General features: G+C 61.3%; 202 protein-coding genes and 2 pseudogenes (2 of these 204 running past the window's edge). 109 read left to right on the plus strand and 95 right to left on the minus strand.

Annotation, left to right across the window (positions count from 1 at the left end; all coding sequences use genetic code 11):
- The 17 genes from MAFF_RS26750 to MAFF_RS38345 form a co-directional block, all read left to right on the plus strand.
- Positions 1-31 carry the 3' portion of a phage tail protein gene (locus MAFF_RS26750; RefSeq protein WP_010914133.1) on the plus strand. 419 nt of this gene lie to the left of the window's left edge, so the window shows 31 of its 450 coding nt (coding positions 420-450); its start codon lies beyond the left edge, outside the window; its stop codon occupies positions 29-31.
- 9 nt (positions 32-40) lie between these two features.
- Entirely contained in the window at positions 41-418 is a 378-nt protein-coding gene (locus MAFF_RS26755; RefSeq protein ID WP_010914134.1) for a hypothetical protein, read from the plus strand.
- Positions 415-594 carry a DUF6760 family protein gene (locus MAFF_RS26760; protein WP_010914135.1) on the plus strand — a complete coding sequence of 60 codons (180 nt, stop codon included), beginning with the start codon at positions 415-417 and terminating at the stop codon, positions 592-594. The genes MAFF_RS26755 and MAFF_RS26760 overlap by 4 nt, the downstream gene beginning before the upstream one ends.
- A 9-nt stretch (positions 595-603) precedes the next feature.
- Positions 604-1,029 carry a phage tail protein gene (locus MAFF_RS26765; protein ID WP_010914136.1) on the plus strand — a complete coding sequence of 142 codons (426 nt, stop codon included), beginning with the start codon at positions 604-606 and terminating at the stop codon, positions 1,027-1,029.
- A gap of 164 nt (positions 1,030-1,193) precedes the next feature.
- Positions 1,194-1,958, plus strand: a complete 765-nt coding sequence (locus MAFF_RS26770) for a hypothetical protein (RefSeq protein WP_157866088.1) — start codon at positions 1,194-1,196, stop codon at positions 1,956-1,958.
- Between the two features lie 6 nt (positions 1,959-1,964).
- Positions 1,965-2,663, plus strand: coding sequence for a CIS tube protein (locus MAFF_RS26775; RefSeq protein ID WP_010914138.1), 699 nt, complete (start codon positions 1,965-1,967; stop codon positions 2,661-2,663).
- Positions 2,641-3,753, plus strand: coding sequence for a phage late control D family protein (locus MAFF_RS26780; RefSeq protein ID WP_010914139.1), 1,113 nt, complete (start codon positions 2,641-2,643; stop codon positions 3,751-3,753). The genes MAFF_RS26775 and MAFF_RS26780 overlap by 23 nt, the downstream gene beginning before the upstream one ends.
- Positions 3,750-4,391 carry a phage baseplate assembly protein V gene (locus MAFF_RS26785; RefSeq protein ID WP_010914140.1) on the plus strand — a complete coding sequence of 214 codons (642 nt, stop codon included), beginning with the start codon at positions 3,750-3,752 and terminating at the stop codon, positions 4,389-4,391. The genes MAFF_RS26780 and MAFF_RS26785 overlap by 4 nt, the downstream gene beginning before the upstream one ends.
- A gap of 13 nt (positions 4,392-4,404) precedes the next feature.
- Positions 4,405-4,701: a PAAR domain-containing protein gene (locus MAFF_RS26790; protein WP_010914141.1), complete on the plus strand. Its 297-nt coding sequence runs from the start codon at positions 4,405-4,407 to the stop codon at positions 4,699-4,701.
- Positions 4,702-4,711: 10 nt separating this feature from the next.
- Positions 4,712-5,122 carry a GPW/gp25 family protein gene (locus tag MAFF_RS26795; protein WP_010914142.1) on the plus strand — a complete coding sequence of 137 codons (411 nt, stop codon included), beginning with the start codon at positions 4,712-4,714 and terminating at the stop codon, positions 5,120-5,122.
- On the plus strand, positions 5,119-10,212 hold the full coding sequence (locus tag MAFF_RS26800; RefSeq protein ID WP_044549307.1) for a hypothetical protein: 5,094 nt from the start codon (positions 5,119-5,121) through the stop codon (positions 10,210-10,212). The genes MAFF_RS26795 and MAFF_RS26800 overlap by 4 nt, the downstream gene beginning before the upstream one ends.
- A complete protein-coding gene (locus MAFF_RS26805; RefSeq protein ID WP_010914144.1) occupies positions 10,209-12,134 on the plus strand; it encodes a putative baseplate assembly protein in 1,926 nt (641 codons plus the stop codon). The genes MAFF_RS26800 and MAFF_RS26805 overlap by 4 nt, the downstream gene beginning before the upstream one ends.
- Positions 12,131-14,233 carry a phage tail protein gene (locus MAFF_RS26810; protein ID WP_010914145.1) on the plus strand — a complete coding sequence of 701 codons (2,103 nt, stop codon included), beginning with the start codon at positions 12,131-12,133 and terminating at the stop codon, positions 14,231-14,233. The genes MAFF_RS26805 and MAFF_RS26810 overlap by 4 nt, the downstream gene beginning before the upstream one ends.
- A 28-nt stretch (positions 14,234-14,261) precedes the next feature.
- Complete coding sequence (locus MAFF_RS26815) at positions 14,262-15,941, plus strand: hypothetical protein (RefSeq protein ID WP_044549309.1); 1,680 nt, start codon at positions 14,262-14,264, stop codon at positions 15,939-15,941.
- Positions 15,938-16,801, plus strand: coding sequence for a hypothetical protein (locus tag MAFF_RS26820; protein ID WP_010914147.1), 864 nt, complete (start codon positions 15,938-15,940; stop codon positions 16,799-16,801). The genes MAFF_RS26815 and MAFF_RS26820 overlap by 4 nt, the downstream gene beginning before the upstream one ends.
- A gap of 20 nt (positions 16,802-16,821) precedes the next feature.
- Positions 16,822-20,052, plus strand: a complete 3,231-nt coding sequence (locus MAFF_RS26825) for an eCIS core domain-containing protein (RefSeq protein ID WP_010914148.1) — start codon at positions 16,822-16,824, stop codon at positions 20,050-20,052.
- The gene (locus MAFF_RS38345) at positions 20,052-20,654 is read left to right on the plus strand and encodes a T6SS immunity protein Tdi1 domain-containing protein (RefSeq protein WP_010914149.1); all 603 of its coding nucleotides are present in this window, start codon (positions 20,052-20,054) and stop codon (positions 20,652-20,654) included. The genes MAFF_RS26825 and MAFF_RS38345 overlap by 1 nt, the downstream gene beginning before the upstream one ends.
- 69 nt (positions 20,655-20,723) lie before the next feature.
- Here MAFF_RS38345 and MAFF_RS26835 read toward each other — a convergent pair whose 3' ends face one another.
- Positions 20,724-21,131, minus strand: coding sequence for a cupin domain-containing protein (locus MAFF_RS26835; RefSeq protein ID WP_044551375.1), 408 nt, complete (start codon positions 21,129-21,131; stop codon positions 20,724-20,726).
- Positions 21,132-22,137: 1,006 nt separating this feature from the next.
- Between MAFF_RS26835 and MAFF_RS26840 the strand changes: the two genes are divergently transcribed.
- The 4 genes from MAFF_RS26840 to MAFF_RS26855 all read left to right on the plus strand — a co-directional run bounded on the left by MAFF_RS26840 (position 22,138) and on the right by MAFF_RS26855 (position 27,863).
- Positions 22,138-22,440 (plus strand): universal stress protein, encoded by a 303-nt coding sequence (locus MAFF_RS26840; protein ID WP_193363999.1) that lies wholly within the window; start codon positions 22,138-22,140, stop codon positions 22,438-22,440.
- Between the two features lie 9 nt (positions 22,441-22,449).
- The gene (locus MAFF_RS26845; protein ID WP_010914152.1) at positions 22,450-24,057 is read left to right on the plus strand and encodes an MBL fold metallo-hydrolase; all 1,608 of its coding nucleotides are present in this window, start codon (positions 22,450-22,452) and stop codon (positions 24,055-24,057) included.
- A 125-nt stretch (positions 24,058-24,182) separates the two neighbouring features.
- Positions 24,183-26,606, plus strand: coding sequence for a phosphoketolase family protein (locus tag MAFF_RS26850; protein WP_010914153.1), 2,424 nt, complete (start codon positions 24,183-24,185; stop codon positions 26,604-26,606).
- 51 nt (positions 26,607-26,657) lie between these two features.
- Positions 26,658-27,863: an acetate/propionate family kinase gene (locus tag MAFF_RS26855; protein ID WP_010914154.1), complete on the plus strand. Its 1,206-nt coding sequence runs from the start codon at positions 26,658-26,660 to the stop codon at positions 27,861-27,863.
- On the opposite strand, the gene MAFF_RS26860 is transcribed toward MAFF_RS26855, so the two are convergent.
- Positions 27,864-28,379 (minus strand): GNAT family N-acetyltransferase, encoded by a 516-nt coding sequence (locus MAFF_RS26860; protein WP_080512108.1) that lies wholly within the window; start codon positions 28,377-28,379, stop codon positions 27,864-27,866.
- Positions 28,380-28,450: 71 nt separating this feature from the next.
- On the minus strand, positions 28,451-29,098 hold the full coding sequence (locus tag MAFF_RS26865; RefSeq protein ID WP_010914156.1) for a helix-turn-helix domain-containing protein: 648 nt from the start codon (positions 29,096-29,098) through the stop codon (positions 28,451-28,453).
- A 215-nt stretch (positions 29,099-29,313) separates the two neighbouring features.
- Here MAFF_RS26865 and MAFF_RS26870 point away from each other — a divergent pair, with 215 nt between their 5' ends.
- The 6 genes from MAFF_RS26870 to MAFF_RS26890 all read left to right on the plus strand — a co-directional run bounded on the left by MAFF_RS26870 (position 29,314) and on the right by MAFF_RS26890 (position 33,561).
- Positions 29,314-29,562: a hypothetical protein gene (locus tag MAFF_RS26870; RefSeq protein WP_044549318.1), complete on the plus strand. Its 249-nt coding sequence runs from the start codon at positions 29,314-29,316 to the stop codon at positions 29,560-29,562.
- A gap of 87 nt (positions 29,563-29,649) precedes the next feature.
- Positions 29,650-30,393, plus strand: coding sequence for a metallophosphoesterase family protein (locus tag MAFF_RS26875; RefSeq protein WP_010914157.1), 744 nt, complete (start codon positions 29,650-29,652; stop codon positions 30,391-30,393).
- A 20-nt stretch (positions 30,394-30,413) separates the two neighbouring features.
- Positions 30,414-31,823, plus strand: coding sequence for a bifunctional serine/threonine-protein kinase/universal stress protein (locus tag MAFF_RS26880; RefSeq protein WP_044549320.1), 1,410 nt, complete (start codon positions 30,414-30,416; stop codon positions 31,821-31,823).
- 298 nt (positions 31,824-32,121) lie between these two features.
- Positions 32,122-32,574, plus strand: coding sequence for a pyridoxamine 5'-phosphate oxidase family protein (locus MAFF_RS26885; RefSeq protein WP_010914159.1), 453 nt, complete (start codon positions 32,122-32,124; stop codon positions 32,572-32,574).
- A 272-nt stretch (positions 32,575-32,846) separates the two neighbouring features.
- On the plus strand, positions 32,847-32,999 hold the full coding sequence (locus MAFF_RS39380; RefSeq protein WP_157866089.1) for a hypothetical protein: 153 nt from the start codon (positions 32,847-32,849) through the stop codon (positions 32,997-32,999).
- A 64-nt stretch (positions 33,000-33,063) separates the two neighbouring features.
- The gene (locus MAFF_RS26890) at positions 33,064-33,561 is read left to right on the plus strand and encodes a cupredoxin domain-containing protein (protein ID WP_044549321.1); all 498 of its coding nucleotides are present in this window, start codon (positions 33,064-33,066) and stop codon (positions 33,559-33,561) included.
- Between the two features lie 119 nt (positions 33,562-33,680).
- Here MAFF_RS26890 and MAFF_RS26895 read toward each other — a convergent pair whose 3' ends face one another.
- The 5 genes from MAFF_RS26895 to MAFF_RS26915 form a co-directional block, all read right to left on the minus strand.
- Positions 33,681-34,271: an NAD(P)H-dependent oxidoreductase gene (locus MAFF_RS26895; RefSeq protein WP_010914162.1), complete on the minus strand. Its 591-nt coding sequence runs from the start codon at positions 34,269-34,271 to the stop codon at positions 33,681-33,683.
- 32 nt (positions 34,272-34,303) lie between these two features.
- Positions 34,304-34,690, minus strand: a complete 387-nt coding sequence (locus MAFF_RS26900; protein ID WP_010914163.1) for a hypothetical protein — start codon at positions 34,688-34,690, stop codon at positions 34,304-34,306.
- 85 nt (positions 34,691-34,775) lie between these two features.
- Positions 34,776-36,029, minus strand: a complete 1,254-nt coding sequence (locus MAFF_RS26905) for an MgtC/SapB family protein (RefSeq protein ID WP_032928785.1) — start codon at positions 36,027-36,029, stop codon at positions 34,776-34,778.
- A 14-nt stretch (positions 36,030-36,043) separates the two neighbouring features.
- A complete protein-coding gene (trxC, locus tag MAFF_RS26910; RefSeq protein ID WP_010914165.1) occupies positions 36,044-36,493 on the minus strand; it encodes a thioredoxin TrxC in 450 nt (149 codons plus the stop codon).
- 27 nt (positions 36,494-36,520) lie between these two features.
- Positions 36,521-38,374 (minus strand): heavy metal translocating P-type ATPase, encoded by a 1,854-nt coding sequence (locus tag MAFF_RS26915; RefSeq protein ID WP_010914166.1) that lies wholly within the window; start codon positions 38,372-38,374, stop codon positions 36,521-36,523.
- A gap of 166 nt (positions 38,375-38,540) precedes the next feature.
- Between MAFF_RS26915 and MAFF_RS26920 the strand changes: the two genes are divergently transcribed.
- Positions 38,541-41,222: a bifunctional acetate--CoA ligase family protein/GNAT family N-acetyltransferase gene (locus tag MAFF_RS26920; RefSeq protein WP_010914167.1), complete on the plus strand. Its 2,682-nt coding sequence runs from the start codon at positions 38,541-38,543 to the stop codon at positions 41,220-41,222.
- 19 nt (positions 41,223-41,241) lie between these two features.
- On the opposite strand, the gene MAFF_RS26925 is transcribed toward MAFF_RS26920, so the two are convergent.
- Positions 41,242-42,795: an AAA family ATPase gene (locus MAFF_RS26925; RefSeq protein WP_044551379.1), complete on the minus strand. Its 1,554-nt coding sequence runs from the start codon at positions 42,793-42,795 to the stop codon at positions 41,242-41,244.
- A 625-nt stretch (positions 42,796-43,420) separates the two neighbouring features.
- Here MAFF_RS26925 and MAFF_RS26930 point away from each other — a divergent pair.
- Entirely contained in the window at positions 43,421-44,257 is an 837-nt protein-coding gene (locus MAFF_RS26930) for a universal stress protein (RefSeq protein WP_010914169.1), read from the plus strand.
- 75 nt (positions 44,258-44,332) lie between these two features.
- On the opposite strand, the gene MAFF_RS26935 is transcribed toward MAFF_RS26930, so the two are convergent.
- From MAFF_RS26935 to hemA, 4 genes are all read right to left on the minus strand, one after another.
- Positions 44,333-44,779 carry a pyridoxamine 5'-phosphate oxidase family protein gene (locus MAFF_RS26935; RefSeq protein ID WP_010914170.1) on the minus strand — a complete coding sequence of 149 codons (447 nt, stop codon included), beginning with the start codon at positions 44,777-44,779 and terminating at the stop codon, positions 44,333-44,335.
- The gene (locus MAFF_RS26940) at positions 44,779-45,486 is read right to left on the minus strand and encodes a phosphoribosyltransferase (RefSeq protein ID WP_010914171.1); all 708 of its coding nucleotides are present in this window, start codon (positions 45,484-45,486) and stop codon (positions 44,779-44,781) included. The genes MAFF_RS26935 and MAFF_RS26940 overlap by 1 nt, the downstream gene beginning before the upstream one ends.
- A gap of 3 nt (positions 45,487-45,489) precedes the next feature.
- A complete protein-coding gene (locus tag MAFF_RS26945) occupies positions 45,490-45,924 on the minus strand; it encodes a DUF2267 domain-containing protein (protein ID WP_010914172.1) in 435 nt (144 codons plus the stop codon).
- A gap of 63 nt (positions 45,925-45,987) precedes the next feature.
- The gene (gene hemA / locus MAFF_RS26950) at positions 45,988-47,265 is read right to left on the minus strand and encodes a 5-aminolevulinate synthase (protein ID WP_010914173.1); all 1,278 of its coding nucleotides are present in this window, start codon (positions 47,263-47,265) and stop codon (positions 45,988-45,990) included.
- Between the two features lie 298 nt (positions 47,266-47,563).
- Here hemA and MAFF_RS26955 point away from each other — a divergent pair, with 298 nt between their 5' ends.
- Together MAFF_RS26955 and MAFF_RS26960 are read left to right on the plus strand one after the other, a co-directional pair.
- Positions 47,564-47,947, plus strand: coding sequence for a phasin family protein (locus tag MAFF_RS26955; protein WP_157866090.1), 384 nt, complete (start codon positions 47,564-47,566; stop codon positions 47,945-47,947).
- Positions 47,948-47,983: 36 nt separating this feature from the next.
- Entirely contained in the window at positions 47,984-48,325 is a 342-nt protein-coding gene (locus tag MAFF_RS26960; RefSeq protein WP_123169836.1) for a c-type cytochrome, read from the plus strand.
- Between the two features lie 367 nt (positions 48,326-48,692).
- On the opposite strand, the gene fixJ is transcribed toward MAFF_RS26960, so the two are convergent.
- Both fixJ and MAFF_RS26975 read right to left on the minus strand, forming a co-directional pair.
- On the minus strand, positions 48,693-49,307 hold the full coding sequence (fixJ, locus tag MAFF_RS26970; RefSeq protein ID WP_010914176.1) for a response regulator FixJ: 615 nt from the start codon (positions 49,305-49,307) through the stop codon (positions 48,693-48,695).
- Positions 49,294-50,892 (minus strand): PAS domain S-box protein, encoded by a 1,599-nt coding sequence (locus MAFF_RS26975; RefSeq protein WP_010914177.1) that lies wholly within the window; start codon positions 50,890-50,892, stop codon positions 49,294-49,296. The genes fixJ and MAFF_RS26975 overlap by 14 nt, the downstream gene beginning before the upstream one ends.
- 141 nt (positions 50,893-51,033) lie before the next feature.
- On the opposite strand from MAFF_RS26975, the gene MAFF_RS26980 reads away from it, so the two are divergent.
- From MAFF_RS26980 to MAFF_RS26995, 4 genes are all read left to right on the plus strand, one after another.
- Entirely contained in the window at positions 51,034-51,843 is an 810-nt protein-coding gene (locus tag MAFF_RS26980; RefSeq protein WP_010914178.1) for a universal stress protein, read from the plus strand.
- Positions 51,843-54,464, plus strand: coding sequence for a magnesium-translocating P-type ATPase (gene mgtA / locus MAFF_RS26985; protein ID WP_044549325.1), 2,622 nt, complete (start codon positions 51,843-51,845; stop codon positions 54,462-54,464). Before MAFF_RS26980 ends, mgtA begins: the two co-directional genes overlap by 1 nt.
- Positions 54,465-54,514: 50 nt before the next feature.
- A complete protein-coding gene (locus MAFF_RS26990; RefSeq protein WP_244420622.1) occupies positions 54,515-54,850 on the plus strand; it encodes a DUF6455 family protein in 336 nt (111 codons plus the stop codon).
- 109 nt (positions 54,851-54,959) lie between these two features.
- Complete coding sequence (locus MAFF_RS26995) at positions 54,960-55,508, plus strand: hypothetical protein (RefSeq protein ID WP_032933057.1); 549 nt, start codon at positions 54,960-54,962, stop codon at positions 55,506-55,508.
- A gap of 115 nt (positions 55,509-55,623) precedes the next feature.
- Here the strand turns inward: MAFF_RS26995 and MAFF_RS27000 are convergent, their stop codons facing one another.
- The 3 genes from MAFF_RS27000 to MAFF_RS27010 form a co-directional block, all read right to left on the minus strand.
- On the minus strand, positions 55,624-56,322 hold the full coding sequence (locus tag MAFF_RS27000; protein WP_010914181.1) for a CBS domain-containing protein: 699 nt from the start codon (positions 56,320-56,322) through the stop codon (positions 55,624-55,626).
- A 133-nt stretch (positions 56,323-56,455) separates the two neighbouring features.
- Positions 56,456-56,923: a DUF2231 domain-containing protein gene (locus tag MAFF_RS27005; protein ID WP_157866091.1), complete on the minus strand. Its 468-nt coding sequence runs from the start codon at positions 56,921-56,923 to the stop codon at positions 56,456-56,458.
- Positions 56,924-57,052: 129 nt separating this feature from the next.
- Entirely contained in the window at positions 57,053-57,286 is a 234-nt protein-coding gene (locus tag MAFF_RS27010; protein WP_010914183.1) for a hypothetical protein, read from the minus strand.
- A gap of 149 nt (positions 57,287-57,435) precedes the next feature.
- Between MAFF_RS27010 and MAFF_RS27015 the strand changes: the two genes are divergently transcribed.
- Genes MAFF_RS27015 through MAFF_RS27025 form a run of 3 tightly spaced genes read left to right on the plus strand, consistent with a single transcriptional unit; the run spans position 57,436 to position 59,749 of the window.
- Entirely contained in the window at positions 57,436-57,741 is a 306-nt protein-coding gene (locus MAFF_RS27015) for a PepSY domain-containing protein (RefSeq protein WP_244420836.1), read from the plus strand.
- Positions 57,741-58,406, plus strand: coding sequence for a response regulator transcription factor (locus tag MAFF_RS27020; RefSeq protein WP_010914185.1), 666 nt, complete (start codon positions 57,741-57,743; stop codon positions 58,404-58,406). The genes MAFF_RS27015 and MAFF_RS27020 overlap by 1 nt, the downstream gene beginning before the upstream one ends.
- Complete coding sequence (locus MAFF_RS27025) at positions 58,406-59,749, plus strand: sensor histidine kinase (RefSeq protein WP_010914186.1); 1,344 nt, start codon at positions 58,406-58,408, stop codon at positions 59,747-59,749. The genes MAFF_RS27020 and MAFF_RS27025 overlap by 1 nt, the downstream gene beginning before the upstream one ends.
- Positions 59,750-59,756: 7 nt before the next feature.
- Here MAFF_RS27025 and MAFF_RS27030 read toward each other — a convergent pair whose 3' ends face one another.
- From MAFF_RS27030 to MAFF_RS27040, 3 genes are read right to left on the minus strand one after another with little or no spacing between them, the layout of a single operon-like run.
- The gene (locus MAFF_RS27030; protein ID WP_010914187.1) at positions 59,757-61,268 is read right to left on the minus strand and encodes an RnfABCDGE type electron transport complex subunit D; all 1,512 of its coding nucleotides are present in this window, start codon (positions 61,266-61,268) and stop codon (positions 59,757-59,759) included.
- Complete coding sequence (locus tag MAFF_RS27035) at positions 61,265-61,987, minus strand: FAD:protein FMN transferase (RefSeq protein WP_244420623.1); 723 nt, start codon at positions 61,985-61,987, stop codon at positions 61,265-61,267. The genes MAFF_RS27030 and MAFF_RS27035 overlap by 4 nt, the downstream gene beginning before the upstream one ends.
- A gap of 25 nt (positions 61,988-62,012) precedes the next feature.
- A complete protein-coding gene (locus MAFF_RS27040) occupies positions 62,013-62,786 on the minus strand; it encodes an FMN-binding protein (protein ID WP_157866092.1) in 774 nt (257 codons plus the stop codon).
- 279 nt (positions 62,787-63,065) lie between these two features.
- On the opposite strand from MAFF_RS27040, the gene MAFF_RS27050 reads away from it, so the two are divergent.
- Positions 63,066-63,761 carry a VIT1/CCC1 transporter family protein gene (locus tag MAFF_RS27050; RefSeq protein ID WP_010914190.1) on the plus strand — a complete coding sequence of 232 codons (696 nt, stop codon included), beginning with the start codon at positions 63,066-63,068 and terminating at the stop codon, positions 63,759-63,761.
- 409 nt (positions 63,762-64,170) lie between these two features.
- Here MAFF_RS27050 and ccoS read toward each other — a convergent pair whose 3' ends face one another.
- The 8 genes from ccoS to ccoN form a co-directional block, all read right to left on the minus strand.
- Complete coding sequence (gene ccoS, locus MAFF_RS27055; protein ID WP_010914191.1) at positions 64,171-64,326, minus strand: cbb3-type cytochrome oxidase assembly protein CcoS; 156 nt, start codon at positions 64,324-64,326, stop codon at positions 64,171-64,173.
- On the minus strand, positions 64,323-66,611 hold the full coding sequence (locus MAFF_RS27060; RefSeq protein WP_010914192.1) for a cation-translocating P-type ATPase: 2,289 nt from the start codon (positions 66,609-66,611) through the stop codon (positions 64,323-64,325). The genes ccoS and MAFF_RS27060 overlap by 4 nt, the downstream gene beginning before the upstream one ends.
- On the minus strand, positions 66,608-67,105 hold the full coding sequence (locus tag MAFF_RS27065) for a FixH family protein (protein ID WP_010914193.1): 498 nt from the start codon (positions 67,103-67,105) through the stop codon (positions 66,608-66,610). The genes MAFF_RS27060 and MAFF_RS27065 overlap by 4 nt, the downstream gene beginning before the upstream one ends.
- A complete protein-coding gene (gene ccoG / locus MAFF_RS27070) occupies positions 67,102-68,661 on the minus strand; it encodes a cytochrome c oxidase accessory protein CcoG (protein WP_010914194.1) in 1,560 nt (519 codons plus the stop codon). The genes MAFF_RS27065 and ccoG overlap by 4 nt, the downstream gene beginning before the upstream one ends.
- A 210-nt stretch (positions 68,662-68,871) precedes the next feature.
- On the minus strand, positions 68,872-69,735 hold the full coding sequence (gene ccoP, locus MAFF_RS27075) for a cytochrome-c oxidase, cbb3-type subunit III (RefSeq protein WP_010914195.1): 864 nt from the start codon (positions 69,733-69,735) through the stop codon (positions 68,872-68,874).
- A gap of 2 nt (positions 69,736-69,737) precedes the next feature.
- Positions 69,738-69,887, minus strand: coding sequence for a cbb3-type cytochrome c oxidase subunit 3 (locus tag MAFF_RS27080; protein WP_010914196.1), 150 nt, complete (start codon positions 69,885-69,887; stop codon positions 69,738-69,740).
- 12 nt (positions 69,888-69,899) lie between these two features.
- Positions 69,900-70,631: a cytochrome-c oxidase, cbb3-type subunit II gene (gene ccoO, locus MAFF_RS27085; RefSeq protein ID WP_010914197.1), complete on the minus strand. Its 732-nt coding sequence runs from the start codon at positions 70,629-70,631 to the stop codon at positions 69,900-69,902.
- 9 nt (positions 70,632-70,640) lie between these two features.
- A complete protein-coding gene (gene ccoN / locus MAFF_RS27090; protein WP_010914198.1) occupies positions 70,641-72,251 on the minus strand; it encodes a cytochrome-c oxidase, cbb3-type subunit I in 1,611 nt (536 codons plus the stop codon).
- Positions 72,252-72,493: 242 nt separating this feature from the next.
- Between ccoN and MAFF_RS27095 the strand changes: the two genes are divergently transcribed.
- Positions 72,494-72,904 carry a hemerythrin domain-containing protein gene (locus MAFF_RS27095; RefSeq protein ID WP_052292103.1) on the plus strand — a complete coding sequence of 137 codons (411 nt, stop codon included), beginning with the start codon at positions 72,494-72,496 and terminating at the stop codon, positions 72,902-72,904.
- 2 nt (positions 72,905-72,906) lie between these two features.
- On the opposite strand, the gene MAFF_RS27100 is transcribed toward MAFF_RS27095, so the two are convergent.
- Positions 72,907-73,635 (minus strand): Crp/Fnr family transcriptional regulator, encoded by a 729-nt coding sequence (locus MAFF_RS27100; protein WP_010914200.1) that lies wholly within the window; start codon positions 73,633-73,635, stop codon positions 72,907-72,909.
- Between the two features lie 156 nt (positions 73,636-73,791).
- On the opposite strand from MAFF_RS27100, the gene hemN reads away from it, so the two are divergent.
- Positions 73,792-75,141, plus strand: coding sequence for an oxygen-independent coproporphyrinogen III oxidase (hemN, locus tag MAFF_RS27105; RefSeq protein ID WP_010914201.1), 1,350 nt, complete (start codon positions 73,792-73,794; stop codon positions 75,139-75,141).
- Positions 75,142-75,153: 12 nt separating this feature from the next.
- Here the strand turns inward: hemN and MAFF_RS27110 are convergent, their stop codons facing one another.
- From MAFF_RS27110 to MAFF_RS27125, 4 genes are all read right to left on the minus strand, one after another.
- Positions 75,154-75,573 (minus strand): potassium channel family protein, encoded by a 420-nt coding sequence (locus tag MAFF_RS27110; RefSeq protein ID WP_244420624.1) that lies wholly within the window; start codon positions 75,571-75,573, stop codon positions 75,154-75,156.
- A 179-nt stretch (positions 75,574-75,752) separates the two neighbouring features.
- A complete protein-coding gene (locus MAFF_RS27115) occupies positions 75,753-76,091 on the minus strand; it encodes a DUF779 domain-containing protein (RefSeq protein ID WP_010914203.1) in 339 nt (112 codons plus the stop codon).
- Between the two features lie 67 nt (positions 76,092-76,158).
- Positions 76,159-77,676: an aldehyde dehydrogenase gene (adh, locus tag MAFF_RS27120; protein WP_010914204.1), complete on the minus strand. Its 1,518-nt coding sequence runs from the start codon at positions 77,674-77,676 to the stop codon at positions 76,159-76,161.
- A 144-nt stretch (positions 77,677-77,820) separates the two neighbouring features.
- Positions 77,821-78,783, minus strand: coding sequence for a GAF domain-containing protein (locus MAFF_RS27125; RefSeq protein WP_010914205.1), 963 nt, complete (start codon positions 78,781-78,783; stop codon positions 77,821-77,823).
- 245 nt (positions 78,784-79,028) lie between these two features.
- Here MAFF_RS27125 and MAFF_RS27130 point away from each other — a divergent pair, with 245 nt between their 5' ends.
- Positions 79,029-79,727 carry a DeoR/GlpR family DNA-binding transcription regulator gene (locus MAFF_RS27130; protein ID WP_197535290.1) on the plus strand — a complete coding sequence of 233 codons (699 nt, stop codon included), beginning with the start codon at positions 79,029-79,031 and terminating at the stop codon, positions 79,725-79,727.
- Between the two features lie 306 nt (positions 79,728-80,033).
- Here the strand turns inward: MAFF_RS27130 and MAFF_RS27135 are convergent, their stop codons facing one another.
- The 3 genes from MAFF_RS27135 to MAFF_RS27145 form a co-directional block, all read right to left on the minus strand.
- Complete coding sequence (locus tag MAFF_RS27135) at positions 80,034-80,753, minus strand: inositol monophosphatase family protein (RefSeq protein ID WP_010914207.1); 720 nt, start codon at positions 80,751-80,753, stop codon at positions 80,034-80,036.
- 45 nt (positions 80,754-80,798) lie between these two features.
- The gene (locus tag MAFF_RS40905) at positions 80,799-81,341 is read right to left on the minus strand and encodes a sugar phosphate isomerase/epimerase family protein (RefSeq protein ID WP_010914208.1); all 543 of its coding nucleotides are present in this window, start codon (positions 81,339-81,341) and stop codon (positions 80,799-80,801) included.
- A gap of 379 nt (positions 81,342-81,720) precedes the next feature.
- Positions 81,721-82,716: a Gfo/Idh/MocA family protein gene (locus MAFF_RS27145; RefSeq protein WP_244420625.1), complete on the minus strand. Its 996-nt coding sequence runs from the start codon at positions 82,714-82,716 to the stop codon at positions 81,721-81,723.
- 139 nt (positions 82,717-82,855) lie between these two features.
- Here MAFF_RS27145 and MAFF_RS27150 point away from each other — a divergent pair, with 139 nt between their 5' ends.
- Positions 82,856-83,677, plus strand: a complete 822-nt coding sequence (locus tag MAFF_RS27150) for a helix-turn-helix domain-containing protein (RefSeq protein WP_044551399.1) — start codon at positions 82,856-82,858, stop codon at positions 83,675-83,677.
- 43 nt (positions 83,678-83,720) lie between these two features.
- Here the strand turns inward: MAFF_RS27150 and MAFF_RS27155 are convergent, their stop codons facing one another.
- A complete protein-coding gene (locus MAFF_RS27155) occupies positions 83,721-84,413 on the minus strand; it encodes a hypothetical protein (protein WP_244420626.1) in 693 nt (230 codons plus the stop codon).
- A 417-nt stretch (positions 84,414-84,830) separates the two neighbouring features.
- On the opposite strand from MAFF_RS27155, the gene MAFF_RS27160 reads away from it, so the two are divergent.
- From MAFF_RS27160 to MAFF_RS27205, 10 genes are all read left to right on the plus strand, one after another.
- On the plus strand, positions 84,831-86,633 hold the full coding sequence (locus MAFF_RS27160) for a thiamine pyrophosphate-binding protein (RefSeq protein ID WP_010914212.1): 1,803 nt from the start codon (positions 84,831-84,833) through the stop codon (positions 86,631-86,633).
- Positions 86,634-86,730: 97 nt separating this feature from the next.
- A complete protein-coding gene (gene hisD / locus MAFF_RS27165; RefSeq protein WP_010914213.1) occupies positions 86,731-88,041 on the plus strand; it encodes a histidinol dehydrogenase in 1,311 nt (436 codons plus the stop codon).
- Positions 88,042-88,107: 66 nt separating this feature from the next.
- Positions 88,108-89,361 carry an ABC transporter substrate-binding protein gene (locus tag MAFF_RS27170; RefSeq protein WP_044551403.1) on the plus strand — a complete coding sequence of 418 codons (1,254 nt, stop codon included), beginning with the start codon at positions 88,108-88,110 and terminating at the stop codon, positions 89,359-89,361.
- A gap of 93 nt (positions 89,362-89,454) precedes the next feature.
- The gene (locus MAFF_RS27175) at positions 89,455-90,351 is read left to right on the plus strand and encodes a carbohydrate ABC transporter permease (RefSeq protein ID WP_010914215.1); all 897 of its coding nucleotides are present in this window, start codon (positions 89,455-89,457) and stop codon (positions 90,349-90,351) included.
- Positions 90,341-91,219 carry a carbohydrate ABC transporter permease gene (locus MAFF_RS27180; RefSeq protein ID WP_010914216.1) on the plus strand — a complete coding sequence of 293 codons (879 nt, stop codon included), beginning with the start codon at positions 90,341-90,343 and terminating at the stop codon, positions 91,217-91,219. The genes MAFF_RS27175 and MAFF_RS27180 overlap by 11 nt, the downstream gene beginning before the upstream one ends.
- A gap of 5 nt (positions 91,220-91,224) precedes the next feature.
- The gene (locus MAFF_RS27185) at positions 91,225-92,325 is read left to right on the plus strand and encodes an ABC transporter ATP-binding protein (RefSeq protein WP_010914217.1); all 1,101 of its coding nucleotides are present in this window, start codon (positions 91,225-91,227) and stop codon (positions 92,323-92,325) included.
- A gap of 10 nt (positions 92,326-92,335) precedes the next feature.
- Positions 92,336-93,832: a GMC oxidoreductase gene (locus tag MAFF_RS27190; RefSeq protein ID WP_044551405.1), complete on the plus strand. Its 1,497-nt coding sequence runs from the start codon at positions 92,336-92,338 to the stop codon at positions 93,830-93,832.
- 3 nt (positions 93,833-93,835) lie between these two features.
- Positions 93,836-95,482: a GMC family oxidoreductase gene (locus tag MAFF_RS27195; protein ID WP_010914219.1), complete on the plus strand. Its 1,647-nt coding sequence runs from the start codon at positions 93,836-93,838 to the stop codon at positions 95,480-95,482.
- A 126-nt stretch (positions 95,483-95,608) separates the two neighbouring features.
- Entirely contained in the window at positions 95,609-96,496 is an 888-nt protein-coding gene (locus tag MAFF_RS27200; RefSeq protein ID WP_010914220.1) for an alpha/beta hydrolase, read from the plus strand.
- A 119-nt stretch (positions 96,497-96,615) separates the two neighbouring features.
- Positions 96,616-97,206, plus strand: a complete 591-nt coding sequence (locus MAFF_RS27205) for a DUF1349 domain-containing protein (RefSeq protein ID WP_244420627.1) — start codon at positions 96,616-96,618, stop codon at positions 97,204-97,206.
- Between the two features lie 23 nt (positions 97,207-97,229).
- Here the strand turns inward: MAFF_RS27205 and MAFF_RS39385 are convergent, their stop codons facing one another.
- On the minus strand, positions 97,230-97,451 hold the full coding sequence (locus tag MAFF_RS39385) for a hypothetical protein (protein WP_010914222.1): 222 nt from the start codon (positions 97,449-97,451) through the stop codon (positions 97,230-97,232).
- Positions 97,452-97,826: 375 nt separating this feature from the next.
- Here MAFF_RS39385 and MAFF_RS38360 point away from each other — a divergent pair.
- Positions 97,827-97,949 (plus strand): annotated as a pseudogene (locus MAFF_RS38360) (ornithine cyclodeaminase); the annotation flags it as partial.
- A gap of 149 nt (positions 97,950-98,098) precedes the next feature.
- Here the strand turns inward: MAFF_RS38360 and MAFF_RS27210 are convergent.
- The 5 genes from MAFF_RS27210 to MAFF_RS27240 all read right to left on the minus strand — a co-directional run bounded on the left by MAFF_RS27210 (position 98,099) and on the right by MAFF_RS27240 (position 104,150).
- The gene (locus tag MAFF_RS27210) at positions 98,099-98,896 is read right to left on the minus strand and encodes a M55 family metallopeptidase (protein WP_010914224.1); all 798 of its coding nucleotides are present in this window, start codon (positions 98,894-98,896) and stop codon (positions 98,099-98,101) included.
- 93 nt (positions 98,897-98,989) lie between these two features.
- Positions 98,990-99,814: an aminotransferase class I/II-fold pyridoxal phosphate-dependent enzyme gene (locus tag MAFF_RS38365; protein WP_010914225.1), complete on the minus strand. Its 825-nt coding sequence runs from the start codon at positions 99,812-99,814 to the stop codon at positions 98,990-98,992.
- A 178-nt stretch (positions 99,815-99,992) separates the two neighbouring features.
- Positions 99,993-101,657 (minus strand): serine hydrolase domain-containing protein, encoded by a 1,665-nt coding sequence (locus tag MAFF_RS27230; protein WP_010914226.1) that lies wholly within the window; start codon positions 101,655-101,657, stop codon positions 99,993-99,995.
- A gap of 52 nt (positions 101,658-101,709) precedes the next feature.
- Positions 101,710-102,972, minus strand: coding sequence for an amino acid deaminase (locus MAFF_RS27235; protein WP_010914227.1), 1,263 nt, complete (start codon positions 102,970-102,972; stop codon positions 101,710-101,712).
- Between the two features lie 26 nt (positions 102,973-102,998).
- On the minus strand, positions 102,999-104,150 hold the full coding sequence (locus tag MAFF_RS27240) for an NAD(P)/FAD-dependent oxidoreductase (protein WP_010914228.1): 1,152 nt from the start codon (positions 104,148-104,150) through the stop codon (positions 102,999-103,001).
- Between the two features lie 129 nt (positions 104,151-104,279).
- Between MAFF_RS27240 and MAFF_RS27245 the strand changes: the two genes are divergently transcribed.
- The 7 genes from MAFF_RS27245 to MAFF_RS27275 all read left to right on the plus strand — a co-directional run bounded on the left by MAFF_RS27245 (position 104,280) and on the right by MAFF_RS27275 (position 110,834).
- Positions 104,280-104,963: a helix-turn-helix domain-containing protein gene (locus MAFF_RS27245; protein ID WP_010914229.1), complete on the plus strand. Its 684-nt coding sequence runs from the start codon at positions 104,280-104,282 to the stop codon at positions 104,961-104,963.
- Positions 104,964-105,058: 95 nt separating this feature from the next.
- Positions 105,059-106,600, plus strand: coding sequence for an ABC transporter substrate-binding protein (locus MAFF_RS27250; protein WP_010914230.1), 1,542 nt, complete (start codon positions 105,059-105,061; stop codon positions 106,598-106,600).
- A complete protein-coding gene (locus MAFF_RS27255) occupies positions 106,597-106,824 on the plus strand; it encodes a hypothetical protein (protein ID WP_032928856.1) in 228 nt (75 codons plus the stop codon). Before MAFF_RS27250 ends, MAFF_RS27255 begins: the two co-directional genes overlap by 4 nt.
- Before the next feature lie 38 nt (positions 106,825-106,862).
- Positions 106,863-107,879 (plus strand): ABC transporter permease, encoded by a 1,017-nt coding sequence (locus MAFF_RS27260; protein ID WP_010914231.1) that lies wholly within the window; start codon positions 106,863-106,865, stop codon positions 107,877-107,879.
- Positions 107,879-108,772 carry a D,D-dipeptide ABC transporter permease gene (ddpC, locus tag MAFF_RS27265; protein ID WP_010914232.1) on the plus strand — a complete coding sequence of 298 codons (894 nt, stop codon included), beginning with the start codon at positions 107,879-107,881 and terminating at the stop codon, positions 108,770-108,772. Before MAFF_RS27260 ends, ddpC begins: the two co-directional genes overlap by 1 nt.
- A complete protein-coding gene (locus MAFF_RS27270) occupies positions 108,769-109,812 on the plus strand; it encodes an ABC transporter ATP-binding protein (RefSeq protein WP_244420628.1) in 1,044 nt (347 codons plus the stop codon). Before ddpC ends, MAFF_RS27270 begins: the two co-directional genes overlap by 4 nt.
- A complete protein-coding gene (locus tag MAFF_RS27275; RefSeq protein ID WP_010914234.1) occupies positions 109,809-110,834 on the plus strand; it encodes an ABC transporter ATP-binding protein in 1,026 nt (341 codons plus the stop codon). The genes MAFF_RS27270 and MAFF_RS27275 overlap by 4 nt, the downstream gene beginning before the upstream one ends.
- 78 nt (positions 110,835-110,912) lie before the next feature.
- On the opposite strand, the gene MAFF_RS27280 is transcribed toward MAFF_RS27275, so the two are convergent.
- From MAFF_RS27280 to MAFF_RS27295, 3 genes are all read right to left on the minus strand, one after another.
- A complete protein-coding gene (locus MAFF_RS27280) occupies positions 110,913-112,379 on the minus strand; it encodes a M81 family metallopeptidase (RefSeq protein ID WP_010914235.1) in 1,467 nt (488 codons plus the stop codon).
- A gap of 848 nt (positions 112,380-113,227) precedes the next feature.
- A complete protein-coding gene (locus tag MAFF_RS27290; RefSeq protein WP_080511950.1) occupies positions 113,228-113,755 on the minus strand; it encodes a winged helix-turn-helix domain-containing protein in 528 nt (175 codons plus the stop codon).
- 192 nt (positions 113,756-113,947) lie between these two features.
- Positions 113,948-114,367 carry an organic hydroperoxide resistance protein gene (locus MAFF_RS27295; protein ID WP_010914237.1) on the minus strand — a complete coding sequence of 140 codons (420 nt, stop codon included), beginning with the start codon at positions 114,365-114,367 and terminating at the stop codon, positions 113,948-113,950.
- Positions 114,368-114,842: 475 nt separating this feature from the next.
- On the opposite strand from MAFF_RS27295, the gene MAFF_RS27300 reads away from it, so the two are divergent.
- The 4 genes from MAFF_RS27300 to MAFF_RS27315 all read left to right on the plus strand — a co-directional run bounded on the left by MAFF_RS27300 (position 114,843) and on the right by MAFF_RS27315 (position 121,414).
- Complete coding sequence (locus MAFF_RS27300) at positions 114,843-117,701, plus strand: ATP-binding protein (protein ID WP_010914238.1); 2,859 nt, start codon at positions 114,843-114,845, stop codon at positions 117,699-117,701.
- 437 nt (positions 117,702-118,138) lie between these two features.
- Complete coding sequence (locus tag MAFF_RS27305) at positions 118,139-119,431, plus strand: epoxide hydrolase family protein (RefSeq protein ID WP_044549350.1); 1,293 nt, start codon at positions 118,139-118,141, stop codon at positions 119,429-119,431.
- A 134-nt stretch (positions 119,432-119,565) separates the two neighbouring features.
- Positions 119,566-120,615: an alpha/beta fold hydrolase gene (locus tag MAFF_RS27310; protein ID WP_032928870.1), complete on the plus strand. Its 1,050-nt coding sequence runs from the start codon at positions 119,566-119,568 to the stop codon at positions 120,613-120,615.
- 19 nt (positions 120,616-120,634) lie between these two features.
- A complete protein-coding gene (locus MAFF_RS27315; RefSeq protein WP_010914241.1) occupies positions 120,635-121,414 on the plus strand; it encodes an alpha/beta fold hydrolase in 780 nt (259 codons plus the stop codon).
- 116 nt (positions 121,415-121,530) lie between these two features.
- Here MAFF_RS27315 and MAFF_RS27320 read toward each other — a convergent pair whose 3' ends face one another.
- The 4 genes from MAFF_RS27320 to MAFF_RS27335 form a co-directional block, all read right to left on the minus strand.
- Positions 121,531-121,977: a MaoC family dehydratase gene (locus tag MAFF_RS27320; RefSeq protein ID WP_010914242.1), complete on the minus strand. Its 447-nt coding sequence runs from the start codon at positions 121,975-121,977 to the stop codon at positions 121,531-121,533.
- 54 nt (positions 121,978-122,031) lie between these two features.
- Positions 122,032-122,862: an SDR family NAD(P)-dependent oxidoreductase gene (locus MAFF_RS27325; protein WP_010914243.1), complete on the minus strand. Its 831-nt coding sequence runs from the start codon at positions 122,860-122,862 to the stop codon at positions 122,032-122,034.
- 290 nt (positions 122,863-123,152) lie between these two features.
- Positions 123,153-123,641: a hypothetical protein gene (locus MAFF_RS27330; RefSeq protein ID WP_010914244.1), complete on the minus strand. Its 489-nt coding sequence runs from the start codon at positions 123,639-123,641 to the stop codon at positions 123,153-123,155.
- An 86-nt stretch (positions 123,642-123,727) separates the two neighbouring features.
- Positions 123,728-124,174 carry a pyridoxamine 5'-phosphate oxidase family protein gene (locus MAFF_RS27335; RefSeq protein ID WP_010914245.1) on the minus strand — a complete coding sequence of 149 codons (447 nt, stop codon included), beginning with the start codon at positions 124,172-124,174 and terminating at the stop codon, positions 123,728-123,730.
- Between the two features lie 565 nt (positions 124,175-124,739).
- Here MAFF_RS27335 and MAFF_RS27340 point away from each other — a divergent pair.
- The 6 genes from MAFF_RS27340 to MAFF_RS27365 all read left to right on the plus strand — a co-directional run bounded on the left by MAFF_RS27340 (position 124,740) and on the right by MAFF_RS27365 (position 132,429).
- Positions 124,740-127,181 carry an ATP-binding response regulator gene (locus MAFF_RS27340; protein WP_044549355.1) on the plus strand — a complete coding sequence of 814 codons (2,442 nt, stop codon included), beginning with the start codon at positions 124,740-124,742 and terminating at the stop codon, positions 127,179-127,181.
- 5 nt (positions 127,182-127,186) lie between these two features.
- Positions 127,187-127,573: a response regulator gene (locus MAFF_RS27345; protein ID WP_080512110.1), complete on the plus strand. Its 387-nt coding sequence runs from the start codon at positions 127,187-127,189 to the stop codon at positions 127,571-127,573.
- A gap of 257 nt (positions 127,574-127,830) precedes the next feature.
- Positions 127,831-128,223 (plus strand): response regulator transcription factor, encoded by a 393-nt coding sequence (locus MAFF_RS27350; protein ID WP_010914248.1) that lies wholly within the window; start codon positions 127,831-127,833, stop codon positions 128,221-128,223.
- The gene (locus MAFF_RS27355) at positions 128,223-129,965 is read left to right on the plus strand and encodes a YaiO family outer membrane beta-barrel protein (protein WP_010914249.1); all 1,743 of its coding nucleotides are present in this window, start codon (positions 128,223-128,225) and stop codon (positions 129,963-129,965) included. The genes MAFF_RS27350 and MAFF_RS27355 overlap by 1 nt, the downstream gene beginning before the upstream one ends.
- Before the next feature lie 2 nt (positions 129,966-129,967).
- Complete coding sequence (locus MAFF_RS27360) at positions 129,968-131,005, plus strand: HEAT repeat domain-containing protein (protein WP_010914250.1); 1,038 nt, start codon at positions 129,968-129,970, stop codon at positions 131,003-131,005.
- Positions 131,002-132,429, plus strand: coding sequence for a glycosyltransferase family 2 protein (locus MAFF_RS27365; protein WP_010914251.1), 1,428 nt, complete (start codon positions 131,002-131,004; stop codon positions 132,427-132,429). The genes MAFF_RS27360 and MAFF_RS27365 overlap by 4 nt, the downstream gene beginning before the upstream one ends.
- Positions 132,430-132,437: 8 nt before the next feature.
- Here the strand turns inward: MAFF_RS27365 and MAFF_RS27370 are convergent, their stop codons facing one another.
- From MAFF_RS27370 to MAFF_RS27400, 7 genes are all read right to left on the minus strand, one after another.
- Positions 132,438-132,809, minus strand: coding sequence for an Hpt domain-containing protein (locus tag MAFF_RS27370; protein ID WP_010914252.1), 372 nt, complete (start codon positions 132,807-132,809; stop codon positions 132,438-132,440).
- Positions 132,810-132,879: 70 nt separating this feature from the next.
- Positions 132,880-133,590: a DNA ligase gene (locus MAFF_RS27375; protein WP_244420629.1), complete on the minus strand. Its 711-nt coding sequence runs from the start codon at positions 133,588-133,590 to the stop codon at positions 132,880-132,882.
- A 247-nt stretch (positions 133,591-133,837) separates the two neighbouring features.
- Positions 133,838-134,176, minus strand: coding sequence for a slr1659 superfamily regulator (locus MAFF_RS27380; RefSeq protein ID WP_044549359.1), 339 nt, complete (start codon positions 134,174-134,176; stop codon positions 133,838-133,840).
- An 18-nt stretch (positions 134,177-134,194) separates the two neighbouring features.
- Positions 134,195-134,755 carry a slr1658 superfamily regulator gene (locus tag MAFF_RS27385; protein WP_169627208.1) on the minus strand — a complete coding sequence of 187 codons (561 nt, stop codon included), beginning with the start codon at positions 134,753-134,755 and terminating at the stop codon, positions 134,195-134,197.
- A 2-nt stretch (positions 134,756-134,757) separates the two neighbouring features.
- Positions 134,758-137,124: a SpoIIE family protein phosphatase gene (locus tag MAFF_RS27390; RefSeq protein ID WP_010914256.1), complete on the minus strand. Its 2,367-nt coding sequence runs from the start codon at positions 137,122-137,124 to the stop codon at positions 134,758-134,760.
- Complete coding sequence (locus MAFF_RS27395; protein ID WP_032928887.1) at positions 137,121-138,299, minus strand: class I SAM-dependent methyltransferase; 1,179 nt, start codon at positions 138,297-138,299, stop codon at positions 137,121-137,123. Before MAFF_RS27395 ends, MAFF_RS27390 begins: the two co-directional genes overlap by 4 nt.
- Before the next feature lie 2 nt (positions 138,300-138,301).
- Positions 138,302-138,817 (minus strand): hypothetical protein, encoded by a 516-nt coding sequence (locus tag MAFF_RS27400; RefSeq protein ID WP_032933073.1) that lies wholly within the window; start codon positions 138,815-138,817, stop codon positions 138,302-138,304.
- A gap of 201 nt (positions 138,818-139,018) precedes the next feature.
- On the opposite strand from MAFF_RS27400, the gene MAFF_RS27405 reads away from it, so the two are divergent.
- Complete coding sequence (locus tag MAFF_RS27405) at positions 139,019-139,357, plus strand: hypothetical protein (protein WP_010913642.1); 339 nt, start codon at positions 139,019-139,021, stop codon at positions 139,355-139,357.
- Between the two features lie 62 nt (positions 139,358-139,419).
- Positions 139,420-140,186, plus strand: a pseudogene (locus MAFF_RS38370) (IS5 family transposase).
- On the opposite strand, the gene MAFF_RS27420 reads toward MAFF_RS38370, so the two are convergent.
- Together MAFF_RS27420 and MAFF_RS27425 are read right to left on the minus strand one after the other, a co-directional pair.
- Positions 140,183-141,922: a putative bifunctional diguanylate cyclase/phosphodiesterase gene (locus MAFF_RS27420; protein WP_420668531.1), complete on the minus strand. Its 1,740-nt coding sequence runs from the start codon at positions 141,920-141,922 to the stop codon at positions 140,183-140,185. The pseudogene MAFF_RS38370 and the gene MAFF_RS27420 overlap by 4 nt on opposite strands.
- 309 nt (positions 141,923-142,231) lie before the next feature.
- A complete protein-coding gene (locus tag MAFF_RS27425) occupies positions 142,232-143,374 on the minus strand; it encodes a helix-turn-helix domain-containing protein (RefSeq protein ID WP_010914260.1) in 1,143 nt (380 codons plus the stop codon).
- Between the two features lie 228 nt (positions 143,375-143,602).
- Here MAFF_RS27425 and MAFF_RS39395 point away from each other — a divergent pair, with 228 nt between their 5' ends.
- The 3 genes from MAFF_RS39395 (at position 143,603) to MAFF_RS39405 (ending at position 144,867) form a co-directional block, all read left to right on the plus strand.
- Positions 143,603-143,905, plus strand: a complete 303-nt coding sequence (locus MAFF_RS39395; protein WP_157866093.1) for a hypothetical protein — start codon at positions 143,603-143,605, stop codon at positions 143,903-143,905.
- Positions 143,906-144,018: 113 nt separating this feature from the next.
- Positions 144,019-144,276 (plus strand): hypothetical protein, encoded by a 258-nt coding sequence (locus MAFF_RS39400; protein ID WP_010914261.1) that lies wholly within the window; start codon positions 144,019-144,021, stop codon positions 144,274-144,276.
- 198 nt (positions 144,277-144,474) lie between these two features.
- Positions 144,475-144,867 carry a hypothetical protein gene (locus tag MAFF_RS39405; RefSeq protein WP_157866094.1) on the plus strand — a complete coding sequence of 131 codons (393 nt, stop codon included), beginning with the start codon at positions 144,475-144,477 and terminating at the stop codon, positions 144,865-144,867.
- A 133-nt stretch (positions 144,868-145,000) separates the two neighbouring features.
- On the opposite strand, the gene MAFF_RS27435 is transcribed toward MAFF_RS39405, so the two are convergent.
- Entirely contained in the window at positions 145,001-145,762 is a 762-nt protein-coding gene (locus tag MAFF_RS27435) for an SDR family NAD(P)-dependent oxidoreductase (protein ID WP_010914263.1), read from the minus strand.
- 102 nt (positions 145,763-145,864) lie between these two features.
- Here MAFF_RS27435 and MAFF_RS27440 point away from each other — a divergent pair, with 102 nt between their 5' ends.
- Positions 145,865-147,148, plus strand: a complete 1,284-nt coding sequence (locus tag MAFF_RS27440) for an aspartate aminotransferase family protein (RefSeq protein WP_010914264.1) — start codon at positions 145,865-145,867, stop codon at positions 147,146-147,148.
- A gap of 117 nt (positions 147,149-147,265) precedes the next feature.
- Positions 147,266-148,273: a phosphotransferase enzyme family protein gene (locus MAFF_RS27445; protein ID WP_010914265.1), complete on the plus strand. Its 1,008-nt coding sequence runs from the start codon at positions 147,266-147,268 to the stop codon at positions 148,271-148,273.
- Positions 148,274-148,279: 6 nt separating this feature from the next.
- Here the strand turns inward: MAFF_RS27445 and fabG are convergent, their stop codons facing one another.
- From fabG to MAFF_RS27475, 6 genes are all read right to left on the minus strand, one after another.
- Positions 148,280-149,044, minus strand: a complete 765-nt coding sequence (gene fabG / locus MAFF_RS27450) for a 3-oxoacyl-ACP reductase FabG (protein WP_010914266.1) — start codon at positions 149,042-149,044, stop codon at positions 148,280-148,282.
- Positions 149,045-149,124: 80 nt separating this feature from the next.
- Complete coding sequence (locus tag MAFF_RS27455; protein WP_010914267.1) at positions 149,125-150,651, minus strand: APC family permease; 1,527 nt, start codon at positions 150,649-150,651, stop codon at positions 149,125-149,127.
- A gap of 99 nt (positions 150,652-150,750) precedes the next feature.
- Positions 150,751-151,449, minus strand: a complete 699-nt coding sequence (locus MAFF_RS27460) for a cysteine hydrolase family protein (protein ID WP_010914268.1) — start codon at positions 151,447-151,449, stop codon at positions 150,751-150,753.
- Positions 151,450-151,458: 9 nt separating this feature from the next.
- Positions 151,459-151,878 carry a diol dehydratase small subunit gene (locus MAFF_RS27465; RefSeq protein WP_010914269.1) on the minus strand — a complete coding sequence of 140 codons (420 nt, stop codon included), beginning with the start codon at positions 151,876-151,878 and terminating at the stop codon, positions 151,459-151,461.
- Entirely contained in the window at positions 151,875-154,145 is a 2,271-nt protein-coding gene (locus MAFF_RS27470; RefSeq protein ID WP_010914270.1) for a propanediol/glycerol family dehydratase large subunit, read from the minus strand. The genes MAFF_RS27465 and MAFF_RS27470 overlap by 4 nt, the downstream gene beginning before the upstream one ends.
- A gap of 165 nt (positions 154,146-154,310) precedes the next feature.
- Positions 154,311-155,954 (minus strand): alpha/beta hydrolase, encoded by a 1,644-nt coding sequence (locus tag MAFF_RS27475; RefSeq protein ID WP_010914271.1) that lies wholly within the window; start codon positions 155,952-155,954, stop codon positions 154,311-154,313.
- A 226-nt stretch (positions 155,955-156,180) separates the two neighbouring features.
- Between MAFF_RS27475 and MAFF_RS27480 the strand changes: the two genes are divergently transcribed.
- The 3 genes from MAFF_RS27480 to MAFF_RS27495 all read left to right on the plus strand — a co-directional run bounded on the left by MAFF_RS27480 (position 156,181) and on the right by MAFF_RS27495 (position 160,113).
- Entirely contained in the window at positions 156,181-156,678 is a 498-nt protein-coding gene (locus MAFF_RS27480) for a DUF1269 domain-containing protein (protein ID WP_010914272.1), read from the plus strand.
- A gap of 966 nt (positions 156,679-157,644) precedes the next feature.
- The gene (locus MAFF_RS27490; protein WP_010914273.1) at positions 157,645-158,649 is read left to right on the plus strand and encodes an AI-2E family transporter; all 1,005 of its coding nucleotides are present in this window, start codon (positions 157,645-157,647) and stop codon (positions 158,647-158,649) included.
- Positions 158,650-158,973: 324 nt separating this feature from the next.
- On the plus strand, positions 158,974-160,113 hold the full coding sequence (locus tag MAFF_RS27495; RefSeq protein WP_244420630.1) for a helix-turn-helix domain-containing protein: 1,140 nt from the start codon (positions 158,974-158,976) through the stop codon (positions 160,111-160,113).
- 110 nt (positions 160,114-160,223) lie between these two features.
- On the opposite strand, the gene MAFF_RS27500 is transcribed toward MAFF_RS27495, so the two are convergent.
- The 6 genes from MAFF_RS27500 to MAFF_RS27525 all read right to left on the minus strand — a co-directional run bounded on the left by MAFF_RS27500 (position 160,224) and on the right by MAFF_RS27525 (position 168,462).
- A complete protein-coding gene (locus tag MAFF_RS27500) occupies positions 160,224-160,772 on the minus strand; it encodes an HdeD family acid-resistance protein (RefSeq protein ID WP_010914275.1) in 549 nt (182 codons plus the stop codon).
- Positions 160,769-163,936, minus strand: a complete 3,168-nt coding sequence (locus MAFF_RS27505) for an efflux RND transporter permease subunit (protein WP_010914276.1) — start codon at positions 163,934-163,936, stop codon at positions 160,769-160,771. Before MAFF_RS27505 ends, MAFF_RS27500 begins: the two co-directional genes overlap by 4 nt.
- Positions 163,933-165,057: an efflux RND transporter periplasmic adaptor subunit gene (locus tag MAFF_RS27510; RefSeq protein WP_032928906.1), complete on the minus strand. Its 1,125-nt coding sequence runs from the start codon at positions 165,055-165,057 to the stop codon at positions 163,933-163,935. Before MAFF_RS27510 ends, MAFF_RS27505 begins: the two co-directional genes overlap by 4 nt.
- Positions 165,058-165,137: 80 nt before the next feature.
- Positions 165,138-165,710 carry an HdeD family acid-resistance protein gene (locus MAFF_RS27515; protein ID WP_032933082.1) on the minus strand — a complete coding sequence of 191 codons (573 nt, stop codon included), beginning with the start codon at positions 165,708-165,710 and terminating at the stop codon, positions 165,138-165,140.
- Between the two features lie 56 nt (positions 165,711-165,766).
- Positions 165,767-167,011 (minus strand): arginine deiminase, encoded by a 1,245-nt coding sequence (locus MAFF_RS27520; RefSeq protein WP_032928907.1) that lies wholly within the window; start codon positions 167,009-167,011, stop codon positions 165,767-165,769.
- A 17-nt stretch (positions 167,012-167,028) separates the two neighbouring features.
- Complete coding sequence (locus MAFF_RS27525) at positions 167,029-168,462, minus strand: basic amino acid/polyamine antiporter (RefSeq protein WP_010914280.1); 1,434 nt, start codon at positions 168,460-168,462, stop codon at positions 167,029-167,031.
- A gap of 281 nt (positions 168,463-168,743) precedes the next feature.
- Here MAFF_RS27525 and MAFF_RS27530 point away from each other — a divergent pair, with 281 nt between their 5' ends.
- A complete protein-coding gene (locus MAFF_RS27530) occupies positions 168,744-170,174 on the plus strand; it encodes a basic amino acid/polyamine antiporter (protein WP_010914282.1) in 1,431 nt (476 codons plus the stop codon).
- Between the two features lie 291 nt (positions 170,175-170,465).
- Here MAFF_RS27530 and MAFF_RS27540 read toward each other — a convergent pair whose 3' ends face one another.
- From MAFF_RS27540 to MAFF_RS27550, 3 genes are all read right to left on the minus strand, one after another.
- Positions 170,466-170,861: a cupin domain-containing protein gene (locus MAFF_RS27540; RefSeq protein ID WP_044549376.1), complete on the minus strand. Its 396-nt coding sequence runs from the start codon at positions 170,859-170,861 to the stop codon at positions 170,466-170,468.
- A 122-nt stretch (positions 170,862-170,983) separates the two neighbouring features.
- Positions 170,984-171,334 carry a glycine zipper domain-containing protein gene (locus MAFF_RS27545; protein ID WP_341872709.1) on the minus strand — a complete coding sequence of 117 codons (351 nt, stop codon included), beginning with the start codon at positions 171,332-171,334 and terminating at the stop codon, positions 170,984-170,986.
- Positions 171,335-171,342: 8 nt separating this feature from the next.
- Positions 171,343-171,642 carry a hypothetical protein gene (locus MAFF_RS27550; RefSeq protein ID WP_065000072.1) on the minus strand — a complete coding sequence of 100 codons (300 nt, stop codon included), beginning with the start codon at positions 171,640-171,642 and terminating at the stop codon, positions 171,343-171,345.
- 527 nt (positions 171,643-172,169) lie between these two features.
- On the opposite strand from MAFF_RS27550, the gene MAFF_RS27555 reads away from it, so the two are divergent.
- Both MAFF_RS27555 and MAFF_RS27560 read left to right on the plus strand, forming a co-directional pair.
- Positions 172,170-173,129: an aldo/keto reductase gene (locus tag MAFF_RS27555; RefSeq protein WP_010914285.1), complete on the plus strand. Its 960-nt coding sequence runs from the start codon at positions 172,170-172,172 to the stop codon at positions 173,127-173,129.
- A gap of 89 nt (positions 173,130-173,218) precedes the next feature.
- The gene (locus MAFF_RS27560) at positions 173,219-173,911 is read left to right on the plus strand and encodes a N5-glutamine methyltransferase family protein (protein WP_010914286.1); all 693 of its coding nucleotides are present in this window, start codon (positions 173,219-173,221) and stop codon (positions 173,909-173,911) included.
- 54 nt (positions 173,912-173,965) lie between these two features.
- Here the strand turns inward: MAFF_RS27560 and MAFF_RS27565 are convergent, their stop codons facing one another.
- From MAFF_RS27565 to MAFF_RS27585, 5 genes are read right to left on the minus strand one after another with little or no spacing between them, the layout of a single operon-like run.
- On the minus strand, positions 173,966-174,232 hold the full coding sequence (locus MAFF_RS27565; protein ID WP_010914287.1) for an acyl carrier protein: 267 nt from the start codon (positions 174,230-174,232) through the stop codon (positions 173,966-173,968).
- A 43-nt stretch (positions 174,233-174,275) separates the two neighbouring features.
- The gene (locus MAFF_RS27570; RefSeq protein ID WP_044549378.1) at positions 174,276-175,832 is read right to left on the minus strand and encodes a class I adenylate-forming enzyme family protein; all 1,557 of its coding nucleotides are present in this window, start codon (positions 175,830-175,832) and stop codon (positions 174,276-174,278) included.
- Positions 175,822-177,849 carry an asparagine synthase (glutamine-hydrolyzing) gene (gene asnB, locus MAFF_RS27575; protein ID WP_010914289.1) on the minus strand — a complete coding sequence of 676 codons (2,028 nt, stop codon included), beginning with the start codon at positions 177,847-177,849 and terminating at the stop codon, positions 175,822-175,824. Before asnB (MAFF_RS27575) ends, MAFF_RS27570 begins: the two co-directional genes overlap by 11 nt.
- 6 nt (positions 177,850-177,855) lie before the next feature.
- On the minus strand, positions 177,856-178,839 hold the full coding sequence (gene nadE, locus MAFF_RS27580; RefSeq protein ID WP_080511952.1) for an NAD(+) synthase: 984 nt from the start codon (positions 178,837-178,839) through the stop codon (positions 177,856-177,858).
- Positions 178,836-181,589 carry a non-ribosomal peptide synthetase gene (locus MAFF_RS27585; protein WP_010914291.1) on the minus strand — a complete coding sequence of 918 codons (2,754 nt, stop codon included), beginning with the start codon at positions 181,587-181,589 and terminating at the stop codon, positions 178,836-178,838. The genes nadE and MAFF_RS27585 overlap by 4 nt, the downstream gene beginning before the upstream one ends.
- Before the next feature lie 315 nt (positions 181,590-181,904).
- Here MAFF_RS27585 and MAFF_RS27590 point away from each other — a divergent pair, with 315 nt between their 5' ends.
- Positions 181,905-182,630: an AAA family ATPase gene (locus tag MAFF_RS27590; RefSeq protein WP_010914292.1), complete on the plus strand. Its 726-nt coding sequence runs from the start codon at positions 181,905-181,907 to the stop codon at positions 182,628-182,630.
- Positions 182,631-182,760: 130 nt separating this feature from the next.
- Here MAFF_RS27590 and MAFF_RS27595 read toward each other — a convergent pair whose 3' ends face one another.
- The 3 genes from MAFF_RS27595 to MAFF_RS27605 form a co-directional block, all read right to left on the minus strand.
- The gene (locus MAFF_RS27595) at positions 182,761-183,021 is read right to left on the minus strand and encodes a DUF768 domain-containing protein (RefSeq protein ID WP_157866095.1); all 261 of its coding nucleotides are present in this window, start codon (positions 183,019-183,021) and stop codon (positions 182,761-182,763) included.
- 69 nt (positions 183,022-183,090) lie between these two features.
- The gene (locus MAFF_RS27600; RefSeq protein ID WP_010914294.1) at positions 183,091-184,578 is read right to left on the minus strand and encodes a calcium-binding protein; all 1,488 of its coding nucleotides are present in this window, start codon (positions 184,576-184,578) and stop codon (positions 183,091-183,093) included.
- A gap of 300 nt (positions 184,579-184,878) precedes the next feature.
- Entirely contained in the window at positions 184,879-187,557 is a 2,679-nt protein-coding gene (locus MAFF_RS27605; RefSeq protein WP_044549380.1) for an AMP-binding protein, read from the minus strand.
- 386 nt (positions 187,558-187,943) lie between these two features.
- Here MAFF_RS27605 and MAFF_RS27610 point away from each other — a divergent pair, with 386 nt between their 5' ends.
- The 6 genes from MAFF_RS27610 to MAFF_RS27635 all read left to right on the plus strand — a co-directional run bounded on the left by MAFF_RS27610 (position 187,944) and on the right by MAFF_RS27635 (position 198,398).
- Entirely contained in the window at positions 187,944-189,167 is a 1,224-nt protein-coding gene (locus MAFF_RS27610; protein ID WP_044549382.1) for a glycosyltransferase family 4 protein, read from the plus strand.
- An 8-nt stretch (positions 189,168-189,175) separates the two neighbouring features.
- On the plus strand, positions 189,176-190,423 hold the full coding sequence (locus MAFF_RS27615) for an O-antigen ligase family protein (protein ID WP_244420631.1): 1,248 nt from the start codon (positions 189,176-189,178) through the stop codon (positions 190,421-190,423).
- 1 nt (position 190,424) lies between these two features.
- A complete protein-coding gene (asnB, locus tag MAFF_RS27620) occupies positions 190,425-192,422 on the plus strand; it encodes an asparagine synthase (glutamine-hydrolyzing) (protein ID WP_010914298.1) in 1,998 nt (665 codons plus the stop codon).
- A gap of 1 nt (position 192,423) precedes the next feature.
- Entirely contained in the window at positions 192,424-194,628 is a 2,205-nt protein-coding gene (locus MAFF_RS27625; RefSeq protein WP_010914299.1) for a GumC family protein, read from the plus strand.
- 75 nt (positions 194,629-194,703) lie between these two features.
- A complete protein-coding gene (locus tag MAFF_RS36705; RefSeq protein WP_048894812.1) occupies positions 194,704-196,938 on the plus strand; it encodes a polysaccharide biosynthesis C-terminal domain-containing protein in 2,235 nt (744 codons plus the stop codon).
- Positions 196,939-197,195: 257 nt separating this feature from the next.
- Positions 197,196-198,398 (plus strand): acyltransferase family protein, encoded by a 1,203-nt coding sequence (locus MAFF_RS27635; RefSeq protein WP_080511953.1) that lies wholly within the window; start codon positions 197,196-197,198, stop codon positions 198,396-198,398.
- A gap of 118 nt (positions 198,399-198,516) precedes the next feature.
- Here MAFF_RS27635 and MAFF_RS27640 read toward each other — a convergent pair whose 3' ends face one another.
- The gene (locus MAFF_RS27640) at positions 198,517-199,575 is read right to left on the minus strand and encodes an NAD-dependent epimerase/dehydratase family protein (protein ID WP_080512113.1); all 1,059 of its coding nucleotides are present in this window, start codon (positions 199,573-199,575) and stop codon (positions 198,517-198,519) included.
- A 255-nt stretch (positions 199,576-199,830) separates the two neighbouring features.
- Positions 199,831-200,508 (minus strand): helix-turn-helix transcriptional regulator, encoded by a 678-nt coding sequence (locus tag MAFF_RS27645; protein WP_010914303.1) that lies wholly within the window; start codon positions 200,506-200,508, stop codon positions 199,831-199,833.
- Between the two features lie 417 nt (positions 200,509-200,925).
- Between MAFF_RS27645 and MAFF_RS27650 the strand changes: the two genes are divergently transcribed.
- Entirely contained in the window at positions 200,926-202,539 is a 1,614-nt protein-coding gene (locus MAFF_RS27650; RefSeq protein WP_244420632.1) for a sensor histidine kinase, read from the plus strand.
- A 149-nt stretch (positions 202,540-202,688) separates the two neighbouring features.
- Here MAFF_RS27650 and MAFF_RS27655 read toward each other — a convergent pair whose 3' ends face one another.
- Complete coding sequence (locus MAFF_RS27655) at positions 202,689-203,366, minus strand: LuxR C-terminal-related transcriptional regulator (protein WP_010914305.1); 678 nt, start codon at positions 203,364-203,366, stop codon at positions 202,689-202,691.
- 62 nt (positions 203,367-203,428) lie between these two features.
- A complete protein-coding gene (locus MAFF_RS39410; RefSeq protein WP_157866097.1) occupies positions 203,429-203,743 on the minus strand; it encodes a hypothetical protein in 315 nt (104 codons plus the stop codon).
- Between the two features lie 244 nt (positions 203,744-203,987).
- Here MAFF_RS39410 and MAFF_RS27660 point away from each other — a divergent pair, with 244 nt between their 5' ends.
- The 9 genes from MAFF_RS27660 (at position 203,988) to MAFF_RS27700 (ending at position 214,610) form a co-directional block, all read left to right on the plus strand.
- Entirely contained in the window at positions 203,988-204,710 is a 723-nt protein-coding gene (locus MAFF_RS27660; RefSeq protein ID WP_010914307.1) for a nucleotidyltransferase family protein, read from the plus strand.
- Positions 204,711-204,759: 49 nt separating this feature from the next.
- Complete coding sequence (locus MAFF_RS27665) at positions 204,760-205,896, plus strand: DegT/DnrJ/EryC1/StrS family aminotransferase (RefSeq protein ID WP_010914308.1); 1,137 nt, start codon at positions 204,760-204,762, stop codon at positions 205,894-205,896.
- Between the two features lie 65 nt (positions 205,897-205,961).
- Positions 205,962-206,567, plus strand: coding sequence for a sugar transferase (locus MAFF_RS27670; RefSeq protein ID WP_244420633.1), 606 nt, complete (start codon positions 205,962-205,964; stop codon positions 206,565-206,567).
- A 45-nt stretch (positions 206,568-206,612) separates the two neighbouring features.
- Positions 206,613-207,617: an NAD-dependent epimerase/dehydratase family protein gene (locus MAFF_RS27675; protein ID WP_010914310.1), complete on the plus strand. Its 1,005-nt coding sequence runs from the start codon at positions 206,613-206,615 to the stop codon at positions 207,615-207,617.
- Positions 207,614-208,897 (plus strand): hypothetical protein, encoded by a 1,284-nt coding sequence (locus MAFF_RS27680; protein ID WP_010914311.1) that lies wholly within the window; start codon positions 207,614-207,616, stop codon positions 208,895-208,897. Before MAFF_RS27675 ends, MAFF_RS27680 begins: the two co-directional genes overlap by 4 nt.
- Positions 208,884-210,143 carry a polysaccharide biosynthesis/export family protein gene (locus MAFF_RS27685; protein ID WP_044549394.1) on the plus strand — a complete coding sequence of 420 codons (1,260 nt, stop codon included), beginning with the start codon at positions 208,884-208,886 and terminating at the stop codon, positions 210,141-210,143. Before MAFF_RS27680 ends, MAFF_RS27685 begins: the two co-directional genes overlap by 14 nt.
- 86 nt (positions 210,144-210,229) lie before the next feature.
- Positions 210,230-211,135: a class I SAM-dependent methyltransferase gene (locus tag MAFF_RS36710; protein WP_244420635.1), complete on the plus strand. Its 906-nt coding sequence runs from the start codon at positions 210,230-210,232 to the stop codon at positions 211,133-211,135.
- 350 nt (positions 211,136-211,485) lie between these two features.
- On the plus strand, positions 211,486-213,240 hold the full coding sequence (locus MAFF_RS27695; RefSeq protein WP_052292105.1) for a type I secretion system permease/ATPase: 1,755 nt from the start codon (positions 211,486-211,488) through the stop codon (positions 213,238-213,240).
- Positions 213,241-213,266: 26 nt separating this feature from the next.
- A complete protein-coding gene (locus tag MAFF_RS27700; RefSeq protein WP_010914315.1) occupies positions 213,267-214,610 on the plus strand; it encodes an HlyD family type I secretion periplasmic adaptor subunit in 1,344 nt (447 codons plus the stop codon).
- A 48-nt stretch (positions 214,611-214,658) separates the two neighbouring features.
- Here the strand turns inward: MAFF_RS27700 and MAFF_RS27705 are convergent, their stop codons facing one another.
- Positions 214,659-216,113, minus strand: a complete 1,455-nt coding sequence (locus tag MAFF_RS27705) for a hypothetical protein (protein ID WP_044549399.1) — start codon at positions 216,111-216,113, stop codon at positions 214,659-214,661.
- Between the two features lie 653 nt (positions 216,114-216,766).
- Here MAFF_RS27705 and glmS point away from each other — a divergent pair.
- Positions 216,767-218,590, plus strand: a complete 1,824-nt coding sequence (glmS, locus tag MAFF_RS27710; protein ID WP_010914317.1) for a glutamine--fructose-6-phosphate transaminase (isomerizing) — start codon at positions 216,767-216,769, stop codon at positions 218,588-218,590.
- Between the two features lie 101 nt (positions 218,591-218,691).
- Here the strand turns inward: glmS and MAFF_RS27715 are convergent, their stop codons facing one another.
- Positions 218,692-219,747 (minus strand): ornithine cyclodeaminase, encoded by a 1,056-nt coding sequence (locus MAFF_RS27715; RefSeq protein WP_010914318.1) that lies wholly within the window; start codon positions 219,745-219,747, stop codon positions 218,692-218,694.
- Positions 219,748-219,749: 2 nt separating this feature from the next.
- The gene (rocF, locus tag MAFF_RS27720; protein ID WP_010914319.1) at positions 219,750-220,682 is read right to left on the minus strand and encodes an arginase; all 933 of its coding nucleotides are present in this window, start codon (positions 220,680-220,682) and stop codon (positions 219,750-219,752) included.
- A 135-nt stretch (positions 220,683-220,817) separates the two neighbouring features.
- Here rocF and MAFF_RS27725 point away from each other — a divergent pair, with 135 nt between their 5' ends.
- Positions 220,818-221,258, plus strand: coding sequence for an Lrp/AsnC family transcriptional regulator (locus MAFF_RS27725; RefSeq protein ID WP_031261243.1), 441 nt, complete (start codon positions 220,818-220,820; stop codon positions 221,256-221,258).
- Positions 221,259-221,399: 141 nt separating this feature from the next.
- On the opposite strand, the gene MAFF_RS27730 is transcribed toward MAFF_RS27725, so the two are convergent.
- Positions 221,400-222,074: a GntR family transcriptional regulator gene (locus tag MAFF_RS27730; protein WP_010914321.1), complete on the minus strand. Its 675-nt coding sequence runs from the start codon at positions 222,072-222,074 to the stop codon at positions 221,400-221,402.
- A 254-nt stretch (positions 222,075-222,328) separates the two neighbouring features.
- Positions 222,329-223,177, minus strand: a complete 849-nt coding sequence (locus MAFF_RS27735) for a LysR substrate-binding domain-containing protein (protein ID WP_010914322.1) — start codon at positions 223,175-223,177, stop codon at positions 222,329-222,331.
- A 90-nt stretch (positions 223,178-223,267) separates the two neighbouring features.
- Here MAFF_RS27735 and MAFF_RS27740 point away from each other — a divergent pair, with 90 nt between their 5' ends.
- Positions 223,268-224,269, plus strand: a complete 1,002-nt coding sequence (locus MAFF_RS27740; RefSeq protein ID WP_044551449.1) for a bile acid:sodium symporter family protein — start codon at positions 223,268-223,270, stop codon at positions 224,267-224,269.
- On the opposite strand, the gene MAFF_RS27745 is transcribed toward MAFF_RS27740, so the two are convergent.
- Both MAFF_RS27745 and MAFF_RS27750 read right to left on the minus strand, forming a co-directional pair.
- Positions 224,266-225,828, minus strand: coding sequence for a GMC family oxidoreductase (locus MAFF_RS27745; protein ID WP_010914324.1), 1,563 nt, complete (start codon positions 225,826-225,828; stop codon positions 224,266-224,268). The two genes, MAFF_RS27740 and MAFF_RS27745, sit on opposite strands and share 4 nt — an antisense overlap.
- A 131-nt stretch (positions 225,829-225,959) precedes the next feature.
- Entirely contained in the window at positions 225,960-226,631 is a 672-nt protein-coding gene (locus MAFF_RS27750) for a GntR family transcriptional regulator (RefSeq protein ID WP_010914325.1), read from the minus strand.
- A gap of 182 nt (positions 226,632-226,813) precedes the next feature.
- On the opposite strand from MAFF_RS27750, the gene MAFF_RS27755 reads away from it, so the two are divergent.
- The 5 genes from MAFF_RS27755 to MAFF_RS27775 form a co-directional block, all read left to right on the plus strand.
- Positions 226,814-227,650 carry a 2-(acetamidomethylene)succinate hydrolase gene (locus MAFF_RS27755; RefSeq protein WP_010914326.1) on the plus strand — a complete coding sequence of 279 codons (837 nt, stop codon included), beginning with the start codon at positions 226,814-226,816 and terminating at the stop codon, positions 227,648-227,650.
- A gap of 42 nt (positions 227,651-227,692) precedes the next feature.
- Positions 227,693-228,832 (plus strand): FAD-dependent oxidoreductase, encoded by a 1,140-nt coding sequence (locus MAFF_RS27760; RefSeq protein WP_010914327.1) that lies wholly within the window; start codon positions 227,693-227,695, stop codon positions 228,830-228,832.
- Positions 228,833-228,901: 69 nt separating this feature from the next.
- On the plus strand, positions 228,902-229,492 hold the full coding sequence (locus tag MAFF_RS27765; RefSeq protein ID WP_010914328.1) for an amino acid synthesis family protein: 591 nt from the start codon (positions 228,902-228,904) through the stop codon (positions 229,490-229,492).
- Positions 229,493-229,521: 29 nt separating this feature from the next.
- A complete protein-coding gene (locus MAFF_RS27770) occupies positions 229,522-229,980 on the plus strand; it encodes a YbhB/YbcL family Raf kinase inhibitor-like protein (protein WP_010914329.1) in 459 nt (152 codons plus the stop codon).
- 135 nt (positions 229,981-230,115) lie between these two features.
- Positions 230,116-230,686 carry the 5' portion of a class II aldolase/adducin family protein gene (locus tag MAFF_RS27775; protein WP_244420636.1) on the plus strand. Its footprint extends 86 nt past the window's final position, so 571 of the gene's 657 nt are visible here — the first part of the coding sequence; its start codon is at positions 230,116-230,118; its stop codon lies off the right edge, out of view.

Raw genomic sequence — 230,686 nt, forward strand, 5'->3', positions numbered from 1 at the left:
CGCCAACGAAGGCATCGAGCGGGTGAAGTAGGAGGGTTTCGTGAACGCACATCCAGGCTTCCAGACCGAGATCGAGTTCGAACTGCCGAAGGGCTATGTGGACGGCGCCGGCACACTGCATCGCCAAGGTGTCATGCGGCTGGCAACGGCGGCGGATGAAATCCTGCCGCTGCGCGATCCACGTGTGCAGGAGAATGAGGCTTACCTGTCCGTCATCGTGTTGGCGCGGGTCATTGTCCGTCTCGGTTCGCTGAAAGACGTGCACCCGGGAGTGATCGAAGGTCTCTACGCCTCCGACCTCGCCTATTTGCAGCGGCTCTACGAGACGTTCAACTCTGCCGACGAGCCGTTGGACAAAGCGGTCATCAACGGCGGCAGCAATGGAGTGAGGAGCATGGTCTCCCTGGGGGAAGCATGAAGGCCTATCCCGTGAAGTCGCTGTACGAGGAAATGGCCTTTATTGCGCATCACTTTCATTGGTCCCACAGCGATCTGATGCAACTTGAGCACGGCGAACGAAGGCGGTGGTGTCGAGAAATCTCGGCCATCAACCGTCGCCTCGACGGAACGCCCGCCAACCCATTCGACGTCTGAGGTTCACGTATGAAGCGGCAAGATCCCCTTCGCGGTTTCCGGTTCCTGGTGGAGATCGAAGGCCTGACCAGCGCCGGATTCCTGCGGATCAAGGGCTTGCAGCGTGAGATCAAGCACGAGTCTTACCGCGAGGGCGGCGTCAATGAGTATGAGCACAAGCTGTTCTCGCAGGTATCCTACCCGTCGGTCGTGCTCGAGCGCGGCCTTGCGCACGAGGATCTCTGGCGGTGGGCGCTCGCGGCCTCGGAGGGCAACATCCAGCGCAAGACGGTGCGCATTCGGCTGCAGAGCGAAGCCGGCGAACCATCCTGGGCATGGCAGCTCGACTGGGCGATCCCGGTCAAGTGGGCTGCCTCGGACCTCGATGCAAACTCTTCGCAGATAGTGGTGGAGAGTCTCGAACTCGCGCATCACGGATTGAGGAGAGCAGCATGAAGCTGGCCAACCAGCCCCTCTTGCGACTGCGCTCCCGTGTTGCTCGGCCCGCCACGAGGCAGAGGCGGCGATGGACGGCAATCACGCTGCGCTGGCGGTCGGCCGGGAGGCGACTGCCAAGGCCAAGCACGCGTCCGCCATCACCAAGCATATCGCACTACTGGGTGACGCAGTTCAATCTGCATTTCGGCGGTGCGCATCCGACAGTTGATCATCTACGCCCGGTGTCAGCCGCACCTATGCAAATGACCCGGTTGTATTGGTGTCGCACCACCGAGCGCACGCCAGGAACGACAACAACGGTCCGCCAAATTATCGATCGCGAAAGACGCCGGTTCACGGGTACTTCCGAGACGAATGTGGTGCTGCGCTTCAGTGCCATTCGTGGGAAACAGGTAGCTAGGACCTTCCCGGAGGTGAGCCGGGTGGTACCACGAACCCGGCTGCCGAAAACGCCGGGCGCCGGCATGTTGCAGGCGACGATTGAGTTAGCACACGAGCGCCGCCGTTTTAGGCTCAGCGAGCGCGGCGCGCTGTCTGCGGCGAGGCGTCTAGCGAGCCGGGCGGCTGCCGCGACAGTGCAGGTCCGGTGGGCTGGCGAGACGCCGCGCGGGTTAGCCAGCATAAGGCCAAGGCGCCAAGCGCCGCCGCAGGCACCGGCATTGCACGCCGGGCGGGACCTGGTCTGGCGGATACAGGAACGGGATCGCGTGCTGGAGCCGGACAAATTCGCCCCAGCACGCGCCGCGGCGACCCCAGCGAATGTTCAGACCATGGGCACCGCAATGGCCGCTGCCTTGCCAGCGCAGGCAGCCGCCTTGCAGCGTCAGCAGGCACTTGATCCGGCAATCGTCGAAAGGCTCACCGACGACGTAATCAATCGCGTGGAGCGGCGCCTTCGCATCGAACGCGAGCGAAGGGGATTGTGAGGCGCAATGTCCAAGTCACAACTTGAGAAGGCTATCATCACCGTCCTCGACGGTGCCGACAAGGGCAAGGTCATAACCGTCCTTTTCAATCCAGCTGAATACAGTTTCGACCGGACCAACTCCTACAAGGCAACGGCCATACCTGGCCTCGGCTCACCAATCCTCCAGTTCGTCAATGGCGAATGCGACCAGCTCAGCATGGAGCTGTTTCTCGATGATTTCACCGATCCTGAGGGACCTACGTCGCTCAGGCAGAAGGAGCGCGACCCGGTCGCCAAGCGGTTGAAGGACATTTCCAAGCTACTCGAGATCGACCGTGATTTGCACGCTCCAGCGCCAGTGCGATTCAATTGGGGACCGATGGAGTTCTCCGCGGTCATCGAGAAGCTCGGCAGGAAGGTGACGAAGTTCCATTCCGACGGCGCCCCCGCGCGCGCCGCTCTCAATGTGACCTTCAAGGAATATCGGACGCTGCGCCAGCAGTTGGAGGCCCCGCGGCGGGAATCCTCTGACAAGACCAAGCGCCGCGTCGTGGTCGGCCGCGAGAGTCTCTGGTCGATCGCCGCCAAGGAATACGACGATCCCAACGAGTGGGTTCGCATCGCCGATGCCAACGACATCGACGACCCCCGCGAGATCAGGCCGGGAGACTGGCTGAGGCTGCCACCAATCGAGAATCCCGATGGAACTCGCGACGCTTTCTAGCAAATATGGCAACTTCTTCGCGCCAGCCTTCTCGATACGGCTGGGACGGGACGACCTGACTCGCGACCTGTTGGTCGCGGTCAGCCAGGTGGAAGTCGACCTGGTGCTTGGAGCGTCGGCACGGTTCACATTCACGCTGGTCAACTGTTACAGCGCCAAGGCGCACGCTTTTCTGACCGGACGCGACGCGCAAGTTCTTGAACTGCTCAAGTTCGGCGCGGAGGTCAGCATCGGGATGGGTTATGGCGACGCCAAAACGGTACCGGTGATCGCCACCGGGGTCGTCACCGAGATCACCACAAACTTTCCGGAGTCAGGCTCGCCGGAACTGACGATCTCCGGCTACGATCACGCCTTCCCGCTCACCATCGGCAAGAACGCTCGCACCTGGACAAAGGCGCTCGACAGCGACGCAGCGCGTGAGATTGCGAGTTTTCATAATCTCAGCGCCAATATCGAGGCGACCAAGGAACGGCACCCGCAGATCGAGCAGAATCAGGAAAGCGATTTCGAGTTCCTAAAAAAGCTGGCCGACCGCAATCATTTCGAGTTGTTCGTCGACGAGAAGCGCAGGCTCCACTTCCGCAAACCCAACGACTCCGCTTCCGCTGTGGTCAGGCTGGTCTGGGGCGAAGGACTGATTTCCTTCAAGCCGGAGGCGAACCTTGCGGGCCAGATTGCCAAGGTCGAGGTCTATGGCTGGGATCCGAAGAAGAAGGAAAAGATTGTCGGCGTTGCCCGGGCCGGCGAGGAGTCTGGCAAGGACTCCAAGGGAAGGAGCGCCGGCGAACGGTTGAAGGCCTTTATCAAGGATCCCGACAAGCAGCCGGTGCTGCGTCTGCGTCAGCCTGTCTTTACGCAGGCCGAGGCCGAAAAACGCGCCAGTGCCGCGCTCAACGAACGGGCCAAGGAATTCCTGAAGGGCGAGGCAGAGGCCATTGGACTCCCTGACATCCGCCCCGACCAGAACGTCCAGTTTGACAATCTCGGCGCGCCCTTCTCGAAGACCTACTACATCCAGCAGGCGACCCACAAAATCGACAGCAACGGCTACCGCACGCGCTTCAAGGTGAAGGAGACGGCGCTATGAACATGATGGCTGTCGCGCCTTCGCGCGAGACCGAGCTCGAGTCCGGCGGCGTCGTGAAGGGCGTCGCGATCGCACTGGTGACGCACAACAACGATCCCGAAAATCTCTGCCGCGTAAAGGTCCGCTATCCGTGGCATGAAAAGCCGACCGAAAGCTACTGGGCGCGGCTCGCTATGCCGATGGCCGGTGATCAGCGCGGCCTTGTACTGATCCCGGAAGTCGGCGACGAGGTCGTTGTCGGTTTTGAGCGCGAGGACTTGCGTTTCCCATACGTGCTGGGCGCGCTGTGGAACGGCAAGGACAAGCCACCGCACGCCAACAGCGACGGCAAGAACGACAAGCGGACTCTGCAATCGCGCAAGAAACACTATCTCCTGTTCGACGACGGCTCACGCGGCGTCGTCGAACTGGCCCACGAGAAGGGCCGCAAGGTGGTGTTCGACGACGACGGCATCGCCCTGCAGGACGAAAATGGCAACTCGATCAGGATCGATAGCCGCAGCGGCGCAGTGTCGATCGAAGCCAAGGGCAATCTCAGCATCAAGGCAGCCGCCATCACCATCGAGTCGAACGGCACGCTCGACCTGAAGGCGGTCGCCACATTGAGCGTGCGTGGCGCGCTCGTGAACATCAACTGAGGCGAAGCATGAGATGGGACAGCCAGCAGCACGGCTAGGCGATCCGACCAGCCACGGCACACCGCTGGGGCCGGGTCCCGGCTGCCCAACCGTGCTGATCGCCGGCATGCCGGCCTGGCGCGCCGGATCCGACACGCATGCCTGCCCTCTGGTCGACGTGCTGAAGCCGCATGTCGGTGGCGTGGTTGCGGTAGGCAGCATGACAGTCAAGATCGGCGGCCTGGCGGCGGCGCGACAGGGCGACATGATTGTCGAGGCGGGTGCGCCGAACCCGATCGCTGTCGGGGCCCCGACGGTGATGATTGGGTAGGGGAGTGGCGATGGAGGAGCGCAAGGATTTCCTTGGCAGGGGCTGGGCGATGCCGGTGGACATCGATCCGCGTACCGGACTGGTGGCGGCGGCAGCCTTTGAAGAGGATATCAGGCAGTCGATCCGGATCATCCTCGAGACGGCACCGGGCGAGCGGGTGATGCGGCCGAATTTCGGCTGCGGCATCCACGAACTTGTGTTCACAGCGGTCGACAGCACGGCGCTGCAGCGGATCCGCTCCGAGGTGGAGGCCGCGCTGCGCCGCTACGAGGCGCGCGTCGAGGTCCTGGAGGTTACTGCCGACGAGGATGCCACAACTGAAGGCAAGCTGTTGGTCGAGGTCGAATACCGGGTCCGTCGCACCAATCAGATCGGCAATCTGGTCTTTCCATTTTATTTCCGCGAGGGCGGCCGGCCATGAGATTTCCTTCCGCGCCCAAGCTGGAGCCCAGACGAGCCGCGGATTTCGAGGACGAACTGCTGCGCCGCGCACGGAGTTGGATCCCCAACTGGAATCCGCAGGAGGGCGACAACGACTTTGGCATGGCGCTTCTGAAGATCGCCGCACGTTTCAGCTCAGAGGTCGCCGAGCGGCTCGACGGCGCGGGCGACAAGATGGCGCGCGGCTTTTTCGACTGGCTTGGCCGGCGCGGCGAGGCGGCGCGGCCGGCGCGCATGCCGGTGGTGTTCAAGCTTGCCGAGACGGCGCGCGAGGAGGTCATGGCCCTCCATCCCGTCCGCATGCAAGTCGACGTCGAGGATGCCACGGTGACATTCGAGACGGAGACCGATCTACGGGTGGCGCCGGGGACGCTCGAGGCGGTGGTCGGCGTCGATCCGGTCAATGATGAGTTCTTCTTGCCACCGCCAGGGCTGACCAGCCTGGAGCCCCTGGAGCCGTCGCCGACCCGGTGGCTGATCAAGAATTTCGCGGCACCGAGGACCTCTGAGCTGCAGTTCGATCCAGGTCTTGGTTTGGACGAGGATATGCTGGTCGAGATCGCTGGCTCCCAGTATCGTATTTCCAACCCGCGTGGCGACCTGGCGACGATCCAGCCCGCGGTGCCTCCTGGCGACGGGTTTGCGAGCGGCACGCCGGTCGGGAAGGTGGAGGCGTTCCGACCCTTTGACGGAGCCCGCAACCAGCAGGATCATATCCTTTATCTCGGGCATGCCGAACTGCTGAACGTTGAGGCCGAGGCGAACATTGAGGTCAGCGGGCTCGCGGCCTTGGAAGACGGCGTCGCCTGGGAATACTGGGGCAAAGACGCGCGAGCGGACCCTACCGACGCCGATCCCCGCTGGCGACCGCTGGAGCCCCCATCCGCCGCCGGCGATAAGCTAGTCCTGACCAAACAAAAGGGCGCTGTTGAGCCGACGAAGGTCGGCACTGCCGAGGCACGCTGGATCAGAGCGCGGCTGACGCTCAGCGACGGCATGCTGACCAGCGACCGCGTCGCGCTGAGCATCAATCCGCTCCATGGAAAGGACTATCCGGGCGCGTTCGATCAGCCTGCGCCCACGGGGTTGCCGCCGGTAGAGGTGATGGTCAACTCGACGCCGTCGCCACCCCGCAACTTCTATCCGCTCGGCCGCGAGCCGCATATGTTCGACACGCTCTATCTCGGGTGCGCGGAAGCGTTCTCGAAGCCTGGGGCTAAGGCTTGGGTGAAGTTCGACCTGTCCGACGGTGTATTCAGCGCGATGTCTGCGATCGACGCCTTGGGCATCGGCCGTGTCGTCGCCGGGGTCGACAAGAGTGGCACGTTGCATCTCCTGAGCATGGCCACCGACGGCACGGTGACCCGGCTTGCGGGGCACGAGCCTATGACACCGGCCGAAGGCGTCAGCCTGATCACCACCGTTCCGCCGGTTATGTGGATGGAGGGAAGCGTCCTCAATGTCGCGGTGGCAACGGCAGACAAAGTGTTTGTCTGGAAGGAAGTGGCTGCGGCCCCCACGACAAGCGCTTGGGCAGACCATGGGTCACCGCCAGGCACCATCCTCGCTCAGGCAGGACCGATCGCCGGGTTGGTTCTCGTGGACGATGGCGGCACGCTGTCGCTGATCGCCCTGCGCGACGGGAAGATCGCGAAGCAGGCCGTCACCGGCAACAGTTGGACTGAGATCGACGCCGAATATCCCGCCGGCACGGAATGCCATTTCGAGCGCATCTTTCAGATCGCCAGCGATGGTGTGCCGGCGCCAAAGGGGTTGCTGGCGATGGTCGAGAAGGCACCTGGCGATCTGATTCCGTACAACGTGACCGCGCAAGCCTTCATCGCCGCACAGCTCATCGCCGGTGTCGACAAGGATGTGCGTCCTTTTGGTATGGAGTCTGGAACCAATCTGGAAGTTGTCGCGGCCAAGATGGCGCGCATGAGCCTACTCGCGAGGAGCACCGGTGCAGCGACCATCGAGGTGCCGCTCGGACAAACTCTCGAACTCCTCCCGAATGCTGCAATAGGCGGGCGGCTGGAGGACGCTCACGTCACTGCCTACGCCATCGCGGCGCCGAACGGTCAGGGCTATGATCAGGAATTGATTGCCTGGCGTCCATTTGCGGCAGCGTCTGTCAGAAGGATTTTGTTCCGGAATCCGATCGGATCGAGTATTGGCGTCTTGCGCGGAAGCGTTACGATCTTCGAGGCGCCGGGCATGGTTGCACCGGCAGCACTACTGCCTGGCAACAACAAGGGCGAGATTTTTGCCGCATGGCTCGGAGGGAACCGGGCCTCGGAACAGCTTAATGCCGCGGACCTCAGAAGCGCGATTTCGGTGCCACCGTCACCACCTGTCGTGGAGGTTGGCGATACAGTGGCGGCCGGAAATGGTGGCCAACCCGATATCGCAATCGTTGTCGGGGGCAATGTGCCTGGTCAGGGCAGCCATGTGGGGCGGCAATTCTTCTGGTTGGACACCTATCTGGACCGCTCGACGGACGAGACTGTAATCCAGGTCTACAAGACATCCACCGCAGCTCCCGCACAGCTAACCGTCTCCACCAACGCCGCACCCTATCAACTGACGTTCGCAGGTCCCGTCGCGACCCTGCCAGACTGGATATTGATCGATGACGGCGCCGGCACCCCCAGCCTGGTCGGCGTGACGAATTTCGTGCCCGGTACCAATGTCGTGACCGTCGATCGGCTAGTGGCGCCGCTGAACTCGGTGCTCGACTTCTGGCTACCCACGCCGGTGCAGGCCCGGTTGTTTCCCGGAGCGATCTTGAATGCCACGAACAACGTCAACTGGACAGTGGCTGCGCTCGAAATAGGGGCCATCTATTTCCCGGATCTCAATCCTGTGAGGCAGAAGGTCGTCGCCTACACCCAGTCGGCCGGACATGCCGGATACATCGCATTCGCCAGCCAATGGAACCCGGCACCGCCGCCGCCGGGAGTCATCAAGTTCACCGTCGACGGCGTGGTAACCGGATGGGCAGCGCTGTTCGGCGATTCCACGGCGAACCCGGCTTTGTCATGGGAATACTGGAACGGAACTGGGTGGTGGCTCCTGCCTGTAGATGAGGACGGGACAGGCCGCCTGCGCAACAGCGGCTGGGTGAAATTCGTCGTCCCGACCGACCTGAAACCGGTCGACTGGGCCGGCAAGACCAACCACTGGATTCGAGCGCGCCTCATAGGCGGCGATTACGGTCGCGAGAAGGTTGTTGTGATCACTCGGCCGATACCAGGCACCAACCAGACCGAACAGACCGTCAACCGCACCACCGAGGGCATCCAGCCGCCCTTCGCCCTGGAGGTCCGGATTGCCTATGCCGTCGACCAGGAGGTAGCGCCGACCTTCCTGCTGACGCTCGACAGCGGCACGTTACGCGACCAGAGCGATGCCAATCGCATGTCCGGGACCAACATCGAGGTGTTCGCGCCGCTGGGCTGTACGCTGGGTCGCTTTGAGGCCGGCGACCGGGCGCAGGGCTTGAGAGCTGAAACGGCTGCGAAGGACCGCGGCTGTGACGATTTCGCTGCACCTTGCACCTGCTGCGCAGCAACGCCGGCCGGGCAAGCCGACCTCACAGGGCGAGCGGTCGCGGTGGGACAGGGCGGTGGCAGGGCGCTCTATCTCGGCTTCACATCGAAGCTCTCGGATGAGCCTGTCAACTTGCTTTTCGTGGTTGAACAGGAGCGCCCGCACGATGCGTCAGCGCCGATGGAGGTTCATGCGCTGATCGGCGACCGATTGGTTCCGGTCCTCGCCTCCGACGAGACGCGCGCCCTTTCCGAGAGCGGCCTGGTGAAGATGTCTTTCAGCGTCGAGCCCATGCAGGCGGAGCTGTTTGGGCGCAACCTGTTCTGGCTCAGGCTGACGCCACGTGGCAGCAGTGATTGGCTGCCGGCGTTGAAGGGGGTATATCTCAATGCCGTCTGGGCACGCGCCGCCGAGACGATGACGCGCGAACTGGTCGGCTCCTCGGCAGGAGAGCCCGGGCTGACACTCGCGCTGGCGCGGCCACCGCTGCTGCAAGACAGCCTGGAACTCAGGGTCAGGGAGCCCCTCGGCGGCGAAGAGCGCGATCGGCTGCTGGCGGAGTACCCCGACAGCGTCGTCAGCGACGCCGTCGACCTGCCGGGCGACTGGGTTTTGTGGAGGCAGGTGATCGATCCGGCCGATTGTGCGGCCGCTGACCGGGTATACGCCCTGGATGAGGCGACGGGCACGATCCGGTTCGGCGACGGTCGGCATGGCGCCATTCCGTCATCCGGCCCCGACACGATCGTCGCCTTCAGATATGAACGCACCGAACCCGGCGTGGGTGAGGCAGTACCGGCAAACCAGGTGGTAGCGCGCACGCCGCTTAACCTCGTGACACCCGTCGATAACGTGGAGGCGGTGTACGCAGGCGATCAGCCGGCTGGCGGCCTTGCGCCGCAATCCGACGCGCGCGTCCTGCAATTCAGTCCGGCGCGGCTGCGGCACCGCGGCCGTGCGCTCTCGGCCCGTGATATCGAGGATCTCGCGCTTGAGTGGTCGGCCGACGCGGTTCAGGCACGTTGTTTCCCGCAAGCTGGCCGCGTCACGCTGGTGCTCGTGATGCGAGGGCGCGACCCTCAGCCCAGTCGGGCAGAGAAGCGGGAATTGACGCGTGCGTTGCTCGCCGCGGCGCCGCCGACGCTCGCGGTGCCGGGCAGGCTCATCATCGAGGGGCCAACGGTGCGCCGCATCCGCATCAAGCTCAGGCTTGTGGTTCCCGCAATCGACCTGGCCGGCGCTGTCGGCATCAAGGTGAAGTCGCGGCTCCGGACCTATTTCGACACCGATCCGGCGGCTGCCGGCGGCTGGCAGTTAGGAGCCACACCTGGCGAGGACGACATCGCCGAAGCGTTGCTCGACGTGGCGAATCTCGAGAGCATCGCAGCGGTGGCGATCAGCGAGGTGGACGACAGTGGGGTTCGACCCTGGTCAGCGAAAGTCGGCGCCCGCGCACTGGCGCTGCTCGATGATGACGGAGTACAGATCGAATTCGACGTGACGGAGGCGGTCGCATGAGCCAGCTTGCTCCCGTCCTGTTCACGCGTCGCTATTCCGATCTGGTCGAGATCGGACTTTCGCGCCTGCCAAGCCTATCGCCCGACTGGACGGATCACAACGCGCACGATCCCGGCATCTCGCTGATAGAACTGCTTGCCTGGGTCGCGGAGGCCGAGATCTATGCGTTGGCACGCAGCCGCCGCGACGAACGCCTTGCCTATGCTGCGCTGATGGGCTTCGTGCCCAATGGCGCACGTCCAGCCCAAGGACTGATCTGGCCGGACCATGACTCCCCCGATGCGCCGGAAGCGATGTTTACCAGCGCAATCGTCATCGAGCGCGACCAGGTCATCCACACTGTTCGCGCGGACCAGCCAAGCTTCCGGCCGTTGCAAAGGATCTTGTGGCTGGCAGCGCGCGTCGTGGCGCTGACAACGCGGCTGCCGGACGGAAGCATGGTCGACCATAGCGGCGCCAACCGACGCGGCAGCCCGGCTTTTCAGCCGTTCGGCGCGGCCGACGGGCGCGGCGTGGTGCTTGCGATGACCCTTGAGGCGACTGGCGCCGCCCCCCTGTTCTGGCGGGAGCCGGCCGACGATGCGCGGCTTGTCATCGGCGTGCGCGCCGCCGGAGGGCAAAGCAAAGCAGCGCCGGCTGCTGCCAACTCCGCCGGATCGCCGCTAGAGGTCACTCTGGTCACCCCAAGCCAGCGTGTCCCGCTCCGGATCGTCGAAGACACGACGGGCGGCTTTCTGCGCACGGGATTCTGCAGTCTCGACGTGTCGGCAATACGCGACCCGTCAACGTCGGCGATCCTGGAGTTTCGGCTGCCGCGCGGTTTTGACCGGGCACCCGGCATCCTGCGCATCGAGCCCAACGTCATCCCAATCACGCAGAGCGAGGCGGCCAGCGAGATCCATGTGCTGAGTGGCGCGCCCAATCAGGGATTCGATCTGGAATACCCAGGGCTGGAATTCGAACCGGGCGCCGAATCCGTAAAGATAGAGGTCGAGGCGGTCGGCGGCTTCGAGGAGTGGAAGCGTTGCGACCGGCTTTCGGACCAAGGCCCGCAGGATCGTGTCTTCCAACTTGATCCGGTCGCGGCCCGGATCAGTTTCGGCAACGGTATCAATGGGACCATACCTCCGTCGGCGGCCCAGATCAGGGCTTCCTACAGCGTAAGTCAGGGGATGGCCGGCAATACGGCCGCCAACCGCAAATGGCTCGTCTTTCACTCGATGCCGGCGTCTGGCGTCAATCCCGACCCCATTGCGGGTGGCGAGGATCCTTCGGGCTGGCTCGAACAGCGCCGTCAGGCGCGCCAGTCCATCGCGCAGGTCCATCCACTGGTAAGCGTGGCAGACATCGAAGCGGCTGCGCTCGCCCTTCCAGATCTTGAGGTCGGAAGGGCGTGGCTGGTTCCGGCGCGCATCGGCGACGTTTCGACCGAGACGATCCGGCTCGTCGCCATGCAGTCGCGTCTGGCCGGCGCCGAGCCTCGGTCCGTGCCCGAGACGGCGCGCTGGCTGGAAGCAGTCCGGCGCGCACTCGTGCCACGGATGTCGCTTGGCGCGCGACTTGCTGTCGTCGCGCCGCGCTATGTCGACTTCACCATTCGCGCCCGCATCGTGCCCGAGCCGAGACTAGACGTCGGGCAGGTTAAGCGTAGCGTCGTGCGGGAACTGACGAGACGGCTTGCATTGGTCGGCTCCGCAGCTGGCCAGCCCCTGCGCGCTTTCGGCCTGGCGGTCACGCGACGCGATCTCGTGGCCTGGCTGCAGGCGCTACCCGATGTGCGGCACGTAGCCGACCTGCAGGTGATGCTTGCCGGCGGCAAGGCGGTGGAGACGGTGAAGGTGCCGCGCACCGGGCTGCCACACATCGATCTCGGATCGAGCGAGATCGATATCGCCCTTCCGGCGGAAGGAGCCACGCGATGAGCAAGAACCTGCCTCTCGCCTATCGTTTTGCGACGGAGGCGCAGTGGCAGTGCTGCCTATTCGTGGGCGTCGACCGTACGACGGCGCCGCGGATCGGGCTGCGTCCCTATTCCCCCTACCAACCATCCATTCTGTTCAGTTCACCCGGCGCGCATGCGCCGGCGATCACCCATGCCGGCGAAGTCGTCTGGCGCGACAACGAAGGCCGCCTGCAGCGACTGGCCTATGGCGATAGCAGACCGAGGGAGGTAGCCGCGCCTGCTGAGATCGCCCATGCCGGGCGTCTTGTCCCGACTTCCACGGCATTGTGGGCCGCCGGCGACGGGCTCGCTGCCTTCGACATCGACAGTCTGACGCGACTCTTCGTCGTTGATCTCGGCAGCCGACCGATCATCGACATTGCAGGCGACGGCCGTGAAGGTATCTTCGTGCTGGTCACAGGCGATTGTCCGCGCGAGATCCTGCATATCGACTGTACCGGCCGCTTGACTGGCCAATTCCAGCTTGGCGGCGCTGGCGATGCGACAGCCTTCACCTACCTTGCGCGATCGGAACGCTTTGTCGTGCTCGCCTCCGACAATGCGAAACTGTTCTGGTTCGACGTTGGCGAGTCTGCCGCGGTGTTCTCTCTTCCAATCGCCGCTGCGCGGCCATGCTTGCGCGTGAGGGCACTCGGAAGCGATGGGAGATCGCGTCTTTTCCTTGCCGGGACGGATGGATCGGCGTTTGGCGGGCACCACAACCTGATCATGCTGGATGGCGACGGCAATCTCTCCGGCAGCGTGGAGATCGCGCAAAGTCCGACCGGCGTGACCGCTGCCGCGGCACAGGTCTATGTTGCGACCGATGGTGGGATGATGCGGCTCGACCAGGCTGTTACGATCCCCCGCAGTTCGGTCGAGGTGAGATCGGCAACCATGACGCCGATGCTCACATTGCCTGCAACAAGTGCCGAACAGCCCTGGACGCGCATCGAGACATCCGTCGCCCTGCCGGAAGGTTGCACGCTCGAAATCTCATATGTCTCCGCTAAAGATCCCACGATTGCCAACGAGGCACAGCGCCAGCCCATCGACGACTCGCTGCCTCAGAGCCGGCGCATCGAACGCATGCGCGAGCTTCTCGGTCCGTGGCGCAAATTCGCCTTCCACGGTGCTGGCGCTGGCACCGTCACGCTCACGGCGCCGTTAATCGACGTCCGCGATCCGTTCTTGTGGGTGCAGCTTGAACTGATCATGTCCCCGGGCGCGGGCATTCCCGCGCTTTCGGAATTCAGCGTGTTCTATTCCGGGCAGACGCTTATCGATAACCTGCCCGCCATCTACCGCCGATCGGAGGAAGGGTCCGGCGATTTCCTGCGCTCGTTCGTGGGCGTGTTGGAGGCGACGACGCAGACGCTCGACTCCAGCATCTTCGCACTCGGCAGCAGGATCCACCCCGATACGTCGCCCGGCGAATGGCTCGACTTCGTTGCGCGCTGGCTGGGCATCCCTTGGGACGATGCGCTGTCTCCGGAGCAGAAGCAACGCATCGTCAAGCGTGCGGCCGACATCATCGCCGGCTATGGCACGAGGGCGGGGCTGGAGGTGCTGCTCGAATGCCTATTGCCGGAAAAGCCGCGGCGGTTCCGTGTCACCGATATGACCGTCGACTTTGGCGTGGCCATGCTCGGAGGCGACAGCTGCGCGGGAAGCAGGCTTCCGGCGATCCTCGCCGGGCTGCCACGGACCGCGACGGAGCTCGGTAACAAGGCGATCCTCGGATGCGCGCGTCTACCCTGTCCCGACGTGCCCAACGGTGCGATGCACCACATTGGGCGCATCCGCATCGACATCGGCGCCACCGCTGAGGAATCCGCGGCATGGCAGCCTTGGTTCGGAGAACTCATCAACAGCATGTTGCCGGTGGCGACGCGCGCGCATCTGCGCTGGGTCAGCCCTCTTGCATTCAGCCGGACGTTTACACTCGACGGCGAGTACACACTCGATGCCGAGCCACTGGCGCATCTCGGCACAGACGCCGTTGCCGGTGCTACACGGCTGGCGGGCAGGCGCAGCGGAATGCTGTCGCGGCATGGCGCAAATCAGACAATACGGTGATCAACGCGTTAGGCGTGAGGGTGCAAGCATGGACAAAGATACGATGAAGCAGACATCCCCGAAGGCGCCGCCCGCCCACCAATACTGCTGCGACGACGCGGATCAGTGCTGCGGCCGCAACAACTATTTCGTCGGCAAGAAACTGACGTCGGATAGCTTTCGGCTCGAACAGCGATACATGAACGAACGCCGGCGGCTGCTCAACAGGGCGGTGACTGGCTGGGGCGTAGTATATGGTTTTCCCATCCAGACGGTCGGCAAGGATGTCTGCGCGTCCGAGGTCGAGCTCGGGCATCTGAAGATCGGCGAGGGGCTCGGCCTCGACAAATTTGGGCGCGAACTTTTCCAGTCGAAGTCGACCACGCTGGCGCTCGACAACCTGCTGGTGCTCGACGGCGGAAAACTTGTCCGCGCCGATGGAAACGATCTGAACGCGCGCATCCTCAAACTGGCACCGAGTGTGGACGCGTGCTGGCTGCTCAGCATCCACTACGCCGAACAGCGGCTCGGCCCCGTGACGTTGCGGGATTCCTGCAGTTGTGAACGGACTGAGTGGGATCGCATCTGCGAAACCGTTGTCTATTCGCTGCGGCGCGTCGCTTGCGAGGAGTGTTGTGTCCATCAGGAATGTGCGCTGGACTGCGGCTGCTCCACGAACTGGCCCTGTTGCAACGACCGCGATGCACCATCCAAGGAGTTCGTTGCCAAGCGGGACGCGCTTGACGCCGACCGTAACCGCCTTAAGCAGCAGGTCGGCGATGACGGCGGGGAACTCCAGAAGGTGGAGTTCGAATATGACCGCCGGATGAAGGAACTCGTCGAGGAGGAGTTGCGGAAGGCGGGCAACGAACACACACGAGGCGGATGCCGCTGCCTGTGCGAGCATTTGACTGACCTGGCGATCGCCGGAGAATGCCCAAAGTTGTGCGAGGTCGATGATTGCACCAAGGCAGACCTATTTCACGGTCTCGGCCTTGCCTGTCTGAAGCTGGAGCAGGACAATTGTGGCAAGTGGCGGATCGCGTCGATTTACGATGCGTGTGGTCCGAGACGCCTAGTCAAGCGCAACGACCTGCTGTTCGACCTCATAAACGGTTGCGATCTGACGCGTATCAGCAGGGTCGGGTGGTGGCCCTGGCATCGGCGCCCAAAGGCCATTGACTTCGACAGTTTCGCGCTGGCGTTCGGCTATGACGGCACGGGCGAAATCGGGGACGAGTGCGTAACCCGTGATTTCTGGGTGGAGTTCTCGCGTCCAGTCCGCGCCGAGACGCTAGCCGCCGACTGTTTCGTCATGACGGTGATCACCGGTGAAACCGAGGGAGGCTGGTGGGAAACGTTCCGGGTGCCGATCGTCGGCATCGATACCCAACTGGTACCGCCTGCGCCGGACGATCCGCCCGGCTATGTCCGTAGCGCCCGAATTGTGGTCGCCGGCGGCTGGCTCGATGACGCCGTCTACGGTCGGCACAGCATGTTCGTTGCCGGCCAGACCCGAGTCGAGATCGAGGTGCGCGGCGATTTCATCGAGGACTGCAACGCGCAGACCGTTGATGCAAACGCGCGGGGACGCTCGCCGTTCCCGACGGGCAATGGTGTTCCCGGTGATTCCTACCTTTCGACCTTTCTGGTCGAGCAACGAACGCTGCCTGCGCCCGCACCGCGGGTGAGAGCTTCCGCAAGAGCTGCTGAAGGAGCAACCAGATGAGCGCGAACGCTAAGCTAGTAGATCCCATCACGGGCAATTCGACGCTTGTGCGTCCCATATACAGCCCCGGCCTCCTGCTGCGCGACGACGACCTCAAGCAAGGCGTCGACTATACGCGCGACCTTAGCCGGCTGCTCTTTCGGTCGCTGTTCGGCTGCGGCGTGGTCTGCGGACTAGAAGTGACGCCGGCGTTCTCATGCGGGAAGCTGGTGATCAATGTCGGCAGCGGCGTCGCACTCGACTGCCACGGCGATCCGATCGAAGTGCCAGGTCCGCAGTCGATCTGCATCGACCCGACCTGCAAGAAGGAGGTACCCTCGAAGCTGTGGCTGGTCCTGCGCCGGACCGAAAAGCATTGCGCGCCTCGGTCGGCCGAATGTTCGTGCGACGACGAGGATTCGTCGACTGTCTGCACGCGCGAGCGGGAGGGATTCGAAATACGTGTCCTCAATGACTTGCCCGACTGCGCCTGTGGCTGCACCCAGGCGAAACCGCCGACCGAGACCGACACACCCAAGGCGGCGGAAACGGCCGACGAGCAAAGCAAGCGAAAGAAGCAGGCAGCGGCGGCGCAAGGCAGTGGGGCGCCGTCGAAGGCCGGCGAGACGCCGTCACAGGATTGCCGATGCGCCGACCCGACTCTGGAGTGCTACCAGGATCACTATTGCGGCAAGTGTGGCTGCGAATCCTGTGACTGCGAATGGGTGGTGCTGGCGGTGGTCATGAACGCCAAGCCGGGCGAAAACAGCACCTGGAGGGCGGACCATAGCGTGCGCCGGTTTGTCCGTCCGGTGCTGATGCGAGATCCAGTGGCTTGGCGAGAAACGCATCCTGACGACGCGGCCTGCAAGCCGACCTAATCAGCGAGGGGAGCCGTCAGGTGCCGCAGGAGCGCGTCGCACTCACCAAGACGGCGGTAGCCGAACGACGACCTGCAGCGACGGCCGTCTACCTGAGCGCTGGCTCATCGCCTGCTGCCGCCCAGCGAGTGGCGAGCAGGTTGCCGCAATCGACAGTATCGCGCTCGGCGCAGACGAGCGTTGCGGTATCGATCGCGGCGCCGACCTCGGTGCGATTCGCACGCGTCTCCCAGCCAAGTGATCCAGCCGAGGTCGAGGCACGGGAAACGGCGCGCAAGGTCGTGCAGATGGGTACGCCTGCCGCCAAGCCCGCCATCAAGTCCGAGGAAGAAACCAAAAAGAACAAGGTGGTGCAACGGACGCCGGCATCGTCGAACGACGGTGCGACAACCACCGAGCCCATCGCACCAACCGGCGGCACGTCGCTTCCGAGTGCGGTGCGCAGCTTCATGGAACCGCGCTTCGGCGCCGACTTCGCCAATGTGCGCATCCATACCGGCGAGCAGGCGGCCCAGCAAAGCGCAAACCTCAATGCGCATGCCTTCACGGTGGGCGAGCACGTGAGCTTTGGGCGAAACCAGTACCAGCCCGAGAGTGCGGATGGACGCGAATTGATCGCACATGAACTGACGCATACCATCCAGCAGGGAGCCGTCATCCAGCGCAGCGCTGCCACCGCCGTATCGCGACACACAGCGCCGCGTGTCCAGCGCCTCGGCATTGGCGATGCACTGAACTTCATCGCCGACGCGGCCAATTTCATTCCCGGCTTCCGCTTGCTGACGATCGTGCTCGGGACGAACCCGATCAATCTCGCGCCCGTCGAGCGCAGCCCCGCCAACATTTTGCGGGCATTGCTTGAACTCATTCCCATCGCAGGCATGCTGCTTTCTCAGGCACTGGATGCCTATGGCATCTTCGCAAAGGTCGGCGGCTGGGCCGAGGCGCAGTTCCGCACGCTCGGCATGGCGGCAGGAACTCTCAAAGCCGCGCTGACCAGGTTCCTGGATTCGCTGAGTTGGAAGGACGTGTTCGACCTCGATGGCGTCTGGGAGCGCGGCAAACGGATATTCACCGAGCCGATCGATCGCCTGATCGCCTTCGGCAAATCGTTGGCGACGGGAATACTCGGCTTCATCCGCGAGGTGATCCTTCTGCCGCTGGCGAAGCTCGCCGAGGGAACGCGCGGCTACGATCTCCTGAAGGCCGTGCTGGGTCAGGACCCGGTCACCGGAGAGCCGGTTCCGCGCACGCCCGAAACGCTGATCGGCGGCTTTCTGAAGCTGATTGGCCAGGAAGACATCTGGGAGAACATGAAGAAGGCCAACGCCATTCCGCGCGCGTGGGCCTGGTTCCAGGCGGCTCTTGCTGGGCTGATGGGGTTCATACGCCAAATTCCTTCGCTGTTCATGAAGGCGCTCAACGCATTGGAGATCGTCGATCTTGTCCTCCCGCTGAAAGCCTTCACGAAGCTTGTCGGCGTGTTCGGCGACTTCGTCTTCCAATTCGTGACCTGGGGAGGGAACGCCGCCTGGAACCTTCTGGAGATCATCTTCGACGTCGTGAGCCCCGGGGCGCTCGTGTACGTTAAGAAGACCGGAGCGGCACTGAAGAGCATCCTCAAGAATCCGCTGCCGTTCGTCGGTAACCTGGTCAAAGCGGCCAAACTCGGCTTTGTGAATTTTGCCGACCATTTCCTCGGGCATCTCAAGGCCGGGCTCATCGACTGGCTCACCGGCTCGCTGCCCGGCATCTACATTCCCAAGGCCTTTTCGCTCGTTGAGATCGGCAAGTTCGTCTTCTCCGTGCTCGGGCTGAGCTGGGCCAACATCCGCCAGAAGCTGGTGAAGGCCACCAGCGAAACGGTCGTAAAGGCGCTGGAAACCGGTTTCGACATTGTCGTCACGCTGGTACGCGATGGGCCCGCCGCAGCGTGGGACAAAATCAAGGAGCAACTGACCAATCTGAAGGATATGGTAATCAGCGGCATCACCGATTTCGTGGTCGACATGGTCGTCAAGAGGGCGATCCCCAAGCTCATCGCCATGTTCATCCCCGGTGCCGGGTTCATCTCCGCCATCCTGTCGATCTACGACACGATCATGGTGTTCGTGAACAAGATCTCAAAGATCATCCAGGTCGTAACCGGGTTCATCGACTCGATCGTCGCCATTGCCAGCGGTGCTATCGGCGCGGCGGCGACGCGAGTCGAGAACGTGCTCGCTGGCCTGCTCTCGCTCGCCATCAACTTCCTCGCGGGCTTTGCAGGGCTCGGCAAGGTCGCCGACAAGGTCATGGCGGTGATCGAAAAGGTCCGTGCGCCGATCGACAAGGCGCTCGACTGGCTGGTCAACTGGATCGTGACCGCGGCGAAGAAGCTGTTTGCCAAGGTGTTTGGAAAAAAGGAGAAGCCCGACGAGCGGACACCGCAGGAGAAGGATGCGGATCTCAAGAAGGCTATGAGCGAGGCTCAAAGACTTCTCGATGATCCAAGTGCCTCGCGAGTGAAAGTTGCAAACAGCCTGACGTCGATCAAGAAGCAGTATCGGATGTCGTCTCTGGATCTCGTTGTCAACTCTAAGAGTGGCGCTAAGGAGACGGTTCATGTTCACGGAGTGATCAACCCGCAGTTAGATACCAAGCCAAAGGAATGGATGTCTGGCATGGAACTCGTGCAAATCGAGTTCAACATACGGCTTAAGAAATTCAATCCGATCGAGTTTAGGGGGCAGCTTAGCCAACAGGAGCGCGGGATCAACAAGATGAAGATGTCACAGTGGGCCGCGAATCGAGCCCAATTCCTGCAGACGAAGGAAGAGTCGGAGGATGGATCCGGACGCAGTGAAGCGAGTGCCGGAGATCAGAGGATTTTCCGAGACTATTTAAGAGGGAAGATCGTCGAGGTGCGTGTCAGGAGCTTGAAGGAGACCAAAGATCAAGCAGAGAAGTTCGCAGATAACTGGCTGGGCACTCGCGCGGCATTGCACGGGCCGGACCAGATTGCTGCCGGAGGTCGAATGGCCGGCGATGCCCAGGCTGTCGGAATCGACGAGTCGAGTGTGATAGAGTTCAAGAAACGAACTGGCCTAGTCGGCGTCGGTAGTGCGCGGATCAACTCTTCAATAGGCTCGCAATGGAAGAGTCGGATATCCAAAATCGATCAGGCTATCAGCGACGACAAAAAATACCCAAGCGACGTTAAAGATAAAGCGAACATGAACGTTCAACTGACCGGTGTGGAGCTCCAGTAATGGCAAGCGTCAGTGGGCACTCAGGACCCAAACAACCTCTGGAGGCCTTTAATGCTCGATTTGGTTCGCCAGCGCCTGTAGGGCTCGCTAGTTCCGAGATCCTTGAACCTCTGCCGCCGGGATTTCCGGATGCGCTCGGCGAGTACTGGGGCCAACGTGGCTTCGGGGCCTATGGAGACCAACTGATATGGACTCAACCTCCTGGCAGTTTTGATGACGTCATCGAAGAATGGATCGGGACAGGGGCCAAGGATTCAGTGCTGTTAGTTCGCTTCAGTTTCGGTGATTTCGTAGTCTGGGCTCGCGGACGGACTTTTTTCGTGAATGTGCACCGCGGATACGCCGAGGAGCTGCCTGCGGATGTGGGCTTCCTGTTTGATGAGATGTTATGTGACGACGCCTTCCTCGACAATTTCGTGCGGCGGCCGCTGCATGCGGAATGCCGCCGAAGACTCGGTGGGCTTTCGGCCGGCGACTGTTTTGCCTTCGTTCCTGCCTTGGCGCTCGGAGGCACGGAGAGCCCTGAGAGTGTGCAGAAGGTCCGGATGCGGGAACATCTCGCGTTCCTTGCTCAAGTGAATGGGCCAGTAAATATTCTTTAGCCTCGCATTTCATCAGGGCGCAAAAAGCCACATCGGTCCTTGGTTCGTTGATCGGACTTATGATGGGCTTTAGTCTGGGCGCTTAGGCACCGTCGGCTGCCACTCGCCAGCCACGACAATCGCTTCACCTTCGCCGGGCCACGGCGGCATGGTAACTCCAATCGCCGCCAGGGGCTCGAAACCGAATGATCTGAACTGGAAGTGGACGCCGAGAGGTACGGTCAAGCAAATGCCGGGATAGATGTCGACGATTTCGGTTCGGGACTCGTTTTTGCGCCACATCTGACCGCGGCCGGAGAGGAAGAACCAGACCTCCTCTACAGTCCGATGGGTGACAGCTGTAGAAACCTCGCTGGGCCCAAGTTCAAAGTGGGCCATGCCGCCACATTTGAGGCCGAGCAGAATCCGTACGTCGGATCCGTCCGGTGCGACGGCATCAGGCGCCATCGGCAAATGTGTAGTCTCGAAGTCGGACATGGGTCGTGCTCCTTTGCAGAACCTGTTCACCGCAACGATCGCGGCCGCGATCAATGTGTTTGCAATACGGCCCGGCCAGGATAAGCATAATACGATTTGTTCCGTCGCGGCGGATGTGAAATTGACCACTCCATAAGGGCGCCTCGCCTTGATTGCCTTGCGTCTGCGCGGCCAGGCGGGGTTCCTCGCCGAGGGCCGTCGGTGCCGCGTCCCGGCTCTGAAGGCCGGCGCAAGTGCTGACGCTCCTTCGGCTGCTTTGCTTTCCAGTCTCTCCTCGGGAGCTAGGAACGTCACCCCATTCCGGATGGGCTCCCCTGCAAAAGTAGAATGGCTACAGAGTCGACATTCGAAAAGGACGTCTCTATATACCGCCTGCCTTGGCATGGGCTGGGGCGGTTGTGCTACATTTTGTGACACCTATTGTGATACAAATGCGCCGCCGCAAAAGGAAAAATCAAGTAAAAACAATGGTATACATAGCGCAACGATCCCAGCCAACGGTACCATAAATGCAGTCGATAAATAATTGATTTTGCTGTATAATTTCAAGTTGCAGGCCAGCAATTTCGCTTCATTCCACTCATTTGTGTTACGTATTGTGCTACTTGGCGGACAAATTTGGGGGTTCTGAGCGAAACGGCTTTGGGCCTGTTCGTCAATGTTCTCCTTTCGCTAACGGCACTCGTCACACGTAGCTCAGCCCTCCCGGTTTCGAAAGGCCGTGCAACGACGCGTGCGGTAATCGGCGGCAAAGACGTGCAATTAGGCCGCTTCTATTTTCGGCAGCAGGCTCAAAATGCTTGAAGACGAGGTGCCGATCCAGCCGTCACATCCCGTCGACCCCAGGATGAACTGCGTCCGGTTTGTGCCCAGGCATTTTGTAGATCGCATTTGCGCTGAGTCAAAACTCGCCTCATCTGCTGCGACTACAAGATGTTGCAAAGGCGCGGCGGCTGGCCGTTCCACAACGGTGGCTAATCTAATGAAAATGATAGCATCCCTCTCCGTGGCGGCCTATCCAGACGCGAACTCCTCGAAAATTGCGGCAAACGCGGTTGCCATCGTCAAGCAAATCGACGAACGCCTTGCGCTGGGCCTGAGGACACGCGGTCTGATGGCCGAAGCCGCATCGGTTCAGGCAAGGGATCGGTCGATCGGAACAGCGCTTCAGGAGCATGATCTCAAGATTGGCGGCAACCTGCTCGTCATGGGCGGATATGGCCATTCCCGCGTCAGGGACTTCGTTCTTGGCGGTGCCACGGAAGACATTCTCACGGATCTGCGCCTGCCCGTCCTCCTGTCTCACTAGGTCGTCGAGATGAAAGGCGACACTGATCCTGTTCTGCGTTTCCACGGCGCAGCCCATGGCGTTACCGGCTCATGCCATGAGATCGAGACGCCGCATTCGCGCATTCTTATCGACTGCGGCCTGTTCCAGGGATCAAAGTCGGAACGGGAACTGAATTATGGCCAATTTCCGTTCCCGTCGGAGGCGATTGACGCTGTCATCCTGACGCATGCGCATATCGACCACAGCGGGCTGTTGGCGAAGCTGGTCAAGCAGGGCTTTTCCGGCCCCATCCATACGACCCGCGCCACCATCGATCTCTGCTCGGTGATGCTGCCCGACGCGGCGCATGTCCAGGAAATGGAAGTGGAGCAACTGAACCGCCGCAACGCACAGCGCGGCCGGCCGCCTGTCGAGCCGATCTACAGTCTTTCAGACGCGGCGGCCTGCATGACCTTGTTCCGGGCCGTGGAATACGGCGAATGGACAACCGTCGCCAAAGGCCTTCGAACCCGCTTCTGGAACGCCGGTCACCTGCTCGGCTCCGCCTCAGTCGAACTCGAGATCGATCTGGATCATCAGAAGAGACCGATGCGCATTCTGTTTTCAGGCGATATAGGGCCTGGACACAAGTTGCTGCAGACCGACCCGGAAGGTCCGGCCGGGGTCGACTACCTCATCTGCGAATCGACCTATGGCGACCGCGAGCGGCCAGACGTCTCGCCCGAACAGCGGCGATCCCAGCTCGGCGACATTGTGCGTCGCGCCGCCGAGGCCGGCGGCCCCCTCATCATTCCGTCCTTCGCAGTCGAAAGGACGCAAGAACTGCTGGTCGACCTGTATTTGCTCATGCAAGCGGGGGAGGTGCTGACAGCTCCGGTCTTCGTTGACTCGCCACTGGCGACGCGGGCCAGCGCTATTTTCGAGCGGCATGCCAACGACATCGAACAGGGAGACGTGCTGCGCCAGGCCCTCAACTCACGGGAGCTACGCTTCACCGAGACGGTTGAGCAAAGCAAGGCGATCAATCGCCTGAGCGGCTTCTTCGTGGTGATCGCCGCCAGCGGGATGTGCGACGCGGGCCGGATCCGCCATCACCTCAAGGCCAATCTCTGGCGCCGGAACGCCACGGTCATGATGGCCGGATATCAGGCCCAGGGCTCTCTCGGCAGGATCCTGCTCGACGGCGCGCAGCGCGTGCGCATCCAGGGCGAAGAGGTTGAGGTCAAGGCACGTATCAGCCTGTTCGACCTCTATTCTGGGCATGCAGACGCGGGCGAACTGGTCGCATGGGTCAAGGCCCGAACTCCGGTGAAGCAGCAGGTGTTCCTGACGCATGGAGAGGAGGCTGGACTCAGCGGCCTGCGTGGAAGGCTTGCAGGACTGATACCCGACGACAAGGTCATCATCCCGAGGCTAGACGATGCTTTCCAATTGACCCCCGGTCGTTGTTTGCCGGTCGAGGTCAACGAGCCCCGCCGTCTGAGGCCGGAAAAGATCGCCCGCCTCGACTGGCACAACGACCTTTCAAGACTTCTCATGGACGTAAACGAGGCGGTCAGCGCCGCAGCCGATGAACGAGGTCGCGCAGCGGTGATCAGGCGCATGCGCAGGGCACTTGAGGACAAGGATGCATAGAGGCCGCGAAGCGATGAACTGAAAGCGCGCGAGCGCGTTGGTGTCCATTCGCTGCAGATCGACGAACACAAGCCCATGCCGCAATCCAGGCGACAGGGCGCGCTAACAGGCGATGGGAGTCAGACATGAACGATCATACGACAATAGCAGCTTCCGGTGGCCGGCTGTCCGATCGCGAGTTGCACGATCTCGACGCCTATTGGCGCGCCGCCAACTACCTGACGATTGGCCAGATCTACCTGCTCGACAATCCGCTGTTGCGCGAGCCGTTGCGGCTGGAGCACGTCAAGCCGCGTCTCCTCGGCCACTGGGGAACGTCGCCCGGCTTAAGCTTCATCTATGCGCACCTCAATCGCGCGATCCGGCTCAGGGACGCGAATGTGATCTATATCTGCGGCCCGGGACACGGCGGTCCGGCGATGGTGGCAAACACCTATCTGGAGGGCACCTACAGCGAGCTCAATCCCGACATCGCGATGGACGAGCAGGGGATGCGCAAGCTGTTCCGGCAGTTTTCGTTTCCCGGCGGTATCCCGAGCCATGCGGCACCAGATGTGCCCGGCTCGATCCATGAGGGTGGTGAGTTGGGCTATTCGCTGTCGCACGCCTATGGCGCCGCCTTTGACAATCCGGATCTCGTCGTTGCCTGCGTCGTCGGCGACGGTGAAGCAGAAACCGGACCGCTGGCAGCCGCTTGGCATTCCAACAAATTCCTCAACCCGGCGCGCGACGGAGCCGTGCTGCCGATCCTGCACCTGAACGGCTATAAGATCGCAAATCCAACCATTCTGGCCCGCATTCCTGAAGACGAATTGCGCGCGCTGTTTGCCGGCTACGGCTATGAGCCGCTGTTTGTGGCAGGCCACGAGCCGGCCCTGATGCATCAGCGAATGGCGACTGTGCTCGATGATGCGTTCGATCGCATCTCGGCTATCAAGCATGCAGCGCGCAATGGATCTGGGGCGACTGGGTCACGACCAGAATGGCCGATGATCGTGTTGCGCAGCCCCAAGGGTTGGACCGGTCCGAAAGAGGTCGACGGGCTGAAGACCGAAGGCTTCTGGCGCTCGCACCAGGTTCCCTTGTCAGGCCTTGCTGAAAACCCCGCCCATCTCAAGCTGCTCGAGGAGTGGCTGAAAAGCTACCGACCGGAGGAACTGTTCGACGCCGCCGGTGCTCCTGTCGCTTCGATCCGCGCGACGGCACCCCAGGCAACGAAACGAATGAGTGCAAACCCGCACGCCAACGGCGGCCTGCTGCGCAGGTCCCTCGAACTGCCGGGCTTGCATGACCACGCCGTTTCACTCGAGCGCCCCGGTGCAGTCAAGGCCGAGTCGACACGGGTCATGGGCAGCTTCCTGCGTGATGTCATGCGGTTGAACGAGGTCGCAAAGAACTTCCGCATCGTCGGCCCGGACGAGACGGCCTCGAACCGTCTTCAGGACGTGTTTGAAGTGACCGAGCGTGGCTGGATGGAAAAGATTCTGCCCGAAGACGTTCACCTCGGGCGCGAGGGCCGGGTGCTCGAAATCCTCTCCGAGCACACCTGCCAGGGCTGGCTGGAAGGCTACCTGCTCACCGGGCGCCACGGCCTGTTTTCCTGCTACGAGGCGTTTATCCACATCGTCGATTCCATGTTCAACCAGCATGCAAAATGGCTGGATGCCTGCCGCGAGATCCCGTGGCGCCGGCCGATCGCATCACTGAACTATCTGTTGTCCAGCCATGTCTGGCATCAGGAACATAACGGCTTCAGCCATCAGGACCCTGGTTTCATCGACGTCGCCCTCAACAAGAAGGCCGACATCGTACGGGTCTACCTGCCACCGGACGCCAACACCTTGCTGTGCGTGACCGACCATGTGCTGCAGACCTGGAACCGCATCAACGTCATCGTCGCCGGCAAGCCGCCGTCATGGCAGTGGCTGTCGATGGACAAGGCGATCGTTCACTGCCGGGCAGGGATCGGCGTCTGGGACTGGGCATCAACGGACGATGGGGCTGAGCCCGACGTCGTGATGGCTTGCGCTGGTGACGTCCCGACCCTCGAAACGCTGGCCGCCGTGCAGATCCTCAGGCAGCAGGTTCCTGATCTCAGGATCAGGGTGGTCAACGTCGTTGACCTGATGACCCTTCAGCCCAAGGAATATCATCCACACGGTCTTTCGGATCGCGAGTTCGATGCGCTGTTCACCCCCGATAAACCGGTCATCTTTGCCTATCACGGCTATCCCTGGACCATTCACCGCCTGACCTATCGACGCACCAACCATGACAACATCCATGTGCGCGGCTACAACGAGGAAGGGACGACGACGACACCTTTCGATATGACGGTGCTGAACGGCCTTGACCGCTTTCATATCGTCCAAAGCGTCCTCGACTGGGTTCCGCGACTGAAGGGCGTGCGGGTCAGCCTGAAGCAGGCGATGGACAGCAAGCTGCTTGAACATCGGGCCTATATTTGCTCCCATGGGCAGGATATGCCGGAGATTCTTGATTGGAAGTGGGGACAGGATCCCGATGCGGCGCCGAAGCGTCCGGATTGAATGGACACCCGTTCGCAAGCGCATGGGAACGGCAACATATCGGATGGCTTCATGACCGATGCGATCCTTGTCCTGAACGGCGGTTCTTCGAGCCTGAAGTTCGCCGTCTTCGAGCGACATGGCGAGCTCGCGCTGCTGCTGCGCGGCAATGTCTCCTCTCTCGGTCAACAACCGCGGCTGCGTGTCGATGCCGCGGCCGGCAGGTCCAAGATCGACAGGAGCTTGGACGAAGCACCGATCGGTATGGGCAAGGCGTTCGCGGCGGTTGCATCCGTGCTCGCCGAAAACGATCTCCTGCGCCGCATCGACAGGGTAGGGCACAGGATCGTTCACGGTGGGCGTGACTTCACCGAAGCGACGCTGCTCGACGAACGCACGCTCAAAGCATTGCGCCTGCTAGAGCCGCTGGCGCCCATCCATCAGCGGATCAATCTCGAGATTGTCGCGCTGGCTGCTGAACTCTTGCCGCAGGCCCTCCAGATCGGGTGCTTTGACACAGCGTTTCATTCGACCAGGCCGGAGCTCGCCAAAATCTACGGGCTGCCGCGCGCGATGACCGAGGCGGGCATCGTTTCCTATGGCTTTCATGGGCTGTCCTACAGCCACATTGCTGCGAAGCTGCACGATCGATACGGCGCCGGCGCCGGCGGCCGCACGATCGTCGCTCATCTCGGCAGCGGCGCCAGCCTGTGCGCCATGGACGCCGGACGAAGCGTCGCCACGACGATGGGGTTTTCGACCCTGGACGGCCTTGTCATGAGCACGCGTTGCGGTGCGCTCGATCCGGGGGTCATCCTCCATCTGCTGCGGGAACGGCGGCTGTCTGGGGACGAACTGGTCACGCTTCTCTACGAGCAATCGGGTCTGCTCGGAGTCTCTGGAGTATCGGGTGATATGCGGACGCTGATCGCTTCGGACGATCCTGCCGCCGCCGAGGCTGTCGATCTCTTCGTTTATCGGATCGGACGCGAGATAGGATCGCTGGCCGCTGCCATGGGAGGACTGGACACGCTGGTGTTCACGGCCGGCATTGGCGAAAACGCGCCGTTGGTCCGGGAGAGGATTTGCGTTGCCGCTGCCTGGCTTGGAATCGGTCTCGACGAGGAGCGGAACCAAGGGGGCGGGGAGCTAGTCAGCAACGCGACTTCCCGCGTCGATGTCCTTGTCATTCCAGCGGATGAAGAAAGCGCTGTGGCCGCGGAGATGCTCGTCTTTCGATCTGCCGCGCCCCCATCGACCGGAGAGGGACTGCGGTAGCTAAGCAGCTGATCGCGCCCCCAGCTCCCGCCGAACCAGCACCAGCGTCGCGTCGTCGGGATCGGTCGTGACGGTGAAACCCATGTCGCGCTCGACCTCGATCGCAGCACGGTTTTCACGGCTCTCGATCGACTCGATCGCTTTGAGGCCGAGTTCCTCGGCATATTTCGCAATATAGGTGAGCAGCTCCCAGCCAACGCCCAAATGCTTGCGATCCTGGCGAATGCAGATCGCAACCTCGCCGTTTCGATCGGCTCGATCGCTTGCCAGCGTCGCAACCGCGATCAGCATCCCGTCTGTCGAGAACGCCAGAAAATTGTGGATATGGGCGTCGTCTGAACGCGTCATCGCCGCCAGCCGATCATGCGAGACTTCCTTCACAGCGCCGAGAAAGCGGAAGCGCAGGTCGTCCGGGGTCACATGAGTGAAGAACTCGGCCAGCGTCGGCTCATCTTCAGGGCGCGCGCGGCGCACTTCGAAGTGAAAGCCGGTATGGGTGGTAAGTATGTTGTCCATCGTCATCTGGTCCTTGAGTTGGGGTCGGTTCTGCGGCGTCATTGTCGTCTCTCTTGAGCAGGCAGGCGCCCTCATTCGCCCAAGGTTTGCAACACCTCCTGCTTGACGATTTCGATGCTGCGCAGGTTGATCAGGCGGATGACGCCCTTGTCCTTCAGCCGGGTGAAGACCCGCGACACGGTCTCGATGGTGAGGCCGAGATAGTCGCCGATGTCCATACGCGACATTGGCAACTCAACCTGCCGCAACCCGCCCTGCCGCTCTGCCATGTCGGCCAGGAAAGCGGCTACGCGTTCGATGGCGTTCTGGCGGCCGAGAACCAGGAGGTGTTCCTGCGCTCTAGTCAGACCCTTGAGCGCCAGGGGAAGCAAATGATGGGACATGTCCGCCCCTGCACTGAAGCGAAAGGCGCGTACGCCGGTGGCATTGATCGCTTCGGCGAAGAAATGATGCGTCGTATCGGCTTCGAAGCCGAAAGTCTCTCCGGCTAGGTGGAAGGCGCTGATCTGCCGACGGCCGTCTGCGAGCAGGCGGTAGATGCGCACAGCGCCGAATTCGACCTGGTAGAAAGCGCCGGCCTTCTCGCCTTGGGCATAAATCTCCGAACCGGCGGGAAAGAAGCTGACCGGCTGTTGCGTTTCCGAGTCGAAGGCCACTGGCAGGCTTGGCTGAGCAGAATGCGACGGCAACGAAATTCTGGAGGCGGTGTAGGCGTGCATGGCTGTTTTCCCGGTTGTTCGGTGACACAGAAATCGCGCGAATCTGGGTGCCGCGAAATTCGGTTTTATCCCTACGGGAAACTACCTAGTCGTGCGGATTGTTGATCTACATCAAGTGTCCAGGCGCGCCGGTCGCTTATGTCCCTCCTTCGCTTTGGGCGATAGCAATAGGGAGTCGTTTCGGATTCTTGCATCGAAACGGCTGGTGGGCAGCGATGTATCTTCCGCAATTCCTGGTGGGAATGTTTGTCACCGCGACCATCGTCGCGGTGTGGACCTACGCGGCAACGGGCTCGGTCTGGACAGCACTGGGTTGGGCGATGATCGACTTGGTCGTTCTGCAGGCCGGATACTTCGTCTTAGTCACACGCTTGGTTTCCAAAGGCGCGACGGCAGACGCTGAAGCTGGCTCGGCGTCACTCAGCCATGTTGCGCCACCCCAAAGAGAGGGTACGTTGCTTTAGCCGTCCTCTACGATCGCGACGCAGCCGTATCAAATCAATTGCGGCACGCGCCTTGCCATGTTTTGCCAATCTCTGGGACAAGGTTGAATGCGCATCGCGATCCTGTCTGACATCCATGCCAATCGCGAGGCGTTCGACGCGGTCCTGGAAGCTGTTCACGAACGCGGTGGTCCAGATGAGTTGGTATTGCTCGGCGATCTGGTCGGCTACGGTCCTGATCCCATCTATGTGATCGAGAAGGCTGCCCATCTGGTGGCTGACGGCGCGCTTTGTATCATGGGCAACCACGACGAGGCAGTGGCGTTGAATCTAAGCAACATGACTGAGAACGCGCGGTTCGCCGTCCAATGGACTCGCGAACGCATCGCTCCGGCACATCTCGATTTCCTGGCGCGATTGCCGCTCTCGCTGCGATCCGACGACCGCCTGTATGTGCACGCAAGTGCGGAGCGTCCGGGAAAGTGGCCCTATATACGTGACGTGGACTCAGCGGAACGCTGCCTCTCGGCAAGCGACGCCCGCTTCGTTTTCTGCGGCCACACCCACATTCCCGCCATCTACTACGCCCTGCCCGGTCGCCGGTCGATGCATTTTCAGCCGCATGACAATGTGGCCGCACCCCTGTCGGAGATGAGGCGGCACCTGGTGATAGCCGGCGCGATCGGCCAACCGCGCGACGGCAACCCGGCGGCGTGCTTTGTTCTTGTCGACACGCAACGGCAAGAGGTGACGATGGTTCGTGTTCCCTATGATCACGAAGAAACAGCCCGCAAGATTCACGCAGCCGGCCTGCCTGGATGGCTTGGCATGCGGCTGAAGATCGGTCGCTAGGCTTCAAGGAGACGTACTTGATGCAAAGGTTTGGCGCAGGGGTAGTCATCGATGATTTCGAGCTGGTCGAAAAGCTACCCTCCGGCGGCATGGCCTCGCTTTGGCGGGCGACCAACCCGCGCTATGATTTTCCGCTTGTGCTGAAGATCCCTTTTCTCGATCCGGGCGCGGATGTTTCCGTCATCCTCGGTTTCGAGGCGGAGGAGCTGATACTGAAACGCCTGTCGGGACCGCATGTGCCGCGTTTCGCTGCATCCGGCAGCCTGGCGCAGGTTCCCTACATAGCCATGGAGTTCGTGGTTGGAAAGGGCCTCGCAGATATCGTCGGCAACGCGCCTCTGCCTATGGACGAGGTGGCAAGGATCGGCATCGAGATAGCGACGGCGCTCGCCGCCCTGCACCGGCAGAAGGTCGTACATCTCGATCTCAAGCCAGAGAATGTCGTTCTCGCCAACCGCGGTGCGGTGCTCCTCGACTTCGGGCTCGCCCGACATGAAGAGCTTCCCGATTTTCTCGGCGCGGAAAGCTCAGTGCCGATGGGCACCGCCGCCTATATTTCGCCCGAACAGGTGCTCGGGGAGCGATCCGATCCCGCAAGTGACCTGTTTGCGCTGGGTTGCATCCTCTTTCAGCTGGCTACGGGTGAGGAGCCGTTCGGGCGGCCGGCGACTTTGGCGGGAATGAAGCGCAGGCTCTATCATGCGCCAAGATCGCCGCGGGATATCAATGACGCCATTCCGCGGTGGCTGGAAGCCATCATTCTGAAATGTATGGAAGTGGACAGGTCTCAACGATACATCGAGGCAGCACACATCCTGTCCGATCTGAGGAGCCCCGACCAGGTGGTCGTTGCCAAGCGTAAGCCGCGGAACGAGGGGGGGTGGGCTGCGATCACCAGCCTGTTTCGCAAGACCGACGACAGGTCGCTCGTTGGCAGGGCGAGTTCGACAAGGACACAGGCCGGACCGTCGATTGTTCTTGCCGCAGTCGACCTGGCCAATGGCACCGATGCGCTGGCGGGCGAGGTTCTCAACGAAACTGCCCGCGTACTGGCCTCGCGGGAGGATTCGTGGCTGGCCTGCGTGACGGTCCTGAGGACCGAAATCATCGGCGACACGCCGGCGACCGACGAAACAGGGCGCTCGGTCTATTTGAAGCGGCTCGTCGCTCTCAAGGATTGGGCCTATCCACTGCATCTGCCGGAAGACCGCATCAGCTATCATGTGCTTGAAGCCGTCAGCCCCGCCGATGCGATCCTCACCTACGCCGAGCACAATGACGTCGGACATATCGTGGTTGGAGCGCGGGCGTCCTCGGCAATCCGCCGTCACCTCGGCAGCGTCTCGACCAAGGTCGTGGCACAAGCCCTTTGCTCGGTTTCAGTGGTCCGATTGAAGGCGGTCGAAGAACAGCAGCGGCGGCCGCTTTGATGCGCATCAGGATTTAGGGGCGTCTTTACAGGGGGATCACGGACAGCAGTAACCGAAGCTCAGCCAACGCGATTTTCATACATTTGGTGTAGCCCAACTGGGCATCGCCACTTTGACACAAATCAACGCCGCGGCTCCGAGAGAGCGCCTAATCTCCAGGTCTTCATCCGACACGGGATCGGAATGTTTTCTTAGGTCTGTCCTGAAACCAGGGATGATTTGCGTTGATGTAGGTCAATGCTAGGCGACTACGGTCAAACTATCGTCACGGTCAGCAATATGTCTTTGGAGACCGCCGATGAACGAAGAGGTCAAAAACAAGATCCTGATGCTGCTGGATCAACACCGCATCATGACAATTGCAACGCTGAGGCCGGACGGCTGGCCACAGGCGACGACCGTCGGCTACGTGAACGAAGGCCTTACCCTCTACTTCCTCTGCGGTCTGGATAGCCAGAAGGCCGCGAATCTGGCTCGAGACAATCGCGTGTCCCTGACCATCGATCACGACACCCCACAGGTGATGGAAATCACCGGACTTTCCATGGCGGCGCGCGCGCAGGTGGTGGCAAACCGGGCCGAAGCGGAAAAGGTCCTGCGGATGCTGCCGTTGAAGTATCCGGAGCAAGTCGCGCTGCCTGGTCCGATGCCGACTCCGGAGCAGGTGCGCATATTCCGCGTTATGCCTACTGTCATCTCCGTGCTCGACTACTCTAAGGGATTTGGCCACACCGATCTCGTCACCTGCTGAGCGCGCTCCTTGCCACGACATGCATTGGATTACGCGGGAACGAGGCCGCCAAATTGTCGGCAAAGTTTGTGCAATCAGATCTGGCGGCTGGCACATCGGCGGATGAGCGCCAGTGCCGCAACGTGCTCGTTCCGGCAGATGAACCGAACGGCAATATTCACCTAAGCGCTCGCTCGCCGAGCTTGCGTATCTGGCTGGTCCACTCCGCGCGGGTCGCATAGCCGGCGCCAGCGACCATGCCGGCGAGACTCCATTCGGGAGGTTCGGCGCGAATGTTGCGCCTGCGGTTGGGATTTCAATCGGTCGTGTCAGACGGCGATTTCACCGTTATTGGTGCGACATTGCCAATTCAACCTGACAGCTGCATCGGCGCCGCAGATGGGCTGGCGCCGGACAGTTTGATTTGGCGCAAGGACGGCGGGTAACGCGGCGAGCAGGATCACGGCCGGGACGTGGAGCGCTTCGGCTGCCGTCCTGAAGGAGGTTGCCATGAAAACTGTATCGAGGAGAGCAGCGCTCGGGTTTGCCGCGGCGATGCTCATGGCCGGCAGTGCCGGCGTCGTCCAAGCTGCTTCGCTTGTCCAGATCTCGCTGTGGGACAAGGGCGCGAGTATGGAGATGCCGATGGGGCTCGCCTATGCGGAGCCCGGACTCGATCTCGCCAAGGCGACGATGGGCATCAAGGCTTCGCCGGGTGCTGTGAAGGCCGGGGAGGTCACATTCAAAGTGATCAACGACTCTAAGGACACCGTCCACGAAATGATCGTGATGTACCTTGCCGAACCCGGCAAGCCGCTTCCTTACCTTGAGGCCGAGAACCGGGTCGACGAAGACAAATCAGGCGATAAGGGCGAGGTGTCGGAGCTCGATCCCGGCAAATCAGGCACATTGACCGTCGATCTGAAGGCTGGAAAGTACCTGCTTATCTGCAACGTGCCCGGTCACTATGGTGCCGGCATGTGGGCCGAGTTCACCGTCGAGCCATGAAGCATGGAGCGCTCTGGGGGGAAAGCTTCGACTGTCGCCGGCTGGATGCTTGCCGGGGTCGCAAGTCTTGTCACCGGCGCACCGCACGACGATTCCGACTGCTAACTAGGATCGCCGTGCTAAAGCGCTCCCTCGCCGAGCCCACGCATTTGTCGAATCCACTTCGCGCGGGTGGCATCGCTGGCGCCAGCGACCATGCCGAATATGGTCTCGCGCACCGGACTGATGCCGACAAAGTGCAGAATGCTTCGCTTCATGCCGGCGATGCCGTGTCCGAGGAACCATAGCCGGTAGACGACGGAAGGCATGCCCATCGTCACTACGACGCGCGCAGAGCGGCCGCGAAGCAGTGTCTTGGTGAAACCGCCGCCCTTGTCCGGGTAGGCGAAGGCCGTTCCCGGTCGCATGATCTGTTCCAGAAATGCCTTCAGCAGAGCCGGCATGGTTCCGAGCCACAGCGGGAAGACAAAGACGATGTGCTCCGCCCACACGATCGCCTCGGCTGCATCCTTTAACTCGTCGGGAACCGCACCATGTTCGAACTCCTGCATCGACCGCAGCATCGGAAAATCAAGTGCTGCCAGATCGACCAGGCGCACAGCGTGCCCCGCCTTTTCCGCACCTTCGCCATAGGCGTTGGCAAGACCGCGGCAGAGCCTGTCCGGCGACGGGTCGGGATGGCCGACCACAATGAGAATGCGTCGCGACATGGTCTACTCCCAGGGAGCCTGGCCCCGAGGCGTCAAGGCCGTTCGACCCGTGCCACCTGGTAGGTGTGCATGGCGCCGTTGCGCTCGATCGACACGTACTCACCGGTCACGAACCGTTCGTCGCCGAGATGGAAGCCGATCTCGTCATCGCGATCGCCTTCGGCATAGTCGAAATACCACTGTCCGCCGGGTTTGCGCCTCAGCCGGCCGATCAGATCCTCCTCGCCGGTGCGAAACCGGCGAACACGGCAGGAGGCCCTGTGCGACTTCCATTCTTCCGCATCGATCTTTCCTTCTCCGGTCAATGGAGCCAGCACGTCATAGCCTTCTTCGCGGTCGCCTTCCGGGTGGCCCTTTTCACGTGCCAGCAGCAGCCGGACATTGCGGAATTTCGGGGTGAGGTCCTTCAAACTGGTCATGGCGAACTCCTTTCACGGAGTCTCATAGAGCGGAGGCGGGAACTGGCCCTTGATCCGCGTCAATCAAGGCTCGAGAACAGCACTCCTATCCAGGACCGAGCAACAAGAGGGCGCAGATGCCCATGGTCGCGGCGACCAGGGTTGTGACGGCCAGTGGCAACCAGAACCTGACGGGACCGGCAAATGCTGCGAGCGAAAGGCGGCCGATGGCGTTGGCTGCCAGCGCCGCGAGCACGGCCTGGCCCACGGTCGCGACGGACACGGAATGCTTGACAAGGCGCAGCGCACCAAGCACCGAGACATCGACATCGAATGCGCCGGCCAGCGCCGAACTCGCCAGCAGACCGCGCCCACCGAATAAAGCGGCCAGTCCGGCACTTGCGGTCGCGACGATCGCAAAGAGCAAGGCGAAGAGCAGCAACGGGCCCAGTTCAAATGGATTGCGCGCGAGGGCGCTGCCTTCACCGTTCCCGCTGTCGCGAGTCAGCAGCAATGCGCCGCAGACAGCGAAGGCAAGCGCTGCGGCAATCGCCGGCATGGCGACGGAAATGAACACGCTTGGCTCGACGATCAGAATCACGGCGCAGACGCGGAGCACCGAAACCATTGCAGCCAGGGATGCCGCCCCGGCGAGCGGCAGTGGATTGCCGCCCGACGCGGCATTGCGGGCAAGCGCCAAGGTCACGGCGGTGGAAGAGACTATCGCGCCGGCGAGCGAACTGACCAGCAGACCACGCGTATTGCCAAGAATGCGAACAGCCACATAACCGGCGAACGATATGGAGGCCATCAGCACCGTCAGGAACCAGACCTCCCACGGATTGAAACCGCCCCACGGATCCATCGTCCGGTTTGGCAGCAGGGGCAGAACAATCGCCGTCATCACCGCCAGGATCAGCGCCGAGCGCAGTTCGACCCAGGTCAGTCGCTTCAAAAGACCGTGCAGGACTTCTCGGCTGGCCAGGATTGCCGCCAGTGCCGCCCCACCGGCAGCTGCCGCCCGATAATCGCCGGCAACGGAAAGCGCCCCGAGCGCGAAAACGCCAAGGCCAGCGATCACGCTCGTAACGCTGAAATCCTCGTCATGGACAGCCTCGCGCGCCTTGTACCACGCGAAGATTGCCGCAAAGGCAATGAAGCCGCCGACCAGCACGGATACGGCGCCGAGTGCGTTGGCGAGTGCGGCGAGCACGCCGCCGAGGAGGCCGGATATGCCGAATGTCCGAATGCCGGCCGTGCGACTGCGAGCGGGTGCATCTCGCTCCTGCCAGCCACGCTCCAGACCGACAAGCAGACCTATTGCGAGGGCAAGTCCGAGCCGGGCGATGAGCGGATCCATTGGCGCGGCGACGTTCAGGCGGCGACCGTCGGCAGGCGATCGCGAACCCACCTGACGATCTGGCCTGCCGTCATTGCGCCTGATGTGCGCGCGATTTCACGTCCGCCATGGAAGAGGATCATCGTCGGGATCCCGCGAATGCCGAGCCTTGCCGCAACAGCCTGCTCATTGTCGGAATTGAGCTTGAGCAGGCGAACATGTGGCTCCAGTTCGCGCGCTGCGGCTTCGTAGGCCGGAGCCATCATCTTGCACGGGCCACACCACGGTGCCCAGATGTCGACGACAACGGCAATACTGCTGCGCGCAATCTGGTGGTCGAACGCCTTGGCGTCGACGTCCAGCGGGTGACCTGAAAACAGCCTGTTCCCGCACTTTCCGCACTTGGCCTCGTCGGCATTGCGGGCCGGCGGCAGGCGATTGACCCCGCCGCATTTGTCGCAAACCACCAGATTGTCCTGTGCCATGGCCGTTCACCGATCCGTTGTTGTCCACTATGTGCGCCCGAGATGTCCGTCGCCAAGGGCGCGCAGTGCGTTCAGGATGACCGCGACGTCGATCCCTTCCTGAAGCAATGCACCTGCCACCGGTGTGATCTGCCCCATGGCCGCCGCCGCCATTGCCACACCCGAGAGCGTCAGCCCGACAACAATGCTCTGCAGGGCGATCGCGCGTGTCCGTCGGGCAATCTGCACCGCCTCGGCGACAGGCTCCAGCCGGTCCGCGAGAACGATGACATCGGCCGCTTCGGAAGAGGCCGTCGCCCCGCGCGCGCCCATGGCGACGCCGACCGTCGCGGCGGCAAGGGCGGGTGCATCGTTGATGCCATCGCCGACCATCATTGTCGGCGCCATTGCTTTCTCGGCCTCTACCATCGCGACCTTATCCGCGGGAATGGCATCGGCGACGACGGCATCCAGATCCAGCATGGAAGAAACGCGCTTTGCTGCCGCACCGTCATCACCTGTCAGCAGGATTACGCGCGCGATGCCGGCCGAGCGCAGCTTGGCGAGCGTGTCATTTGCATCGGCACGCATCGCATCGCCGAAAGTAAACACGCCTGCAAGCCGCCCGCCGAGTGCGACAAACACCCTGAGCACCGGCTCGTCCCGGTATTTTTCTTCGCCGCATTTCGCCCAGTCGGGCAGGGGCCTGTCAGTGAGCACGAGAGCCCGCGATCCCGCCGCGATCGCCATGTCATCGACCCGGCCTTTCAGACCCGCGCCGCGGTACTCGCGGACATCGCGCGGATGCGAAAGCACCAGCTGCCTGCCGCGCGCTGTCCGGATGATCGAGTCGGCGAGCACATGGTGCGAGGCCTGTTCCAGGGATGCCAACAGCCGCAGCAGATGGTTCGCGTCACGGCCGGGTGCGGCTTCGATTTCGATGAGTTCGGCGCCGCCGATGGTCAAGGTCCCCGTCTTGTCGAAGATCGCGGTTCGGACTTGCGCGAGGGCCTCCAGAGCCGTGCTGCCTTTCATCAGGATGCCGGCCCGAGCGGCTCGCGAGACACCGCCGATGAAGGCAACAGGAGCAGCGAGGATGAGCGGGCAGGGCGTTGCGACGACCAGCACCGCAAGCGCTCTGATAGGGTCGCCGGAAATATACCAGGCGGCGGCGGAAACCAGCAGAGTGGCTGGCAACAGGAACAGGGCAAAGCGGTCCGCCATGCGAATGAACGGAGACTTCGCGGTCTGTGCTGCGGCGACCATGCGCACGATCGCGGCATAAGTGCTTTCTTCAGCGGGGACCGCAGCCCGCATGCTGAAGGTCTCGCCCGCATTGACGGTGCCGCTTCGCAGCATGTCGCCCGCAGTCCGTCGTTCCGGCAGCGGCTCTCCGGTCACCGCGGACTCATCGATCGAGGCTGAAGCATCAAGCAGGATACCATCGACGGGAAGCAGTTCGCCGGCGCGTACCAAAAGGGTGTCGCCGACAACGACCTCTTCGACGGAAATCCTTTCCGTTCCATGTGCGGATTCGCGGTGTGCGACACGCGGTGACCGGTCAGTGAGTGCCTTGAGGTTCCGCTCGGCACGGCCGCGGGCAAAATCCTCGAGCACAGTGCCGCCGGCATACATGATCGCGACCACTATCGCGGCCAGCGGCTGGCCGAGCAACAGCGCGGCGGACATTGACACCAAAGCAATTGCATCGACACCGAAGCGGCCGATCCAGAAATCACGCAGAATGGAGATGGCGAGAGCCGCCACCACGGGCAAGGTGGCCATCGTCCAGATCGTGTCGGCATCAAGAGGCCCGAGCCCGGCTCGCCAGGCTCCGATGCCGCCAGCGAGACCCAGGACCGCGATGACCAGCAATGCGCGCCGCAGAATGGACTCGTTCATGCGATGCCTTCCGATTTGATCGATACTCGCCAATTTTCGCTGGCGCTGACGGGCGTGTCGAACTCAAGCAAACAGCTAGTCCCGATAGGCTGGTGAAGACTTTGATCCAACGCAACGAACGGGCAAGATCGACAGGCGATTATCGCCATGAACAGGAGACATAGGGGTGACGATTCGAAATCTCGAACATGCTTTCGCCCCGAGGTCGGTCGCCATCTTCGGTGCATCAGGGCGTGACGGCTCGGTCGGCCGTGTGGTGTTCGACAACATCGTCAACGGCGGCTTTGAAGGCGAGATCTGGCCGGTCAACCCGAAATATTCGCAAGTCGCCGGTCGACGCTGTTATGCCGGGGTTGCCGATCTGCCTGATATTCCAGACCTCGGTGTCATCGTCACGCCGCCGGATACGGTTCCCGGCATCGTGCGCGAACTCGGTGACAAGGGGACGCGGGCTGCGGTCGTGATCACCGCCGGGCTTACCCGCGAGAACGGCTTGCGTCAGGCCATGCTCGACGCTGCCAAGCCCACGCTGTTCCGCATCATCGGGCCGAATACGGTCGGACTGATGATCCCGCCCGTCAAACTTAACGCCGGATTTGCGCATATGGCCGCCAAGCCCGGCAATATCGCGCTGCTGTCGCAATCGGGTGCCATTGCCACGTCGCTGATCGACTGGGCAGGCGATAACAATGTCGGCTTCTCCCAGATCGTCTCGCTCGGCGACATGGCCGATGTCGATGTGGGGGACTGCCTCGACATGCTGGCGGGCGACATGCACACCCACGCCATCGTGATGTATCTCGAAACCATTCCCAATCCGCGCAAGTTTATGTCGGCGGCGCGCGCCGCGGCGCGCCTCAAGCCGGTGATCGTCATCAAGTCGGGCCGGCACGAGCAGGCGGCCAAAGCGGCCGCGACCCATACCGGCGCGCTGTCGGGCGCGGATCGTGTCGTCGATGCCGCATTGCGGCGCGCGGGCATCCTGCGCGTCGAAGGCCTGGCCGAGTTGTTCGACGCGGTTGAAACGACCGCCCGCTTTGCTCCGCTGGAGCGAGCCCGCGTCGGCATCGTCACCAATGGCGGTGGCGCCGGCGTGCTTGCCGTCGACCAACTTATCGACTGCAACGGGGAATTGGCCGAACTTGCGCCGGGAACGATTGCCCGCCTGGATGCCGTCCTGCCGGCCACTTGGTCGCATGCCAATCCGGTCGACATCATCGGCGACGCTCCGCCTGAGCGCTACCGGGCCGCGGTCGAGGCCATCGCGGCCGATGCCGGGACCGACGTTGTCCTGGTCATCAACTGCCCGACCGGGCTCGGCTCGCCGCTCGCTGCGGCAAGCGCGGTGGCAACGCTCGCGCAGGACGGCAAGATCGGCGGCAAACCGGTCCTGACCTGCTGGCTTGGCGAACACACGGCGCGCGAAGGGCGACGTGTCCTTCAGGACGCGGGGATTGCCAGCCTCGAGACACCCGCTGATGCCGCGACGGCCGTATCCTACCTCGCCGACTGGTCGCGAGCCCAGCGGGCCCTGCTGCGTACGCCGTCGAGCCACGGCGAGGCCGCCACGAGTGGTCGAAAAGCGGTGCTTGCCCTATTCAGGCAGGTCGCCAGGGAAGGCCGGCGCATGCTGACCGAACCCGAGGCCAAGGCGGCGATTTGCGCCTACGGCATCCCGGTGCCCGAAACGATCATCGCCAGATCCCCTGCCGAAGCGGGGAGAGCGGCGAGCCGGCTTCTCAAGACATCAGAGCAGGTCGTCGTCAAGCTGCTGTCAAAGGCGATCTCGCACAAGTCGGACATTGGCGGGGTGGTGCTCGGCATTGCAGCCGCGGCGGCAGCCGAGGAGGCCGCACGCTCAGTCAAGGCCCGGTTGCGCAAGCACGACCCCCAGGCCGATATAGAGGGTTATGCCGTACAGCCGATGGTGGTGCGAAAACAGGCTCAGGAACTGATCCTTGGTGTCAGCCGCGATCCGATTTTCGGTCCGGTTCTGCTGTTCGGGGCGGGTGGCGTCGCCGTTGAAGTGACCGACGATACCGCGATCGCGTTGCCGCCGCTCGACGACGTTCTTGCCGGTGACCTGATCGGGCAAACGCGGATCGGCCGGCTGCTCGCCGGATTCCGCGATCGCAAACCCGCGGATCGGCAGGCGATCGTTGCGGCGCTCAACGGCCTGTCGCAGATGGTCGTCGACTTTCCGTGCCTCGTATCAATGGACATCAATCCGTTGCTCGCCGACACCGCCGGCGTGATCGCACTCGATGCACGCATCGAGATCGAACCGGGGCGGGTGGAGGAAGCCGGGCCGAATCCCGCACTGTGCATCCGGCCCTACCCGTCAGGTTGGGACAAGGAAATCTCGGCAGGAGGCGCTCGCTATCAAATCCGGCCGATCAGGCCCGCGGACATTGCGCTCTATCCCGAATTCCTCGGCAGGATTTCGCCCGACGATCTGCGCCTGCGGTTTCTGTCGCCGCGCAAAAGCTTCTCCGACCAGATGTTGAAGCGGCTCACCCAGCTCGACTACGACCGCAACATGGCTTTCGTCGCATTGGACGCGAGCACTGGCGCGCTGGCGGGCATCAGCCGGTTGTCCTGCGATCCCGACCACGTCAGCGCCGAATACGCATTGCTGGTGCGGACGGACTTGCAGGGTCATGGCCTGGGTTGGGAGTTGCTCAGCCAGATCGTCGATTATGCAAAGGCCGATGGGATCCGCCGCATCGAAGGTATCGTGCTCAGTGAAAACAGCAAGATGCTGGCAATGTGCCGTGAATTCGGCTTCTCCTTGATGCATCTTCCGAACGAGCCAGGGCTTGTCGAGGCCAAGCTCGAACTCGGTTGAGGTCGATCATCCGCAACAGTCAGGAGGCCGTGCGCAGGGTTTCGGAAGCATCGCGCTGCCAACATCTCCTCAGTTCCGCGGCGATGTCGACGGGTTTTCGATCGGAATCGGTCCTGCGCCAGCTGGCCTGGCCGGCTTTTCGCTGCAATTGACGCGAAAGGATATCGACCGTTGCATCCGAAGGACCGCCCTTGCGTTCGCTGACCCGTTGCCAAAGGACGAGTGGATCCGCCTCCAGCCAGAAACCGAAGAATGGAATACCCCGGTCTCGCGCCGCCTTCTCGATTCGCTCACGATCGGCCGGTCTGTCGAAAACCGCATCAGCTACAACCGAGCCGCCCTCGGAGAGAATCAGGCCGGCGCGCCATGTCATTTCGTTGTAGACGCGATCGGACACATCAGGACGATAGGCGTTGTCCGGCAGCCTGGTCTCGGCGGGCACGCCGTGCATCGCTTTGCGGATGCGGTCGCTTTCGACTATGCGCGCACCGGGCGGCGCACCGACATGGGCGGCGAGCGCCTCGGCAATGGTCGTCTTGCCTGAACCACTGAGGCCGCCGATGGCAACGAGCCTCGGCGGCGTTTGCTGCAGAAATGTTCGGGCCAGTTCGAAATAGGATCGGGCCTCGGCAGCCAATTTCCCGGAATCGGCGCTGCCTTCCTCGACCTGGGTCGCGGTGACATGCGCGCGCACGGCTGCCCGCACCGCGATGAAAAAAGGCAGCAGGACAAAGCCATCCTCGTCATCGGCCTCGTCGAGGTAGCGGTTCATCACGAGATTGGCGAGCTCTGGGAAACCGCGATGCCAAAGGTCCATCAGCAAGAAGGCAAGGTCGTACAGAACATCGATGCTGGCGATCTGGTCATTGAATTCGATGCAATCGAAGAGGCGAGGCTCGCCATCGAAAAGGCAGATGTTGCGCAGGTGCAGATCGCCATGACACTGGCGGATTTTGCCCGCGGCCTCCCGGCGATCCAGCAATCCGGAATGGCGCGCGAGTGCGGTGCGGAAAGCCCCGGCAAACGTCTCGATCTCCCGTTTTGTAAAAACGTGACTGGTGCCAAAGCCGGCCTCGTTGATGTCGAGCACGCCCATCAAATTGAACGAGCCGGTGCCGTTGTGGATCTTCGGCGCGGCACGGTGATATCCCACGATCATGCGTGCGACGGCCGTCATCAGCGATGGCGTCAGTTCTCCTGCGGTCGCCATCCGATCGAGGAGCCTCGACTGATCAAACCGGACCATCTCGATCACCGCATCGACCATTTGGCCAGCGCCATCGAAAACGAGTTTGCCGTCGGCTTCGCGGGTAATGCGCCGCACGCCCAGATAGAGGCCGGGTGCGGTCCTGGCGTTGAGTTCCACCTCTTTTTCGCAAGCGGCCAGCCTTAGTGCTGGCGTCGAGAAATCGACATAGGGCAGCTTGACCGCCCGTTTCATCTTAAAGGCACGTCCACCGATCAAGAAAATTCGTGAGATATGGGTCTCGATCGCCTCGACCGGCCCCATCGCACCATAGGAGGCAGGATCAAGCAGGAGCGCGATAGCGGATTGCTGCTCGTCAACGACCATGTCCGGCCTCTTCGATGCCTGCGTCGTGCGGAGACTGTTTGCGCCTTCAGCTTTCATTGCTGCAACGTCTCGACATAACCGGCCAGATCGGATCCGTTCCCTTGTGACGATTTCCCCGGCATTCGGGCCATATTTCTTCACGTCACCGGGGAGGAATTGCCGGCCCCAGACCGGCATGTCGCGATCGCCATGCGCCGGCACCATGCCGCGGCCGTCGATGACGGCAAAGACGCGCCAATAAGGGAATTCGCCGCCATTGCGCCTGGAGAGGCGCGTCAGGTCGCTCGGCCGCTTCAACAACTCGTCGCCTAACGGGCCGTCCCCCTTGCCTTCAGGGCCATGGCAGACGGCGCATGAGTTCATGTATTCCGCCTTGCCGTTGCCGAGTTCCTGGGCGCCAGCCGCGTTGAGGGCCAATCCCGCCAAAATCGCCGCGATCAGGAATTTCATCTGCGTTTCCCCGATTGATCGACTGAAACCTACAGCCCTGGTTTGCGAGTGCGTTGATGCGGATCAAATGCCGCCGCGGTCACGGTGTTTGATTCAGCGCAATGAACGCATCGGGCACCCTCGCTAGTGACTGAAACCACGACTGATCCTTCAATCGAAATCAGGAGTTGCCGCCGTGACTTTCAGGACATTGCTTACGGTTACCGGGCCGAACCAGGGTGAAGGTGATCTAAAGCTAGCCGCCTCGCTGTGCGAACAGGTCGGCGCCCATCTCTCCGTGCTCGTTCTCGAGCTTGCCGCGCCGCCCTCAGGCGACGGGTATGCCGCTGTCGTTTCGCCAGCCTGGCTCGAGGAACGCCAGGCCGAGCTGAAAAGGCTCGAGAAGAGAATTTCGGATGTCGCCGGCTTTCTCTCCCAGAGCGCCGTATCGGCCGATCTGAGCGACGACTATCCCGACACGGGATGGGCGGACGACGTCATCGGAAGGCGTGCCCGCTACGCCGATCTGACCATTCTCGGACCAGATTTGCTGGCAAGCCACACGCTGAAGGATAAAGTCATCGAGGGCACGCTGTTCTCATCGGGAAAGCCTATTCTGCTCGTTCCCGAGGGCACGCGGCCGACGCTGAAGCCGAAACGCGTCCTCGTTGCATGGGACGCCCGCCTTGAGTCATCGCGCGCCGTCCGCGAGTCCCTCGATATGCTGAAGGGCGCCGAAGATGTGCGCCTTGTCATCGTCGATCCCACTGAAGATGAGTTCCATCATGGCGAGGAGCCGGGTGCAGATGCCGCGGCCTATCTTGCCCGGCATGGCGTGAGAGTTACGGTCGACCGGCTGCCGAGCGCGAACCATTCGGTTGCCGATGTGCTTCGCCAGCATGCCGGCGACGTTGCGGCTGAGCTGATGGTCATGGGCGCCTACGGTCATTCCCGGTTGCGCGAGCGGATTTTCGGTGGGGTCACCAGGTCGATGCTTGAGGGTCAATCGCTGCCGGTCTTGATGGCGCGATAGCGATTCAACGGCGGAGAAAAGGGCCAGTGCAGATTGCACCGGCCCTTTTCATTTCTCGCAAGACTTGAGGGGCGACTACTCGCTAGCTTCTCGTCCGGATACCTGCTCGATCAGGATCCGAAAGAAAACATGCGGTGCACTGTCGGCTGTGGGAGGAGCGACGGGCTTGAGCGCGCCAGGTTCCCACCAGTCGGAGTGCTTGCTCAAGACCGACCAGGCATGATCCCGCTGAAGCTTGTGGCCGATCAGGTCAGGCAGTTCTTCATACCGGCCATCGACAACGACGCTTTTCCATCCTCGGCCCTGGCCGTGTTCATCGACCTGGACGGACACCAGCGGATTGGCCCGCATCCATTCGATCTTTTTGCCCGGCATGGAAAACGCGTAAAGATGAGCATCCGAATGGGCATAGTAGAGGGGCACGACGTAGGGCTGCCCGTCCTTCGCGCATGCCAGGCGGCCAACACGATTGGCTGCCAGGACTTTCGTGCATTCCAAGGCAGAAAGCGTGCGGACCAGCATCAATGTGATCTCCTGTTCTTCTCGGCCGTCGACCCGTCGCCCACCATATGGCTCTTGCGGGTTTTGTGCAGCTGGCCAGCCTCATCCAGCACGGCGGCCACCTCACTGTCGGAAAGCTGCGGGAACCGCAGGTAGTGATAGCCCAATGCACGGAACCGCCCTGGCTGGCTAAGACACACCACGCGATCAGCCTCCGTCGCCAAATCGGCCAATGTATCCGGCGGAGACACCGGAACCGCCACGATGATCTCCCTGGGCGCCCGGTGCCTGAGCGCGCGTATGGCAACCTTCATGGTCGTTCCGGTTGCTGCCCCGTCGTCGACGAGGATCACCGTTTTACCTGCGACTGACAACGACCTGCGACTGCCCTTGTAGGCGAGGCGTCGACGTTCGAGTTCCGGGCGTTCGAGAGCGACCAGCGAGGCAAGTTCGGCATCGTCGAGCGCATAAGCCTCAACAATCTCCCGGTTGAGCACGACGTCGGGTGGATTGCCATCCACGACAGCGGCTACCGCCAGTTCCGCGTTGCCCGGAGCACCAACTTTGCGGACGACGAGTACGTCGAGAGGCGCGCCCAGGGCTTTGGCGACTTCGGCGGCGACAGGAATCCCACCGCGCGGCAGTGCCAGAACGACCGGCCGGCAAAGATCGAGCCCGGCCAATTCGATGCCGAGTTTCTCTCCTGCCTGCTTGCGGTCGCGAAACATTGTTCAATCCGCCGGCCAGAGTTCGCGAAGGGACTTCTTCATCGAGTTTCTCACCTGGGTGATCTCACCATGCGATATATGGCGATCGAGCAGCTTGAACACCGCGCTGATGGCGACGTCGAAATCGACGTCGTCATCGTAGCCGAAGCTGTTCCTGACGCTGAGGACAAAATCACGCTTCTTGCGCTCATGCTCAGGCGCCGATGGGTCCCAGCCCTCGAAGTATATGCCACGAATCAAAACGGGCAGTTGCGCCGAGAAATCGGCCGTTTCCGCCGGCGGCAACCAATCTCGCATCGCGTGCAGAACGGACCTTAGAAGCCGGCATGCACTTGGCTCGCTCCAGCGGAGATCAGCGGCGAGCTCTTTTACCCACTGCTGTGCCTGCTGCGCAGCGTGGGTGAAGCCGGAAAAAGAGGTGTGGGACATGTGGCTCATGGTTCTACCCCTAAAATTCAGAGGAAGCCGAAATGGATGAAGACGATTGAGCACATGGCGGCTTCAGCCTCCGGCCTTCGCCATGATCAGCGGAACGATCCGATCGCTCTTGGCCACTGCGGGCCGTCCTGCCGCGCCATAGGGGATGCCGAGGGCGTCCCATGTCTCGACCAGCGCGTCCTGCAGTCCCGCGATCAACGCATCGGAATGGAACGGTGTCGGCGTGATGCGCAGGCGTTCGGTGCCGCGCGGCACGGTCGGGTAGTTGATCGGCTGGATGTAGATGCCGTGCACGCCAAGCAGGCGGTCGCTGGCCATCTTGCAAAGCTCCGGGTCACCCACCAGCACCGGCACGATATGGGTTGGCGACTCCATCACCGGCAGGCCGGCCGCCGACAGGATCTGCTTGGTCCGCGCTGCCTGCTGCTGCTGGGCATCGCGCTCGGCCTGCGAGCGCTTGAGATGGCGGATCGAGGTGGTCGCCGCGGCGGCAATCGCCGGCGGCAGCGCCGTGGTGAAGATGAAGCCCGGCGCATAGGAGCGCACCGCGTCGATCACCGCGCTGGTGCCGGTGATGTAGCCGCCCAGCGTGCCGAATGCCTTGGCCAGCGTGCCCTCAATGATGTCGATGCGGTCGGCCAGGCCCTCGCGCTCGGTGATGCCGCCGCCGCGCGGTCCGTACATGCCGACCGCATGGACCTCGTCGATATAGGTCATGGCGTTGTAGCGCTCGGCGAGTTCGACGATCTCCCGGATCGGCGCGATATCGCCGTCCATCGAATAGACGCTTTCGAAGACGATCAGCTTGGCGCGTTCGCGCCCGGCCGCCTGCAGCAGGCTTTCCAGATGCGCGACGTCATTGTGCCGGAAGATCTTCTTCTCGGCGCCCGAGCGGCGCACGCCTTCGATCATCGAGGCGTGGTTCAGTTCGTCCGAGATGATCAGGCAATTGGGCAACAGCCGGGCGATGGTCGAGATCGAGGCTTCGTTGGAGACAAAGCCAGAGGTGAAGACCAGGGCCGCGTCCTTGCCGTGCAGGTCGGCAAGCTCATGTTCGAGCTCGACCAGCGGGTTGGACGTGCCGGAAATGTTGCGAGTGCCGCCGGCGCCCGAGCCCATCTTGCCGGCTGCGTTCTGGAACGCGGCGATGACATCGGGGTGCTGGCCCATGCCGAGATAGTCGTTGGAGCACCAGACGGTGATTTCCTCGGCGCGGCCGTTGGAGCGCCAGATGGCGCGCGGAAACTTGCCCGCGATGCGCTCGAGGTCGGCGAAGACACGATAGCGACGCTCCGCGTGGAGCTGGTCGATCGCTTCTTCGAAGAACCGCTGGTAGTTCATGTCCGAACTCCTTTTCTGTGGAACGATCGCAGGTGTCGCCGCACCGGTTCCTCGCTCATTTGGCGAGGCTAGACGTAACCCCTTGCGGGAAGGGGCGACCTTGATTCAGGTCAACTTCAGGGGCGAAGGTGTTTTTGCTCAGTTCGATATGAATCGATGCAGCGATCGGCTGCGCAGCACAGAATGCGTCACGCCGCCAAGGTCTTTTCACGGACACGGCTGTGGGGATTGATCCTGATCAACGACCCCGAGGCGAATGGCATTAGCGTTGCGGCATCTCGCAACGGAGCAGTCGATCATGCACAGCTATCCAGGACCGCCGCGATCCGGCACACAGCCGCTGCCAATGGCGGAAAATGGCCAGAAGGTGGTTCTTACCGCCGTGTCACTTCAGGCGCACGCCTTCAAGGCGATGATGCGCTATCAGGTCGAAACGCTTACCTTTCTGAGGCATCGTTGCGAGCAGGATATCAAGCTGGCGGACGATCTCATCGGCGGCCCTGAATTCAATGATGCCTTCGAGGTCGTCTCCACCTTCCTGGAGAATGCGGTCTCGGAATATGTCACCGAAGCCGGCAAGGTTGCGACACTGACGTCCAAGCTTGCTTCGGAAGCGGCCGGGCTGGTGCGCAAGGAAGCCAGAACCGCGATTGAAGACATAGCGGCGAAGACAGTCGCTTGATCGGAAACGCGGAGGCTTGCAGCCATGAACACCCGTATGGACAATGGCAGCCGCAGATATAACGCGCGGCTTTCAGTGTTGGCGGCGGTTTTGCTTGGCTGCGCACCGCCAGCCTTGGCAAATAGCACGGTCGAACGCGGCAAGGCATTGGTTGAGTTGAATTGCTCCGGTTGCCACGCCGTCGGCAGAACCGACAAGAGCAGCCATCCGGATGCGCCCGCCTTTCGCACCTTGTCGAAGCGCTATCCGATCGCGGACCTCGAGGAAGCTCTCGCGGAAGGCATCTCGACAGGACATCCAGACATGCCTGAGTGGGTCGCGAGCCCTGATCAGATCGAGGCGATCATCGCCTATATCAGCAGCCTGCAGCAACCGTGATCGAGGCACCTGCAGAGTAGGCACAGCTGGGGCGAGTCCGATCAGGAGCGCCAAGAACGACCTCATGCCGGCGGCTATCGGGGCGATTCCAGAAAATGATGCAGATCAAAGCGTGGCCCATCGTTTGCCGGCATCTTGATGCGATGTGGAAGCCAATCCTAAACGCTCCGTTTGGTCGCGATCTCGAACTTGCCGTCCTTGACGAGGACGGCGTGCACGCGCTTGTATTTCCCTGCCGAAGGGTGGGGGAGGGTTGGAAGAACGTAGCCACTGGCGCGCGTGTCGATATCCGACCGACCCATTGGCGCGATTGGGCGATGGAGAGAACGCTCAACGACGACGACGGACTTCAGCCTGGCCGATAAGTCTAGGATTTGGACTCCACGATAAGCGCCATGCGCACGAGGTGTGACAGGCTGCCTGCTGCCATCTTGCTCATGACATTGGCCCGGTGGATTTCGACGGTGCGCGGGCTGATGCCCAGATCATAGGCGATCGTCTTGTTCGGCAGGCCAGACACGAGCCCATCCAGCACCTGCCGCTCGCGTTCCGACAAGGTGGACAGACGATCGCGGATATCCGCGGACTGGGGATGCGCCGCATGTGCCTGGTTGCGGTTGGCCAATGCGGAACGGATCGCTTCGATCAGCATCTCGTCATCGAACGGCTTCTCGATGAAATCGGCGGCTCCCTCCTTCATCGCCTGGACGGCGAGGGCCACATCGGCATGGCCTGTCATGACAATAACCGGAATCGTATGGCCGCTGGCTCTGAGCTGCCGCAGGAACTCGATACCGTCTATGCCCGGCATGCGTACGTCGGTGACGATGCAGCCCTCGAGCTTGCCCGTCGCTGTCGATAGAAAAGCCGTCGCCGATTCGTACAAGCGCACCGCAAAATCCGCTGTCGCCAGAAGAAAACCGAGTGACTTGCGAACGTCCACGTCGTCGTCGACCACGTGCACCAGATCACTGCCGTCCATTTGCGACCTCTTCCTTCTCCACGACGCGCAAGGTGAACCGGAAAGCCGTCCCGCCGGCCGGGATTGCCTCGGCCCATATGTGACCGCCATGCGATTCAACGATGGTACGGCAAATCGAAAGCCCGACACCCATGCCGTGCTTCTTGGTGGTCACAAATGGCTGGAAGAGTTGCGCCGAGACCTCCGGGGCAAGGCCTGGGCCGGTATCGATCACGCTCACCTCGGCCATTCCATCATCACGGGCGACAGTTGTGACCTTCAATTCGCGGCGAGGCGAGCCTTGCATTGCCTCTACCGCATTGCGCATCAGATTGAGCAGAACCTGCTGGATCTGGATGCGATCGGTCAAGACCAGTTCGGCGGCAGGGTCAAGCTTGTAGCTGACAAGGAGATTTATCTCCCTCGCGCCGACCAGGGCCAGGGATGCGGCCTCCTCGATGAGAACCGGCAATCGTTCGACCTGGCGCTCGCTTTCGCCCCTGGCCACAAAATCCCTCAGATGACGGATGACGTCGCCTGCTCGCAATGCCTGCTCAGCTGCCCTTTCGACAGCATCCCGAAGCATAGGCGCATTCTCGTCCTGGCTTTTCTCGAGCAGTCGACGACTGCCTTTGAGGTAGTTCGTGATCGCCGTCAGTGGCTGGTTGATCTCATGAGCAAGCGTCGAAGCCATTTCGCCGAGTGCTGTAAACCGCGCCATGTGCAGCAGTTCCTGCTGCTGCTCCTGGATTCTTGCTTCTGCCCGGTGGCGTTCGGTGAGGTCCCGGCAGAAGCCGGTAAAGAAACGTCCCGTTCCCGGGTGCATCTCGCCGACGGAAAGCTCCATCGGGAATGTCGTGCCATCCTTGCGCGCGCCGGTAACGGTGCGGCCGAGCCCGATGATCCGGCGCTCTCCCGTCGTCAGATAGCGAAGCAGATAGGCATCATGCTCGTCGCGGTAGGGCGAGGGCATCAGCATTTTCACGTTTTGACCAATGACCTCGCTTGACTGATAGCCGAACAGCGTTTCGGCAGCGGTGCTGAAGGACTGGATCCGGCCCTGTTCGTCAATGACGACCATTGCGTCCGGCACTGTTGCCAGGATGGATCGCAAATGGTCCTCGCGCAGCCGAAGTGCGGCGTTTGCAAATGAGAGTTCGCTGACATCCGTGCCTTCAATGAAGATCGCGGTGATACGGCCATCGTCAGCCTTGATCGGCTGATAGACAAAATCAAGGATGCGCTCTTCGACAGGGCCGTCGGTTGTGTTGCGAAGGCCAACCTTCACCCCGTGGCCCCTATAGGGCTCGCCGGTCGTGTACACTTGGTCCAGATGGTCGAAAAACTCATGTCCTTCGAGCTCGGGAAAGGCATCACGCACGGGCTTTCCAATCACTTGCCTGTTGCCGATCAGTTGCTGGTAGGCGGCATTGGTCAGTTCGAAAACGTGACCTGGCTCGCGCATGAGCGCTATAAATCCCGGAGCCTGATCGAACATTCGCGACAGCAATGATTTGAGTGTTGTCCCGCCGGGCGACAAACTGAGCGCTTCGTCTTTGATCACCTGAAATTCCCCGGTTCGAGACGCTACCGGGCTACCTATCATTTCTCGCCGCACACGCAAAACGGATCGAGCCGACGTTTTCGTGCGCAGACGCAGTTGGCGATCTTTGACGCGCATCAAGGCATTGGACGCTGGCGAATGCAATTCATCACGCATTCCATCGTTCAGCGAAAGGCGCCCGCGATGTCTTACAAGTCAATCATCGTCAACCTCGCCATCGATGCGCCTCCTGCACCTATTGTAAGGGTGGGGGTCGAACTCGCGGAACGGTTTGGGGCCCGTCTCATCGGTCTGGCGGCTGCGGACGTCCCTCCGCTGGTCGCGACTGGCCAGGGCATGGTCTACGAAGGCGAAATCATGCAGATCCAGCGAACTGAAATCGAAAAGCGGCTTGCCGAACTGCGTGCCGAGTTCGAGAGGCTGGTTCCGGCTTCGATCTTTAGCGAATGGGGGCAAGCTGTTTGCAGCCCGACCCGCTTCCTCAGCGTTTCGGCCAGAGCAGCCGACCTTATCGTTACCGGCCAGGCAGGAGACAATGTCTTTCGCGCCGTGGATGTCGGCAGTCTGACACTGGGCGCCGGGCGCCCGGTTCTGGTCGCCGCAACCAACGTCGAGCACGTCCTTGCCAAAACTGTTCTCGTAGCGTGGAAGGACACCAGGGAGGCTCGGCGAGCGATGGCTGACGCATTGCCTTTCCTGGCCAAAGCCAGCGAAGTCGTGATTGCCACGATTGACACCGAGCGCGGCGAAAGCATTCGCGACAGCCTCGCCGATGTCGCGGTCTTTCTCGAGCACCATGGCATCAAGGCGCGAACCGAGCTGATCGCCGGTGAGGCTGATGGCGACCGGTTGCTGACATTCGCACGCTCGATGCATGCCGACCTCATCGTCTCGGGCGCTTATGGCCATAGCCGCTTGCGGGAATGGGCGTTCGGTGGCGTTACCCGCACGCTGATCGAAGAGAGGGGCATCAACCGCTTCATGTCGTACTGATGATAGGCGAAGCCGGCCAGCAATCCGTCTCGCCACAGGACGGTGCCTATTGGTCGATCGAGACCAATGACCTCCTGCTACGCCTTGACACCTCAGTCTCGGGGCTTGCTTCGTCCGAAGCGGCATCAAGGCTCGCAAAATTCGGCCGAAACACACTCGCGTCGACGTCAAGCGCGTCGGCCTTGGCAGTGTTTGCCCGCCAGTTCCGCAGCCCGCTGGTCCTGATCCTCATTTTCGCAGCCTGCGTATCAGCCTTCGTCGGAGATGGCCAGGAGGCTGCGATCATCGGCGCGATCGTGCTGGCAAGCTGTGTCCTGAGCTTCACCCAGGAGTACGGCGCGTCGCGGGCGACCGAAGCACTGAAACAGCGTATTTCGCGCAAGGCTATTGTGTTGCGCGACGGCGCCGAGTGCTCGGTCGCCGCCGAAGAGATCGTACCGGGCGACGTGATCCGGCTTTCGGCCGGAAACCTCATCCCTGCCGACGGTATCATTCTGGATGCGCGCGATTTCAATGTGAGCGAGGCCGTGCTGACCGGCGAAACCTTTCCCGCCGTGAAGACACCGGGACGATCGGCGCCGGATGCCGCGCTCACACTGCGCACCAACGCGGTCTTTACGGGAACATCCGTCCGTAGCGGCACCGCAACCGTGCTTGCAGCGGCAACCGGCACCCGCACGGAATTTGCGTCGATCGCCGCGGCCCTGGAGCGACAAATCCCCGAAACAGGGTTTGCCCGGGGCATCCGGCTGTTCGGCTATCTGATGACCGAGATCATGCTGGCGATCGTCATCCTGGTGTTCTTCGCCAACCTGCTGCTGCATCGACCGCTGATTGAGTCGCTGCTGTTTTCGCTGGCACTGGCGGTTGGTCTTACGCCCGAACTTCTCCCGGCCATCATCAGCGTGACGCTGGCTCGAGGGGCTCGCGCGATGGCTGCCAATGGCGTCATCGTGCGCCGTCTTGATGCCATCGAGAATCTGGGCAGCATGGATCTGCTGTGCACCGACAAGACGGGGACGCTGACGGAAGGCGTCATCCACCTCGATGGATGGCTCGATGTTGATGGCAATCCGTCGACCGATGTTCTGCTCTGGGCACGTCTCAACGCGACCCTGCAGACCGGCCTGAAGAACCCGCTGGACGAAGCAATCGCCGGCGTCCCGGGCGAGGGCGCATCATTGGCGGCCTTCACGAAAGTCGACGAAATCCCCTACGATTTCATTCGCAAGCGGCTTTCCGTTGTGGTGCGGCCCAAGGACGCCCAGGATCTTCTGATTACCAAAGGCGCCGTACAAAATGTCCTAGAAACCTGCAGCTTTGTGCGCACAGCCAAGGGGCTGGAACCTCTCAATGAAATGCACCGGGCGGCAATCGACGAAAAATTCCGACGCTGGAGCGCGGACGGCTTCCGCGTCCTGGGCCTGGCAATCCGTCGGTTTGAGAGCCAGAAAACGTTCAGCAGGAAAGACGAGATCGATCTCACCTTCGCGGGCTTCCTGCTTTTCCTCGACCCGCCAAAGAAAGGCGTCAAGGAGACGCTTGCCGAACTCGCCCAGCGCGGCATCGCGGTAAAGGTCATTTCTGGCGACAACCGTTACGTTGCCGCGCATCTCGCCCAGGCGATCGGCTTGCGCGCCGACAGGATCATGACCGGCGAGGAGCTTTCGAAATTGACGAAGAGCGCGCTCTTCGCAGGCGTGCAGCACACCGACCTGTTCGTCGAGATCGACCCCAACCAGAAGGAGCGCATCGTTCAGGCTTTGCGGAGCAGGGGCCGTGTCGTTGGTTACCTGGGCGACGGTATCAATGATGCGCCTGCCCTTCATGAGGCAGACATAGGCATCTCGGTCGACAGCGCTGTCGATGTCGCGCGCGAGGCGGCCGATATCATCCTTCTCAAGCAGGATCTCGGCGTGCTGGTGCGCGGCGTCGACGATGGCCGCAAGACCTTCGCGAACACGATGAAGTACATTTCCATCACCACCAGCGCCAATTTCGGCAATATGATCAGCATGGCTGTCGCCTCGCTGTTCCTGCCTTTCCTGCCGCTTCTGGCCAAGCAGATCCTGCTCAACAATTTCCTTTCTGATGTTCCTTCACTCGCCATTGCAAGCGACAACGTCGATCCCGACCAACTGCGCCGGCCTCGCCACTGGGATATCCGTTTTGTGCGGCGGTTCATGATCAGCTTTGGCCTGGTCAGTTCACTTTTCGACTTCGCGACCTTTGCATTCCTTCTGTTCTTTGCGCGCGCCACGGAGGCCGCCTTCCAGACCGCGTGGTTTGTCGAGTCGTTGCTGACGGAGCTTGCCATCGTGCTCATTGTGCGCACGCACAGGGCTTTCTGGGCGAGCCGTCCAAGCCCGTTGCTTGCCTGGCTTACATTGGCTGTCGGGATTGTCGCGATCATGATCCCCTATCTGCCGTTTGCTGCCTGGTTCGGCTTCGTGCCCTTGCCTCTGCCCGTACTTGTCGGGCTTGTCGCAATTACCGCGCTCTATCTACTCGCCTCGGAGGCGACCAAGCGCTGGTTCTTCGGACAAGAGAGCCGGGCCCGCAAGAAGAAGTTGCTTGCCGGCCAGCGGTCCTTTCTCGATCGCCTCGTGGCCAAGGTTTAGCGCGCCATGCTCCCTGTCTGGGGCTCAGAGATCGGCAACAATGCCGCCTGTTGATCGAGATCAACGCCGCCCGCCGCCAACATGCCAATGATGGCCAGCAGGCAGGAGTGATCACCATGACCTTTCTCGATTACCTGATTTCAGTTGATGCCAGAACCACCTTGATGGACCGCATGATGCGGAAGCTCGGCGTCGACAGACAATTGAAAGTCGTAGCCGACCATGCCGCCGTCACCAGCCGGGCGGTGGACCGCTGCCGTTCCTGCGGGCACCAGGACGAATGCTCGGTCTGGCTCGACGAACATCAGCAAGCCGATAACCCGCCAGACTATTGCCGCAACAGCGACCTGATCGCTCGACTGCAGCATGCGGCCGGTCAACGCTAGCCATTCGAGTACTCTGCCTGGACGATATCGTGCTGTCCGTGTTTTGACGAGCGTCAACGCAAGCCAAGTTTTGCAGTTGATAGGTTTACATTCCACGGGACAAGGCAGCTTGGACACTCAATTTTTTCTGGAAGCATTCCTGCTCTTTGTCGCACCAGGGCCAACTAACGCTCTGTTGATGGCGGGGTCGGTCAAGCGGGAGAACGCGGTCAGGCTTTTGGCCGCTCAGGCATGCGGATATGGGATCGCATCCGCGTGCTGGTTTTCGCTGCGTCCCTTCGTGTCGCCCGACGCCGTTCAAATACTTAGGCTGGTAGCAGCCGGATGGCTCGTCATTCTTGGCCTGCGTCTGACGGCGAGCGCCCGGATCAACGCTGCCAAAAGCGGCAACGCCATTTCTGTTGTGGCGACCAGTGCACTCAATCCGAAGGCCTTCCTCTATTGCCTGGCTATCGTGCCGATGAACATCGAACCGCGCGCGCTGGGGATCTTCTGGATTGCGCTTGTGGTGATTACAGCCGCCACTGGATCGGTGTGGCTTTTGCTGGGGCGGCGCTTCTGCGGAGGCAAAACACTGGCAGAAAAAGTTGCGGGCGCGGCGCTTATTGCCTTTGCCCTGTTGCTGCTTCGACCAATGATACCCCTGGTCGCGACCTAAGCGCGGCGAAGCCGTGGGCGGGGACTGGCAACTCACCAAGGCGCTGCGGATCAATGTCGTTCATGTACGCCAATCGGGCGATGACTGCTAATGACGCGACTTTTTTCGACGTCCGCTACGAAACAAGGATGACCGAGACAGGATCTGCGCAGAAGAGATCATCCTTCACAGCTTTGACGCCGGCAACGTTTTCGGCGGCGACTATGGCGGCTTGGCGCTCGCGTTCGTCGAAGATGGCGCCGCTCAGTGTCACCACACTCTTGTCCACCATCACGTTGATCAAATCGTTGCCAGCCCATTTCTGCTTCGCAAGCTCGGTAGCGATGTTGTGGCGGATCTGTTCGTCATCGATGACCGTAGCGGCTCCATCCGGAAGGACGCCGAGCAATGCCCGCAGAAGATCAGAGCGGGTGATGATGCCGACGACTTTCCCGCCTTCGGTGGCCGGAATGCGTTTGACATGGCGACGCGTCATGAGCTCGACGACTTTCGCGAGCGATGCCGCGGGGGATGCCGTAACGACATCTTGCGACATCACCTCCTCAACCCGTCGACCATTGGCGCGGACATATTCGTCGGCGGCCCTTCCGGGGGTGACGAGAAACTCCAGCCAGCGCGAGCGCTTGCGCTCCGTGCCCAGTTCCCCGCGTCGCAGGAAATCGCCCTCGCTGACGATCCCCACCAGCCTGCCGTCGTTGCGAATGACCGGGAGGCCGCTGACCTTTTTGGAGAGCATCAACCCGGCAGCCTCGGCGATCGATGCGGACGGGTCTATGCCGACGACTGGCTTGCTCATGATGGCTTCGGCTTGCATGTTCGCTCTCCGGAGTTTTTCCAACGTCCGGCTTCTTTAGATTTCACATGCACGAAGCGCCTTGATCTAAATCATTTTTCGGTCGAGGCAAATGGTCCAAAGCTGGAGCCGTGAGTGACGGGGCGCGAACCGGTCAACCCGCGATCGCGGTCTTGGCAACGTTCACCCCATGTTCGTAGACAAGCAGTCCGCCATAGTAGGCCGTCGCAGTGACCAGAAAGGCTCCGCAAACTTCGATCAGAGGAATGGCGATGGTCACAGCCCGAAACTCGCGATTCCGTATCCAAAGCGTGAGCCTCACAAGTCCCCAGATCAGAAAAGCAAAGGCAGTGATACCTCCGAGGCTTTCATGGATCTCCGCGACATCGCTGCTGAATCCGGCCGCTTCGGCATGATCCAGCGCAAGACCTCCGAAGAACCAGGTCCCCATAGCGAACATTCCGGCAGCCAGGGCCACAAAAGTAGAGATCGTACCGGCACCCGATCTCCTCGTGACGGCGCTGCCGCCAACGAGCGCCATAAGGTCGATAGCCACGAGCAGGTAGATCAGAACAATAGGAAAATGAACAAGCATGGGATGGATATGTTGAATGGGGATCACGAAAACTCTCCGGAAATTGGCAAGGGACTTTGAGGACTTTGATAATTTGCCGGCTTTGCAGCGAGCCTTGGCCCACGACATTGGCAAGCGTTATGTGCTGTGGCGGGCCACGCACAGCGAAGAGATGACCTAGTCGTTTTCGTCGGCCTCATCGCCTTGCTGGTCGTCACACGCATCTTCGCCGCCCTTGATGGCTTTCGGGGTGGAGGCGTCCTGCATGGGGATTGCCTGCAGATCGATCGGACCGGATGGGACAACAGACGATGATGCCTCACATGATCCTTCGTCCGATTCAGCGGCCGCCGGCAGGGCAAAGGTCGTGAGGCTTGCAAGTGCTGCAAGGACAAGCATGGAATTGCGCATGGTCTCGTATCCTTCTCGGCGCGGCCATGATTGGACGCGATGATACCTCGATATGGACCCTTTGCTTGCTGTGGGCTGAGAATGACTGACAGCAGATTGAAAGCTTCAACGTGCGACATGCCTTGCCGATGAAAATCCAGTTGAAGCGTATGGCGGTGCTGGGTCTCGCTGGACTTGTCCTGGCCATGCCTCTCGCTGCCCGCGCCGACGAGGACGATGACGGCGACCATGACCGGGCGCGGGATCTCTACGAACGCGGCGAAATCAAAGGCCTGGCCAACATATTGGACATTGTCCGTGCCAAGGCTCCCGGCGATGTTGTCGCGGTCGATCTCATCCGTCAGGCCGACAGGTGGGTCTACCGGTTTCAGGTCGTCGGTGCCGATGGCCGGCGAAAGACCGTCGACGTCGACGCCGGCGCCGGTGCCATCATGCGCAACGGGGAGGGTGACTGATGAAGATCCTCCTCGCCGAGGACGAGCCCCGTATCGCGGCCGATGTCGCTACAGTCCTTAAGGCATCCGGAATGGCGGTTGACACCGTTCGCGATGGAGAGGCTGCCTGGTTCGCAGGCGATGTGGAGAACTATGATGCTGCGATCCTAGATCTCGGGTTGCCCAAGCTCGATGGTCTTACGATCTTGAAACGTTGGCGAGCCAACGCCCGCCGGTTCCCGGTCCTCATCTTGACCGCCAGGGGCATGTGGACGGAACGTGTCGACGGCATCAATGCTGGCGCTGACGACTACCTCCCGAAACCTTTCGAAATGGAAGAACTGCTTGCCCGACTACGCGCAATCCTACGCCGCTCAACGGGGCAGGCGGCGCCGGTGCTCAAGTCGGGGCCACTCGTCCTGGACACACGCCAGATGCGAATTTCGCTGCGCGGCATTCCCGTTGCGCTTTCGCCGCTGGAATACCGGCTCCTGGCGTTTCTGATGCATCATGCCGGCCGGGTGGTGGCGCCGACCGAGCTGGCCGAGCATCTTTACGATTCAGGCAACGACCGGGATCCCAATGCGGTCGAAGTGATCGTCGCTCGCTTGCGTCGCAAGCTTGGGAGTGACGTCATCGAAACGCGGCGCGGATTCGGGTACTTCGTCCCAGACGATTTCAGCTGATGGGCAACTCGATCCGCTTCAGGCTCTGGTTGGCCGCAACGATCTCGATCCTTGTTGCTCTTGCCATCGCCGGTGTCGGACTGCGCTATCTGTTCGAGCTGAACGTCGAGCGGCGCGTTGTCAGCGAGCTGACAGTCGACCTGAACGACCTTATCGGCGCGACCAGTTTCGCCGCCGATGGCCGTCTTTCGGTCCAGGCGGCTTTGACCGACCCACGGTTCTCCATTCCCTTTTCCGGCCACTACTGGCAGGTGCAGGATACTGGTTCCGGCAACCTTGTCCGCTCGCGTTCATTGTGGGATGCGACGCTTGCCTTGCCTGATCACGCAACCAACGGCGAACTCAGGGAGATCAAGGAATTCAAGGGGCCACAAGGGGAACTCACCATCGCCGTCGAGCGAACCATCATCGACGCCAGTGGCCGATCGTTTCGCGCCGTCGTGGCTGAAGACCATCAAACGGTGAAGGAATCCGTCGACGGGTATGTCCGCGACCTTGCGCCAGCCCTCATTTTGCTCGCCATTGCTCTCATGGCGGCCTTCTTCATCCAGATCACCGTCGGTCTCGCGCCTCTGGAAACCTTGCGGGTCTCGGTGAGAAACGTGATTGCACAGCGAACGGCACGGCTCGAGGTGGCGGCACCAAGCGAAGTCCAGCCGCTCGCGGACGAAATCAATCGCCTTCTCGATGCCCAGGAGAAGGCACTTGCTCGAGCCCGATCGCGCGCCACAGATCTGGCGCATGGTCTCAAGACACCGCTGCAAGTGCTGTCGGCCGATATCCGCGCGTTGAGAAAAAAAGGCGAAACGGGGCTGGCCGATGAGATCGAGAAGAGCGCCGCTGCGATCCGGCGCCATGTCGAGCGGGAGCTTGCGCGCGCCCGACTCGCGCCCGGCGTCTCCGGCAAGGCATCCTGCCTTGTGGCGGACGTCGCGGCTGGCGTCATTGCCGTCGTCAAGCGGACACCAAGCGGCAAGCAGCTTTCATTCAATATGGATGTTGCGGAAGATGCGACGGCGCCAATCGACGAAGGCGATCTGTCCGAGATCCTCGGCAATCTGGTCGAGAACGCCGCCCGCTACGCAAAATCGTCAGTCCGTGTCGGTGCATCCGCCGCCGCAGGCGAGGTGGTTATCACCGTCACCGATGATGGCCCAGGCATACCGGATGCCGACCGGGAGTTCGCGCTGTCACGTGGTGTCCAGCTCGACAGCAAGGGCGGCAGCAGCGGTCTTGGCCTGGCCATCGTATCCGATATCGTCGAAGCCTATGGTGGACGCCTTGCCATGGCCAACGCCGATCCGGGTCTGGTCGTGACCATTTCCTTGCCCCGACACAGTTGAGCATGCTTCAGGCAAAACCCGGGAAATAGTCGACCTTTATCTTCGGGCGGCGAACGCCCATGGCCAGCAGCTTCTGGCGCAGCGCCTTGACCATCGCCTGCGGGCCGGAAATGTAGAAAGTGCGCTCGAGGTAGTCGGGTATTGCCAGACGTATCAGGCGCTCATCGATGTATCCGGGATATTGCCCGCGCTCGCCACCGCTAGCCACAGCGTGTATCGTCTTGATACCAAGTTCCTGTCTGGCCGCACCAAGCACTTCGCGATAAGCGATGTCCTGCTGGCCTTCGGTTCCGTAGAGGATGACGATCGGTCGCCGCTCCTTGCGGTCGAGGAGATATTGCAGCATCGAGCGGAACGGCGTGATGCCGATGCCTCCGGCCAGGAACGCGATCTTGGTTTCACGCCGGGCGGGCAGCGTGAAGTTGCCGGCCAGTTGCGCGGCGTGGATCGTGCTGCCCGGCTTCATGGTCATCAATTCGCGCTTGAAGGCGCTCGATTGCGGATAGAACTTGACACCGAGGCGGACTGTTTCCTCCGTCGGCGCCGAGGCGACCGTGAAAAAGCGGCGGTTGCCACGGTTGTCGGCACGATCGAGGCCAAGCGTCCATTCGAGATACTGGCCGGCCTCAAAGGCGAGCTTGCGCGGGGACCGGAAGACGAAGTCAAAGCTGTCGACGGCCGATTGCTCAATGCGTTCAAGAGTCAGCACGAAGCGTCCCTTGGGGCCTGCCGCATAGGCAAACAGGTTGCCGGCAAGCAGCGCCAGTTCCGGCGTGAAATAGAACGAGCCGATATGGATGTTGGGAGCAAACAGAAAGCCGACGATGGCGGCGAAGGCGATACGCGGCCAACGCATCGTCGGCGCGGTCAGCGGCTCGGTCAGCATCACAAAGGCAAAGAAGAGCAGAGGCGACGAACCCAGTGTCTCGGCAAGCGCGGTCCAGTATTGCGATGGGTCCGTGGTTGCCAAAATGGTCGCCAGCGCCACGACAACGAAGGTCGAGACTAGATAAAGCCGGCGCAGTTTCCGGACAATGAGCATACCGCCGACGAGCACGAGTGGAAGCAACGGCAGATTGCCACCAACCCACCAGGTGGCTGGTTGGTCGAGCAGCAGCGCGGATAGCGCCACGCCCAGTGCAGCCGGGTTGAAAAGGTGCTTCCGGCCGATGGCGAGAATGAATTTGGATGAAATCGCCCAGACAGACGCGAATGCCACCGCCGCGATCCCCTTAATGTCCGTGACCGCAACCGGATCGAGGATAAGCGCCAGAATGAGCGCGGTGATGTAGACGGACTCCTTGTTGGCCGGGACTGCGAAGATCCGTGCAAAGACCTTATTGGTAATCCAGCAGGCCGCCAACGCCAAAGCCGTCGTGAAGGCAAGTGCAATCGGGTCATGTGGCACCAGCCTGACGAAGCCGAGAACGAACGCCGCGCCGACCAGCGCCATCAGATAGTAGAGGACCAGCCTGTACATCGTCAGGTGATCGAGAAATCGGTCGATGGTCTTGATCATGGCAGGCAAAGGGCTCCGAACCCGGTTGTCGGCGTAGCGCGGCCATTGGCGTCGACGAGATAGCCCTCAAGGCCTAGCGTCTGCTCGATGAAGAGAATGCCATCCCGCCCCATGGCGAAGGCCGCGGTGGCGAAACGATCGGCTTCGAGCACATCGGCGCCGATCACGGTCAGGCTGACGACGTCCTGGATCGGATGGCCAATTCCATGCGGATTGTAAATGTGTTGACCGCGGACATAGGTGCCGGAGGTTGCGACACCGCGACCGCGGGGATACACGATCTTTACGATCTCGTCCGTATTGAAGGGATTGCGGATGCCGACGCTCCAGTCATGGCCCGATGCATTCTTGCCGCAGGACTGGATATCGCCGCCCGCCTCGATGAAGAAATCACTGATGCCGGCCCGTTGAACAATCCCTGCCGCATTGCGGATGGCCCAGCCCTTGACGATGCCGGAAGGATCGAGCGACCCGTCGGGCTTGCGAATGTCGAAATATCCGTCCGTCTGGTCTTTCGTCTGTTGGGCGAGAGCGAATACTTCCATCATCTCGCCGCTCCAGTCGACGACCGGAACGTCGCCGCGGTTGATGGCCGCGATCTCGCTGTCGGCCCGGTACGTGCTGAAGCGCCGGTCGATATGTTCGAAATAGCCGAAGACCGTGTCGATCAGATCATCGGTCGACGTGCCACCGATGTCGACTGTGATGGGCATGCCCATCAAAATTCGCGTGTCGCGCATGGACCTACGACGACGCTTTCTTCAGCGCGCCGCGCAGCGACTGGATGAAAGCCCTGCTGGTCAGCGTCGCGCCCGAAATAATATCGACATCGGCGCTCTGGGCGCTGATCGCTTCGTCGCGCAGCATGGGCAGCGCCTGCCTGTTGATGTTGACGGAGGTGCGGCGATCGGAGGGATATTTCAGCACTTTCAGCGCCGTAAGCTGCCCGCCCTGTACGAGGGCCTGAATCTGGATGATGCCGTAGTAGGCATCGGCCGTGGGGCCGGTGTAGACGCCATCGGCATAGCCATGTGCGGCGGGCTTCATGCCCACCCGGACGACACGTACAGGTGCATTCGGATATGCCGGCCTCGGCTGCGGGACTGGTATGTAGATGGCGGGCGTTACGGCGAATGAAGGCGTTGACGACGCAGGATCGGTGACAGCCGGTGTCACTGGCTGCGCCGGCGGCGCTGGCGACGGTTGTGGTGCCACTGGAACCACTGTCTGTTTGACTGGATCATTTGGCCGTTCGGCGGGTACGGCTATGCCAGCCGTCGTTTCCCGGGCAATCGGGAGCCTTGTTCTGAAGCGGGGATCGAGGGGCGCCGGCGAGGTGCGGAGCACCGGCAAAGCCGCAGCGGATGCGGGCTCTTTCGGCTGCACGGTAGGGGCTTCGGCTGCGTCGGCCGGCAGCGCTTCCCCAAGCATATCGTTTGCCGGATTCTTGCCGGCCTGATCCCAGACATAGGCGCCGGAGGCAGCGATCACGAAAAGCGACAGTGCAATCTGTTTCATCGAATTGTGTTTCCACGTTGAAATCTCGCAGGGCGGTCCATCTGGTCCGCCTCGGAGGCAATATCCCACGAGCAAGCTGACAACTGGCTGTCAGCCGAGCTCAAGCTGCGAGAGCCCGTGAAGCTTAAGGGTAGACAGCAAATCGATTTGTCCTAAATCAAGATTCTCGCATAAGCCGCGAGGTAGGAAGATGCTCTTAGCGAGGTAGCTGCCTATGACCGTTGCCAACGAGCCTGCCGGCCATTCCGGCACCCACATCCTGAAGCATTGGGCGTTCGCGTGAGCCGCCTGCATACGGAAAACCATCTCATATCCCGCATTGGCTGGCTGCGCGCCGCCGTACTCGGCGCCAATGACGGCATCGTGTCGACGGCCAGCCTGATCGTTGGCGTGGCTGCAGCCAATGCCGCCGCCTCCAACGTTCTGGTGGCCGGTATAGCCGGGTTGGTAGCCGGCGCGATGTCGATGGCGGCGGGCGAATATGTGTCGGTCAGCTCACAGTCCGACACAGAGCGAGCCGACCTTGACCGTGAGCGAAGGGAACTCGCGACACAGCCGAGCTTCGAGCGACAGGAACTTGCGGACATCTATGTCAAGCGTGGCGTGGAGCCAAAGCTGGCCTTGCAGGTCGCCGACCAATTGATGGCGAAGGACGCGCTTGGCGCCCACGCGCGCGACGAACTCGGCATTTCGGAGATGACAACGGCGCGGCCGATCCAGGCGGCACTGGCCTCGGCGGCCGCATTTTCGGTTGGAGCGGCCATGCCATTGGCGATGGTGCTTGTTTCACCGGCCGCATGGCTCGCCGCAACGGTGTCTGTCGCCTCGCTCCTGTTCCTGGCCGTGCTGGGCGCCATTGGGGCCAAAGCCGGCGGCGCCAATGTGTTGAGGGCAACTGTTCGCGTCACCTTTTGGGGCGCGCTGGCAATGGCGCTGACCGCCAGCATTGGTGCCGTCGTAGGTACTGCCATCTGACGGTCTCGCAACTTTGATCCCGGCCTATGCCGTGGGCAACTGTCCTCCCGCAGAGTAATATCGAGAGGGTTCGGCCCGAGTTCTGCGGCGACACCAAAAATTTCGCCTTCGCTGATGTATCAGGCGATGACCTGCTGCCCATCCGGCGTGGTGCGGAAGACGCGCATGTGAGATCAGCACGAAAAACGAATGGGGCCTCGGTTTCCTGCTCGAAGATCGCGGAGTCCTTGGCGTAGCGTGACGATCGAGCGCCTTTGAGAATCTCACTTTGCTCCTGGGGCGCCATCCCCTGGAAGAGCGGCAGCTGCGATATCAGCGATCTGTCCAGCGGATTTCCTCACAGCCCTACGGGTTCAGGCATCGTAGCGCAGTTTGGCTGACTCCCGCCCTGATCCTACTTCGTTCTCCATCAGCGCTCGCTCTTGTCTTCTCCATCGATGAGGATCCTCTCGGCGGCTCCATCTAGATCTTCATACTGGCCACTTTTCAAAGCCCACAGGAAACCCCCAAGGCCAAGCGCCCCAAGGAAGAGGGCTGCGGGTATGAGGTAGGTGAGGTTTGTCATGACGATCGGGCCAGTTCGTTGAAGTCGGATTGCCTGTTTCGGCGAACATCCTTCGCCGGTGAATTTGGCATCGATGCTTGCAATCGCAGCGCATTTCCAATGACAAGCAGCGACGAGGCGGACATGGCGATCGCCGCTATCAATGGCGTCACGTGCCCCAGGATGGCGACCGGCACGGCGACGGCATTGTAAACGATGGCGATCGCGATGTTCTGGCGGATCAGTTGTCCCGCCTTGCGCGAGACGTCAAGTGCCAGCGGCACAGCCAGCAGGCTTTCGCGCAGGAAGACAAAGTCGGCCGCATTGCGGCCAATGTCGGCGGCGGTGGCCGGTGCGATCGAGACATGCGCCGCGCGCAGCGCCGGCGTGTCGTTGAGCCCGTCGCCCACCATCAGAACCTTGTGCCCGTCTTCCGCCAGGGTCTCGATCCGTTCGACTTTGCCGGATGGCAGCAGGCAGGGAACGAAGTCATCGACACCGAGCACCTTTGCCACCTCGGCGCAGGCTGCCGCGGTATCGCCTGACAGCATTTCCACCGACATCCCTGCATGCTTCAATTGATCGATGGCTGCACCGGCGTCGGCACGCAATGCATCCTCGAAAACAAAGCATGCGACAATCATCCCGTTTTTCGTCAGGACCGTTCCGCCGTAGCCATGTTTGCCTTCACCACCGGTTCGAGCCTTCCACCCAGCCCATCCCCGTCGACCCAGCCGCCAAGTGCTTCCGCCGTCAGTGGCTTCGATTCCAAATCCCGGGTGCTCGGTGACCGCATCGAATTTGTGTTGCCCGCCAGGAGCGGCAAAACCGGCTATGGCCTTTGAAAATGGATGACGCGAATGCGCGGCCATGTCGGCTGCGATTGACAGCATGGCCGGATCGATCGATGACGCGTTGACAAGTCGGGGCTGGCCGAGCGTGAGCGTTCCGGTCTTGTCGAACACCGCCGTATCGATTGTTGCCAGGCGTTCCATGGCCGAGCCGTCCTTGACCATAATGCCGTTCTCGAACAGGCGCCGCGCGGCGACCACCTGTACGATCGGGACTGCGAGACCGAGCGCGCACGGGCATGTGATGATCAGAACAGCGATGGCGATCGTCATCGCGCGGTGCCAGTCGCCGGTCGCCGCCATCCAACCCAGGAATGTCACGAAGGCGGTGAGATGAACCACGGGCGCGTAGAGTGCCGAGACGCGATCGGCGATGCGGCGATACTGCGAGCGGCCGCCCTCCGCGGCCTCCATCAGCCGGACCATTTCGGCCAGGAAGGAATCCTTCGCCGCGGCTGTCGCCTCGATCGTCAGCGAGCCGGTAAGGTTGAGCACGCCAGCCTGCACGGGCTCGCCCGGCGCCACGTTTCTGGGCGTGCTCTCGCCGGAGACCAGTGAGCAGTCGAGATCCGACGCCCCTTGAATGATCTTGCCGTCGACTGGGATTCTCTCACCGGCTGCTATCAGCAGTTGCATGCCGGGTTCGATCTCGCCAACCGGCAGATAATCCCGTGCGCCGTCGCCGCGCAGCACCATGGCGCCACGCGCGGCCAACTGTGACAGGCTTTTCACCGCGGTCCGGGCACGCTCCCGCATTACGTGATCCAGCGTGCGGCCGATCAACAGGAAGAACAGCAACGAAACCGACGCGTCGAAATAGGCATGGTCGCCGTGGTTGATCGTCTCATAGAGGCTCATGGCATAGGCAAGCGACACCCCGACCGCGATCGGTACGTCCATGTTCATGCGGCCGTGGCGCAACGCGTTCCAGGCCGACCGGAAGAAGATTCCGCCGGAGAATGCAAGTGCAGGGATGGCGATCAGCGCCGAGACCCAATGGAACAGGTCGCGGGTAGCACCTTCGGCGCCGGACCAGACCGAGACCGAAAGCAGCATGATGTTGCCCGCTGCAAAGCCGGCAACAGCGACAGCGCGGATCAGTTCGGCAAGCGTCTTGTCCTTGTTATCAATTTCGGCTTCGAACAGGTGCGCCTGATAGCCCAGCCGTCCCAGCGCGGCGACGAAGGGTGGTACCTCATTGCCACGCCACCGGATCGCGACCCGTTTCGTCGACAGGTTGACACGCGCGCCTTCGACATTGTCGAGCTTTCCCAGTGCCGTCTCGATCGTCTGGATGCAGGCTGCGCAGTGAACCATTGGGACTGAAAGGTCAGTTTGGTTAAGACCACCGCCGAGCGATCGGCTCGCCAACCTGATCTCCTGGCTTGATGGCAGGACGGACATGCTGCTTTCCAGATCCCGCGCCATTTCGGCGCCCGGTGCACAACAGCTCATTTCAGCGCTCCATGGGAAATCATGATCCTACGGACGTCGCGATAGGGCTTCGCGAGACCTGCATCGGCGTCCACCTCGACGATCCAAACGCCGTCCTTCGGCATGTGCTGGGCGGCGAATTCCTGGCCCGCGGCGAGGGCGAGCGTGACCGACTTATCCTCGGACTCGTAGGCCGGATGACGAAACAACACCTTGACCCCTCGCAGGGGAACCGGCTTGCCGGCGGCATCGCTGAGGCTGTAGCGGACTTCACCCCATGCGATGGTCAGTTTCCCGCTCCAGCCGAGGGCAGCCTGCGCGCGCCCTTCCTCGGCCTTCCTGTTGAACTGCTGGCTCGCCACATAGGTGTTCTCGACGACCAGGCCGGTCCAACTCGTGCTGGCGAGCGTCGCCATGGTCAGATTGACCGCGATGACCACGCCAAAAAAGGCAAGAATGACGGCCAGCATGTGCCTGCCGGTGAATTCGCGGGGCTTTTGCGCCTCGGCGGTCATCTGGCGATCTCCGGTGCGTTGAAGGTGGCGGTGTATTCGTCGGACTCGAAGCTCGCCTTGTCCTCGACCCGGAACGTGAAGGTTTGCGCGGTGCCCTGGATCTGACCCGCCGGCTGGCGCACGAAAACCTTCAGCACCTTCAGCCGGTCGGGTTCGACCGGGATGGCGAAAGAACGGCCTGCGGGGATATCGTCGCCGACCACGCTCATGTCAGCTCCTGGCAAGCCTTGCATCGTGACGACGATCGTCCTTGGCTCCGGGATCATGTTGAGCAGCTTGACGGTGTAGCCGTTGCGGATGGAGCCATCGGACAGGGTGACGAACTGCGGATTGCGGTCGTGGAGCACGTTCACTCCGAGCCGGTCGCGCGTCAGCAACGAATACACCACGCCCAGGCCGATCAGCGACCACAGGCCCATGTAGACGTAGGTGCGCGGTCGAAAGATTTTGCGAATGTGGAAATGGGCCACCTTGTCGGAGAACAGGCCGTCAGCGGTTCGGACCAGCGAAGGATTGACTGAACCCGAGCCCCCGGCGGTCGCCAGCATCATGTTGGCATTGTAGTCGGAGAGCGTCGCGTAGGAGATCAACCCATGCTCCCTGCCGAGCTTGTCCATGACGCCGTCGCAAGCGTCGATGCAGAGCGCGCAGGTGATGCATTCGAGCTGCTGGCCGTCGCGGATGTCGATCCCCATCGGGCAGACCGCGACGCAGGCATTGCAGTCGACGCAGTCGCCGACAGGCTGGCCCGCCGCGAGCACCTTCTTGGCGTGGCGCGAGCGCGGTTCGCCGCGCCAGTCATTGTAGGTGACGGTGAGGGAGTTCTCGTCGAGCATGGCGGCCTGGATGCGCGGCCACGGGCACATATAGGTGCAGACCTGCTCGCGCATCAACCCGCCGAACGTATAGGTCGTCGCCGTCAGTACGGCGACGGTGATGTAGGCGACGGGAGCCGCCGTGCCGGTGAAGAGTTCGCCGGCCAGCGTCGGCGCATCGGCGAAATAGAAGATCCAGGCGCCGCCGGTGGCCGCGCCTATGACCAGCCAGATGGCGTGTTTCGAGACCCGCAGCACGAGCTTGCGGGCGGTCCAGGGTCCGGCATCGAGCTTCATGCGAGCGTTGCGGTCGCCCTCGATGGCGCGCTCGACGACCAGGAACAGATCGACCCAAACGGTCTGCGGGCACGTATAGCCGCACCAGGCGCGCCCGACCGTCGACGTGATCAGGAAGAGGCCGACGCCGGCCATGACCAGAAGGCCGGCCACATAGTAGAATTCCTGTGGCCATATTTCGATGAAGAAGAAGTAGAAGCGCCGGTTGGCGACATCGAGCAGCACCGCCTGGTCCGGGGCGAACGGGCCGCGATCCCATCGCAACCACGGCGTCAGATAGTAAATGCCGAGCGTGATCGCCATCACCAGCCATTTGAACTGGCGGAAGCTGCCCGATGCACGCTTGGGGAAAACCTTCTTGCGCGCAGCATACAATGGCTGGCGCACTTTGGCGGAGTTGACCGCCTCTGCCTCGAGCCGTTCTACCTGCGTATTGTCCAGCACCGGTCTCTCCCGTCACGCAGCTTGTGATTTCGCCGGGCGGTCGGCCCTGAGGATGTGTGGCAGCGAAATGCAGCGTCGACCGGACTTTTGCCTCCGACCGGATCGCGCCGCGTTGATGCAGGTCAATCCCGGGCCTAGAATACAGTCGAGGCCCGGCAGGGCCGGGCCTCGTCGCTTGGACGGAGAGGGCAGGAGAACAGGCCCCCGTTGCTATTCTCCACCGCCAAGCGAATGCACGTAGACTGCGAGCTCCTTGACCCTGGTCTCGCCGAGACGGTCAATCCAGGCCGGCATCACACCATGTTTCGGCGCGCGAACCTGGGCGGCGATGGCTGCCTCGCCGGACCCGTAGAGCCAGATGGCATCGGTCAGATCGGGGGCGCCGAACTCCCTGTTGCCTTTCGCGTTGGCGCCATGACAGGCCACGCAGTTTTCCGCGAAGACCTTGGCGCCGGGCTCGACCAGACTTGTGTCCTGGACCTTACCGGAGAGGCTCGCCACGTAGGCGCTGACCTGCGCGATCTGCTCGGGCGTGATGATGTCGCCAAAGGCCGGCATCTCGGAGATGCGCGTATCCGGGTCGGACGCGAAGCGGATGCCGTGTGTGATCGTCTGTTGGATCTGGTCGGCCTTGCCGCCCCACAGCCAGTCGTCGTCGTTCAGGTTGGGAAAGCCCTTGGACCCTTGTGCGCCCGAGCCATGACACTGAACGCAATTGACCTTGAATGTCGCCCCGCCGGCCGCGACCGCGAATTCACGCAACGCATCGTCAGCGGCAATCTCGGATACGGTCTTCGATTGAATTGCCGCGACATACTTGCCCTTCGCAAGTTCGGCCGCCGCCAGCTCGTTCTTGACGTCATTTCGGCTCGAATAGCCGAGCAGCCCACTCGTCGCGGAAGACAGCATCGGCCATGCCGGATAGGCGATGGTGTAGCCGATCGCCCAGGCGATGGTGATGTAAAAGGTTATCACCCACCACCGGGGAAGAGGGTTGTTGAGTTCCTTGATGCCGTCCCACTCATGACCGGTCGTCGAGATGCCCGACACGTCGTCGATATGCTCTGTGCTCATGATCAGTCGTCCTTGAGGGGGATGCGGGCGGCTTCTTCTGCTTGGCTGCGGCCGCCCGGCCGAAGTGCGAAGGCAATGCAGCCGACAAAAAAGAGCGCCATGGCCAGCAGGCCCCAGCTGTCGGCGAATTCCCGCATCAGATTGTAATCCATGGGTCGTGCTCCTCAGCGGTAGCCGGCGGCTTCGTCGTAGTGTTTGAAATCGACCAGCGTGCCGAGCATCTGCAGATAGGCGACAAGCGCGTCCATCTCGGTGACCTGCTGCGGATTGCCGTCGAGATCTCCGACCTTCGCTTTCGGATAGCGGGCCAAGAGGCCGGACGTGTCGGCGTTGGGATCGGCCTGCGCCATCAAGTCGGCGTTGGCGTGCGTGATCATGTCGTCGGAGTAGGGGACGCCAACGCGCCGGTTCGCAACCAGATGCGTCGAGAAGTCCTTCACCTGGATTGGCGTGTCCTTCAGGAACGCATATTTCGGCATGATCGATTCCGGCACCACCGAGCGCGGATCGCTAAGATGCTGGACGTGCCAATCGTTCGAGTAGCGGTCGCCGACCCTGGCAAGGTCGGGGCCGGTGCGTTTCGAGCCCCACTGGAAGGGGTGATCGTACATCGACTCGGCCGCCAGGCTGTAGTGACCATAGCGCTCGACCTCGTCCCGGAATGGCCGGATCATCTGGCTGTGGCAGAGGTAACAGCCCTCGCGCACATAGATGTTGCGGCCGGCGAGTTCGAGCGGCGAATAAGGCCGCATGCCTTCGACCTTCTCGATCGTATTGTCGAGATAGAAGAGCGGGGCGATCTCGACGATGCCGCCGACCGTCACCACCAGAAGGGAACCAACGAGAAGAAGCGTGGCGTTCTTCTCGATGATCGCGTGTCTGTCCATCAAGCCCATTTCTGGCTCCTATTGTGCAGGCTGGAGGGCAGGAACAGAGCCCGGCAACGGTTGCTCCTGGCGCTGGTGGCCGAGGATCGTCATGGCGATGTTCCAGGCCATGATCAGGGCGCCGGACAGATACATGGCTCCGCCGACGGCGCGCATGATGTAGTAGGGATGCATGGCGGCGACGGTCTCGGCGAAGGAATAGACCAGGAAGCCCTGCTCGTCGTATTCGCGCCACATCAGGCCCTGCATGATGCCGGACACCCACATGACCGCTGCGTAGACGACGATGCCGAGCGTCGCCAGCCAGAAGTGCCAGGTGACCAGCCGCAGCGAATAGAGGCGTTCGCGGTTCCAAAGCTTCGGCACCATGTAGTAGATCGCGCCGAACGAGATCATGCCGACCCAGCCGAGTGCGCCGGAATGAACGTGGCCGATGGTCCAGTCGGTGTAGTGGCTGAGCGAATTGACCGACTTGATCGACATCATCGGGCCCTCGAAGGTCGACATGCCGTAGAAGGCGATGGCGATCACCATCATGCGGATGATCGGGTCGGTGCGGATCTTGTCCCAGGCGCCGGACAGCGTCATCAGGCCGTTGATCATCCCGCCCCAGGACGGCATCCAGAGCATGATCGAGAACACCATGCCGAGCGTCTGCGCCCAATCGGGAAGGGCGGTATAGTGAAGATGATGGGGGCCAGCCCAGATATAGAGGAAGATCAGCGCCCAGAAGTGGATGATCGATAGGCGATAGGAGTAGACCGGCCGGTTGGCCTGCTTGGGCACGAAGTAATACATCATGCCGAGGAAGCCGGCCGTCAGGAAGAAGCCGACCGCATTGTGGCCGTACCACCATTGCGTCAGCGCATCCTGGACACCTGAAAATGCGGAGTAGCTCTTGGAGCCCAGGAAGGAGGCCGGCATTGACAGGTTGTTGACCACGTGCAGCATCGCGATGGTCACGATGAACGAGAGGTAGAACCAGTTGGCGACGTAGATATGCGGTTCCTTGCGCTTCAGGATCGTGCCGAGGAACAGGATGAGATAGGCGACCCAGACGATGGTCAGCCAGATGTCGACATACCATTCAGGCTCGGCATATTCACGGGACTCGGTAATGCCGAGCAGATAGCCGGTCGCCGCCATGACGATGAAAAGCTGATAGCCCCAGAACACGAACCAGGCGAGATCGCCGCCGAAAAGCCGGGCGCGGCAGGTGCGCTGCACCACATACATGGACGTGCAAAGCAGAGCGTTGCCGCCGAAGGCAAAAACGACGCCGGATGTGTGCAGCGGCCGCAAGCGCCCAAAATTGAACCAGGGCTGGATGTTGAGATCCGGGTAAGCGAGCTGCAGGGCGATGACCACGCCCACCAGCATGCCGACCACGCCCCAGAACATGGTGGCGATGGCGCCGTAGCGGATCGGGCCATCCATGTAGGCGGACGGATCGATCGGAGCCGCCGGCGCGAAACTTGTGTTGCGCAGAAGAACAGCGATAAAGCCCAGCAGCACGATGAACAGCACCCACATATGCTGTCGGAAAGGCTCATCCACGCCAAAGCCGGCGGCCACCAGGGCTGCGAATGCGAACAGGCTTAGAGCCACAGTTTCAGTGCCGAATTTCATGACATGTCCCCGACCTCGGATTCCGTGCGCGGAAAGCAATCCGCAGCAGCACCAATTCCTCAGCCGGGTTGCCGGCGCCTTGATCCAGGTCAAAGCCCACCGCGTTATCATTGGGCAGCGTAAGCCTTGCAAAAGACCGGAGGCTGACATTGAACTCGGAGAAGGGGCAAGGATCGTCGCTGTTAAAAAACCCCCGTGACATCTCCACGCTAGCCGGGCGGGAGGCCGTCCCGACCGCGGTGATGCTGCGTGCGCATGACGAGAAACTCCGCCTTTGCGATGCTCTGGAAAGAATCGCCGACGCACTGCCAGGTGTTGATCGGATGATATGCCTCAGCACAGCCAACTCGATCGTGCCGCTTCTGCGCAGCATCCATCAGTACGAAGAGGCGATCATTTTTCCGGCTTACGAGGAGGCGGTGGTCGGCAGCGAGGCGAACCTTGCCTCGACCCGACGATTGCGGGCCGAGCATGTGGAAGACGAATGCTTTGCCGGTGAGGTGACTGAAATCCTGCTGGCCATTGGACATGGCGAGACAGTCGAGAATCCCGAAGCCATCGGGTTCATGTTGCGCGGCCTGTTCGAGAACTTGCGCCGCCACATCGCGTTTGAACGCGAGCACGTGCTGCCGATGATCGGGATCGCTGGCTGAGGTCAGGCGCCGGAGCGACTGGCCAAGCGGGTAAGGCTGGTCACCGTTACATGTCGATTGTTCTCGATCCGGATCAGCCCGTCTGTCCGCAGCCGGGTCAGCTGGCGGCTCACCGTCTCGATCGTCAGTCCGAGGAAATCGGCGATGTCGGCGCGTGTGAGCGGTAGCTCGAAGCTCGTCACGTTGGTGGCCGGATCGAGCGTGGGATCGATGTTTCTGGCAATCATCAGCAGGAAGCTCGCCACTTTTTCCGCGGCCGTCTTGCGTCCCAGCGTCACCATCCAGTCGCGTGCTTCGTCAAGTTCGTTCAATGTCTGCTTGAGCAGGCGATGCTCGAGCTCCGGCGATTCCCTCATCATTCGCTCGATGGACGCTCTTGGAAACGAGCACAGGGAGACGGCCGTTGCCGCTTCGGCGTTGATAGCGCTTTCCACCTTGAATGGCCGCCCCAGAAAGTCAGGAGCAAACTGAAGCCCGACAATCTGTTGGCGCCCGTCCGAAAGGCTTTTCGTCAGCTTCACCACGCCGGAAAGCACGTTGGAATAGCTGTCGACGGTCTCGGCGTCGCCAATCAGTTCTACGCCCGGCTCAATGGTGTGCTTTGACGAAATCCTGGCGAGCCCGACCAATTGATCGGGGTCGAGCGCACCGCAGACGCCGCGATGCCGCGCCTCGCATGATTGGCAAAGCACGGGAATGCCGGCGCTATGAACATCTTGACGCACTGTCATCACGATCGTCCGAGGGCCCTGAGTATGGGCAAGATAAGTGTCGGCCATTGAAAAAGCCTTGTGACAGTTTGTCCGGTGCAAAGGCTTTGACCGAAATCAAGGCATTGGCGTGCGATTGCGGCCATTGCCTGACCTTGCAAACACAAGGAAAGCGACATGCAACCGGAAGCGGCCGCCAGGCTTGGCGAAAATGTACCGCGCTACACGAGCTATCCGACGGCGCCCCATTTCCACCCGGGGGTTGATGCGGCTGTCTGTCGGACTTGGCTGGAAGCGCTCAAAGGCGATGACGAGATATCGCTCTATCTGCATATTCCCTACTGCGACAAGCTGTGCTGGTTCTGTGCGTGCCACACCAAGCAGACCCGGCACTATCAGCCGGTAGCGACCTTTCTGCACTCCTTGCATAGGGAGATCGAGGCTGTTGGCAGCCTCGTGCGCGGCAAGGGTCGTGTGCGCGCCATCCATTTCGGCGGTGGCTCGCCGACGATGCTGAAGCCCGAGGACATCCTGTCGCTTGGAGAAGCGCTGCGGGATCGTTTCGATGTGCTCGACGATGCCAGCCTCAGTGTCGAAATCGATCCCAGCGACATGGATGAGGCCCGGCTCGACGCCCTCTCCGCGATAGGCATGACGAGGGCGAGCCTCGGCGTTCAGGATTTCGATCCCAAGGTGCAGAAAGCCATCAATCGCGAGCAAAGCTTCCTGCTGACCAAGAGCGTGGTGGATGCCGTGCGGGCGCGTGGCGTGAATTCGGTGAACCTCGACCTGCTCTACGGACTGCCGCACCAGACCCTTGAGAGCGTTGCCCGGACCGTCGCCCAGGCGTTGACGTTGCGGCCCGACAGGCTGGCGCTGTTCGGCTATGCGCATGTGCCCTGGTTCAAGAAACATCAGACCATGATCGACGAAGCATGGCTCCCCGATTCCGCCGGACGGCTGGCGCAATCGCAGATCGCCGCGCGGCTGATCGTGGACGCCGGATACGAGGCCTTGGGACTGGACCATTTCGCCAAGCCGGACGATACGCTCGCGATCTCGGCTCGCACCGGCAAGATCCGCCGCAATTTCCAGGGCTATACAGAGGACAATTGCGAGACGCTGATCGGTCTCGGGCCCTCCGCGATCAGCCGATACCGCCAGGGCTATGCCCAGAACATCGTCGCGACCGGTGCATACGAGAAGGTCGTGGATTCCGGACAGCTGGCAGTGGCCCGCGGCGTCGAGCTCAGCGTCGACGATCTGGCGAGAGGCTGGATCATCGAGCGTCTGATGTGCCATTTCGCCTTCTCGGCGATCGAACTGGTCGAACGCTTCGGCGACGTCGGCCAGAGACTCCTGGCCATGGCAAGTCGACTTGCCGTCGGCGGCGGCGGCCTTTTGCTTCGGCTCGATGGTGAAAACTTCGTCGTACCGAAGGACAGCCGCCCGCTTGTCAGGACGGTGGCAGCGAAATTCGACAAGTACCTCGAAGCCGGCACGGCCAGGCATTCGGTGGCGGTCTGAGCATCGGTCTGGTCAGAAGTGCTCGCCGACTCTGAAGGGGCCGATGCGCGTTCCCGCCGCGATCAGATAAGCGGTCGACCAGCCGATGAGGAGAAATCCGTTGACGCCCTCCAGCGCCGCCAGGACGCGCCAGCCATGGGCGGGAACCACGTCCCCATATCCGACCGTTGAAAAGGTGATGGTGGAAAAATAGAGCGCGGTCTCGAAGTCAGGCAAGACGCCGAGTTCAAGATACACGCCGGCCCACAGCCACACCTCGGCCGTGATGACGGCAAAGAGCCCCATGACGACGCTGATCATCGCAATCACTCGGCTGCGCCGGCCGTGCATGCGGAAGCGCGCCACGAGGTGCGCCATGGCGTGGGTGATCGCGATGAGGCCGAAGGTGTGGATGAGGACCGTCAGGCTGATGACGATCGTGCCGGCGAACAAATTTATGACCATATGCTGATCGTAGCGGCGCCGCGGTGCCTTTCATCGTGCAAGATCAAACCGATGGAGGATGAGAACCGAAGCACGCGCTTCTTGCCGCCTGTCGGTTGTCCACGTGTCTGTTTTTCTGGTGCATTCCTTTCACCGAGGTAAAGGCGAAGCAGCCCGATGCGCCGACATCACATCTGAACGGCGCAGATCGTCGACCGCGTCAGGAATCGCTTCTCCCGACCATTGTCGAGCGAGAACATGCCGCCGCGACCAGGCACCACGTCGATGATCAGATCGGTGTGCTTCCAGGCCTCGAATTGCGAAGCGCCGATGTAGAAGGGCGCGTCTTCGATGTGGCCGAGCAGTACATCGTGGTCGCCGACGATGAAGCCGGCGCGCGGATAGCACATGGGCGAAGAGCCGTCGCAGCAGCCGCCGGATTGGTGGAACAGCACCGGCCCATGTTCGGCAACGATCTCCGCGATCAGTTCGAGGGCGGCCGGCGTCGCCGTGACCTTTGCGTGCATGGTCTTTCCGATCTCCAGTCTTGGGCGCGGCCCCTCGTGGAGCCGCGCCCGTCCGACAAAGAGCCGATCAGAAGAAGCCGAGCTTCTTCGGGCTATAGCTGACAAGCATGTTCTTGGTCTGCTGATAGTGGTCGAGCATCATCTTGTGAGTCTCGCGGCCGATGCCGGACTGCTTGTAGCCGCCGAAGGCCGCATGCGCCGGATAGGCGTGGTAACAGTTGGTCCAGACGCGGCCGGCCTGGATTGCGCGGCCGAAGCGATAGGCGCGGTTGCCGTCACGTGTCCAGACGCCGGCGCCAAGGCCGTAGAGCGTGTCGTTGGCAATGCTGAGCGCTTCGTCGTCGTCCTTGAAGGTCGTGACCGAAACCACCGGTCCGAAAATCTCTTCCTGGAAGATGCGCATCTTGTTGTGGCCCCTGAACACGGTCGGCTTGACGTAATAGCCGCCCGCCAGGTCGCCGGGCAGAACATTGCGGGCGCCGCCGGTCAGCACCTCGGCGCCTTCCTGGCGGCCGATGTCGATGTAGGACAGGATCTTTTCCAGCTGCTCCGACGAGGCCTGGGCGCCGATCATCGTCGCCGGGTCGAGCGGATCGCCCTGGACGATGGCTTCGACGCGCTTGAGGGCACGTTCCATGAACCTGTCGTAGATCGATTCATGGATGAGCGCACGGCTCGGGCATGTGCAGACCTCCCCCTGGTTCAGCGCGAACATGACGAAGCCTTCGATGGCCTTGTCGAAGAAATCGTCGTCCTCGGCGACGACGTCCTTGAAGAAGATGTTGGGCGACTTGCCGCCCAATTCCAGTGTGACGGGGATGAGGTTCTGGCTGGCATATTGCATGATCAGCCGGCCCGTCGTGGTCTCGCCGGTAAAGGCGATCTTGGCGATGCGCGGCGACGACGCGAGTGGCTTGCCGGCCTCGAGGCCGAAGCCGTTGACGATGTTGAGCACGCCTGGCGGCAGCAGATCGCCGATAAGATCGGCCCAGAGCAGGATGGCGGCCGGGGTCTGCTCGGCGGGCTTCAGCACCACGCAGTTGCCGGCCGCAAGCGCGGGCGCGAGCTTCCAGCATGCCATCAGCAGCGGGAAGTTCCAGGGAATGATCTGGCCAACCACGCCGAGCGGCTCATGGAAGTGATAGGCGACGGTATCGTCGTCGATTTGCGAGAGGCTCCCCTCCTGGCCGCGCACGGCACTGGCGAAATAGCGGAAATGGTCGATGGCCAGAGGCAGGTCGGCGACGGTCGTTTCGCGGATCGGCTTGCCGTTGTCCCATGTTTCAGCGCAGGCGAGGAGATCGAGGTTCTCCTCCATGCGGTCGGCGATGCGGTTGAGAATAAGCGACCGCTCTGCCACGCTGGTGCGTCCCCAGGCGTCCTTGGCGGCATGGGCCGCGTCCAGAGCCGCCTCGATGTCGTCGGCATCCGAGCGCGCCACCTCGCACAGCAACTGACCGTTCACCGGCGAGTGGTTCTCGAAGTAGCGGCCGGAGCGGGGTTCGGTCCATTTGCCGCCGATGAAATTGCCGTAACGCTTGTCGAAGGGCGCCTTGACCGGGCGTGAGAATTCAACCTTGTTCATGTGTCTTCCTCCCAAAGTTGACGTCGCGGGATGCGACGCTTGGGAAGAGACTTGCGATTTATGCTGCCAATGTCATCGCCCCGGAAACAGCTGGCGGGCCAGATGTGTCGCACAATTGCGACAGTCGTGTGAGGTTCCGAATGGTCAGTGCGACTTGTGAGCGTCCAGGCGGTTGAGCTTGCGGTGCAGCGTCGCGCGGCTGATGCCAAGCGCCTGAGCCGCCGCCGAGACATTTCCGTCCGCCCGGGCCAGCGCCCGTTGTAAAACACCGCGCTCAGCCTCGGCGAGGATTTCGGGGCCAGTCCAGCCAAGCAGATCGGCCGCTGGCATCGGCTTGTCGAGACACTGCTGGGTGATTCCAAGCGCGATGCGAGCCTGTCGAGTCGCGCCGACCACCAGGTCGTCGCTATCTACGGCGATCAGTGCACCGGAGCCTTTGTCGGCCACCGGGGCCAGCAGAATGCGCGCCTTGGGGAATGCCATTTTGAAGTTCTCTGCCTCGATCCGACGCGCCGCGTCGACAACGGCCAAAGAAATAAGGTTGGCAAAAGCTTCGGTCAGGTCAGCGCGGCAGGAAGAAACGTCAAGCGCGGCCACAAGATCTCCCTGGTGATCGTAGATAGGAGCCGTGGTGCAGCTGAGGCCCGTATTGCGCGTGTGGAAATGCTGGTCGCGGTGGATCGTCAGCGCGCGCTGTTCGACCAGACAGGTGCCGATACCGTTGGTGCCCTCGCTTTGTTCGTTCCACACGGAGCCAGTCCACAAGCCCCAGGAATGAAAAGTCTCGTCATCCACAGGCGCGCCGCGCCGTTCGACCGGCACGCCGTCACGATCGGCGAGGAGGACACAGCACCCAACGCCGCCCACCGCAAGATAGAGCCGGTCCAGACTCGATTGGGCGGCCCGGACGAGTGGTTCGATGCGTTGTCGGGCCCGCCCCAGTTCCGTCTCCGTGAGGTAGCGTGGTGGACTGCGGTCGGCTGGATCGAGCCGATGCAAATTGCAAGACCGTCGCCAAGATGCGACCAGCGCGGACTTCGCCGCCGCATCTGATGCGATCGCGGCCTGAATGCGGTCAGCGTGATGACCGAATAGGTCCCCGCCCATGCTATCCTCCCAATCCCGACTCTTCTCCCGCACCAAGTCAGCTGCACGACAAGCCTACGCTGCCATCGCGCCTGCTTTTCCGCTCTCAATCATCACACTGTCAATTCGTCGGAAGAACTAGAAGGGAGCGTCTTCTGTCCTCATCCGGCGGCGATTGGGCTAGCCGGCAGACGTCCGGTGCCGGAACGTCCTCTCAACCATACCTGTCACTTGTGGTCCCTTAAAATATGCTGGCGGGCCATACATTGATCGAAAGCAAAAACGACCACCAAAGCCGCCGCAATTGCGAATTCCGGCGGGCGATTGCAGCGGCGGGGCGCTGTCGCCGCGTCTATGGCGGAGCACTCCCACTTCTTGCAAGCAGTGTTCCAATGTCAGTCCGAATGGACACCCGGCATCGACAAAAACAGGCGCTTGCGCAAACCGCCGCGACAATGATCGAGCCTGGAGAATTCATATTTCTGGACAGCGGTAGCACCAATCTGGCGCTGATCGATTTCTTGCCGAAAGGCTACGATCTGACCTTGGCCACCAATTCCATAGATATTGCCGGCGCAGCGCTGCGAGGACAGGACCTGAAACTCATTATGCTCGGCGGGACAGTCGATCTTGCTGTCGGCGGTTGCGTCGATGCCACGGCTATAGGTAGTCTTGCGCAGATGAACATCGACAGATCCTTTATCGGCGTCTGTTCGGTTTCTCCAACATTCGGCCTTAGTGCATTCGACATTGCTGACGCTACCTTCAAGCGGGCTCTGGTGGCGGCCAGCGGATATACTATCGCCCTGGCTACGACGGATAAGCTAGAGGTGAGAGCGCCGCACCGCGTATCCGAGATAAATGAGATCGACTGTCTAGTCCTCGAGCACGATGCGCCAATAAGCCATCTCGACGATCTAGTGCGAGCCGGAGCCAGCATTGTAAAAGCCCTTCAGCCTTTCTGACGCCAACTGCACGGCCTATATTCCATCTGACACCGTCTCGATCCGCTCTTCGGTGAAGCCTGTTGCGCAGCAACGTCAGTTCAAGCTCGTGCCCAGCACTTGGGCAAACCGTCTGATCCGAAGCGCGTTCTGTGATGGGGCCGATTTTCGTTTCAGTGAACCAGACGCTCATGCCCGAGGGTTTTCGGTGACCGGCACCCGTCCCGTGATCGTCGGGGCCTGGCCATGCGCGCCGACGGGACTGAACATCTGGGCGTTGTGGATGGCCCGAGCTTGCCGAAAATTCCCTCTGCCAACTCAATGCGCTCATTTATTGTGGCTGCTGAGACAATAGCAGTGGCGATTGTCAGGTCGCATTAGAGAGAGCCAAGTTCGCTCGCCGGCCGAACAAACTCGGCATTGGATGTCCGAGTCGTCACAGACGATCTGCCCGGCCGCCAGCATCGCGAAGGCATAGCACTCGCCGCCGTAGCGGGTCATCAGCGCGGCATCCTTAAGACGGGCGAAGTTGATGTCGGGGAAATCCGGAAACCTGTCGGGTGAATTGGTATGAAGGATCGCGGTGGCCAACGAGCCCGCAGCCTTCGTCTGCAGCCGGCTCGAGCCTGATGCGCCACCTGTCCACGCCTCGGTCCCGGTGGCCCAAAACCGTTCGCCGGTAAAGGGCTGGCTCATCATGCCCATGCAGGCCTTTCCATCGACCGTCAGGCCGATAAGGGTGCCCCAGACGGGAATGCCGCAGATGAATGGCCGGGTGCCGTCGATCGGGTCGATGATCCATTTGACGGGTCCCTGGCCGCTTTCGCCAAACTCCTCGCCAAGCACCGCATGGTCCGGGAATTCTCCCGAGATCAGCGCGCGGATGACCTGTTCCGCCTTCTTGTCGGCAATCGTCACCGGGTCGAAGCGATAACCCGGTTTCACCTTCTCCTCGACCTCGATCGGCTTGCGATAGTAGGCCAGGGCAACGTTCGCGGCTGCATCCGCAAGCCGATGGAAGAAGGAGATGTCTGGCAGATTGTGCATGGCGTTCCACTTGTCGGTTGGGGCAGGTAGCTGGGGATGAGGTCGTCAGGCGCCGACAAGGTCCCGCATCAGCGCGTTGAGGCTGCGGGCCACGTCATAGCTGTTTTCCTGATGCTGCCGCCGGCAGAACAGCTCGCAGCTCCACCAGCCGTCATAGCCGGTCGACTTTACCGCATCGACCCACTCCTTGAGGTTCAGCACGCCGTTTCCCGTTGGCACGTCCCTCAGCATGTTCTCGTCAGGGACGCCGCCGGCATAGGCGAGGGAATCGCAGATGTGGACACCGTAGATAATGTCTTTGTGCAGCCGGGCGATGTGCTTGGGCGTGTCACCGGACGTGTAGCAGTGCCAGAAGTCGATCACGAGCCGGATATTGTCGCGATTGGCGATCTCGATTGTCCGAAGCTGCCTGTCGATCGTGTTGAGCGGCGTCCAGGACAGGGCCTCCAGGTAGATCAGCAGCCCATACTGTGCCGCAAGGTCGGCGACCGCTGCCAGATTTGAAGCGGTGAGATCGATCTGCGTCTCGAGCGGCAGACCGACGACACCGCGGCAAAGGGCCGGGGGTCGCGGCGGCGGAAGCGTCATTCAGAGCTTTCAGGCTGAGCGGGCCAGTAATGACCTGCACGCCCTTTATGCCGGCGCTGGCGGCAAGCTGAAACAGGCAGTCGGCTTCGCGCATCAGCGCGGCCCTGCCCTCACCCTGGCGCTCGATGTCGACAAGGAAGCCCGTCCCCGGCACGTACACGCCGTCAAAGGCCTTGTTCAGATCCTTGGCCGTGAAGCCGGCATCCAGGAAAGCGCGCATCTTGGCGGCCGAGACTTCCAGCCCATCGAACCCGATCTTGCGAACGATGTCGAGATCGATGGCGAGCGTGGAATGCCGGGCGGCAAGCGAGTGGAACAGGATGGGATTGCTTTTCATCATGACTCCCTGCCGAGGGCAGCATCGTTGGATTGGATGGCGCTAGCCTTGAATGGGAACCGTACGGCGCTTTTTCGCGGACATGGCGACGGCTTCGACAGTTCGCAGGGCAATAACACTGTCAGTGCCCTGCGATAACCAGGACGGCGTTTGGCCGCGCGTATTGGCAAATTCTCTAACGGTTGCTAGGTGGACATCGTGGTCGCGAACGGGGACAGCTTCGTTCCTGCCATCTGCTCGTCGCATCAGCGTCCCCGACGTGCGGCCATTCAGCGTGCCTTGCGCAATCAGGGCACCTCTATCGCCCGCCACGAGCACCATGCTTTCGATGTCGGCGGTCCTGAAGCTTTCATGGGCCTGAAAAAGGCTTCCATCGCTGAGCCGGAGTATATAGGTCGCTTGGCTCGGCACCATTTTTTCCGATGTGATCAGAGCAGTGGCCTCTACCGGTTCCGCACCGGTCAGGAAACGCGCCAGGTCGATGTTCTCGACGGAGACGTCGAGGTAAATTCCGCTACCATCGTTGAAGTCCCGGGCGCTTCGGTTGGGCGGGGCCTGATAGGGTCCTCCACGTATCAACACGATCGATTGAACCGCGCCGATGTCGCCATCCCGTACCAACCGCCGCATCGTTTGATGGATAGTCGATGCCCGCAAGCGCTGATTGACCACCAGCGACGCCCGCGCTCCCCGGCATAGCTCTACCAATGCGCTGGCCGTCTTGCTGGTGCAGGAAATCGGCCCGTCGCACAGAATATGTTTGCCCGCACCGGCTGCCGCGGTGATGTAGTGCGGCCGGCGCTTGAGACTGGCGCTGATATAGGCGAACCCGACCGATGGATCCTGCAGAACAGGTCCAAGCTCGGTCGTCGAATGCGGAATGCCAAGATCCTCGGCGAAATGGTCGGCATCCCTCTTGCTTCTGCTCACCACCCACAGCGGCGAATGGCCGACCGATCGGATTGCCTCGACCACCAGCTCCGTAGCGATGGTTCCGGTCCCCATGAAGGACCAACCCACCTTGGCGCCTGCTGCCACTGAAACATCCCTCCCGGCTAAACCTTGCAAACTATGGAGCCCGCTTGCGTCGCGATCAATTTCGCATCCCATTGAAGTCCTTCTCACTTCGGCGTAGTCGTAGCGTCTAGTTGCTTCATATTTGCTGGAGAAGCCTGCGGTGACGTATATTGGCGAGAACACTGGCGCGTTGGCGGCCAATCTCAGAACCTTGTGTGACCAGCACGGCTCGGTTGCCGCAGTCTGTCGCAAGATCAACGTCAATCGCCAGCAGTTCAACAAATATCTTTCCGGGGTTCATGTTCCGTCGGCAGCCAACATCCGGATAATCGCCAACTATTTCGGGTTGAGCGTGCCCATCCTTTTCTCGGACCCAGAAGAATTCCGGACGCTCGTGGATGGAAATTTCTTTCATGCCATGACAACGGCTCGGCAATTGCCCGAGTTTTCGCGGTTTATTTCCAGTATGATCGTCGAGAACAATTCGCAGGACAACGAAATAGCCGGTATCTATGACCGCTATCAGTTCTCATCGATCTACAAGGGATTTGTCCTCAAATCCGCATTCTGCATTTACAGGAACCGGGAGTTTTTGCAGCACTATTACGTCGAGCGATTCCCAAGTTTCGATACGCCTCGAAAGACCGAGTACATCTTTAAATATTACGGCTTCTGCTTTCCACTTGCCGATCGACTGTTCACTGCCGATTTCGAGGGCATTCAGTGCAACGAACTCACGTTTGGCGTCTATGCTCAGGTGAAGCGCAATGCCAAGCGGTTCATGTTCGGCATTTCCAGCGGTATCGCCGCCAACGTTTTTCGCCAGCCGTACTCGACCAAAGTGGCGCTGCATTACCGTGGGCCAGGCCTACTGCGCCGGGAGCATCTCAAGGCTCTGACGGTCATGGATCGCAACGACCCGGCAATCCCCCGCGAGGCGCTGCAATATCTGGGGGACGGGCTGGATATGATCCAGATGTGAGGCGTGTAGCCTTCGGCGGACGCAAAAAGGTCCGAAATGACGCTCAGGGATGCAGTTCGATCGCCAGCCAGACCGAATCCGTATCGGCATAGTAGCGATGCCAGGGATAGGTCCATTGGTTTTCGCCCGTCACCCGGCAGAATGGATCGTGCGAATAGCCGATCGGCATTACCACGTCCTCATAGATCGTGGACGCCGCCCGTTCCCGGAACTTCTGCATGCGGCCGCTGCCGTGGATCTGGGTATGAGTTTCCAGGAACCGATGCTCATTGTGGATGAAGCAGTCCGTATCGCCCGGCGACCACCATAGATTGAGTTTCAGCCTGAAGGTCTGCGGTGCCTCCGCTGCGCGACGCTCATTGGTGAACACATAGGGATCGGTGGTTACCGTGCCGATCTCGTCCTGGGGTGAAATGAAAAGCGGCGTGTCGCGCGGGAAACTCTTGATGCGGTTGCCGAGCCAGTCCCAGCCGCGGAACATGCAGCCGCCGAGATTGACGGCATTCTTTACCCTGAGAATGGCTGCACGCTCCGCCGATTTGATGCGTCCGCCCTTCAGCTGGGTGGATTTCCAGGCAGGGACAACCGCGGGATGCTCATCGCCGGTAATCATGGGCCAGGGCCCGAGGTTGACGACGACGGCGTCCTCGACGTCATATTCGACGACGTTCTCGACGAGCATGGCGAAAATGAAGTCGTCGGCGAACGATAGGTCTCTGGCCTGGTTCTTCATCATCGTATCTGGTGCATGAATTGTCATGAGACCAACAAGCCACACGGGCATAGCCGGCGGAAGTGCGCGGATCGATGAATTAATTCGCAGGATGACGTCGGACATGCGTCATATTGCGTCGCTTCGACCGTCGAGCCCCGGTGCTCCTACTGTCGGCACGGCGTGTCACGATAGTCGATGTCGAATGCGGTTAGCCCGTTATCCTTCTGATCGTTTGGCGTAAGAGCTGATCGGCCGAACGGGTTTGATGCACTTATTCTCGAATGGTGCGTCATCTCGCGTCAAGGAAACGCATTCTGCGAACTTGTCACAAGCCCTCGATTGTCTGCCTACTTGCGCTATCACCGAGGGCCGGCTTTCAGGGACCCTCATCTTGAGCCCGCTTGAGGCAAAAGAGCAAAAATCAGAGGGTCGATAGAGATGAAGCTGACGGGCGGTCAAATCGTTGCAAGGGCACTCAAGGAGTATGGCGTCGAGTACGTGGCTGGCGTTCCCGGCCACGGCATCTGGTCGCTGTTTGACGCCTTCCTGGAAGAGGGGTCGACCCTTCCATTCATCCAGGTCATGCATGAGCAGAGCGCCGTGCATATGGCCGATGGCTTCTTCCGGGCCAGCGGTCGGCCGATGGCCTGCTCCACATCGATCGGTCCTGGCGCGACGAACACGATCATCGGACTTGCGACCTGCTACGCCGACTCCATTCCCGCCTTTTTTGTCTCCGGCGGCCCGGCGACCCACATGAAGGGTCACGGCGTGATGCAGGAGATCGAGCGGCAGAACGAGAACGCTTTCCCTCGCATCACCGAACAGGTCACCAAGCGCGCCTACAAGGCTGGCCGCGTCGACGAACTGCCCTTCATCATGCACCGCGCCTTCAACACCATGCTGAGCGGCCGTCCCGGACCCGTCCATGTCGAGGTCCCGATGGACATCCAGGTCGAGGCGGCCGATGTCGAGATTCATCCACTCGATCTTCGCATGGCGCGCGGCGTTTCCTACCCGGATCCGAAAGCGGTCGAGCGGGCCGTGAAGCTGCTGCTGTCGGCCGAACGGCCGGTCATCGTCGCAGGCGGCGGTGCGATTTCCGCCAATGCGTCGGGAGAGCTCACGAGGCTCGCCGAAAAGCTGGGTGCCGCGGTTTCCATTACCTGGAACGGCAAGGGCGCCATTTCCGAAGACCATGCGCTGTTCATCGGCGCTGTCGGCCAGACCGGCACGACCTGCGGCAACAGCATTACTGCATCGGCCGATGTCATCATGTCGGTCGGCTGCCGCTTCACCGACTGGTCGGCTTCCTCCTACGCCAAGGGCGTCAGCTTTTCGATTCCGCCGGGCAAGCTCATCCACATCGATCTCGACCACCACGAGATCGGCAAGAACTATCCGACGGAGGTTGGCATCGTGGCCGATGCCAAGGCAACGCTAGAAGCGATGCTGGCCATGATTTCGGAGGCCGAGTCGAAGAAAGCGGTCATGCGCCGCGACAGGTTTCTGGCCGATGTCCAGAAAGCGAAGGCAGACTGGGAAGCGCTGCTTGCGCCGCGCCGCGATAGCCGCGAGTCGCCCTTCACGTCGCAGCGGCCGCTTGGTGCGTTACGCACGGTCATGAGTCGCGACGGCATCGTCGTTGTCGGGTCGGGCAACACGCAAGGCGCGGTCAAGCAGACCTTTCCGATCTACCAGCCGCGGACCCACCTCACCTCCGGCTCATTCTCGCCGATGGGCTGGGCCGTTCCCGCCGCAATGGGCGCCAAGCTGGCAATGCCGGACCGTCAGGTCGTATCCATCACCGGCGACGGCGATTTCATGATGTCGCTGCCCGAACTCGGTACCGCCGTGATGAACAACATTCCTGTCGTGTTCCTGGTCCAGAACAACCAGGGCTACATGTCGATCCGTGGCGGTCAGCGCAAGTTCATGGGACGACACATCGCCTCCGAATTCAACCGCCACAAGGGTAATGGCGAACCCTACAGCGCCGACATTGCGGCGGTCGCGAGGAACTTCGGCGTCGAGAGCTGGAAGGTCACGGCCGACGAGGATCTGGAGAAATCGCTGAAGGCCGCTCTCGATTGTGGCGGCCCGGCGCTGGTCGAGGTCATAACCTCTCGCGATGCGGCCGGTCCGTTTGCCACCGGCTGGTGGGATTTTCCATCGCCCGCCTACTACGAGAAAGAGCAGGCGGCTTACACCGAGAAGCGCGTGCTCGAACAGCACATGTAGCCGTACCTGGGGCGAGCAGCCCTGGCTGCTCGCGCTTCATTCCATTGATTCAGACCGCAATGCGGGGCGTAGGCCCTGCAAACGAAGAGCCATTGCCATGATACGCACCATCAAGTCGGCTCGAGGCAGCGTTGTAAACGGCGGCAACGGTGCCATGACGAGCGCGGTCCAGACACTCCTCGACCAAGTCGAGCAGGGGGGCGACAGGGCAGTCCGCGAACTGTCGATCCGTTTCGACAAGTTCGACCGGGACTCCTATCGCCTGACCAAGGCCGAGATCGACGCTTGCATCAACTCGCTGACCGGGCGTGAACGCGAAGACCTTGATTTCGCGCAGGACCAGATCCGCAACTTCGCCGAGGCGCAGCGCGCAACACTGCTCGATCTTGAGATCGAGACGCTGCCGGGCGTCGTCCTTGGGCACCGCAACGTGCCGATCCAGAATGTCGGCTGCTACGTGCCGGGCGGAAAGTATCCACTGCTGGCCTCGGCGCATATGACGGTGCTCACGGCAAGGGTTGCCGGTTGCGAGCGCATCATCACGTGCGCACCGCCCTTCCAGGGCAAGGTCGCCGAAAAGATCGTGGCCGCCCAGGCCCTGGCCGGGGCCGACGAGATCTACTGTCTCGGCGGCGTCCAGGCGATCGCGGCCATGGCGTACGGGACCGAAACGATCGCCCCGGTCGACATGGTGGCGGGGCCAGGCAATGCCTATGTGGCCGAAGCCAAGCGCCTTCTGTTCGGTAAGGTCGGCATCGATCTCTTTGCCGGTCCAACCGAGACTCTGGTGATCGCCGACGACAGCGTCGATGGCGAGCTGGTTGCGACCGACCTGCTCGGCCAGGCCGAGCATGGCGTGAACTCGCCGGCGGTGCTGATCACCAACTCCGAAAAGCTGGCACTGGACACAGTCGCCGAAATCGGGCGCCTGCTGACGATCCTCCCAACGGCGGCCATCGCGGCAAAGGCCTGGGAGGATTTCGGCGAGATCATCCTGTGCGAGACGACCAAAGAGATGGTGGCCGAGGCCGATCGTCTCGCTTCCGAACATGTCCAGGTGATGACGCGCGACCCCGACCACTTCCTCAACTCCATGAGGAACTATGGCGCGCTGTTCCTGGGGGCTCGCACGAACGTTTCGTTCGGCGACAAGGTCATAGGCACCAACCACACGCTGCCGACCAACAAGGCCGCCCGCTATACCGGCGGGCTCTGGGTAGGCAAGTTCCTCAAGACCTGCACCTATCAGCGCATCCTGACGGACGAGGCCTCCGCGCTCATCGGAGAGTACGGCTCGCGTCTCTCCCTCATGGAGGGCTTCGTCGGCCACGCCGAGCAATCCAACATCCGGGTCCGCCGCTACGGGGGGCGAAACGTCGGCTATGCCATGCCGGTCGATCCACGCTGACTGCCACCGCCCGATAACAGCCGAATAGGCGACCGGGCATTTCAACATCAACCAAGGGGAATGACGATGACTGAACTCAAGAAAATTCTGTTGGCCACGACGCTCGGCCTGTCCTTTGCGGGTCAGGCAACCGCCCAAACCAAGATCGAGGGCCTGCATGTATGGACCTCGGCAAGCGAGGTCGGCGCGCTGAAGGTGCTCACCGACAAACTCAAGACCATGGGTTTCGAATGGCAGGACAGCGCGGTCGGCGGCGCCAATGGCGCCAACGCCCAGCAGGCGCTGCGCACCCGTGTTGCCGCCGGCAACCCGCCTGCTGTGATGCAGTTCCTTGGCTTTGAAGGACTGGGCTGGGCCAAGGAAGGCGCGTTGCGTTCATTGAATGATCTGTATGCCAAGAACGGCTGGAAGGCCGACCTGCCGCCGGTCATGCTGCAATTCCTGAGACAGGATGACAGCTTTTTCTCGACCCCGATCAACATGCATCGTCAGAACTGGGTTTGGGCGAACAAGGCTGTCTTTGACAAGGCAGGAGTCGCCGTTCCCACGAGCTGGGATGAACTGATTGCAAGTGGTGAAAAGCTGAAAGCGATTGGTGTTACCCCGATCGCGATGAGCGATGAAAGTTGGCAGATCGAAGAACTGTTCGAATCGATTTTGATCGATGTCAACGGCCCCGATTTCTACAAGAAAGCCGCAATCGATCTTGATGAATCGGCGCTGTCCAGCCCGGAGATGATCAAGACCTTCGAACTTCTGGGCAAGGTGCGTGGATTGCATGATGCCGGCTTCACCGGCCGTGACTGGGCGGCAGCGACGAACTTGGTTGCTAACGGCCAGGCTGGCATGCAGATCATGGGCGACTGGGCGAAGGGCGAATTCCTCGCCAAGGGCATGAAGCCGGGCGTCGACTTTCTGTGCTTCCCGACGCCGACCGCCACGCCGAACTACAAATTCGTGTTCGATACATTCGGCGGCTTCAAGATCGACAATGCCGATATTACAAAAGGGCAGGACGCGGTCGCGGAAGCGATCATGGACCCGGAGGTCCAGAAAAAGTTCAACCTGATCAAGGGTTCGATCCCGGCTCGTCTCGACGTGGCGATGGACGATTTTGACGACTGCGCCAAGCGCAGCTTTTCAGACCGCGTCGAAGCCATCAAGAATAACGCCATATACGGATCGCTCACTGACGGCTTTGCCGTCGAGCCGCGCTTCTCCGGCGTGTTCCAGGATGTGGTCGGCAAGTTTTTTGTCACAGACATGAGTGCGGAAGACGCGGTCAAATCCCTGGTCGACGGCATTAACAACGCACGCTGAGGCGCGCGTTCAGCTGCCGGGGCAATTCCTCCCAGTACTGTCCCGGCAGCGCATTTCCTCGCCGCTCCACTGACCAAACCACAGGGCAAGTCGATGAGCAGACCCATCCCATTGTCGGACCGTATTGCGAATTGGCTGCCGCGGCTGGTTCTGGCACCCAGTCTTTTAGTTGTGCTGGTTGCGGTCTACCTTTTCATCTGCTGGACCGGTTGGATTTCGCTCTCATCTTCCATGATCGTGCCGAAATACGATTTCGTCGGCTTGAATCAATATGTCCGCCTGTGGTCGACGCCGCGCTGGCATACGGCGGTGTTCAATCTGTTTGTCTTTTCAGCACTGTTCCTCGGCCTGACCACCGGCCTCGGACTGTTGATGGCGATCCTTCTTGATCAGAAGATACGTGTTGAAGGCACCTTGCGTGCGATTTTTCTCTACCCGATGGCGCTGTCCTTCATCGTCACAGGTACCGCCTGGAAATGGATCCTCAACCCCGCTCTGGGCGTGCAGAAGGTGGTCAATGATCTAGGCTGGACCAGCTTCGTGTTTGACTGGATCGCGCAGCCGACTTTCGCGATTTATTGCGTCGTGATCGCCGCGGTATGGCAGTCCACCGGCTTCGCCATGGCGATTTTCCTGGCCGGCCTGCGCGGCATCGACAATTCGGTCATCAAGGCCGCACAGATTGAAGGTGCAGGGTTGCCGCGGATATATCGAACCATCGTCGTTCCGATGCTGCGGCCTGCCTTCCTGAGCGTGATCGTTCTGCTCAGCTACATCGCGATCAAGAGCTTCGATCTCATTCTGGCGCTGACAAACACCGGGCCCGGTTCCTCGACCGAAATGCCGTCGACCTTCATGTACTCGGCCACCTTCAGGCGTGACCAGATGGGCGTTGGGGCGGCCAGCGCCATGATGATGCTGATGACAGTCGCGGCCATCATTGTTCCCTACCTCTATTCAGAGCTGAAGGAGCCCCGCGATGGCCACTAATGCAGCGTCTCTCCGTCGACAGCATGGAATCGGTCGTGCATTCATATACGGCAGCCTGTTTTTCATGGCTGCATTTTACCTGATGCCGCTCTGGGTGATGATCACCACTTCGGTGAAACATCTGGATGAGATCTATGCCGGCTCCTTTATTGGCCTGCCGACGCAAATCAGCTTCGACGCCTGGCGCAGCGCCTGGTCCGAAGCTTGCAACGGAACTGCCTGCAGGGGCCTCAAACCTTACTTCATCAACTCGCTGCTGGTGACAGTCCCGGCGGTGTTCCTGTCGACCGGCATTGGCGCGATCAACGGCTACGTGATCACCAAATGGCGGTTTCCCGGCTCAAACGTTATTTTCGGGCTGCTGTTGTTTGGCTGCTTCCTGCCGTTTCAGGCGGTGATCCTTCCAATGGCGCAAACTTTGGGCATCCTTGGTCTCGCCGGGACGCTTCCGGGACTGGTGCTTGTCCACACAGTCTACGGCATCGCGTTCACCACGCTCTTTTTCCGCAACTATTTTGTTGGCATTCCCGATGAACTTGTAAGGGCGGCGCAAATCGACGGTGCCGGGTTCATTCGCATCTTTGTGTCGATCATGCTGCCAACGGCGCTGCCGATCATCGTCGTGTCCTGCATCTGGCAGTTCACCCAGATCTGGAACGATTACCTGTTCGGGGCGTCTTTTACCGCCGGCGAAAATGCTCCCATCACCGTAGCCCTCAACAACATCGTCAACGTCTCGATGGGACGCAAACAATACAACGTCGACATGGCCGCCGCCATGATCGCCGCCCTGCCTACCCTCATCGTCTATGTCGTTGCGGGACGTTACTTCGTGCGCGGCCTAACGGCCGGCGCAGTAAAAGGTTGATCCAAATGGCAACTCTCGAAATCGATCGCGTTCGAAAATCCTATGGCGCAGTTGACGTCCTGAAGGGAGTCAGCATTTCGATCACCGATGGCGACTTTCTTGTTCTGCTTGGCCCATCGGGTTGCGGTAAATCCACCCTGCTCAACATGATCGCCGGGCTTGAAAGCATCACATCGGGCGAAATCCGGATCGCGCACGAAGTCGTCAATGATCTGCCGCCGAAAGATCGCGACATCGCCATGGTGTTCCAGTCCTACGCGCTTTATCCGACCATGACGGTGCGTCAGAATATCGAATTCGGCATGAAAATCCGCGGCGTGCCGCCTACTGAACGCGCGAAGGCAACTCTTGCGGCAGCCGAGATGCTGCAGATGAGCCATTTGCTCGACCGCCGCCCAGGCCAGTTGTCGGGAGGCCAACGCCAGCGTGTGGCGATGGGCCGTGCTGTCGTACGCCAGCCGAAGCTGTTTCTGTTCGACGAGCCGCTGTCCAATCTCGACGCCAAGCTGCGCGTCGACATGCGCACCGAGATCAAGCGGCTGCATGCCCGGCTTGGGACTACGACTGTGTATGTGACGCATGACCAGATCGAGGCGATGACCTTGGCGACCCGCGTCGCTGTCATGAAGGACGGTGTTGTGCAGCAACTGGCCGATCCACAAACGGTCTATGACAGGCCGGCAAATGTCTACGTTGCCAAGTTTGTGGGCTCGCCCGCGATGAGTCTGATACCCGGAAAGCTGGAGATCGACTCGGCGACCGCCGTCGCGGTTCTCGACGTCGTCAACAGCGAGCCAAAGCGTATTTCCGGCATTCCGATCTCGAAGGAAAGCGCTGCAAAGTTCAACGGGCGCAAAGTCCTTGTCGGCATACGGCCTGAGCTGTTCAGTGTCTCTGCCGGCCAGCCGGGCAGGACACTCTTGGTCCATATCGATGTCGTCGAGCCAACCGGCCCAGATACGCTAGCGCTGTTCCAGATTGGCGGGGTGGAAGTCACCGCCCGCGTTCCTCCCAAGACGGTAGAGGCCCGCAAGACAGCCACCTTGTCGGTCGATACGAGCAAGATCGTCTTGTTCGACGCCCAAACCGAAGAGCGTATCGACTGAGGGCCCGATGATGGAGCACACCGCAGACATTGTCATCATCGGCTCCGGCATCGGCGGCAGCTCGCTTGCCTATAGCCTCGCCGACACCGGAAGACGCATCGTGATCCTGGAACGCGGGGAGCACCTCAGGGATACGCCGGAGGCGCGCGACGATATCGCCATCTTCCAGAATGGCTTCTACAGATCGAGCGAGGAATGGCTGGCGACGGACGGCGAGAGCTTCCTGCCGGGCAATTACTACTATGTAGGCGGCAATTCGAAGTTCTTCGGTGCAGTGATGTACCGCTACCGGCAGGAAGATTTCAATCCGCGGGATCACATGGGCGGGCGCTCACCCGGCTGGCCGATCTCATACGCCGAACTCGAGCCATGGTATGAACGCGCGGAGATTTTGTTCGGGGTCCGTGGCGATGCCAGGCAAGACCCGACCGAGCCGCCGCGCAATAGACCATACAGGTATCTTCCCGTTCCCGACGAACCTGCAATCGCGACTGTGCGCCAACGGTTGCTGCAGGCAGGCATTCATCCGGCAAGCCTGCCGCTCGCCATCGATATCGACGCGTGGTTGCGGCGGGCAAAAACAGGCTGGGACGCCTTTCCGAATACCGGCGCAGGGAAGATCGATGCGGAAGTCGGCCCGCTCACCAAGGCGTTGGAGCACCCGAACGCCACCCTGATCACCGGCGCCAATGTTCAGCGCCTGGTAACGGACGCGTCTGGGCGGAGGGTGATGGCTGCGGTTTTCATCAAGGATGGTGTCGAGCTCAGCATAGGCGCCGATGTCTTCGCCGTGGCTGCCGGCGCTGTGCAAAGTGCGGCGCTGCTGCTTCGGTCGTCGACTTCGGTTTATCCGAACGGTCTTGGAAACAGCTCCGATCAGCTCGGCCGCAACTTCATGAACCACAACACGACGGCGATGCTGGCCATCGACCCTTTTCGTCGAAACACCGCCGTCTATCAGAAAACGCTTGGATTCAACGATTTCTACAACAAGGACCCGCTGGGCAGCTTTCCGTTAGGCAACGTACAATTGCTCGGTCACATCACCGGCAATATTCTCAAAGCCAACGCGCCGTTGCTGCCGCGCTGGCTGGCCGGCCTCGTTGCGCGAAACTGCTACGGCTGGTTCCTGACCAGTGAGGATCTGCCCAATCCCGAAAGCCGTGTGACCATCCGCAACGGGCGCATCGTCATGAACTGGGTCCGCAACAATATGGGTGCGCACGAGACATTAATCAGGCGGACGCGCGCAGTGATGCGCGAAGCCGGCTTCCCTGTTGTTCTCACCCGAACGTTCGGCCGCAAGACAACATCGCATCAGTGCGGCACGGCCAGGCTCGGCAGTGACCCGAACACATCTGTCGTGTCGCCTGATTGTCGGTCGCACGACATCGCGAACCTCTATGTCACAGACGCATCTGTGCTGCCGACGTCGGCGGCAGTAAATCCTGCGTTGACCATAGCGGCTCTGGCTCTGAAAGCCGGAGCGGCGATCAGGGCGATGTGAACCATGGCTAATTTTGGATCCGCTCGATGGGGAATTCTGCCGCGATCCGAGACAGTCGCAGGGAAGTGCGACTACATCGTCGTCGGTGGCGGCTCAACCGGTTGTGTCGTTGCTTCCCGACTGTCCGAAAATGCTGATGTCTCGGTCGTCCTGCTCGAAGAGGGGCCGAATGATATCAACCCGTACATACATATACCGGGGGCGTATTACAAAACTGCCCAAGGGCCTTTGCTGAAGCGAATCCCCTGGGAGCCGATGGCCGGGCAATCGCCCGATGCAACGCCTACAATGGTCCAGGCGAGCGTCTTGGGTGGCGGGAGCTCTGTCAATGCCATGATCTATATCCGCGGCGTTCCTTCAGACTATGCGCGTTGGGAAGAACTTGGCGCCAGCGGCTGGAACTATGGCGATGTGCTGCCGTATTTTCTTCGCTCGGAGGACAACAACAGGTTCTGCAACGAAGCGCATGCGGTTGGCGGCCCGCTGGGGGTCTCCGACATTGACAACATTCATCCGCTAACACGCGCTTGGCTCCAGGCATGCCAGCAGGCGGGTCTCCCTTATAACCACGATTTCAATTCTGGCGATCAGGCCGGATCTGGCCTTTACCAGATCACGGCCAGAAACGGTCTGCGCAGCAGTGCCGCTACTGCTTTCCTGAAGCCTGTTCGCCGTCGTCCGAACCTGCAGGTTCGGACACGCGCGCGCGTCAGCCGGATCATCGTCGAACAAGGCAGGGCGACCGGCGTCGAATATTTCGTGAACGGTCGCAGGTGGGTTCTCCACGCAGAGCGCGAGGTCATCTTGTCGGCAGGCGCAATCTCTTCGCCGAAACTGTTGATGTTGTCGGGCATCGGCCCGGCGGACGCACTGCGCAGACATGGGATCCAGGTGGAGATGGATCTACCAGGCGTAGGCCAGAATCTGCAGGACCATATTGAGATGTCGCTGGTCTACCAGCTCAACGGACCGCACAGCTACGACAAATACAAGAAGCTGCATTGGAAGGCCGCGGCAGCACTGAACTACCTTCTGTTTCGTGGCGGGCCGGCTTCATCGAATCTGATAGAAGGCGGCGCCTTCTGGTGGGGAAACAAGAATGAAACCGTGCCCGACGTCCAGTTCTTCATGGTGGTAGGTGCCGGTATCGAGGAAGGCGTCGATACTGTTCCGGGCGGCAATGGCTGCACCGTCAACCTTGGTCAGATAAGACCGCGCTCTCGCGGCGAAGTCACGCTCCAGAGTGCGAACCCTGCCGAAAATCCGCGAGTCGCGCCCCGATATTTCTCCGATCCTTACGATCTTGACGCGGTGACCGAAGGCACCATGGCTGCGCTCGACATCATGGAGAAGCCGGCGATCAGCCGCTATATCGCGGCGCGGCAAACGCCTGCGCCCACTATGAAGACCCGCTCGGACATCAGAAATTTCTGCCTTGAAACGGCCCATGCTGCGCTACACCCAGCCGGCACCTGCCGGATGGGCCAGGACGAAATGGCGGTTGTCGGCCCGGATCTTCGTGTCCGCGGGATTGACGGACTACGCGTGGCGGATGCCTCGGTCATGCCGACGCTAATCTCGGGAAATCCCAACGCCGTCTGCATCATGATAGGCGAGAGAGCGGCATCGTTTCTGTCAGAGGCGGCTTGACTATCCTTGTCATTGCTTGCCGGGAGGCAAAAGGATTGACACTGCGAACTATCCGACATGGCACGGTGCCATTCGATACCGAAGTCGCGACCGCGGAGATTGGAGCAGGAGTAAGGGGACGGGCTGGTGAAGTCGAGGTTCATTAAAGATGAGAGGACAGTCGTCCACGCCAGCAATTACGGCGACGCCGGCGAGAAGGTAGTCAGGATCGACAGTGACGGCCGGGGCCTTGCTGGCATCCTTAACAGGCCTTGCGGCATCCCAGCGCCGGCTGTCGTTCTGATGCTGCACGGATTCACGGGTCAGAAGAATGAATTCCAGCTCGCCAAAACGGGTATTGGACTGTTCGCCTATGCTGCTGCGAAGCTAGCCGAGCAAGGTATTGCAACGCTGCGAATCGACTTCAACGGTTCGGGCGACAGCGCTGGCAATTGGATCGACACGACGTTTTCGGGCCAGATTAACGACGCGATGCTGGCTTACGACTACCTACAGACGCTGCGCGACGTCGACGGTAGCCGTGTCGGCATTCTCGGCTACAGCCAGGGCGGTCTGGTCGCCTCACATGTTGCCGCGCTACGACCGCAGGCATCCGCGCTAGTACTGTGGGCGCCGGTGACGAACCCAATGTCGACTTTTTCAAGCCTCGTTGGCGCCGAGACCGTGGCCAGGGCCATCGCGGGAGAAGCCTCAGAGGAGATCAGAACCAAGCTTTCCTGGGGAGGCGAGACAACCCTGAAGGCGGCGTTTTACAAGGAACTGCCGCTGTTTGCTCCTGCCGTCGCAATCTCGAGATATCACGGTCCACTGCGGGTCGTCGTCGGCAGGCGAGAAATGATTGTGGCGCCGCAGCCAGCGGAGGGACGGTCGCTGCTGACCCATCACGGTGGGGTCAATGATCTCGTCGAGGTGGATTCCGGTCATGACTGGAATGCCGAAACCTCGCCGGACACCGTAGAGAATGTTCTCATTCCGAGCACTGTCGAGTGGTTCGGCAGATTTTTGAACGTCTGACCTGTCTTGGGACCTTTGCGAGCCAGGCCAGCTGAGCCGTCACCCATGCCCCCAGTGAGCGCAGGGGACGATGTTTCTTGCGTCGTCTGGTTCGTACCGGAAAACCATAGGAGATAATCTTGCGCCTTGAAGATATGACGGTAGAGGGAGCGGCGCATGGCAGCGTCGCCGTTAGTGGCGGCACCGCGTCTTTTCGTTCTGACGGGAAGACGGACTGGTTTTTCTCACCCGCAGGCGCGGCACGCATGGCCAATGTGCCGCGGCTGGTGTGGGAAACAGCTGAACCGGTATTTTCCCTGTCGGCCAAGGTGTCGGTTGATTTTGCATCCGCGTATGACGCTGGAGCGCTTTTCATCGAGGCCGATGAGGAAAATTGGGCGAAGGTCGCTTTCGAGTATTCCGCCGATCAACTGCCTACTATCGTCAGCGTCGTCACCCGTTCCACGTCGGACGATTCGGATGGTCCCAAATTTTCCGGAGCTTTCGTCTATCTTCGGATCTACTGCGACGGCAAAACGAGTGCCTTGCATTTCTCCGAAGACGGGAAGTTCTGGAAGTTTCTGCGCTGGTTCACGATCACCGGCCTGGATGAGCGGCCGGTCAAGATCGGACTAGGGGCCCAGTCCCCCACTGGCACGGGCGTAACTGCGACATTCAGCGACGTGGAGCTGAATTTTGACGTCATCGCGGACCTGCGCAACGGGCAGTAATGCGAACCCGCCCAACCTCATGCTCATCGGAAGCGGCAAGGAGCGGTTGACTGGAACCGCTCCTCATGAATGAACCTCAGACCTGCACCGATCGGCCGGTCCTCTGCCGCTTCGCGCGCGGCCAGAGCAAATTTCAGTGATTTCAAACCCTCGCGGCCTGTCACTGCATTGAAGTCACGAACGACCTTGTCGTACGCGTTTACATGGTCGATCTGTTCTTCAGCCTCTTCGCCATTCCTGCGCACGAATATACGTCCACCACCACGCTATCGGGAAGAAAACTCGGCGACGACATAATGAGGAACACAGTGGTGGTTGAGTCGTGGACTGCATAGGCCGAGTTGCGGAACGCAATCCAATCCGGTGCAATCATTGCCGTTGAGATAGGCGAGATTCTGGTCGGGCGTGTTGGTGTGGACGAACGTTGTGAGGAAGGGTGCCTTTAACCCCGACGACTATAAGAGCAAATACCTGAATAACCGGATTGAACAGAACCATCGGCGAGATACGCCTTCAATCCGAATCCGACCCTAGCAGAGCAGTTCGAAATTCTTGCCGCACAATTGGCCTCGGACTGGGCCTCTCTGCGATTCCATTCAGTCGTTGCAACAAAACCGGCGGTGACGCTGTTCGATTCCATCGGCTTCGCCACCGAGGATTTCTCTGCTCTCCGCTAGGTGCGCGACCAACTCGCCGATACCGGCCTTTACGAAGAACTGGATCTCCTTGCGGATCCTGATTAGCCGCATGACCTCTTTGGAATGCTCGTGCGTGCCGCAAAGCAGGGCTGAAACTGCTCTGCAGGCTGTCCGACCGGCGACTTCAACGCGCATCGAAATGTATCAGCGTTGCAGCGCGTGACGGCTGGTGCGCAAGGTGTCTTTCCCTATCCCTAGACGATAAAACGCACCGCGCGCTGAATATCGAAGAAATCCGCAGCCTTGAAGCGCAGCGTGCGCGCCGCAACGTGCTCGACACCCGGATACCAGCTGGCACCATAGGCTTCGACCGGAGTGGTGTATTCGACGACCAGTTCGAAACTGTCGGCGAGCCGGGGCAGGCAAACTGACAGGTCGCGTGACAATGCCGCTTCAACGCCGTCGCGGATCGCCTTGACGGCGGCTCCGGGCGTCAGTGACGAGGTCGCAGGGCCAAATCCTTCGCTTGTCGCTACCGTACCGATGGCCGGCACCAGAACCTTGGCATCCGCGCACATGCCGGCGTCGCCGCTGAGGAATGCCGAGGGCACGCGATAGCGTGCCGCGCAGAGCGCGTTCAGCGTATATTCCGAGGCGACCTCGCCATTGATCAGCAACCGCGATACCGTGCCGGTCAAGGTATGCGCCAACGGGTTGGTGTCGGTTCCCGCCTTGTTGTGGTAGCCGGTGTAAAGCGCTGCGGCGAAGCTGATATCGATGCCGAACATCATCATGTCAGGGTGGCCGCTCCAGCCGCGCACGATGCGGACATAGTCTGGCAGTTTCGACAGAATGAGGTTGCGCGCCGTGGAGTGCGCGTCCTTCACCACCACTTCGGTGGCGCCCGCCGCCCTGGCGCCCTCGCAGGCCGCGACCAATTCGTCGGTCATGTACTCGCGGAACTCGGCGTAGTCGGGATTTCCCTTCTTGGCTTCGTCCCAGTTGGTGATGCCGGCGGTGCCTTCGATGTCGGCGCTGATGAATACCTTCATGATCTGTCTTCCTGTTTCAAAGTAGCTCGGCCATCGACGACAGCAGCCGGTTGATCTGCTCGGGAGAATGCTCGGAAAACATCGCCAGCCGCATCATCGGCACGTCGGGGGCGTCGGAATATCCCGCGCGTCACCTTGACGACGATGTCGCGTTCGTCGAGCCGGGCTTGCAGCGCGTCGAAGTCGATGTCGCCCCTGATGGAAACGATAGGGATCGGCGTGTCGTCGACATCGAAGCCCAGCTCTCGCAAACCGCTTCTCATGCGGCGCACATTGCGGACGAGGTCGCAACGCATTCGCGGCGTCGTCTGCAGGATGCGCAGCCGCTGCCGCCGCGCTCGGCGGCGGCAGCGACGCGCCGCGCATGATCATGGCGTTGCGGCCTACCTTCTCGGCAAGTGCCGCGTCGCCCGGAATGACGCCGCCGAGCGCGCCGAAAGCCTTGCTCAGCGTGCCCGCAAAATAGTTTCCTTCAGTCTCGAGGCAGGCATGTTCAAGCGACCCGCGCCCACTCTCGCCGATCGCGCCGGCGCCGTGGGAATCGTCGATGCATAAAAGCGCGCCGTTATACGGCGCCATCGCTTTGGGGCAATCCGCGAGCGGCGCCAATGCGCCTGTCGAGGGAAAGACGCCGTCAACCACCACAACGGGACGCTGCCCCGTTCCGACATCACGCGACAACGCTTCAGCCAGGCTGCCGGCATCGAGATGGCCGAAGCTGTGGGCTGGCTTGCCGAGCGTGGGGATGGCGTCGCGGGCGCTGTAGTGCGTGGCGGCATCGACGAACACCACATCGAAATCGTCGCGCAGCCCCTGCAGCAGCGTCATCGGGCCAGTGTAGCCCGATATCATGGAAACGACGTGCTCGACGCCGAACCACGTGCAAAGCCGCTCGCCCAGGTCGGTATAGGCCTGCATCCGGGACCCATGCCGAACTGCCGCGTGGCGGTGCAGGCGGCCTCGATGACCTCGGGGTGGCCATGCAAACAGAAGTAGCTGGTGCTGCAGAAATGATCGACCTCACGGCCGTTGATGCGCATGCGGGCAGCCAGCGGCGATTCCATCATAATCGGCATTGCCATTGGCGTTCTTCCGTTCAGGCGGCCGGCGCGTGCCGGCGCTCGAGGAACATCGGGCCGACCCGGATGCCGCGCCGGCCGTGATCGTCGATGGCGTCGATTTCGAGGATCTCCTCCTCGTAGAGGAGGCCGCGCATGCGAAAGCGCCCGGCCTCCACTGGCTCGCAGCCGTGCGTGCAGAAATACTCGATCAGGCATTTCAGCTCGCCATGGCTGTAGCTCAGATAGGTGATGTTGAAGTCCGGGCCGTATTCGCCGAGGTGCGGCGCGATTTCGGCCGGCACCGCCTCAGCGGGCAGCGCGTCGATGCGCGACCAGTTCACCCCTTTCCACACCAGTGCGCCGGGAGCGGGAAACGACAGGTTCATGTGCGGATATTCAGCGCCGTGTCCATAGATACGCCCGTCAATGGTGAAATCCGAACCGGCGACAGGGCGGATCTGCAACGGCACGCCTTCGCCCATCAGAAAGAGCTTGCCGGCCTTGGCCTTGACCTCGACGACTTCGCCGGAGGTGTCGTGCCGGTAGTGGCCAGGCAGCGCCACAAGCTGGTCGGCGGCGACGGGCGGCAGGCCCTGCGGCCGCACCGGCAGTGTTCCCATACGGCGCTCGGCCAGCGCGATGCGCAGGCCCTCGACGCCGAGCCGTGCGCCTATCTGATTAGAGAAATCCAGCGTCGAGAAAATCAGCACGCCGACGCCGGCAGCGGGCAGCAGGATCATCTGGGACGAATAACCGTAGACGGCGCCGCCATGGCCGACCGACGTCCAGCCGTCGACGTCGCCGACGCCGAAGCACAGGCCATAGGTGTTCGCCACCCTTTCGCCTGAGGCGCGCTTGCCGATCGGCACCCACATCTCGCGTAGCGATCCGGGCGAGACGATTTGCCAGCCATCCGGCGCGAACCCGCCGCGCAGCAGGCACTGGACATAGCGCGCCATGTCACTGGTGGTCGAATAGATGTTGCCGGCCGGTGGGCCGCCAAGGTCGAACACAGGCGCCGGGCTGTCGCCTTCCAGCGTCCACATGTCGGCAGGCGCGAGCCGCTCGGCAATGCCGGGCGCCAGGCCCGACGAGGTCTGGTCCATGCCAAGCGGCTTCAGGATGTTCTCACTGACGTATTCGGCATAGCTCTTGCGCGTCAGCGTCTCGATGACCCTCCCGGCCACGGCGATGCCGGCGTTGGAATAATGCATCTGGCCAAGGCTCGGATCCTGCTTCAGTGTCGAGGTGGCGAGTTCGGCAACGGTGTCGGCCAGCGGCGGCCGCGCCGCGTCGAGATAGTGGCCGCTCTTGGGCTCGCGCACCAGGCCGGCGGTGTGGCTCATCAGTTTGCGCAGGCTGATCTGCGCGCCGTGCGGCCCGCCTTCGCGCCCGGCAAATGGGTTCTGTGGCTTGAAGCCAGGCAGATATTCGGAGACATCGACATCGAGGTCGACCAGCCCCTTTTCGGCCAGCTGCATGACGGCGACGGCGGTGAAGGTCTTGGTGATCGAGCCGATGCGGAAACAGGTGTCGTCGCCCATGACGAAGCCGCGGTCATGGCGCTGGATATGGCCTGCCCCCATTAGCCCGTCGCGGTCGACAAGGCCATAGGAGATGGAGGGGATCGCCTTGTCCTCGACCTGCTGCCGGATCAGGTCCTCGAACAGCTCGATGGCAGCGGCGGAAAGTCTGCTCATTGTGGTCTCCTCGGAAATCAAGCGGAAGCAGTCAGGGTCTTTCGCCGAATGCTCAGAAGAAGGTCTTCATCGCTTCGATCACCCTGTAGTCGCTGTCGACAAGGTAGATGATCTGCCACTTGTCGAATGTCGTGCATGGATGGGAAATGCCGAGCCCGACACGGTCGCCGACGGCAAGCGGTAGATCGGGCGGGAAGCGCATGTAAGCGTGCTGATCGTTGAGGTTGATCACTTCGCACCCTGGCGGCAAGTCCCGTGGATAGGCGCCCGCGCTCGACAGGAGCAGCGGCACGGGAAATCCCGAATCCGTGCCGCAGTCGCGCCGGCCGGCAGTCAGCAGGGCAAGCCCCGGCTCTGGAATCGACTGCACATAGGTCCAGATCTCAAGCGCCCGGCGCAGGCCGTCCTGCTCTCCGATCTTGGCTTGCAAGCGCTGATGGGCGATCCGATAGAGCCCTGAATCGTGCGTGACGTAGCAGCCACTTCTTGTCACCACGCGGGCGGTGCAGTGCGCCAGCCTGTCGATGACGATATCGTAATGCGAGGAGCCGCCGGCGGTGACCAGCGGCGCATCGCTCTCGAACAAACCATCATCCGCGCAAAGGCCAAAGAGCGCGGCGATTTCATCCATGAAAAGCCCGACCGCCTGCTCGGGCGACCCGTTTTCGGTCTGTATCAGACCTTCGAACGCCTCGATCCCGACAAGGCGAAGCTCCGGGGTGGCGCGTATCTGCCTGGCAAGGGCAAGGGCGATGTCATTGGTCCGGCAGCCGGTGCGGCCGCCAGGGTAGCCGCGTTCGAGAAGCAGTTGCAGCGGGCGGTCGAGGCGGTTGCGGCGCACTGCTTCGGCCGCCGCTTCGATGCCGACGGCGCTGTCGACGATCATCATGAAATCGAGGTCCGGCTCCTTGACCATCGCGGTGATCGCGTCGAGCTCCGATCGTCCGACCGCCTGATTGGCGAGGATGATCCGGTCCGCACCGAAATTGCGGCAGACGCGCATCTGCTGGACTGTCGCGACGGTTACGCCCCAAGCGCCATCGGCGATCTGGCGGGCAATGATCTGCGGGCACATCGTCGTCTTGACATGCGGTGCAATCAGCGCGCCGCGCTCGGATACGAAACGCTGCATCCAGCGCGAATTGTGGGCGAGCGCATCGGCACGGATAATTGCCGCGGGCAGTGGCAAGTCGCCGGCCAGGACATTCCAGCCCTGATTGGCGATATCGGCGATTCCGAGCCTTGCGCCGAACGGAATGCCTTTGATGCTGTCGTCCACAACAACCGACGCCAGCGCGTCAAGATTGAAGGCCATTGGCCGATCTCCCCCCAAAACCAGAGCTACGCAACGGAGACATGTGAGGCGCTGCCAAGGCCGGCGCGAGCCGGTGACACCGCATCGGGATCGAAGCCGGTTTCGAGAATTTCGTCGGCGACTGTCCTGCGGCGTGCCAGCGCCGCGGCCACCTTGGCCAGCGCCGGGGCGGTCTGGATGCCATAGCCGCCCTGACCTGCCAGCCAGAAGAAGTCCTCGCAACGCGGGTCGAAGCCAACCACCGGGCTACGATCGGCGGCGAAAGTGCGCAGGCCCGCCCAGCGGCGTGAAATCGAACGGACGGGCAGATCGGCCGCTTGCTGGATGCGGTCTATGGCGACGGCGACGTCAAACTCGTCGGCCTGTGCATCACAAGGTGCGCTTGGCGTTTCATCCGCCGGCGAAGCGAGAAGCCGCCCGGCGTCCGGTTTGAAATAGAACTCCTCGTCGACGTCAATCACAAGCGGCCAGGATGAACCGTCCACGCCATCAGGCAGGTCCAGCATCATGGCCGTGCGCCGCAGCGGTGTTAGTCCGGCTGTTGCAACACCGGCCATGGCTGCAATGGCGTCGGCCCATGCGCCAGCGGCATTGACGATCGTCCTTGCCTCGAATTGCCCGTTGTTCGTCGAGACCCGCCAGCCGTAGGGACCCCGATCTACATCCACGACTTCGGCGGAGACCGCGATGCGGGCACCCCGGCTGCGCGCCCCGCGCAGATAGCCTTGATGCAAGCCGTGAACGTCGATGTCCATCGACGTTTCATCGAGGAGGGCCTGTGCCACATAGTCGGCTCGCATGATCGGCACGCGCCTGCACACGGCGTCTGTATCGAGAGCCAGCGACGGCTTTTCGCCAGTCTGGGCGAATATCTCGACCATCCTGAACATGCTCTCTTCCTGATCGGCGCGTGCGATGAAAAGCACATTGCGCGGCGTCAGCAGGGGATGTTCGGCAAAGCCGGCCGGTGGCGTTTCATACAGACCGCGACTGGCTCGCGTCAGCGACCGGATGGTGGCGTTGCCATAGGTTTCCGAAAAGAGGGCGGCCGAGCGGCCAGTCGTGTGGTAGCCGCAATGGCCCTCGCGCTCGAGAAGCAGAACGCTCGCTCCGTCGGCCAACTCATAGGCCGCAGAGGCGCCCGCCATGCCGCCGCCTACAACAACAAAATCGAACATCGTTCACTCCAAGCCGATTGATCTCATCAGAAACTTATTTTTCCGATTGATCAAGAAGTTTTCCGTATCGCGCAAAAAAATAGAATGTACTATCTTTGAGGCCTGAAATGCGGGAATACGGCAACGGAAATGATGGATCAGAAAGCCAGCCTGGGTGATTTCGTGCGGGAAATCCGCACCCGCAACCATTGGACGCTGTCGCAAGTCAGCGCGATGACCGGGCTCGCCATATCGACATTGTCCAAGGTTGAAAACAACCAGATGTCGTTGACCTACGACCGCATTGTCCAGTTGGCCGATGGGCTGAAGGTCGACATTGTCGAACTGTTCGGGACCCGAGCCACGGAAGCCACCCCGAGCCCACTGGGCCGCCGCACGATCAGCAGGGCAGGCGAGGGCAGGTCCATCAAGACCAAGAACTACGACTATCTCTATTTGTGCACCGACATCTCGAAAAAGTCGATCGTCCCGATGTTTGGCGTGGCGCACGCCCGCACGATGGAAGAGTTCGGCGCCTTCATCCGCCACGTCGGTGAGGAATATACCTATGTGGTCGAAGGCGAGCTCGAGCTCCACACCGAACACTATGAGCCAGTGACCTTGAAGGTCGGCGACTCCGTCTATTTCGACGCAACGATGGGCCATGCATACGTGACGGTCAGCGAGAAGCCGGCGCGCTTTGTCTGCGTTTGCTCCACGTCCGAGAAAGAACTGATCGACGCGATCGGCTCGTCCTCGATCGCTGAAAGTGCCATTTCGAAACTGGCGCCACGCGCCAATACCGATCAACTGGCGCGTACGATAAGAAAATAAGTTGCGCTTAGGAAAATCGCTGCCTAATCTGATCCTGCGGACAAATTGCCGGAACAGGCGTCGTTCGAGTCCGCCGAACCTCAGAGGGTAGATAGATGGTTTTCGCGCACTGGAAGAAGCTGGGCCTAGCCCTTTTAGTTACATCATCGCTTACGCAAACAGCATGGGCCGCTTCGGACGTGCTGGTTCTCAGCCGGGCGGAGGACGCGCCGACCGCGGACCCTGGCGTCGAGATCAGCAACAGCGGCTATACCTTCATCTATGCCGCCTATGAGCATCTGGTTGCCTACAAGGGCGCGACCACCGAGGTCGTTCCGGAGCTCGCGGAAAGCTGGTCCGTCGACGACACCAACACGGTCTGGACTTTCAAGCTGGCCCAGGGCCACAAATTCGATGACGGCACACCTGTCGACGCGGCAGCGGTCAAGTTCAGCTTCGACCGCGCAATGAAGCTCAAGGCCGGCCCTTCCGATGCTTTTCCCGTGCTGAAGGAAGTTCAGGTCGTCGATCCGGGCACCGTCAAGTTCATCCTGTCGTCGCAGTTCGCACCGTTCCTCTCGACTATGGCCGTCTCCGGCGCGGCCATCATCAATCCGAAAGTGATGGAGCATGAAAAAGATGGCGACATGGCCAAGGCATGGCTGGCGGAGCACACGGCCGGCAGTGGCGCCTACAAGATCACCAGCTGGGAACGCAACCAGAGCGTCGTCCTCGATCGCAATGAGCATTACGCCGGGTCAACTCCGGCCTTGAAGCAGATCGTGGTGCGCACCGTCGGTGAAATCTCGGCGCGCCGCCTGCAGCTCGTCAACGGCGATGCCGACATCATCGAACAGGTCCCGGTCGACCAGGCGGCCGCGCTCAAAGGCGATCCCAACATCGTTGTCGAGAGCAATCCAAGCCTCTACGTCAACTACGTCTATATGAACAACAAACGCCCACCGCTCGACGATGCGCGCGTGCGCCAGGCGATCTCCTATGCCGTGGACTACAAGGGCATCGTCGACGGCATCATGCAGGGCCAGGCCGAGCAGATGCGCGGCGCTGTTCCGGACGGCATGTGGGCGCACGACCCCAACGGTTTCCAGTACAGCTACGACGTCGAGAAAGCCAAGGCACTGTTGAAGGAAGCCGGCAAATCCGACATCCATCTGACCTACACATTCTCGCAGGCAGACACGGCCTGGGAACCGGTCGGCCTCGCCTTGCAGGCAAATCTCGCCGACATTGGCATCAAGCTCGATCTGCAGGCTGTTGCCGACACCACAAAACGCGAAATGGCGGCAAGCGGCAATTACGACCTGGCGCCTGGCGCATGGACGCCCGATTTCGCCGACCCTTACATGTTCATGAACTACTGGTTCGATCCGGACCGGATGGGCGGCCCGGGTAACCGCGCCTTCTACAACAATCCCAAGGTTGCCGGCCTTGTTCGCGAGGCCGCTAGCATCATCGACCAGCCGAAGCGCGAGCAGCTCTACCTCGAGGCACAGAAGCTGTCGACGCAAGACGCACCCTATCTCTACCTGATGCAGAAGAACGACATCTTCGCGCGGCGGGCCGTGGTCAAGGGCTACGTCTACAACCCGATGCTCATCCAGGTCTACAACTTCGCCACCATGTCGAAGTCGGAATGAGCGCGCGCGACGGAGCGCCGATGGCGCTCCCGTTCGTCGCCCATATGGACCCTGACCTTTTCGGCATCCCCGCCTTGCAGAGTGCTGCCACACCAGATGCCTTCCGGACTATCCCCGGAAGCGTCGTGCTGTGCAATCTCGATGATGGCTTGAACACGGGAAGCGCCGAACAATGTCTGACGGTCGGGGAGGCGGGACGCCTTTCCGGCCGCCCTGTTCCGTAGGCAAAAGAAGCCCGCAGCGCCGCGAGGACCGACCTCAGATGACGATCATGCGCATTATCATTCCCCGCTTCGTGATGCTGTTCTTCGTCGTCTTCGGCGTCGCGGTCATCACCTTCATCATTTCCCATCTGATCCCCGGCGATCCCGCCCGGATGATCGCCGGTGACAGGGCAAGCGTCGAAACGCTGATGAGTGTGCGGCGCGATCTCGGGCTCGATCGGCCAGTGTGGGATCAATTCGCTATCTACGTCAGCAACCTGCTGCATGGCGACCTCGGTACCTCGCTGCGGACGCGCCGCTCGGTTGCCGGCGACATTGCCACCTTCCTGCCGGCAACGATGGAGCTCGGCGCCATCTCGCTGATCCTGTCGATCGTGATCGGCATTCCACTCGGCGTAGCGTCCGCCATCTACAAGGACGGACCAATCGATCAGGTGGCTCGCACCATCTCGGTCTGCGGTATCTCGATGCCGGTGTTCTGGTTCGCACTGGTGCTGGTGCTGCTGTTCTACGCCAAGCTGCACATTCTGCCCGGGAGCGGTCGCATCGACATGGGCATTGCGTTGCCAACGCGCATCACCGGCTTCTTCCTGATCGATTCCCTGCTCGAAGGCCGCATGGACGCTTTCTGGAGCAGCGTGCGGCATCTCATCTTGCCTTCCGCCGTGCTCGCCTTTGCCAATCTCGGCGTCATCACGCGCCAGATCCGGGCTTCGATGCTGGACGTCCTTCAGGAGGACTACATCCGAACGGCTCGCGCCAGTGGCCTGCGACGCCGGGTCATCATCTTCAACCATGCCTTGCGCAACGCATTGATCCCGTCGATCACGCTGCTTGGCCTGGCGCTCGGCGACCTTCTCTACGGCGCGGTGCTGACCGAGACCGTGTTCGCATGGCCGGGCATGGGCACCTATGTCGTGACCTCGATCCAGACTCTCGATTTCCCGGCGATCATGGGGTTCACCGTGGTTGCATCGATCGGCTACGTCCTCATCAACCTGATCGTCGACATCGCCTACATGTTCGCCGATCCGCAGATCAGGGAGATCGGGTGATGAGCGTCGCATCTTCGACAACACAAAGTGTCGCCGCCGCCGCTGGCTGGAAGTCGCGATTACATTTTTTCTGGTATCTGACCCGCCGCAGCCCACTGACGCTGGTTGGGGCGGTGATCATCTTGATGGTCATCGTGATGATCGTCGCCGCGCCGCTGATTGCACCCTACAATCCCGACAAGCTGATGCTGTCCGCGCGTCTGCAGCCACCGAGCGCGCTTCACTGGTTCGGTACCGACGAAGTCGGTCGCGACCTGTTTTCACGCATCATCTACGGGTCGCGTGCCTCATGCGTCGCGGCGTTCATGATCGTCCTGATATCGGTGAGCATCGGCGTGATCATTGGCTGCATGTCTGCCATACTGGGTGGTCGCATCGATACGGCGATCATGCGACTGATGGATGTCATCATGGCGCTGCCGGCGCTGGTTCTGGCGATGGCGCTCGCGGCGGCACTCGGCCCGAGCCTGGTCAACTCGATGCTGGCCGTGGCGATGGTGCGCATACCGGCCTATGTGCGGCTGGCTCGCGGGCAGACGCTGTCCTTGAGGGAACGGGTCTTCGTCAAGGCGGCGCGCACCTTCGGCGCCTCGCCACTCTACATCCTGCGCTGGCATGTCCTGCCCAATGCGATGTCGCCGATCATCGTGCAGGCAACGCTTGACCTTGGCGGCATTGTGCTTATTGCCGCGGCGTTGAGCTTCATCGGACTTGGCGCACAGCCGCCGACGTCTGAATGGGGGGCGCTGGTCAGCACGGGGCGCAACTATATCCTCGACCAATGGTGGTACTGCACCTTCCCCGGCCTTGCCATCCTGATCACCGCGATGGGCTGCAACCTGCTTGGCGACGGCATTCGCGACATGCTCGATCCACGGTTGGGGGGACGATGATGGTGGCGGCATCCGAAATCCTGAAGCCTACCGGGCAAAAACCCGTGGCCCTGACTATCGACGGCCTGTCGCTGGAATTTCCCACCTACGCCGGAGCGATCAAGGCGCTCGACGACGTGACGATCGAAATCGGCGCGTCCGAGATCGTTGGCCTGGTCGGCGAGTCGGGATGCGGCAAGTCGGTGACCACGATGGCGGCGACAAGGCTCCTGCCGGAGGGCCGCTACCGCGTCACCGCGGGCAGTATCCGCCTGTTTGGCCGCGATCCGTTCGCGATGGATGAAACCGAACTCCAGGACGTTCGCGGCAAGCTCGTCTCGACCATCTTCCAGGAGCCGATGAACGCGCTCAATCCGACCATCCGGATTGGCCGTCAACTTGTCGGCGTCATCCAGCGCCACGAAGCGGTCAGTGAGGCCGAAGCCGAGCGCACGGCGCGCGGCATTCTCAAGGACATGCTGATCGCGGAACCCGAGCGGATCATGCGGGCCTATCCGTTCGAACTGTCGGGCGGCATGCGCCAACGCGTGCTCATCGCCATGGCCTTCTCGTGCAACCCCGGCTTGATCATCGCCGACGAGCCGACCACGGCTCTGGATGTGACGGTGCAGGCCGTCATCCTTCGCCTGATCCTCGATCGCGCCAAGCGAACCGGCACCTCGGTTGTCTTCATTTCGCACAACATTGCTGTTGTCTCACAGCTCTGCGACCGGCTGTACGTCATGTATGCGGGCCGCATCGTCGAGTCCGGCCCGACGCGGGCCGTTCTGGAAGCGCCACAGCACCCCTACACTCAAGCGCTGCTGCGCTGTCTGCCGGAGCGGGTGGAGCCGAAAGCGGAACTGGAGGCCATCCCCGGAACCGTGCCCAATCTGCTTGATCCCCCGCCGGGCTGTTTCTACCGGCCACGCTGTCCGGAAGCCAACGATCGATGTTTCGCAAAGCCTCCTTCGATGGCGCCTGCTCCCGATCATATCGTCGCCTGCTGGCGGCGCGAGACAATCCAACCATCGATCAAGGCGCGCGAGGCCACGCAATGACGGCCGCGCCTCTTCTCAGCGTCGAAGACCTTACCGTCAATTTTCCGATTCCCGGGGGCTGGTTCGGCCGGGCCACCTCCCATGTCCATGCCGTCAACAAGGTGGACCTGACGATCCGCCCGGGGGAAAGCCTAGGCATCGTCGGCGAGTCCGGGTGTGGTAAAAGCACGCTCGTCCAAGCGATTATCGGCCTTGTCGAGCGCAGCTCGGGCAAGGTGGTGATCGACGGCCAGGATTTTCACGAAGCGCGTGGCAGGCGCAAACGTGAAATCCGCCAGCAGATGCAGATCGTGTTCCAGGATCCACAATCCTCGCTCAATCCACGCCTGCCGGTCTGGCGCCTGATCACCGAGCCGCTGCATGTGCGCGGGGGAATGTCGAAAGCCGCGCTGCGGGCGCGTGCCGCCGAACTCGCTGCTTCCGTCGGCCTGCGGCCGGAGCACCTGGATCGACGGCCGCATGAATTCTCCGGCGGCCAGCGGCAGCGCATCGCGGTTGCGCGGGCGATCAGCACCGATCCGGACCTGTTGATCCTCGATGAGCCGACGTCCGCGCTCGACGTGTCCGTGCAGGCGCAGATCATCAACCTGTTGCTGAAACTTCAGCGTGAGCTCGGCCTTGCCTATCTGATGATCTCGCACGACGTTTCGCTGGTGCGCCACTTCTGCGATCGCGTGGCGGTGATGTATCTTGGCCAGATTGTCGAGGCCGGACCAGCGGTGCAGGTGCTCGATTCTCCGGCGCATCCCTATACCAGAACCTTGCTGGCCACGGTTCCGAGCCTCAAGCACCCGCTGCCCGAGCTTGCTGCGACCCGTGTCGGCGAGCTTCCCAACAACCGGATTTTGCCAACCGGCTGCTATTATCGCGACCGCTGCTCGTTCGCCGCCGCAGGCTGCGACAGCCTGCAGCCTCTCGCCGAATTCGGCGATCGTGCCGGAACCGTCAGCATGTCACCGCCGGACAAGGCGGCATGGCCGCGCTCGGTACGATGTCACCGCGCGCAGGCGGGTGATATCTGAAAGCCGATGGTGGGCGGGCGCGGAGGGCGGTCGACCTACCCTGTTCGCGCGCCGCGAAACGCTGAAGCCTGGCGTTGATTATAGCGCCAATTCCGCGAATGGCTCCGCGACCTTCGGCCAGTATGGCTGCCGCAGCTTGGTGTATGCCAGATCGCGGAAATTGGGCTGCAGCGCTCCGGGCGCGGCCACATAGAGAATGTCCTTGGCGATCGGCTCGAAACCGGCCCGGAAATGATTGCTCGACTTGACGACCACGATCTTGCGAGTGGCGGGATCAAGGCCAAGCGCGGTCATGCATTCGGGATGGAAGGTTTGCGTGCGCACGCTGTTGATCACCAGATCGATGCCGTCGGCGCTGACCCAGGCGGCGTCGCCGATCGGCAGCGGCACCGCGCCAAAGCGCTGGGTGATGCCGGAAGCGATGCGGCGCACGGTGACGTTGAGGTCGAGCGGCTCGCCGGATGCCGCCCCGATCTTGCCGCCGATCCGAAGCGGCAGCGTCGCGCCTTCGCCGGCGGCCTGGCAAAGCCGCACCGCAATGGGATCCCAGTACAGGCAGCTGGCGACGTCGCGTATGCCGCGTTCGATCACCCGGCGAATGATGAAGGTGGAGTCGCCTGGAGCGCCGCCGCCTGCATTGTCCGATACGTCAGCCAGCACGACCGGGCCGCCGTCGGTCGCCATCGCGCGATCAAGCGCGTCGTCGATGGTGAGATGATGGGGTTCGAGCGCATTGCGCAGCGCGAAAATCTCGCGGCCAAAGGCCGACGCGACTTGGTGCGCCTTGCCTGCGTCGCGATCGGCCACGACCAGCATCTTGGCGCCGACATCGGCGACATCGCCCCAGGGGAAACCGTGGCCGAACGACACCGACAGGATGCCGTCGCGGCCTTGGCTCGCCTTCATGCGGTCGACCAGCCCGCGCAAGGGTTGTTGATGGGGCCTGAAGGTGCCGATCATGCGGCAATCGAACAGCGCCATCACCGGGCGGATCTCTCCGGCCAGCACCTTGACCATCAGCTCGAACAGATGGCCGGCGCGCTCCTCGATGTCGGTGTGGGGATATTCCATATAGGCCACGATCATGGTGGCGCTTTCCATCATGCGCCGCGTCAAATGGCAGTGCAGATCGAGCTCCGCGCCAATGGGGATATCGGGTCCGACCAGCGCACGGACATGGGCTAGCAGATCGCCTTCGACATCGTCGTAACCCTCGGCAACGCAAGCGCCGTGCAAGGCGAGAAGCACGGCGTCCACCGGCATGGCAGCTTTGAGGTCGCGCAGGATTTCGCTACGGAAATCTTCGTAGACGGAGCGTGTCGTCGTGCCGCCGGGCTCCGCCACTGCGCATAGGCTCTCGACAACAGTCCAGCCGCGCTCGCGAGCGGCATTGTGCCAGACAAAGAGTTGTGAAGAGCAGCAATTCAGCGGCTTCGTCGTGGCGTCGCCATGCGCAACCTGGCCCTCGACAAAGGCCTCATGGCCGGTGCGTATCGGAGAAAACGTGTTGGTTTCGGTGTCCAATCCAGCAATGAACAACTTCACGAAACCACCTCTGGCGCCGACATGAAACAACTTTTATGATCAATATAAAAGAGTTTATGTTCGGAAAGTCAATTGCCGACAGACCTTGAAAATATGGGCATCGCAAAGTTATCGACGAGCGGGCACAGAGATCGCCGTGAAGTTGGGTTTCGCGAATGCTGCTGCGCAAGCACGAGATTTGGGGCAGCGCCTGCTCCACCACCCGGCCCGTGTCGCAGGACTGCGTTTCACCAGGACCCAACTCACGACCAGAAGCCACGCGATGCAAATGACGGGCGAAATGGACCGCGAATAGGCACCGTCCGATCCCCAGAAGCCGCCACGTAACCAAGTGGTGCCGCCCAGCAATACAAGCACGACGGCCGCGACACCCACCGCGAAGAGCGCGTTCGAGATCAGTTTGGAAACGAACTCAACGCGACGCTGGCCCACGCGAATGTCGCCGCCGCGCCCCAACCGTCCTGTCCCGCATCAGCCAAAGTGGTCCTGAGTGCTGCCGCAAACACATGAGATTGAGGACGGCGAAGCCGGAGAAAACCGCAGCGATCAGGATCCGCGTGCGCCCGCCCTCGTAAAAGGCGACCAATGCGTCGGCTGGCGCACCGACCTGCGGCTGATAGCCATAAATGATGTACGCGATGATGAAGAGGCCGACGGCCTGGATGCCACTCGACCGCCACAAGCGTTCCCAGAAGGCAGGTGTGGCGTATGTGTTGGTAGATGCGGGGGACGTGCTCATCGTCTTTGCCCCCTCAGGTTGAACTGGGTCCAAGGCGCCCAGTCGTCCGGCCGAATCCATTTCGGCGTCTCGGATCGCTGTGGGTACGCATCAGCCCCTCTCCAGAGTCTCAAGGCCCCGCAGTGGGAACGCCGTACGCTCCGTACTCTGAAGGCGCTTGAATCTGAAGGCGCTCTTCAAGCGCCGGAACAATTGGGCGCATCGTTTCAAGCGACGCTTTCCGTTGAAGCGGCGTATGGACTGAAGCAACGAATTGGTAGCCACGCCCGGGGATGTTGATGATGAACCGATTTCCATCCCGTCCGTCGCGCAAAACGCGGCGCAATGCCGAGATGTGGACGGTGAGATTGGTAGGCACGACAAAGACATCGGGCCAAACGCGGGCCATCAGTTCCTGCTTGCTGACGAGCTCGCCTGGGCGCTCAAGCAAGGCGATCAGGATGCCCAGCGCGCGACTTCCGAGCGGCACCGGTTTGTCGCCCTCCAACAGAAGAAACTGTTTCGGAAACAGAAGAAACGGTCCGAATGCGATTTCGCCTCTCACCCTTAGTTGGGGCCGGGGATCAAATTGCGTGGGCGCTGTCGGGCTGGACGAGGGCAAGCGGTCAAAGATCATAGTCAATCCTGATGCGCTCATGGTGACCTCGCTTGCGTTAGGGACCCGTTTTATGCCTCAGCATTTACTCCGACGCCGCGAGAAGTGCCCGTTATAGGATGTGATGCTTTGTTAGTTCCTGCGAGGCGCACCATTTCCTGTTCGAAAATTGGAGGAGAGAGCCAACTGGGCAAACGGGCAACGACCGCGTCGAGTCGGCCCAACTTCGCGCGGTCAGGTCAAGCTGATCGTCACGCCGATGTTGCCGCGCGTTGCTTTCGAGTACGCGCAGATCTGATGCGCTTCGTTCAAAAGAGCCAGGGCGACAGTTCGATCAACGCCAGGCAGGCTGATGTTGAGCCGAGCACTGATGAAGTAACTGTCGTTTTCCAGTCTTAGGTCGACTTCAGCGTCGATAGCGGAAGAGGCCGGCAAGGCAATTTTCTGCTTGCGGGCCACTTGCACTATTGCTGTTTGAAAGCAGGCCGACCAAGCCACCGCAAATAGTTGCTCCGGGTTGGTGCCGATGCGTGCCGATCCGGGGGCCGCAAGCCTTATGTCGAGTTGCCCATCGGAGCTGCGTGCGATGCCATTCTCTCGTCCCTGAGAGGTCCGGGTCTTGGCCGTGTAGAGCAGCTTTCCCGTGGTGCGCATCTTGCAATCCTGGAAATTCTCGTTTCGCGAGCGCTATGGCGCTGAGGGCCACGCTGCGCATGCCAGTCAAGTCGCAGCGAAGTCGATCACCTGCATAAGCCACAGCCTCACGGGGGAGGCTACGGCTCGTGCCCGCCCGCCGATACTTCCGGTGCGCCCATAGTTGCCTTAGCGCTCACCATTATGCGCTCTCCTTTGGCTCCGTGTTGCGGACGCCGCGTTAGCGGCTCGCCGCGTTCATGGCGGTATTTCGGTCCACCAAGCTCTCTCCGCCTAGAGCTACGCCTGCCGTGCAGGGGCCGCCCGTTATGGCTTGTGAGGAGGTGTTAGAAGCTGTCAGCGGCTCGATATTCCCGGACAATTGGGGAACTCGGTTACCCGAGCGAAACCCTCGACTTGCGTGCGCTCTTGTGGGAAGGACGCAGGGCAAGATTTCGGCTAAAATTGTTGTCAGCGAGACCGTTCAGAGGAAGGCATGGCGGCTGTGGAGGACCACACCAAAGTCGGTATTTCGTTTGGTGCCTTTACCCTATTTGCAGGCGAGAGGCTGCTCACCAGAGAGGGCGTTCCCGTCAAGTTGGGCGCGCGCGCGCTCGATATCCTGGTCGCCCTGACTTCGGCGCCGAACGAGGTCTGCAGCAAAGAGGAGTTGATGTCGCGGGTATGGCCCGGAGTTACCGTCGAAGAAGGTAGCGTGCGCTTTCATGTAGCCAGTCTCCGAAAAGCGCTGGGAGACGGAAAGGATGGTGCGCGATTCATCGCGACTCTGCCGGGGAGGGGCTACTGCTTTGTCGCCGCGGTTTCGCAAGCGGGTAGTCGACGCAAAGACGAGAAGATCGCCGGCTCTGACTTTCCGCACGCTAATATCCCTACCCGCTTGAGCCGAATGCTCGGACGCGATGAGGATGTGCTCAAGTTATCGGTTAGCCTGACCGCATCGCGCTTCGTCACCGTCGTAGGACCTGGTGGCGTCGGCAAGACGACTGTCGCGGTGGCCGTCGCACACCATTTGATGTCCGCTTTCGCTGGTTCCGTTCTCTTCGTCGATCTTGGAGTCGTTACGGATCCTGAACTTGTGCCCACAGCTGTGGCCTCAATATTGGGGTTGTCGGTTCATTCCGACGACGCGGTACCGAGTTTGGTGGCCTACCTGCGTGACAAGCGCCTCCTTCTGGTTCTCGATACATGTGAGCACCTCATAGAAGCAGTTGCCACGCTGGCGGTAAGCATCGTGGAAGCCGGACTCCAAGTGCATATCATCGCGACAAGCCGCGAGGCGCTTCGCGTTGAAGGCGAGCACGTCTATCGACTGGATGCCCTTGCATGCCCCCCCGATCGACCGGGGCTAACTGCCGCAACCGTGCAGAAATTTCCAGCAACGCAACTGTTCATGGAACGGGCTGTCGCGAGCGGCGCGCCTCTGATTGTGAGTGATCTCGAAGCGCCAATAGTCGCTGATATATGCCGAAAGTTGGACGGCGTGGCGCTTGCGATCGAGCTTGCGGCCAGACGTGTTGAGTCTTATGGCCTGAAGCAGACCGCTGCATTGCTCGACGAACGCCTGACGTTGCTATGGCAGGGGTCGCGTGACGCTCCACCGCGTCACAAGACCCTGCACGCCGCTCTTGACTGGAGCTACGGGCTTCTCTCCGAACCGGAACGCTTGGTCCTTGGCCGCCTCGCGATATTCATCGGATATTTCACCCTCGATGCGGCGCTGGAGGTTGTGACAAGCACAACCCTGGACCGCCCTGCTGTTTTCGAAGCGATTGATAGCCTCGTCGCAAAGTCGATGGTGGCGACCCACCCTCTCGGCGCGATGGTGCGCTACCGGCTGTTGGATACCACCCGCACATACGCGCTCAACATCGACATTGACGAAACCGAGGCAACCGCCTTGTCGGTACGACACGCGACTTACTACCGCCGATGGCTCGAACAAACCGGGATCGAATGGCCGACCCTGTCGGCTGGAGCCGAACGCACGCCCCACTTTGCCGCACTGAACAACGCCCGTGCGGCATTGGAATGGTCCTTCGGAAAAGGCGGCGACTTGGCCATCGGTGTCGGGTTGGCCGCCGCCGCCGCACCCGTTTTCTTGTCAATGTCACTGCTTTCCGAATGCCATCGCTGGTCGGAACGCGCTATCGCTTGTCTCGCTCCTTCGGCTCGTGGGGGACAGCAGGAGATGAGACTCCAGGCGGCCCTTGGGATCTCACTGATGTTTATGCGCGGCGGGCGCGATGCTGCGAGTGAAGCCTTGGAGAGAGGCTTGGCGATCGCTGAAAACAATGGCGATACGCTTGATCAAATACGCCTGTTGGCCCCACTTCATCTGTTTCACCGGCGCAGAGGGAACTTCACTCGCGCTCTCGAGTACGCGACGCGTTGTTCTGCTGCCGCGGCGACTGTCAGCGACCCCGTCGCGATGGCACTAGCCCATTCCAATTTAGGGCTCGCACTTCATCTCGACGGCAGACTTGTCGATGCCCACAGCGAACTTGAGGCGACCCTGGCGGGCGACTATCTTCCCGAGCAGACCACGACGGTCTACCTTGGCGTTGAAGGCAGAATCCTGGCCACCGCCGTTCTCGCGAGAAATCTTTGGCTGCAGGGCTATGCCGCTCTGGCAACTGAATGCGCGCGCGAGGCGGTGGAAGAGGCCCGCAAAATAGACCACTCATTATCGCTGGCGATCGCCCTGGTGTGGGCGGCGACGGTGTTCCTTTGGACAGGTGATCTGCAGAGCGCTGAAGCAGATCTAGATGAGCTTATTGCCCTATCCGAAGCCCATTCCATGGCACCTTATGTCCTGGTCGGAAAAGGCTTCCAAGGCGAATTGGCTATTCGTCGGGGGAACGCGAATGCGGGCATAGAAGCTTTGCAGAGCTCTCGTCAAAAGCTGCACGCGCTCCCTTACGAGCTCGTCACCACCGAGCTTAGCCTTTCGCTTGCTAAGGGATTTTCCGTGTCTCACCGCCTCGATGAAGGGCTCAGAACGATTAACGAGACAATCGAACTGATCGAAGCGAATGGCGACTTTTTGTACATGCCAGAGGCGTTGCGAACGAAAGGATTGATCCTTTTATCGATGAACCGGGACTCGAACGAGAGGGCCGAAACCTGCTTCGCTCGGTCGCTGGATTGGAGTCGTCGTCAGGGTGCATTGTCTTGGGAATTGCGGACAACGACGGAACTGGCGAAGCTCGCCCTCTCTCGCGGACAATTGAAAAAGGCGCGGGCTCTGTTGCTGCCAGTCTTTGAGCAGTTTACCGAAGGTTTTGATACGGCCGATCTGAAAGCTGCTGAACAGCTGTTGAGCGCGATCGCCTAGCTGCGGACAGCTACGCATTTCCATCAGCTGTTCGACGTTGTCACGCTCCTGGCCGTCGCAACGCATGTGGTGAGCGGCTCGCCGGTGGGTTTGGCTGTGCTGTCAGCGGAGCTCACGGCGAAGGATGTGACAGAGCTACGGGGCGCGACCGATCAGTAAGCGCCCCAGCCGATCCACCACCCCACATACCATCCTGGCGATCTCTCACGCGCTCTACGTCGGGCCGAATGCCGTCATTCAACCGACCGGCCGACATCTCGGGTCTTCGTCGAGCGATCGGCTGTAAGAATCCCAAATGCGGCTGCTTGCAAAAATTCGCATCTCTTAGCGCCTCTTAACTCGCTTCGACGACAGCAGCAGGGCACTTTGGTCGTGTCACAACGAAGCAGCCGTCGATGTTGGCGGCAATCCTGGATGGGTTGGCACAGGAGAGTCCCATGTCTGCGCGCTTGCTATCACCAACACGGCGGGAAGTCCTGATCACCGCGGCTGCCTTAGGAGCCATCAGCATGCTTTCGTCAAAATCCAAAGCGGCTGCGGAAGCCGCGTCAATCCATCCTTTCCAGTTCAGGGCTTCCGATGAGGATCTCGCCGATCTGAAGCGGCGTGTCGCGGCGACGCGCTGGCCGGACAGGGAGACGGTGCCGGACCAGTCGCAGGGCGTGCAGCTCGACATCGCGCGCCAGATCCAGGTGCACTGGGCCAATCATGATTGGCGCAAGGTCGAGGCCAGGATGATGGCGTATCCGCACTTCATCACCGAGATCGATGGGCTCGACATCCACTTCATTCACGTGAAGTCGAAGCACAAAAACGCGCTGCCGATGATCGTGACCCATGGCTGGCCGGGCTCGGTTATCGAGCAGTTGAAGATCATCGAACCGCTCACCGACCCGACCGCGCATGGCGGCACCGAAGCGGATGCATTCGATCTCGTGGTTCCGTCATTGCCCGGCTACGGATTCTCCGGCAAGCCGACGACACCAGGATGGGAGCCTGTCCGTATCGCCAAGGCGTGGGCAACCCTTATGGAACGCCTCGGCTACAACAAATATGTGGCCCAGGGCGGCGACTGGGGCAATGCGGTTACCGAGAATATGGCGCTACAGGAGCCGCCGGGACTGCTTGGCATCCACACCAACATGGCGGCGACGCTTCCACCTGAAATCTCCAAGGCGCTTGGGACCGGCACGCCGCCGCCAGGGCTCGGTCCCGACGAGAAGCGCGCTTTCGACCAGCTCATCTATTTCAATCAGCATGGGCTTGGCTATGCCATCGAGATGAACCAACGTCCTCAGACGCTCTACGGCATCGTCGACTCGCCCGTCGGCCTCGCCGCCTGGATGCTGGACCACGACGCCGACAGTCACGCCCTGATCGCCCGCTCCTTTAGCGGGAAGCCCGAGGGCATCACGCCGGACGACTTTCTCGACAACGTCACCTTCTACTGGCTGACGAACACGGCGGTCTCGTCGGGACGACTCTACTGGGACAATGCGCGGGTCGCGAAAGGCGGTTTCTTCGACGCGCGTGGCATCAGGATACCGGTCGCGGTGAGCGCTTTCGCCAACGAGATCTACCAGGCGCCGGAGAGCTGGGCGAAGACAGCCTATCCAAAGCTTCTCCATTACGGCCGCTTCCCCATTGGCTGCCATTTCGCCGCCTGGGAGCAGCCCGAAATCTTTGTCGAGGAGATGCGTGCGTCGTTCAAGACGCTGCGCGCGTCCTGAGGACTGCGACGGAAAAATAGTCTCCATTCTGAGCGCCGCCTCGGCGGTAGTCAGATGGTCAGCGTAACAGGACAAGACGATCCCGCACCCCGGCGTGCGGGCCGTTACATCAGATTCTAACGAGTGACCGAACCATGCTGGAAGTGATCAGCCATCAACGTCGCCACCTTTTGCGTGTTGCAGCTCTGGCTGTCGCTGCCGCCGAGCTTTTTGCGACCAGCGGGGCGCGATCAGGATCAAGCGACACCTCTGCAACGAATGCTGCAAGCGGTTCGCAGGCGAGCAATTCGCTCAAGGTCAAACAGGTCGACGCCGGCGACCTGAATATCGGCTACGCGGAGTTTGGCCCTGCCGAGGGTCCGCCGGTCCTCCTCCTTCATGGATGGCCCTATGACATCCACGCGTTTGCCGAGGTCGCGCCGCGGCTTGAGTCCGCAGGCTATCGCGTCATTGTACCGCATTTGCGCGGCTATGGCACAACGCGGTTTCTGTCCGCCAATGCGCCTCGCAACGGGCAGCAAGCGGCCCTTGCCGTCGACGCCGTCAATCTGATGGACGCACTGAAGATTCGGACGCCGATCATCGCCGGTTTCGATTGGGGCGCGCGCACCGCCAACATCGTCGCGGCGCTCTGGCCAGAGCGTTGCAAGGCGCTTGTATCGGTGAGCGGCTATCTGATCGGCAGCCAGGCGGCCAATCAGATGCCGCTGCCGCCGGCCGCCGAGTTGCAGTGGTGGTACCAGTACTATTTTGCGACCGAGCGCGGCCGCGCCGGCTATGACAAATACCGGCGCGACTTTTCCAAGCTGATCTGGCAGATCGCCTCGCCGAAGTGGCGCTTCGACGATGCCACCTTCGAGCGGAGCGCTGCTGCCCTTGAGAATCCCGACCACGTCGACATCGTGATCCACAATTACCGCTGGCGACTCGGTTTGGCTGAGGGGGAGGCGAAGTACGACGATCTGGAGAAGCGGCTCGCTCAGGCGCCTACGATCGACGTGCCTGCCATTACGCTCGAGAGTGATGCGAACGGTGCTCCGCATCCGGAGCCTTCGGCCTACGCGAAGAAATTCACCGGCCGATACGAGCATCGCACCATCTCCGGCGGCATCGGACATAATCTTCCGCAGGAAGCACCGCTGGTGTTCGCCCAGGCCGTCATCGACGTTGACCATTTGTCATGAAGCAACAAAGGAGCCCGACATGAAACCGCTCATTGCTGGATTGGCCCTGGCTGGTATGGCGTTCGCAACAATGGCGTCCGCGCAATCGGACAAGCCGACCATCGTCCTTGTGCATGGCGCCTTCGCCGACGCATCGAGCTGGAACGGCGTCGTCCCAATTCTTGAAAAGGATGGCTACCCGGTGGTCGCTGTCGCCAATCCTCTGCGCAGCGTAAAGGCAGATGGCGATTATGTCCGCTCCTTTCTCAATACGATCAAGACGCCAATCGTGCTGGTCGGCCATTCTTATGGCGGCATGGTGATCAGCCAGGCCGCCGACGGGAAGGCAAATGTCAAGGCGCTGGTCTATGTTGCCGGTTTTGCACCGGAAGCAGGCGAAAGCGCCGGCGCGCTCGACACCAAGTTTCCAGGAGCCTTGCTTGGACCCGATACCCTGGCGCAGCCAGTGCCTCTCCTCGCTGGCGGCAATGACCTCTATGTCCGGCAGGACAAGTTCCACGAAGCGTTCGCGCCGGATCTGCCCGAGGATGCGGCGAGACTGGCAGCGGCAACGCAGCGACCGATCACCGACATCGCGTTCGGCGAACCGGCGACCACGTCCGCCTGGAAGACCATTCCGTCGTGGTTCATTTACGGTGACGGTGATACTGCCATCCCGCCGAAGGCTCAGGCCTTTATGGCCGAGCGGGCGCACGCCAAGGGCGTCGTGGTCGTGAAGGGCGCGTCGCACGTCGTCATGATCTCGCATCCCGATGCGGTGGCCAAAATCATCGAGGACGCGGCGACCGCGGCTCCTTGATCCTTGCGGCAATGTGCCCCGTCATCGGCAATGCCGCGTCGCCTCAAATTTGACATCGGCGATCGTCGTTCTGGATGCTGCCCATGTCACTCCCTTTGGTTGCAATGGCTGGTCGCTCATGCCGCCGGCCGACGAAAAACGACCAGCTTGGCGGTCAGGATCTGGAGAACATCGCCACGCTGGTTGAGGGTTTTGCTGACGATGGTGACGATGCCACGCTCTGGGCGCGAACGCGAGGGAGCGATATCCATCACCTCGCTTTCGACGTGAAGAATGTCACCCGGGCGCGTCGGGTTCGGCCAGTTGATCTCGCCTCCGGCGCCAATAATACCGTTGGCGAGCGGCAGGCCTGACTCCACGTTCAGCCGCATTGTGATCGCGGCGGTATGCCAGCCGCTGGCCGCAAGTCCGCCGAACAGCGTCCCTTCCGCCGCCCGTTCGAGATGGAAGATTTGGGGATCGAACTCTCTTGCGAAAGCCTTGATCTGCTGCTCGTCGAGCGCATGCGAAGCGCTGACGAAGGTTTGACCGCGCTCGAGATCGTCCAGATACAACCGCGTCATATCACGTCCTTTCCTAACGCCGCCCTTCCTGCTCCGCGGCGGAGCAGGCCACTTCTAACTGGTTCGATCGCCATTTTTGTTGATTGAAGAGGGCTGGGTCGCAATCCGATAACGGGGCGCCGGCGTGGCAGTAGAAAGCTTGCCGATCATCGCCTGCCGAGCGGCCTCGTAGGCGTCGAAGAGTTCACTATCCTGGAGGGAAGGGATGGTGGCGAACTCGCCCCGATCGAGTCCGGCAAGCGCCGCATCGACCAGATCCTCGCTTCGCATCACGATGGCTTTTGGCAGCTTCTCGACCGGGCGACCGGCGATTGCCCAGAAGTCCGTGGCGGTGGCACCCGGAAGGACGACCTGCACCCTGACCCCGGTTCCCGCGAGTTCGTGCCGCAGGTTCTGGCTGAAGGCGACGACGAACGCCTTGCTGCCACCGTAGACGCCGTTCAGCGACTCGGGATTGATGGCGACGATCGAGGCGATGTTGATGATCGTCCCAGCGGCGCGCGCCACGAAACCCGGCACGATGGCATAGGTTAGTCGGGTGAGCGCCGTGACATTGAGCGAAATCAGCGACGTCATCTGGTCGACGTCGGAGTCAAGCAGTTTCAACGCCCCACCGAGGCCCGCATTGTTGACAAGCAAGGTGACGTCTGGGGTTTCCCTAAGGAAAGCCTCCACGCGCGCGAGGTCTGACGCATTGGCCAGATCGGCGGACAAGGTGTCGATCTTGCGGCCGGTTTTTGCGCGAACGCGGTTCGCGACCTGGGTTAGCTTGTCTCCGTTGCGGGCGACCAGGACGAGGTCGTATCCCCGCTCTGCGAGACGGTCGACATAGACCGCTCCGATGCCGCCTGAAGCGCCGGTAATGACGGCCGTTCCCACTGACATCCTCGTGACTCCTCATTCATCCGCGAGGCGCCACGCTCCGGCGACGTCTAGCAAGGCCGATGAATTTAGTAGCAGTGGGTTTTGCGCGCCAGCCATCAATCGTGGAAGTCGGCCTCTCGGAAAACCGATAGCTCTGGATGTGCGCGCGGCGTCCTCTTCGGTGAGCGCCTCGTTCGAGGCTCCGCCCAGTTCAGACTTCCCCGACTTGGCAAGGCAGCGATTCTTGCTCCGGCATCGGACGGTACTGATCTTCAAGGATCGGATTCCGCTTGCGGGACGCGCCGAGCGCCTCAGGAAGGCGTCGGTCCATGCTGCTTGAACTCGGCGGCGTGGAGCTTCACGAAGTCGCGCATATTCGTCGGCGCTTCGCCGGTGAGTTTGCGCAGAGTGTCCGTCATGCGGTCGTAACGCCCCTGCTTGGTCAACTCGGCCATGGCCGAGAGATGGCGAACGACGTGCTCTGGATACTTCGCCTGCCGAAGCCCTTCGCTCCACGCCGGGAGTGGGACGTCCCGATATGCGATGGGCCTTCCGAGCGCCTCGGAGAAGACGCGCGCATAGTGGTCGAGATCGGTGGATTCCGACCCTGTCAGATCATAGATCTGTCCGATATGCGGTGCGGGGTCGTCGAGGATCGCCGCGACCGCACGCGCTACGTCGACTGCCGAGATCGGCGAGGTCTTTCCACTCCCCAGGGGCAGCGCCAACGCGTCGGAGGCCCTCACGCCGGGGGCAACGAGTTGAAGAAAGAAGCCTTCGAGGAGGACCGTCGGCCGCACGGTTACTACCGGACGTCCCGACCAGGACAGGGCTTGCGCATTTTGCGCCGGCCTTTCCAATTCTCGCGACGAAATTGGTGGAACGGCTACTCGCTCGCCTCTCTCCCGGATACCTGCTCGATCAGGATCCGAAAGAAAACGTGCGGTGCACTGTCGGCCGTGGGAGGCGTGACCGGTTTGAGTGCGCCAGGTTCCCACCAGTCGGTGTGCTTGCTCAACACCGACCAGGCATGATCCCGCTGAAGCTTGTGTCCGATCAGGTCAGGCAGTTCTTCATACCGGCCATCGACAACGACGCTTTTCCATCCTCGGCCCTGGCCGTGTTCGTCAACCTGGACGGACACCCGCGGATTGGCCCGCATCCATTCGATCTTTTTGCCCGGCATCGAGAAAGCGTAAAGATGAGCATCCGAATAGGCATAGTAGAGGGGCACGACGTAGGGCTGCCCGTCCTTCGCGCATGCCAGGCGGCCAACACGATTGGCTGTCAGGACTTTCGTGCATTCCAAGGCAGAAAGCGTGCGGACCAGCATCAATGTGATCTCCTGTTCTTCTCGGCCGTCGACCCGAGGCTGCCATCTAGTAGTGGACAGTCCGGCTTCGGCCCATTGCGGTCACTATTCGCGGACGGAGGGAACAGTGGCGACATCTATCACAACAACACTGTGCTTCAGTCAAGCACACCGCAAGGCTGCCTACGGCGCGCAGACAGCCGCCAGCACGCAAAGCGCGGCCCTATGATGGCGACTAGTTCATAGCGTTTCTAAGTCCTCGGACATCGCTAGTTGAAACCCATCGCGCCCGTATGCGTAGCGCAGAGATCGCCCTTCCAGCTGTGAAGATGGCTATCCACCCCGGATGCGCTCCACAGTGTTTGCGCGAATCTTATCGACGGAACCATAGACTTTTGCGCCTTCCGGTGAGATGCCTCTGCAGTCTGTCCGGATAAGCGCTCGGAACCGACACGCCTGCCACGTGGCTGCCCACGTCGCCCCTGCTCGGGGTGCCACCGGTTCGGCCCTGCGGACTGGTGCGCAGCTTCTTTAGATGTCGGATAGGTTTAGCCGATATTCATCGGAAAAAAGGAGCCGGAAAGTCATGACCGAGATCTGGCAATCACTCCTCGCCAATCTTGCCCTGGTCTCCGTCCTGGTCATCGCCTGGGACCTTGTGGCCGATTTCACCGGGCGTCTCTCACGGCGGATACAGTCGCTGCTTCTCGGCGCGGTCATGTGCGTGGGGGCGGTCTTTTCAATGGCGACCGCCTTGTCCGTCTCCGGCTTCGTGGTCGATCTGCGCGCCGCCTTTATCGGCGCCGCCGCGTTCTTCGGCGGATGGCCGGCAATGTTCGTTGCCACGACCGGCTCCATTGCCTATCGCCTCTATCTTGGCGGTCAGGGGGCCAATGTCGGCGTCATGGGTATCCTGATCACCGCCGTTGTCGGCCTGGCATGGCATGGCATTGTCGCGGCCCGGTCGCGCACGATGCTCGACATACTCGGCTTCGGCGTGTCGGTGGCGCTCGCCGGGTTGATCACGCTGCTGGTCATACCCCAGCAAGTCATCACAGGCCTGATCCAGCAGAGCACGTTCCCGTCCCTCCTGTTCCGCTTCCTCAGCACCATGGTGATCGGCATCCTGCTCGACCGGCAACAGCGGCGGCGCGATCTCTCCAGGTCCAACATGATCTATCGGGCCATGGTTCGCGAGCTGCCGGACTGCCTGAACATAAAGGATGTGGACGGCCGCTTCATCGCCGCCAATCCCGCCACCGCCGAAATGCTGGGGGCCGCTTCAGTCGAGGAGCTCATCGGCAAGACCGATTTCGATTTCTATTCGAAGGACGTGGCCGAGCGCTTCAGGCAGGACGAGATGGGCGCACTGAAGGCCGGGCAGACATTGCGCATCGAACAGCCGGCGGTGTTTCCGGATGGCAAACAGGGCTGGCTTTACACGCTCAAGGCGCCGTTCCGCGATGAGGCCGGCAAGATCACCGGTGTCATCACCTACAATCGCGAGATCACCGAGCAGAAGCGAAACGCTCAGCTCAAGAACGATTTCATTTCGACGGTCAGTCATGAGCTGCGCACCCCTCTGACATCCATCCGCGGCTCGCTGGGCCTGATCGCGGCGGGCGTGGTGGGCGAATTGCCGCCGAAGGCCGCCAACCTCGTCAACATCGCTCACACCAACAGCGAGAGACTGGTTCTTCTCATCAACGACATCCTCGACATGGAGAAGATCGAGTCAGGTGTGATCGCCTTCAAGATCAAGCAGATGCCTGTGCGCCCGATTATGGAGCAGGCCATTGCCGCCAGTTCCAACTACATGGCCGAGAGCCGGATACGCATCGTCCTGGTCGACGATGCCCCGCGCGCCGAAGCCAACATCGATCCGGACCGCCTGCACCAGGTGATGGCCAACCTTCTGTCGAACGCGATCAAGTTCTCGCACGCCGACGGCACCGTGATGGTGAAGCTACAGCGTCGTGATCGCGACATGTTGCGCATCTCGGTGATCGATCAGGGGGCCGGTATCCCCGAGGCGTTTCGCAGCCGTATATTCGGCAAGTTCGAACAGGCCGACGCGTCCAGCACCCGCAAGAAAGGCGGCACCGGCCTCGGCCTCAGCATCGTCAAGACCATCGTGGAAAAGCTGGGCGGCGCCGTTTCCTTCGAAACCGAGGAAGAGAAAGGAACCTCGTTCCACGTCGACCTTGCCGAAGCCCGCAGGCTCCACCCGAGGCCGTATCCGCCACCGCGCCCGCCGCGTGAGCCCGATGGCCGCCTACGGGTTCTGATCTGCGAAGACGAGACCGACGTCGCCACGGTAATTGCGGCACTCCTGGACTCGGAAGGCTTTTCCAGCGACGTGGCCCCGGACATCGCCACCGCGAAGGCGCTTCTGCAGTCCCGCGATTACGCGGCACTGACACTCGACATCAAGCTGGCAGAAGAATCGGGTATCAAGCTCTTCCATGACATCAGGGCGTCACCAGTGAATTCCGACATTGCGGTCATCGTCATCTCCGCCGTCGCCGATGAGGCCAGGCGCTCGCTGAACGGCACCGCCGTCGGCATCGTCGACTGGCTGGAGAAGCCGGTGGATTCGGGGCGGCTTCACGCCGCTCTTGCCAAGATCGTCGCCAGCAGGAATGAGCAGAGGCCGAAGATCCTCCATGTCGAGGACGACGAGGGTGTGCTAGCCGTGATGTCGGCGGGGCTGGGCTCCGACGTCTCGATCATCTCGGCGAAAACGCTGCAGGAGGCACGGCGGGCGGTTGCGAAGCGTCACTTCGACCTGGTCATCCTCGACATAGCGCTTCCAGACGGATCGGGACTGGACCTGCTCGCCGATCTGCCGCTGGAGACCGGAGTCATCGTGTTCTCGGCGGCGGAACCGGACCAGAAACTCGGCGATCGGGTGCAGGCGATGATGACCAAGACCAGGGCGTCGGAGATCGATGTCGCAAAGCTGGTCAGAACCATGTTGGCCTCATCGCGAGATGGCACCAGACCCGCCGGCCGCGCCAAGGAGTGACGATCATGCCGGCAAGGATCCTCTACGTGGATGACGAGGACGATATCCGCGAAATCGCTCAGATGTCGCTGGAGCTCGATCCGGAATTCGAGGTGCGGTCTTGCTCTTCGGGCGCCGCGGCGCTGACCGATGCCGCCGCATGGCATCCCGATCTCATCTTGCTCGACGTGATGATGCCGGACATGGACGGGCCGGAGACGCTGAAGCGCCTGGCTGCTTCACCGCTGACGGCGTCGATACCCGTGGCCTTTATCACCGCGCGCACCCAGACGCATCAGGTCGAGCGCTATCTCGCCATGGGAGCGGTCGGGGTCATCGCCAAACCCTTCGATCCGCTGGCCCTCGCCGGCGAAGTCAGGAAGCTGCTCTCGGAGCATCCCGGGCGCGCATAGCCGCTGGGTCGAAGGCAGTGGCAACAAGCCTGTCAGCAAGCTCCGTTTGCCGTTTACGGCACCTGTACCATACCCCAATATTCATCTACTGATTGTATCGAAATACGGCCGTCGCGAATCGGTTTTATTTATGATTGCGCGGCATCGGCCGGCGCGGGAGACCCGCACCGGCGTTGTTTGCATGGATCGCATTGGCGGATGTCGGTTCATGGGTTGATCACTCCGGGGGGCACGAGGCGTGAACCGGAGCAGCACTGGTGAATGGAGCGAAGGCAAGAGTTCTGATCTGCGATGATGATCCCCTGTTGCTTGAACTGATGGAATTCAGGCTGAGGGCGAAGGGATACGAGGTCATCACGGCAGTGGACGGTGCCGAGGCACTGGCGAAGGCGGAACAGCACGGACCCGATATCATCGTGCTCGATGCGATGATGCCCAAGGCCGACGGCCTGGAGGTGCTGGCTCGCCTCAAGGGCGACCCGGTCCTGTCAGACACGCCGGTGGTGATGCTGACCGCCCGCAAGGCCGAAAGGGACATCGTCTCGGCCCTCGAGAAGGGAGCCGACGACTATCTGGTAAAGCCATTCATCCCCGAGGAACTGCTGGCCCGGCTGGCGCGTCTGATCGCGCGCAAGAATGGGAAACGCTGATGAGGCGCAGCCGGCGCGCAGCGCTTGCCGCATGCCTGATCCTGGCAATCGCGGCCACTCCTGGTGCGGTGCTTGCGCAGACGGTCGATGAGCTCTACGCGTCCGCCGTAAAAGCCAGGCAGGCCCGGCATTTCGACGAGGCGGTGGATCTGCTTCGGCGCGCACTCGCGCTCAAACCCGACAATGCCGACGCCCTGGTTCAGCTCGGTTTCGCCGAACTCGGCCGCAACGATCTGGCGGCGGCGCGCGACGCCTTTTCCAAGGCGCTTTCCCTTGCTCCGACCTATCAAGATGCAAGCTTTGGCCTGGCCGAGATCGAGTTCCGTTCCGGCAATCTGGATGCCGCGCTGCCGCTCGCCGAATCGGTGGCGCGCGCCCAGCCCGGCAACACCGACGCCGCCGCGCTTGTAGAGAACATCCGCAAGGCCATGCAGGCCGCCGGCGGTGAGGCGAGGAAGGCGTCCGTGGCGGCGCCGAGGGCGAAACCACGGCCCGATCCCGTCGCCGGCCTGATGGAGCAAGGTCGGCGGTTGCGAACCGCGGGAAAGCTGCCCGAAGCGGAGAAGGTCTATCGCCGCGCGCTTGGGCTGGCGCCGAAGAACACCGACATCTTGGTCGCCCTTGGCCTTATCGTGGGCTCCAGCCAGCGGTTCGACGAAGCCGGGCATTTCTTCGACCGGGCGCTGGCCATAAAACCCGGCCTTCTCGACGCGCGGATCGGCAAGATCCGCATGGCGATTTGGCAGGGCGACGTGCCGAGCGCCCGCGCGCTGGTCGATGACGTGTTGGCCTCGTCGCCGGACAATGTGGAGGCGCTCGACCTCGATGCCAAGGTCGCCCTGCTCGAGGCCGACTACACGCGGGCCGGGCAGTCGTTCCAGCGCGTGCTTGCGATCGATCCGCGCAATGCCGAGGCGCTGGTGGGGATCGGCGATGTGCGCCGCGCCCAAGGCGACGACGATGCAGCGCGGCAGGCCTACAGAGAGGCGCTCGCCATCGAGCCCGGCTCTTCCGACATCGAGCAAAGACTGGCCGTGCCGCCCCCGCGCAAATGGCGGCTCGACCTTGGCACCGAGGTGAGCGATCTCACCAACGGGCTGAGCGACTGGACCGACAGCTCGGCTGGCCTTGCTTATCGGCTGTCGCCGCGCACGACGATTTCAGGCCGCACCCGCGTGGCAACCCGCTTCGGCCGTACCGACGTTCAGATCGAGGGCCGCATCGACGAGGCCTTCTCGCCTGCCTTCTCCGCCTATGCGTTCGCCGCGGCGACGCCGGATGCCGATTTCCTGGCGCGCTACTCGATCGGCGCCGGCGCGTCCTTGCAGGTTATGGCGGCGGCGAAGGCGTTCGGCCCTTTGTCGCTCAACATCGACACCCGCTACGACAATTTCACCAACACAAACGTCACCAGCGTCTCGCCCTGGGTGCAGGGCTATATCTTCGACGGCCGCCTGGGGCTTTCCGCCCGCTGGGTGCATGCGGCCGACGATATCGGCACGCGCGCGGACGGCTATGTGCTTAGGGTTGACCTTGCGATGGCGCAGCGCTTCAACCTGTTCGGCGGCTATGCGGACGCCCCCGAAATCTCCGACGGCACGCTGGTGCCGACGCGCACCGTCTTCGGCGGCATCTCCTGGGACGTCAACGATCCGCTGACGCTCCGCGCCAGTATCGCACATGAGCAACGCCCGACATTCGACCGAAGCATATTCGGGCTCGGCCTGACCGCGCGGTTCTGATTATGTGGTACATCTGGGATCTTTCCATTTTGCTCAGCGCCCTTTCCCTGGTGATCATGCTGTTCCTGATCGCCCGGCGCGTGCTGCAGGAACGCCGAGGCAGGGCGCAGATCGATCAGCGGCGCCAGCTTCACACCGCACTGATCGCCTTCACCGAAAACCGGGACCGCGAGGCCTTGAAGGCGGTGTTGCTCGCGGTGCCGGCGGGCGTGGCGATCAATGCCGGCTTCGAGTTCATTTCGCTGCTTCGCGGCGAGGAGTATGACGACGTCCTTGCCGCCTTCAACGAATGCGGCCTGCCGGCGCTTGTCGGCAGCCAGCTGGAAAAAGGCAACGGCGCCGAGCGCATCCACGCGGCCGAGATGCTTGCGGCGCTGCGTTCGGAAAACGCGGTGGCGAGCCTGCTTTCGGCGCTCGACCGTGACCGTTCGCGCGAGGTGAGGATCGCCGCCGCCATCGCGCTCTGCGATCTCGGCAGCCTGCCGCCGCTCGATATCGCACTGGGCAAGGTCGGCGTGGTGGGACAGCGCTCGCGGCGCCTGATCGAGTTGTTCAGGCGCTTTCCGCCGGCGCGCTTCGAGGAGCTCAGGGATCATGCCGCGCGCACCGACGCGGTGCCCTTCATCCGGGCAGCCGCGATCGACGCGCTGGCTCGTGCCGCCGGGTTCCATTTCGCCGATTTCTTCGCCCGCGCCACCGGTGATCAATCGCCCGAGGTCGCCGCCGCGGCGCTGCGCGCGCTCGGCCTCACCGGGCACGCCGAGGCACCTGCCATCCTGGCGAGCGCGATGGCCAACGGCGACTGGGACGTGCGCGCCGCCGCCGCCGATGCCGCCGGGCGCCTCGGGCTCGCCGGGCTCGCCGCGCCGCTCTCCGCGCTGATGGACGATGAGGCGTGGACCGTGCGCTATGCCGCCGCCAACGCCCTGCGCTCGTTTGGCCAGCCGGGAGAACGGCTGCTGCGCGACATCGCTGCCAGCGAGGTCTCGCGCAGCCAGCGCACCGCCTCGCTCATCCTTGCCGAGGGGCCGGCCGCATGATGTCCGACTGGAGCCACGAGATCGTTCTGGCCGCTTCCATCCTGTCCTGGTTCATCATCGGGGCGGGGCTGGCGCAGACGACGATCTATCTGTTGCAACTCATTATTGCCGCCTACGCGCTTTCCAAGCGCCCGCCGGTCGCGCGCTCGGCACTGCTGTGGCACCGCTATGGCGATGTCGCGCCGCCGATCGCGCTCCTCGTACCCGCCTATAATGAGGAATTGAACGTGGTCGAGAGCGTCCATTCGATGCTGGCGCTCGAGTATCCGAATTTCGAGGTGATCGTCATCAACGACGGCTCAAAGGACCAGACGCTGCAGCGCCTGATCGGGGCCTTCAAGCTGGTGAAATTCCGCCGGCCTTATGAGGAGGCGCTGGCGCACAAGCCGATCCGCGGCCTCTATTCCTCGCCAATGACCGAGCGCCTGTTCGTGGTCGACAAGGAAAACGGCGGCAAGGCCGATGCCCAGAATGCCGGCATCAATGTCTGCCGCGCGCCGCTTTTCTGCGTGATCGACGGCGATTCCATCCTCGAGCCCGATGCGCTGATGCGCGCCGCCCAGCCCTTCATCGACGACCCCGAGCGCACCATCGCCGTCGGCGGCACGATCCGCATCGCCAACGGATCGAGGATCGAAGCCGGCAGGGTGCGAGAGATCCATCTGCCCAACCGCTTGCTGCCGTTGCTCCAGGTCGTCGAATATCTAAGGGCCTTTCTCATGGCCCGGCTGGCCTGGAGCCACATCAACACGTTGATGCTGGTGTCGGGCGCCTTCGGCATGTTCCGCCGCACGGAGGTGGTGGCGGTGGGCGGCTTCACCATGGGCTCGATGGGCGAGGACCTCGACCTCGTCATCAAGCTGCACCGCCACATGAGAGATGCCGGTCGCAAATACCGCATCCAGTTCATTCCGGAGCCGGTGTGCTGGACCGAGGCGCCGGAAACGCTGAGCGTGCTCGCACGGCAGCGCACGCGCTGGCAGCGCGGCGCGCTCGAGTGCTTCTTCCGCTACCGCGCCATGCTCTTCAACCCGCGCTACGGCCGCGTCGGATTCCTGGGCTTCGGCCACATATTGATTGTCGACGTGCTAGGGCCGGTAGCGGAGGTGTTGGGCTACATCCTGATCCCGGCATTCTGGCTGCTCGGCATCCTGTCGACCGAGTATCTGCTGGCCTTCACCTCGCTCATCTTCACCTATGGCGTTTGCGTCAGCGTGTGCTCACTGGTCCTCGAAGAGGCTGAGCTGCAGCGTTTTCCGCGCGCCAGGGACCTGGCGGTGCTGACGGCGGTGGCGGTGATCGAGAATTTCGGCTACCGCCAGCTCAACAATTTCTGGCGCGTGAAGGGCTGGTGGCAATATCTGCGGGCCGACCAGAGCTGGGGCGAAATGACCAGGACTGGCCTGTCCGGGGCGAAGAAATAACGCCCGCTTCATTTCAGCGTTTGCTCAATCTCCGCGATGAGCGCATCGAGCGCGGCTTGGACGGCTCCTTCATTCGGCTGTTCGATTAGCAGCGTTTCCAGCGCCGACGCCCGCGCGCCGATATCCGGAAAGCCGAATGTCCCCGCCGCACCCGCCAGCGAGTGCGCTATCCTGGCCAGCGGATCGCCCGCCCCGCGGGGCAAAGGATCGCCCTCGCATGCGATGGCCTTCAGCTGCCCGAGCTGATCGGCGCACCGGGCAAGGAAGCGTTGCCGCAAGGGGGCGAAAGGATCGTTTGAGATGGGGTGGTGCTCCAGCGGGATGTCGAAAGTATTCAAGCAGAAAGTGGCATAGGTTTGAACTGCCTGCTTCTCGCGCACGACCTCCTGCTCGAGGACATTGCTGGTGCCGGCGCTGGGGCCGCGGTTGCGGCAGAAGCGTCGTCGATGCTCAGAAATCGGCTTCCTCGAAGTATTTGGCCTTCAACCATGTGTTCGACGGTCCGCTCCTGTAGCTGCTGTCGGCGCGCTTCGAGATGATGCTCTTGATCCCCACCTTCTCGATGGCGCGAAAGATCGCCAGCGCACTGCTTTCGAAATGCTCGCTGTACTGGATCCTGCCGAGGCCGTGCTCAACCAGTTTCCATAGCGCCTGCTTGCGCTGCAGCAGGGGCAAGGAGACTAGATTGCGACCATCGAGATGGAGGATGTCGAACGCGACGAACGCGAGCCGGCTCGGTTCGTTCCAGATCGCGGCTTCCAGCGAAGGGTAATCGTGAGCGCTCTGCTCGTCCGGCACAATGACATCGCCGTCGATAATGGCGGCCCGGCATGGCAGCTCGACGGCCAGCGCGATGGGCCAATATTTGGTGGTCCAGTCACGGCCGTTCTTGCTGTAAAGGCGCACGCTGCCTTTATCGATGATGATCTGCGTGCGGTAGCCGTCGAGATTGACCTCGTGAACCCATCCCTCATCTCCGGGCGGCTCCTCGACCCGAGTCGGGATCTGCGGCGGAATGAACTCCAGCCGGCCGCCGGTCACCTTGGCACGCTTACTCAATGACGCCACCTCTGATCGCGCAGCGGCGGCTAATCGGCACAGGCAGCCCGACATCCCCCCAACATGGACGCCTGCCGCCTGTGCCGAGCCCCCGCCGAGCAATTGCCAGCATCTGCGCACCAGGCCGAATTGTCGTTACCTTCGCATCCAAATACTTGTCATGGAGTACATATCTCACTCGGTGCGGTACTCTTGGAGTACGCAGCTGATTTCGGGCGGATTCAGGTCAGGCCGAGCCGAGAATGGTGGTTTCCGAGAACCGGAACGGAGCGTACGTTTAGCTACATGAGTACAGGAAGCGCAGGAAGCCGCCGTTCGCAGGCCGGCCTCACCTGAACGTCGACAGACCTTAGTCCATCAAAAGCACCAGGGCGGGATGCAGCTTCTTCAGATTCGGCAAGGATTTCGATTGCCAGGGTATGTCGGGCGTTCCACGCACGACGAACCGAACATCGGGATGCTTGCGCACCTCGATGGTAAATTTCGCCAGCAGGTTGATGCCAGAAGAGTTGAGAAAGTGAAGGTCCTTTAAGTTGAGGGTCATGGAAGAGGGATTTGAGGCAAGAGCACTGGTCGCCAAGGCCATGATAGGCGCGCCGGCTTCGGAACTGGCAAGCCGCATGACACCGTCGAAAAAAATATCGCTTCCTTCAATCCACACGCGGTAGTCGTCTGTTTTGATTTCCATAGCCTGGCTTCGCCTCATCTAATTGTGAGTTTGCGAGATCGGGATGGAGGCATATGTCTCCAGGCAAATCCGATCGCTTTCGTCGGCGGTGCTGAATATCCAAGCCATGCGTGCGCCATAGTCGCTCATCAACGTGAGCAATCCGAGTCCGGAGCCTGCCATGTCGGGGTTCGCGGCATTCGCTTCAATTCGCTGTATCAGCAGGTCCTTGGGGTCGCCAACTGTGATGTCCGCCAGGAGACGCTGGAACTCGGACACGTCCTCACCATCGACGTCATTCAACACCTTGAGCTTGAAGAACTCCGAATCCATCGATGCCTCGATCACGATCTCACCCGGTGCGCGAAACTTGACGGCATTTTCGATGAGCTCGTTGACCAGATATCCGATGCTGTGGCGCACTTCCCTGTAGTCATTGCGGGACGACTGAAAGGGCAACGCGAAAAGATCGGCGAAGAAGTCCGAGGTCGTGGCACAATGACGCCAACTCAAGTCGAGTGGTCCGTCGAACAGCCGCACACGACTGACACCTTCCATCGTCCCGATAGCGAGCTCAGATGTGCCGAACAGCGTGGTCATGTCTATGTGTGCCTTATGATCACGAGGGTGATGTCGTCGTGGATCTTCTGGATTCCGATATGGGCCATCAGATCCTCGACGATCCCGGTTTTGATTTCCTCGGCGCTCTCGCCGTGACGTTTTCGTGCGCTCTGGCAAAGGCGCTCGAACCCGAACAGCCTTCTGTCCTGGTCTTCCGCCTCGGTCACACCGTCGGTGTGCAGCACGATCACGTCGCCGGTCCCGAACTTGATGTCATACGTGTCAATGAACGGCGAGATGTCACTCTCCAGACCAACCGGCAGACCCAGATCAAGCGTGTCGATACGTTCGACTTCCCCGCCCGCACGGACGACAAGAACGTCCTCATGTTGGCCGGATAGCGTTACCCGTCCATCCTCGAAGTCAAGGAAGGCCAGCGAGAGATGCTTGTCGGTGTTCGTCCGCTCAATGTTCTTGTAGATCGCTCTGTTCAACCGATCCAGAAACTGGTGCGGATCCGCTTCGTTGGTCTCCTGCAGCGCGCGTGCGACGGATTGGACCATCAGCATCAGCACGCCGCTTTCGAGACCATGACCGGTCACGTCGCCAATGCCGACCTTGACCCGTGAACCGTTCTGCAGAACGTCGTAGTAGTCCCCGCCGACCTCGTCTGCCGGCCGCATATACGCTGCGATCTCCAGCCCCGGAATCGCTTCGAGTTCGATTGGTTTCGGCAGGACCATCATCTGGATGTGTCTGGCAACCGCGAGTTCGGCACCGAGGCGGACGTTCTCGTCCCGCAACTTTTCGTTGAGTGCGGAAATCTCCTGATTGGCGTCCCCGAGCTCCTTGGTTCGTTCGTCGACGAGTTGCTCGAGGTTTTCAGTGTGAAAGCTGATCTCCTCAGCCATCCGGTTGAAGGCAATCCCTGCCGCTCCAACCTCGTCGCGGGTTGGAATGCTCACGCGCACTGAATAATCTTTGGACTGGAGCTTCTGGGCGGCACTGGCAAGCGCCCTGAGGCCGGCCGTGATCCGCTTCGAAATTCCGAGCACGGCCGCAAAGACAATCAGAAGCGAAACAGTGATCGCCGCGATCTGAAACAGCAGGATGCGATTGGTTGCGCGCGAAATGCTCTCCTGCGCGGCGAACAGGGATGCATAGATCTCCCGTTCGGGAACGACGATCCCGACCGACATCGTTTCGGACTTGACCGGTCCCGAACTCCATAGATTGGTCGGCTTCAATCTCTTGAGGACAACGATGTAGGGAACGTGTTCGCCCTTGTTGTCGAGCATGATGTGCTGGATGACACCGTCATTGTTCTGGTCGAGAGGCAGCGACGCGATAGCCGGCTGGGTACTTCCCCGCAGAGACCTTTCCAAGCCGGTGACGCCCTGCGTGCCGGCATCGCTCGACGAAGTCAGGCCGATGATCGCCTGGCCAGACGGATTGATCGCCACCACATTGCCAGTCGACATCGTGAGGAAGCCGAATCCGGTTTGAGCGATCTTCACCCTTTCGACGACTTCCGCGAGCTGATCGAGCGTGATGTCTGCCCCCGCCGTGCCGGCGATACCGGTGCGATCAAGCGTCCACAGCGGGTGGAAAAAGCTGACGATCAGCTTTCCCGTGATCGCATCGGTGTAAGGCGCGGTCTGGGTTATGTCGTCAGGGACCGGACGTGAGGCTGGGTTCTTGGCCCATTGCTGCCATGAACCATAGATTCCCGGAAAGAAGAACTCCCAGAACTCCGCCTTGTTGTGGCCTGGATAGAGCCGGTCGAAGGTCTGCGCCTGGTTCGTATATGGTACCGTCCTGAAGATCGGTCGTTCTTTTGGACCAATATAGTACATCTGCAGCTTGGACGCCCCGCTGGCCATGAGGGTCGGCGCGACGAGATCGATCACGGTACTGTCTTCTATTTCCTTCTGAACGCCCGGCAGCGGACTGTGGTCGGCGCCCAGCAGGTAGCCCCAGACACTTATCACGGAAGGCGAGCCCGGCAGATTCTGCGCCCAATTGCCCTGCGCATCGTAGACGATCTTCACGGAGCCGGGCGCCTGATGCGAAAGCGTCGCTCCGATCTGCTGCTGCCTACTCGGATCGTCGATCTGGGCCTGCAGCACGCCGGCCAGCGCCTTGACGTCCCCATGAACCCGATCGAGCAACAGGTCGACGCTCAACGCCGTCGACTCGGCATAGGAACGAATGTATTCCTGGTTTGCGGTCGTCAGGCCCTCACCGACTTCCGATGTGGCGTCGCGCGACAGCTTTTGAACGTTCCAAAGCGCCAGGCCGCCGCTCAACAGGAGGTCGAACAGTACGGCGCCGCCGACGACCAATACGAATTTCGCTCGAAAGGAATGCAGGCCGAAGCGTGGTGTAGGCTCATTGTCGGCTTTCATTGTGGCCGTTGCCCCGATGCGACCCAGATCGGCCAACCCGCGTAGCCCTTGGGGTGGAGTGCAGCGAAAATGTGGTCCTGGAAGCCCTGCCGGAACCGTGCGATGAACTCCGGTCCGTCGCCGCGTCGGGTCGCCATCTCGCCCGCATAGACATCCGCCCAGGCCACAATGACATCGGCAAAGTCCTGCGGATCGCCGTCAAGGTTAGTGACCATGAAGGACTCCACACGTATATCTTCGAACCCGGCTTCGACCAGGTATCGCCGACTCTTGGGCCCGAGCTCGACGTCCATCTCGAAATGCCCGAATAGCTTCGCCACCTCGTTGTAGGTCCAACGAATGCTTTCGGAGCGCGGCTCTCCGAGGCAATGCGAATTCTTCTCGTTGGTAATGTAGACCCGCCCGCCTGGCTTGCATATGCGGTAGAGCTCCTTGAGGATGAGTTCAGGCCGATTGAAGATTTGAAGGGAATGCCGGCAGGTGACCAGGTCGAACTGCGCCTCGTCGAGCAGCATCTCCGACGCATCGCCATAGGTATACTCGATGCCCCGGATATCGAACTCCTTCATCACCCGTCGAGCATAGCTGAGGCTTGACATGGAGTGGTCAAGGGCGACGATGCGCGACGGCTGGAACTCCTTCTGCACGAGCACGGCGAAATCACCGATCCCGCAGCAGATGTCGGCCATGACGATCCCGGGCCTCATGCCGTGTCGCGGCAAGATTGCGCGCTCGTGGCGCCATGTCATCTTTGTCTGTGTGCGGAGGATCGGAACGAACCCGCCTTCTTCAAGGAAGCCCTGGCCCGGATAGAATTGACTGTCATACTCCTGGACCGTGATGTTCGGTTCGATTCCGCTCAAGCGACCGAATTTTCGCGAGGTCCATCCGACCACGCTTGACGTGATGACGACGAATTTGAGATCAGGTCGAGCGCGGCAGGCATCGATGATGATCCTCGAAAAGGCGTGAAACGCAGCGCTGTTCATCTGCGTCAGGCGTCTGACATTGACATAGAGAACGCCGCGCACACGACCGATCGCATCGCGAAGCAATGCTATGCTGGGGCCAAGCTCATCGATTGCCTGAGGCCGGACCACCCCCGATATGGAGAACTCCTGGTTGTTCGCGTCGTATTGCGCCTTGAAGCGCGGGAAAAGGTCGTACGGGCCCAATTTTACAGGCCCTCAAGCGGAAGATCCACGACAAGCTTGATTGCATCGCCGTCGGCCTCCTCGACCCAGAGTGTCGCGTTGTAGTCGACAGCCAGTTCCAGGAGTACGATCTCCCGACTGGGCGCAAGATCCCCAGACACCGAGTTAAGGTATCGCTCCTTGGCCTCGAATCCTGCGACTTGCGACAGGGCCTCTTGGTAGAATTGGCGCTCCTCTGGCAGGCAAGGGAATGTCAGCTCGATCCTATCCGTGGCGCCATGGCGAGACACCCTGCATGCCAATTCGCCGTCGGCAAGGCGCGTACGAAAGGCGACTTCCAGCAGTTCGTTAAAGGCAGAGGAAAAGAGATTTGAATGCCGGACCGAGTCTGATCTATTTTGACTGATCATCCGCGCCATGTATGTCGAAACATAATCGCAGTGTCTCCAAGCGGAGACGAAAGCCTTGATTTCCATGTCGACCTGGATCATGGGCTCAAACGTCGGCTCGCCAGCCAGGTCATGTTGAACAGGTCCCATCGGCATATTCCCTTGTTCCGTCGATATGAGCCCTGGTGGAGCGATGACCTCCGAGATGGAAAATTTCACCGCGTCCATCATGAGTCAGTCTCGCACCGACTCGAAGAATTGTGCGGTATCTGCCTCGATCGTTTCTACAAATCTCCATTTCACCGTTAACAAAGGGTGCAAGGCGCTAGGTCGTGAACTCATAAACGCTGGATGATTGAGACGCTGGAAAGCAATCACCCGTCGGCTTACAGTCTGACTATGCCGTTTGCCCGCAAATTAATTCTTCACGTTCCGGTATCGGATGAGACCTTGCTCGATGGCTTTGTTGAGCAATGTCTGAATGACGGTGTATCGCTCGTGGCCGTGGTCGGACCAGGCTGCGCGAGGGTTGAAGACATTATCGACGAGATCGTCGTCGGTGACGGAAGCGACGAGACACGCTTTATATCCACGACTTCTCACCCCGATGAGCCATTTGAGGATGTGTTGAACATGGCTAGGGCGTGGGAATTCGAGCGCGGCGATCCCGTCGAAGAGGTCCGGCTGTAAGAGTCGTTGACCGCCCGCAATTTAGGCTTCCATACCACGCCGTTTTCTGATTCAGGCTCCACATGAGCCGATATGACCTGACTGACTTCGAATGGCGCGCGATCGAGCCGCTGTTGCCCAACAAGCCGCGAGGAGTGCCGCGCGTTGACGACCGCAGGGTGCTGAACGGCATCTTCTGGGTGCTGCGATCGGGTGCGCCATGGCGCGATCTGCCGGAGCGATACGGCCCGCGCACCACCTGCTACAATCGCTTCGTCCGATGGCGGAAAGCAGGTGTGTGGGACCGCCTCATGGATGCCATCACCAAAGCCCATGACGGCACGGTGCAGATGATCGACACCTCCATTGTTCGCGTCCATCAGCAGGGCGCGACGGCAAAAAGGGGGATCGAGATCATTGTCTCGGTCGTTCCCGAGGCGGGCTGACAACCAAAATCCATGCTCTTGTCGACGCCCAAGGCAGGCCGATTAAGCTGACGCTCACGGCAGGCCAGAAGAGCGACATCGCCTCCGCAGCGGACTTGATCAAGGAATTGCCGGAGGGTGCCATGCTACTCGCCGACAAGGGCTATGATGCCAACGCCTTGCGCAATGCTGTCACCGAGCGAAAGGCATGGGCCAACATTCCGCCCAAGGCCAACCGCAAGGACGCGATCTGCTTCAGTCCCTTCCTCTACAAGGCGCGCAACCTCGTCGAACGCTTCTTCAACAAGGCCAAGCAATTCCGTCGTATCGCAACCCGATACGACAAGCTGGCTGAGAACTATCTTGCCGCCCTCAAACTCGTCGCAATCCGCATCTGGCTACGCGGTAATGAGTCTACGTCCTAGACCGCCCGATTTGCCTCCATCGCGCGTACCACCCTCAACGGGGACCGCCTGATGAAATCGCTGGTTGCCTCGGCTCCAAGCGGCCGACCCAGGAAATTACCCTGCAGGCAATCGCAGTTCTCCTTGATCAGCCACCGTGCCTGTACCGACGTCTCGACCCCCTCGGCGGTGACGCTTATTCCCAGGCCGTGCGCCAGACTGATGATCGATCGCACGATCGTCTGGCTCTTGAGATCGGTCTCTAGGTCTGCAATGAAGTATTGGTCTATCTTCAATGTGTCGAATGGAAAGTTCTTGAGGTAACTCAACGACGAATAGTATGTACCGAAATCGTCGAGCGAAATTCGTATTCCTAAGACATTCAGAGTATTTAACGTGTCAATATTGTCGATCGTCTTCTCAAGAAGAACCGTCTCAGTTATCTCAAGTTCAAGTCTGTCGGCCCGGATTCCAACTGCGTCGATGACCTGGGCGACCGTGTCTGTCAGCGTGCCGCTAAGGAACTGAGCCGGCGAGAGGTTGACTGCGACTGTCAGCGAGGAAGGCCAGGTCAATGCCTGGCGACAGGCTTCCTCGAGCACCCATCGTCCAATCTGGTCCATCAGGCCGTCGGCTTCGGCGATCGGTATGAACACGCTGGGAGGAATGATTCCGACCTCGGGGTGCCGCCACCGCAACAGCGCTTCGAAACCGATCACCGACGCGGGAGGGCGAATGAGCGGCTGATACTCGAGATAAAGCTCGCCCCGCTCCAGCGCGGTTCGAAGGCTGCGCCTCAGATTCTCGCGTTGCTCGAGTAAGAGCAGCATCGAACGGTTGAATGTTCGAGCGCAGCCGCGTCCATCGGTCTTGGCTGCGTAAAGAGCAATGTCAGCGGCTTTCATCAACTGCTCGCCATCGGTCCCGTGTTCGGGCCCGAAAGCAATTCCGATGCTCGAGCCGACGAAGACGGGGATGCCGTTGATGACGAAGGGGGTCTTGAAGGCGTCGACCAGCGATCCGGCGAGGCGCTCAGCCTCTGCTGGCTGCTCCTTTCCCAATTGGATGACTGCGAACTCATCGCCGGCATACCGGTATGCCGATTCGCCGTCCTGCAGCGCGTCGCGGATACGACCCGCAGCCAGCTGCAGAAGCGTGTCGCCCGCTCCATGGCCGAGCGTATCGTTGACCGATTTGAAATCGTCAAGGTCGATCTGCAGCAGGGCGGCTTTCGGCTTTGGTTCACCGAGGGCCGCCAGTGCCTGCTGCAACTGCTCGCCGAATCGCCGCCGATTCTGCAGTCCAGTCAGCACGTCGTGCGTCGCCAGATGGAGCAGAATTCCACGCTCCTGCTCCTCCGCCGCGCTTCGCCCGCCATGCTTCCTTGATTCGATGATCCCCACACCATTCGCGGTGCCGAAGACGAAAACGGACCGGGGCGCTTCGCCCGATGATGGCGGCAAGTCGATGCTTGCCGGAGAGCCGCCCTGGAACACCCGAAGAAATTCGTCGCGGCACCTCGCATCGAGGAAGCTCGGGTAGATCGCCCAGATGGCGGCGCCCGTCGCCACCACGCCTCCGTATACGCCTTTGAGCGTAGTTGCGTAGTGCGTCAGACAGAAGTCGCGGTCATAGAACGACAAGAGTTCGGTCGTGTTCGCCAAAAGGTCAGCGAGAAGCGCTTCGCCGGGACGCAGAGCATCGCTTGAGGGAGGCCCCCCACTCTCCGAGCCGACGCCTGATGCCTCTGGGTGCAAGAACCACCTCCATAGGCGGTGCGAATCCACGTCCCCCAATGTAGAAATAGCATAACTACCAGACTTGGCAAACTTTCAACTTGCAGTCTTAACAAGTGCCGATACGGCGTAATTGCAATGTATGCTCCGCTGCGGTTGGCGGTGATAACGATGAACAGTCCCAGTTCGTCAATAAATCGAAAATTGGCGGGAATTGGCTATATGATTGACGGCGTGGGTGGACGCGACACGAAATATTCTGGCCGATGAGGCGGCAAGACCCGTCGCCATGTTGAGCCCGCCCCATCTCGATCATCGCCGGTCCTGCACTCAGCTTCCGAGCGCTTTGAGCCATCCTTCAAAGGAAGAGGTCTTCTCGCGTTCAGCAAGCGAAACAGAGTGGGCGGGGCGCGGCAACACCATGGTATTGCGGCCTTCTCGGGGACTGTAACCGAATTCCTTGCTGAATGCCCGGCTGAAATTAGCCGCTGAACTAAAGCCGAAGGTCTCAGCAATATCAACAATTCGCCGGCTGTCCGCCGGATCGCTGAGCGCAACATGGGCTGCCAGAAGTCGGCGACTTTGTATGTAATGGAGAACACCACCGCTCGGTTCGAACAATTGATAGAGACGGGAGCGTGATACGCCGAGAGCCCGGCACATTGCATCCGGCGTCAGGTGAGCCGCATCCAGATTGTTTTGGACGTATCGACGCGCTCGCTCCATCAGCGCGACACTCACCAATTGTTCAGCGGTCGCAGCATGTTCCGCCGGAGGCGCGAGGCAGGCAATGATCATGCTGCGCGTTGCGTGTACGATACGGGGCAGATCTTCAGCCGTGAGACTGCGCAGTCTTGCTTCGACGCTATTGACGTAGTCGACCAAGAGGTCGGCAAAGTTGCCGGTCAGAATTGAATTGTTCTTTGCGTCGAGGGTTGACGTCGCATCAGAGAACAAATCGCGCGGCAGATAGAGAAAGAGACTTTCCGAGTCCGTTACTCTCCCCCGAAACGGGTAGCCAAGCGATCTGATCTCCAATTTGCCTGACTGGGTCTCCGCAACGCGGCGATCGACCTCCGTCCACGACCGGCCAGTACGTGGCAAGACGATATACCAATGGTCAATCGAACTGGATCGGAGCTTGGCGGCGGAACGTATGTAGCTATGTGCCGGCGCGCGCTGCTGAACGATCAGCATTCCACCGAGATTCCAAGCTGTGTGGGAGGCGGGAAAGCCATCGTCCGGCGATTTGTCATCCGGCAATCTGATATCGACAAGCGGCGCCATATGCACTTGCCAAGCGGCGAACTGATCGCCTGGCGCCAGTTCGAGCGTTGAAAAGGACAGAGGTTCGAGCACCGGCGCGAGCGATGGAGCGGCCTCGTCGTGGGGTTGACCTTCGCGCGGCCAACGACGCCTATCACGGTCCTGCGGCTGCCTCGCCGGGGCCTCGTCTTGCCTCTTAGTGTCCATCGCGTGGTGCCATATCCGAATCGGGTATGCCCATGCCCCTCTCAATCATGTGGTGTACTTCAGCCATCTGGCAAGGCGGAACTCGATCCGACCGAAACGGCGATCACGCTGGATCGCGCCGAGAAATGCATTCCGTGATAAGTTTATGGATGCGAAGCTAACGACACTCTTCAACCCGATGCGTATAGAATCTGGCATCGTGAATTAGTAGTTGAGGAGGCCGCAGGAATGAACACAAAACTCGACAGCGAAGCTCGGCGCAAGATAATCCTTGATGGATACGGTAACAACGAGCCGTTGAAGGTTATTGCGGAAAGAATCGGATGCTCTCTGGCGAGTTTGAAAGTCACCGCCAGTAAACTCGGATGCACTCGAACTCCGAAGGAAGCGGCGGAATTTCGGCGTGGATTCCACGTCCCGGAAAACAAACGGCGAGATTACTACCAACTTATGATTGCTGGACAGTATAGAGCTCGTGAGTGTGCCGTGATTTTGGGGATCTTAACAGAGGAATCATCAGGTAAAAGGTAACTGATTCCAATACACTGTGGACGATATTATCGCTTAAGAATTCCATCGCCTCAGCGGTTCATCAGCAAAAGCCCGCCAAAAGCAAGGGGGCAGGCCCTGAAAGGTTCGCACAGATGCTGCGTCGACGTTTCAATCGCACCTGCCTGAGCCCTCACGATCTGGCTATTTGCGAACGCGTGTTCGAACAGGCCTGCTCGGATGAAAACCTCGACCCCTTGGACCCGGACGCCGAAATCTTGGCGGTGATGGTTGTGTCCATTTTTCGAAATGCTCACACCAGCGAGCGCGAACTGCTGGAGGCGGTCAGGTCTCGTCGGCAAAAGGCTCCGGGAGGCGCGTCGCATCAATTGTTCAGTCGCGACGCGCTTTAGCCAAGGCATCGGACTTGAAGACCAGCGCGCACGAAGCCCCACCCGCAGCGCCATCCGCCTGACTGCAAGCGACGCGCCAGATCATGTTCCGGCGGAAGTCGGTTCTGCCGCTGAAACCAGTTCTCCTGCAAACGACGAAACCCCACCAGCGCGCGGATCAACCGACTGGCGGACGTCGTCAATATCCCTCGAACGGAATTGTGGCCCGGCGGCACGGAACCAGCGCCTGCTAATCTGTCGGGGTCGTGGCAGGGGATATTCAGCTACCTGACCGCCAAGAAGGCTCCCGGTTGCTTCTCTGCCACCATAAGCGAATCCGATGGACGGCTTACCGGTGAAATTCATGACCAAGACGGCGCCGTGGCGGCGGTGAGACCATCGTTCGCAACTTTAGAAGGCCGACGCGTAGGGCGCGATGTGCGTTTTTTGAAGCGTTACGTCAGCGAAGCCAAAAAATACGCTGTCATTCAGTATTTGGGCGAGATCAATGACGGCGCGACCGAAATCGCCGGGCAGTGGTTCGTGCCGGGCCACTCCTCGGGCAGTTTTACGATGACCAGGTCCAAGATCATCTCGGCGGCCGGTGCGTGATGGTGGAGGAGGCGAACTACTAACTCGCCAAAGCCAAATACAGATTGAACTACATTGTGCTGATCAAGATGTGTAGTCGCCATGAATCCCCGCCTACGCCGTCGAGGGCACGATCCGGGCCTTTCTCCACAAGCTAGATCACCGTTTCTCCTCCATCGACAACCAGGATCTGACCCGTCATGTACGAGGACCGGTCAGACACCAGAAACAGTACTGCCTCCGCGATCTCCTCGACGGTTGCCCAACGGCCAAGCGGCACCCTTTCGCGGATGTAGGCTTCGATGGCTTCCCGGCCTCCCATCTGGGCGATGAAAGGCGCATTGAAGGGCGTGTCCACCCAACCCGGGCAAAGCGCGTTGACGCGAATGCCGAAGCGGCCATAGTCGCCGGCCATCTGCCTGGTCATCGCGATCACCGCGTGCTTGGTCGTCGTATAGGCGATCATCTCGCGGTCGTAGAGCACGCCGGAGCTCGACGACGTGTTGAGGATGACGCCGCGGCCTGCCTTCTTCATGAATGGCATGACGATACGGGCACCGAGGAAGTGAGCCCGCACATTGAGCGTCCAGGAGGTATCGAAGCCTTTCACGCTCACTCCGAGCACGTCGCCTTCGACCTGTACGCCGGCATGATTGTGCAGGATGTCGATCCTGCCCTGAGTGTGGATGAAATCGTGAAAACCGGCTTCAAGCGCCTGGTCGTCGGTCAGGTCGAACACAAGCGCCTTTGCCCGGCCACCTGCGGCAAGAATCTGGTCGACGGTGGCGTTGGCGCCGTCGGCGCTACGATCCGCCACGCCGACCATCGCACCCTCGCGCGCAATGATCAGCGCCGCCGCCCTGCCGATGCCGGATCCCGCGCCGGTGACGATCGCGGTCCTGTCCTTCAGGATCATCCCTCTCCACCCTTTCTCGCCGGCTTGTAATCCTGCATCATCCGGCGGACGAGCCTCGCCCGCTCCGCTGCGCGCCGATCAACCTTTGAGGACCAGACAGGCATGTATGACTTCGGCCCCTTCGAGTTCGAGTCGAAGCAGGATTTTTTCGACAAGGCAATGCGTTTCTGGAATCCCGACAAGACCAGGTTCTGGCAGAAGGCCGGGATCGATCTGGTGATCGGCAAGCGGGAGGGTTATTTCCTCTACGACATGTCGGGGCGCCGCCTGATCGACCTGCACCTCAATGGCGGCACCTACAATCTCGGTCACCGCAATCCGGAGCTGGTCGAGACGCTGAAGAGCGCGCTCGACTATTTCGACATAGGCAACCACTGGTTCCCTTCCGTGGCGCGAACGGCGCTGGCCGAATCCCTCGTCAATGTCTCGCCAGGAATGAAATACGCGATCTTCGCGCCGGGCGGCGCGGAGGCGGTGGACATCGCCATCAAGAGCGCCCGCTATGCCACCAAGCGGCGCAAGATCGTGTCGATCATCAAGGGCTATCACGGACATTCGGGGCTCGCCGTGGCGACCGGCGACGATCGCTTCACCAAGATCTTTCTTTCCGACCAGCCGGAGACGTTCATCCAGGTTCCCTTCAACGATATCGACGCCATGGAACGGGCGCTCGAGGGCGAAGACGTCGCGGCGCTGATCATGGAGACAATCCCCGCCACTTACGGCTTCCCGATGCCGAAGGATGGCTATCTCAGCGCCTGCAAGGCGCTGTGCGAAAAGCATGGCGCGATGTACATCGCCGACGAGGTCCAGACCGGCCTGATGCGCACCGGCAGCATGTGGGGCTGGCAGGCCTATGGCGTCCAGCCGGACATCATGGTGACGGCAAAGGGCCTGTCCGGCGGCCTCTATCCGATCAGCGCGGCGTTGGTGAACGAGAGAGCCGGCGGCTGGCTCAACGAGGATGGGGCGGCCCACATTTCGACCACCGGCGGGGCCGAACTCGGCTGTGTCGTCGGCCACAAGGTCATCGAGATGCTGCAGCGGCCCGAACTGGTGGCCAATGTCGGGACCGTGACCGAGTTCATGGCGCAGGCCATGCGCGAGATGCTGGTTCGTCACGGCGATATCTTCACCGGGGTGCGCCAGAAGGGCGTGATCCTCGGGCTGGAATTCAGCAATCACCTCGAAGGCGCCGTCTTCGTGTCGCGTGCACTCTACGAGCAGGGCGTCTGGGCGATCTTCTCGTCGCTCGACAAGCGGGTGCTGCAATGGAAGCCCGGTGTTCTTCTGGATCACGAAACCTGTCGGGACATCATGGATCGCTTCGATGCGGCAATGCCGCGCGCTCGGGAGTTGCTGCATCAGGCAGGCAAGGCGAGTTGACATGGTCCAGCCCTCGTTGAAATTGTTGGGCGTCCAGTTCGAGCTGGCGGCTGGGCCTGCCGGGATCGCGCGGGTTCCGGTAGGGGATAGGTCTGCAAGGATAGGGCAGGACGGACAGTGATTGATTTCGACTCGCTCACCCACGACCAGCAACTCGGGATCCTGCAGGAAACGGCGGAAGCGGCCACCGCCAACTACGATCTGCCGGCGGACGTTTCCGTCGATATGATCAACCTGTCGGAGAACGCGACCTACAAGATTGCGGCTCGCGACGGCCGGCGCTGGGCGCTCCGCATCCATCGCGACGGCTACCATTCAAGGACGGCCATTCAGTCTGAACTGGCCTGGCTGACCGATCTGCGCCAGACCGGGATCGTCCTCACGCCCGTGCCGGTCGCGGGCAAGGACGGCGAACAGATCCAGCGTGTCGGCCATGCCAGATTGGCGCAACCACGCCATGTCGTGTTGTCGCAATGGGAGACCGGTTCGGAGCCGGGCATAGGCGAGGCGCTTGGCGAACCTTTCGAGCTGCTGGGCGAGGTGACGGCCCGCATGCACATCCACGCCCGGCAGTGGAAGCGCCCTTCCTGGTTCAGCCGCCATGTGTGGGATTTCGAAACAAGCCTTGGCGAGGAGAGGCCGCATTGGGGACGCTGGCGTGACGGCATCGGCGTCGACGCCGCGAAAGCCAGGCTTTTTGGCCGCACCGCGGAGCTGATCGGCCGCCGGCTCGCCGCCTTCGGCAAGGGCCATGACCGCTTCGGCCTCATCCATTGCGATCTGCGGCTCGCCAACCTTTTGATCGACGGCAAGACGGTGAAGGTCATCGACTTCGACGACTGCGGCTTCGGCTGGTATATGTACGACGCGGCGACGCCCATCTCTTTCTACGAGCACGAGCCACAGGCAGCCGATCTCATCCGGTCATGGACCACCGGTTATCGCCGTGTGCTTGACCTGCCCAAGGCGGACGAAGACGAGATCCCGACCTTCGTGATGCTGCGCCGTCTGCTCCTGGTCGCGTGGATCGGCTCGCACGCCGAGACAGACCTCGCCAAGTCGATGGGCCTTCCCTATACCGAGGGAACGGTCGGGCTGTGCGAGGCCTATCTGAGCAAGTTTTGAACCACTCTATGCCAGTGCCTCCAGGCTCTCCGGCAGGATCTGGCCGCCATCGACGATGATCGTCTGTCCCGTCACGTAGCCGGCTTCCTTCGACGCAAAGTAGAGCGCGGCGTAGCCGATGTCCTCCACGGTTCCGAGCCGCTTGAGCGGGATCGAGGCGGCCATGGTCTTCTGGTAGTCCTCGCCCAGGCCGACAAGGCCCTCGGTCACGATGTTGCCCGGCATGACGGCGTTGACGGTGATGCCGTATTTCGCCAGTTCGATGCAGGCCGTTCGCATGAAGCCGAGCTGTCCCGCCTTGGTGGCGCCGTAGTGAGACCAGCCGGGAAAACCAGTGATCGGGCCGGTGATCGACGACGTCAGCACGATGCGGCCCTGGTTCGACGTCTTGAGATAGGGAACCGCTGCCTTGACCGCGTGGAAGGTGCCCTTGAGGTTGGTGTCGACAACCTCGTCCCATTGCTGCGACGTCATGTCTTCGAGCCGTGCCTGCGGGAAGATGCCGGCATTGGCGCACAAAACGTCGATACTGCCGTTTCTCGCGGCTACCACTGCAAGCGCGCTCTCGATGCTGGCGAGCGAGGTCACATCGCCAACCACGCCAAAGGCGCCGTGGCCGATCTCGGCGGCCGCGGCTTCGGCCTGGTCGGGATGGCGCGCAACGATGGCGACCTTGGCACCCGACAGCGCGAACACCCGCGCTATGCCCTTGCCGATGCCTTTCGACCCGCCGGTGACGACGACGGACCGACCCTTCAAAGACTGGGTCATGACTTGAAGCTCCAAAATGAGACGGGGACAGAGTGATGCTCCGTCCCCGTGAGGCAAGAAAATCCAGGGCGAGGAATGCCCTAGCCCTCGTTCACCATGTGACCGATGTTCTCATACGCCTTGGGGTTGGCCGACTTCAGCACGAAGCCCCAGATCAGGCCGACGATAAGGATCGCAAGCCCGACATAGGGGATGCTCCTGGCGAAACCATTGGTGCCGCCCAGGGTCGCCAGATTGGCGACCAGCGTGTAGACGAGGACCAACTGCACAACCAGCGAGATCAACGGCGCGATGACAGTCGTCAGCATGCTGCCGCCGCCGTTCTTCTTGAACCACATGTAGATGGCCAGCGAGACAACGGCCTGCAGCACCAAAAGCAGTCCGGTGCCAAGCACGGCAAACAGCGTATAGACGCCCAGCCAGGCCTGTCCCGACGGATCGTCGAAGCCGTAGGCCAGACCGTAGAGCAGCACCCATACCGCCGCCAGCACCGACTGCAGCGCCGAGGCCTTGTGTGGGCTCTTGTGGTGGTCATGCGTCTCGGCGATCGCCTGCGGCAGGACGCCTTCGCGCGCCAGCGAATACAAATAGCGGGAAGCGGTGTTGTGGAAGGCCATGCCGCAGGCGAAGGAACTGGTCAGGATGAGCAGCGACATCAGCTGGTAGCCCCAGCCGCCGACAAAACTCTGCACCGGTGTCAGGAAGAAGTTCACGCCGTCGGAGAAGGCCTTGGCTACCATATCGGCCTCGGTCGGATAGGCCGCCACCGCGCACCAGCTGACGAAGGTGTAGAACAGGCCAAGGCCAATGACCGAAATCAGCAGCGATTGCGGAATGATGCGCTTCGGATCGCGGGATTCCTCGGCATAGTTCGGCGCCATCTCGAAGCCGACCCACGACCAGAACGCCATGAAGATGCCGACGGCCGCTTCGCCCGCCGGTATGGCGACATCGCCGACCTTCTGCTCGGCTACAGGCGTGAACACCTTGAACACATTGAGCGAATCGCCGGAAAAATTCGTCCCGCCATGGGCAAAAATCACGCCCAGCGAAAAGATCACCAGCATGATCACTTCAAGAATGAGGGCTATGCCGAGCAGCCGTGCCGACACTTTCACGTCGCGGTAGGCAAGCGCTGCGATGACCACGATCATGGCGAGCGCCAGCACGATCCACGGCACGTTGATGCCGAAATGCTGGGAAAGCCACAGATTGCCGAAAAAGGCGAACAGTCCGGTGAGGGAAGCTTCGAACAGCGAATAGCAGGCGAGCGAGCCGATGCCCGCCGACATGCCGACCTCGCGGCCGAGCCCCTGGCTGATGAAGGAGTAGAAGCCGCCGACCGACGATACGCGCGATGCCATCGCGGCATAGCCGATCGAGAAGATGGTCAGCACAATCGTCGCCATCAGGAAGGCTGCCGGCGTGTATTTGCCGATGCCGTAGCCTGCCGCGAACGGGACATTGCCCAGCATCGCCGACATTGGCGCCGCGCCGGTGACGGCCAGGAAGAGCACTCCGGCGAGCCCCACGGCCTTGGAGTGCAAAAGATTGATGCTGTTACTTTTCGAGACGTCGATCGTCCCGCGTGCAGTTTCTATGGCCATGAAGCCCTCTCCATTCGTGACAGCTGTCTGCAGTTCCCCGCACAGGGCGGCCGATGTGTCCCAGCCTGCTCGTGCAGCCACGACACTACGGACGCAGCGTCACTTTGCCAAGGCCATGATTTTGCATAGCTCGCCGCTCGACATCACGTGGCAATAGATCATGTTGATGATTTCGAGCTCCTTGCGATGAAGATCCTCGGTCGCCGCCGCGCAGCAATCCTCGAGCACGATGACGGCATAACTCTCATCCGCCAGGCTGCGTACCGTCGAGGACACGCACTGGTCCGTGAAGATGCCGCAGCAGATGACATTCCTGATGCCGAGATTGTGAAGGATCAGGCGCAGATTCGTCCCCGTCAGCGCGGAATCGGTGGTCTTGGTCACCACGATTTCGTCGCCGGCCGGCTGAAGCTCGGCAACCAGCTGCGACGGTGCGTCGTTCTTTGGCAGCAGCAAATTGTTCCAGCCCGGCATTTTCTGAGAGAGTGAGCGGTCACGCCCGTCCTTGGTGTGGCAGGCGATGCGGGCAAAAAGGCATTCGATGCCGTTTTGCCTTGCCAGCGCCAGCAGTCTTGCCGTGTTCGGTATGACCGTGCCGTGCATGCGCTCGTGGAACGGCGTCCACAGATCGTAGCGATGCTGTTCCTGCTGTGAAAGCGATGCGCGATCCGGCCGCTTCAGGTAGGTGTTCTGAACGTCGATGACCAGGATGGCGGTTTGCGCCGGCACCAGCACCGGATCATCCGGCTCGGGCGCACCGAGATAGTAGAGCGAACGGAATCCGGTTTTCCAGCTCATGCGGTCCTTTCAGAAGCGGAATGTGAAAAGGCCGCGAGCCGCGTAGGTCTCGGCGGCTTCTTCGATGAAACGGGCGATGCGTTCGGCCTGGTAGGTATCGCGCATCGTGGTGGCGGCCTGGAGCAATTCTTCCTTGGATTTGGCGCGGCCGGGGCGCAGCAGTTCGTATACCTGCATGATGAAATCCTGCGGCACCTCGACAAGCTCCGCCCCACGCTCGAAGTTGAGCGCCAGTGTCGGCCGTCCGACATCGCGCGCCACATCGGCCTGTGCCTGCAGCGCTTGTGGGGTGATACGAAGGTCTTCCATCGTCACGTCGCCCGCAAGCACCGAATCCAGCGTTATCTCGGCAAGCGACTTGCCGCGCTTGCCCTTTACGGCGCCGGGCTGTGTTTCGGCGAGCGGATAGTCGGCGCGCGTGTGGGTCACGATTTCACTCCTGTCAGGATGACGTCGACCTCTTCGGGAGCCGCACCAGCCTCCGTCAGTCCGGTTTCGATGGCGTAGATGAGGGCGACGCGGGCGTGGTAGCGAGACCCCATGGCCTCGCCCCGCTGCGGCACCACGACGGGCTCCGGCATTTCGCCCAGCGCATAGGCCGCCGCATTGGCACCCAGCGCGCGATAGTGCTCGAGCCGGGTGATCGGCGCATTGGAAAACAGTTCGAGGTTGTTGTGCGGCTGGCGGTCACGCTGGTGGATGACGGCCGTGCCCTTGGCCTGGATGCCGATGCCTATGCCGCTGCCGGCAAGCCGCGCGGCGGACAGGCCGAGGAAGGAGGTATCGGCCGTATGGCGGAAGCGGACGACGCGCGCCTTGAGCCCGCGTGCGTGGATCGCATCGAGCATGGCGCCGAGCACTTCGGAGAGCCGATGTCCGGCCGTCGTCCGGTAAAGCTTCAGCCCGAAAGCCGGGCTGATGCCGATGACCACATCGTCCTTCGCCGATCCGTTGGCCGCGGGCCCCAGGTTGCGATAGCGGATGTGCCTTGCCTCGTCCTTCTCGTGCAGGGCTTCCGAGCGCAGCACTTCCTTCTGGTCCAGCACATCGCGGATGTCATTGAGCTGCAGGCGCCGTTCTTCGGACACGCGGTAGCCGGAACCCGGGCCGAGATAGTCGTTTGGATCGTTGACCGCACTGACGATCCGCCCATTGCGGATCATCGCCGATGTCTGGAGATAGTCACCGGAAAGGCGCAGCTTGACCACGTCGAGGAGGTTCTCCGCCTCTTCGCGGAATCCACGCTTGGCCAGCGCCTTGACCACATCGATCACGGTGATGCCGCGCTCCTTGATGGCTTCGCTGATAAAGCTGACGTCGCGCGGCATCAGGCTGCGTGTATCGTCGGAACCGGAAGCGTAGACCACGCTGCTCTTCATGTCCTCGGTCGGTGAGGAAAGGCCGAGTTCCTCGAACACGGCGGCGATCGCCTCCACCGCCCGCTCGCGCAGCTCGATCGCGCGTGACTCGGGCAGCGGCGTCAACCCGCCATCGGCCTCGAAATCGCGCTGCAGCACAAGATAATCTTCCAATTCCTCGCCGTTGATTAGCGACGGGTTGAACGAGTTGTCGTATTTCAGGATCGATCCCATCCCGGAGCAGATCAGGTCCGAGCCGGCAATCAGGTAGGGAAGGATTTTGGCGCCGACGCGAATTTCCGATTCGGTCGACCGCGCGTCATTGCCAGACGCGCATTCGAGATCGAGCCAGACGGCGATGAGGTTCTCGGCCATCAGCTCGCGAACACCGCCGGGTATAGTGGCGGTCAAAGGCGCTCCGTCGATGCCGCCATTCTGCGTGCCTTGCACCCCCATGCCGCGCTGCAGGCAGAGGCAGCGCGCCTCCAGGTAGAGCAGCGACTTGGCTTCATGGAAGCCCATCAGCAACTCGGAGCCGGCACCAGACGTACAGCGCATCTTGACGCCGCGCGAGGCGTAGGCGGCGGCCAGAAATGCCTTGGACCACGGCGTGTCGTCGCCATCGGTGAACGACTTTTCAGTGCCGTAGACGGAAACGGTTTCGGCGTAGGAGGTAAAGCCCGCCATGGCGATGCGCAGCTCTTCGGCTTCCTCGCTGGAGCATTGGAACAGCGTTCCCCAGCGACCGACCGCGCCGCCTACCGCACACGCCACCGCGTTGGACCAGGCGTTGCGCGAAACGCGCATCGTCGTCTCGATCTCGTCGAAGCCAAAGGCGACGGCGGTCGCGGCATCGGCGGCGAGCTGCAGCGGATCGTCCTTGGCGTTGGTGACGTGTGCCTGGTTGCCCGGTGTCTTGCGGGCTCGCATCTTCGAGTAGGCGAAGGCGATCTCCAGGGCGTTGAGCTGCGACACGACCTCAGCGAGTTTCGCAGGTGTCATGCCGTGGGCAAGCCGCACCAGCGTCTCGCGCGGCACGTTCATGTCGACCAGCCAGCGGGCGACGGTCGCCGAGTCCAGCGCCATCGCTTCAGGTGCCACCTCCGGATCGATGTGATGGCGGGCGATGAAGCGGTCGATCATATCGTAGTCGTGTTCGAGCACGCCATCGAGGGATATGACTCGCCCGTCCTTGATGCCGATGCCTGGTTTCGGATCGGCTGGGCTGGAGAAAGCGGAGAAGCCGTTGGCAGGGTCTTCCGCCGCAAACTTGTCCAGACGCAACGGCCGCTCGTCCCAGTCGGCGAAGCGCTTCCAGCGGTTCAGTTTCGGCGTCATGCGTGCGATCCTCGACCCAGCCGAAAGACTAGTGAATGCTTACCCGCCACACAATGACCATGGATCGACCGCCGGCCAAGGGGGCGCACGCCACGGGCTCAAATGCTCGAAGCTCCTCGCGTGCCGCAGGCTTGCTTTACAGATGGCCAACGACATTGCCCTGTTTCAGGGCAAGCGACCGAGATGTCGTTTCAATTCCGCGATTTGCTGCAGGGACCATCCTTGAACATTGGCCACCTCAATCCACCCCTCGACGTAATCGCCCGGCGCATAAACGTGTCCGTGCCCGATCGGCGCGGTCGTTGCCATAGCCATGTCAAGTGTGAGCTGCAGGAAAGTCACCACCGGATACCACCGCAGTTCAGGCGAGACGTCCGGGCCGCGCGGGGGCTTTATCCAATCCGGCTCGCGGTAGAGATCGCGATAGTCGAAGAATGTCACCGGGTCGCTCGCATATTGGAGATAAACGATTCGCATCGGCCCCCAGACAAAGCCTGGATCCGCGGCCACGCCATCTTGGTTCATGAACCGAACAATCGATCCGTTACGAAAACGGGGAAGCCAAGCAGGCGACCCCGGACTCCGGTCCCGGGTAAACGAACGCCAAAGGCCGCTTCGGTATGGCGGTCCGCTCCACAGCGCGCCCTGAAACGGATCTCCGACCACGTCGAACATGTCGGTTGATCGTTCGGAGTTCATCGCACCCAGGCTGAGGCCATGCAGATAGAGCCGCGGGCGGCTATTCTTGGGCAGCCTGATCCAATAGTCGTAGACATCCCGGAAGAGGGCCTGCGCAGTATCGGCTCCATAGTCCGGCTCCACAAGCAGCGACAGCCAGCTGGCAAGGTAGGAGTATTGCACGGCAACGCTCGCGACATCGCCGTTCTGAAGATATTCCAGACTCTCCATCGCCGCCGGATCGATCCATCCGCTTCCGGTGGGCGTCACGACGACCAGCACCGAACGCTGGAAGCCGCCGACCCGTATCAGCTCGTTCAGCGCGAGCCGCGCTCTTTTTTCCGGGCTATCGGCGGATCGCAGCCCGACATAGACACGGATCGGCTGCAGCGCCTTCTTGTTGGTGAAAGCGTGTATTTCCTCACCCGTCGGCCCTTCGGCAACGAACGCGCGCCCTGTTCGTCCCAACTCGTTCCAATCGAGCAATGAGGCGCTGCTGCCAGTCTTGTCGGGGTCGGTTGGCCGTGCAGTCTCCGGTTCGACCAGCGCGTCATATTGCCTGTAGAACGAATCCGCGAAGTGAAGCGCGACACGAAACAGCACGCCGCTGGTGATCGACCAGAAGAGCGCAACCGAGACGATCACGCCGACGATGTTCGAGACCCTCCTCGGCGCAAAGCGGCTAACTCTGGTCGACACGAAACGGATCGTCAGCTGGAAGAGCCGTGCCAGGGCGATGACGAGAGCGAATGTCACCAGCGCGAGCAGACCAACCTTGAGCGGATGCGCGCTTTCAACAAGGTCGAGGCCCATCAGCTTCCGGATCGAGTTCTGCCATTGCGCCGCCCACCAGAGGAAGATGCAAGCGACGAGCAAGCATCCGACGGCGGCGACCAGTTTTGCGGCGCGCAGGCCTCGCGGCGCTGGCAACTCCAGGTAGACACAAAGCCACCGGCCGAACACGCCGATGCCATAGCCTGCCGCCAGGGCGAATCCCGAAAGCACACCTTGGGTCACAACGGTCCGCGGAAGCAGCGTCGGGGTGAGCGAGGCGGCAAAAAACAGCGTTCCGAGAAGGAGGCCGCCTGCCGAGAGCGAATGCCACAGCCCGAACAGCCAATGCCGCTTCATGCAGACCTCCGGATTACGGCTGCGTACCGTCGAGATGAAGTAATTGCCTGCGGTGATCCGGCGCAAGTCGAAGCTGTTCTGTCGTCCCGGGCCGCAATCAAAAAGGGACGCACCGCAAAGGTGTGGGATTCCCGGCTAATTTCTTCGCTGCGGCAGCGACCTAAAATGACATCCCGCAAGCTTGTGGGCGCATCTTGATCCCATCGAATTTCGCAGTGGAGGCCCCATGTCCGACCTGGTCGTCATAGTCTACCCCACCGAAGCCAAGGCTGAAGAGGTGCGCCAGCGCCTGTTTGCATTGCAGAAGGAATACCTCATCAACATTAGTGACGCCGTCATTGCGACCAAGACTGAAGCCGGCAACGTGAAGCTCAACCAGATCATGAACACGACCGTCGCTGGTGCTGTGTCGGGCAGCTTCTGGGGCTTGCTCATCGGTGTCATTTTCCTCAATCCCGTCATCGGTGTGGCGATTGGCGCCGCTTCCGGCGCGCTTGGCGGTGCACTGACCGACGTCGGAATAAACGATGCTTTCATGAAAGACCTGTCGGCCACCTTGCAGCCGGGAAATGCTGCGTTGTTCGTGCTCATTCACGGAATGACCGCCGATAAGGTGCTGAGCGCAATCAAGGGATTTGGTGGCGTCGTGCTCAAGACATCGCTGGACGAGACGAAGGAGCAGATCCTGCGTGAGGCGCTTAGTCAGGCGTCCGAGGCTGCGTAAGGCAAACTTCAGCTGCCGCTCCGGAATCGCTTGAGCCGATCGTCTGACAATTGGACAAGACCGATGGGCGTGGTCGAGACTGCTGTCGCACTCACTATCGAGATCGTCTGTGGTGCAGCGGCAGGCCTCGCTCTTGGGCGGTGGACGGATCTTGGTCTGGGCGCAAAGGTCAATGCTTTGACGGGCGCTATCGGCGGACTCGCTCTGACCTGGCTCGCCGGACAACTGCCAGGCGTCAGCCGTTTTGTCGGAAAGGTCGAAAGCGCGGTGGACGCCACGGCGCAAGGCGTCGGCGTCCTTACCCCGGCAATCCTTGTCGGGGTTGGCGTTGCGGGATTGTTAGGTGGCCTCGTCCTTACCGCGTGCATTGCCTTAGCCGTAGGCGGAGTGAGGCGCCGAGGGCGATCCGAAGGAGACGTGAGATGACCCAGGTACAATGCCTGTTTGCCCGCCCGAGCACGTGGCTGCTGGTCGCCGCATTGTTGTCGGCATGCACTGTCGCCGTCGATCAGGCTCGTCCCGTGCCCCGGCACCCCCAGGCCTGCGGCCTGGTACATGCGCCCGTTTGCGGTCGACGCGGCGAAAGGCTGCGGACCTTTGGCAACGCGTGCATGGCCCGCGCTCAAGGATATCAAATCGTGAGAAATGGTGAGTGCCGCACATCGCGGCCGCAGCGGCCAGTTGCCTGCACTCTCCAGTATGCTCCGGTTTGCGCGACCAGCAGCGGGCGCTTTCGCACATTTTCCAACGCTTGCCTGGCTCGTGCGGACGGCTTTCGGCCTGTTCATGCCGGCCGCTGCCGTTGAGCCTATTAAAAAGATTTGAGGGGGGCTTTTCTCCCTCGCGAGAGTTTCCCATGACCCGTGGCATGAGTCTGTGCCGGATTTCCGCATGAGTGAAACAAGATTGCGGCGACCGCGCTCGAGAAACGACAGGGCAAACGTGGCCGAAACGAGCAACCGCCGTATGGTCAACCCTATTGCGACCGGCATCCTCGTTCTCGCTGCGCTGTATTTCGCCAGATCGATTCTCATGCCCCTTGCATTCTCACTGTTCGTGATTGCGTTGGCATGGCCAATTCAGATGGCTCTGCAGCGGCGGATTCCGCGGTTGGCAGCCTTGCTGATCACACTTCTGCTTGTGGTTCTGGTGATCGTAATCGTGGGCTCGGCGATTGTCTGGGGGCTCGGCGAACTATCGCAATGGCTTTTTTACAATACCGGCCGATTGCAGGCGATCTACGCCAGTTGGACGGACTGGCTGGAGGGCCACGGAATTGCGATCGTCAGCCCGCTAGGAGAGCTTTTCAGTATATCCCGGCTGGTCGGCCTGACCCACAGCCTCGTCACGCGGCTGAACAGCGTCGCCGGCTTTGCCGTGTTGACCTTTATTTTCGTGATGCTGGGCCTGTTGGAAGCCGAAGACCTGCAACGTCGCCTGCGGTCATCCTTGGCCCAGCCGCAAGGGGAGATGCTGTTGCATATCGGCCGCGAAATTGCCGGCAAAATTCGCCGTTTCATGGTTGTGCGCAGTCTCGCGTGTATTCTGACGGGCTTGGTCGTGTGGGCTTTTACGCTTGTTGCCGGCCTCGAACTCGCAAGCGCTTGGGCAGCAATCGCCTTCGCGCTGAACTACATCCCATTCATCGGACCGCTCATGGCCACAATCTTCCCGACCCTGTTTGCCATCGCGCAGTCCGGGTCCTGGCAGTTGGCCCTGATTGTGTTCGTCGGCTTGAATGTCATTCAGTTTGCCATTGGCAGCTATCTGGAGCCATTTCTGACCGGCGCGTCGCTGGCGATCTCGCCTTTCGCCGTTATGTTCGCGGTGTTTTTCTGGAGCTTCATGTGGGGGGTGCCCGGCGCTTTCATCGGCGTGCCGATCCTGATTGTCGTGGTCACATGGTGCGCGCACGAGCAGTCAACACGCTGGATCGCAACGTTGCTGTCTGGGGGGCGTCAATCGACCTGATGTCCATCGGCACTGTTAACTATACCTGACCCATGCAGGGCGAGTGGTTTGGCAATTCAACTTGAATTTCCAGACAATTTGGTCTAAGTTGGTGCGTGTGCGGGGGATGTTCTTTGGCGGAAAGATATCCCCAATGGGTGTACTTGCGTCTTTTGCGCACGCGGAATGCGCCATAAAGACTATATATTATGATATACTAATACATCAGAGCCTTCGATATCGTGTCGTGGCGGCAGGGTTTTCTAATGGCTCAGATCGAGATCTCGTCTCGCTCTACCGCCTTCTCACCCTGTGCCCGCTTTGTGCGCCGTCGAGGATCCTGTCGTGACCTCGCACGTGGCGAACGCGGCTCCGGCAGGATGGAACGCGCATGCGATCCTCGAACCCCCGGCTAACCCCGCCGCCGAGCCAACATTGGTCGTTCCGGAACAAACTCCAATTCCCTGCTTCGAATTCTCGACCGGCGATTTGCCTCCGAAGGATCAGTTTGCGGCGTGGCGTCAGAGCTTTGCGACCATGCTCGACTTTGTCGAGCCGGGCGATACGGAGGCCGGTTTCGCCGGCACGCAGGTCATCTGGGATCTGGGCGATCTTGCTTTGGCTCAGGTCAGCACCAATGGTTTGGACTTCACCAGTCTGGCGGGTCACGTTCGCCGTGATCCTGTCGATCATTGGTTGGTGACCCTCATCCAGGACGGCAGATCGCAGACGATCACTCCCTCCAAGTCTTTCGACGGGGACGCCGGATCGGTGCAGGTGCATCCGCTTGGCCGGGTCTTCGAGGGAAGCGTTACAGACAGCGAAATGCTGCTGCTGTTCGTACCCCGCGACTTCTGCCGTGACATGAGTTGGGGTCTCGCCGCGGCCGAGTTCTCCGTCCTTCGTGGAGGCATGGGACCGCTGCTAGCCGACTATCTGGCCAGTCTCGTCCAGCGGCTTCCCACGATGGGTGTCAATGATCTTCCGGGCTTGCTCAGTGCGACCCGAGCGATGCTCCAGGTTTGCATCGCACCATCTCCTGATCATCTCACCGAAGCTCATGACCCGATTTCGGCTACCTTGCTCGAGCGCGCCCGTCGATTCGTGCAGCACCATCTTTTCCAGCCCGATCTGTCTATCGAGCAAATGACGCGCGAACTCGGGATATCGCGTTCCCGGCTCTACCGGCTTTTTGAGGCTTCCGGAGGAATCGTGCACTACATCCAGCATCGGCGCCTCCTGGCAGCCCATGCAGCGCTCGCGGATCCGAATGACCGCCGTCGAATTCTGGACATTGCCGACGAATACGGCTTCGGTGATGGCGCGGAATTCAGCCGCGCATTCAGGCGCGAGTTCGGGTACTGCCCGAGCGAAGTGAGAACTGGCGTCAAAAACGGCCCATCGCATTGGCACATGGACGAGGTGGAAACCGCCGCCCCCGGCCTGCGGTTGGGCCAGCTCCTTCGGCGACTGCAGGCGCAATGACCAGGCATGGTCGATATCGCTGAAGTCCGGCTGGGAATTCGGGCCAATCCCGTCAGCCTGTGAATCCGCGGATCCGCAGCAATCAAAATCACCAGCGGACTGCCGAGGATCTACGCTGTCTTCGCCGTCGGCAACCAGCCATATGTCAGCCATGCCATACCATGCGAAATCAGGTCGATACCCAGCAAAAGCCCAAGCACCCAAAGGCCGGTCGAGGGCCATCCAGTCAGGAGAACAAGTCCGGCCAGAAATCCGAATGTTCCGGACAGAACCATCGTCCAGCCGACGTCGCTCCAGTGCCTGACGCCGACAAACAGGCGAACGACGCCTGAGGCCACAAGCAGCAGTCCAAGTACGTAGGTCAGGACAAGCGCGCCCGACACAGGCTGCCTCACCGCCATGGCTCCGAAAACGACGTACAGGATGCCGAGAAGAAACTGCCAGATGAAGCCGCTCCATCCTTTCATCCAGAAGGCGTGCATCATCTCGAACGCACCCACGACGATGGCGGTAACACCAATGACTATGGCGCTGATCACGGTCGCCAGCGCCAAGTCGCCCAAGACGAATATGCCCCCGACAATCAGCACAAGGCCAAGAAGAATGCGAACCGATGTGGGTGGCAAACTCGATACGGTTCCATTCTCATAGGCAGTCATGCCTTGCCCCTCGATTGCGGGACTACCTCATCGGTGTTCGATTCCGCCATCGGCCGGACAGTTGCCCATTCCGCAATATGCTGGATCGCCGCGAATAAGGCCGGGATGATGAATAGGCCGATCGTCGTTGCGGCCAGCATGCCGCCAAAGATTGTGACACCCACAGCCTGGCGCGCGCCGGCGCCGGCGCCGGTGGACACCGCCAGTGGGATGATGCCCAGAATGAAGGAGAGAGCCGTCATCATCACGGCGCGGAAGCGCTGCTCGGCACCGAGTCTTGCCGCTTCGGCGATCGATTGCCCCTCTTCGCGGCGTTCCTTGGCGAATTCGACGATCAGGATGGCGTTCTTCGACGCCAGCCCGATGAGCAGCACGATGGCGATCTGCACATAAAGGCTGTTTTGCAGTCCGAAAAGCACGAGCGCCCCGGTGGCACCGAACAGGGCGGCTCCAAGGGACAGAATTACGGCGATCGGCAGCATCCAGCTTTCGTACTGCGCCACCAGGAACAGATAGGCGAACAGGAAGGCCAGTCCGAAAATGACGCTCTCCTGTCCGGCGCTGCGCCGCTCCTGGAAGGACAGGCCGGACCACTCGTAGCCATAGCCGGCCGGCAACGCCTCGGCCGCGACGCGTTCGATGGCATCCATCGCCGCTCCGGAACTGCCGCCTGGCGCGACTTGGCCGTTGATCTGTGCCGCTACCGACAGGTTGTAGCGGGAGATGACGAAGGGTGCGAGTACGGTGCTGGTCGATACCACCGCCCTGAGCGGCACCATCGCGCCCGTCCGGCTGCGAACATGGAGATTGAGGATATCCTCGGCGTCCCCGCGATGCTCGGCGTCAGCCTGCAGGTTGACCTGGAAGACCCGCCCGTGCAGCGTGAAATCATTCACATAACGCGACCCGAAGCTGGCGCCGATCGTCGAATAGATGTCGGACACGCTCACTCCAAGCGCTTCGGCGCGGGTCCGGTCGACATCGACGTAAATCTGCGGCACATCGGCGCTGAAGGTTGTCGCCACGCCGCCGATTTCCGGCGCCTGGTTGATCGCCGTAACGAATGCTCGTACTACCGCCGCGATCTCTTCCGGCGGCTGCCCCTGCAAAGCCTGCAGGCGCAGATCGAGGCCTCCGACCGCGCCGATGCCGGAAATGGCCGGCGGCGAAAAGACGGCAACATTGGCGCCTGGAATGGTCGAGAATTGCGCGCGCAATCTTGCGAGGATGGCGTCCAGCCGCAGATCCGGCGTGTTGCGCTGATCCCAGGGATCCAGCGCCGCGACCACCATCGCTCCGTTGGGAGATTGCGTCCCCTGCACGATGCTGAAGCCGGCGACCGAAATGACGTTTTCGACGCCTTTTGTCGCCGATAAGGTCTTTTGAACCTCTCCCACAATCGCTCTCGTACGATCGAGCGAGGCGGCATTGGGAAGCTGGATATCGACAAACAGGGCGCCTTGGTCCTCGTCCGGCAGGAAGGTCGAGGGCAGGCCGCTGAACAGCAGGTAGGCGCCCAGGAAGCAGGCGGCAAGCGCGGCGAGAGGTATGATCCACAGGCGCACCAGGAAACCGACCAGCCGGCCATAGCCGACACGCGTCGCGTTCATGAAGCGCGCGAACCAGCCAAGCGGACCGCGCCGGTATCCGCGCTGTCCGCGCCTCAGCAGGATGGCGGCGAGTGCCGGGCTGAGTGTGAGGCCGACGACGGACGAGATAACCAGCGCCGCCGACAAGGTGACCGCGAACTGGCGGTAGAGCTGCCCGCTTATGCCGGACAGGAAAGCTGTCGGGATCACCACGGCAAGGAGGACGAGCGTGGTGGAAATGATCGGACCCGTGATCTGCCCCATCGCCTTGCGGGCGGCCGCCACCGTTTCGACCGTGGGGTCGTCCTCCATGACATGCTTGACGTTCTCGACGACAAGGATGGCGTCGTCGGCGACCAGTCCGATCGCCAGCACCAGGGCCAGCAGCGAAATCGAGTTTATCGAATATCCGAATGCCAGCAGGACGGCGATGGCACCCAGCATCGCGACGGGCATGGCCAGCGCCGAGACCAGGGTGGCGCGCCAGTCCTGCAGGAACAGGTAGGTGACGACGAGCACGATCAGGAAAGCCTCGCCGAGGATCCGCACGATGAGCGAGAGGCTCGTCCGGACGAACCGTGTCGCATCGTAGACGACCTGGTATTGCAGGCCGGGAGGAAACGTGGGTGAAAGGCGCTGTAGCTCGGCGCGCACGGCGTTGGCGGTCTGGATCGCGTTGGCTCCCGGCGCCTGGTTTATCTGCAGCATCGCCGTGTCATGCCCGGCGAAGCTCGCGCTCGATGAATAACTGCGGGCGCCGAGTTCTATACGTGCGATATCGTGCAACCGTACGATCGCCCCGGCCTCGCCTGTGCGTATGACGATGTCGCCGAATTCATCCGTGCTCAAGAGGCGGCCGCGAGCCACGAGCGTATATTGCAGCTCGGTGCCTTCCCGCGCTGGTGGGGCGCCGGCCTGGCCAAGCGAGGCCTGGATGTTCTGCCGCTGAATGGCGGCGGCCACGTCATCGGCCGTTATGCCCAGGGCATCCATGCGTGCCGGATTCAGCCATATGCGCATCGAGTATTCGGACGCGCCGACGACGGAAGCCTCACCGACACCGCTGACGCGCGAGAGTGCATCGGCGATCGTCGTCGAGGTGAAATTGGTGATCTGCAGCACGTCGAGCTTGCTGTCCGGAGAATAGAAGGCGATGCCGAGCACGAAATCGGGCGATCGCGACCGCACGGACACGCCTTGCTGGGTGACCGCGGCGGGCAATTGGGAAATCGCCAGTTGCGCCCTGTTCTGCACATTGACCTGCGCAATGTCGGGATTTGTGCCGACTTCGAACGTCACGGACAGCGAATATTGCCCGGCATTCGAACTGGTCGACGACATGTACATCATGTTGGGGACGCCATTGATGGCCGTCTCCAGGGGGCCGCCGACGACATCGGCAATCACTTCCGCGCTCGCCCCGGGGTAGAAGGCAGTGACGCTGACGGTGGGCGGCGTGATCTCTGGATATTGCTGCACCGGCAGCGAAAAGATGGCGATCGCGCCCGCAATCGAAATGACGATCGACAAGACGATCGCCAGCCGGGTGCGGGTGATGAAGAGATCGGAAATCATGTGCCGCCGCCGACCGGCTGGCCTTGGCTCGGCTGAACCGTCATGCCCTGGGCGAGACGTTGGATTCCCTCGACGACGACCTGCTCGCCGCCGTCAAGGCCCTTGGTGACCGCCCATCCATTGCCGACGCGTGCGCCTGTGTGGATGCGCTGCTGCGAGACGATATTGTCCTTGCCGAGCAGATAGACGAAGCGCCCCTCGCGATCCTGCAGCACCGCTGTCTGGGGCACCACCGGCAAGCTAGGGGCGTCTTTCTCCTGCACATAAAGAGTGACGAACTGTCCTGGCAGGAGGATGTGACGAGGATTGGGGAAAACCGCACGGGCCGCGACCGTCCCGGTCTGCGGGTCGATCTCGTTCTCGATAAATTCGATGCGGCCGGGCGTGCCATAGTCCGTCCCGTTGGCAAGACGCAGCGAGAGTTTCAGCGTATTCGGATCGAGGCCGCCGCCGCTCGCCTGCTGCTGGCGGATCGTCACAAGCAACCCCTCGGTCACGGCGAAAGCGACGCGGACGGTGTCCAGGCTGACTATCCGTGCCAGCGAACCGGAATCCGGTCCGACAAGATTGCCCGTCGTGAACGTCGCGCGGCCAATGCTGCCGGAGATCGGGGCCGTGATATGAGCATAGGACAGGTTGAGTTCGGCGGTATCCAGTGCGGCCTGAGCGACCTGCACATCGGCGGAAGCGACATCGAATGCTGCTTGGACCTCGTCCACCGTGGCCTGCGAGACGGTTCTTCGGGCCAACAGGTCGCGGTTGCGCGCCAGGCTCCGCTCGGCCGATATTCGTGTTGCGTCGGCACGCGCCACCTGCGCCCGCGCCGAAGCGACCAGCGCATTAAGCTGATCCGGCTCGATTTCAAACAGCGTGTCCCCAGCCTTTACCGCTTGCCCATCCTTGAAATCGACGGAGTGCAGAAAGCCGGTGACACGCGCCCGGATGTCGACTGCTTCTATCGCTTCCACACGACCGGTAAACTGCGCGGGATTGCTGACCTGCTGAACCTCGATCTTCTCGACGACGACCGCGGGAGGCGGCGCCTGCCTTGCACCAGGCTGCTGGGCGAATGAAACCGAACTGACGAAAGGTGGTGCGGCGCCCCCCAAGCAGGCAGCCATCAAGCAAGCCCAAGAAGCGCGACTGATCCATCGCCGCCTCGCTACGGAACGATGTCGCTCGGATCTTTCGCACGGCGCCCTCATGGCCGAGCTCTACGCATCGTCAGGGCAATGGCCATATAGGCGCCGCCGGCGACAAGGAGAGAAATGCCGGCAACCGTGCCTGGCGTGTAAATGCTGGTAAAGGGCAACTTCAATGCGAGCGTAGCGCTGGCCGCCAGCGCGACCAGGCCCGATATCGCGAACCACTGCCAACCATCTTGATCGCGCACCCGCAACGCGAGGGCGACTTGCAGGATGCCCTGCACCAGAAACACCAAGGCGATCAGAAGCGTGATCGCGAGAGCGCCCTTGAAGGGATTGAAGTATATCAGGATGCCGCCGACGAGTTCGACCGCGCCCGTGAGTTCTTGCCAGATGAATCCGCTCCATTCCTTAACCCGCAGGGATTGAACCATCTTCACGATGCCCGCGAGCGAAAGGACGATTCCAAGGACAACACTCGCCGCGAATGTGGAAACAGCCGGCAGCGCTACGGCCAGGACTCCAGCCAATGCCAGGGTAAGGCCCAAGACCAGGAACCATCCCCATTTGGAATGCAGGGACGCTGCTCGACGTTGGTGATCGGTTCCGCCCATGGAAGCGCCGCTCATTGTCGATTGCCTAACCAGAGAGACACCCATCTCCGATCCTCGGAAATGCTCTGCCGTCAGTAGTCCACCGCATCACGGATTATCGGACAGGTCATGCAATGGCCGCCACCACGACCGCGACCCAGTTCCGCGCCGATGATGGTGATGACCTCGATGCCCTCCTTGCGCAGAAGCGTGTTTGTATAGGTGTTGCGGTCATAGGCGTACACGACGCCCGGTGAGGCGCACACGAGGTTGGCGCCACTATCCCATTGGGTGCGCTCGCGCATATAGGCGTTGCCGCCGGTCTCCACGACGCGCATCTTCTTGAGGCCGAGCGCGTCGCGTACCGTCTCGACAAAGGTACCCTTGTCCTTGTGCAACTCGACGCCGCCCTTGCCGTCCGGCCGGTAGGAGAACGCCTCGATGCCATTGACGATATCGGGGTAGAGCAGCACGCAGTCGCGGTCGGCAAAGGTGAACACCGTGTCGAGATGCATCGCCGCTCGCAGCTTCGGCATCGCCGCGACGATGACGCGCTCGGCCGCGCCCTTCTCGAACAGCGTCGCCGCGAGCTGGCTGATCGCCTGGCGCGAGGTGCGCTCGCTCATGCCGATCAGCACATTGCCCTTGCCGATCGGCATGACGTCACCGCCTTCCAGCGTGGCGAGGCCCCAATCCTTGGTCGGGTCGCCCCACCACACATTCACCTTGCCGGCGAAGTCGGGGTGGAACTTGTAGATCGAGGTGGTGAGGATGGTCTCCTCATGCCGCGCCGGCCAGTAGAGCGGATTCTGCGTGACGCCGCCATAGATCCAGCAGGTGGTGTCGCGGGTGTAGAGCGTGTTCGGTAGCGGTGGCAGCAGATACTCGTTCACCCCGGCCGCGTCGCGGATCAGCTCGAGCTGTTCGCCGCCGATGGATTCGGGGAATTCGTGTGTCGAGAGGCCACCGATCAGCGTCTCCGCCAGATCGCGGTTGGAGAGCCCTTCCAGATAGGAGCGCACCTCGTCGACGAGGCCGAGGCCAATCTGGTTCGGCACCACCTGATTGTCGAGGATCCATTTCTTCCCCTCGGGGACGGCGACGGTCTCGGCAAGGAGGTTATGCATCTCCACCACCTCGACACCGCGGTCGCGCATCTTGGTCATGAAATCGAAATGGTCGCGTTTTGCGTTGTCGACCCAGAGCACATCATCAAACAGAAGTGCGTCGCAGTTACTGGGCGTCAGGCGCTGATGGGCGCGGCCGGGCGCGCAGACCATGACCTTGCGAAGCTGGCCGACTTCGGAATGCACGCCGAATTTCGTTTCCATCGCCATGGCTCGGGCCTTTCTCGTCAAGGTGTAATGGCGCCGGTCAGCAGGCCGACGAAACCAGCAAGGCCGGCGACCAGGGTGACGGCGAAGATGATGAGTTCGACCGATGTGAAGAACCGCGCCTTCTGTTCGCGCCGCGCCCACAGGTAGAGGATGGTTCCCGGCACGAAGAGCACCGCCACCAGAAGCACGTATTTCAAGCCGGCGGCCACAAACATGATGAGGGTGTAGACGACGGCGATCCAGGCGAATAGCTGGTCGCGCCCGCGTTCGCCGGGCGTGGTCTGGTACCCCTCGCCGCGACGGGCGATCAGCACGCCATAGCCCGCGACCAGCAGGTAGGGCAGCAGCGCCGTCACGCTTGTCATGTCGAGCATGAAGTTGAAGGCGTCGCGTGACCAGTAGGTTGAGATGATGAATAGCGAGACGACGATGTTGGTCAGCCAAAGCGCGTTGGCGGGAACCCGGTTGCCGTTCTGCGCCGCGAAAAGCTTCGGCATGTCCTGCGACTTTGCGGCGGCGAACAGCACCTCGGCGCAGATCAGCGACCAGGCGAGATACGCGCCGAGCACTGACACCAGCACGCCGACGGAAATGAACACCGCGCCCCAATGTCCCACGACCAGTTCGAGCGCGCCGGCAAGCGAGGGCTGCTGGACCCCGGCGATGGCGGCACGGGGAGCCGTGGCGTAGGGCAGCAGGGTGATGGCCACCATCAGGCCGGTGACGCCGACAAAACCCAGAATGGTGGCGGTGCCGACGTCCGAACGCTTCTGGGCGAAGCGCGAATACACGCTCGCCCCCTCGATACCGAGGAAGACGAAAACGGTGATCAGCATGGTGTCGCGCACCTGCGCCACCAGGGTCTTTTCCGGCATGCCCACGCCGCCGAGAAAGTTCTCGGAGAATTGCGTGTAGTTGAACGCGATCGCCATGGCGAGGATCGCCACGATGATCGGTACGATCTTGGCGACCGTCACCACGCTGTTGATGAAGGTGGCCTGCTCGACGCCGCGCAGGATCATGAAATGGAAGGCCCAGATGCCGACCAGCGAGACGATGATCGCGATCGCGGTGCTGCCATCCCCGAAAATCCCTGGGAAGAAGCGCCCGAGCGTCGATCCGATCAGCACCCAGTAGAAGACGTTTCCGAGGCAGCTTCCGAGCCAATAGCCGAACGCCGAGAGGAAGCCCATATAGTCGCCGAATCCCGCCTTCGCGTAGGCGAAGACGCCGGAATCGATATCGGGTCTCTTCTCGGCCAGCGCCTGGAACACTCGGGCCAGCATGTACATGCCGGTCCCGGCGATACACCAGGCGATGATGGCGCCGAACGGGCCTGTCGCGGTGGCGAACCTGCCGGGCAGATTGAAGATGCCGGCCCCGATCATCGATCCGACGACCATTCCGATCAAGGCGAACAAGGACAGCTTCTGCTCGGACTTACCTGTCACGTCTCTCTCCCGGTGATGGGCGACCAAGCGAGCCCGCCTTCGATGGGCGAAGTAAATCTATGCTTTTGAAATGAGCGTGAAATTAGCTGAGAATCTCACGGCTTGGCACTAAGTCTCTATTTCGGAGCTTCGGCGCAATACACCGCGCGGCGCAGTTACATCTGCTGGACTTGTGACTTTCGCCGATGCAGCATCGGGTGGTCGACCAGTGCAGCGACCTGCCGGATCGGCTTGGCGGACGGATTTCGCTTGTGCAGTGACCACCGACTCGAGACGCGGCCATGGCATCCCAGACCTCGCAGAAGCTTTCTCTCGCCGCACTGACGGCGATGGTTGTCGGGTCGATGATCGGCGCCGGCATATTTGCGCTGCCGCGCACCTTTGGCGCCGCCACCGGACCGATTGGAGCCGTCATCGCCTGGTGTATCGCCGGGACCGGGATGTATACATTGGCCCTGGTCTTTCAGGCGCTTGCGGCGCGCAAGCCCGAGCTCGATGCCGGCATCTTTTCCTATGCAAAAGCCGGCTTCGGTGACTACGCCGGTTTTCTCTCCGCGTTTGGCTATTGGCTGGTTGCCTGCATTGCCGACGTCTCATACTGGGTTCTGATCAAGTCGACGCTCGGCGCGTTCTTCCCGGTTTTCGGCAACGGCGACACGGTCCCGGCAGTGGTGGTCTCGTCGATCGCACTCTGGCTGTTCCACTTCACGATCCTGCGCGGGATCAGGGAAGCTGCCTTCATCAACACCGTTGTCACGGTCGCAAAAGTTATTCCCATTCTTGTCTTCATTTTGATTCTGGCTGGAACGTCCAACGCGAACATCTTCGTCACCAACCTGTGGGGCGGAGAACTGGCAGCGCGAAGCGGTCTCTTCGAGCAGATACGAGCGACCATGCTGGTCACAATCTTTGTGTTCATCGGGATTGAGGGAGCAAGCGTCTATTCTCGCTATGCGAAGGACCGCGCCGACGTCGGACGCGCGACGATCCTTGGCTTCATCGGCGTGCTGTTCCTGCTGGTCCTGGTGACGCTCCTGCCTTATGCCGTGCTTCCGCAGGCGGAAATCGCCGGCTTGCGCCAGCCCTCGATGGCTGCCGTGCTGGAGGCCGTCGTTGGTCACTGGGGCGCTGTTTTCGTCAGCGTGGGGCTGATCGTATCGTTGCTCGGCGCTTATCTCGCCTGGTCGTTGATCTGTGTCGAGGTGCTGTTCGCGGCCGCAAAGAGCGGCGACATGCCAAGGATTTTTGCGCGTGAAAATCGCAACAACGTCCCGGCCGCCGCGCTGTGGCTGACCAATGTGATCATTCAAGCTTTCCTCATAAGCACGCTTTTCTCGCAAGATGCGTTCGCGCTCATGGTGAAGTTGAGCAGTGCCATGGTGTTGATACCTTACCTGCTCGTGGCCGGGTACGGCTTCCTTCTCGCCTTGCGCCGAGAAACCTATGACGCCGAACCGGCACAACGATCCCGCGACCTGATCGTGGCCGGCATTGCCACATTGTATGTTGCGTTCATGATCTACGCAGGCGGCCTGAAATTTCTATTGCTGTCATCCATTCTCTACGCACCCGGTACGCTGCTCTATGTTCAGGTCAGACGGGAGCAGAACATGCCGGTGTTGGTCGGCGTGGAATGGATAGTGTTGGCGGCCGCGGCAATTGGTTGCCTCGTTGGCATTTACGGAATTGCCAGCGGCGACATCGTTCTCTAGCCGAGCGAGCGGGGGTATTCCACTCGCCGAAGTCGCTCATATAGGGAGACTTCGTCCAGCTTGCCCTCGGAAAGAAGTTCGACAGCGCTCGTGCGCAGTTGCGCCGCGCGGTAACTGCCCGCGGCAATTCCTTGTTCGCGGCAGACCCGATGGTAGACCCGCTTCAAGAGGATCATATCGCTGCGAGAAGCAATTCCAAACGTTGAAGTCTTGGGACTGGTCACCGCGTCCTAGTGTGCCTTTGCCTGTGGATCATGACACCATCGGTTTCGTCTACGCCCAGAAAGACCGTTATTCGGTCGTCTTGCCATTGAAATGTTCTTTGGACGCTTCGGCATCCGCCTTGGTGGCGTGCACCGTTCCATCCATATGTTCAGGTGGGGCGTAGAGCGTGTAGAGTTTCAGCGGCTTCTTGCCTGTGTTCTTCACGTTGTGCCGCGCACCCGCGGGGCCAATCATAGCCATATCGGACTTTATGTCGGAGGCAACGCCGTCGATCCATATCTCTCCTGTGCCCTTTTCCACCCGGAAGAACTGATCGCGGTCGTGATGAACTTCCGCTCCGATTTCCTCCCCAGGCTGGAGCGCCATCAGCACGAGTTGCATCCTTCTTGTCGTATAGAGCACGCGTCGGAAGGCGTTGTTTTCTTCGGTCAGGTCCTCAATGTCGCCCACAAAACCTTTCATGACGATTTCTTTCTCCACGCGTCATCGGGTGACCGCCAAGTCCGCTCCCAACAGGCTCGGTCCGAGAGATCTCCTAAACCAGTCATGCGTCGCTCGCCCGGCGAGCTTAGGCGCGAACGCCATCACCTGCATCGCGCCTCGAAGATTCGCCCGTGCCGATCGCGATATCGACAGTAGCCGCGGCGGTCGGTCGCCGCACCGATCAAGGTACCGGCGACGGCCCCGATCGCACCGCCAACGACCGCATTTCGCACGTCGTTACCTCCAGCTGCTGTTCCGAGCGCGGCACCGCCAACCCCCCCGATCACAGCGCCTCTTTCCGCGTTGGTGCAGCCTGCCAAACCCGAGATGACTGCAAGAGCGAGAGCCAATTTCCTCATGATGTTCTCCTCGTCAGGTACCGAGCAATCTTGAGTGGTGGCGCCCTGGATTGAAGGGCGGAAAGCATCTGCACGCATCAGGCATCTCTTCATCGGAGCTGTCAGCCTCGTATGAGCGCTCCGACGAAACCGGCCAGCAAAATCAGGACAAGACCTCCCAGCAGACCTGCTATACCAGCCCCGATCAACATAGTCGGCGTCAGGCCACCGGCGTGATGGCCAACGAGGGGGCCGACACCCGGGATCCGCGCAGAGGGCCACACAAAAAGTACGCCGCCGATGCCGCCGATCAAACCATTGGCTGTTCTGCCGAGGCTGAAGCTTGGCACCCAGCGGCCTAGCGCAATTCCGCTTGCGGCGCCGCAGATGAACTCCACGACCAACAGCATGGTTGCGACCAAAGGCGTGGCTCCACCACAGAATCTGAACCGGCTGCTTCCGCGGGGCTCGTGTAAGCGCATCGCGCAGATGCCTGTTCCCACAACGTACCGAGTTGCTGCACTTTATCTGCCCGGACGCGTGAAGAAATTAGCTGAAAATCCCGTGGCTGGGCTGTACGTCTCTTTGTGAAGTGCCGGCCTCCAGCGTCACGCGAACTCCCAATGTTCGGGCATCCAGATTTCGGTCTGGATGACGGGGTTTGGCTCAAACTCGGGCAGCAGCCAAACGGTCGCCTCTAACCCTTGAAGGCGCCATACTTTGCGGTTGCATTGGAAGGCTATGGCTCACCATCATTCGGTCACCTGTGGCCCCGATCCGAGATGTACAGATACGTCATTTCATGCCGCCTTTTGCGCTGGATACACCACCAGCAGCAATCGCAGCAAATGAATGATGCCTTTCTTGCTTGTCTTTGACAGAAAGACAAAAGGATCATTCGACTGCGATTGCAGCAGGCTTAATGCCGGAATGAAAGCGGGTCTTCGCCATGAAGATGGTGTTTGTCGAAGCTATCGGCAGCAAAGTATCAAGTATCGGTTTTGGCTGCGCTTCGCTTGGTTCGCGCATCGGAGCGCGCCAGGGAATCGAGACGCTCGAACGCGCCTACGAAGCAGGGGTAACCTGGTACGACGTGGCGCCTTCATATGGCGACGGGATGGCTGAATCGATCTGGGGCGAATTTGCATCGAGAAAGCGCGATCGCGTCTGCGTCTGCACCAAGGTTGGCATGCGTCCGCCGAAGACCTCCGCCACCATGCGACTGCTGAAGCCGTTGTCGCGGATCGCTGTTGCGACGGTTCCGGCGCTTAAGCAGAATGCTTCAAGAGTGCGCCCCGCGCCATTCAAGGTGCCGCTGTCCGCGGAGTTGATAAGATCAAGCGTCGAGGAGAGCCTGGGGCGTCTTCGCACGGACTATGTCGATGTCCTCGCACTGCATCGTCCGACCGCCGAAGAACTTGTTCGCGAGGATATCATCCGGGCCGTGGAGCGCGTGGTGCAGGATGGGAAAGCCCGGGCCATTTCGGTCGCAGGACACCTCGATGCTGGAATGACGGCTCTCAAGGAATCGCTGCCTTATCGGTTCGTGCAGATTGCCAATACCCCGCTGGAGCCGAACCTCGCGAAATTGAAGGCGCGCGCTCACCGGCACAGGACGTTCGTAACGCACGGGACATTCTCGGGCCTCGATCGAATCGTCGCGAAATTCAATACGCGGAAGGAAATACTGGCCGCTCTTGGCGACCTCGGATACCACGGTAGTCCCAAGGAAGTTGCTATCGCATTTCTCGCCGATTACGCATTCGCGACGAATTCGGCCGGCGTCACCCTGGTCTCCATGTTCAAGAAGGAGCATCTCGATTTCAATCTGCGGCGATTGAAGAGCGATCCACCCCCCGAGCGCTTGAATGCCGTCGCCGCCGCGCTCGACTTGGATGTGAAAGACTGACCGGCTGGCGACTTGCCCGGATTCTGCAACGACAGGTTTGACCGGCGTGCGAATGCCGAACACCTATACAGGGAAGATCAGGGGTTACCATGAGCAAAGAGTTCAGTGTTGCCGACGCCTATGGCTCGGGCCGCGCCATCTTCATGGGACTTGAGCTGCTCGTCGCGCCTGGTGCGCTCGTGCCCCGGCCAGAGACGGAATTGCTGGGCACGACGGCCCTTGGTGTCTTGCATCAAATGAACCTGCCGGCCCCGCGCATCGTCGACATGTGCTGCGGCACTGGCAATCTGGCATGCGCCATCGCCCACCACATTCCCGCGGCACGCGTCTGGGCGAGCGACCTTACCGATGGATGCGTCGACGTGGCACGCCGTAACGCCGCCCATCACGGCATGGCTGACCGTGTTTCGGTGCTTCAGGGCGACTTGTTCGACGCTCTCTCGGGCCTGGGGCTTGACCGGACGATCGACGTGATCGTCTGCAATCCGCCCTACATTTCAGAAAAGCGGCTCGAGGGCGACCGCGCACATCTGGTCGAGCTCGAGCCGCGTGAGGCGTTCGCGGCCGGCCCTTACGGCCTGAGCATCCATATGCGGGTGGTGAAAGACGCGCCGCTATACTTGCGGCCTGGCGGCATCCTGCTCTTCGAGGTCGGCCTTGGCCAAGATCGGCAGGTGATGGGACTGCTGGAGCGCAGCAAGCAATACGAGAACATCCGCGCTGTGTCGAACGAAGCGGGCGAGGGCCGGGTGGTTCTGGGACAAGCCAGGGCGCAGGCATGAGCGTGCGGAAAGCCAGGGCAATCGCCGGAACCGATCTGGGCTTTATGCCGACGATCAGTTCATTTTGCGGATGATGTATTGCTCGATCCCTTGAATGGAATCGAGGTTTTCAGGCAAGAGCTCGCTATCTTCGACGATGATGCCAAAGGTCTCCTCGATAAAGCCAATGATCTCCAGCACCCCCGTCGAGTCGACGATGCCTTGATCGAGCAAGGACGTGTCGTTCATCAATGCCTTCACGTCGCTCACGTAGAAATTCGAAACCAGGAAATTGCGGATCTGCTCGCTATAGGTTCCGGCGCGGTCCTTGATCGTCAACATGAATTCACCTCTGTAGCGACACCACCAATTTAGCGACCCCGCCTCATGACAGGGCCGTTTTCTTGAGTTTACCGGTATCCGTCATCGGCAGGCTGGCCACGACGACGATGGACTTCGGAACCATGAAGTTTTCCAGTCGTTTCTGGCACTCCATCTGCAGCTGTTTTTCGCCGATGGTTCTTCCGTTCTCCATCACGACAAACGCCTTCACCGCCTGCCCAAGGAGTTCGTCGGGAACACCGATCACCGCTGCTTCCCGGACGCCGGGAATATCCATAAGCACGTTCTCCACTTCCTTCGGCGCTACCTTCTCGCCTCGCGACTTTATGATCTCGTCGCCACGGCCGACGAAGTAGAGGTAACCTTCCGCGTCCATCCGGCAGTAGTCTCCGGTGTATAGGACCTGCTCGCCGGGCAGCGGGCCGGGTTTGAGCTTCCTGGCCGTCGCTTCGGGCTTGCCCCAGTATCCCTTCATCACCGTTGCGCCGCGAATGACGAGCTGGCCGACGACGCCGGGGCCGACCCGCCTGTCATGTTCGTCAACGATCCACATTTCCGTATTCGGGATTGCGATCCCGACGCTCAATGGCTTTCGCTTGAGATCCTCGGGTGGCAAATAGGTGCAACGCTTGCATTCGGTGAGGCCGTACATCGAATAAATGCGTGCACTCGAAAACAGCTCCCGAAGCATGAGAATATGCTTGAGGGGCAGGGCTGCCGCGGTGTTTGTCACGTAGCGAATGCTTGAGAAATCCTGGTCCTTGAGAGACCTGAGTTCGGAGAGTGCCGCGAAGATGGTCGGCACGCCGGGAAAGCCCGTAATCCCCTCTTGCCTGATCAGCCCAAGGACCTGCGCCGGGAAAGCGAACGAACGTTCGAGCACCAGCCGGGCGCCGGTGCGAAACGCCATGATCATCTGGTACAGGCCGTAGTCGAAGGCGAGGGGCAGGACATTGAGGATCACCTCGTCCTCGGCAAGCTCGAGGTAGGAAGCGATCGACGTGCATGCGGTCATCATGTTTCTGTGCGTCAGCATCACGCCCTTGGGTTCGCCTGTCGAGCCGGACGTGTAGATGATGGCGGCAAGATCGATATCGATGCAACGCCGCGCCGGCGGTGCATCGCCGCCGTTGCCGACCGCAGTGTCCCAGCGCACGGCACGCGGCAATCGGGAGAGCTCGGGATCATCGATTGATCCCGAAACGATCATCCGCAGAAGCGACTGGCAGCCGCGCGCAGGCTCGCGGAAGATCGCGTGCAGATGCGCGTCCGTGATCAGCGCCGCCGGTCGGCAGTCGTTAAGCAGATAATCCACCTTGTCGCTCTTGGTCAGCGGGTTGACGATGCACACCACCGCATTCGCCTTGAGCACCGCCCAGAAGCTCACCACCGTCTCGACGGTGTTGTCGGCGAAGATCATCACGCGATCGCCGCGCGCGACCCCTGATGCGGCCAAATCTGTGGCGATTGCATTGGCGCGCGCCTCAAGCTCGCCATAGGTGACACGTTGTTTGCCGCACACCAGCGCCACCTTGTCGCCGAGCCGGCGGGCGGAGTGGGCGAGGTAGTCATGCAGCAAGGGTACGGCATCATGCAACATGCAAGCGCTCCTCCCGATGTTCGCGGTCGACGTCGACGCTGAGCCCACGCACGTGGGTTGCACTGGGACAGCTCGCGACAAACTGCTGGTGAAGGAGCTGGGTCGACAGCACGCCGACAAGCGCCATGTTGTCGGCATTGGAAAGATCACCGTCACCGGTCCTGGCCTGGCACTTGTCGAGCAGGCGTGTGACCGAAACCGGATCGAAAACATTCGCCTTGCGTATCGCCGTCTCCGAAAGCGCTTCGCGAATGTATTCCGGTGCGGCGTCAGCGGCGAAACAAAGCGCGTTGGGCGCTCGGAATGGCTGCTTCTTGCGGGTTACGATCTCGGAGGGCACGATCGGCTGCGCCACGCGTTTCAGCACGTGCTTCTCGTCGAGGACACGCAGCTTGTAGGAAGGCGGAAGTGAATTCGCGAGCCTCACAAGTTCATCGTCCAGGAACGGGAAGCGCCCCTCGACGGAGTGAGCCATCAGCATCCTGTCGCCCTGCGAGGAAAGCAGATAGCCCGACATCAACGTCTGGACCTCGAGATACTGGTCCTGCGCAAGATGGCTCCAGCGCGAAAACGCCGCGGGCAGGCGGGCGAGCAACTCGGACACGGCGTCGCGGCGTTGGGATTCGGCGCGCAGATCCGCGGAGAACAGGCGCTTGATGGCGCCGGTGCTGCGCCAGCGTGTGTCATGGGCAAAGCCAGGCGCGTCATAGGCCTCGATCCCGCGCCCGAAGAACTGGCGCGCCATCGCTTGCTGTTGCACCGGCGAGCGGGTGAGATACGGGTAAAGGCGCTCCAGGAGGCGTGAGCGTCGTGTCGACGCCGGCTGGCGTCCCCAGAATCGGCGGACCTTGGCTTCGCGGAACAGGTCGTAGCCGGCGAACATTTCGTCGGCACCCTCGCCGGTCAGCACGACCTTGATGCCACGCTCGCGCACCAGCCTCGAGAGCAGGAACAGCGGCGCCGGGGCGGTCCTCAGTATCGGGCGCTCGGTGTGGTGGATCACCTCAGGAAAGATTGCCGCGATATCGCCGCGCGAAACCACCACCTCATGGTGCTCGCTGCCGGTTGCTTCGGCAACCAGCCGCTGGAAGCGGGTCTCGTCATATTCGGCGTCGGCAAAACGCAAGGAGAAGGTCTGGAAGCGTCGGCCGGCGAAGCGCCTTCCCAGTGTCGCCACAAGCGAGCTGTCCAGTCCTCCCGAGAGGTAACACCCGACAGGCACGTCGGCGCGCACCATTCGGAGTGCCGTCGCGGCCTCTAGGGCGTCACGCACGCGGTCCACCGCGTCATCGCACGACCCGGTGAACTCGCCCTGCAGCGCTCCGATATTCTCGGGGTAGGAAGGCTGCCAAAAGACCTGCTCGCGAACAGTGCCATCCTGGTAGATGCGGACATGCCCCGGTACGAGCTCGTGGATTCCCTGAAATACCCCTTGCGGTGGAACGACCGTCCAGAGCGTGAAAGTCTGATCGAGGCCGGCAGGATCAAACGCGCGAGGGATGGTTGGATCGGCCGCGAAAATGGCCTTCACTTCACTGGCGAAATAAAGGCGGCCCGCATGCTCACAAAAATGCAGCGGGCAAATGCCGAACCGGTCGCGCGACAAGACGAGGCGACCTGCTATTGAGTCCCAGATTGCGATTGCCCATTGGCCGTTCATCCGCTCGAAGGCCGCTTCGCCCCACGCGCGATACGCATGCAGCGCGACCTCCGTGTCGCTGCGGGTTCGGAAGCGATGGCCAAGCGCAATCAGCTTTTCCCGCAGCTCGACATAGTTGAATATCTCGCCGTTGAACACGATCCAGCTCGTATCGCCTGTGTCCGCAAGCGGCTGCTGGCCGCTGGAAAGATCGACGACGGACAGGCGGGCATGCGCCAGCCCCGCGCGCTTGTCGCGGTAAAGGCCGTGCTCGTCCGGCCCGCGATGCGCCAGCGTGCCCACCATCCGCATCAGCGCCTCGCGTGAAGGAGAAGCCGCCGCGGCGTTCAGGGCCACAATTCCAGCGATGCCGCACATTCCCGGTCAATCCTCGCCAATTTCTACGGAGAGCAAAGGCCGCGCATGAAGATAGTGGGCGGCCCGCCGTTTCGCGTCGATGTCCTTGTAGACTTTCTGCAGCTGGGGCTCGGTGAGGCCAGCAACCGCCGCGACCTCATCGCTGGCGATCCCGTGGTTCAGGCCGTAGAGGCATAGATCCATCAGATGATAGGGCAGCGCGAAGTAGAACTCCTCCTGGCTTTGCGCCATGGAGAATGTGTCGGTGGTCGGTGGTCGCTGGCGGATTTCCTCGTCCACACCAAGATATTCCGCGAGCTGATAGACCTGAGTTTTGTAAAGGTGGACGATCGGCATCACGTCGGCTGTTCCGTCGCCCTGCTTGACAAAAAACCCCTGGTCGTACTCAAGGCGGTTTGGCGTCCCCGCAACCGCGTATTTGAGGCGGTCGGCGTGGTAGTATTCCGTCATCTTGCGCAGGCGCTGTTTATAGTTGGTCGCAGCGACGATCTGCAGATAGGCGGCTGGCGACAGACGCACCGTATCGACCTTGCCTTCTGGATCCTGGACGGTGAGCCGGGTGATGTTGAGGCCGTTGCTCTCGAGAACCGGCTCGATCACCAGCTTGCATTTCCAGCCGTCCCCATAGTCGGGGACGACGGTCCGGATCGCTTCGAGCTGCCGACGGTAGGCGCCGACGGCCTCCACCGCCGGGCCTATGTCTTCCAGGATGTTCTCAATGCCAAGCTGTGCCGCGACGCGGCGGCCAAGTCTCAGGGAGTCGCCGGAGGAATCGCGCTCCGGCATGAACAGTCCCAAGACCTTGTCCTTGCCGAACGCGCGTGTGCACAAGGTCGCGACGACGGAGCTGTCGATGCCGCCGGAAAGGCCGACAACCACCCCGCGGCGGCGGAGCGTGCCAAGAACCTGCTTGCGCAAGGTGTCAACGATGCGATCGACCTCCGCACGAGCATCGAGCGCCAGCATGTCCTTGCTGAAATGTGAGATCACGTCGATGACAGATCCTCCCTTTTGCGAGACTCGGCCGGGGAATAGGTCTGCACGACGGCCGTCTCGATGAGCGGGCGGTTGGTGGCAAGATTGGGCTCTATGACAAGGTCGATGTGGTTGCCCATGATCGGAACCACGTCCAGATGTGCCAGAGCGCTGTCCCAGCCCAAGGCCCGAGGCATTCCCTCCCGGCGACACCGGAACAAGGTGCCGGAGATGGGCAGAGCCGGTTTGGGTGCCTCCAGCCACTGGAAGAAAGACCGCGCCCGCAAGACTTCCTGAAGTTCCAGCTTGGTTCTGAAACTTGTCGGGCTGAACTCTCCCTTGGCAAAGCGATCGAGAGTCCTGGCGAGATACGCCTCGCAGCCCATGGCGACGGTGATCTTCGCAAGGGCTCGGCAAGCCATCCGGTGGGCGGATATCCGATTCGTGCGAATGCGATGGAATGTGCGGGTAAGGGTCTCCCAATGGTTGCTCGGCTCGTCCAGAAGGCTCGTGTCGAGGATACCCAAGAACCTTACCGATCGGCCGGCGGTCAGTAGCCGCGCGGCAACCTCGAACGCAACCGCGCCGCCAAGCGAATGGCCGAGAAGTCGCACGGGGCCGGTAGGTTGGGCGCGGCCTATCTGCTCGAGTGCGGCGGCGGCCATGGCGGAAAGACTGTTGTGTCCATCCAGTATCGCGGCGAGGCCAGGATACCGGATGGGGTTCACCCGGGCGACTTTGCCCATGGCGGCTGCGAACGCAGCCAGGCTCGGGCCATAGCCGACGGACCCGGGGAACAGGAAAAGAACCGGAGGGTGTTGCTTCTTCGCGTGTCGTTCGCCCGCCTGGGCGGATACGACAGCCTCAACCATCTCGTCGAAGCTCATACCGACGGTGAAGGCCTCGAGGCCGAGCTCTTGCCCGATGGCGCTCTCGATTGCCATGACGCAATGCAGCAGCTGCAGCGAATCTCCCCCCGCCTCATCCCAGTTTCCCGCCGCAGTGCCCGTGTTGAGAACCTGCATCCACGCGTGCTGAACCGTTTGCCTTGTATTCAGGTCGCCTCCCGCGGGGAGCGGTCGCGTAGTGGGCGGCTGGACGGCTGGCGCCTTTCTCTCCGAACGATCCATTTCGGTGAGCGTTGCCAGGTCGATCTTCCCTCCCGGCAGGCGTGGGATCTCGGTGATGGTGTGCAATCGCAAGGGACGCAGCGGCGCCGGCAACGTCGTTCTGACGAGCTGACGAAGTTCCTCCGCAAAAGCAGCCCCCGCAAAGCGCTGGGGAACCGCGAATGCGATGAGTTCCTCGGCGGGCGTCACGATTGCCACGGCATCCGCAACCGAAGGCGCGCAACGCAGGACCCGTTCGAGCTCGGCGGGCTCGATGCGTCGACCATTGATCTTGATCTGGCGACCTTTGCGGCCGACGATGCGCAACAGGCCATCATCGTCCAGCCGAACGAGGTCGCCCGTCGCAAAAACCCGAACACCGGGATCGTCCGGATCCGGCCGCGCGGGAACGACGACACCGTTCTCCCAATGACCAAGCAGAACATACGGGCTTCTGATCAGAAGCTCTCCACTCTCGCCTGTCCCGACATTGCGTCCTGCTTCGTCGACAATGGCGAATGCCATCCCGGGAAGCAGCCTGCCAACGGGGATCGAAGCGTCTTGCTCCGGCCAATCCTGCGGCAGGAACCATTGCGAGCCGGTGGTCTCGGTTGACGAGTAGCCGATCTGGATCAGGCACTGGTCCGAAACGGCTTTGCGCAGCAAGGCGATGTCCGTCCAGGACACCTTCTCACCACCGATCCGGGCTACTCTGAGCGACTGGTAGGCGTCAGTGGGGGCCTCGGTCAACAGTGCCCGAAGCAGTGCCGGCACAAGATAGGCGATCGTCACACCTTCGGCTTGAACCCGAGCGCGGACTGCGCGCAGGCCGACCGCCTCCACCTCGAGAAGATGCAACGTGGCGCCCGTCAGCAGTGCGGTAAAAATCTCGCGGCAACCGGCAATCGTGGCGGGCCCGGTCAGCGGCAGGAAAACATCATCCGCGTTGATATGGCACGCGTCCACATATTGCCGGACCCGCCACAGCAGGCTGCGCTGGCTGTTGACGATGCCCTTGGGACGTCCGGTGCTACCTGATGTGTAAAGCACCATTGCGGGTGCATCGACGGAAACGGAAGGGAGCTGCGGCTGCTGTGATGCCTGTTGACCGTTTGGCGCGATGCCGGCGGCAATATCGATCCATAGGACTTCCTGTGCCAAATCGATGGGGCGAACATTTCCAGCGCCTATGATGGCGCCGAGCCGTGCGGCGTCCACAATTTCGATGATCCGAGAACCTGGATCTCTCATGTTGAGCGGAACCGAAGGTCGCCCGGCCGCCATGCTCGCCAGTATCGCCACGGCGTACCAGGCCGAATTAGCCTGAAGGATGCCGACCGCCTGTCCTTCGGGAACGACGGCAGCGACACGGTGCGACAATGTCTCGACAGCCCGGGAAAGCTCGGAATAAGTCAGTCGATTGGTGCCGTCGCCGATCGCGAGCTTGTCGGGATATTGCCTTGCGACGTTTCTAAGGTGATCGAAGACGGGAATGTCCGCAAAGCCGGCGCCCATCTGTTGATAGCGGCGCCAGAGAGGCCCCCCTTCGTCAAGAGCATATTCGGGAATATCTGACCATCTGCGGGTCGTCGTCGGTCGACAATCCACCCACAGATCTTGATCCACCGCTTCAGACTGCAAATACGCTGAAGACATTCAGGGCCCCACCAAGCTGAACGTCGACCATCACTCGCCACCGAAATCTTTTCATCAATCATTCGGATGATGCCTCGATCTTGATCAGACAGCGCTTTCCCGTTCCGGCCTTGCGGGGAGTGCCTGATTCCCCTCCAGTAACGGCCGGTTCGCGGAGGTCCCCGATGATGAGGCACTTACCAAGGGCAATCCCGCGTGCCACCGGCAGCAGGTATGAATGGTCATTCAAATGAACGTTGGTATAGTTTGTAATCTGGCTAAGCTTTGATCCGCAGGCGAACGACTGCTTGCTCGGAGACGGTTGGGCATACCGCCATGATCATCGAATTGTTTGGGCCGCCTGGTGCAGGCAAGACCACACTTCTTCGCGGCCTCTGCCAAGGGATGGCGAAACACGGCATCAACGTGAAGACAGTGAACGGCTATCGCCTGATTGAATATGGGTCGGCCCAGGAAGACGGTCCGGAAGTTCGCCATGGCATTGGGCGCATTGGCAAAAAGATCGCCACCTCCGGCCCAGTCTTGCTGTCGACCCTGCCGAAGGATGGTGTCGCCGCGCGGCTTCTGGCGTCAATCCCGCTACGAAGCCTCACATGGTCATGGCGCATGAAGGTCGACATCGCGCTGCTGTGCGAGTCCTGGCGTCAAGCGCAGGAATCGGAAGGATACTTCATTTTCGAAGAGGGCATAATCCAGGCTTTGTGTGCGTTGGTTGTGCTGGCACGAACTCCAAGCATTGACGTGGTACGCGACTGCCTGGCGTTCTTGCCGCGACCAGACCTCCTTATCCAGCTCGATGCGCCACAGGAAACGTTGCGCCGCCGTCTTATGGATCGGCATGCTCAGCAACCGCTCCTGGAGGTCCTCCTGTTCGAACTCGGCGTGGACAGGGGCTTGAGGCAGGCCGATATCTCAAGGGACATCGGCAAGTGCTTGCGCCAGGATGGGTGGCCCTTGATAAAAGTCAACGGCGCCGAGCCTCACGACCTCGACAAGATCATCACGCGGATCTTGGAAGAGCACGAGACCGTCCCGGTTTGACCAGGCGATAAAACCCAAGCCATTGGCTCGGCTGGCAATGATGAAGTTGGTGGGGCACCTCTCTTCGGTGATGCGGGAGGCCTGTCGTCCATGGATCTGTGCGACGTTGCCGATGCAACCGGCCGCGCAATCATTGCGTATCGCGTTGGTCGAGCACTTCAAGCATGGTGGTCAACATGCTTCCGACTTCTTCAGAGATTTCCTCGGGGCGAATTCCCGCCTTGATGGCGTCCGCCGTCACTTGCTCGGCGAGTTTGGCGGCAAGGGTCGGATCGGACTTGGAATAGGGTGGCACATTATCCTCCACCCATTTCTGCAGGAATTCGATGCCCCGAGTGCTCATGATGGACCGATGCTCGTTGGAGCGGTTCGTTCCATCAAAGTATTTCACCGAAGTATATTTATGTATAATCAAGAAAACGTCAGACCCTTGTGATCAGGGTCTGACGTTCCCCAAGGCTCACGCTACGATGAACGAGGACGCCGTCAAAGACAGATGCGGAGATAGAGTGGCAAACTGGATCTGATGTGCGCCACCCGCGCCGTCGCTGTCGAAAGACAGGGCGCCGGTCGAACTGTTGTAGATGATGTGATCGCCGCTGCTGTGCGCACCCCTGCCTTCGTGGAACGCCGAGGTGGGAAGGGCGCCTGTTTGAAGGCCGGTAAACACACTGTGGTCGAGCACGATCTTGTCCTGGGCCACATTAAAATCGGTGATCTTATCGACATTGCCGGTCTTGAGGGCGGCATTGAAGAAAAAGTAGTCATGGCCCCCATTTCCCGTCAGGACGTCTTTCCCGCCACCGCCGTTGATGACGTTGTTGCCGGCATTGCCGTCTATGGTTTGGGAGAACTCGTTTCCCTTGAGGTTCATGGTTGTAGTGTCGGACTTGCTCGCGATGGCGAGATGTTCGATCTCCGAGCCGGCCGACAGCGCGTAACTCACCGATGCCAGCACGGTATCGTTGCCGCCGCCCGCCAGTTCCACCACCTTGTCGCCGACGTTGTTGACATAGTAGGTGTCGTTGTAGCCACCACCGACCATCGTATCGGCGCCGGTGGTGCCGTGAAGCGCATCCGCGCCGCCCGTGCCGTAGAAAGTGTGATCGCTGCTCGAAGGCACGGTACTGGTTGGGGGCACCGTGCTGGGCGGGGGCACCGTGCTGGTGGGCGGAGTCGTTTCGCCGGTTGAAGGCACGCTGGTGGTGCCCTGATTGTGCTGAAGGAACAAGGCTTGCAGCGCTGGCGAGTTGCCAAGCGCGGTGTCGCCCTGTTGAGAACCCCAGGCATAGGCATAGTCGAAGGCGGGCGATGGCGCCACCTTGGCCCAGTGGTCCAGCATGGTCTGCTCCTGGGCGACGCTGGGAAGGACATATTGGCCGCCCGTATCGGTGGTGTAGTTGCCGCCGCCGAACGTCTGATAAACCGGAACGATCTGGCTGAGCGGAACGCCCGAGGCGACCGCCGCGGCCACGGTCCTGTCGATCATGTTGTAGTCGACGGTGCTTGTGCCGGTGCGCACCGGGTAGGGATCCACGCCGTAATAGTCGATATGCGTGTTGGCGGGATTGAAAGTGTTTGAAAAATCGGGATCAGCCGAAGACCCCATGTTCATCATGGTGATGAAGGTCTTGGCGCCGGGCAGGTTGGTGTGGATCCAGTCGGATTCCGCCTTCAGATTGTCGGCTGTGGCATAGGTTCCCCATTTGCCCGTGGGATCGGGCTCGTCGACGAGGAAGAAGCCGAACACATTCGGATTGCCGATGAAGGGCGTGACTTTCTGAATGAAGGACGAGGTTGCGCCATTGGCTTCATCGAGCCAGACCAGACCTTTCGTGCCAGCCGGTAAGGCGTTGAGTTCGTCCACGGATGAAACGTCGACAAGATTGAACCCGGCGGTTGCGACCTCGGAGGCCGACCCACCCGAGGCATAGTGGAGGGTTGTCATGCAATTTCCTTCGTCTGATTCGATAGCCCCAGTGCCTGCCTATTGGAAAGGATATATTAGGGCCAAATCAAATACCGGCGCCCATTGATAGAATCGTTGATCATGGCAAGGAGAGCCTATGCGACGGGAAGGCTGCCCTGGTCCTGTTACTTGTTGATTGTTTAGGGATATTTCAGCGCGGCGACGCAGGACAAGGCTGTTCTCTCTACGGCCGCAGTGACAGCGGATTTGTTGTGGATCCGTCAGCAAGATACACGAGCATCCTGTCTCGATTCAGCCTCCGGGTGTGCGAATCACCCGCTATTCGCCGCTAACCACAAAGGCTCTTTCTATCAGCGGGCGGTTGTGGCCGAGATAGGGTTCAACGAGCATGTCCAGGTGCCCGCCGACGATCGGAATTATGTTTAGGCCGGTGACGAAAGCACTCCAGCCAAGGTCTGACGGAACGCCTGTACGCCTGCATCGAAACAGGGTGGCGGTAATCGGCAATGTGGGCTTCGGTTGCGCGAGCCATTGGCCAAATGCGCGCATCCGCAGGACTTCTTCGAGCTCAAGGCGCAAGATGAATCGTGTTCTGGCGAAGCTCCTCCATTTCAGCCAGTCGATGCCCCTCGCAAGCACAGCCTCGGCGCCAAATTGGGCAAACAATTTTGCCAGAGCCCGCAAAATCATGCGATCCACCGTCACTCGATGCGTGCGGATGCGCTGGGCAGTGCGTGCGAGTCTTTCACGATAATTGTGCTGTCCAGGCCCGATATTGGTGTCGAGGATTCCCAGGAACGTGACCGACCGACCGGCGGCAACAAGCTTGGCGGCAACTTCGAACGCGACGCCGCCGCCAAGCGAATAGCCGATCAGCTTCACATCGCCATCAGGCTGGACCTGGCTGATCTGGTCGACAACCGCATCCACCATCCGCGGTATCGTGCCATGTCCCCTCAGCAGGTCGTTCAGATCCCCGTAGCGGATGGCAACAACCCTGGCGACTTTGCCCATCTCGGCACCGAAGGCCGCCAGGCTTGGACCGTAGCCGATCGATCCAGGCACGATGAACAAAACGGGTCTCGGGTCGGAAGCCTCGACAAGCGAGCTGCTTGTGTCTTGCCCTGGAGACGCTGCCCGGACGACATCGGCAAAGCTCATCCCGACGGTGAACGCGTCCAGGTTGAGTTCCCGCCCCAGAGCCGTCTCCAGTTCCATGACGAATTGCAGCAATTTCAACGAATCGCCGCCGGCATCGTCCCAACGGCTGCCAGCTGTCCTTTTGCCCGGGAGAATCCTCTCCCATACGGCCGCCGCGGTGCCTTCGATATCAAGCGGGTTTGCCGCCTGCCGGGCCATGGGCGTGTTCTGGGCGTCTTGCGCGTTCAGTGCGCGATCCAGTTCCCGTAGCTTGACGCCGTCGACCTTGCCGCCTTTGAGCCGCGGTATCTCGGCAACACTATGCAGGCGCGTCGGGTGAACAGCCGGCGGCAGGGCCGTCCTGATCAGGTCGCGCAATTCAGCAATGAGCTCGCTTGCACCAGGTCTCGCGGGGACGACAAAGGCCACCAGTTCGTTCGCGTCCGTCACCACCGCAACGGCATCATCCACCTGAGGCGCCCGGCGCAGGACGAGTTCCAGTTCGGCAGGTTCGACCCGCCTTCCGTTTATTTTGATCTGGCGTCCCTTTCGCCCGACGATCCACATCATTCCGGTGTCGTCGACCTTGACCAGATCACCCGTTGCGAAGGTTCGAAGCATGGGGTTGCCGGAGTTCGCCTGAAGAGGGACGTTTTCCCCATCCACCCAGTAGCCAAGCGTGGTGTAATTGCTTCTGATCAGCAACTCTCCTTCATCGCCCGGGGCGACCTCGCATGCGTTCTCATCCACGATGGTGTATTCGATGCCGGGCAGCACGAAGCCAACCGGGACCGTTGCGCCGCGTTCCTGGTAGCCCCTCGGCAGGAACCATTGCGTGCCGGTCGTTTCCGTGGACGAATAGCTGATCTGGACAAGGCAGGACTCGTGAACGCTGTCGCGGAGCCGGTCGATATCGGACCATAGAATCTTTTCTCCGCCGACCCGCACGATCCGCAAGGAAGAGAATGTGTCGGGCGCAGAACCATTCATCAACACACGCAGCAGCGCCGGCACGAGATAGACGACCGTCACCCGCCATTTCTCGAAATTGTCGCGGGCGGCGCGAATACCGGCACTCTCTATATCCGAGAGGTACAATGTGGCGCCGCATAGCATCGGGGTCATCATCTCGCGGCATCCCGCGATCGTCGCCGGCCCGGTCAGCGGCATGAACACGTCGTCGGGGCCGAAGTGGCAGGCATCGACATATTGCTGAACGCGTTGGAGGATTGCCCGTTGGCTGTTCACGACGCCTTTCGGCGCCCCGGTGCTGCCTGACGTGTACAGAACGATTGCCGGAGCATCGACCGACACTTCGGACGGCAACGCCGATAGGCCGCCATCCGGCGTTGCGGCCATGCAACTTGCCGCATCGATCCATTCAAGCGAGGAGGCATTCGGCCAGCCTGCCGGCTTGCCCGGCCCTGGCTTGATGATCGCAGCCAGCCGCGCGCTGGTGGAAATTGCGGCGAGGCGCTGAAATGGATCCCGGGGGTTCAACGGCACGGCGGGCCTGCCGGCCCGCATGGCGGCGAGCATGGCCACCGGATACCAGAGCGTATTTCCGATGAGGATCCCGACCGCCTTGCCTGGTGGGGTCGAACCGGCAATCGCACCCGCCAGGTTTTGGACGGCGTTGAGCAGTTCGGAAAAGCTGAGGGACGCAGAGCCGTCACTGATCGCGATCTTTGCCGGGTATTTTTCGACAACCCGCTCCAGGTGCGAGAACGCCGATTTTTCGGAGAAGCCGTCGCCCATCCGCGGGAAGAGACGGGTGGTTGGTCCGTCCATATCCAGAGGGCGGGCAGAGGCCTGTTTCCATGTGAAGCCGTCAGGAGGGCCGTTGCCGCGCAGCATCACAACATCTTGATCCGTTGTCGGTCCGCCAACGGATGGCAAGGCGCGTGGAAAACGGCTTTCTAAACGCGGGTACCCCGACGTCTCCAACACAGCCCCCTTGTTTTGCTGATTGGCCTTGCCGTGTCCTACGCGACCATGTCGGCCCTGGCATCGTTAGAACGAATGAGTTCCCGCTCAACTCATCGATCCGAAGCGGTCGCCGCTGCATCGCCGCACCGCCCAATCCCTTGCTTCATTTAAACAGACGAGGACAACGCGCAAGCCTGCTCCTAGCGTGAGGCTGGGTGTTGTGCGTACTGGGGCGATGAAGCCGGGCCGTGAACAGATCACAGGGCCAGCGGCTTTGCGCGGTTGGGATTCTGCCGGCATCCAGGAGGGACAGGATGAGTCCACATCTGGTTTGCATAGGAGGCGAGGATCACCGGCTTAGAATCCCGTTCCTCCTGGCGCTGCGTGAAAGGGGCTTTCGGGTCACTGCCGTCTCGAGCGATGCCGGAGACGCCTTTTCGCCTCACGGCATTCCGCATCGCCGCTTTGGGTTCGACCGCTTTGCCAGTGGCGGTGGAGAATGGGGCGCGGTCAGCGCGATCCGTAAGTTGATGTCCGAATTGCGTCCGGACATTGTTCAAAGTTTCGACACCAAGCCCAACCTCCTCACGCCTCTGGCCGTGCGCGGGCAGGTTCCGGTCATTCGCACCATCAATGGGCTTGGTTGGACATTCTCATCACGGGAACCGCGGGCGCTGGCGCTACGTCCGGTCTTTTGTGGCCTTCAGGGGCTGGCGTCACTTTGGACAGCCATGACGGTCTTCCAGAATCGTGACGATCAGGCCTTCTTCGACCGCTATCGGCTGGTGGAGCGCGGCAAAGGGCGACTGATCCGGAGTTCTGGCATCGACCCGAATGCATTCTCGACGGCAAGGTACCGTGGCCCTTCGGCCGCCGCCATGCGCGAGGAGCTTGGGCTTCAATCGGCCGAAGTCGTAATCTTTGTCGGTCGGCTGACTCGCCAGAAAGGGATTCCGACCCTGATCAAGGCGGTTCCCCGCGTCCTCTCCGAGAGGCCCAATGCGCGTTTCGTGCTTGTCGGTCCGCAGGACTCTGAAGGTCCGTTCGCGGTCAGCAAGTCCGATATCGAGCAATATGCTCCCTACGTCGTCGCCTTGGGGCCAAGGCGGGACGTTCCAGCTCTCCTTGGCATGGCGGATCTGTTCGCGTTTCCAACACAGTATCGCGAGGGTATTCCGCGCGTCCTGCTGGAAGCGGGTTTGTCCGGGTTGCCAATCGTCGCCTCGAGAATGCCCGGCTGCAATGACGTGGTTGAAGATGGCTGGAATGGCTATCTTGTCGCGCCGCGCGATGCCGATGGCCTGGCGTCCAGAATAATCGATCTTCTGTCCGACCGCGCCCGTGGAAAGGTCATGGGCAGCCGTTCCGTCGGCCTCGTGCGGGAGCGCTTTTCGCTGTCGTGGGTCGTCGACCAGTATTGCGATCTGTACAAGACTGTCCTCGGTGGCAAATACCGCGGCAGTCTTGCTCGGCCGGCGCCCGTGATCTCGAGGGAAGAGGGTGCGCGGGCCCCCCGACTGGGTGAGGCGCGGCAATGATCCGTGATGTGATCCTGGCCTTCGGCATCGCAATGTCCTACGCGGTGCAGCTCAGCATCCCGGGGCTGCCGTTCGGCTACAGCGAACTGTTCCTCACGCTCTGGATATTGCTGTCGATCACCCGCATCCTTGGCGGCGGCCGACTGGAGGTTACGCCGGCCCTCACCAAACTTGCCTGTTTCTGGGTGATCCTGACGCTTGCCCTGGGCGTGGGTTCCATCATCGGCTTTCTGACGACCACGCTGTTCCTCGATCCGCTGTTGCATGACACGATGGCGTATGTGCTGTTGGTCTGCGTTACCTGCCTGGCTGCCGCGGAACCCAACGCAGCTTCCCGTTTACGCCGTATCGCCTGGTGGATGATCGCTGTCGCGAATGCAGGCTTTGTCGTTCAGGTGGGGCTTGGTTTCGGCTGGATCCATCAGTCTGGCGTCCACCCCTGGTTCTGGGACCGCTTCAGCGGCTGGTCTGACAATCCGAACCAGCTTGCGCTCTACTGTGCGCTCCTCGGTCCACTGGCCCTGCATCTTGCCACAACCACCAGCAATCCATGGGGAAGATGTCTCGGGCTGTCCAGCCTGATCCTCACCTTCTATGTCGGAAGGCTGACAAAGAGCGATACCTATCTCTATACGACGATCCTGGCCTGCCTGATCCTTCTTGGGCTGAGGATTCGGGCATGGCTCACTGGCGACGGGGGCAAGGTCAGCCTTTCACGGCAACTTGCCCTCCTGTTCACCATGGCATTCCTTCCATTGGCGGTCTCCGTCGCGCCTTACGCCATCAGCGAGGCCGCCAACGCCGAAGACTTCGCCAAGAGCCTCACCAAGGACAAGGGCGGGGAAGCAACCGCGGAAACCGCGGCACTTCGCCTCCAGCTTTGGGACGAGGCATTGGACAAGGGAGCAAGATCCGGATCGCTGGGTCTCGGACCAGGCCCGCACCTTGATCGTCCCTCCACAGTCGATCAGCAGTTTCTGCCGCGGCCTTTCGAGGCCCATAGCACGATCCTCGATCTCTACACTCAGGGTGGCCTGATTTCAGTCCTGGCCTTGCTGTGGATCCTCGGCTCGGCCGCTATGTCCGCCTGGGGTGCGAGACAGGACACGCTCGTCGCGCTCGTGGCATCGATCGCGGTCTTCAGTGCTCCGCACCTGATCATCCGCCATCCGATCGTGTGGTTCTGTCTGACCCTCTGCCTTGTCGCCGGAACGCCGCAGACGGTCCCTGCGATCGTTCGCCAGAGGAGATATTAGAATGTGTGGGATCGCCGGAATTCTCTTGGCGCCCGATGCAGCCAATACCAACGCGCTCAGGGCGATCGGGCCGATGATGATGGCCCTTCGTCATCGCGGGCCTGATGGCGAGGCATTCTGGATGAGCCGTGAAGCCGGGATCGCCTTCGGGCACCGGCGTCTGGCCATCGTCGACCTGTCGGAGGCGGGTCGCCAGCCGATGCACTCCGCGAGCGGCCGGTATGTCATTACCTTCAATGGCGAAATATACAATTTTCGTGATCTGCGCCGTGAACTGGAAGGGGCGGGCCACCATTTCCGCGGCACCAGCGACACGGAAGTGATGCTGTGCGCGATCGAGAGCTGGGGCCTCGAGGCGGCACTTGCGCGCTTCGCCGGCATGTTCGCTTTCGGGCTATGGGATCTGAAGAACCGGACTCTCCACCTCGCCCGCGACCGGATGGGCAAAAAGCCGCTCTATGTCGCCTCGACACCTGAAGCGCTTGTCTTCGCCTCGGAGCTGAAGGCGATCACTTGCTTCCCGGGATTCACCCCGGAACTCGATGTCGATGCGGCGGCGACGATGCTTTCGAAAGGGTGGGTGCCGGATGACCGTTGCATCTGGCAGGGCGTGTTCAAGCTGCCGCCCGGTTCAGTCCTGTCGGTGACGGCGGCGGATTTCGCCAACGCCCGCGGCGCCGGCTCGCTTGCGCATCGCATTCGCCGCTGGTGGTCGCTGGCCGATGTCGCCTGCAAGGCGCAGCGGGATCCGATCGCCGGCAGCGACGAGGACCTTACGACCGAACTCGACAGCCTGCTTCGCCTTGCCGTCAAAGAACGAATGGTTGCCGATGTGCCGCTTGGCGCCTTTCTGTCGGGTGGAATTGACAGCTCGACGGTCGTCGCCCTGATGCAGGCGCAGTCCCCGACGCCCGTTCGCACGTTCACCATAGCGTTCGGCGAGAGCGGGTTCGACGAGGCCCCTCATGCGGCCGCGGTTGCGCGGCATCTGGGCACCGACCATACGGAACTTCATCTTTCACCGGCCGCGGCGCTTGAGGTCATTCCGGAGTTGCCGAGGATCTGGGACGAGCCGTTCGCCGACGAGTCGCAGATACCGACGCTGCTGGTGTCGCGCCTCGCCCGGCGACACGTCACCGTGGCTCTGTCGGGCGATGGCGGCGACGAGTGCTTCGCGGGCTACTCTCGACACTTCCTGGCAACCCGCCTCAGAAGGCAGCATGAGCTGCCGTCGTCGTTTCGGCGGATGTTGGCGGCGGGGGCAGGATTGCTGGCCCAGGCCTCCCAGAAAGACATCTTCGGCAGCCTGCCGCTTTCGGCGAACATGCGGCACGGATTGCGCGGTGACCGGTTGAACCGCCTCGCCCGCCTGTTCGCGGCGGCAAATGAGGACCAACTGCTTCAGCGGCTGACGGAATCTTCGACCAACAAGCTTATTCATCACAAGCCAGCGGCATCCAATGCCAGCGCCACACAGCTCGACGGCCTGCTGTCGCGCCTCCTGTTCGACGACATGACCGGCTATCTCCCCGGCGACATCCTGGTGAAGCTCGATCGTGCCACCATGGCCAACAGCCTCGAGGGGCGATGCCCGATCCTGGACCATCGCGTCGTTGAATTCGCCTGGCGACTGCCAACCGATGCCAAGGTCCGAAGTGGCAAGGGCAAATGGATACTGCGCCAGCTCCTTGATCGTTATGTACCGCGCCGACTGGTCGATCGGCCCAAGCAGGGTTTCGACGTTCCGGTCGGAGCCTGGCTGAGAGGACCCCTGCGCGACTGGGCAACGGATATCATTGCCACGACACGCCTGTCCGGAGATGGGGTCATCGACTGTGCGAAGGTCGACGCATGTTGGCGCGATCATCTGCATGGAAACCAGGATCATTTCCGTGACTTGTGGCCGCTGCTGATGTTCCAGGCATGGCGCAACGACGCCATGCGGCCATCGGCGCCGGCAACGCACGCTTCTTACGATATCGAACTGACAGGGGATTGAAATGGAAGGTTCCATAGCCAGCCGCGCCAGGCTTCCGCGTGCTACGCAGATGGCCGTCGCTACGCTCGACACCAATCCGAGGATGAGGCGACCGCCGCGCGAGCCCGCGCCGCCGCCGTCTCCCCTCCACCAGCTCGTCGTCACCCTGGCGACGGGAAAATGGCTCTTGCTTGCCGTCGCACTTCTGGGCGGCATACTGGCCGGCCTCGCGGGCTTTACTCGCCCGGTGCTGTTCGAGGCGGCGACGCAGATCATCATCGACGCCCCAAGCACCGGCACTGCGAACGCCACGGCCACCGCTCAGGACTCGCTGGATTCGAGCATCGATGACCATCTGACGATGCTCTCGTCGCAAGCCCACCTGCGCCGAGTTCTGACGGCACTGCGCCAACCGCAGGCAGCCGACGCCGCCGGAAAAAGCGGCATCAGTGCCGTCCCGCCCACGTCAGGCTCGTTCGTGGGCAATCTGCTGAGCCGGGTCTGGTCGAAGGGTGGACCTGCCGCCGAAAGTCCGGAAGCTGTGGATGCGGCTGCGCTGAAGACGCTGCGGAGCGGAATGAGGGTCGGACAAGAGCTGCGCTCGCGCGTCATCACCATCGGCTTCACCGATACCAGTCCGGTACGTGCCGCGCTTGTCGCGAACACATTCGCTCAGGTGTATATCGAAGATCTCGTACAGAAACGGCGTGCATCGGATCAGCGCGAACTGGAATCGCTGGTCGCCAGCCTGCCGCAAGTACAAAGGGACCTGGTCGACGCGACCGATCGGCTGGAGACGTACCGGCTGACGCATGGCGCCGTTGATCAAAGCGCGGCCAACAATGCAGCCAATGAGACAGCGGAGCTTGGCCGACAGATTTTCTTGTCGAAAGCCAATCTTTCCGCCTCGGAATCGCGCCTTCGCCATATCGAGGACCTGCGAAAGGCGGGCGCCCCTGTATCGGCCATCGCTGAAGAAATCGGATCGCCTGTGTTGACCGACCTCGTGGCACGTCAGTCCGGTGCCGCTGCGGACGGCGATCTGGGCACAGCGATCAACCGTGAGATAGAGCAGGGCATCGCGCGCATCGCCGCCGAGGCAAACGTCTACCGCGCCCAGGTCGCGGCTCTCGAGGATCGCAAGAGAGTGCGCGACGCGGCCGTGGCCGACACTGCGAGCCAGCTTTCCGGCTTGCGTGCCCTTGAGCCGCAGGTCACCATCGTGACACAGCACTACAACGAGCTCCTTGGCCGGCAGCAGGACCTGATAAGGCGCATCGCCGCTCCCTCGCCAGGTGTAGCGGTCCTGTCGACGGCATGGCCGCCGTCAAATCCCATCACCCTGCCCAGAATTTTCCTGGTTCCGCCCGGCATGATCGTATTTGGTCTGATGGCGGCGGTCTTCGTCCTGGTCCGTAACATGTTCAACCAGACCTTGCGCAGCGAAGCTGAAGCCGAAGCCGAGCTTGGGATCCCGTGCGTAGGACTGCTTCCCAAGGTTTCGGGACTCCATGCCAGACAACTGCGGCATCTGGTTCTGGTCCAGCAGAACTCGCCATTCAGTCGCGCGGCGACATCCCTTCTGGTCACCGCGGCGCCAACTCAGGGAAAGGGGCAGCCGCCCCATATGATCCTTGTGACGTCCAGCATCCTGGACGATGGCAAGACAGAGTTGGCGTGGAGTCTGGCGCTGGCGGCAACGCGACTGGGAGGAAGGGTGCTTTTCCTCGACCTCGACCGCAAGGACGCGCGCCTCACGAACGAGTTTCGTGGCGAATTCGGCACCATCAAGGCTCACAACTCCTTTGGGGACTATGTGAGTGAACGCTGCGTGCTCCAGGATGCGATCACCAGAATGCCAGAAATCGGCATCGATCTCATGGCCGCTCCAGGACCTTCGGAGGATCTGCTGACGCTTCTGTCCACGGTCGACAAATCCCAGTTCACCGAAGAACTTCTCTCGGTCTACGACGTCGTCATCATCAACGGGCCGTTGGGACTCGGCGGCCCCGAAACCAGGCTCCTGAAGCGCTGGGCCGACGCAGTGCTTTTTGCCGTTCGCTGGGCCAAGACGAGGCGCAGCATCGCCCGTGGCGTTCTGGAGTCGCTCCGGGCCGGTGGATCCGTCACCGTTCCAATCGGGAGTGTGCTCACCCAGGTGAATTTAAAGAGGTACGCCGGCTCCAGGCTCGATGACAACGCCGACCTGCTGTTGGAGAGGGTTTGATGAGGACCTTCGTCTGCGCTCTTCAAAAATGCCACAGGGAACCAACCGCGTTCCAGCAATCGGGCCTGCCCCAGAATGATCATTGAATTCTTCGGACCGCCAGGATCCGGCAAAACAACATTTGCGCATGCGCTCGCCCAGCAGTTGCGCGGGAAAGGCTATCACGCCAAGGTCGCTCTCAGCTATCAGCCCAGCACCAGGGCCGGAAGCTTCGACCTTGGGATCGTTCTGTTCGTCTCCAGAATAGTAGCGGCGATATTCTCGACTGCAGGAATATTTCTATCGTCGATCGGGCGACTGGACGATATTTCAAGTTCGGTGTCGATGGTGAGGTTGATACCGCCAAAGAAACGAATGTGGCGCGCCCGGATCTGGCGATATATCTTGCACCTTTCGCGTTGCTGGAGCGCCGCGAAGCAATCGCCCGAAATTGTGATATTCGATCAAGGATACGTTCAAGCGATTGGATCGCTGGCGATGTTCAATGGGGGCACCGACCGCGAAGCGCTCGAAAAGGCGCTCAGCCTCGCGCCGCCGGCCGATCTCACCGTCAGGCTGATGGTGCCGTCTGCGGTCGTGGAGAACCGTCTCCGGCAGCGGATGGAGCACCAGCCGCCGGCGGAACGGATTTTCGAGGCCGACTTGAACGTGAATATGAGCTCCTTCGGCGTGTTCGAATCGATAAACGATCTCCTCGCGATTTCTGGCCGAAGTGTCGTTTCAGTCGACAATGCCGATAGTCAATCAGGGTTAAAAAGTATTTGTAAGGTCGAGAAGCAAATCATTTCCGCGCTTTCACGGATGGACAAAGGATTCGCAAAGCGAGACCAAAGAGAAAGCGCACCCGTTGCGCATGCTGGAGTTATCAATAGTCACGTCTCTCGAAAGTCTCCGGGCCCTCCCTCCGGTGTTCTTCCAATCGCCACACCTCGGCGAAACAAGGACGTCGGCTCGCGGCTCGCGCGGGCGAGCGTCTTCGCTCTCTTGATCTATATCGGAGGTGCTGGGCTGACCAGCCTTGCACAACTGGCCATTGCCCGCCTCATCGGGCCCCGCGACTACGGGATTTATGCCTACGTTCTGGCCTGGACCTCCGTGCTCGCCTATCTGGCGACGCTTGGTTTCAATGTGTCTTTGTTGCGTTTCGTGCCCGCTTATAGAGCCAACGGCAGGCTTGATCTGGCGCGAGGGGTGATAAGATTCGCCCTGCAGAGATCGCTTCTCGCGGCGACACTGTTCGGGATGGCGGGTGCTGCCCTGGTCCTGTTCTTTTCAGGGCAGGCGCAACCGGATCATACGCAAAGAGGACTGGAGATAAGCACCATGCTTGGCATGGCGGCGGTACCCTTGATTACCGCTTATGCCATTGGCGCTACGCTGGTGCGTGCTTTCGGCGGCGTCGTCTCGGCGTTGTTGCCGGAGCGCATCGTGCGAGACGGGCTGCTGCTGATACTGGTGGCGATCATGGCCAAGTCCGGATTGTGGGTGGTGCACGCGCCGCAGGTGATGTTGGCGGTGCTGACAAGTTCCGCCATCACGGTTGGGCTGGTGTTCATCACCGCCAGGAAGTTCGAACCACCTGGCCTGCGGCAGGCTCTGCCCGCTTACGAACCGAGGGGATGGTGGCTTGCCGTCCCCCCGCTCATGCTCATCACCGGTCTCGATGTTTTCGTCAGTCGGGCTGGCGTGCTGGTGTTGGGCTGGACCGACCATATCCGTGAGGCCGGCATATTCGCCCTGGCATTGAACGTGGCGATGCTTGTGGGACTTTCCCGCATCGCTGTCGCCACCATGTTTTCGCCAACAGCGGCCGATCTGCATGCCAGAGGCGATCAAAAAGGCCTGCAGCAGCTGTTCGCGCGGGCCACCTTATTGTCCGCGGGCGGCGCCGTTGTGGTGGCCATCCCCATGATCGTGATTGCCGAGCCGTTCTTGAGCTTCTTCGGGGAGGGCTTCGACGCGGGAGCGCCAATCGCGCGGGTTCTCATTTTGGGCTATGTTTTCGTTGCGCTGTGCGGACCTCAGCAGAATCTGCTGGCGATGACCGGAAACGAATGGGCCGCGGCAACGACCATGATTGCCGGCGCGATGGCCAATATCATAGCCTGTGCCGTGGGTGTCGAGATATACGGCCCAATCGGCGCGGCTGTCGGTGTCGCGCTTGCGTTGGCCATCTGGAACGTTGCCATGGCCGTCTATATCGGCAAGCGACTGAAAATCCTCCCTGGCCTGGTGTCTGCCGTGCTCTCGATCAAGGCGAGCGCCATCGACGCCCAACAATGGAATTGGTTCTTGAGGGCGGGCAAGTGAGGGCACTCCATCCGTCGGTGCTGGTCCGTGTGGTGGACCAGTCAGGGAACGAAGGCCCCGGATGTATTGCGGCGAGTGGGTCCAGGCATCGTCGGGATGGCTGAAGGCGCAAGGTCAGAAGCGTCGACGTTCACCCGCCTCTCGACACCCGCGCCGCCTGCCGGCAGGGCATTTATTTTGAGGGCGGTGTCCGTCATTTGAAGGATGCATGAGCTCCGGGCGTACGTCACGGTGTTGTGGCAAGCTGCGGAGCATCCATGGAACAAGAACCAATGGCGGCGGCCACGATGCCTCCGATGCGCCATCCGTCCGCAAGATCAACGCCTGTCGAGCCTAGCCAACGCGGAACCCTCCCTCAGGTCCAGGTTCTGCGCGCCCTCGCGGCCACTTCGGTTGCGCTACGTCACGCCCAGTATGATGCTGCGACCCTGGAACTAGAAGCCGGCCGCGCCTTTCAGGCCTGGGATCCGATACCATGGAGCGCCGGTGTCGACATCTTCTTCGTGATCTCCGGCCTGATCATGGTGCACACGTCGCGACAGCTGTTCGCCAAGACGGGTGGCGCGCGTCTGTTCCTTTCCCGCCGGCTCGCTCGGATTGTCCCACTTTATTGGACGGTCACCACGCTCTACCTTGCCGTGGTGTTGCTCACTCCCTCCCTTCTCAACCAGAACTACATCAATTTCAGGTTTGTGATCGAATCCTACTTCTTCATCCCGGCCCCTCGCCCTGACGGCGTCGTTCAGCCCCTCTACGAGCTGGGTTGGACGCTCAACTATGAGATGCTTTTCTACGTGTTGTTTACGGCGGTGATCGTGCTGCCCATGCGTTGGGCCGTTACGGCCCTGCTCACGACCCTGGTGGGGATGGTGTTGGCAGGCTATCTCGCGGCGCCTTTGCCAGAGCCATTCGCGTTCTGGACCGATCCGATCGTCCTTGAGTTCGCTTTCGGCGTGACAATCGGGATCATGTGCGCCTCCAACCTGCGGCCCTCAGGTTTCATCAGGGCCTGTGTCGCTGCAGCGGGACTGGGCGCCCTGATGCTCGCGGCGGCATTTCCCGATGTCTCGATGGGCCTTGCCCGCCCCGTTGTTTATGGCATCCCGGCATCTCTCATCGTCTGGAGTGCTGCCTTGGCACCAGGCGAGTTGAGGCATGAAAGCCTGGCCGCGCGTTGGGGCGCCGGCGTGGGCGACGCGTCCTATGCTCTCTACCTGCTGCATCCATTCGTGATCCGGGCCACGCGCGTCTTCTTCTGGAGAACAGGCTTGATTTTGGTGCTCGGCCCGTGGGCCTTTATCGCTTCGACGCTGGTGGTCGCCCTAGGTGTGGCACTCATCACCTACCGCTTATTCGAGAAGCCGCTGACTCGCCGTGCCCGAGGCCTTTTGGGAGCCGGGCCCAGCACCCGACAGCAGCTTCGCCCATTTCCGGTTACGGCGTATCCCAAGACAGACTGAACCAGCACCGCGGCCCTGCCGCTGGGACAGTGCGAGCGCCTTCCGTTCGCGTGAAATCCTATGGGCCTGGGTAAACGAACCGGCGTTGTCTTCCGGTCGCCACCGGTCGCCCGTTGCCCTATGCCTGAGTGAACGCTCGTTCTCGGCCGGCTGGGCTTGCATGGAAATCCCGGTACCATTCCACGAAACGTTGCACGCCGTCCTCGAGTGCCGTCGCCGGCGCGAAGCCGACAGCGCCGCGAAGATCGCTGACGTCGGCGCGGGTTTTCAGGACGTCGCCTGGAGGTAGAGGCACGTTGACGCGAACGGCGCGGCGGCCAAGGGCAGTCTCGATGATCGCGATCAGACGGTTGATTTCCTCGGGCCGGTCATTGCCGATATTGTAGATCCGATATGGCGCCGAGCTGGTGGCGGGGGCAGCCGCGCGGCTGTCCCAGTCCGGATCCGGACGAGGCGGCGCGGCGAGCACGCGAACCACCCCCTCTACGATGTCGTCGATATAGGTGAAATCTCGCCATACGCGACCGGCATTGGCAATCTCGATCGTCCGCCCCTCGGCGATGGCATGGGTGAACGTATAGACCGCCATGTCGGGCCTGCCCCAAGGACCATACACGGTGAAGAAGCGCAATCCGGTCACCGGCAAGCCGAACAGGTGGCTGTAGGAATGCGCCATGCATTCGTTTGCGCTTTTGGTCGCGGCATAGAAGCTGACCGGATGACTGGCGCCATGGTGCTCGGAAAACGGTATGCTTCGATTGGCGCCGTAGACGGAACTCGACGAGGCATAAACGAGATGGCTGACGCCGGCGTGCCGGCAGCCCTCCAGAACATTGAGAAACGCGACTATGTTCGACTGCACATAGGCATGCGGATCGGCGAGCGAATAACGCACGCCCGCCTGGGCGGCGAGATGCACGAAGTGCGATGGCTGGAAGTCGGAAAACAGTGCTTTCACCAGCGCCTGGTCCGCCAGGTCCATCTGCATGGGAGTGAACCCCGGTTCGGCACAGAGCTGCGCAAATCGTGCCTCCTTCAGCCCGACGTCGTAGTAGGGCGTAAAATTGTCGACGCCGATAACGGCAAGGCCGCGCCGCAAAAGCCGCGACGCGACATGAAACCCGATGAATCCGGCGGTACCTGTGACGACGATCGGCCCCGCGCGTGCAAGTTTCAACACAGCACCATCCGACCGCGCACGAGCGGTATCGGCCAGCTTGTGGAGCGTCGAATCTGTTTCGACCACGACAAGTCACTCCAATTGCGAGATTCCGCGCTCAGCCGGGTTCGAAAGCGTGTCGAAGGGGTGGGGGATGGCACTGCGAGTTTTGCAATCTGCGCAACCGCGGCCGCAGAATGTGCGGCCGCGGTGCCATGGCACATACTTTAGTTTGAATCCGGGCGGGTGCTGGCGCCCGCCGAAATCGCTATTTCATGGCAGGACCGAAATGCGCCCCAGAAGCGCCACCAGTTCCGCCTGCCGCCTTGTTTCGGTCTTGGCGAACAGCGAGGCAAGCTGAGAGCGGATCGTCGTGCGGCTGAGATGCCAGCTGCGAGCGATCTCCAGGGGCGCATCGCCTTGCGCCAGGCGCAGCGCCAGCTGCGTTTCCGCGCTGGTCAAGCCGAACATCCTTTGCAAGGTTTGAGGATTGGCCGCCGATGTGTTCTCCCGGTCCAGCAACGCGACGATGCTCGTTCCGTCGGGTGTGACGACGCCCGTCTCATTCAGGATCACAGGCCTGTCGCCTCTGCTGCGGATCACCACCCATGAGAGCGATCCCGGCTGGAAATGGACCGGTACATTCGCGACCAGCCGCCTTAGTCCTGAGGACAGCTCGGCGGCCGTGTCGGCCGCTTCGCCCTGGCGCTCAAGCGTGTCCTGTGCAGCAGTATTCCATTCGACTACTTTCCTGTCGCGGTCCAGCACGAGGTAGCCGCAGCCGATGCGGTCAAGCATGCCGGTTATGGATTCCAAACTGCGTCGCTGCGGCACGCCAGGTCTGGCGTCCGGTCGATCCGACAGGTTTATCGGACGTGCGTGACGAATATCCTTCAGTACAATGTATTGGCTGACCGCAACGGTATCGTTGCGCCTCTCGATCAGTGTCATCGCTTCTACCCCAACCCTAGTTGCTGCCGACCCAAGTAAATTTTGCTGGTTTACTTTCCTTGAACTCTGCCTATCGACGAGGCATGCACTCCTTTTTCTTGAATTTCGACAAAACTGGAGAGATCTGCGGAAGGCTGTTCCGCAGCGTTCGTCGAATATGCCTTCCTGATGAGCCCTACCGATCGTGATTCTACTCGCCGGCAAAGGCGTGGCAATCCGGCAGTGGTATTAGGCTGCCCGGTCCAGGCCTAGTCTCGACGAACTAGATAGAAGGTTGTAGTCTGGCGCATGGGTTCGTACCTGCGCTGGCTCAAATCGAACGTGTCAAGCACCCCGTTGGCTCATGTAGCTTCGCTATTGGTGCTTGCGGGATCGGTAATACTCGAAGCGATAAATACAATATATGTCGACCAGGGGGTGACGTTTATTGCGTTTATCCCCGTAATTATCGTTATAGTGTATCTGGAAGGACGTTTAGTTGCCATCGCCGCGACGGTCCTCATGGCTGCCGCCGGCTTGTGGATGCGACGCGTCCTGAACGCCCAACTCTCTGCTGAAGATTGGACGAGCGCCATCTTCCTTCTGGTCTCGGGTGGCCTGATCGCGTCCGTGTTCCACCGCCTGCGACAGGATTTGCGCGGGGCGCTCGAGGTTGCTGAGACCAGGCTCGCTGCCATCGATGCAGCCGAGAGCCGCTATCGTTGGGCCTTCGAGCGCGCCGCCTTGGGCTTTGCAAATGCCAATCGACATGGCGAACTGTTGCAATCGAACAGACGTCTTTTTGAGATGACCGGCTACGGAGAAAAGGAACTTGCCCAGCTGAAGCTGGAAGGGCTCGTTCTTCCCGATGATCGAGATGCCGTGCGGGCTTTGTTGAAAGATCTGGATAATGGCGCCGCGTCGTCTGCTGCCGACATTCGCGTGTTGCGCAAGGACGGCAAGGCATTCTGGGCCCGTATGGCCCTGTCCTCGTCGCGGCCTGACGAGGCATCAACCGAGAGCGTGTTCGTGGTGGTCGACGATATTTCCGAGCGACGAGCCGCACGCGAGGCTCTCCGGGCTCAGAAGGAATGGCTCGATCTCGCTCTGTCTGCCGGACGCCTGGGCACGTGGCGAATAGATATCAAGGAGGGGACCGTCGCGGGCTCCGGCAAGTTCTGGGACATTCTCGGCCTGCCCTCGAAGCCCGTCCGCCCCCTGGAAGAACTCTCGGCCGTGGTCCATCCGGCCGACTGGCCGAAATTGGCTGCCTCGGCAAAACCCTCGTCGGCGGTGAACTACGACGTCGAGATTCGTGTCAGGCGGACGGATGGGCACATACGCTGGGTTGCTCTGCGCGGGCGGCAGGAAGAACATGGCGATCGCGCAGTGCGCATCGGGGTGGCGGCCGATCTGACCGAACGTCGACAGACCACGCTTCTTCGCGCCGCGGTAAAGAAGCGCGAGCGCATCATGCTCGAAGACCGCCATCGGTTCAGCAATTTGTTTCCGGTGATCATGGCCCTGGTAAAAATGATCAATGTTCCCGAGAACGACGTTGCCAAATACAAGGAGATGCTGATCGATCGGATCAGGACACTGGAAGCGACGCATCTTATCCTGTCTCGTCACACCAGCCTGTCGGGGATGCTCCACGATCTCGTCGCTCAGGAGTTGCAGCCCTTCAAGGAGACACGGGACGTAACGATCAGTGGCCCCTCACTCACAGTGCCCAGCGGGGTCGCCGAGAGCTTTGCGATGATCCTTCACGAACTGACGACAAACTCCGTGAAACATGGCGCGTTGGGCGACTCTCAAGGCAAGGTCGAAGTTAAGTGGCAATTCGCGTCCGATGGCGCAGGGAACGATCTCGTGTTCGATTGGGTGGAATCGGGACGGCGGAAGAACTCAAAGGTCGTGCGCCACGGGTTCGGGTCCATGATAATCGGCGTCGACGGCACGCCGCTTGTCGGGCATTCGCCGAAATTGGAAATATCGGAATATGGATTGCGATATTCGTTGCGGTTATCGCGGAAGGAAATTGAAAATTGAATTGTAGAGCATGCTGCTCCGAAAGCGACCTCGGATTTGGGAGCTGACATGCATGAAACAAGGACCCAAAGCGCGCCGGTCTGGTGTGACGCGCTTAAGTTTATTCCATGCATGCCGGCCCGAGCGGCACCCGCTTCGGGTGGCGAACATCAGCTCACATTTCTCGACAGCCAGGTTTGCAGCAAAACGGCTGCTTCAGTCCGGTTCCGCACCCCAAGCTCGCGCAGAATGGCGGCGGCATGGATTTTCGTTGTCGCTTCGGCAATATCCAGATTGCGGGCGATCTCCTTGTTCGAGTACCCTTCCGCCATCAGCTTGAGGACGTCTCTTTGCCTCGATGTCAGTCTGCCGAGATCGCTTGAGCCCACGCGCTGACGGATAGGATTTCTCGCCGAGGGCAGGGCGGCATACGATCTCTGGTCGGCAGACGTTCGAGACAAGAGTGCTGGCACATAGATCCGGCCCGCAAGGATCTCATTTACCGCCAGCACGACTTCTTCGTCTTTCTGCGATTTGACGATGTAGCCGTGAAGCCCGATCGAAAGAGCAGTCAGGATCTCCGAGCGAGAATCGTCCCCGGAAACGATAGCAAAGCGTGTGTCGGGATACGCAGCGAGAACGTCGCTGAGCACCTCCTGGTTAAACAGCCCAGGCATGTTCAGGTCGAGGATCGCAAGATCGATGGATGCCTGCTCCTCTAGAAGATTGACCACAGCATCGAAACACGCAGCCTCGAATATTTCGACGCTTGGAATTCCAGCCATAAGTGCCAGCCGAAGGCCGCGCCGATACAAGCCGTGATCGTCGGCGATGACGATCCGATACATTGAACTACCCCAACCCGTTACTCGGTTCCCGACGAGGACACCCGCTGGAACCTCCCATTCCTCTATGATGGTAACCGCAGTGATCCCTGAAGTCGCGGCCAACCGCTGGTCATCACATCACCGTGATGTTCGCAGCGTCCCAACCCACGCACATCACACATGGCTAATATAATACTAATTTGCGAAAAGCCGCCTTTATTTTTTTTAACGCCGGCGTTCCGTCCCTGCCTGCCGAGCGAAAGCCCGTCTCCAATATCCGGAACCGGCGTGCGGTACGGCGTTTTGAAGCCGGCACCTGCCTTCACCGAGGGTGCGAAGGCCGGTTCAGGCGCTTGGCGGATCGCTGCTTTTTGATCGCAAGACTCATTCGGCTTCATTGGTCTCATGGCCAGGTCCAGATGCTTGGGTCCGTCCTTGATCTCGCGGTTATTTAATACCGGAAACGCTTTGGATCGGTACCATTCGAATGCACGACGACAGCCGCCCCGGCTGTCACATACCCTTCAACTATGATGTTCGGATTGCCGCCGAGGGTCGAGCCGGATTTGACGGGATGCCAGGTCTGAATGAACTCGAACACGAAATGCCCGGACACAGTCAGTTGCAAATCAGGAGGATCGGATGAAAGCGGTGATTCAATGTGGTGGGATGGGTACGCGCCTTCGGCCCTTCACGTCAGTCCTGCCGAAACCCTTGATGCCGATAGGAGCCAGGCCCGTTCTTGAGCTGCTTCTGAAGTGGCTGCGGCGCAACGGTATCGAAGAGGTCTATATCACGACCGGGTATCTCGGGCACCTGATCCGCAGCGTCTGCGGCGACGGATCGCAATGGAATCTGAAGATCAGATACACGCAGGAGATGGAGCCACTGGGCACCATCGGGCCTCTCTCTCTGATCAGGGATGAACTGAACGAAACATTTGTCGTGCTCAACGGTGATGTTCTTACCGACCTAAGCCTCAGCCGGTTCGTGGCCGCGCACCGGATGCATAAGGACCCGGTTACGATCGCCACGGCCTGCCGCCTCATCAAGATGGACTTCGGCGTCATCGACGAGGTCAACAATGCCGTTCAGCTCTTTCGGGAAAAGCCGACGCTCTCCCATCTCGTCAGCATGGGGATTTACTGCATGAACCCGGATGTCCTGCGGTTCATTCCTTCAGGCATCCCGTTTGGGTTCGATGACCTGATGCTGCAGATGATGCAGGGCGGCACGACCGTGCACGTGTACAAGCATGATGGTCTCTGGCTCGACATCGGTCGCGTCGATGACTTCCAGAACGCGCAGGCGATTGCCTGGGAAGAGCAGTCGACCTCGATCGAGGTCGCGGCCGCGGCCGCATGAAAATCCGGATGTAGAGGCCGAACCACAATAAGGATTTCAGGAGGTCAAGATGCTCTTGGTGAGCGCCCCGATCCTAGGCGTGCCGGAGAAGGCAGCCCTGTCAAAGGTGATTGACAGCGGCTGGCTTACCATGGGGGAGCGGGTGCGCGCATTCGAGTTGGCCTTTGCCGACATGCATGGCGCGCAGGACTGCGTGGCGGTCGGTTCCTGCACCGCGGCGCTCCACCTCATCCTGCATGCGCTGGGAATAGGCCCTGGCGACGAAGTACTGGTCCCGTCGCTGACCTTCGTGGCGACCGCGAATGCGGTGCTCTATGTCGGGGCGACTCCGGTCTTTGTCGATATCGAGTCGGTCGACGTGCCGTTAATGTCGCTCGCGGAAGCCGAAGCGCGGTGCACATCACGCACAAAGGCGGTCATCCTCGTTCACTTCGCGGGCTATCTCGCCAATCGGGAACAATGGCAGCGGTTCGCCCGGGTTCGAGGGCTCCACATCATCGAGGACGCTGCGCATGCGCCCGGCCTGAGGGAAGTGGGGACGTTCGGCACTGCGGCCGCCTTCAGCTTCTACGGCAACAAGAACATGACAACAGCGGAAGGGGGCGCCGTGATCGCCCGTGACTCCGATCTGCTCGACAAAATCCGCCAGGCCCGCGGGCATGGGATGACCAGCGGGACCCATCAGCGGCTGAACAGCCGTACCCCGCAATATGATGTCACCATGCTCGGGTTCAACTACCGCATGGACGAGATGCGGGCGGCGATTGGGCTGGTCCAGCTGCAGAACCTGCAAGAGTGGAACGAGATCAGGCGTATCCTGGCCGTCCTGTACCGGCGCCTCATCGCCGAACATTGCCCGGCCGTGACCATTCCATTCAGCGAACCCAGGACGTCGGCTCACCACATCATGCCGGTCCTCCTGCCGCGCTACGCGAGGCGGCAGGCGGTTATCGACGAACTGCGGACGCAGGGGATACAGACCACGATTCATTATCCGCCGGTGCACCAGATGACGTTCTATCGCGAGCGTTACCCCGGCGTTGCCTTGCCGCGTACAGAGGACTTTGCTCAGCGAGAACTGACAATCCCATTGCACCCCCAGATCACTTCACCTGTCGCCGAAGCGGTTGTGGCTGCACTCGCAAGCGCACTCAACGGCGACGCCCAAACAGGAACTGCCGCATGAACGCGTTGGATATTTCCCTTCAGCGGCGCTTCGTCTCAAGCCCCGCTCACGGCTTGGCAAGACGCATGATCGATCTCGCGGTCGCGGGCGCCGCGACCCTCGTATTTGCACCGCTGATGCTTTTGATCGCCGGAGCGCTTCTGCTCGAAGGCGGTGGCTCGATCCTGTTCACACAGACCCGCATGGGCGTTGGTGGCCGACCCTTCCGCATGTACAAATTTCGCAAGTTCGGTGTGAACTGCGGTTCCCAAGGCCTCGCACTGACCGTCGTCGGCGACAGCCGCATGACGATGGTGGGCCGGTTCCTCGCGGCAACAAAGTTCGACGAACTGCCGCAGCTGTGGAACGTCCTAAAAGGCGAGATGGCGATTGTCGGGCCGCGACCCGAGAGCATGGCTTTCGCGGATTGTTTCCGGGGCGGCCTCGAGGCCGTCCTGCAATACAAGCCCGGCCTGCTGGGGCCAACCCAGGTTCTCTTCCGGCACGAGGCGCATTTCTTCCCCCGATCGGCCGATCCGATCCTGTTTTATCGGGAGGTTATGTTCCCCGCCAAAGCCAGGCTCGACCTCTCCTACTATCCGCAGCGCACCATCGTCTCCGACATCGTATGGATGGCGCGTGGCGTCCTGGCGGTTGTCGGCTGGGTTCCATCGCAGCCGATCGACGTATGAATCCCAAAAGGAAAGCGATCCAGTAAACCAAGGGAATGCGCAGTCATGAGCTATAGTGGCAAGAAAGTTCTGGTGACGGGCGCGGATGGATTTATCGGTTCGCATCTCACCGAAGCGCTCGTCCGCAACGGCGCGGATGTCACGGCCCTGGCGCTATACAATTCCTTCGACAGCCATGGATGGCTGGACGATTTGCCGGACAAGATCCGCAGCCAGCTGAAGCTCGTCCGCGGTGACGTCCGCGACAGCGCGTTCCTGAACCGGATCGTGCGCGGCCAGGCCGTCGTGTTTCACCTGGCCGCGCTCATTGCGATTCCATATTCCTACGCGGCTGCCCAGTCCTATGTGGAAACCAACATTCTGGGCACTGTGAATGTTCTTGAAGCGGCGCGTCAATGGGAGACGGAGCGGGTGGTGCATACCTCCACGAGCGAGGTCTATGGAACCGCCCAGACCATGCCCATCCGCGAAACGCATCCGTTACAGGGACAGTCACCCTATTCGGCATCCAAGATCGGCGCCGACATGATGGCCGAGTCCTATGCCAGGTCGTTCGATGTCCCCGTGGTCATCATGCGGCCCTTCAACACCTATGGTCCGCGCCAGAGTGAACGCGCCATCGTGCCGACCATCGTCCGGCAGGCCCTTGATCCGAAGTGCCCGTCGATCATGGTCGGCGATACGAGCCCGATCCGCGACCTGACCTTTGTCGAGGACACTGCGGCAGCCTTCCTGACCGCGGGCCTGGCCGGGCTTGAATTCGGCCACGCCTACAATGCCGGCAGCCAACGCGCCGCGACCATCTCCGACGTATTGGATCTTGTCCTCGAATTGAGCGGTTCCAAGAAACCGGTCCATCGTGACGAACGCCGTTTGCGACCGCAAAATTCGGAGGTTCGCGCCTTGCTCGCCGATTCTTCGCGTTTTGAAGGCGAGACCGGATGGCGGGCGCAGACAAGCCTGCGCGATGGACTGGAGCGAACGATCGCATGGTGGCGCGCGCGCCTTAGTGAAGGCCGGGTACGGCGCGAAATGGGTTATATGACATGACCCCGTTCCGCCGGCATATGTTTGCGCTGTTGCTGATTGCCGGTGCCATGTTCCCGAATATCTTTATGGCCGGTAGTCGCGAAAGCAGCGCATCGCAACCGTCGCCCGCACAAACGGCAAAAAACCTGCCGGGCTATCTGCGCGAAGCAACGGATTCCTGGTCCGGCACGACTTTCTTACGGATCACCGAACCTGGAATTCTTGGCCTGGCGGGTGTCTGCGGGAAGAAATACTGCACCCACCGTTACTCGAGTGCACAGGCCTGGAATGCTGACCAGAGCCTTCTCGTGATCGTCAATGGTTGTGGTGGCATGTGCTTTCTCGACGGGCACAGCTACGTGCCATTGTTCCACCGCGACCGCTCGACTGAAACTGAATGCGAATGGCATCCCAGGGATGCCCAGCTGATGATCTGCGTTGCTGGCCGGCAGATTTATACCTGGGCGCCGCGCACAAATCATGAGGATGTCGTGTTCGACACGGCAGCCTACAGCAAACTTCAGTTCGGGCCCTACAAAGGCAATCCGAGCCGCGACGGCAACCGCATTGCGGTGCGTGCAACGCGCAATGACGGCAAAGCGGTTGTCTTCGGCTACGACCTCAAGGAGCGGCGGAAATTCCCGGATATCGATCTTGCCCAGCTTCCGGGAACCACCGGCTCCTGCTCGATCTCTCCGCTCGGAATCAATATTGTGTGCTCACAGGCATTGTCGGAGGACCATGAACCGACCTTCGTCTTTTCCATCGACGGCGTCTTGCAACAGAAGTGGATGGAGCACCACCGGCCCGGTCACGGCGACATGACGGTCGATGCCGACGGCAGCGAAATCTACGTCGGGATCAGCAAATCGGATCCCGACATATATCAGGTGATCAAGCGCCGGTTGGCCGACGGCAAGGTCACCTCGCTGATGAAATATGGCGAGGCCATGCATGCGTCGCTGAGGTCCCTGGACAGGCCCGGCTGGGTGTTTCTGAGCTATGGCGGGACGCCAGCCGAAGTATCGCAGCACCCGGACTGGGCGCCTTACGCGCAGCAGGTCATTGCGGTGCGCACGGACGGCAGCGGCGAGGTCCGCCGTATCGTGGAAACGCAGAACGTCCACTTCGACTACTGGAACGAGACGCATGCCTCGCCCTCGCCAGACGGCTCACAGGTAATCTGGTCGAGCAATTGGGGTGTGCCCGGGGGGCCGGTATACGATTTTGTTACCCGTGTTGAATGGCCTTCGGAGCCGGTGCCGAACCAGAAGGAGATTGTCGCAAATGGCCTTCAGTAAACGAACCGTTCTTGCCGCGGTTGCGGTGATGTCCCTGACATCGATGGCCGCCGCAGGCGAAGCCGAACCCTATCAACTGTCACCTGGCGATACCGTCGAGATAGGGATAGCAGCGATCCCGGATCGGGCGCAGCGCGCCGTGGTCCAGATGGATGGCAATATCGCCCTTCCCGAAGTCGGGATGATCATGGTCGCGGGCCTGACGGCGTCTCAACTGCAGACGCGCATGCAAGCGCTTTTGCCGACCAAGATCTTTCACGTGCGTCTGGCCGATGGACGCGAGCAGATGGTCGTCGTCAAGCCAGACGACGTGACCGCCATCATCGTGGACTATCGTCCAATCTACGTGATGGGCGACGTGCTCACCCCGGGACAACAGGCCTACCGTCCGCTCATGACCGTACGGCAGGCGCTTGCCGTCTCCGGCGGCTTCAGCCTTTTGCGGTCTCGCGCAGGCCAGACAGGCCCCGATCCGGTTGATCTCAGGCGCGATTACGAAACACTTTGGGGGGATTATACCAAGGACTATTTTCACGCCGCCCGTGTCCGCGCCGAACTTCAGGGCCAGGCGGATTTCGACAAGCAGACGCCGCAGGGGTCACCTTTGTCGCCCAGCGTCGGAGCGGCGATTGCCCAGGCTGAAGCGGACGGGCTGAAGATTGCGCTGAGCGATTTCCAGCAGGAGCAGGCTTTTCTTGAGAAGGGCGAGAAGGATGCGGCTGACCAAATCGAGGTTTTGCAAAAGCGCGAACAGGTCGAGGCCGAGAGCGTGAAGGCGGATCAGGAAGACCTGTCGAAAGTAACCAAGGCGTTTGACGCAGGCAATCTGACCAACACCCGGCTCGCCGATGTCAGGCGCGCCTTGCTTCTGTCGTCGAGCGGTGCGCTGCAAACCACTGTCGAGCTCATGAGAGCGCGGCGCCAGCAGGAGGACTATGTCAGGCAGCACGAACGCAATGACAATCAAAAGAGGATTGCCTTGCTGACGGACCTGAAGGACACCAACGCGCGGCTGGCCGATGTCACCGCCAGGCTCCACGCCGCCAGCGAGAAGCTGCAACCGACCGGCGCATCCACCCAGCCTTTGCCGATAGCCGGCGAAACCATCCGGGCTCAGGTCACGATCGTCCGCAAGGTCGGCGATGAATGGCGCAAGCTATCGGCTGACGAAGATACGATCGTGATGCCTGGGGACACCGTCGAAGCCAGGTTCAGCAGCGATCTGCAAAGTGCGGCGATCCAATAGACCGTCTCAGTCGCAGTCCGACAAAAAATGAGTTGGGGAGTTACCGTTCGGTCGGGCAGCCGAACACAATCGCACAGGAGATACAGGTGAGGCTCAATTCCAGGCAAGGGGTGAAGCCGGCGCCGACGAATGCGGCTCAAATGGCTCAGTCGGCTTTCGATACGCCTTCAGCAGCGCGATTTTCGCAAGCCAGGCCGCAGACCGGTGAGCCCGGAATTTGGCACGACCTGACGTCCAACCAGCAGATCCACGCGCAGGGCGACCGGGTGTCGGACGACTACAGGGCCAGCCATCGCGCGCCCGGCTACGGCGCGCATTACAACAAAACGCACAACTCCGGCTATTATGGCGCGCTTTGGGAGAAGATCGAAAAGCCCCTGATCCGGGACGTTCTTCGCCCAATGGGCGGAGCCGGCCGAAACTGCCTCGACTTCGCATGCGGAACAGGCCGCATCGCCAATGTTGCAGCCGGGCTCTTCGGTGAGGTGGTCGGCGCCGACGTTTCCAAATCCATGCTCGACTGCGCGCAAGTTCCGCCCAATGTGAGACTGCTTCACATCGATCTGACAAGGCAGCCCCTCGGCGAGACCTTCGACGTCACAACGGCCTTTCGCTTTTTCCTGAACGCAGAGGATCAACTGAAGCGGGATGCGCTGAAGGCGATAAACGAGCATCTGAAGGATGGCGGACGACTTGTGTGCAACGTTCACATGAATGCGACTTCGCCCATCGGCCTGGTTTGCCGGCTGCTCAATCGGTTGTTTGGACGCACAGTTCGCCACACGCTGAGCGTAGCGAGGTTCAAGGAACTCCTGACCGCGTCGGGGTTCCTTGTCGAGGAGACGATACCTTACGGCTATCTGCCCCGGCCGGGAAACCTCTTGCCAGGGGTCTGTGAAGCGTTGATGGAGCCCTTCGAGAGGGCGTCCAGGACCCTTCGCGTTCCTGGGCAACTGGCGCAGCATTTCCTGGTTGTCGCGAAGAAGCGCTAACGGAACCACCCACTCGAATGGCTCCGTGAAAACGGCCGGGGAGTCGCTTGCGCGAGCGGCGACTCACCCCCCGAAAGGCACGGCGCGGTGTCGCTCGCACGGACTGGAGCGCGACGTCCGCAGCCTTCCAGTACACCTTAAAACGGCGGTTTTCCCCCGATTTAATGCGTCAAATCCGAGATTCTCGGGCCGACGTCACGATTTCGCTACATTTTGATTAAAGGCCACGTACGTTAGTGGGGCGTAAATTAGAAGGCAAAGAGGGACACGCTCCTGAAAACCAAAAAATTGTCTGTGGCCACTAGGGCCAGTGAGCTTGCGCGCCGATTTCTCACCGGAGGTCGCAAGCGATGAGCTCCAGAGGAATACGTTCGCCCGATCTGCGTGGCGCCATGCTTGGCGCCGCACCCGGGCTGGTGGGCGTCGGCGTCTTCTCGGCGGTCATAAACCTTCTCGCCCTGACCGGCTCCGTCTATATGCTGCAGGTCTACGATCGCGTTTTGCCATCGCAGAGCGTTCCGACTCTTGTCGGATTTACGATCGGAATGCTGGGCCTTTACGCCGTCTACGGATTGCTGGATTTCGTGCGGCTTCGCCTCCTGGTTCGAATAGGCAATCGTCTCCACAGGAACCTGCAGCAAAGGGTGTTCGGCCTCTCGCTGTCTTTGCCGCTCATCGGCGGGCAGGATGCGAACCGGATACAGCCGCTGCGTGACCTGGATCAGATCCGCGGCTTCCTTTCAGGGTTGGGGCCGACCGTCATCTTCGACGCGCCGTGGATACCGTTCTATCTGCTGATCATCTATCTCCTGCATCCTGCGCTCGGTCTGCTGGCAACAAGCGGCGCGATTATTGTCGTGCTGCTGACGGTGATCGCGGAAGTCTTTGGCCGCGCATCTGCGGCGCGCGCGTCCGAGACGCTGGTGTCGCAACGCAATCTTGCCGATTCCGGCCGTCGCAACGCGGAGGTTGTGCGCGCGATGGGCCTTTCCGGGCGGCTTGCCCGCCGCTGGAGCGAGATCAATCATGCCTATCTCACGCATCAGGAGCGGCTTTCCGACATTGTCGGTGCCACCGGCGCGCTGTCGAGGGCGCTGCGGATGGCCTTGCAGTCCTCTGTTCTGGGACTAGGCGCCTATCTCGTGATCGGCGGGGAAGCGTCGCCGGGCGTGATCATAGCGTCCTCGATACTGCTGGGCCGCTCGTTGGCTCCGGTTGACGCTGCGCTGGCAAACTGGCGGGGCTTCGCCGCTTTCCGGCAAAGCTATTCCCAACTGGCAAAGGCGCTGGCTGTCGTCGGGGGGCATGAAGAGGTCATGGAACTGCCGCGCCCGCAGGCGGTGCTTGCGGTCGAGGACCTGACAATAGCGCCGCCGGGCCAGCAAAAACCGACAGTGGCCAATGTCAGCTTTCAGCTGTCTGGGGGCGCGGGAATGGCCATTGTCGGCCCGAGCGGTTCTGGGAAAACGACACTTGTGCGCGCGCTGGTGGGAGTGTGGCAGCCGCTTCGCGGAATGGTAAGGCTGGACGAAGCCTCGCTCGACCAATGGAGCCCGGAAAAGCTTGGCGCTCATATCGGCTACCTGCCACAGGACGTCGAACTGTTTGACGGCACGGTTGCCGACAACATTTCGCGATTTGGCGGCAAGGACGACGCCAAGGGTGTGCTGGCAGCTGCCAAGGCCGCGGGCGTCGACAAGATGATCATGCGGTTGCCGAACGGGTTTCAAACACGCGTCGGCGAGGGAGGGGCGGCCTTGTCGGCCGGACAGAGGCAACTCGTCGGGCTCGCCCGGGCACTTTATGGCGACCCATTTCTGGTCGTCCTCGACGAGCCGAATTCAAACCTGGACGTCGATGGCGATGCCGCCCTGGCCGGCGCGATCCTGGCGGTGCGCCGACGTGGAGGCATCGTCATCATTGTTGCGCACCGTCCTTCTGCCCTCACCAATATCGACAAGGTCCTCGTCATGTCCAATGGGATGCTTCATTCCTTTGGCTCGCGCGAGGAGGTCCTGGCCAATGTCATCCGGCCCTTCCCTTCGCCCGCCGAACGGCCGGCGTCGGTTGTTCCGATGCAGAAAGGGGTGAGCGGTCATGCGTGAGGTGCTGTTTCATGTCTGATGTGACGATGGTTTCGTATGCTCCGTTCGACGAAGGGAGCCGAAGGGCCGAGGCGAATCCGGTCAAGGCGCGGGATGATATCAGGGCCAACCTGATCCTGGGCGCCTCGGTCACGGCCATGTTGATTGTCGGCGGCGGGCTTTGGCTCGGTTTGACCAGGATCGCCGGCGCGGTGATAGCGCCTGCCACCGTGGTGGTCGAAAGCAACATAAAGAAGGTCCAGCATCTGACCGGCGGCACGATCGGCGGCATCTTCGCGCAAGATGGGGATCATGTGCGGGCCGGCGATATTGTGGCCAGGCTGGACGACACGCTGACGCGGGCCAACCTGCAAATAATCAGCGAGGATCTTGACCGTGCAACCGTCCGGCTTGCACGGCTGGAGGCCGAGCGGCAAGGCCTGCCGGAAATGCAGCTTCCGTCCGGCCTTCAAGAACGGATGGGCGACCCGGAACTGGCTGCACTTGTGAGAGGAGAGCGCACCCTCTTCGAAAGCCGCGCGACGGCGTTGACGGGGCAGAAGGCACAGCTGCAAAGCCGCTCGAAGCAGCTCGAACGCCAGATCGATGGCCTCAAGGCGCAGCAGGCCGCGGAAGACCAGTCCGTGGTCCTGCTGGACGGAGATCTTGGCGACGTCCAGGCGCTTTTTACAAAGAAGTTGGTGTCCAAGGAGCGACTGAGCAACATCAGACTGGATGCCACCCGAGCACACGGAGAATCAGGACGCCTCGCGGCGGCGGTCGCTGAGGCACAGGCCAAGATTAGCGAGACCGAATTGCAAATTCTTCAGCTGGATGACCAAAGGCGCAGCGAGGTAACGAGCGAACTTCGTGAAACCGAAGCCAAGCAGACCGAACTCAGCGAGCGCAAGGTCGTGGCGCAAGACGAACTGACCAAAACCAATATCCGCGCTCCGCAATCGGGAACGGTGCAGGAATCGGCTATCCACACAATCGGCGGCGTGATCGCTCCAGGGGAGGTGATCATGATGATTGTCCCCGACACCGACAACCTCGTCGTCGACGCGCTGATCCCCCCGTCGCGCATCGATGACGTTCGTCCAGGCCAGCACGTTTCGATCCGGTTTCCAGCTTTCGATGCCGGCACCACGCCTGCTTGCCAGGGATCGGTCAAGCGCATCTCGGCGGATCTGATCAAGGACCAACAAAAACAGCTTTCGTATTTCTCAGCGCGTATCAATGTCGAAAACAAGGCGGCCTGCCTGACCGATGCCAAAGTGCTCAAACCCGGCATGCCGGCGGAGGTTCACATAAGCACCGACGAACGCAGCGTCTGGTCTTATCTGCTGAAGCCTCTCACGGATCAGATGTCCAGGGCCTTCCGCCAATGACGTGACGAATGGTTGGAAGCGAGCCGCAAATACGATCAGCTCTTCTTCCTACGAAGCGCTGAGCGCTCTGCGACGAACGCGGCGAGCGGTACGCGCCGTTCGCTCCGCCGTCACCGGAACCTTGGCCACATCGTTCTTGTGCAGCACTGTGTTCGTGGTGCCAAGGAGCCTCTCATAGGGCAGCAATTCCCTGATCCGGGCGTTGACCGATGCAATTTCGGCCCGCAGGTCTTCGCACTCCTGCCGGCGGATATCGAGTTGTATGTGATCGGACGCCTGCTGCAGCGAAAGCTGGGAGAAATTGGCGGTCATCTTCGAAAGGTTCTGCTTGTCGGTCTCGGCCTCCTTGGTGAGGGCCGCCAACCTTTCGTCCGCCACCTGCTTTTCCGCCACGGCGTCGCTCCATTGGAGCTTGAGCCTGGCGATCTCGGCCGAGGCCTCGCTGTTTGCGTTCGATGCGAGCTCCAGTCGCGAGTGGAGGTTCTGAATTTCGGAACGCAATCCTCGAATCTCTGCACGGCTGCGTTCGAGCTCGGCATCCTTGTCCGCCTCCATGATCCTGGCGGTTTCCATCACTTCCGACAGTTTCGCCTGGCTGGCCTCAAGCGCGGTGTGGAGCCGTGTCGCTTCCTTTTCGCTCTTGCCGAGCGCACCAAGCATTTCGGAATTTCGCGCGGCTTCGTTGGCATGGATCGTGGAGAAGGCGTCCAGCCTGTGCCGCGCCTCGTCCTCCCGTTTCAGCGCCTTTTCCAGGTCGATCGACAGGCTGACATTCTTTTCACGCAGCTGTTTGTTTTCGCGCGCGCGTCTGTCGGCCTCGACGGTCGCGGCGGCAAGCGTATTTGTGAGGTCGCCGAATTCCGCTTCGTTTTTTGCGTTGGTGTTCGCGGCTTCCACGAGTTCCAGCCTTGCCGCGGCCAATGCGCCACGAAGCGCCTCGGCGTCCTGAACCAGGCTTGCCTCGCGTTGCTGCAAGGCCTCCACCATGCTTTCACGCTCATATTGCCTTCGGGTCAGATCATTGAGCTTGTCCGACAGGCTCTTTTGCTCTGCGGTCAGGTTTAGATTGGCCAGCTCCAGTTCGTTGGCGCGGAGAATGTCGGTGTGAAGGATGTGAAAGAAATCAAAGGTCAGCTGATGCGTGCTTGCGATCTCGGACAGTTTCGCGTTGATCTCCTCGAAATGGAGCTTCGCATCGCGAAACAACCCGTCAAAGGAACTCAAGGCAGCCATGCGGCTCTGCGTATGAGAGGTCAGCCGTCGCACGGGTTCGGGAGTGCCGGCATCGTCGGTCCCCGCATCAGCCTCGGTTTGCGCGCTGTCGCCCTGTTCGCTGTTGCCGTCTGGCATCGGCGGTTCTTCCGCGACATCGTCCATCGCCAGCGCTGACAGGTCATCCAAACCAAGGCACTCGTCAACGGCATCGGCCAAGTCAGCTTCGAGATCCTCGAATGACTTCTCCACATTGTTGTCGGCACGTCTGATCAGATCCCTGAACTTCATGCCCTGCACCCCCTTCCGCATGCCTGGACCCATCAAGGCGCGGACTGAGCTTCTTTCTGTATCGAGAGATCAGTTCCGCGTCTTCGTGCAATCAAACGATGCCAGGTGCTGGCGATTCAGCGCTTTAATGGCAACGAGTCCTCGATTTTGGCGGTCGCCGATCACCTCCACCCACCATTGTGACCCATGCCAGGATGGCTTTTGCGTCGGATGGTCCTTCTCGTGTTCATCTTGACGTCTTTTGTGGCGTGGATCCCAGCGCCGCTTGCTTGCCGGCACGCGAGGCAGTCAGGAGCGCTTTCGCGTGTAAGCCCCAGACAGATCAAGCGGCCCGACAGCCTCTTGTAGGGGGGCATCAGGCGGCCGGGCCTAACCGGCTGTTGGGTGTGTTTTGGTTTGCCGGCTGTCTCAACATGCGCCTGGGCCGACGGAAGCGCATCATTCGAACGAACTGTTCGTCAGGCAGCTTCTCGCGGCCAACGACGCAAACTCAGCCACCCGGACCCCCATGGACCACTTCGCAAGCACGACGGTTTCTGGCCGCGATTAAGGCCCCAGGCTCCTTCAAATGAACGATCAGCCCGTTATCAAGGAGGGATATCGTGGCCTCTACGGTGACAAGGCCGGTATTCTGCAGGTCAGGGGGCAAAGCCATGTGCGGCATCGTCGGAATCGTCGGCCACTCGCAGGTTACGTCGCTCATCCTCACCACGCTGAAGCGGCTCGAATATCGCGGTTATGACTCGGCCGGCGTCGCCACCATCGAGCATGGCGAGCTCGCCCGCCGTCGCGCCGAAGGCAAGCTGATCAACCTCGAGCGCCGGCTCAAGGAGGAGCCGCTCGACGGCACGATCGGCATCGGCCACACACGCTGGGCCACCCATGGCGTGCCCAACGAGACCAACGCGCATCCGCATTTTTCCGACGGCGTCGCCATCGTCCACAACGGCATCATCGAGAACTTTGCCGAGCTGCGCGACGAGCTGGTCCGCGACGGCTATGCCTTCTCCTCGCAGACCGATACAGAGGTCGTGGCGCATCTGGTGGCGCGCGAGTTGGCCAAGGGGCTGAAGCCGGTCGAGGCCGCGCATCAGGCGCTGAAGCGGCTGGAAGGCGCCTTTGCGCTGGCCATCATGTTCAAGGGCGACGAGGACCTGATCGTCGGCGCCCGCAACGGCCCGCCACTGGCCGTCGGCCATGGCGATGGCGAGATGTTCTTGGGCTCGGACGCCATCGCGCTGGCGCCATTCACCAATTCGATCACCTATCTCGAGGACGGCGACTGGGCGGTGGTGCGCCGCGACAGCGTCGCCATCTTCGACATCGACGGCAAAAAGGTCGAGCGCAAGCGCCAGCAGTCGCTGTCGACCTCCTTCATGGTCGACAAGGGCAACCGCCGCCATTTCATGGAGAAGGAAATCCATGAACAGCCCGAGGTGATCTCGCACACGCTGGCGCATTATGTCGATTTCGTCTCCGGCGTTTCGAAGCCGCTCGACCTGCCGTTCGACTTCGCCAAGATCGGCCGGCTGGCGATTTCGGCTTGCGGCACCGCCTATCTCGCCGGCCTGATCGGCAAATACTGGTTCGAGCGCTATGCGCGGCTGCCGGTCGACATCGATGTCGCCTCGGAGTTCCGCTACCGCGAAATGCCGCTGTCGGCCAATGATGCCGCCTTCTTCATCTCGCAGTCGGGCGAGACCGCCGACACGCTGGCCTCGCTGCGTTATTGCCGCAAGGCCGGCATGAAGATCGGCGCCGTCGTCAATGTTCGGGAATCGACCATGGCGCGCGAATCCGACGTCGTGCTGCCGACGCTCGCCGGCCCCGAGATCGGCGTTGCCTCGACCAAGGCTTTCACTTGCCAGCTGTCGGTGCTGGCCTCGCTTGCGGTGCGCGCCGGCGTGGCGCGCGGGGTGATTTCGCAGGAGCAGGAAAAGACCCTGGTGCGCGCGCTTTCGGAAGCGCCGCGCTATGCCAACCAGGTGCTCAAGCTCGAAGAGCAGATCGAGCGGATCGCGCGCGAACTGTCGCGCTACAAGGACGTGCTCTATCTCGGCCGCGACACCAATTTCCCGCTGGCCATGGAAGGCGCGCTGAAACTCAAGGAAATCTCCTATATCCACGCCGAGGGCTATGCGGCGGGCGAATTGAAGCATGGGCCGATCGCACTGATCGACGAGAACATGCCGGTCATCGTCATTGCGCCGCATGACCGCATTTTCGAGAAGACCGTGTCGAACATGCAGGAAGTGGCGGCGCGTGGCGGCAAGATCATCCTGATCACCGACAGCAAAGGGGCGGCGCAGGTGAGCGTCAAGACGATGGAGACGATCATCCTGCCGGACGTGCCGGAAATCATCTCGCCGATCATCTATGCGCTGCCGATCCAGATGTTGGCCTATTTCGCCGCCGTGTTCATGGGCACCGATGTCGACCAGCCGCGCAATCTGGCGAAATCCGTGACGGTGGAGTGACGGTAAGGTCGACGGCCCTTCATCTCGTCGGAGAGACGATCGACAAGACCCGCGGTCACTATCAATGCCTGCGGGATCGCTCGCGGCATCCCATCGGTTTTTTATGCCGCGGTCTGCATGGCCGCTCTCAGCAGCATGCCATAGAGGTCGCGCGGTTCGTCCGGATCGGCCAGCAGATCGAGCTCCTCGTAGAGGCCCGTTGCCTGCAACTGGTCGCGCACATAGCGCAACGCCGAAAAGTCCTCGATGGCGAAGCCGACGGAATCGAACAGCGTGATCTGCTTGGCGTCCCGGCGGCCGGGCACCTTGGCGGCGACCACTTGCCAGAGCTCTGTCACCGGATGGTTGGGATCCAACTGCTGGATCTCGCCCTCGATGCGTGTCTGCGGCGGGAACTCGACGAAAATGTCGGAGCGCAGCAGGATGTCCCTGTGCAGTTCCGTCTTGCCGGGGCAATCGCCGCCGACGGCGTTGATGTGGACGCCGGCGCCGACCATGTTGTCGGTGAGGATGGTGGCGCATTGCTTGTCGGCGGTAACGGTCGTGATGATCCCGGCACCTTCGACCGCTTCCTGTCCGGTTTCGCAGATGGTGATGTCAAATCCCATGCCAGCCAGGTTCTTGGCGCATTTCAGCGAGGCGGACCGGTCGATGTCGTAGAGCCTGAGCCGGTCGACGCCGGCCAGCGCCTTGAAGGCGATTGCCTGGAATTCCGACTGTGCGCCATTGCCGATGATGGCCATGGTGCGCGCGCCGCGCGGCGCCAGATATTTGGCCGCGACGGCGGATGTGGCGGCGGTGCGCAGCGCGGTGAGAATGGTCATTTCGGTGAGCAGCATCGGGTAGCCGCTGCCGACATCGGCAAGCACGCCGAAGGCGGTGACCGTCTGCAGACCCTGGCGCATGTTCTTGGGATGGCCGTTGACATATTTGAAGCCATAGAGCCGCCCATCGCTTGTCGGCATCAGCTCGATGACGCCGTCATGGCTGTGCGAGGCAATGCGCGGCGTCTTGTCGAAAAGCTCCCAGCGCCGAAAATCTTCCTCGATGTAGCTGGCGAGCTCGGTCAGAAAGCGTTCGACGCCGATGGCAAGCACCAGCTTCATCATGCGGTCGACGCTGACGAAGGGGACGATGTTCAGCTTTGCCGTGGTCATGATCAAAAGCTCCCGGAATGGCTGCGGGTCGGGCGATCCATGATGCGGCGGCCCATCAGGCTCGCCGTCAGGTCGACCATGAGCGTCGCGGTCCGGCCACGCTCGTCCAGAAATGGATTCAACTCGACCAGGTCGAGACTGGAGACGAGTCCGCTGTCGGACAGCATCTCCATCACCAGATGCGCTTCGCGGAACGTCGCGCCGCCGGGAACCGTGGTGCCGACAGCCGGCGCAATCGACGGGTCGAGAAAGTCGACGTCGAGACTGACATGCAGCAGTCCGTCTTCATCAGACACGCGCGCCAGGAAGGCGCGCAGCAGCGGCGCGATACCATGTTCATCAATGGCGCGCATGTCGTGCACGGTTACGCCCGCCTGGTTGAGCGCGCTGCGCTCGGCCGGGTCGACACTGCGCAGGCCCATTGTGCAGATACGCTTGGGGTCGACCGCCGCCGGCAGATCGGGAAAATAGCCGCTGAAACCCGGCTGGCCGCTGGCATAGGCGAGCGGAACACCGTGCAGATTGCCGCTGGCGGTGGTGTCCAGCGTGTGGAAGTCCGGATGCGCATCGAGCCACAGCACGAACAGCGGGCGCCCGGCCTCGGCGGCGCGGCGGGCGAGGCCCGACACGGTTCCCGCCGAGATCGAATGGTCACCGCCAAGGAAAATCGGCATGGCATCCTCGCTCGCTGCGTAAGCTGCCGCTGCGATGGCGGATGTCCAGGCCGATATTTCGGGCAAGGCCTTCAGCGCCAGATTGCCGTGCACGACGCGCCTCGCCGGCATTGGCTGGACGGCGCCCATATCCTCGACAGTGTGGCCGAGGCCGGACAGCACTTCGGCAAGCCCTGCCGTCCTCAGCGCACTCGGCCCCATTTCGCAGCCCATTCTGCCGGCGCCGTCCTGCACCGGTGCCCCGACGATTTTGCAACGCATTGTCTTTCCCGCGGCCAAAGTTCGAATGGGGGAGAGGAGATCATGGCGAGCCGGCAGTATGAACAGACAGAATTGGCAATCCGCGAAGCATCATCTATCATAATGGCGGCTGAATTTATCAAAATGGTAATCCTCATGGATGCTTTGGACGAACGGCTCGTGACCTTGCTGCGGCATGACGCCCGGCGCAGCGTGTCGGATCTCGCCGTCGATCTCGGCGTCTCGCGCGCCACGGTTCGGGCACGCATGGAGCGGCTGGAACGGTCGGGCGACATCATCGGCTACACAGTGGTGCTGCGCGCCGACGCCGTCGATCAGCGCATCCGCGGCATCATGCTCATCGAGATCGAGGGCCATGCCGCCGACCGGGTGGTCCGGGCGCTGGGCGGCTTCCCGGAAGTCTCGACCATCCATACCACCAACGGTCGCTGGGATCTGGTAGTCGAACTCGGGACGGCCTCGCTGACCGATTTCGATGCCGTGCTGCGGCGCATCCGATTGATTGCCGGCATAACGGGCAGCGAAACGAGCCTGCTGCTGGCCACGCCGCGCACGACGCGAGCACGACTGACGTAAGCACCGTTCAATGAAGTTCTGGCGGCCGAGGGCGAGCCCCTGAGCGCGCGTCAGGCCTATGGTGCAAGATCGTAGCCGTTGCGATACACAGTCCCATTCTTCGCATGTGCTGATCGTATCCGTTGCGATCGACGGCGAGCGTCAGCCGAGAAGCTCGGCGGCGACTTCGAGTGTGTTTCGCAACGACGTCTCGAGATGGTTCTCCATCGCCTGCGCGGCGCCCTCGGCATCGTGGCGCTTCAGTGCGTCGAGAATGGCCTCGTGCTGCTCGATCGTCTGTTCGCCATAGCCGGGCTTGGGAATGGCGAGATAGCGGCCGCGGTCCATCTGCGCCTTGGAGATGTCGACGGCCCGCCAGATCATCGGCAGGCCACAGATCTCGGCGATGGTGCGGTGGAAGACGTCGTCGAGCTGGATCGCGGTGGCATACCGGCCGCGCGAGATGGCGAGCTTGTGCGCCGCCATGTTGTCCTCCAGCAGTTCGGCGGATGCCGGGGTCAGCTTGGCGGCGGCGCGCCTGGCGCTTTCCATCTCGAGCGCCCGGCGGATGACATAGGCTTCTTCCAGGTCGGCGCGGCTGATCGGCGCGACATAGGTGCCGGTCTGTGCCAGGATCTTCACCAGGCCTTCGTCGCTGATGCGCTTGACTGCTTCCCGCACCGGGGTGCGCGAAACCCCAAGGGCTTCGGCGATCGCCACCTCGTTGATGACTTCCCCCGGCTTCAACTGGCCAACGACAATCAGATTACGGATCTTGTGATAGATTTGATCGCGGAGCGGCAGCGCCCGATTGAGCGTCGAAGGATCCAGGTCCATGGCAAATCCAAATCTTCGTTCGCCTGAGATGGTCAAAGTATATTAGAATGTCAAATTCAATGCACCAGGGACAAGGGCCCAGGGTCTCCCAGCAGCTAACTGCGATGCCGTCGGAATCCAGCTTGTAGAGCTGTATTAGTGCAACAGCGCCCCCGGCCTGCCAGGGAAGAACCTGGCCAGACATTGCGCCTTCGACATGAGAGGCATCAGCAAGACGTGTCCGGGCGTGAGGGCTCCGTCAAACGTCAAATGAGTCAGCGCAGACCTCTCACCTTGGTCAGAATATCTTCCGACAACGCCGAGACGAGGGCCCTGTCGGCGCTCTTGCTCGGGATAAGGACAAATTCCACATCCTCCAACGGCGGCAGGCGCCCTGATGAGATCTCTTTCAAACCCGGGGGCGACATGCTTTGCGGTTGCACCAGAACCCCCATGCCGGCGCGGGCGGCGGCCGTCAGCCCGCTCAGGCTCCCGCATGTGCAGACAATGCGCCACGGCATGCGATGCCGTTCGAGCACTTCCAGCGCAATGCTGCGGGTGACGCTCGGCGCGGGGAAGGCAATCAGCGGCAAGGCCGCGAGCGACAGGACGTGTTCCGGATCGCGGGCGAGCCAGACAAGCGGCTCGCGATAGACGAGCCGGCCACGGCTGTCGCCCAGCCGGCGCTTTGCCAGAACGAGATCGAGCTCGCCATTGTCCTGCATCTGGTAGAGCACGCCGCTCAACGCGACGGTCAGTTCAAGATCAACGGATGGGTGAGACCGGACGAAATCCTCCAGCACCAGCGGCAGCCGGCTCGTCACCAGGTCCTCGGATACGCCGAGCCTCAAGGTACCCCGCAGCCGCTGTGCGGTGAACAGCGCCTGCACCTGTCCCTCTATCGACAACAGGGTCCGGGCATGGCCGAGCAGGGCTTCGCCGTCTGGCGTCAGCACCACCTTGTGCGTATCGCGGGCCAGCAACTGCCTGCCAAGCGCGGCCTCCAGCTTGCCGATGTGCTGGCTGACAGTGGATTGCCCGAGTCCCAGCCTTTCGGCCGCGAAGGTAAAGCTTCCCATCTGCTGGACGGTCACGAAGCTGCGAAGTTGGACGAGATCGAGCATTGATATCCCAAATCACGATAACTGTTATTTATTGTATCTTGTTTCGCAATGCGTAAAAAGACGGCGTCGCCACTCTGGAGCGAACATCTGATGCGCCGCTTTCTGCCGGACACCTTTCTGATCCTGCTGTTGTGCACCGTCGCGCTTGCGTCGCTCGCGCCGGCGACCGGGACGTTCGCGGGATGGTTCGCGATCGCGACCAATCTTGCCGTGGCGCTGCTGTTTTTCCTGCATGGTGCGAGGCTCTCCCGTGATGTCGTTGTCGCCGGCCTGATGCATTGGCGCCTGCATCTGGTCATCCTTCTGACGACCTTTGGCCTGTTCCCGCTGCTGGGTCTGGCGCTTGGCTATCTGCCTGCTTCGATCCTGCCCAAACCGCTCTATCTCGGCATCCTGTTTCTTTGTGTCCTGCCGTCGACGGTGCAATCCTCGATCGCCTTCACTTCCATCGCCGGCGGCAACGTCCCCGCGGCCATCTGCTCGGCTTCCGCCTCCAACATCTTCGGCATGTTCCTGACACCCTTGCTCGTCGGCCTGCTCTTCTCCATCGGCGGCCATAGCGGATTTTCGTGGGACGCGGTGAGCCAGATCCTGCTGCAGCTGCTCCTGCCTTTTGCACTCGGACAACTGCTGGAACCGCGGATCGGCAACTGGATACGCTCTCGCAAGACACTGCTGATGCCTGTCGATCGTGGCTCGATCCTGATGGTGGTCTATCTGGCCTTCAGCACGGCGGTCGCAGAGGGGCTCTGGCACATGTTCTCGCTGCGCGACATTGCCGTGGTCGTTGTCGCCGACATGCTGCTGCTCGGCCTGGTGCTTCTGTTGACGACCTATGGCAGCCGGCTTCTCGGCTTCGACAGGGCCGACCAGATCACGATCACCTTCTGCGGTTCGAAGAAGAGCCTGGCGAGCGGCGTGCCGATGGCCAATGTGATCTTTGCCGGCCAGGGTGTCGGCGCGATCGTTCTGCCGCTGATGCTCTTCCACCAGATACAGCTCATGGTCTGTGCCATGATCGCCCAGAAATATGCCAAGGCGGCGCACCGGCCCGCCGTACTGCAAGCCGAGCCGACGGCGTCGGTGGCTTAGTACTGTCGGGCGAAAGTCTCGGCGATCGCGAGGACCGCGGCATGAATCGGTCCCGCGGTGAGGTTGGGCATGATCGACGCGTCCACGACAAAAAGATTGTCGAGCGCCTTGAGCCGTAGATTTGCATCGACGACGGCGTCCGGGTCCTTGCCCATCCGGCAAGTACCGCAGGGATGATGGTGTGTGATGACCGATCGCGCGATGAAGTCGTCCATCTCGGCCGCACTGTTCGGCGTGCCTGGCAGGAGTTCGCGCTCTCGCCAGCCGGCGAGTTCATCTCTGTGCCCGATGGTCCGAGATGCCTCGAGTGCTCTGCGAAACCGCTCGCGGTCCCGGCCGGTTTGCAGGTATGCCGGGTCGATGATCAGCCGATCGCCGAGCTCAGGCCCACTTATGCGCACGCTGCCGCGGCTCGTCGGATGGGTGATCCCGAACAGCAGCGAATAGGCCGAGCCGGCGGCGGGGGCCGGGAAGCTTTCCGACACGATCGGCGCGACACCGCAGCCAACGACAATTTCAGGCTGCCCGGCGGCGGTGAAGCTGTCAGCCCGCATATAGGCCATCGATTCCGAATGTTGGAGGCGCGATGGCGGCACCGGCTTGCGGGCCGCGTAAAGGTTGCCGGCGCCAAGCAGGTGGTCCTGAAGGTTTCGACCGATGTCAGGCATGTCGATCAGGCAGCCGACGCCCGCCGCATCGAGCACATCGTGCGGACCGATGCCCGAACGCATCAGCAAGGCCGGACTTTCCAGCGCTCCAGCACAAAGCACGATTTGATCCGCAAACACTTCGGCCGAACCCTGTCGCCCCACGACTTCGAGGCTGCGGACCTGATTGCCCTCCAGCTTGAGTCGCCGCACCCGGGAGCCGGTAAGGATGGTCAGGTTCTTGCGGCCGCGAACCGCCTTTGTGAGCCAGGCGTCCGCCGCCGTAACCCTTCGCCCGTCGCGAATGTTCAAGGAATTCGGGGTGACGCCGATCATCTCTCCGCTGTTGTGGCCTTCAAGGCGAGGCAGACCCAACGATGCGCCTGCCTCGATGAAGGCACGAGCAAGCGGACTGACTTCGTCCGCCGGCAAATGGATCGGCAACGGTCCGCCCTTGCCGTGAATGCCGTCGCCACCAAGTGGATGGTCTTCGATGGCCTGGAAAACCGGCAGCAGTTCATCCCAACCCCATCGGCGATCCCCTGACGCATCGACCCAGGCCTGGAAGTCGGAGGGATGACCGCGCATGTAGCCCATCGCGTGCAGGCAACTCGAGCCGCCGATCAACCGCCCGCGCGCCCAATGATGCGCCCGGCCCGCGGTGCCGGCTTGCGCCTCCGTGCGGTAGTCCCAATCGTAGCTGCGGCCCTGTAGCGCCGGCCATGCGGCGGGGTTCCAGATATCGGGATCCGTCGGCTCCTCGCCTGCCTCGATCAGCAGAACGCGGCTGTCCGGATCTTCGCTCAGCCGCGCGGCAAGCAACGACCCGGCCGACCCGCCGCCGACGATGACGATATCGCAATTCGGTGCGTGCTCAACCTTGGCCCTGGTCATCCTCACTCCATCTGCCACTTGCAGGTTGCGATAGCCGTCATGTCTGACACCGACACGGAGAAGGCCCGCGCACGGATCCGCGTTCGGCCGATCCGAAACGTCATGAAGGACTTCGAGTCTTCAGGCGGAACGACAGTCCATCGAAGACCTCAAATCCCGTTGTCCATGGATATCTTCGCTGCCGCTTTCGCCCTCAGGACGTGCTGTTTCGAGGCTTTGCGGGCGGCTTTCTCGTCGCCGGCGGCGATGGATTCGAATATCTCCCTCATCTCCGCCAGGCTGCTTTGTGCTCTGCCCTCCAGGGACATCGACCGTCCTCGAAAGAAGCTGATCCTGGCTACCAGACCGCGATGGACTTCCTCCAGGATCGGATTGCCGCAATTGGCGAGTATGATCGAATAGAAGTCCGCGGCGGTCATGACCTGCGCCAGGCTGTCATTGCTGGAGGCCGCCTCTTCGAATGCGGAAAGCGATTTCTCGAGTTCACGCAACTGTTCCGGGGAAATCCTTAGCGCGCATCGTCCCGCTGCCTCGACTTCCAGCAACTCTCGAACCTCGTAGATGGCGGTTGCCACCTCCCACGAAAGTGCCGGTATCGACGGTCCGCGGTTGGGCACGATCTCGATCAGGCGCTCGGCCTCAAGACTGCGCAAAGCCTCCCTCAGCGAGGGGCGGCTGATGCCGAGTTGTGTGCATAGTTGACTTTCGATGAGGCGGCTACCCGGCTGAAACAACCCGGAGAAGATCGCGAGCCGTAACTTGTCGACGGTCTCCCGTTGCACGGTCCGTGGCGAAATTCGCAAATTCAAATCTGGGGGCATCGGTAACGTCTCATGGCCTTTGAGTCGCAAAACTGAAGCAGCATACGCCACGCCGCGCAAATTTGACAGCAGGATAGCCAGATTGTCAAATATGAAGATTGTCAGACAATCGGCTTGACGTGACCCCGGTCTATATGATCCTTTTGCAGGAGACGGGCAGCGGAGACGGGGATCCAGGGACCATGGACATGGCGGCAGACATAGCTTCCGACCACTTCATCTCGCGACGCGTCGACATTGGCCGCATCACCTTGAACGTGCGCGAGAAGGGCAGCGGTCCCCTGATGCTGTTCTTCCACGGCATCACCTCCAACTCCGCCGTCTTCGAACCGTTGATGATCCGGCTTTCGGACCGGTTTACGACGATTGCGGTTGACCAGAGGGGGCATGGCCTCAGCGACAAGCCGGAGACGGGCTACGAGGCGAATGACTACGCGGACGACATCGCCGGCCTGATACGCACGCTCGCTCGGGGCCATGCCATCCTCGTCGGACATTCGCTTGGTGCTCGAAATTCGGTCACGGCCGCGGCGAAATACCCGGATCTGGTGCGGTCGGTCGTCGCGATCGACTTTACGCCGTACATCGAGACCGAAGCGTTGGACGCGCTGGAAGCGCGCGTGAACGCGGGGAGCCAGCTTTTCGAGGATATAAAGGCCGTCGAAGCATATCTCGCCGGCCGCTACCCGAACATTCCCGCCGATGCCATCAGGATCAGGGCTGAAAGCGGCTATCAGCCGGTCGACGGCGGATTGCGTCCATTGGCGTCGTCCGCGGCCATGGCGCAGACCGCCAGGGGCCTGCGATCGGATTTGGTGCCCGCCTACCGCGACGTGACGAAGCCCGTCCTCATCGTTCGGGGCGAGTCGAGCAAGTTGGTTTCTGCGGCGGCGCTGGCGAAGACAAGCCGGCTGCGGCCCGATCTGCCTGTCGTCGTCGTTCCGGGCGCCGACCACTACGTCAACGAGGTATCTCCCGAGATCACGTTGAAAGCCATCACCAACTTCATAGACGCCTGACGGCCAAGCGCCGTCTTCTTGTATGCAGCATCAGGATAGAAAATGGCCAATGTAAACAAAACTCCGGGCAAAACGCGTCGTGCCGAGGTGGCCGGCGGCGGCTTTGCCGGCCTGACAGCCGCCATCGCTCTCAAGCAGAATGGTTGGGATGTCAGGCTGCACGAAAAGAGCTCGGAACTGAGGGCATTCGGCGCGGGCATCTATCTCTGGCACAATGGCCTTCGCGTGCTCGAAGGGCTGGGCGCCCTGGACGATGTTCTCCAGGGCTCGCACACGCCTCCGACCTACGAGACCTGGATGCACAACAAGTCGGTTTCCAAGGAGACGTTCAACGGTCTCCCCTGGCGCATCATGACCCGCAGCCACCTGCACGATGCCCTGGTCAACCGCGCCCGTGCCCTGGGTGTCGACATAAGCGTCAATTCCGAGGCGGTTGCCGCCGATCCGGTAGGGCGCCTGACCCTCCAGACCGGCGAGGTTCTCGAAGCCGACTTGATCGTCGGCGCCGATGGCGTCGGCTCCAAGGTCAGGGATTCCATCGGCTTCAAACAGGATCGCTGGGTTTCGAAAGATGGTCTCATCCGGCTGATCGTCCCGCGCATGAAGAAAGAGCTCGGCCATGGCGAGTGGGACAACACCATCGACATGTGGAACTTCTGGCCGCGTGTGCAGCGGATTCTCTATTCGCCCTGCAATGAGAATGAGCTCTATCTCGGCTTGATGGCTCCGGCCGCCGATCCGCGCGGATCGAGCGTGCCGATCGATCTCGAAGTCTGGGTCGAGATGTTTCCTTTCCTGGAGCCGTGCCTGATCGAGGCGGCCAAGCTTAAAACCGCCAGGTACGACAAGTACGAAACGACCAAGCTGGATAGCTGGACAAGAGGCAAGGTCGCCCTCGTGGGGGATGCCGCGCATGCCATGTGCCCGGCCCTTGCCCAGGGCGCCGGTTGCGCGATGGTCAATGCCTTCAGCCTGTCGCAGGACCTGGAGGAGGGCTCTTCGGTCGAAGATGCGCTGGTCGCATGGGAGACACGCATTCGCCCGATCACGGATCGCTGCCAGGCCCTTTCTGGCGACTATGCGGCGAACCGCTCGCTCTCGAAGGGAAACATGTTCACGCCGGCGGCGCTGGAGGCCGCCCGCTACGACCCGCTGCGCCGTGTCTACTCGTGGCCGCAGTAGCGTCGGACGAGCCGGCCAAAGAATTAATCGGCGCGTGCGGAAACAGCGCGCGCCCTTCAGGAGATAAAGATGAACTATTCCAGTGAAGTCGAACGAGATTATGATGTCAGGGGATGGTACTCCTCGGTCCAGGAAAGCCGGCATGACGGCGGCACGCCTGGCGAAACCCTCGTCAAAGTCGCGACTGGTGTCGTCATACGCAATCCCTTCGCCGGAAAGTTCGTCGCCGAGCTGTCCGATCTGACCAATCCGAGTGCAGCGATCGGTCATGCGCTCGGCGAGAGGGCCGTGGCGCTGCTCGGCAACAGGCCGGTCGAAAGCTATGGCAAAGGCGGTATCGCGGGTACATCAGGCGAACAGGAACATGTCGTCGCCTGCATCACCACAGTGTTCGGAGATCCGCTGCGGCAGCAGGTAGGGGGCGGCAAGGCCTGGATCTCCTCGGTCAGCAAGGTCGCTGTCGCCGGCACGACGATCGATATCCCGCTTGCCCACAAGGACGAGCTCTACATCCGTTCCCACTACGATGCCGTCACCTTTTCCGTGCCGGATGCCCCGCGCCCGGACGAACTTCTGATCTGCGTCGCCGTCGCATCGGGTCCGCGCGTGCACCAGCGCGTCGGCGGCAAATCCGTCGCCGACCTCAAGGCCGGCGTCTAGTTCGATCGAAATTGCTGAAGGACGAATTCATGCCCCTGAACATCAAGGATCTCAAGATTACGTCAGCGGATTTCCAGCCGCTCGGCAAAATGCGCGACGAGCATGCCGGCGACAAGGGCAACGTATTGCCCAGGCTCACCATCAGTGGCGTCCCGGCAGGGACGAAGGAGCTCGCGGTCATCTGCCACGATCCCGACGCGCCCTTGCCCAATGGCTTCACGCATTGGGTCGTCTACGGCATCGATCCGACGGCCACGGATCTCTCTGGAGCACAGGAAAAGTTCCGCGTGGGACCCAACGGCGCCGGTGGCAAGCAATATTACGGGCCTCAGCCGCCCGCTGGCCATGGAGAGCATCACTACTATTTCTGGGTCTATGCCCTGGACACGAAGGTCGAGGGGACGCCCACCAGGGAGGAGTTCCTGCAGAAATACGCCGGCAACATCATCGAGCAGAACAGGATCGTCGGCATCTACGAAAACAAGTGAAATCCGCGGCCTGGCGACCAATAACAACAACAAGAATGGTCGCCATCGCCGCAATGGGAGAATTTGGAAATGACAGACAACAGCCCAGTGCGTCGGAAGGTCTTCGAAGAGCTGGTCACAGCGACCAAGATCCTTTTGAACGAAGGCATCATGGATACGTTCGGGCATATCAGTGCCCGTGACCCCGAGGATCCCGCTAGTTTCTTCCTGGCGCAGAAACTGGCCCCGAGCTTGATCACCGTCGACGACATCCAACGCTTCAATCTGGATGGCGAGACCTCGGACAACCGGCCGTCCTATCTCGAGCGGTACATCCACAGCGAGATCTACAAAACGCGGCCCGACGTTCAGTGTGTACTCCACACCCATTCTCCGGCTGTCCTGCCGTACTGCTTCGTCGACACGCCGCTTCGGCCGGTCACACACATGGGAGCTTTTATCGGCGAGTCGGTCCCGGTCTACGAGATTCGCGACAAGCACGGTGACGAAACGGATCTCTTCGGCGGCAGCCCCGACGTTTGCGCTGATATCGCCGAGAGTCTCGGCAGCCAGACCGTGGTTCTCATGGCGCGGCATGGCGTCGTCAATGTAGGCAAATCCGTGCGGGAGGTCGTCTTCCGGGCCTTCTATCTCGAGCAGGAAGCAGCAGCGCTCACCGCCGGCTTGAAGATCGGCAATGTCAAATACCTGTCACCGGGCGAGATAA

The sequence above is a fragment of the Mesorhizobium japonicum MAFF 303099 genome, assembly GCF_000009625.1.
Taxonomy (GTDB): domain Bacteria; phylum Pseudomonadota; class Alphaproteobacteria; order Rhizobiales; family Rhizobiaceae; genus Mesorhizobium; species Mesorhizobium japonicum.

Bases quoted from the DNA above. Each gene is read 5' to 3' on its own strand.
- MAFF_RS26760 (WP_010914135.1), top strand. From the start codon at position 415: ATGAAGGCCTATCCCGTGAAGTCGCTGTACGAGGAAATGGCCTTTATT.
- MAFF_RS26765 (WP_010914136.1), top strand. From the start codon at position 604: ATGAAGCGGCAAGATCCCCTTCGCGGTTTCCGGTTCCTGGTGGAGATC.
- MAFF_RS26775 (WP_010914138.1), top strand. From the start codon at position 1,965: ATGTCCAAGTCACAACTTGAGAAGGCTATCATCACCGTCCTCGACGGT.
- MAFF_RS26780 (WP_010914139.1), top strand. From the start codon at position 2,641: ATGGAACTCGCGACGCTTTCTAGCAAATATGGCAACTTCTTCGCGCCA.
- MAFF_RS26785 (WP_010914140.1), top strand. From the start codon at position 3,750: ATGAACATGATGGCTGTCGCGCCTTCGCGCGAGACCGAGCTCGAGTCC.
- MAFF_RS26790 (WP_010914141.1), top strand. From the start codon at position 4,405: ATGGGACAGCCAGCAGCACGGCTAGGCGATCCGACCAGCCACGGCACA.
- MAFF_RS26795 (WP_010914142.1), top strand. From the start codon at position 4,712: ATGGAGGAGCGCAAGGATTTCCTTGGCAGGGGCTGGGCGATGCCGGTG.
- MAFF_RS26800 (WP_044549307.1), top strand. From the start codon at position 5,119: ATGAGATTTCCTTCCGCGCCCAAGCTGGAGCCCAGACGAGCCGCGGAT.
- MAFF_RS26805 (WP_010914144.1), top strand. From the start codon at position 10,209: ATGAGCCAGCTTGCTCCCGTCCTGTTCACGCGTCGCTATTCCGATCTG.
- MAFF_RS26810 (WP_010914145.1), top strand. From the start codon at position 12,131: ATGAGCAAGAACCTGCCTCTCGCCTATCGTTTTGCGACGGAGGCGCAG.
- MAFF_RS26815 (WP_044549309.1), top strand. From the start codon at position 14,262: ATGGACAAAGATACGATGAAGCAGACATCCCCGAAGGCGCCGCCCGCC.
- MAFF_RS26820 (WP_010914147.1), top strand. From the start codon at position 15,938: ATGAGCGCGAACGCTAAGCTAGTAGATCCCATCACGGGCAATTCGACG.
- MAFF_RS38345 (WP_010914149.1), top strand. From the start codon at position 20,052: ATGGCAAGCGTCAGTGGGCACTCAGGACCCAAACAACCTCTGGAGGCC.
- MAFF_RS26835 (WP_044551375.1), bottom strand. From the start codon at position 21,131: ATGTCCGACTTCGAGACTACACATTTGCCGATGGCGCCTGATGCCGTC.
- MAFF_RS26845 (WP_010914152.1), top strand. From the start codon at position 22,450: ATGAAAGGCGACACTGATCCTGTTCTGCGTTTCCACGGCGCAGCCCAT.
- MAFF_RS26850 (WP_010914153.1), top strand. From the start codon at position 24,183: ATGAACGATCATACGACAATAGCAGCTTCCGGTGGCCGGCTGTCCGAT.
- MAFF_RS26855 (WP_010914154.1), top strand. From the start codon at position 26,658: ATGACCGATGCGATCCTTGTCCTGAACGGCGGTTCTTCGAGCCTGAAG.
- MAFF_RS26860 (WP_080512108.1), bottom strand. From the start codon at position 28,379: ATGGACAACATACTTACCACCCATACCGGCTTTCACTTCGAAGTGCGC.
- MAFF_RS26865 (WP_010914156.1), bottom strand. From the start codon at position 29,098: ATGCACGCCTACACCGCCTCCAGAATTTCGTTGCCGTCGCATTCTGCT.
- MAFF_RS26870 (WP_044549318.1), top strand. From the start codon at position 29,314: ATGTATCTTCCGCAATTCCTGGTGGGAATGTTTGTCACCGCGACCATC.
- MAFF_RS26875 (WP_010914157.1), top strand. From the start codon at position 29,650: ATGCGCATCGCGATCCTGTCTGACATCCATGCCAATCGCGAGGCGTTC.
- MAFF_RS26880 (WP_044549320.1), top strand. From the start codon at position 30,414: ATGCAAAGGTTTGGCGCAGGGGTAGTCATCGATGATTTCGAGCTGGTC.
- MAFF_RS26885 (WP_010914159.1), top strand. From the start codon at position 32,122: ATGAACGAAGAGGTCAAAAACAAGATCCTGATGCTGCTGGATCAACAC.
- MAFF_RS39380 (WP_157866089.1), top strand. From the start codon at position 32,847: ATGTTGCGCCTGCGGTTGGGATTTCAATCGGTCGTGTCAGACGGCGAT.
- MAFF_RS26890 (WP_044549321.1), top strand. From the start codon at position 33,064: ATGAAAACTGTATCGAGGAGAGCAGCGCTCGGGTTTGCCGCGGCGATG.
- MAFF_RS26895 (WP_010914162.1), bottom strand. From the start codon at position 34,271: ATGTCGCGACGCATTCTCATTGTGGTCGGCCATCCCGACCCGTCGCCG.
- MAFF_RS26900 (WP_010914163.1), bottom strand. From the start codon at position 34,690: ATGACCAGTTTGAAGGACCTCACCCCGAAATTCCGCAATGTCCGGCTG.
- MAFF_RS26905 (WP_032928785.1), bottom strand. From the start codon at position 36,029: ATGGATCCGCTCATCGCCCGGCTCGGACTTGCCCTCGCAATAGGTCTG.
- trxC (WP_010914165.1), bottom strand. From the start codon at position 36,493: ATGGCACAGGACAATCTGGTGGTTTGCGACAAATGCGGCGGGGTCAAT.
- MAFF_RS26915 (WP_010914166.1), bottom strand. From the start codon at position 38,374: ATGAACGAGTCCATTCTGCGGCGCGCATTGCTGGTCATCGCGGTCCTG.
- MAFF_RS26925 (WP_044551379.1), bottom strand. From the start codon at position 42,795: ATGGTCGTTGACGAGCAGCAATCCGCTATCGCGCTCCTGCTTGATCCT.
- MAFF_RS26935 (WP_010914170.1), bottom strand. From the start codon at position 44,779: ATGCTGGTCCGCACGCTTTCTGCCTTGGAATGCACGAAAGTCCTGGCA.
- MAFF_RS26940 (WP_010914171.1), bottom strand. From the start codon at position 45,486: ATGTTTCGCGACCGCAAGCAGGCAGGAGAGAAACTCGGCATCGAATTG.
- MAFF_RS26945 (WP_010914172.1), bottom strand. From the start codon at position 45,924: ATGAGCCACATGTCCCACACCTCTTTTTCCGGCTTCACCCACGCTGCG.
- hemA (WP_010914173.1), bottom strand. From the start codon at position 47,265: ATGAACTACCAGCGGTTCTTCGAAGAAGCGATCGACCAGCTCCACGCG.
- MAFF_RS26955 (WP_157866090.1), top strand. From the start codon at position 47,564: ATGCACAGCTATCCAGGACCGCCGCGATCCGGCACACAGCCGCTGCCA.
- MAFF_RS26960 (WP_123169836.1), top strand. From the start codon at position 47,984: ATGGACAATGGCAGCCGCAGATATAACGCGCGGCTTTCAGTGTTGGCG.
- fixJ (WP_010914176.1), bottom strand. From the start codon at position 49,307: ATGGACGGCAGTGATCTGGTGCACGTGGTCGACGACGACGTGGACGTT.
- MAFF_RS26975 (WP_010914177.1), bottom strand. From the start codon at position 50,892: ATGATAGGTAGCCCGGTAGCGTCTCGAACCGGGGAATTTCAGGTGATC.
- MAFF_RS26980 (WP_010914178.1), top strand. From the start codon at position 51,034: ATGTCTTACAAGTCAATCATCGTCAACCTCGCCATCGATGCGCCTCCT.
- mgtA (WP_044549325.1), top strand. From the start codon at position 51,843: ATGATAGGCGAAGCCGGCCAGCAATCCGTCTCGCCACAGGACGGTGCC.
- MAFF_RS27000 (WP_010914181.1), bottom strand. From the start codon at position 56,322: ATGCAAGCCGAAGCCATCATGAGCAAGCCAGTCGTCGGCATAGACCCG.
- MAFF_RS27010 (WP_010914183.1), bottom strand. From the start codon at position 57,286: ATGCGCAATTCCATGCTTGTCCTTGCAGCACTTGCAAGCCTCACGACC.
- MAFF_RS27015 (WP_244420836.1), top strand. From the start codon at position 57,436: ATGGCGGTGCTGGGTCTCGCTGGACTTGTCCTGGCCATGCCTCTCGCT.
- MAFF_RS27020 (WP_010914185.1), top strand. From the start codon at position 57,741: ATGAAGATCCTCCTCGCCGAGGACGAGCCCCGTATCGCGGCCGATGTC.
- MAFF_RS27025 (WP_010914186.1), top strand. From the start codon at position 58,406: ATGGGCAACTCGATCCGCTTCAGGCTCTGGTTGGCCGCAACGATCTCG.
- MAFF_RS27030 (WP_010914187.1), bottom strand. From the start codon at position 61,268: ATGATCAAGACCATCGACCGATTTCTCGATCACCTGACGATGTACAGG.
- MAFF_RS27035 (WP_244420623.1), bottom strand. From the start codon at position 61,987: ATGGGCATGCCCATCACAGTCGACATCGGTGGCACGTCGACCGATGAT.
- MAFF_RS27040 (WP_157866092.1), bottom strand. From the start codon at position 62,786: ATGAAACAGATTGCACTGTCGCTTTTCGTGATCGCTGCCTCCGGCGCC.
- ccoS (WP_010914191.1), bottom strand. From the start codon at position 64,326: ATGACAAACCTCACCTACCTCATACCCGCAGCCCTCTTCCTTGGGGCG.
- MAFF_RS27060 (WP_010914192.1), bottom strand. From the start codon at position 66,611: ATGAGCTGTTGTGCACCGGGCGCCGAAATGGCGCGGGATCTGGAAAGC.
- MAFF_RS27065 (WP_010914193.1), bottom strand. From the start codon at position 67,105: ATGACCGCCGAGGCGCAAAAGCCCCGCGAATTCACCGGCAGGCACATG.
- ccoP (WP_010914195.1), bottom strand. From the start codon at position 69,735: ATGAGCACAGAGCATATCGACGACGTGTCGGGCATCTCGACGACCGGT.
- MAFF_RS27080 (WP_010914196.1), bottom strand. From the start codon at position 69,887: ATGGATTACAATCTGATGCGGGAATTCGCCGACAGCTGGGGCCTGCTG.
- ccoO (WP_010914197.1), bottom strand. From the start codon at position 70,631: ATGGGCTTGATGGACAGACACGCGATCATCGAGAAGAACGCCACGCTT.
- ccoN (WP_010914198.1), bottom strand. From the start codon at position 72,251: ATGAAATTCGGCACTGAAACTGTGGCTCTAAGCCTGTTCGCATTCGCA.
- MAFF_RS27095 (WP_052292103.1), top strand. From the start codon at position 72,494: ATGCTGCGTGCGCATGACGAGAAACTCCGCCTTTGCGATGCTCTGGAA.
- MAFF_RS27100 (WP_010914200.1), bottom strand. From the start codon at position 73,635: ATGACAGTGCGTCAAGATGTTCATAGCGCCGGCATTCCCGTGCTTTGC.
- hemN (WP_010914201.1), top strand. From the start codon at position 73,792: ATGCAACCGGAAGCGGCCGCCAGGCTTGGCGAAAATGTACCGCGCTAC.
- MAFF_RS27115 (WP_010914203.1), bottom strand. From the start codon at position 76,091: ATGCACGCAAAGGTCACGGCGACGCCGGCCGCCCTCGAACTGATCGCG.
- adh (WP_010914204.1), bottom strand. From the start codon at position 77,676: ATGAACAAGGTTGAATTCTCACGCCCGGTCAAGGCGCCCTTCGACAAG.
- MAFF_RS27125 (WP_010914205.1), bottom strand. From the start codon at position 78,783: ATGGGCGGGGACCTATTCGGTCATCACGCTGACCGCATTCAGGCCGCG.
- MAFF_RS27135 (WP_010914207.1), bottom strand. From the start codon at position 80,753: ATGCACAATCTGCCAGACATCTCCTTCTTCCATCGGCTTGCGGATGCA.
- MAFF_RS40905 (WP_010914208.1), bottom strand. From the start codon at position 81,341: ATGACGCTTCCGCCGCCGCGACCCCCGGCCCTTTGCCGCGGTGTCGTC.
- MAFF_RS27155 (WP_244420626.1), bottom strand. From the start codon at position 84,413: ATGATGAAGAACCAGGCCAGAGACCTATCGTTCGCCGACGACTTCATT.
- MAFF_RS27160 (WP_010914212.1), top strand. From the start codon at position 84,831: ATGAAGCTGACGGGCGGTCAAATCGTTGCAAGGGCACTCAAGGAGTAT.
- hisD (WP_010914213.1), top strand. From the start codon at position 86,731: ATGATACGCACCATCAAGTCGGCTCGAGGCAGCGTTGTAAACGGCGGC.
- MAFF_RS27170 (WP_044551403.1), top strand. From the start codon at position 88,108: ATGACTGAACTCAAGAAAATTCTGTTGGCCACGACGCTCGGCCTGTCC.
- MAFF_RS27175 (WP_010914215.1), top strand. From the start codon at position 89,455: ATGAGCAGACCCATCCCATTGTCGGACCGTATTGCGAATTGGCTGCCG.
- MAFF_RS27180 (WP_010914216.1), top strand. From the start codon at position 90,341: ATGGCCACTAATGCAGCGTCTCTCCGTCGACAGCATGGAATCGGTCGT.
- MAFF_RS27185 (WP_010914217.1), top strand. From the start codon at position 91,225: ATGGCAACTCTCGAAATCGATCGCGTTCGAAAATCCTATGGCGCAGTT.
- MAFF_RS27190 (WP_044551405.1), top strand. From the start codon at position 92,336: ATGGAGCACACCGCAGACATTGTCATCATCGGCTCCGGCATCGGCGGC.
- MAFF_RS27195 (WP_010914219.1), top strand. From the start codon at position 93,836: ATGGCTAATTTTGGATCCGCTCGATGGGGAATTCTGCCGCGATCCGAG.
- MAFF_RS27210 (WP_010914224.1), bottom strand. From the start codon at position 98,896: ATGAAGGTATTCATCAGCGCCGACATCGAAGGCACCGCCGGCATCACC.
- MAFF_RS38365 (WP_010914225.1), bottom strand. From the start codon at position 99,814: ATGCAGGCCTATACCGACCTGGGCGAGCGGCTTTGCACGTGGTTCGGC.
- MAFF_RS27230 (WP_010914226.1), bottom strand. From the start codon at position 101,657: ATGAGCAGACTTTCCGCCGCTGCCATCGAGCTGTTCGAGGACCTGATC.
- MAFF_RS27235 (WP_010914227.1), bottom strand. From the start codon at position 102,972: ATGGCCTTCAATCTTGACGCGCTGGCGTCGGTTGTTGTGGACGACAGC.
- MAFF_RS27240 (WP_010914228.1), bottom strand. From the start codon at position 104,150: ATGTTCGATTTTGTTGTTGTAGGCGGCGGCATGGCGGGCGCCTCTGCG.
- MAFF_RS27245 (WP_010914229.1), top strand. From the start codon at position 104,280: ATGATGGATCAGAAAGCCAGCCTGGGTGATTTCGTGCGGGAAATCCGC.
- MAFF_RS27250 (WP_010914230.1), top strand. From the start codon at position 105,059: ATGGTTTTCGCGCACTGGAAGAAGCTGGGCCTAGCCCTTTTAGTTACA.
- MAFF_RS27255 (WP_032928856.1), top strand. From the start codon at position 106,597: ATGAGCGCGCGCGACGGAGCGCCGATGGCGCTCCCGTTCGTCGCCCAT.
- MAFF_RS27260 (WP_010914231.1), top strand. From the start codon at position 106,863: ATGACGATCATGCGCATTATCATTCCCCGCTTCGTGATGCTGTTCTTC.
- ddpC (WP_010914232.1), top strand. From the start codon at position 107,879: ATGAGCGTCGCATCTTCGACAACACAAAGTGTCGCCGCCGCCGCTGGC.
- MAFF_RS27270 (WP_244420628.1), top strand. From the start codon at position 108,769: ATGATGGTGGCGGCATCCGAAATCCTGAAGCCTACCGGGCAAAAACCC.
- MAFF_RS27275 (WP_010914234.1), top strand. From the start codon at position 109,809: ATGACGGCCGCGCCTCTTCTCAGCGTCGAAGACCTTACCGTCAATTTT.
- MAFF_RS27290 (WP_080511950.1), bottom strand. From the start codon at position 113,755: ATGAGCGCATCAGGATTGACTATGATCTTTGACCGCTTGCCCTCGTCC.
- MAFF_RS27295 (WP_010914237.1), bottom strand. From the start codon at position 114,367: ATGCGCACCACGGGAAAGCTGCTCTACACGGCCAAGACCCGGACCTCT.
- MAFF_RS27300 (WP_010914238.1), top strand. From the start codon at position 114,843: ATGGCGGCTGTGGAGGACCACACCAAAGTCGGTATTTCGTTTGGTGCC.
- MAFF_RS27305 (WP_044549350.1), top strand. From the start codon at position 118,139: ATGTCTGCGCGCTTGCTATCACCAACACGGCGGGAAGTCCTGATCACC.
- MAFF_RS27310 (WP_032928870.1), top strand. From the start codon at position 119,566: ATGCTGGAAGTGATCAGCCATCAACGTCGCCACCTTTTGCGTGTTGCA.
- MAFF_RS27315 (WP_010914241.1), top strand. From the start codon at position 120,635: ATGAAACCGCTCATTGCTGGATTGGCCCTGGCTGGTATGGCGTTCGCA.
- MAFF_RS27320 (WP_010914242.1), bottom strand. From the start codon at position 121,977: ATGACGCGGTTGTATCTGGACGATCTCGAGCGCGGTCAAACCTTCGTC.
- MAFF_RS27325 (WP_010914243.1), bottom strand. From the start codon at position 122,862: ATGTCAGTGGGAACGGCCGTCATTACCGGCGCTTCAGGCGGCATCGGA.
- MAFF_RS27335 (WP_010914245.1), bottom strand. From the start codon at position 124,174: ATGCTGGTCCGCACGCTTTCTGCCTTGGAATGCACGAAAGTCCTGACA.
- MAFF_RS27340 (WP_044549355.1), top strand. From the start codon at position 124,740: ATGACCGAGATCTGGCAATCACTCCTCGCCAATCTTGCCCTGGTCTCC.
- MAFF_RS27345 (WP_080512110.1), top strand. From the start codon at position 127,187: ATGCCGGCAAGGATCCTCTACGTGGATGACGAGGACGATATCCGCGAA.
- MAFF_RS27355 (WP_010914249.1), top strand. From the start codon at position 128,223: ATGAGGCGCAGCCGGCGCGCAGCGCTTGCCGCATGCCTGATCCTGGCA.
- MAFF_RS27360 (WP_010914250.1), top strand. From the start codon at position 129,968: ATGTGGTACATCTGGGATCTTTCCATTTTGCTCAGCGCCCTTTCCCTG.
- MAFF_RS27365 (WP_010914251.1), top strand. From the start codon at position 131,002: ATGATGTCCGACTGGAGCCACGAGATCGTTCTGGCCGCTTCCATCCTG.
- MAFF_RS27380 (WP_044549359.1), bottom strand. From the start codon at position 134,176: ATGGAAATCAAAACAGACGACTACCGCGTGTGGATTGAAGGAAGCGAT.
- MAFF_RS27385 (WP_169627208.1), bottom strand. From the start codon at position 134,755: ATGACCACGCTGTTCGGCACATCTGAGCTCGCTATCGGGACGATGGAA.
- MAFF_RS27390 (WP_010914256.1), bottom strand. From the start codon at position 137,124: ATGAAAGCCGACAATGAGCCTACACCACGCTTCGGCCTGCATTCCTTT.
- MAFF_RS27400 (WP_032933073.1), bottom strand. From the start codon at position 138,817: ATGGGACCTGTTCAACATGACCTGGCTGGCGAGCCGACGTTTGAGCCC.
- MAFF_RS27405 (WP_010913642.1), top strand. From the start codon at position 139,019: ATGATTGAGACGCTGGAAAGCAATCACCCGTCGGCTTACAGTCTGACT.
- MAFF_RS27425 (WP_010914260.1), bottom strand. From the start codon at position 143,374: ATGGACACTAAGAGGCAAGACGAGGCCCCGGCGAGGCAGCCGCAGGAC.
- MAFF_RS39395 (WP_157866093.1), top strand. From the start codon at position 143,603: ATGAACACAAAACTCGACAGCGAAGCTCGGCGCAAGATAATCCTTGAT.
- MAFF_RS39400 (WP_010914261.1), top strand. From the start codon at position 144,019: ATGCTGCGTCGACGTTTCAATCGCACCTGCCTGAGCCCTCACGATCTG.
- MAFF_RS27435 (WP_010914263.1), bottom strand. From the start codon at position 145,762: ATGATCCTGAAGGACAGGACCGCGATCGTCACCGGCGCGGGATCCGGC.
- MAFF_RS27440 (WP_010914264.1), top strand. From the start codon at position 145,865: ATGTATGACTTCGGCCCCTTCGAGTTCGAGTCGAAGCAGGATTTTTTC.
- fabG (WP_010914266.1), bottom strand. From the start codon at position 149,044: ATGACCCAGTCTTTGAAGGGTCGGTCCGTCGTCGTCACCGGCGGGTCG.
- MAFF_RS27455 (WP_010914267.1), bottom strand. From the start codon at position 150,651: ATGGCCATAGAAACTGCACGCGGGACGATCGACGTCTCGAAAAGTAAC.
- MAFF_RS27460 (WP_010914268.1), bottom strand. From the start codon at position 151,449: ATGAGCTGGAAAACCGGATTCCGTTCGCTCTACTATCTCGGTGCGCCC.
- MAFF_RS27470 (WP_010914270.1), bottom strand. From the start codon at position 154,145: ATGACGCCGAAACTGAACCGCTGGAAGCGCTTCGCCGACTGGGACGAG.
- MAFF_RS27475 (WP_010914271.1), bottom strand. From the start codon at position 155,954: ATGAAGCGGCATTGGCTGTTCGGGCTGTGGCATTCGCTCTCGGCAGGC.
- MAFF_RS27480 (WP_010914272.1), top strand. From the start codon at position 156,181: ATGTCCGACCTGGTCGTCATAGTCTACCCCACCGAAGCCAAGGCTGAA.
- MAFF_RS27490 (WP_010914273.1), top strand. From the start codon at position 157,645: ATGGTCAACCCTATTGCGACCGGCATCCTCGTTCTCGCTGCGCTGTAT.
- MAFF_RS27500 (WP_010914275.1), bottom strand. From the start codon at position 160,772: ATGACTGCCTATGAGAATGGAACCGTATCGAGTTTGCCACCCACATCG.
- MAFF_RS27505 (WP_010914276.1), bottom strand. From the start codon at position 163,936: ATGATTTCCGATCTCTTCATCACCCGCACCCGGCTGGCGATCGTCTTG.
- MAFF_RS27510 (WP_032928906.1), bottom strand. From the start codon at position 165,057: ATGGCTGCCTGCTTGGGGGGCGCCGCACCACCTTTCGTCAGTTCGGTT.
- MAFF_RS27515 (WP_032933082.1), bottom strand. From the start codon at position 165,710: ATGAGCGGCGCTTCCATGGGCGGAACCGATCACCAACGTCGAGCAGCG.
- MAFF_RS27520 (WP_032928907.1), bottom strand. From the start codon at position 167,011: ATGGCGATGGAAACGAAATTCGGCGTGCATTCCGAAGTCGGCCAGCTT.
- MAFF_RS27530 (WP_010914282.1), top strand. From the start codon at position 168,744: ATGGCATCCCAGACCTCGCAGAAGCTTTCTCTCGCCGCACTGACGGCG.
- MAFF_RS27540 (WP_044549376.1), bottom strand. From the start codon at position 170,861: ATGAAAGGTTTTGTGGGCGACATTGAGGACCTGACCGAAGAAAACAAC.
- MAFF_RS27545 (WP_341872709.1), bottom strand. From the start codon at position 171,334: ATGAAGAGATGCCTGATGCGTGCAGATGCTTTCCGCCCTTCAATCCAG.
- MAFF_RS27555 (WP_010914285.1), top strand. From the start codon at position 172,170: ATGAAGATGGTGTTTGTCGAAGCTATCGGCAGCAAAGTATCAAGTATC.
- MAFF_RS27560 (WP_010914286.1), top strand. From the start codon at position 173,219: ATGAGCAAAGAGTTCAGTGTTGCCGACGCCTATGGCTCGGGCCGCGCC.
- MAFF_RS27565 (WP_010914287.1), bottom strand. From the start codon at position 174,232: ATGTTGACGATCAAGGACCGCGCCGGAACCTATAGCGAGCAGATCCGC.
- MAFF_RS27570 (WP_044549378.1), bottom strand. From the start codon at position 175,832: ATGTTGCATGATGCCGTACCCTTGCTGCATGACTACCTCGCCCACTCC.
- asnB (WP_010914289.1), bottom strand. From the start codon at position 177,849: ATGTGCGGCATCGCTGGAATTGTGGCCCTGAACGCCGCGGCGGCTTCT.
- MAFF_RS27585 (WP_010914291.1), bottom strand. From the start codon at position 181,589: ATGTCTTCAGCGTATTTGCAGTCTGAAGCGGTGGATCAAGATCTGTGG.
- MAFF_RS27590 (WP_010914292.1), top strand. From the start codon at position 181,905: ATGATCATCGAATTGTTTGGGCCGCCTGGTGCAGGCAAGACCACACTT.
- MAFF_RS27600 (WP_010914294.1), bottom strand. From the start codon at position 184,578: ATGACAACCCTCCACTATGCCTCGGGTGGGTCGGCCTCCGAGGTCGCA.
- MAFF_RS27605 (WP_044549380.1), bottom strand. From the start codon at position 187,557: ATGCTGCGCGGCAACGGCCCTCCTGACGGCTTCACATGGAAACAGGCC.
- MAFF_RS27610 (WP_044549382.1), top strand. From the start codon at position 187,944: ATGAGTCCACATCTGGTTTGCATAGGAGGCGAGGATCACCGGCTTAGA.
- asnB (WP_010914298.1), top strand. From the start codon at position 190,425: ATGTGTGGGATCGCCGGAATTCTCTTGGCGCCCGATGCAGCCAATACC.
- MAFF_RS27625 (WP_010914299.1), top strand. From the start codon at position 192,424: ATGGAAGGTTCCATAGCCAGCCGCGCCAGGCTTCCGCGTGCTACGCAG.
- MAFF_RS36705 (WP_048894812.1), top strand. From the start codon at position 194,704: ATGATCATTGAATTCTTCGGACCGCCAGGATCCGGCAAAACAACATTT.
- MAFF_RS27635 (WP_080511953.1), top strand. From the start codon at position 197,196: ATGGAACAAGAACCAATGGCGGCGGCCACGATGCCTCCGATGCGCCAT.
- MAFF_RS27645 (WP_010914303.1), bottom strand. From the start codon at position 200,508: ATGACACTGATCGAGAGGCGCAACGATACCGTTGCGGTCAGCCAATAC.
- MAFF_RS27655 (WP_010914305.1), bottom strand. From the start codon at position 203,366: ATGTATCGGATCGTCATCGCCGACGATCACGGCTTGTATCGGCGCGGC.
- MAFF_RS39410 (WP_157866097.1), bottom strand. From the start codon at position 203,743: ATGAAGCCGAATGAGTCTTGCGATCAAAAAGCAGCGATCCGCCAAGCG.
- MAFF_RS27660 (WP_010914307.1), top strand. From the start codon at position 203,988: ATGAAAGCGGTGATTCAATGTGGTGGGATGGGTACGCGCCTTCGGCCC.
- MAFF_RS27665 (WP_010914308.1), top strand. From the start codon at position 204,760: ATGCTCTTGGTGAGCGCCCCGATCCTAGGCGTGCCGGAGAAGGCAGCC.
- MAFF_RS27670 (WP_244420633.1), top strand. From the start codon at position 205,962: ATGATCGATCTCGCGGTCGCGGGCGCCGCGACCCTCGTATTTGCACCG.
- MAFF_RS27675 (WP_010914310.1), top strand. From the start codon at position 206,613: ATGAGCTATAGTGGCAAGAAAGTTCTGGTGACGGGCGCGGATGGATTT.
- MAFF_RS27680 (WP_010914311.1), top strand. From the start codon at position 207,614: ATGACCCCGTTCCGCCGGCATATGTTTGCGCTGTTGCTGATTGCCGGT.
- MAFF_RS27685 (WP_044549394.1), top strand. From the start codon at position 208,884: ATGGCCTTCAGTAAACGAACCGTTCTTGCCGCGGTTGCGGTGATGTCC.
- MAFF_RS27695 (WP_052292105.1), top strand. From the start codon at position 211,486: ATGAGCTCCAGAGGAATACGTTCGCCCGATCTGCGTGGCGCCATGCTT.
- MAFF_RS27700 (WP_010914315.1), top strand. From the start codon at position 213,267: ATGGTTTCGTATGCTCCGTTCGACGAAGGGAGCCGAAGGGCCGAGGCG.
- MAFF_RS27705 (WP_044549399.1), bottom strand. From the start codon at position 216,113: ATGAAGTTCAGGGATCTGATCAGACGTGCCGACAACAATGTGGAGAAG.
- glmS (WP_010914317.1), top strand. From the start codon at position 216,767: ATGTGCGGCATCGTCGGAATCGTCGGCCACTCGCAGGTTACGTCGCTC.
- MAFF_RS27715 (WP_010914318.1), bottom strand. From the start codon at position 219,747: ATGACCACGGCAAAGCTGAACATCGTCCCCTTCGTCAGCGTCGACCGC.
- rocF (WP_010914319.1), bottom strand. From the start codon at position 220,682: ATGCGTTGCAAAATCGTCGGGGCACCGGTGCAGGACGGCGCCGGCAGA.
- MAFF_RS27725 (WP_031261243.1), top strand. From the start codon at position 220,818: ATGGATGCTTTGGACGAACGGCTCGTGACCTTGCTGCGGCATGACGCC.
- MAFF_RS27730 (WP_010914321.1), bottom strand. From the start codon at position 222,074: ATGGACCTGGATCCTTCGACGCTCAATCGGGCGCTGCCGCTCCGCGAT.
- MAFF_RS27735 (WP_010914322.1), bottom strand. From the start codon at position 223,177: ATGCTCGATCTCGTCCAACTTCGCAGCTTCGTGACCGTCCAGCAGATG.
- MAFF_RS27740 (WP_044551449.1), top strand. From the start codon at position 223,268: ATGCGCCGCTTTCTGCCGGACACCTTTCTGATCCTGCTGTTGTGCACC.
- MAFF_RS27750 (WP_010914325.1), bottom strand. From the start codon at position 226,631: ATGCCCCCAGATTTGAATTTGCGAATTTCGCCACGGACCGTGCAACGG.
- MAFF_RS27755 (WP_010914326.1), top strand. From the start codon at position 226,814: ATGGACATGGCGGCAGACATAGCTTCCGACCACTTCATCTCGCGACGC.
- MAFF_RS27760 (WP_010914327.1), top strand. From the start codon at position 227,693: ATGGCCAATGTAAACAAAACTCCGGGCAAAACGCGTCGTGCCGAGGTG.
- MAFF_RS27765 (WP_010914328.1), top strand. From the start codon at position 228,902: ATGAACTATTCCAGTGAAGTCGAACGAGATTATGATGTCAGGGGATGG.
- MAFF_RS27770 (WP_010914329.1), top strand. From the start codon at position 229,522: ATGCCCCTGAACATCAAGGATCTCAAGATTACGTCAGCGGATTTCCAG.